Source organism: Acinetobacter sp. YH12140, from assembly GCF_013418475.1.
In the GTDB taxonomy this organism is placed as follows: Bacteria; Pseudomonadota; Gammaproteobacteria; order Pseudomonadales; family Moraxellaceae; genus Acinetobacter; species Acinetobacter amyesii.
Genome location: NZ_VPBZ01000003.1, coordinates 1 through 230,686 on the forward strand (window position 1 = coordinate 1; position 230,686 = coordinate 230,686).

226 protein-coding genes, 5 tRNA genes, 1 other RNA gene and 5 pseudogenes (1 of these 237 cut by a window edge) are annotated in these 230,686 nt (G+C 40.0%); 93 read left to right on the top strand and 144 right to left on the bottom strand.

Annotated features, from left to right (window positions below):
• Positions 1–97 precede the first annotated feature (97 nt).
• A pseudogene (locus tag FTU75_RS03655) lies at positions 98–298 on the bottom strand (DNA-binding protein); the annotation flags it as partial.
• Here FTU75_RS03655 and FTU75_RS03660 point away from each other — a divergent pair.
• Genes FTU75_RS03660 through FTU75_RS18345 form a run of 5 tightly spaced genes read left to right on the top strand, consistent with a single transcriptional unit; the run spans position 281 to position 2,168 of the window.
• Positions 281–898 (top strand): lambda exonuclease family protein, encoded by a 618-nt coding sequence (locus FTU75_RS03660; RefSeq protein WP_180115437.1) that lies wholly within the window; start codon positions 281–283, stop codon positions 896–898. The pseudogene FTU75_RS03655 and the gene FTU75_RS03660 sit on opposite strands and share 18 nt — an antisense overlap.
• Entirely contained in the window at positions 895–1,209 is a 315-nt protein-coding gene (locus tag FTU75_RS03665; protein ID WP_180115174.1) for a hypothetical protein, read from the top strand. The genes FTU75_RS03660 and FTU75_RS03665 overlap by 4 nt, the downstream gene beginning before the upstream one ends.
• Positions 1,209–1,640 carry a hypothetical protein gene (locus tag FTU75_RS03670; RefSeq protein ID WP_180115175.1) on the top strand — a complete coding sequence of 144 codons (432 nt, stop codon included), beginning with the start codon at positions 1,209–1,211 and terminating at the stop codon, positions 1,638–1,640. Before FTU75_RS03665 ends, FTU75_RS03670 begins: the two co-directional genes overlap by 1 nt.
• Positions 1,633–1,947 carry a hypothetical protein gene (locus FTU75_RS03675; RefSeq protein ID WP_180115176.1) on the top strand — a complete coding sequence of 105 codons (315 nt, stop codon included), beginning with the start codon at positions 1,633–1,635 and terminating at the stop codon, positions 1,945–1,947. Before FTU75_RS03670 ends, FTU75_RS03675 begins: the two co-directional genes overlap by 8 nt.
• The gene (locus FTU75_RS18345; protein ID WP_257223705.1) at positions 1,947–2,168 is read left to right on the top strand and encodes a hypothetical protein; all 222 of its coding nucleotides are present in this window, start codon (positions 1,947–1,949) and stop codon (positions 2,166–2,168) included. The genes FTU75_RS03675 and FTU75_RS18345 overlap by 1 nt, the downstream gene beginning before the upstream one ends.
• On the opposite strand, the gene FTU75_RS03680 is transcribed toward FTU75_RS18345, so the two are convergent.
• Complete coding sequence (locus tag FTU75_RS03680; protein ID WP_180115177.1) at positions 2,078–3,379, bottom strand: site-specific integrase; 1,302 nt, start codon at positions 3,377–3,379, stop codon at positions 2,078–2,080. The genes FTU75_RS18345 and FTU75_RS03680 overlap by 91 nt on opposite strands.
• A 221-nt stretch (positions 3,380–3,600) precedes the next feature.
• Between FTU75_RS03680 and FTU75_RS03685 the strand changes: the two genes are divergently transcribed.
• The 4 genes from FTU75_RS03685 to FTU75_RS03700 all read left to right on the top strand — a co-directional run bounded on the left by FTU75_RS03685 (position 3,601) and on the right by FTU75_RS03700 (position 6,637).
• On the top strand, positions 3,601–4,290 hold the full coding sequence (locus FTU75_RS03685) for an HAD-IA family hydrolase (protein ID WP_218948318.1): 690 nt from the start codon (positions 3,601–3,603) through the stop codon (positions 4,288–4,290).
• Positions 4,283–4,723 carry an RNA-binding S4 domain-containing protein gene (locus tag FTU75_RS03690; protein ID WP_180115178.1) on the top strand — a complete coding sequence of 147 codons (441 nt, stop codon included), beginning with the start codon at positions 4,283–4,285 and terminating at the stop codon, positions 4,721–4,723. The genes FTU75_RS03685 and FTU75_RS03690 overlap by 8 nt, the downstream gene beginning before the upstream one ends.
• Before the next feature lie 145 nt (positions 4,724–4,868).
• Entirely contained in the window at positions 4,869–5,912 is a 1,044-nt protein-coding gene (gene recA, locus FTU75_RS03695; protein ID WP_078193524.1) for a recombinase RecA, read from the top strand.
• A gap of 80 nt (positions 5,913–5,992) precedes the next feature.
• A complete protein-coding gene (locus FTU75_RS03700; RefSeq protein ID WP_180115179.1) occupies positions 5,993–6,637 on the top strand; it encodes a regulatory protein RecX in 645 nt (214 codons plus the stop codon).
• Between the two features lie 107 nt (positions 6,638–6,744).
• Here the strand turns inward: FTU75_RS03700 and ffs are convergent.
• Positions 6,745–6,841, bottom strand: an RNA gene (gene ffs, locus FTU75_RS03705) — signal recognition particle sRNA small type.
• 291 nt (positions 6,842–7,132) lie between these two features.
• Between ffs and FTU75_RS03710 the strand changes: the two are divergent.
• Positions 7,133–7,994: pseudogene (locus FTU75_RS03710) on the top strand (YbgF trimerization domain-containing protein).
• Positions 7,995–8,053: 59 nt separating this feature from the next.
• On the opposite strand, the gene lpxA reads toward FTU75_RS03710, so the two are convergent.
• From lpxA to rimO, 12 genes are all read right to left on the bottom strand, one after another.
• Positions 8,054–8,842 (bottom strand): acyl-ACP--UDP-N-acetylglucosamine O-acyltransferase, encoded by a 789-nt coding sequence (gene lpxA / locus FTU75_RS03715; RefSeq protein WP_180115180.1) that lies wholly within the window; start codon positions 8,840–8,842, stop codon positions 8,054–8,056.
• Positions 8,839–9,324, bottom strand: a complete 486-nt coding sequence (fabZ, locus tag FTU75_RS03720) for a 3-hydroxyacyl-ACP dehydratase FabZ (RefSeq protein ID WP_171263789.1) — start codon at positions 9,322–9,324, stop codon at positions 8,839–8,841. Before fabZ ends, lpxA begins: the two co-directional genes overlap by 4 nt.
• 5 nt (positions 9,325–9,329) lie before the next feature.
• Complete coding sequence (gene lpxD / locus FTU75_RS03725; RefSeq protein ID WP_180115181.1) at positions 9,330–10,400, bottom strand: UDP-3-O-(3-hydroxymyristoyl)glucosamine N-acyltransferase; 1,071 nt, start codon at positions 10,398–10,400, stop codon at positions 9,330–9,332.
• Positions 10,401–10,403: 3 nt separating this feature from the next.
• Positions 10,404–10,904, bottom strand: coding sequence for an OmpH family outer membrane protein (locus tag FTU75_RS03730; protein ID WP_180054434.1), 501 nt, complete (start codon positions 10,902–10,904; stop codon positions 10,404–10,406).
• Positions 10,905–10,945: 41 nt separating this feature from the next.
• Positions 10,946–13,489, bottom strand: a complete 2,544-nt coding sequence (gene bamA, locus FTU75_RS03735) for an outer membrane protein assembly factor BamA (RefSeq protein ID WP_180115182.1) — start codon at positions 13,487–13,489, stop codon at positions 10,946–10,948.
• 40 nt (positions 13,490–13,529) lie between these two features.
• Positions 13,530–14,885 (bottom strand): RIP metalloprotease RseP, encoded by a 1,356-nt coding sequence (gene rseP / locus FTU75_RS03740; RefSeq protein WP_078193531.1) that lies wholly within the window; start codon positions 14,883–14,885, stop codon positions 13,530–13,532.
• 3 nt (positions 14,886–14,888) lie between these two features.
• Positions 14,889–16,085, bottom strand: coding sequence for a 1-deoxy-D-xylulose-5-phosphate reductoisomerase (gene ispC, locus FTU75_RS03745; RefSeq protein WP_180115183.1), 1,197 nt, complete (start codon positions 16,083–16,085; stop codon positions 14,889–14,891).
• On the bottom strand, positions 16,086–16,910 hold the full coding sequence (locus FTU75_RS03750) for a CDP-archaeol synthase (protein ID WP_078188722.1): 825 nt from the start codon (positions 16,908–16,910) through the stop codon (positions 16,086–16,088).
• Positions 16,911–17,666, bottom strand: a complete 756-nt coding sequence (uppS, locus tag FTU75_RS03755) for a polyprenyl diphosphate synthase (RefSeq protein ID WP_180115184.1) — start codon at positions 17,664–17,666, stop codon at positions 16,911–16,913.
• A 6-nt stretch (positions 17,667–17,672) separates the two neighbouring features.
• Positions 17,673–18,227 (bottom strand): ribosome recycling factor, encoded by a 555-nt coding sequence (gene frr, locus FTU75_RS03760; RefSeq protein WP_111883758.1) that lies wholly within the window; start codon positions 18,225–18,227, stop codon positions 17,673–17,675.
• 79 nt (positions 18,228–18,306) lie between these two features.
• On the bottom strand, positions 18,307–19,035 hold the full coding sequence (gene pyrH / locus FTU75_RS03765) for a UMP kinase (protein ID WP_078193535.1): 729 nt from the start codon (positions 19,033–19,035) through the stop codon (positions 18,307–18,309).
• A 45-nt stretch (positions 19,036–19,080) separates the two neighbouring features.
• The gene (rimO, locus tag FTU75_RS03770; protein ID WP_111883759.1) at positions 19,081–20,424 is read right to left on the bottom strand and encodes a 30S ribosomal protein S12 methylthiotransferase RimO; all 1,344 of its coding nucleotides are present in this window, start codon (positions 20,422–20,424) and stop codon (positions 19,081–19,083) included.
• Between the two features lie 352 nt (positions 20,425–20,776).
• Between rimO and glnL the strand changes: the two genes are divergently transcribed.
• Both glnL and glnG read left to right on the top strand, forming a co-directional pair.
• On the top strand, positions 20,777–21,883 hold the full coding sequence (gene glnL, locus FTU75_RS03775) for a nitrogen regulation protein NR(II) (RefSeq protein WP_078193537.1): 1,107 nt from the start codon (positions 20,777–20,779) through the stop codon (positions 21,881–21,883).
• Entirely contained in the window at positions 21,873–23,348 is a 1,476-nt protein-coding gene (glnG, locus tag FTU75_RS03780) for a nitrogen regulation protein NR(I) (protein WP_180115185.1), read from the top strand. Before glnL ends, glnG begins: the two co-directional genes overlap by 11 nt.
• Positions 23,349–23,418: 70 nt before the next feature.
• On the opposite strand, the gene FTU75_RS03785 is transcribed toward glnG, so the two are convergent.
• The 3 genes from FTU75_RS03785 to mnmG form a co-directional block, all read right to left on the bottom strand.
• On the bottom strand, positions 23,419–23,745 hold the full coding sequence (locus FTU75_RS03785; protein ID WP_180115439.1) for a hypothetical protein: 327 nt from the start codon (positions 23,743–23,745) through the stop codon (positions 23,419–23,421).
• Between the two features lie 114 nt (positions 23,746–23,859).
• Positions 23,860–25,065 (bottom strand): 3-(3-hydroxy-phenyl)propionate transporter MhpT, encoded by a 1,206-nt coding sequence (gene mhpT, locus FTU75_RS03790; RefSeq protein ID WP_180010134.1) that lies wholly within the window; start codon positions 25,063–25,065, stop codon positions 23,860–23,862.
• A gap of 343 nt (positions 25,066–25,408) precedes the next feature.
• Positions 25,409–27,289 (bottom strand): tRNA uridine-5-carboxymethylaminomethyl(34) synthesis enzyme MnmG, encoded by a 1,881-nt coding sequence (gene mnmG, locus FTU75_RS03795; protein ID WP_180003879.1) that lies wholly within the window; start codon positions 27,287–27,289, stop codon positions 25,409–25,411.
• Positions 27,290–27,541: 252 nt separating this feature from the next.
• Here mnmG and FTU75_RS03800 point away from each other — a divergent pair, with 252 nt between their 5' ends.
• From FTU75_RS03800 to purD, 8 genes are all read left to right on the top strand, one after another.
• A complete protein-coding gene (locus FTU75_RS03800; protein WP_078188731.1) occupies positions 27,542–27,892 on the top strand; it encodes a hypothetical protein in 351 nt (116 codons plus the stop codon).
• A 146-nt stretch (positions 27,893–28,038) separates the two neighbouring features.
• Positions 28,039–28,917, top strand: coding sequence for a bile acid:sodium symporter family protein (locus FTU75_RS03805; RefSeq protein WP_078188732.1), 879 nt, complete (start codon positions 28,039–28,041; stop codon positions 28,915–28,917).
• A gap of 74 nt (positions 28,918–28,991) precedes the next feature.
• Positions 28,992–29,879, top strand: coding sequence for a bile acid:sodium symporter family protein (locus tag FTU75_RS03810; RefSeq protein WP_180115186.1), 888 nt, complete (start codon positions 28,992–28,994; stop codon positions 29,877–29,879).
• Between the two features lie 126 nt (positions 29,880–30,005).
• Positions 30,006–30,908, top strand: a complete 903-nt coding sequence (gene prmA / locus FTU75_RS03815) for a 50S ribosomal protein L11 methyltransferase (protein WP_180021694.1) — start codon at positions 30,006–30,008, stop codon at positions 30,906–30,908.
• 18 nt (positions 30,909–30,926) lie between these two features.
• Positions 30,927–31,811 carry a DUF3426 domain-containing protein gene (locus tag FTU75_RS03820; RefSeq protein WP_180115187.1) on the top strand — a complete coding sequence of 295 codons (885 nt, stop codon included), beginning with the start codon at positions 30,927–30,929 and terminating at the stop codon, positions 31,809–31,811.
• A gap of 392 nt (positions 31,812–32,203) precedes the next feature.
• Positions 32,204–32,473 (top strand): DNA-binding transcriptional regulator Fis, encoded by a 270-nt coding sequence (gene fis / locus FTU75_RS03825; RefSeq protein WP_001086304.1) that lies wholly within the window; start codon positions 32,204–32,206, stop codon positions 32,471–32,473.
• Between the two features lie 95 nt (positions 32,474–32,568).
• Positions 32,569–34,143, top strand: a complete 1,575-nt coding sequence (gene purH, locus FTU75_RS03830) for a bifunctional phosphoribosylaminoimidazolecarboxamide formyltransferase/IMP cyclohydrolase (RefSeq protein WP_180115188.1) — start codon at positions 32,569–32,571, stop codon at positions 34,141–34,143.
• Positions 34,144–34,275: 132 nt separating this feature from the next.
• Positions 34,276–35,559: a phosphoribosylamine--glycine ligase gene (gene purD, locus FTU75_RS03835; protein WP_180115189.1), complete on the top strand. Its 1,284-nt coding sequence runs from the start codon at positions 34,276–34,278 to the stop codon at positions 35,557–35,559.
• Between the two features lie 103 nt (positions 35,560–35,662).
• Here purD and FTU75_RS03840 read toward each other — a convergent pair whose 3' ends face one another.
• Positions 35,663–36,829, bottom strand: coding sequence for a hypothetical protein (locus FTU75_RS03840; protein ID WP_180010138.1), 1,167 nt, complete (start codon positions 36,827–36,829; stop codon positions 35,663–35,665).
• Positions 36,830–37,000: 171 nt separating this feature from the next.
• Between FTU75_RS03840 and FTU75_RS03845 the strand changes: the two genes are divergently transcribed.
• A complete protein-coding gene (locus tag FTU75_RS03845; protein ID WP_180115190.1) occupies positions 37,001–37,558 on the top strand; it encodes a GNAT family N-acetyltransferase in 558 nt (185 codons plus the stop codon).
• Between the two features lie 241 nt (positions 37,559–37,799).
• Here the strand turns inward: FTU75_RS03845 and FTU75_RS03850 are convergent.
• Positions 37,800–38,120: pseudogene (locus tag FTU75_RS03850) on the bottom strand (pyrimidine/purine nucleoside phosphorylase).
• Positions 38,121–38,776: 656 nt separating this feature from the next.
• On the opposite strand from FTU75_RS03850, the gene FTU75_RS03855 reads away from it, so the two are divergent.
• From FTU75_RS03855 to FTU75_RS03920, 17 genes and pseudogenes are all read left to right on the top strand, one after another.
• On the top strand, positions 38,777–39,649 hold the full coding sequence (locus FTU75_RS03855) for a MetQ/NlpA family ABC transporter substrate-binding protein (RefSeq protein ID WP_180023817.1): 873 nt from the start codon (positions 38,777–38,779) through the stop codon (positions 39,647–39,649).
• Between the two features lie 74 nt (positions 39,650–39,723).
• Positions 39,724–40,749, top strand: a complete 1,026-nt coding sequence (locus tag FTU75_RS03860) for a methionine ABC transporter ATP-binding protein (RefSeq protein ID WP_180115191.1) — start codon at positions 39,724–39,726, stop codon at positions 40,747–40,749.
• Entirely contained in the window at positions 40,746–41,441 is a 696-nt protein-coding gene (locus FTU75_RS03865; protein ID WP_078188742.1) for a methionine ABC transporter permease, read from the top strand. Before FTU75_RS03860 ends, FTU75_RS03865 begins: the two co-directional genes overlap by 4 nt.
• Positions 41,442–41,718: 277 nt before the next feature.
• The gene (locus tag FTU75_RS18350; protein ID WP_227591801.1) at positions 41,719–41,955 is read left to right on the top strand and encodes a hypothetical protein; all 237 of its coding nucleotides are present in this window, start codon (positions 41,719–41,721) and stop codon (positions 41,953–41,955) included.
• Positions 41,956–42,027: 72 nt separating this feature from the next.
• Positions 42,028–42,312, top strand: a complete 285-nt coding sequence (locus FTU75_RS18355) for a hypothetical protein (RefSeq protein ID WP_227591802.1) — start codon at positions 42,028–42,030, stop codon at positions 42,310–42,312.
• A 129-nt stretch (positions 42,313–42,441) separates the two neighbouring features.
• Complete coding sequence (gene dnaE, locus FTU75_RS03875; protein WP_180106541.1) at positions 42,442–46,014, top strand: DNA polymerase III subunit alpha; 3,573 nt, start codon at positions 42,442–42,444, stop codon at positions 46,012–46,014.
• A 51-nt stretch (positions 46,015–46,065) separates the two neighbouring features.
• Positions 46,066–46,908 carry an RNA methyltransferase gene (locus tag FTU75_RS03880; protein ID WP_180106543.1) on the top strand — a complete coding sequence of 281 codons (843 nt, stop codon included), beginning with the start codon at positions 46,066–46,068 and terminating at the stop codon, positions 46,906–46,908.
• Positions 46,901–47,710, top strand: coding sequence for a serine O-acetyltransferase (gene cysE / locus FTU75_RS03885; protein WP_180023822.1), 810 nt, complete (start codon positions 46,901–46,903; stop codon positions 47,708–47,710). The genes FTU75_RS03880 and cysE overlap by 8 nt, the downstream gene beginning before the upstream one ends.
• A gap of 106 nt (positions 47,711–47,816) precedes the next feature.
• A complete protein-coding gene (locus FTU75_RS03890) occupies positions 47,817–48,731 on the top strand; it encodes an ABUW_2363 family tetratricopeptide repeat lipoprotein (protein WP_180115192.1) in 915 nt (304 codons plus the stop codon).
• A gap of 128 nt (positions 48,732–48,859) precedes the next feature.
• Entirely contained in the window at positions 48,860–50,866 is a 2,007-nt protein-coding gene (locus FTU75_RS03895; RefSeq protein WP_180106716.1) for a triacylglycerol lipase, read from the top strand.
• A gap of 561 nt (positions 50,867–51,427) precedes the next feature.
• The gene (locus tag FTU75_RS18360; RefSeq protein WP_227591803.1) at positions 51,428–51,598 is read left to right on the top strand and encodes a hypothetical protein; all 171 of its coding nucleotides are present in this window, start codon (positions 51,428–51,430) and stop codon (positions 51,596–51,598) included.
• Between the two features lie 130 nt (positions 51,599–51,728).
• Positions 51,729–51,872, top strand: a pseudogene (locus FTU75_RS18365) (diguanylate cyclase domain-containing protein); the annotation flags it as partial.
• 49 nt (positions 51,873–51,921) lie between these two features.
• A pseudogene (locus FTU75_RS18370) lies at positions 51,922–52,104 on the top strand (diguanylate cyclase domain-containing protein); the annotation flags it as partial.
• Between the two features lie 286 nt (positions 52,105–52,390).
• Entirely contained in the window at positions 52,391–55,021 is a 2,631-nt protein-coding gene (mutS, locus tag FTU75_RS03905; RefSeq protein WP_180084289.1) for a DNA mismatch repair protein MutS, read from the top strand.
• Between the two features lie 386 nt (positions 55,022–55,407).
• Positions 55,408–55,731: a ferredoxin FdxA gene (gene fdxA, locus FTU75_RS03910; RefSeq protein WP_004651686.1), complete on the top strand. Its 324-nt coding sequence runs from the start codon at positions 55,408–55,410 to the stop codon at positions 55,729–55,731.
• Between the two features lie 138 nt (positions 55,732–55,869).
• The gene (locus tag FTU75_RS03915) at positions 55,870–56,592 is read left to right on the top strand and encodes a D-Ala-D-Ala carboxypeptidase family metallohydrolase (protein ID WP_078188751.1); all 723 of its coding nucleotides are present in this window, start codon (positions 55,870–55,872) and stop codon (positions 56,590–56,592) included.
• Between the two features lie 131 nt (positions 56,593–56,723).
• Positions 56,724–57,389, top strand: coding sequence for an O-methyltransferase (locus FTU75_RS03920; RefSeq protein ID WP_180059073.1), 666 nt, complete (start codon positions 56,724–56,726; stop codon positions 57,387–57,389).
• A gap of 209 nt (positions 57,390–57,598) precedes the next feature.
• Here the strand turns inward: FTU75_RS03920 and FTU75_RS03925 are convergent, their stop codons facing one another.
• The 11 genes from FTU75_RS03925 to FTU75_RS03975 form a co-directional block, all read right to left on the bottom strand.
• A complete protein-coding gene (locus FTU75_RS03925) occupies positions 57,599–58,441 on the bottom strand; it encodes a universal stress protein (RefSeq protein ID WP_078193559.1) in 843 nt (280 codons plus the stop codon).
• Between the two features lie 130 nt (positions 58,442–58,571).
• On the bottom strand, positions 58,572–59,189 hold the full coding sequence (locus FTU75_RS03930; RefSeq protein ID WP_180003851.1) for a DapH/DapD/GlmU-related protein: 618 nt from the start codon (positions 59,187–59,189) through the stop codon (positions 58,572–58,574).
• Complete coding sequence (locus FTU75_RS03935) at positions 59,182–59,781, bottom strand: YigZ family protein (RefSeq protein ID WP_180102637.1); 600 nt, start codon at positions 59,779–59,781, stop codon at positions 59,182–59,184. Before FTU75_RS03935 ends, FTU75_RS03930 begins: the two co-directional genes overlap by 8 nt.
• Before the next feature lie 102 nt (positions 59,782–59,883).
• A complete protein-coding gene (locus FTU75_RS03940; RefSeq protein WP_180115193.1) occupies positions 59,884–61,074 on the bottom strand; it encodes an HlyD family efflux transporter periplasmic adaptor subunit in 1,191 nt (396 codons plus the stop codon).
• 3 nt (positions 61,075–61,077) lie between these two features.
• Positions 61,078–63,204: a type I secretion system permease/ATPase gene (locus FTU75_RS03945; RefSeq protein ID WP_078193563.1), complete on the bottom strand. Its 2,127-nt coding sequence runs from the start codon at positions 63,202–63,204 to the stop codon at positions 61,078–61,080.
• Positions 63,201–64,724 (bottom strand): TolC family protein, encoded by a 1,524-nt coding sequence (locus FTU75_RS03950; RefSeq protein ID WP_180115440.1) that lies wholly within the window; start codon positions 64,722–64,724, stop codon positions 63,201–63,203. Before FTU75_RS03950 ends, FTU75_RS03945 begins: the two co-directional genes overlap by 4 nt.
• Positions 64,725–64,890: 166 nt before the next feature.
• A complete protein-coding gene (gene lptB / locus FTU75_RS03955; RefSeq protein WP_078188759.1) occupies positions 64,891–65,634 on the bottom strand; it encodes an LPS export ABC transporter ATP-binding protein in 744 nt (247 codons plus the stop codon).
• Positions 65,634–66,200: a lipopolysaccharide transport periplasmic protein LptA gene (gene lptA, locus FTU75_RS03960; RefSeq protein WP_111883783.1), complete on the bottom strand. Its 567-nt coding sequence runs from the start codon at positions 66,198–66,200 to the stop codon at positions 65,634–65,636. Before lptA ends, lptB begins: the two co-directional genes overlap by 1 nt.
• On the bottom strand, positions 66,190–66,732 hold the full coding sequence (gene lptC, locus FTU75_RS03965; RefSeq protein ID WP_180115194.1) for an LPS export ABC transporter periplasmic protein LptC: 543 nt from the start codon (positions 66,730–66,732) through the stop codon (positions 66,190–66,192). Before lptC ends, lptA begins: the two co-directional genes overlap by 11 nt.
• 35 nt (positions 66,733–66,767) lie before the next feature.
• A complete protein-coding gene (locus FTU75_RS03970; protein WP_078188762.1) occupies positions 66,768–67,307 on the bottom strand; it encodes an HAD family hydrolase in 540 nt (179 codons plus the stop codon).
• A gap of 4 nt (positions 67,308–67,311) precedes the next feature.
• Positions 67,312–68,289 (bottom strand): SIS domain-containing protein, encoded by a 978-nt coding sequence (locus tag FTU75_RS03975; protein WP_078193567.1) that lies wholly within the window; start codon positions 68,287–68,289, stop codon positions 67,312–67,314.
• Between the two features lie 355 nt (positions 68,290–68,644).
• Between FTU75_RS03975 and cysS the strand changes: the two genes are divergently transcribed.
• The 3 genes from cysS to FTU75_RS03990 all read left to right on the top strand — a co-directional run bounded on the left by cysS (position 68,645) and on the right by FTU75_RS03990 (position 72,932).
• Complete coding sequence (gene cysS, locus FTU75_RS03980) at positions 68,645–70,066, top strand: cysteine--tRNA ligase (protein WP_180115195.1); 1,422 nt, start codon at positions 68,645–68,647, stop codon at positions 70,064–70,066.
• Positions 70,067–70,128: 62 nt separating this feature from the next.
• A tRNA-Gly gene (locus tag FTU75_RS03985) sits at positions 70,129–70,204 on the top strand.
• Positions 70,205–70,832: 628 nt separating this feature from the next.
• Entirely contained in the window at positions 70,833–72,932 is a 2,100-nt protein-coding gene (locus tag FTU75_RS03990; RefSeq protein WP_180115196.1) for a TonB-dependent siderophore receptor, read from the top strand.
• 87 nt (positions 72,933–73,019) lie between these two features.
• On the opposite strand, the gene FTU75_RS03995 is transcribed toward FTU75_RS03990, so the two are convergent.
• A complete protein-coding gene (locus tag FTU75_RS03995) occupies positions 73,020–73,295 on the bottom strand; it encodes a hypothetical protein (protein ID WP_078193570.1) in 276 nt (91 codons plus the stop codon).
• A gap of 417 nt (positions 73,296–73,712) precedes the next feature.
• Here FTU75_RS03995 and FTU75_RS04000 point away from each other — a divergent pair, with 417 nt between their 5' ends.
• Both FTU75_RS04000 and FTU75_RS04005 read left to right on the top strand, forming a co-directional pair.
• Entirely contained in the window at positions 73,713–74,420 is a 708-nt protein-coding gene (locus tag FTU75_RS04000) for a glutamine amidotransferase (protein ID WP_180115197.1), read from the top strand.
• Between the two features lie 66 nt (positions 74,421–74,486).
• Complete coding sequence (locus tag FTU75_RS04005; protein ID WP_180115198.1) at positions 74,487–75,116, top strand: LysE family transporter; 630 nt, start codon at positions 74,487–74,489, stop codon at positions 75,114–75,116.
• An 81-nt stretch (positions 75,117–75,197) separates the two neighbouring features.
• Here FTU75_RS04005 and FTU75_RS04010 read toward each other — a convergent pair whose 3' ends face one another.
• Complete coding sequence (locus tag FTU75_RS04010; RefSeq protein WP_078188771.1) at positions 75,198–75,794, bottom strand: YceI family protein; 597 nt, start codon at positions 75,792–75,794, stop codon at positions 75,198–75,200.
• A 293-nt stretch (positions 75,795–76,087) separates the two neighbouring features.
• On the opposite strand from FTU75_RS04010, the gene FTU75_RS18375 reads away from it, so the two are divergent.
• Positions 76,088–76,603 (top strand): nuclear transport factor 2 family protein, encoded by a 516-nt coding sequence (locus FTU75_RS18375; protein ID WP_180115199.1) that lies wholly within the window; start codon positions 76,088–76,090, stop codon positions 76,601–76,603.
• Positions 76,604–76,669: 66 nt separating this feature from the next.
• Here FTU75_RS18375 and FTU75_RS04020 read toward each other — a convergent pair whose 3' ends face one another.
• From FTU75_RS04020 to FTU75_RS04035, 4 genes are all read right to left on the bottom strand, one after another.
• On the bottom strand, positions 76,670–77,113 hold the full coding sequence (locus FTU75_RS04020) for a GNAT family N-acetyltransferase (protein ID WP_180115200.1): 444 nt from the start codon (positions 77,111–77,113) through the stop codon (positions 76,670–76,672).
• A gap of 185 nt (positions 77,114–77,298) precedes the next feature.
• A complete protein-coding gene (locus FTU75_RS04025) occupies positions 77,299–77,514 on the bottom strand; it encodes a hypothetical protein (protein WP_078188774.1) in 216 nt (71 codons plus the stop codon).
• A 182-nt stretch (positions 77,515–77,696) separates the two neighbouring features.
• Positions 77,697–79,685 carry a transketolase gene (gene tkt, locus FTU75_RS04030; RefSeq protein ID WP_180115201.1) on the bottom strand — a complete coding sequence of 663 codons (1,989 nt, stop codon included), beginning with the start codon at positions 79,683–79,685 and terminating at the stop codon, positions 77,697–77,699.
• A gap of 463 nt (positions 79,686–80,148) precedes the next feature.
• Entirely contained in the window at positions 80,149–80,574 is a 426-nt protein-coding gene (locus FTU75_RS04035; RefSeq protein ID WP_180115441.1) for a pilin, read from the bottom strand.
• Between the two features lie 445 nt (positions 80,575–81,019).
• Between FTU75_RS04035 and metK the strand changes: the two genes are divergently transcribed.
• From metK to FTU75_RS04060, 5 genes are all read left to right on the top strand, one after another.
• Complete coding sequence (gene metK / locus FTU75_RS04040) at positions 81,020–82,186, top strand: methionine adenosyltransferase (protein ID WP_078188779.1); 1,167 nt, start codon at positions 81,020–81,022, stop codon at positions 82,184–82,186.
• Positions 82,187–82,355: 169 nt separating this feature from the next.
• The gene (locus tag FTU75_RS04045) at positions 82,356–82,796 is read left to right on the top strand and encodes an SMI1/KNR4 family protein (RefSeq protein ID WP_180115202.1); all 441 of its coding nucleotides are present in this window, start codon (positions 82,356–82,358) and stop codon (positions 82,794–82,796) included.
• Between the two features lie 151 nt (positions 82,797–82,947).
• The gene (locus tag FTU75_RS04050; protein ID WP_180115203.1) at positions 82,948–83,259 is read left to right on the top strand and encodes a hypothetical protein; all 312 of its coding nucleotides are present in this window, start codon (positions 82,948–82,950) and stop codon (positions 83,257–83,259) included.
• A 146-nt stretch (positions 83,260–83,405) separates the two neighbouring features.
• Entirely contained in the window at positions 83,406–84,107 is a 702-nt protein-coding gene (locus FTU75_RS04055; protein WP_180034757.1) for a VIT family protein, read from the top strand.
• Between the two features lie 136 nt (positions 84,108–84,243).
• Positions 84,244–85,455: a YeeE/YedE family protein gene (locus tag FTU75_RS04060; RefSeq protein ID WP_180115204.1), complete on the top strand. Its 1,212-nt coding sequence runs from the start codon at positions 84,244–84,246 to the stop codon at positions 85,453–85,455.
• A gap of 37 nt (positions 85,456–85,492) precedes the next feature.
• On the opposite strand, the gene FTU75_RS04065 is transcribed toward FTU75_RS04060, so the two are convergent.
• From FTU75_RS04065 to FTU75_RS04075, 3 genes are all read right to left on the bottom strand, one after another.
• Entirely contained in the window at positions 85,493–86,014 is a 522-nt protein-coding gene (locus FTU75_RS04065) for a hypothetical protein (protein WP_180115205.1), read from the bottom strand.
• Between the two features lie 65 nt (positions 86,015–86,079).
• Entirely contained in the window at positions 86,080–86,859 is a 780-nt protein-coding gene (locus tag FTU75_RS04070) for a TIGR03915 family putative DNA repair protein (protein WP_180115206.1), read from the bottom strand.
• A 9-nt stretch (positions 86,860–86,868) separates the two neighbouring features.
• Positions 86,869–88,128: a putative DNA modification/repair radical SAM protein gene (locus tag FTU75_RS04075; protein WP_180115207.1), complete on the bottom strand. Its 1,260-nt coding sequence runs from the start codon at positions 88,126–88,128 to the stop codon at positions 86,869–86,871.
• 214 nt (positions 88,129–88,342) lie between these two features.
• On the opposite strand from FTU75_RS04075, the gene FTU75_RS04080 reads away from it, so the two are divergent.
• Positions 88,343–89,386: a nitronate monooxygenase family protein gene (locus FTU75_RS04080; protein WP_180115208.1), complete on the top strand. Its 1,044-nt coding sequence runs from the start codon at positions 88,343–88,345 to the stop codon at positions 89,384–89,386.
• A gap of 185 nt (positions 89,387–89,571) precedes the next feature.
• On the opposite strand, the gene dusB is transcribed toward FTU75_RS04080, so the two are convergent.
• Complete coding sequence (gene dusB / locus FTU75_RS04085) at positions 89,572–90,576, bottom strand: tRNA dihydrouridine synthase DusB (RefSeq protein WP_265734189.1); 1,005 nt, start codon at positions 90,574–90,576, stop codon at positions 89,572–89,574.
• Between the two features lie 475 nt (positions 90,577–91,051).
• Between dusB and FTU75_RS04090 the strand changes: the two genes are divergently transcribed.
• Both FTU75_RS04090 and FTU75_RS04095 read left to right on the top strand, forming a co-directional pair.
• Positions 91,052–91,426 (top strand): hypothetical protein, encoded by a 375-nt coding sequence (locus tag FTU75_RS04090; RefSeq protein WP_111883847.1) that lies wholly within the window; start codon positions 91,052–91,054, stop codon positions 91,424–91,426.
• A 315-nt stretch (positions 91,427–91,741) separates the two neighbouring features.
• Positions 91,742–91,900, top strand: a complete 159-nt coding sequence (locus tag FTU75_RS04095; RefSeq protein ID WP_180115209.1) for a hypothetical protein — start codon at positions 91,742–91,744, stop codon at positions 91,898–91,900.
• Positions 91,901–91,991: 91 nt separating this feature from the next.
• Here the strand turns inward: FTU75_RS04095 and FTU75_RS04100 are convergent, their stop codons facing one another.
• A complete protein-coding gene (locus tag FTU75_RS04100; RefSeq protein WP_306669978.1) occupies positions 91,992–92,207 on the bottom strand; it encodes an acyl-CoA thioesterase in 216 nt (71 codons plus the stop codon).
• Between the two features lie 115 nt (positions 92,208–92,322).
• Positions 92,323–92,505, bottom strand: a complete 183-nt coding sequence (locus tag FTU75_RS04105; protein WP_078193584.1) for a hypothetical protein — start codon at positions 92,503–92,505, stop codon at positions 92,323–92,325.
• 276 nt (positions 92,506–92,781) lie between these two features.
• Here FTU75_RS04105 and FTU75_RS04110 point away from each other — a divergent pair, with 276 nt between their 5' ends.
• The 3 genes from FTU75_RS04110 (at position 92,782) to FTU75_RS04120 (ending at position 94,963) form a co-directional block, all read left to right on the top strand.
• Positions 92,782–93,987: a DUF1615 domain-containing protein gene (locus FTU75_RS04110; protein ID WP_180115210.1), complete on the top strand. Its 1,206-nt coding sequence runs from the start codon at positions 92,782–92,784 to the stop codon at positions 93,985–93,987.
• Entirely contained in the window at positions 93,954–94,583 is a 630-nt protein-coding gene (locus tag FTU75_RS04115; RefSeq protein WP_180115211.1) for an HAD-IB family hydrolase, read from the top strand. Before FTU75_RS04110 ends, FTU75_RS04115 begins: the two co-directional genes overlap by 34 nt.
• Before the next feature lie 176 nt (positions 94,584–94,759).
• Positions 94,760–94,963, top strand: coding sequence for a hypothetical protein (locus FTU75_RS04120; RefSeq protein ID WP_180003812.1), 204 nt, complete (start codon positions 94,760–94,762; stop codon positions 94,961–94,963).
• Positions 94,964–95,045: 82 nt separating this feature from the next.
• Here FTU75_RS04120 and FTU75_RS04125 read toward each other — a convergent pair whose 3' ends face one another.
• Together FTU75_RS04125 and FTU75_RS04130 are read right to left on the bottom strand one after the other, a co-directional pair.
• Complete coding sequence (locus FTU75_RS04125) at positions 95,046–96,140, bottom strand: acyl-CoA desaturase (protein WP_078193588.1); 1,095 nt, start codon at positions 96,138–96,140, stop codon at positions 95,046–95,048.
• Between the two features lie 12 nt (positions 96,141–96,152).
• Entirely contained in the window at positions 96,153–97,220 is a 1,068-nt protein-coding gene (locus tag FTU75_RS04130) for a ferredoxin reductase (protein ID WP_180115212.1), read from the bottom strand.
• Positions 97,221–97,388: 168 nt separating this feature from the next.
• On the opposite strand from FTU75_RS04130, the gene fabR reads away from it, so the two are divergent.
• Positions 97,389–98,063 (top strand): HTH-type transcriptional repressor FabR, encoded by a 675-nt coding sequence (fabR, locus tag FTU75_RS04135; protein ID WP_373684140.1) that lies wholly within the window; start codon positions 97,389–97,391, stop codon positions 98,061–98,063.
• A gap of 62 nt (positions 98,064–98,125) precedes the next feature.
• On the opposite strand, the gene FTU75_RS04140 is transcribed toward fabR, so the two are convergent.
• Together FTU75_RS04140 and FTU75_RS04145 are read right to left on the bottom strand one after the other, a co-directional pair.
• Positions 98,126–98,923, bottom strand: a complete 798-nt coding sequence (locus FTU75_RS04140; RefSeq protein WP_180115213.1) for an alpha/beta fold hydrolase — start codon at positions 98,921–98,923, stop codon at positions 98,126–98,128.
• A 106-nt stretch (positions 98,924–99,029) separates the two neighbouring features.
• A complete protein-coding gene (locus tag FTU75_RS04145; RefSeq protein WP_078193592.1) occupies positions 99,030–99,293 on the bottom strand; it encodes a PAAR domain-containing protein in 264 nt (87 codons plus the stop codon).
• 514 nt (positions 99,294–99,807) lie between these two features.
• On the opposite strand from FTU75_RS04145, the gene FTU75_RS04150 reads away from it, so the two are divergent.
• Positions 99,808–100,245: a hypothetical protein gene (locus FTU75_RS04150; RefSeq protein ID WP_180054494.1), complete on the top strand. Its 438-nt coding sequence runs from the start codon at positions 99,808–99,810 to the stop codon at positions 100,243–100,245.
• A 111-nt stretch (positions 100,246–100,356) separates the two neighbouring features.
• Here FTU75_RS04150 and rapA read toward each other — a convergent pair whose 3' ends face one another.
• The 5 genes from rapA to FTU75_RS04175 all read right to left on the bottom strand — a co-directional run bounded on the left by rapA (position 100,357) and on the right by FTU75_RS04175 (position 106,478).
• Complete coding sequence (rapA, locus tag FTU75_RS04155) at positions 100,357–103,194, bottom strand: RNA polymerase-associated protein RapA (RefSeq protein ID WP_180115214.1); 2,838 nt, start codon at positions 103,192–103,194, stop codon at positions 100,357–100,359.
• A 141-nt stretch (positions 103,195–103,335) separates the two neighbouring features.
• Positions 103,336–103,980 (bottom strand): RluA family pseudouridine synthase, encoded by a 645-nt coding sequence (locus FTU75_RS04160; protein WP_180115215.1) that lies wholly within the window; start codon positions 103,978–103,980, stop codon positions 103,336–103,338.
• Between the two features lie 133 nt (positions 103,981–104,113).
• A complete protein-coding gene (locus FTU75_RS04165; RefSeq protein ID WP_180106585.1) occupies positions 104,114–104,818 on the bottom strand; it encodes a phosphopantetheine-binding protein in 705 nt (234 codons plus the stop codon).
• A gap of 161 nt (positions 104,819–104,979) precedes the next feature.
• On the bottom strand, positions 104,980–105,312 hold the full coding sequence (locus FTU75_RS04170) for a hypothetical protein (protein WP_180106587.1): 333 nt from the start codon (positions 105,310–105,312) through the stop codon (positions 104,980–104,982).
• Positions 105,313–105,695: 383 nt separating this feature from the next.
• Complete coding sequence (locus tag FTU75_RS04175; protein ID WP_180115216.1) at positions 105,696–106,478, bottom strand: hypothetical protein; 783 nt, start codon at positions 106,476–106,478, stop codon at positions 105,696–105,698.
• Positions 106,479–106,634: 156 nt separating this feature from the next.
• Here FTU75_RS04175 and FTU75_RS04180 point away from each other — a divergent pair, with 156 nt between their 5' ends.
• Complete coding sequence (locus FTU75_RS04180; RefSeq protein ID WP_180115217.1) at positions 106,635–107,549, top strand: LysR family transcriptional regulator; 915 nt, start codon at positions 106,635–106,637, stop codon at positions 107,547–107,549.
• A 115-nt stretch (positions 107,550–107,664) separates the two neighbouring features.
• Here the strand turns inward: FTU75_RS04180 and FTU75_RS04185 are convergent, their stop codons facing one another.
• The 4 genes from FTU75_RS04185 to FTU75_RS04200 form a co-directional block, all read right to left on the bottom strand.
• Positions 107,665–108,075 carry a heme-binding protein gene (locus FTU75_RS04185; RefSeq protein ID WP_180034741.1) on the bottom strand — a complete coding sequence of 137 codons (411 nt, stop codon included), beginning with the start codon at positions 108,073–108,075 and terminating at the stop codon, positions 107,665–107,667.
• Positions 108,076–108,177: 102 nt separating this feature from the next.
• Entirely contained in the window at positions 108,178–109,476 is a 1,299-nt protein-coding gene (gene hemL, locus FTU75_RS04190; RefSeq protein ID WP_180115218.1) for a glutamate-1-semialdehyde 2,1-aminomutase, read from the bottom strand.
• A gap of 35 nt (positions 109,477–109,511) precedes the next feature.
• Positions 109,512–110,132: a thiamine phosphate synthase gene (thiE, locus tag FTU75_RS04195; protein ID WP_180115219.1), complete on the bottom strand. Its 621-nt coding sequence runs from the start codon at positions 110,130–110,132 to the stop codon at positions 109,512–109,514.
• Between the two features lie 592 nt (positions 110,133–110,724).
• On the bottom strand, positions 110,725–111,108 hold the full coding sequence (locus FTU75_RS04200; RefSeq protein ID WP_180084259.1) for a DUF962 domain-containing protein: 384 nt from the start codon (positions 111,106–111,108) through the stop codon (positions 110,725–110,727).
• Between the two features lie 322 nt (positions 111,109–111,430).
• Here FTU75_RS04200 and FTU75_RS04205 point away from each other — a divergent pair, with 322 nt between their 5' ends.
• Positions 111,431–112,891 (top strand): inorganic triphosphatase, encoded by a 1,461-nt coding sequence (locus FTU75_RS04205; protein WP_180115442.1) that lies wholly within the window; start codon positions 111,431–111,433, stop codon positions 112,889–112,891.
• Positions 112,892–113,114: 223 nt separating this feature from the next.
• Positions 113,115–113,546, top strand: a complete 432-nt coding sequence (locus FTU75_RS04210) for a hypothetical protein (RefSeq protein WP_078193600.1) — start codon at positions 113,115–113,117, stop codon at positions 113,544–113,546.
• Positions 113,547–113,616: 70 nt separating this feature from the next.
• On the opposite strand, the gene FTU75_RS04215 is transcribed toward FTU75_RS04210, so the two are convergent.
• Positions 113,617–114,303 (bottom strand): TetR/AcrR family transcriptional regulator, encoded by a 687-nt coding sequence (locus FTU75_RS04215; protein WP_257223709.1) that lies wholly within the window; start codon positions 114,301–114,303, stop codon positions 113,617–113,619.
• 117 nt (positions 114,304–114,420) lie between these two features.
• Between FTU75_RS04215 and FTU75_RS04220 the strand changes: the two genes are divergently transcribed.
• Entirely contained in the window at positions 114,421–115,665 is a 1,245-nt protein-coding gene (locus FTU75_RS04220; protein WP_180115220.1) for an MFS transporter, read from the top strand.
• Between the two features lie 35 nt (positions 115,666–115,700).
• On the opposite strand, the gene FTU75_RS04225 is transcribed toward FTU75_RS04220, so the two are convergent.
• The gene (locus FTU75_RS04225) at positions 115,701–116,333 is read right to left on the bottom strand and encodes a hypothetical protein (protein ID WP_180023861.1); all 633 of its coding nucleotides are present in this window, start codon (positions 116,331–116,333) and stop codon (positions 115,701–115,703) included.
• A gap of 106 nt (positions 116,334–116,439) precedes the next feature.
• Between FTU75_RS04225 and FTU75_RS04230 the strand changes: the two genes are divergently transcribed.
• Both FTU75_RS04230 and FTU75_RS04235 read left to right on the top strand, forming a co-directional pair.
• Positions 116,440–116,841, top strand: coding sequence for a DUF3144 domain-containing protein (locus FTU75_RS04230; RefSeq protein WP_078188837.1), 402 nt, complete (start codon positions 116,440–116,442; stop codon positions 116,839–116,841).
• Positions 116,842–117,013: 172 nt separating this feature from the next.
• On the top strand, positions 117,014–118,078 hold the full coding sequence (locus FTU75_RS04235) for an amidohydrolase (protein ID WP_180115221.1): 1,065 nt from the start codon (positions 117,014–117,016) through the stop codon (positions 118,076–118,078).
• Positions 118,079–118,157: 79 nt separating this feature from the next.
• On the opposite strand, the gene FTU75_RS04240 is transcribed toward FTU75_RS04235, so the two are convergent.
• Both FTU75_RS04240 and FTU75_RS04245 read right to left on the bottom strand, forming a co-directional pair.
• Complete coding sequence (locus tag FTU75_RS04240) at positions 118,158–120,926, bottom strand: pitrilysin family protein (RefSeq protein ID WP_180115222.1); 2,769 nt, start codon at positions 120,924–120,926, stop codon at positions 118,158–118,160.
• Between the two features lie 149 nt (positions 120,927–121,075).
• Positions 121,076–121,897: a PhzF family phenazine biosynthesis protein gene (locus FTU75_RS04245; protein ID WP_180063096.1), complete on the bottom strand. Its 822-nt coding sequence runs from the start codon at positions 121,895–121,897 to the stop codon at positions 121,076–121,078.
• Between the two features lie 104 nt (positions 121,898–122,001).
• On the opposite strand from FTU75_RS04245, the gene FTU75_RS04250 reads away from it, so the two are divergent.
• Positions 122,002–122,610, top strand: coding sequence for a flavin reductase family protein (locus FTU75_RS04250; protein WP_180115223.1), 609 nt, complete (start codon positions 122,002–122,004; stop codon positions 122,608–122,610).
• A 109-nt stretch (positions 122,611–122,719) separates the two neighbouring features.
• On the top strand, positions 122,720–123,451 hold the full coding sequence (gene gloB, locus FTU75_RS04255; protein WP_180115224.1) for a hydroxyacylglutathione hydrolase: 732 nt from the start codon (positions 122,720–122,722) through the stop codon (positions 123,449–123,451).
• A gap of 91 nt (positions 123,452–123,542) precedes the next feature.
• On the opposite strand, the gene FTU75_RS04260 is transcribed toward gloB, so the two are convergent.
• Complete coding sequence (locus FTU75_RS04260; protein ID WP_249748755.1) at positions 123,543–123,809, bottom strand: hypothetical protein; 267 nt, start codon at positions 123,807–123,809, stop codon at positions 123,543–123,545.
• A 441-nt stretch (positions 123,810–124,250) separates the two neighbouring features.
• Here FTU75_RS04260 and FTU75_RS04265 point away from each other — a divergent pair, with 441 nt between their 5' ends.
• Positions 124,251–124,454 carry a hypothetical protein gene (locus FTU75_RS04265; protein ID WP_078188846.1) on the top strand — a complete coding sequence of 68 codons (204 nt, stop codon included), beginning with the start codon at positions 124,251–124,253 and terminating at the stop codon, positions 124,452–124,454.
• A gap of 304 nt (positions 124,455–124,758) precedes the next feature.
• Here FTU75_RS04265 and FTU75_RS04270 read toward each other — a convergent pair.
• The 6 genes from FTU75_RS04270 to FTU75_RS04295 all read right to left on the bottom strand — a co-directional run bounded on the left by FTU75_RS04270 (position 124,759) and on the right by FTU75_RS04295 (position 127,654).
• Positions 124,759–124,843 (bottom strand) — tRNA-Leu (locus FTU75_RS04270).
• A 73-nt stretch (positions 124,844–124,916) separates the two neighbouring features.
• Positions 124,917–125,001 (bottom strand) — tRNA-Leu (locus tag FTU75_RS04275).
• A 36-nt stretch (positions 125,002–125,037) separates the two neighbouring features.
• Positions 125,038–125,111, bottom strand: a tRNA-Trp gene (locus tag FTU75_RS04280).
• Between the two features lie 37 nt (positions 125,112–125,148).
• Positions 125,149–125,233, bottom strand: a tRNA-Leu gene (locus FTU75_RS04285).
• A 107-nt stretch (positions 125,234–125,340) separates the two neighbouring features.
• Entirely contained in the window at positions 125,341–126,165 is an 825-nt protein-coding gene (locus tag FTU75_RS04290; protein ID WP_180115225.1) for a protein kinase, read from the bottom strand.
• The gene (locus tag FTU75_RS04295) at positions 126,143–127,654 is read right to left on the bottom strand and encodes a DUF3336 domain-containing protein (protein WP_078193611.1); all 1,512 of its coding nucleotides are present in this window, start codon (positions 127,652–127,654) and stop codon (positions 126,143–126,145) included. The genes FTU75_RS04290 and FTU75_RS04295 overlap by 23 nt, the downstream gene beginning before the upstream one ends.
• Before the next feature lie 189 nt (positions 127,655–127,843).
• Between FTU75_RS04295 and FTU75_RS04300 the strand changes: the two genes are divergently transcribed.
• Entirely contained in the window at positions 127,844–128,716 is an 873-nt protein-coding gene (locus FTU75_RS04300) for an ATP-binding protein (protein ID WP_180115226.1), read from the top strand.
• Positions 128,717–128,785: 69 nt separating this feature from the next.
• On the opposite strand, the gene FTU75_RS04305 is transcribed toward FTU75_RS04300, so the two are convergent.
• Entirely contained in the window at positions 128,786–130,129 is a 1,344-nt protein-coding gene (locus FTU75_RS04305) for an amidase (protein ID WP_180115227.1), read from the bottom strand.
• Positions 130,126–131,421, bottom strand: coding sequence for an MFS transporter (locus FTU75_RS04310; RefSeq protein ID WP_180115228.1), 1,296 nt, complete (start codon positions 131,419–131,421; stop codon positions 130,126–130,128). Before FTU75_RS04310 ends, FTU75_RS04305 begins: the two co-directional genes overlap by 4 nt.
• A 97-nt stretch (positions 131,422–131,518) precedes the next feature.
• Between FTU75_RS04310 and FTU75_RS04315 the strand changes: the two genes are divergently transcribed.
• Entirely contained in the window at positions 131,519–132,487 is a 969-nt protein-coding gene (locus FTU75_RS04315; RefSeq protein WP_180115229.1) for an Lrp/AsnC family transcriptional regulator, read from the top strand.
• Between the two features lie 38 nt (positions 132,488–132,525).
• On the opposite strand, the gene tsaD is transcribed toward FTU75_RS04315, so the two are convergent.
• On the bottom strand, positions 132,526–133,542 hold the full coding sequence (gene tsaD, locus FTU75_RS04320) for a tRNA (adenosine(37)-N6)-threonylcarbamoyltransferase complex transferase subunit TsaD (protein WP_180023873.1): 1,017 nt from the start codon (positions 133,540–133,542) through the stop codon (positions 132,526–132,528).
• Positions 133,543–133,688: 146 nt separating this feature from the next.
• On the opposite strand from tsaD, the gene rpsU reads away from it, so the two are divergent.
• Positions 133,689–133,904, top strand: coding sequence for a 30S ribosomal protein S21 (rpsU, locus tag FTU75_RS04325; RefSeq protein ID WP_001136722.1), 216 nt, complete (start codon positions 133,689–133,691; stop codon positions 133,902–133,904).
• Positions 133,905–133,943: 39 nt separating this feature from the next.
• Entirely contained in the window at positions 133,944–134,390 is a 447-nt protein-coding gene (locus FTU75_RS04330; RefSeq protein ID WP_078193617.1) for a GatB/YqeY domain-containing protein, read from the top strand.
• A gap of 113 nt (positions 134,391–134,503) precedes the next feature.
• On the opposite strand, the gene FTU75_RS04335 is transcribed toward FTU75_RS04330, so the two are convergent.
• The 14 genes from FTU75_RS04335 to FTU75_RS04400 form a co-directional block, all read right to left on the bottom strand.
• On the bottom strand, positions 134,504–135,061 hold the full coding sequence (locus FTU75_RS04335; RefSeq protein ID WP_180115230.1) for a GNAT family N-acetyltransferase: 558 nt from the start codon (positions 135,059–135,061) through the stop codon (positions 134,504–134,506).
• Between the two features lie 46 nt (positions 135,062–135,107).
• Positions 135,108–135,467, bottom strand: coding sequence for a hypothetical protein (locus FTU75_RS04340; RefSeq protein WP_180115231.1), 360 nt, complete (start codon positions 135,465–135,467; stop codon positions 135,108–135,110).
• Between the two features lie 121 nt (positions 135,468–135,588).
• Positions 135,589–137,028, bottom strand: coding sequence for a M48 family metalloprotease (locus tag FTU75_RS04345; protein WP_180115232.1), 1,440 nt, complete (start codon positions 137,026–137,028; stop codon positions 135,589–135,591).
• Positions 137,029–137,113: 85 nt separating this feature from the next.
• Positions 137,114–138,085 (bottom strand): D-glycerate dehydrogenase, encoded by a 972-nt coding sequence (locus FTU75_RS04350; protein WP_180115233.1) that lies wholly within the window; start codon positions 138,083–138,085, stop codon positions 137,114–137,116.
• Positions 138,086–138,105: 20 nt separating this feature from the next.
• The gene (locus FTU75_RS04355; RefSeq protein ID WP_180115234.1) at positions 138,106–138,753 is read right to left on the bottom strand and encodes a hypothetical protein; all 648 of its coding nucleotides are present in this window, start codon (positions 138,751–138,753) and stop codon (positions 138,106–138,108) included.
• 172 nt (positions 138,754–138,925) lie between these two features.
• Positions 138,926–140,815, bottom strand: a complete 1,890-nt coding sequence (locus tag FTU75_RS04360) for a M48 family metalloprotease (protein ID WP_180007308.1) — start codon at positions 140,813–140,815, stop codon at positions 138,926–138,928.
• A 91-nt stretch (positions 140,816–140,906) separates the two neighbouring features.
• Positions 140,907–142,445, bottom strand: a complete 1,539-nt coding sequence (gene purF / locus FTU75_RS04365; RefSeq protein WP_180115235.1) for an amidophosphoribosyltransferase — start codon at positions 142,443–142,445, stop codon at positions 140,907–140,909.
• 24 nt (positions 142,446–142,469) lie between these two features.
• A complete protein-coding gene (locus FTU75_RS04370; protein WP_078188866.1) occupies positions 142,470–143,057 on the bottom strand; it encodes a CvpA family protein in 588 nt (195 codons plus the stop codon).
• A 5-nt stretch (positions 143,058–143,062) separates the two neighbouring features.
• On the bottom strand, positions 143,063–144,064 hold the full coding sequence (locus FTU75_RS04375; RefSeq protein WP_078188867.1) for a quinone-dependent dihydroorotate dehydrogenase: 1,002 nt from the start codon (positions 144,062–144,064) through the stop codon (positions 143,063–143,065).
• Positions 144,065–144,154: 90 nt separating this feature from the next.
• A complete protein-coding gene (gspM, locus tag FTU75_RS04380; protein ID WP_168378926.1) occupies positions 144,155–144,634 on the bottom strand; it encodes a type II secretion system protein GspM in 480 nt (159 codons plus the stop codon).
• Positions 144,634–145,773, bottom strand: a complete 1,140-nt coding sequence (gspL, locus tag FTU75_RS04385; RefSeq protein ID WP_180115236.1) for a type II secretion system protein GspL — start codon at positions 145,771–145,773, stop codon at positions 144,634–144,636. The genes gspM and gspL overlap by 1 nt, the downstream gene beginning before the upstream one ends.
• Positions 145,774–145,800: 27 nt before the next feature.
• On the bottom strand, positions 145,801–146,256 hold the full coding sequence (locus FTU75_RS04390) for a histidine phosphatase family protein (RefSeq protein ID WP_078193626.1): 456 nt from the start codon (positions 146,254–146,256) through the stop codon (positions 145,801–145,803).
• Between the two features lie 79 nt (positions 146,257–146,335).
• Entirely contained in the window at positions 146,336–147,409 is a 1,074-nt protein-coding gene (locus FTU75_RS04395; RefSeq protein ID WP_180115237.1) for an NAD(P)H-dependent glycerol-3-phosphate dehydrogenase, read from the bottom strand.
• 60 nt (positions 147,410–147,469) lie between these two features.
• Entirely contained in the window at positions 147,470–148,060 is a 591-nt protein-coding gene (locus tag FTU75_RS04400; protein ID WP_218948321.1) for a nitroreductase family protein, read from the bottom strand.
• A 212-nt stretch (positions 148,061–148,272) separates the two neighbouring features.
• Between FTU75_RS04400 and FTU75_RS04405 the strand changes: the two genes are divergently transcribed.
• Entirely contained in the window at positions 148,273–148,662 is a 390-nt protein-coding gene (locus FTU75_RS04405) for a hypothetical protein (protein WP_180115238.1), read from the top strand.
• Positions 148,663–148,776: 114 nt separating this feature from the next.
• Here FTU75_RS04405 and rhlB read toward each other — a convergent pair whose 3' ends face one another.
• Together rhlB and FTU75_RS04415 are read right to left on the bottom strand one after the other, a co-directional pair.
• Positions 148,777–149,928 carry an ATP-dependent RNA helicase RhlB gene (gene rhlB, locus FTU75_RS04410; RefSeq protein WP_180003018.1) on the bottom strand — a complete coding sequence of 384 codons (1,152 nt, stop codon included), beginning with the start codon at positions 149,926–149,928 and terminating at the stop codon, positions 148,777–148,779.
• Between the two features lie 99 nt (positions 149,929–150,027).
• Positions 150,028–150,240: a cold-shock protein gene (locus tag FTU75_RS04415; RefSeq protein ID WP_005014923.1), complete on the bottom strand. Its 213-nt coding sequence runs from the start codon at positions 150,238–150,240 to the stop codon at positions 150,028–150,030.
• Positions 150,241–150,655: 415 nt separating this feature from the next.
• On the opposite strand from FTU75_RS04415, the gene FTU75_RS04420 reads away from it, so the two are divergent.
• The 6 genes from FTU75_RS04420 (at position 150,656) to FTU75_RS04445 (ending at position 154,205) form a co-directional block, all read left to right on the top strand.
• Positions 150,656–150,850, top strand: coding sequence for a sulfurtransferase TusA family protein (locus tag FTU75_RS04420; protein WP_078189214.1), 195 nt, complete (start codon positions 150,656–150,658; stop codon positions 150,848–150,850).
• Positions 150,851–150,992: 142 nt separating this feature from the next.
• On the top strand, positions 150,993–151,862 hold the full coding sequence (gene rpoH / locus FTU75_RS04425) for an RNA polymerase sigma factor RpoH (RefSeq protein WP_078188879.1): 870 nt from the start codon (positions 150,993–150,995) through the stop codon (positions 151,860–151,862).
• A 170-nt stretch (positions 151,863–152,032) separates the two neighbouring features.
• Positions 152,033–152,398, top strand: a complete 366-nt coding sequence (locus tag FTU75_RS04430) for a DUF423 domain-containing protein (protein WP_180115239.1) — start codon at positions 152,033–152,035, stop codon at positions 152,396–152,398.
• Between the two features lie 57 nt (positions 152,399–152,455).
• Entirely contained in the window at positions 152,456–152,653 is a 198-nt protein-coding gene (gene thiS / locus FTU75_RS04435; RefSeq protein WP_180007313.1) for a sulfur carrier protein ThiS, read from the top strand.
• A gap of 12 nt (positions 152,654–152,665) precedes the next feature.
• Entirely contained in the window at positions 152,666–153,451 is a 786-nt protein-coding gene (locus FTU75_RS04440) for a thiazole synthase (protein WP_111885685.1), read from the top strand.
• Positions 153,452–153,632: 181 nt separating this feature from the next.
• Positions 153,633–154,205, top strand: coding sequence for a hypothetical protein (locus FTU75_RS04445; RefSeq protein ID WP_180115240.1), 573 nt, complete (start codon positions 153,633–153,635; stop codon positions 154,203–154,205).
• A gap of 82 nt (positions 154,206–154,287) precedes the next feature.
• Here the strand turns inward: FTU75_RS04445 and FTU75_RS04450 are convergent, their stop codons facing one another.
• Positions 154,288–154,899 (bottom strand): glutathione binding-like protein, encoded by a 612-nt coding sequence (locus FTU75_RS04450; RefSeq protein ID WP_180115241.1) that lies wholly within the window; start codon positions 154,897–154,899, stop codon positions 154,288–154,290.
• A gap of 215 nt (positions 154,900–155,114) precedes the next feature.
• Between FTU75_RS04450 and FTU75_RS04455 the strand changes: the two genes are divergently transcribed.
• From FTU75_RS04455 to trmB, 3 genes are all read left to right on the top strand, one after another.
• Complete coding sequence (locus FTU75_RS04455; protein ID WP_180115242.1) at positions 155,115–156,557, top strand: SulP family inorganic anion transporter; 1,443 nt, start codon at positions 155,115–155,117, stop codon at positions 156,555–156,557.
• A 291-nt stretch (positions 156,558–156,848) separates the two neighbouring features.
• Positions 156,849–158,789, top strand: coding sequence for a sensor histidine kinase (locus FTU75_RS04460; RefSeq protein ID WP_257223724.1), 1,941 nt, complete (start codon positions 156,849–156,851; stop codon positions 158,787–158,789).
• 175 nt (positions 158,790–158,964) lie between these two features.
• Entirely contained in the window at positions 158,965–159,681 is a 717-nt protein-coding gene (trmB, locus tag FTU75_RS04465) for a tRNA (guanosine(46)-N7)-methyltransferase TrmB (RefSeq protein ID WP_180023891.1), read from the top strand.
• 101 nt (positions 159,682–159,782) lie between these two features.
• Here trmB and FTU75_RS04470 read toward each other — a convergent pair whose 3' ends face one another.
• From FTU75_RS04470 to FTU75_RS04495, 6 genes are all read right to left on the bottom strand, one after another.
• Positions 159,783–161,399 carry a GMC family oxidoreductase gene (locus FTU75_RS04470; RefSeq protein WP_180115244.1) on the bottom strand — a complete coding sequence of 539 codons (1,617 nt, stop codon included), beginning with the start codon at positions 161,397–161,399 and terminating at the stop codon, positions 159,783–159,785.
• 214 nt (positions 161,400–161,613) lie between these two features.
• Positions 161,614–162,297, bottom strand: a complete 684-nt coding sequence (locus FTU75_RS04475; RefSeq protein WP_180115245.1) for a class I SAM-dependent methyltransferase — start codon at positions 162,295–162,297, stop codon at positions 161,614–161,616.
• Positions 162,298–162,359: 62 nt separating this feature from the next.
• Complete coding sequence (locus FTU75_RS04480; protein ID WP_180106635.1) at positions 162,360–163,136, bottom strand: Rossmann-like and DUF2520 domain-containing protein; 777 nt, start codon at positions 163,134–163,136, stop codon at positions 162,360–162,362.
• A gap of 227 nt (positions 163,137–163,363) precedes the next feature.
• Positions 163,364–163,576, bottom strand: coding sequence for a hypothetical protein (locus FTU75_RS04485; protein WP_078193638.1), 213 nt, complete (start codon positions 163,574–163,576; stop codon positions 163,364–163,366).
• 330 nt (positions 163,577–163,906) lie between these two features.
• A complete protein-coding gene (pepN, locus tag FTU75_RS04490; protein WP_180115246.1) occupies positions 163,907–166,516 on the bottom strand; it encodes an aminopeptidase N in 2,610 nt (869 codons plus the stop codon).
• A gap of 353 nt (positions 166,517–166,869) precedes the next feature.
• Positions 166,870–167,145 carry a hypothetical protein gene (locus FTU75_RS04495; RefSeq protein WP_180115247.1) on the bottom strand — a complete coding sequence of 92 codons (276 nt, stop codon included), beginning with the start codon at positions 167,143–167,145 and terminating at the stop codon, positions 166,870–166,872.
• Positions 167,146–167,639: 494 nt separating this feature from the next.
• Between FTU75_RS04495 and FTU75_RS04500 the strand changes: the two genes are divergently transcribed.
• From FTU75_RS04500 to thiM, 3 genes are all read left to right on the top strand, one after another.
• On the top strand, positions 167,640–167,903 hold the full coding sequence (locus FTU75_RS04500) for a hypothetical protein (protein WP_180115248.1): 264 nt from the start codon (positions 167,640–167,642) through the stop codon (positions 167,901–167,903).
• Positions 167,904–168,051: 148 nt separating this feature from the next.
• Positions 168,052–169,209, top strand: coding sequence for a hypothetical protein (locus FTU75_RS04505; RefSeq protein WP_180115249.1), 1,158 nt, complete (start codon positions 168,052–168,054; stop codon positions 169,207–169,209).
• Positions 169,210–169,220: 11 nt separating this feature from the next.
• Positions 169,221–170,090, top strand: a complete 870-nt coding sequence (gene thiM, locus FTU75_RS04510; protein ID WP_180063121.1) for a hydroxyethylthiazole kinase — start codon at positions 169,221–169,223, stop codon at positions 170,088–170,090.
• Positions 170,091–170,188: 98 nt separating this feature from the next.
• Here the strand turns inward: thiM and FTU75_RS04515 are convergent, their stop codons facing one another.
• From FTU75_RS04515 to FTU75_RS04525, 3 genes are all read right to left on the bottom strand, one after another.
• Positions 170,189–170,740, bottom strand: coding sequence for a hypothetical protein (locus FTU75_RS04515; RefSeq protein ID WP_180115250.1), 552 nt, complete (start codon positions 170,738–170,740; stop codon positions 170,189–170,191).
• 19 nt (positions 170,741–170,759) lie between these two features.
• Positions 170,760–171,488 carry a hypothetical protein gene (locus tag FTU75_RS04520; protein ID WP_180115251.1) on the bottom strand — a complete coding sequence of 243 codons (729 nt, stop codon included), beginning with the start codon at positions 171,486–171,488 and terminating at the stop codon, positions 170,760–170,762.
• 380 nt (positions 171,489–171,868) lie between these two features.
• Positions 171,869–173,389, bottom strand: coding sequence for a transporter associated domain-containing protein (locus tag FTU75_RS04525; RefSeq protein ID WP_180102689.1), 1,521 nt, complete (start codon positions 173,387–173,389; stop codon positions 171,869–171,871).
• A gap of 617 nt (positions 173,390–174,006) precedes the next feature.
• Between FTU75_RS04525 and FTU75_RS04530 the strand changes: the two genes are divergently transcribed.
• A complete protein-coding gene (locus FTU75_RS04530; protein ID WP_078193646.1) occupies positions 174,007–174,471 on the top strand; it encodes a MarR family winged helix-turn-helix transcriptional regulator in 465 nt (154 codons plus the stop codon).
• A 20-nt stretch (positions 174,472–174,491) separates the two neighbouring features.
• Here FTU75_RS04530 and FTU75_RS04535 read toward each other — a convergent pair whose 3' ends face one another.
• A complete protein-coding gene (locus tag FTU75_RS04535) occupies positions 174,492–175,151 on the bottom strand; it encodes an SOS response-associated peptidase family protein (RefSeq protein ID WP_180115252.1) in 660 nt (219 codons plus the stop codon).
• Positions 175,152–175,189: 38 nt separating this feature from the next.
• On the opposite strand from FTU75_RS04535, the gene FTU75_RS04540 reads away from it, so the two are divergent.
• Entirely contained in the window at positions 175,190–176,176 is a 987-nt protein-coding gene (locus tag FTU75_RS04540; protein WP_180115253.1) for a hypothetical protein, read from the top strand.
• A gap of 76 nt (positions 176,177–176,252) precedes the next feature.
• On the opposite strand, the gene FTU75_RS04545 is transcribed toward FTU75_RS04540, so the two are convergent.
• The 5 genes from FTU75_RS04545 to FTU75_RS04565 form a co-directional block, all read right to left on the bottom strand.
• Entirely contained in the window at positions 176,253–177,695 is a 1,443-nt protein-coding gene (locus tag FTU75_RS04545) for an aldehyde dehydrogenase family protein (RefSeq protein ID WP_180115254.1), read from the bottom strand.
• A 111-nt stretch (positions 177,696–177,806) separates the two neighbouring features.
• Positions 177,807–178,283, bottom strand: a complete 477-nt coding sequence (locus tag FTU75_RS04550) for a hypothetical protein (RefSeq protein ID WP_180115255.1) — start codon at positions 178,281–178,283, stop codon at positions 177,807–177,809.
• 88 nt (positions 178,284–178,371) lie between these two features.
• A complete protein-coding gene (locus tag FTU75_RS04555; protein WP_180115256.1) occupies positions 178,372–180,534 on the bottom strand; it encodes a malate synthase G in 2,163 nt (720 codons plus the stop codon).
• A 524-nt stretch (positions 180,535–181,058) separates the two neighbouring features.
• A complete protein-coding gene (zapE, locus tag FTU75_RS04560) occupies positions 181,059–182,210 on the bottom strand; it encodes a cell division protein ZapE (RefSeq protein ID WP_180115257.1) in 1,152 nt (383 codons plus the stop codon).
• An 84-nt stretch (positions 182,211–182,294) separates the two neighbouring features.
• Positions 182,295–183,302, bottom strand: coding sequence for an AraC family transcriptional regulator (locus tag FTU75_RS04565; RefSeq protein WP_111885051.1), 1,008 nt, complete (start codon positions 183,300–183,302; stop codon positions 182,295–182,297).
• 154 nt (positions 183,303–183,456) lie between these two features.
• Here FTU75_RS04565 and FTU75_RS04570 point away from each other — a divergent pair, with 154 nt between their 5' ends.
• Complete coding sequence (locus FTU75_RS04570; RefSeq protein ID WP_373685844.1) at positions 183,457–184,989, top strand: flavin-containing monooxygenase; 1,533 nt, start codon at positions 183,457–183,459, stop codon at positions 184,987–184,989.
• A gap of 49 nt (positions 184,990–185,038) precedes the next feature.
• Positions 185,039–185,947 (top strand): lysine exporter LysO family protein, encoded by a 909-nt coding sequence (locus tag FTU75_RS04575; protein ID WP_180115258.1) that lies wholly within the window; start codon positions 185,039–185,041, stop codon positions 185,945–185,947.
• Between the two features lie 79 nt (positions 185,948–186,026).
• Here the strand turns inward: FTU75_RS04575 and pyrF are convergent, their stop codons facing one another.
• The 28 genes from pyrF to FTU75_RS04715 form a co-directional block, all read right to left on the bottom strand.
• Positions 186,027–186,707 carry an orotidine-5'-phosphate decarboxylase gene (gene pyrF, locus FTU75_RS04580; RefSeq protein ID WP_078193653.1) on the bottom strand — a complete coding sequence of 227 codons (681 nt, stop codon included), beginning with the start codon at positions 186,705–186,707 and terminating at the stop codon, positions 186,027–186,029.
• A gap of 240 nt (positions 186,708–186,947) precedes the next feature.
• Positions 186,948–187,313, bottom strand: a complete 366-nt coding sequence (locus tag FTU75_RS04585) for a lipopolysaccharide assembly protein LapA domain-containing protein (RefSeq protein ID WP_180023907.1) — start codon at positions 187,311–187,313, stop codon at positions 186,948–186,950.
• A 24-nt stretch (positions 187,314–187,337) separates the two neighbouring features.
• Positions 187,338–187,640, bottom strand: a complete 303-nt coding sequence (locus tag FTU75_RS04590) for an integration host factor subunit beta (protein WP_067767464.1) — start codon at positions 187,638–187,640, stop codon at positions 187,338–187,340.
• A 162-nt stretch (positions 187,641–187,802) separates the two neighbouring features.
• On the bottom strand, positions 187,803–189,482 hold the full coding sequence (rpsA, locus tag FTU75_RS04595; RefSeq protein ID WP_078188933.1) for a 30S ribosomal protein S1: 1,680 nt from the start codon (positions 189,480–189,482) through the stop codon (positions 187,803–187,805).
• Positions 189,483–189,589: 107 nt separating this feature from the next.
• Positions 189,590–190,273, bottom strand: a complete 684-nt coding sequence (gene cmk / locus FTU75_RS04600) for a (d)CMP kinase (RefSeq protein ID WP_180115259.1) — start codon at positions 190,271–190,273, stop codon at positions 189,590–189,592.
• A 17-nt stretch (positions 190,274–190,290) separates the two neighbouring features.
• A complete protein-coding gene (locus FTU75_RS04605; protein WP_180115260.1) occupies positions 190,291–190,722 on the bottom strand; it encodes an SRPBCC family protein in 432 nt (143 codons plus the stop codon).
• Positions 190,723–190,748: 26 nt separating this feature from the next.
• A complete protein-coding gene (tadA, locus tag FTU75_RS04610) occupies positions 190,749–191,300 on the bottom strand; it encodes a tRNA adenosine(34) deaminase TadA (protein ID WP_180115261.1) in 552 nt (183 codons plus the stop codon).
• 7 nt (positions 191,301–191,307) lie between these two features.
• Complete coding sequence (locus FTU75_RS04615; protein ID WP_078188941.1) at positions 191,308–192,429, bottom strand: enoyl-CoA hydratase/isomerase family protein; 1,122 nt, start codon at positions 192,427–192,429, stop codon at positions 191,308–191,310.
• Positions 192,426–193,139, bottom strand: coding sequence for a uracil-DNA glycosylase (ung, locus tag FTU75_RS04620; protein WP_078193660.1), 714 nt, complete (start codon positions 193,137–193,139; stop codon positions 192,426–192,428). The genes FTU75_RS04615 and ung overlap by 4 nt, the downstream gene beginning before the upstream one ends.
• A gap of 36 nt (positions 193,140–193,175) precedes the next feature.
• Positions 193,176–193,772, bottom strand: a complete 597-nt coding sequence (locus FTU75_RS04625) for a 6-carboxytetrahydropterin synthase (RefSeq protein WP_078193661.1) — start codon at positions 193,770–193,772, stop codon at positions 193,176–193,178.
• A gap of 130 nt (positions 193,773–193,902) precedes the next feature.
• Positions 193,903–194,850, bottom strand: coding sequence for a type II secretion system minor pseudopilin GspK (gene gspK, locus FTU75_RS04630; protein WP_180115262.1), 948 nt, complete (start codon positions 194,848–194,850; stop codon positions 193,903–193,905).
• Between the two features lie 39 nt (positions 194,851–194,889).
• Positions 194,890–195,519 (bottom strand): type II secretion system minor pseudopilin GspJ, encoded by a 630-nt coding sequence (gene gspJ / locus FTU75_RS04635; protein WP_180115445.1) that lies wholly within the window; start codon positions 195,517–195,519, stop codon positions 194,890–194,892.
• Positions 195,520–195,565: 46 nt separating this feature from the next.
• Complete coding sequence (gene gspI / locus FTU75_RS04640) at positions 195,566–195,958, bottom strand: type II secretion system minor pseudopilin GspI (protein WP_078188947.1); 393 nt, start codon at positions 195,956–195,958, stop codon at positions 195,566–195,568.
• Positions 195,948–196,505: a type II secretion system protein gene (locus FTU75_RS04645; protein ID WP_180115263.1), complete on the bottom strand. Its 558-nt coding sequence runs from the start codon at positions 196,503–196,505 to the stop codon at positions 195,948–195,950. Before FTU75_RS04645 ends, gspI begins: the two co-directional genes overlap by 11 nt.
• A 9-nt stretch (positions 196,506–196,514) precedes the next feature.
• Entirely contained in the window at positions 196,515–197,129 is a 615-nt protein-coding gene (locus FTU75_RS04650) for a TetR/AcrR family transcriptional regulator (RefSeq protein ID WP_078193665.1), read from the bottom strand.
• A 42-nt stretch (positions 197,130–197,171) separates the two neighbouring features.
• Positions 197,172–197,945 carry a TatD family hydrolase gene (locus FTU75_RS04655; RefSeq protein WP_168378895.1) on the bottom strand — a complete coding sequence of 258 codons (774 nt, stop codon included), beginning with the start codon at positions 197,943–197,945 and terminating at the stop codon, positions 197,172–197,174.
• Between the two features lie 31 nt (positions 197,946–197,976).
• Positions 197,977–198,318: a PilZ domain-containing protein gene (locus FTU75_RS04660; RefSeq protein ID WP_111885061.1), complete on the bottom strand. Its 342-nt coding sequence runs from the start codon at positions 198,316–198,318 to the stop codon at positions 197,977–197,979.
• Between the two features lie 15 nt (positions 198,319–198,333).
• Entirely contained in the window at positions 198,334–199,317 is a 984-nt protein-coding gene (locus FTU75_RS04665) for a DNA polymerase III subunit delta' (RefSeq protein ID WP_180059027.1), read from the bottom strand.
• Positions 199,318–199,330: 13 nt separating this feature from the next.
• Positions 199,331–200,092, bottom strand: coding sequence for a 3-deoxy-manno-octulosonate cytidylyltransferase (gene kdsB, locus FTU75_RS04670; protein WP_180115264.1), 762 nt, complete (start codon positions 200,090–200,092; stop codon positions 199,331–199,333).
• Between the two features lie 3 nt (positions 200,093–200,095).
• A complete protein-coding gene (gene lpxK / locus FTU75_RS04675; RefSeq protein WP_180115265.1) occupies positions 200,096–201,109 on the bottom strand; it encodes a tetraacyldisaccharide 4'-kinase in 1,014 nt (337 codons plus the stop codon).
• 3 nt (positions 201,110–201,112) lie between these two features.
• The gene (gene msbA / locus FTU75_RS04680) at positions 201,113–202,840 is read right to left on the bottom strand and encodes a lipid A export permease/ATP-binding protein MsbA (RefSeq protein ID WP_180007340.1); all 1,728 of its coding nucleotides are present in this window, start codon (positions 202,838–202,840) and stop codon (positions 201,113–201,115) included.
• Positions 202,840–203,262, bottom strand: a complete 423-nt coding sequence (locus FTU75_RS04685; protein ID WP_078193671.1) for a biopolymer transporter ExbD — start codon at positions 203,260–203,262, stop codon at positions 202,840–202,842. Before FTU75_RS04685 ends, msbA begins: the two co-directional genes overlap by 1 nt.
• A gap of 13 nt (positions 203,263–203,275) precedes the next feature.
• On the bottom strand, positions 203,276–203,917 hold the full coding sequence (locus FTU75_RS04690; protein ID WP_078188956.1) for a MotA/TolQ/ExbB proton channel family protein: 642 nt from the start codon (positions 203,915–203,917) through the stop codon (positions 203,276–203,278).
• Positions 203,918–203,948: 31 nt separating this feature from the next.
• The gene (locus FTU75_RS04695; RefSeq protein ID WP_111885065.1) at positions 203,949–204,836 is read right to left on the bottom strand and encodes a ParB/RepB/Spo0J family partition protein; all 888 of its coding nucleotides are present in this window, start codon (positions 204,834–204,836) and stop codon (positions 203,949–203,951) included.
• Complete coding sequence (locus tag FTU75_RS04700; RefSeq protein ID WP_180034688.1) at positions 204,833–205,615, bottom strand: ParA family protein; 783 nt, start codon at positions 205,613–205,615, stop codon at positions 204,833–204,835. The genes FTU75_RS04695 and FTU75_RS04700 overlap by 4 nt, the downstream gene beginning before the upstream one ends.
• A 24-nt stretch (positions 205,616–205,639) precedes the next feature.
• Positions 205,640–206,272 (bottom strand): 16S rRNA (guanine(527)-N(7))-methyltransferase RsmG, encoded by a 633-nt coding sequence (gene rsmG, locus FTU75_RS04705; protein WP_180003083.1) that lies wholly within the window; start codon positions 206,270–206,272, stop codon positions 205,640–205,642.
• An 84-nt stretch (positions 206,273–206,356) separates the two neighbouring features.
• Positions 206,357–207,046: an N-acetylmuramate alpha-1-phosphate uridylyltransferase MurU gene (gene murU, locus FTU75_RS04710; RefSeq protein ID WP_180115266.1), complete on the bottom strand. Its 690-nt coding sequence runs from the start codon at positions 207,044–207,046 to the stop codon at positions 206,357–206,359.
• Positions 207,046–208,059 carry an aminoglycoside phosphotransferase family protein gene (locus FTU75_RS04715; RefSeq protein ID WP_180115267.1) on the bottom strand — a complete coding sequence of 338 codons (1,014 nt, stop codon included), beginning with the start codon at positions 208,057–208,059 and terminating at the stop codon, positions 207,046–207,048. Before FTU75_RS04715 ends, murU begins: the two co-directional genes overlap by 1 nt.
• Positions 208,060–208,179: 120 nt before the next feature.
• On the opposite strand from FTU75_RS04715, the gene FTU75_RS04720 reads away from it, so the two are divergent.
• Together FTU75_RS04720 and FTU75_RS04725 are read left to right on the top strand one after the other, a co-directional pair.
• Positions 208,180–210,660, top strand: coding sequence for an LPS-assembly protein LptD (locus FTU75_RS04720; protein WP_180115268.1), 2,481 nt, complete (start codon positions 208,180–208,182; stop codon positions 210,658–210,660).
• Positions 210,660–211,967, top strand: coding sequence for a peptidylprolyl isomerase (locus tag FTU75_RS04725; RefSeq protein WP_180115269.1), 1,308 nt, complete (start codon positions 210,660–210,662; stop codon positions 211,965–211,967). The genes FTU75_RS04720 and FTU75_RS04725 overlap by 1 nt, the downstream gene beginning before the upstream one ends.
• A gap of 153 nt (positions 211,968–212,120) precedes the next feature.
• Here FTU75_RS04725 and hfq read toward each other — a convergent pair whose 3' ends face one another.
• The 4 genes from hfq to tsaE form a co-directional block, all read right to left on the bottom strand.
• Positions 212,121–212,630, bottom strand: coding sequence for an RNA chaperone Hfq (gene hfq / locus FTU75_RS04730; protein ID WP_180023922.1), 510 nt, complete (start codon positions 212,628–212,630; stop codon positions 212,121–212,123).
• 92 nt (positions 212,631–212,722) lie between these two features.
• Positions 212,723–213,667: a tRNA (adenosine(37)-N6)-dimethylallyltransferase MiaA gene (miaA, locus tag FTU75_RS04735; protein WP_180034682.1), complete on the bottom strand. Its 945-nt coding sequence runs from the start codon at positions 213,665–213,667 to the stop codon at positions 212,723–212,725.
• A gap of 6 nt (positions 213,668–213,673) precedes the next feature.
• Positions 213,674–215,686 (bottom strand): DNA mismatch repair endonuclease MutL, encoded by a 2,013-nt coding sequence (gene mutL, locus FTU75_RS04740; RefSeq protein ID WP_180115270.1) that lies wholly within the window; start codon positions 215,684–215,686, stop codon positions 213,674–213,676.
• Positions 215,676–216,155: a tRNA (adenosine(37)-N6)-threonylcarbamoyltransferase complex ATPase subunit type 1 TsaE gene (tsaE, locus tag FTU75_RS04745; protein WP_180022517.1), complete on the bottom strand. Its 480-nt coding sequence runs from the start codon at positions 216,153–216,155 to the stop codon at positions 215,676–215,678. The genes mutL and tsaE overlap by 11 nt, the downstream gene beginning before the upstream one ends.
• 135 nt (positions 216,156–216,290) lie before the next feature.
• On the opposite strand from tsaE, the gene FTU75_RS04750 reads away from it, so the two are divergent.
• From FTU75_RS04750 to FTU75_RS04760, 3 genes are all read left to right on the top strand, one after another.
• Positions 216,291–217,196: a pseudouridine synthase gene (locus tag FTU75_RS04750; RefSeq protein WP_180115271.1), complete on the top strand. Its 906-nt coding sequence runs from the start codon at positions 216,291–216,293 to the stop codon at positions 217,194–217,196.
• Between the two features lie 112 nt (positions 217,197–217,308).
• Positions 217,309–217,656 (top strand): type II toxin-antitoxin system RelB/DinJ family antitoxin, encoded by a 348-nt coding sequence (locus FTU75_RS04755; RefSeq protein ID WP_180115272.1) that lies wholly within the window; start codon positions 217,309–217,311, stop codon positions 217,654–217,656.
• A gap of 97 nt (positions 217,657–217,753) precedes the next feature.
• The gene (locus tag FTU75_RS04760) at positions 217,754–218,197 is read left to right on the top strand and encodes a GNAT family N-acetyltransferase (RefSeq protein ID WP_168378877.1); all 444 of its coding nucleotides are present in this window, start codon (positions 217,754–217,756) and stop codon (positions 218,195–218,197) included.
• A gap of 140 nt (positions 218,198–218,337) precedes the next feature.
• Here the strand turns inward: FTU75_RS04760 and FTU75_RS04765 are convergent, their stop codons facing one another.
• A complete protein-coding gene (locus tag FTU75_RS04765) occupies positions 218,338–219,054 on the bottom strand; it encodes a pseudouridine synthase (protein ID WP_180115273.1) in 717 nt (238 codons plus the stop codon).
• Positions 219,055–219,205: 151 nt separating this feature from the next.
• On the opposite strand from FTU75_RS04765, the gene FTU75_RS04770 reads away from it, so the two are divergent.
• Positions 219,206–219,661: a DUF441 domain-containing protein gene (locus FTU75_RS04770; protein WP_111885075.1), complete on the top strand. Its 456-nt coding sequence runs from the start codon at positions 219,206–219,208 to the stop codon at positions 219,659–219,661.
• 32 nt (positions 219,662–219,693) lie between these two features.
• Here FTU75_RS04770 and FTU75_RS04775 read toward each other — a convergent pair whose 3' ends face one another.
• From FTU75_RS04775 to FTU75_RS04815, 9 genes are all read right to left on the bottom strand, one after another.
• On the bottom strand, positions 219,694–220,860 hold the full coding sequence (locus tag FTU75_RS04775) for a CynX/NimT family MFS transporter (protein WP_257223710.1): 1,167 nt from the start codon (positions 220,858–220,860) through the stop codon (positions 219,694–219,696).
• 321 nt (positions 220,861–221,181) lie between these two features.
• Entirely contained in the window at positions 221,182–222,192 is a 1,011-nt protein-coding gene (locus FTU75_RS04780) for a sensor domain-containing diguanylate cyclase (protein ID WP_180115275.1), read from the bottom strand.
• A 250-nt stretch (positions 222,193–222,442) separates the two neighbouring features.
• A complete protein-coding gene (locus FTU75_RS04785; protein ID WP_257223711.1) occupies positions 222,443–222,709 on the bottom strand; it encodes a gamma-glutamylcyclotransferase family protein in 267 nt (88 codons plus the stop codon).
• Positions 222,710–222,778: 69 nt separating this feature from the next.
• Positions 222,779–223,699, bottom strand: coding sequence for a LysR family transcriptional regulator (locus tag FTU75_RS04790; protein ID WP_078189020.1), 921 nt, complete (start codon positions 223,697–223,699; stop codon positions 222,779–222,781).
• 244 nt (positions 223,700–223,943) lie between these two features.
• Positions 223,944–225,659 (bottom strand): AAA family ATPase, encoded by a 1,716-nt coding sequence (locus tag FTU75_RS04795; protein ID WP_180115276.1) that lies wholly within the window; start codon positions 225,657–225,659, stop codon positions 223,944–223,946.
• Between the two features lie 96 nt (positions 225,660–225,755).
• On the bottom strand, positions 225,756–227,771 hold the full coding sequence (locus FTU75_RS04800) for a hypothetical protein (protein ID WP_180115277.1): 2,016 nt from the start codon (positions 227,769–227,771) through the stop codon (positions 225,756–225,758).
• A 212-nt stretch (positions 227,772–227,983) separates the two neighbouring features.
• The gene (locus tag FTU75_RS04805; protein WP_180115278.1) at positions 227,984–228,751 is read right to left on the bottom strand and encodes a 1-acyl-sn-glycerol-3-phosphate acyltransferase; all 768 of its coding nucleotides are present in this window, start codon (positions 228,749–228,751) and stop codon (positions 227,984–227,986) included.
• Between the two features lie 11 nt (positions 228,752–228,762).
• The gene (locus FTU75_RS04810; protein WP_180026928.1) at positions 228,763–229,878 is read right to left on the bottom strand and encodes a beta-ketoacyl-ACP synthase III; all 1,116 of its coding nucleotides are present in this window, start codon (positions 229,876–229,878) and stop codon (positions 228,763–228,765) included.
• A 30-nt stretch (positions 229,879–229,908) separates the two neighbouring features.
• A protein-coding gene (locus FTU75_RS04815; RefSeq protein ID WP_218948329.1) for a DUF3418 domain-containing protein crosses the window boundary here: on the bottom strand, positions 229,909–230,686 show its 3' portion. 3,140 nt of this gene lie beyond the right edge of the window; the window shows 778 of its 3,918 coding nt (coding positions 3,141–3,918); its start codon lies beyond the right edge, outside the window — the gene reads right to left on this strand; the stop codon is at positions 229,909–229,911.

The following is a 230,686-nucleotide window of genomic DNA, read 5'->3' on the forward strand; positions in this document are numbered from 1 at the left end:
TTACGTTCCGCTTCGTATTTACGCTTAGCATCACAACAATCAAGACAGCGGCATTTATGGTGCTGATAACCACTATTTGTGCCGTGAGTTAATCCTCTCATGCCGCCACCCCTTCACTCACTAGCTTCTCAATTACCCATGCTTCACCTTTGGTTGTGAACATTGGTTGAGAAAATCCAAGCTCAGTTTGCTTAAGCTCACCAAAACCCTTATCGATAAACCATTGTTGGAATACGCGAGCACGCTTCACACCACGACTGTATACGCTTAGTAGATCAAGCTGCTTATTCATAGCTACGAAGGTTGGTTTGCAGATCGCTGCGGCAAAGTGACTGCAAGCCGCATTAAAGATATTGGCGCAAAACCAGTTAAAGGTAAGAAATATAACGCCCTAACATTAACAATTCTTTCTGAGCGCATTACTGGCGTTCAGGAGGAAACTCCAACCACAAAAGCAATGCAATGGGGTATTGATCAGGAAGAAAATGCGATTGCTGCTTATGAAAATGAGACGGGTAATTTTGTTAAAGGCACAGGGTTAGTTGATCATCCAGTCATTAAATTAAGCGGTGCATCGCCTGATGGATTAATCAATTTAGATGGTCAAATTGAGGTTAAGTGCCCTGCTACAACAACTCATTTGAACACGTTACTCACTAAAGAAGTGCCTGCGGAATACATCCCGCAGATTACTTGGCAATTGGCGTGTACTCGTCGCAAATGGTGTGACTTTATTAGTTTTGATCCTCGCCTACCTGAGCATTTGCAACTTGTGGTTATTCGGGTATTTGCAAAAGATTTGGACATTGCAGGTGTTGAGCAAGCAGTCATTAATTTCAACATTGTCGTCGATAAAGCGATGACTGAGTTGAATGCAGAGTATGAGGTGGCAGCATGAAACTACCCAACAGTATTTCGCCCGCCTTTATCGAATGGCTAGATCGTGGCGGTCACAAAATCGAACTCAAGAAAAACGCCATGATTGTGAAAAAGCAATTTAGCGACAGTATGAAACGCAGCGTGATTCCTTTCGAGCGTCACAAAATTAAAGAGTTTTACGAATTGGATGAATACCTATCTCAGCGTTATGAAGTGTTTTTAAAACAGTACTTTAATAATGGGAAAAGCTTTGTTGATGACTTGAAATGGGCCATGGCTGGCAAGTATCGCAAGGCTGTGATGATGAATAATTTGGCGAAGGTGGCGTGATGGATATTCAGAAAGAAAGAGAAGCGTTTGAGCACCATCTGACTGACATTGGTCTTGTTGAGTTTGCTGGATATGGTTTTGAAGTTGATGAGTGTGATGAATATTTACATGAACCAACTCAGGTTGCATGGGACTCTTGGCTTATTGGGTTAGGTAGATCCAAAGCCCAAGCGGTGCCGGAAGAAAAAGGTCGATCAGATTTTGAAATTATCACTCAAACAATTGAATTGGTTGATTTGATTGCTGGTTCAAATCGCTTCCAACGCGACAAATCCAAGCCGTTTCCATTTGAGTCTAATAATCCTAGAAATATCGAATGGTGGAGATTGGCTTGTAAAATTCAGGAGTTGTTGACTGATACAGATCCAGAAAATTGTGACTTTGATGAATACAAAGCCATGATCGAAGCACAGGAGCCAGCCAATGATTGAAATTCAATTAACAAAACCCCAATTCGCCCAGCTCCAAATTGACAACTTAACTTCTAAAGATATGCCCTATTTTGAAAATTGGGATGCGCATGAAGTTGGACTGTTTAATGCGATTGTGAATGCGGTCGATTACGACAATGAGTTCACTTTCAATATGCGTGGTTGGTCACGTCAGCGTGTAGTGAATGGCACAGGCGGCATGATCGAAGTAAATGAAATGAATGCGGATGAGCTATACCATTTATTTAGTTGTTATTTGAGTGGGTTGCCTCAAGTAGTTTTTGAAAGTTTGAAGGAGGTGTCTTGATGGGATTATATATTTCAACGCCTGATTTGTTGAAGCGCTACGGTATTACCAAAGGTACTTTGATCAATTGGCGTGATAAACAGGATTTTCCAGAACCATTGATCAAAGCACATGGGCGCTCATGTAGTCGCTATGGCATCAAGGCTGTAGATGCTTGGGAAAGAAGTAAAGGGTTGCTTGAGTCATTAGAAATACCGCCTTTAATATCAAAACGCTCGTGATTGTTCAATATGGTGCAGAGTTTATGGAACCACTTCTCATAAGCCTGCGCCTGTTCATCCATGTATTCATGTAAATCATAGGTTCCCCACACAGCAGGTAACCCATGACCCAGCATAATTTCACAAATATGCGGTGGCGCTAATTCAGATATATGTGTTCTCATCGTCCTGCGCAAATCATGCATAGTCCAATGCTGCATCTCTACATGAAATCGCTTACGCACATTGTCATTCACATATGGTGGAATTGTTGTTTGAAAGCTTTTTGAAAGCTTCGTATATGCTTTACCTTTTAAGTTTGGAAAAGCATATTCACAGCTATCAGGCGACAATGAAAAAACATACTTAATGAATGGCACAATATGCGGAATAAGGGGTCGGATAATCGGCTTGTGGGTACGGTCCCCCATCTTGTGATTCTCTGGTGGTACGTGCCAAATCATTTCCTGAAAATCAAAGTCAGATTTCTTAGCCAATCTTAATTCTGATACACGGCAGCCAAAGAACAGTAGCATAATAATAATGGCTTTGTTTTTTGGTGATATGGCATTGGATATCAGAGAAGCATGCACCACCCAGAATATTTCCTGTTCTGAAAGATAACGGGAACGCTTCACTTTCTTTACGTTTAAATCAGCTGCTTTAAGATGCTGAATAGGCTGATTCATTAATTTCCCGTGTACACACCCCCAGCGCATAATCATTTTGAGATTACCAAGTATTTTCACTGCTACCGTTTTAGCACCATCTGTAATTTCAAATAATAGTGATGACCATTCTTGTAGGGTGACATCGTCACAAATTCTACGACCTATACGTGGATAAACATGAATTTCAAATGCCCTTAAATCATATTCTTTTGAGACTTTATTTACGGCAATTGTATTAAACCAGAGGTCACATATTTCTTTGACGGTCAGCTGCTTCAGATAGTCGCTTTCCCCTTTTAGCTTAAGTTGCATTGGGTCTTTGCCTTGATCGAGCTCAATTTTATATTTATGAACCTGAGCACGAGCATCTTTTAGACCTAATAATGGGTATGTACCTAGATCTAGTCTTTTGGCTTGACCACCAAAACGATAGCGATATTGAAAAACGACTTTTCCCTTTGGGGATATTCTGACTGACAAACCATCTCTATCTGTTACAACTTCGATTTTTTCTCGCGGTTTCCCATTATTTGATTTTAGCCAACTATCACTTAAAGACATTTAAATTTTCCAGTCCAAATACTTTATACTCTGTACATATTCAAGCAGAGCAAAAATATGTACACACATATGTACATATTTTTTCTTGAAAGGTAAATAACTTTGTTAAACTTTGAAATTATTTGATCATCGTTAATAAACGCGAAAGTTGAGCAATTTCATTGAATCTAAAGCTTTTCTATATGCTTTGTTAAACTTTGAAAATCTTTGGAGAATCTTGAATGCAAAAACCGACTATAATTTTCGATATGGACGGTACTTTACTCGATCTTGCTTATGATGATTTTATCTGGAATGAGCTGCTGCCAATTCGCTATGCTGAACAGCATCAGTGCTCACTCGAACAAAGCAAGCAAACGCTATTTAGTTTTTATCAACAGCATAATCATACCCTAAAATGGTACTCCTCTCGCTTTTGGACGTCACAAGTTGGCGTTGATGTTCTGGCAATGCAGATAGAACAAAAAGCCAAAGTAGCCAAACGCGAAGGCTGCATTGAGCTACTCACCTATCTTAAAGAAAATGGCTATCCTATTTGGCTTGCAACCAATGCCGACTTTGCAGGCTTACAATTCAAACTTGAAGAAACCGGTCTTCGTGATTTTTTCGATGTTATCGTCAGTTCAGAAACGCTCGGTCATGCCAAAGAGTTTATTGAGTTTTGGCAAATATTAGCAAGCAAACATCCCTTCGATGCAAAAAACTGTTATTTCATTGATGACACAGAAAAAGTGCTTAATGGTGCAAAACTTTTTGGGATTGAACAGCTCTATTCGATTCAGCAGCCTTCATCTACCAAAGCGCCTCGTGAGACTTGCAATTACCCAATGTTGTCCGCATTAACAGATTTAATCCCTATTTTAAAAGCTCAAATGATTGAGCAAGCCGAGGAACAGAAAAAATATGCGTAAATCAAATCTAGCCGAAGATGCGGTTGGTATGCGTATAGACAAATGGTTGTGGGCTGCACGTTTTTTTAAAACACGCTCTATTGCCAAAAATGCGATTGAAGGCGGTAAAGTTCATCATAATGGCGAACGCGTTAAAGTCTCTCGTGAAGTTCGTGTAGGCATGGAATTAACCATTGCCCAAGGCCTTGAGAAAAAAACCGTGGTGGTGAAAGCATTGTCTGATGTTCGTGGGCCTGCTCCAACCGCTCAGCTGCTTTATGATGAAACTGAGGTCAGTATTGCAAAACGGGAATTGCTCGCATCCCAAAGAAAGTTGCATAATCTAGCTCGGCCAGATCATCGACCAAGTAAAAAAGATCGTCGAGATATTGGTAAATTTAAAAAAGAAAATGATCAACAGTTTGACCAGCAATGGTCTTATAATGATGATTAAGTTAAAGCGTCACAACATGTCGCACCTGTTGTGATTTTCATAGAACAAAAGGATGATTTCTGTCACTATACCCTCGTGGAACAGATTTAAACTGAATACATCCACTTGAGTATATTGTTTCGTGACATCGTATTGAGGTTGTAAGATGGATGATAATAAAAGCAAGGCGTTAAATGCGGCCTTAAGCCAAATTGAAAAGCAGTTTGGTAAAAACACCGTTATGCGTCTTGGTGATAATACCGTGCAGGCAGTTGAAGCTGTCTCTACAGGTTCTTTAACATTAGATATCGCACTCGGTATTGGTGGTTTGCCTAAAGGTCGTATCGTAGAAATCTACGGTCCTGAATCTTCTGGTAAAACGACTATGACATTACAAGCCATTGCACAATGTCAGAAAGCTGGCGGTACTTGTGCATTCATCGATGCTGAACATGCATTAGACCCTCAATACGCACGTAAACTTGGCGTAGATATTGATAACCTTCTTGTTTCACAGCCAGACAATGGTGAACAAGCACTTGAAATTGCAGACATGCTGGTACGTTCAGGTGCCATTGACCTGATCGTTGTCGACTCGGTCGCTGCACTGACCCCTCGCGCCGAAATTGAAGGCGAAATGGGTGACTCACACATGGGCTTACAAGCTCGTCTAATGAGCCAAGCACTGCGTAAAATTACCGGTAATGCGAAACGTTCTAACTGTATGGTGATCTTCATTAACCAAATTCGTATGAAGATTGGTGTAATGTTTGGTAGCCCAGAAACCACAACTGGTGGTAATGCACTTAAATTCTATGCATCTGTACGTTTAGATATCCGCCGTATTGGTCAAGTGAAAGAAGGCGACGAAATCATTGGTTCAGAAACCAAAGTGAAAGTTGTGAAAAACAAAATGGCTCCTCCATTCCGTGAAGCGATTTTCCAAATTCTTTATGGTAAAGGCGTGAACCATTTAGGTGAGCTTGTTGACCTCGCGGTACAACAAGAAATTGTTCAAAAAGCAGGTGCTTGGTATTCATACCAAGGTGACAAGATTGGGCAGGGTAAAAACAATACCATTCGCCACTTAGAAGAACACCCTGAACTTGTGCAAACTATCGAAAAACTGATTCGTGAACAACTTCTGACTACGGGTACAGCACCTGTAGAAGACAAAGACGAAGAAGAACCAGACTTTTTAGATGCTTAATCACAGCATGCTTTAATAGCAGACGAAACGCCCTACGGGGCGTTTTGTTTTGCACTCAAATTTTGTATTAAAATGACCCCATGACTAAAGACCATTTTCCACTCTTGCTTGATTATGAAGCACTGAAACAACAGTTTGCAGAAGCTGAAGAAACTACCTGCGTAAATCATGCTGCACAAACTGACATTTCACATGACAATACTTCGGTAATCGATCACACTGCGTTGCATTTTGACACCAATGGTAAAGTTGTTCATGCTGAAAAAAAACCAGGACTGCGCGGCTCTCGTCTACGCTCCTACGCTTTTGCAGTACTCACACGTAAAGAATACTCAAAAGCAGATTTAATCGAAAAATTAGCACTGTATGCGGATAGTCGTGAAGAAGTCATACACTTGGTGGAAGAACTCGCACGTGAGAACTATCAAAGCGATCAGCGTGTAGCAGAGATGGTGCTATCGAGTCAAAAACGTAAAGGTAAAGGCCCTAATCGTATAAAACTCGCGTTAAAAAATAAAAAAGTAGACAGTGAATTAATTCAGGATGAATTAAAAGAAACAGATTGGGTCACTGAAGCCTACCAGCTCAAGATAAAAAAATTTGGCAAAGCTGTTGAACGTGATCCAAAACAAAAAGCCAAACAAATACGTTTTTTGCAATATCGAGGCTTTGATCTCGATACGATTTTTAAAGTGATTGCACGTAAAGAATTTGATGACGAATAAAAAAAATATAGATCTAAATGAAGAATTAATAAAACTAAAATAAAGAATAATATAGGATTGAAAAAATGAGAGGAAGTTTAATTTATTATTAATGAAACTGGTGGCAACCCTACCAGCAAGACTTCGGCACATCATATTTCTACTACCGTTGCTACCTTCCGGTCCTGGCGGGGTTTATAGAGTACAATTGCGAAGTAACCAGCAGGGCTACCATTGCAAGAACAGAGTATAGAGATTTTTAATAAACATGCAAGCCTAAAACCAAGAATTCCTGAATAGAAAAAACTGTTTGATTATTTATAAATCAATATGATGGTCGATGATGTAGAAAACGTGAAACTTCATCACTATATTTTTACTTTAATACACAACAAGATTGTAAAAGCTTATTGCAATTCAGAACTTTGGCGTTTTTAATGTGCTTATCGTTTTATCTAAAGCTGTCTGTAATAAAACTATTCTATACGGACATGCTTGTAACTACATGGAATTTTTATGATGTTTAAACAGCATGTATTGTGTGCCCTTACATTGACTTGCTCAGGTGCATTATTTGCCAATATTCCAATTGAATCTCGTGGTTTGAGTGGCGCTAATAATGGTACTGTGTATACAGCAAATAATACGGCCATTCAAACAGGTGCTGGCTCTACCCCTATTCCAACCAATTTGAATTGGCAGCTTATGCAGAAGAACCAACAGCTCGAAAATGAATTGCGTAGCTTACGCGGTAAAATGGAAGAGCAAGACAATATTATTGAACAATTAAAAAGTGAACTTACAAACCGCTATGCAGATTTAGATCAACGTTTAGAACTACTCCAACAAAAAGTAGATCCAAGTGAAGACACAGAGGCTGCGGAGGATAACCAACAAGGTACTGCACCCAGTAACAGCTAATACAGCGCCTACACCTGTTAAACAACCTACGACCCAATCAATATTAAGCTCATCTGCAAACCAACCTGTAAATGCAGGTGGTGACTCACTTGAGCTTGAGAAAGCAGCGTATACCGTTGCTTTAGATGCATACAAACAAGGTGGTGCGAAAAAAGCCATTGCACCGATGAAAAACTTTATTAAGAATAATCCTAACAGTGTCTATATTAGCAATGCATATTTTTGGCTAGCTGAGTTCAACCTTGCTGTTGAACCGACCAACTACGCGGAAGCGAAAAAGAACTATAGTATCGTGGTAGATCAATACCCTGAGTCGACCCGCGCACCTAGAGCGTTATATCAACTGTATAGCATTGCAAAAGACGTCGATCGAAATAGTAGTTTAGCAACGCAGCTCAAAAGCAAGCTTATCCAAAAGTATCCAAAATCTGAAGAAGCAGGCTTTGTTAAAAAATAGTCCTATTTTTAACGCAAAAAATAGACACCTTATAAGGTGTCTATTTTTATTCGCAGTATTTAACGAACGATACCGCGCTTAGACTGCTCAAGTGAGTCAATCAACAATTGCGCTTCTGCCACATCAGGCAAAATTTCAGTACGAATACGCTCAATCGCTTCATTCGTCGTTAAACCATCTTTATAGATCAATTTAAAGGATTCACGTAAACCTTGAATCACATTTTTAGACCAACCTTTACGACGCATGCCTTCAATGTTCATTGCAAAAGCATGGGCTGGATTACCAGATACCATGACATAAGCAGGTACATCTTTCAAAATAAGCGATGCACCACCAATCATACTGTATGAATCGATTTTACAGAATTGATGAATACCAGAGTTACCACCTACGATGACGTAATCACCAATGTGGACATGACCTGCAACGCCGACGTTATTAGCAAAAATATTATGATCACCTACTACACAGTCATGTGCAATATGTGTATTCACCATCAATAAATTGTGACTACCAACTTTAGTTAGACCCTGATCTTGAACAGTACCACGATGTAAACTACAGTGTTCACGAATCGAGTTATAATCACCGATTTCTAACCACGTTTCTTCACCAGCATATTTCAAGTCTTGGCAAACTTCACCAACACTGGCAAATTGAAAAATTTCGTTATGTTGACCAATACGGGTATAACCACCCACCACAACATGTGAATGCAGTTTAGTGCCCGCTCCAATTGTGACTTTAGGACCAATAATACAATATGGTCCAATTTGCACATCCGGAGCAATTACTGCTGATGAGTCAATAATGGCGGTAGGATGAATTAATTCGTTATTGCTCATGCTGTCTCTGTTTTCTGATGCGAAACCATAATTTCCGCGGTTGCTGCGACTACGCCATCTACAGTGGCAACACAATTATATTTGTAAATGCCACGCTTTTGCATCACTAATTCCGATTTTAATACAAGTTGATCGCCTGCAACGACTTGTTTTTTAAATCGAACCTTCTCTGCACCAGCAAATAAGAACAGCGAACCCGCTGAAGGTTTCTCATTATTCATAATGAAACCTAAAATACCCGACACTTGCGCCAATGCTTCAACAATCAGCACACCCGGCATAATTGGGTATTCAGGGAAATGGCCTTGTAAAAATTCTTCATTAATCGTTACATTTTTATAGCCTACAATCCCGTTGTCAGTCACTTCAACAACACGATCAACCAATAAAAACGGATAACGATGTGGCAAATATTCACGAATAGTCTGAATAGTCATTGGTAATTCAGGTTTTGTGAAAGCTGGGGTATTCGACTCTGTCATCATAATTATTTACGCAATTTAAATGTTGATTCAAGGGACTCAATTTGAGACTGCATATGATCAAGTCGTTTGACCAATTGGGTCAATGGCACATCTGCTAATTGTTTAAAGCGGATTGCTGCCTTTTTCCAAGAGCCACTTTCAAGCATTGGCGTACCTGAAGAATAACTACCAGCAACGGAAATACTTTTTGTGACCATTGACATACCGGTAATTGTCACATTATCTGCAATATTAATGTGACCTACGATACCAACAGCCCCTGCTAGCACACAATTTTTGCCAATAGTTGTACTACCGGCAATACCACATTTCGCAGCCATTGCTGTATTTGCACCAACTTTGACGTTATGTGCGATTTGCACAAGGTTATCAATAATGACACCATCTTCCAAAATTGTGTCATCTAAAGCACCACGGTCGATACTACAATTTGAACCAATACGCACATCATTCCCGATGCGTACAGAACCTAATTGAGCAATACGATGCCATTTCCCTTGATAAGGTGCAAAACCAAACCCTTCACCACCGATCACCGTATTTGCATGGATACGTACACGATCACCTAACTTGGCTTCACCAGTAATTGTCACATGCGAATCGATAAAACAATCTTTACCAATTTCAACACCATGATCAATCTTCACTTGTGATTCAATGCGAGTTCCATCACCCACCACACTATTCGCACCAATCACCACATAATGCCCAATATAAGCAGTATCAGAAATGATTGCGGAAGGATGAATTTGGGCAGTACTTTCAATTCCTGTTTCTACAGATTTTTTTTCAAAAACATGCGTTAGAATAGCGAAAGCCAGATACGGATTGGGTACAACAATGAAGTTTTGCTGTGAAGGGATTTGTGACTGCATGTCTGCAGTCACAATCAGCGCACCAGCCTGAGACTGTTGAGCTTCATTCAGATATTTATCTGCGTTTAAAAATGCAAGCTGATGCGGTTGAGCACTCTCTAGACTTGCCATTCCACTGAATTGCAAGTCTAGCTGACCAATACATTGACCTTGAACAAGTTGAGCAAGCTTTTCTAAACTGAATTTTTGAGAACTCATTGATTATTTAATTGCATTAACCTTTTGAATCATTTTATCAGTTAAATCAAACTTAGGGTCATACGCAAGTGCTGAATTTTTATTCAAAACAACATCTAACTTATTTTCTGTGCGCAATTGTTCTGCAACTTGCTTGATTCGAGTATCCATCGTGCGATTTAAGGACTGAATATTCCCTTGAACCGAAGCTTGAACTTTTTGCTGTAAATCAGTCAGCTCTTTAAGTTTAGCTTGATACTGTTGACCCATTTGCTGCTTTTGCGCAGCAGTCAACTTATCACCACCTTGCTGAGCTTTTTGTTGCATTGCTTCCAGCTCTTTAGCCAGTGATTCAATTTTAGTGGTTTGTGGTTTCAACTGCTGTTGAATTTGAGCATTTTGTTGTTTTAGATAAGTGCTTTGATCAACCACCTTTTCTAAATCTACCACACCGTAACCTGCTGCATGTACCACTGCAGAACATGACATACCCAATACTGCCAAACCAGCAAATAATTTATTCATCTTATCAACCTGTAATTTTGTTATTCCCAGAAGGGTCGTACTTAGAACGTACGACCAATCTCAAATTGGATTTCTTTTGTTTCATCGCCAGCTTTGTCATTCAGTGGGAATGCATAACTCAGTGAAATTGGACCAATCATCGTGATCCAAGTAAAACCTGCACCAACGCTATAACGCATGTTATTCATATCAAAGCCGTAGTTATCTTTACAGTATTGACGGTCTTCACTAGATTTAGGAACGTCACATTGGGTGTCAAATACTTGTGCGCCTTCAGCAAACAATACTGGACGAACTTGACGCGCCCAATCGCCTTTAAATGGCACAGGTAAAGCCAATTCAGTACCAAATTGAATTAAAGCATTACCACCGACTTCTTCTGGATCGTAGTCAACCTGATTTTGCGCATCATAATACACACCAGGATATTTCGGCCCTAGAGTACTGTTGTCATAGCCACGTACCGAACCAAAACCACCTGCATAGAAATTTTTGTAGAACGGTAAATCATTACCATAGCCTAACTTACCGTAACCACGTAACACAAAGTCTTTACCGAGTGGGAAATAAGCTTGTGCGTCGTAAGTGATTTTTTGGTATTCAACATCACTGCCCGGTAATGCAATTTCGGCATTGACGCGGTGTGACATACCCGAAGTAGGGAATACCGGGCGATTCAACGTGTTGTATGACCAACCCAAGTTAAGATTATAAGTTAAGAACTCACCTTTAAACGCACTGTCGTACGATTCTTCAGGTACTGCACAAGTGTTGTGAGTAACAATTTTATTACCTTCACTATCTAGTACAAAATCGCCATTCTCATCAGTTTTGTATACAGGCACAGTTAATTGCGAATTACCAGATGCATCAGTAGGACAGAAAGATGTCGTATCCGTTGCTTTCCCACCATTTGCGAGTAAATAATCACGCACATAGGTAGAAACATATGGACCTGTTGTCACTTCGGTATTATCAATATTCAAACCCATACTGATACTTTGGTTTTCATCGATCGGATAACCAAAGTTGATACCACCACCAAAACTGTCTGTAATATAGTTGTTAACGTTATAGTCGTTATCTAACTTGGTTTTACGGTAGTACATGTTATAACCGCGGCGCACACCATCAATAGTGAAGTATGGGTCAGTTACACTGAGGTTGTAGTAATCTTGAGTCTCTGAACGAGACAAATCGATAGAAACTGCATTACCTGTACCCAAGAAGTTGGTTTGACTCAAACCTGCTTGGAAAGTTACACCACCACTTTGTGAGAAACCAACAGCTAAAGTACTTGTACCCGAATGCTGCTCTTCAACATTCACGTTTAAATCAATTTGATCTGGCGTGCCCGGAATACGTGCAGGCTTAACATCAACGGTTTTAAAGAAACCAGTACGTTCTAAACGCACTTTAGACAAATCAATTTTTTCGTTACTTGCTAAGGCGCCTTCCATTTGACGCATTTCACGACGTAAAACTTCATCAGCTGTTTTCGAGTTACCTGTGAAATTAATACGGCGAACAGTGACTTGCTGACCCGGATTCACATAGTAATTTAAATCAACCAATTTGGTGTCTTTATTAATTTCAGGAACAATGTTCACTTCTGCAAAGTAGTAACCTGCGTTACCGTATTTACGAAGTAAAAGCTGTTTCACACCATTCACTTTTTCTTGTGAATATAAATCGCCATCTTTATAGAGTTTTAAAGCGTTTAAATCAGTTTGCGTATAAAGCGTATCACCTAAGAAATGGGTTTCACCAAATTTAAATTGTTCACCTTCATCCACCGAAACTTCGATAAAGACGTGTTTTTTATCTTCACTCAAATTTAGACTTGAATTGGTAATGTTGAAGTTGATGTAACCTTTGTTGAGATACATCGCACGTAACGCTTCTAAACTCGCAGCCATCTTTTCACGTGCATAGCGGTCATTACGAGAAATGATCGAGTTCCAACCACTTTCTTTTAATGCAAAAATTTGTTTAATTTCGCTTTCTTTAAAGACCGTATTACCAATGATATTAATATCAAATACTTTGGCAGATTGACCTTCTTCAAACTCGATTAAGACATTTACACGGTTATTCGGTTGAGCGGTTGTAATAACTTTTACATCAGCATCGTAGCGACCTTGCTGCATGTACTGTTGTTCTAATTCAGTTTCAACCGTTTGCAAAGATGATTTCTTTAAAACTTCACCTTCGGACAGACCCATTTTCTTTAAGCCTTCTTCCAAGGCTTCTTTAGGAATAAGTTTATTGCCTTTTAGCTCAACTTTAGAAATTACTGGGCGTTCAACCACTGTATATACAAGGGTATTACCGACTTGTGAAGACTTCACATCATCAAACAAACCCGACGCAAACATGCTACGAATTGAGTTTGAAATGATTTGATCATTGACACGATCACCAGCGGAGAATGGGATCATTCCGGCTACATTGTCAGGAGTTAAACGCACTAAGCCATCAACACGAATATCTTGTACTACAAAATCATCTGCTGCATATACTTGTTGTGCTACGGCCATAGCACTAACCAGTGCCAATGGCATAAATAAATGTTTGTGCTGCATGCCAGTCTTTTCCGCTGTTAATTTATTTCGTATAACGTTCTTATAAACGCATAATGTCATTGAATAGAGCCAGTAGCATCATGCTACCCAGCAATACCATACCAATTTTTAATCCAACCAATTGTATTTGTTCAGAAACAGGTTTACCACGAATTAATTCAATAAAATAGTAAATTAAATGACCGCCATCGAGCATAGGAATCGGTAGTAAATTTAAAATACCCAAACTTACACTCATCAGTGCCATAAATGAAATGAAGGTTTGCCACCCCATTTCAGCACTTTGTCCAGCCACTTTCGCAATAGTAATCGGACCAGATAAATTATCTAAACCAACCAAACCACGCACCATTTTTACAATAGAATTCAGGATCATACTAGATATCTGACCTGTTTTTTCTACCGCTTTGCCCATCGCCTCTACAGGCGTGTATTGAATGGTTTGTTTGTATTCGGCTGGAATATTGACTTTACCCGGATCACTTTGTACACCTAAAAGCCCTGTGACTTTACCCATTTGGTCACGCTTACCTTGCGGCATCACGCTTAAATGCACAATTTTATTTTGTCGTAAAACATCAATTTTAAGTAACTTTTCTGGAGAAGCTTGTACAACTTGTACAACATCAAACCAGTCTTTCATTTTTACGCCATCGATCGAAACAATTCGATCACCCACCTGCATCCCTTGGCGTATTGCTGCACCATCTTCACTAAGCTTTGAAACCACTGCAGGAATTTCAGGACGATACGGTGTAAAACCTAAAACATCGAGTGGTGACTGAGTTTGATCACGTAAGAAACTTTGAATCGGTAAACTGAAGTTTTGAATTTGCCCTGCTCGTTCAGCTTGAATTTGAATATTGCCAGTTTCACCTACACGATCAACCAAGGCATAATTCAAGCGCTCCCAAGTGGATACTTGAGTGCCATCTACGGCAGTAATTTTATCACCAGACTGCATTTGCGCAGCTGCTGCAGGCGTATTCGGTAAAATTTTACCTACGCGCGTATTGAGCTGTTCCTGAGCTGGTAAAAATAAAATCCAAAACAACACTACTGCAAAAGCCAAGTTAATGAGTGGCCCTGCCGCAACAATTGCAATACGTTTCCAAGGGTGTTGTCGGTTAAATGCTTTTGGTAAGTCTTCTGCTGCGACATCACCTTCGCGTTCATCCAACATTTTGACATAACCACCCAGTGGTAATGCAGACAGTTGATATTGAATACCAGATTTCTTCGACGTCCACTTGAGCAGTGTTGGGCCAAAACCAATCGAATAAACCAAAACCTTTACGCCCAGTTTACGTGCAACGAAATAGTGCCCAAATTCATGAATCGCTATCAACGGTCCAAGTAGCAATATTGCTGCAATAATCATAAACAAGGCATTCATGTCTTAACTTCCTGAATTCAATACTGCTTTTTCAGCAACCATACGTGCCGATTTATCTGCATGCAAAATAACATCAATATTATTTGCAGCTGAGTTTTCAACTTTCACCAACACATGTTCCACAATTTGAGGGATTTGAGTAAAGCCAATTTTCTCATGCAAAAATGCTGCCACGGCGATTTCATTGGCTGCATTTAAAATCGTAGGAGCTAAGCCTCCAGCCTTCATGGCTTGACGTGCTAATTTTAGCGCTGGGAATCGCTGTATATCAGGCTGTTCAAAATTTAACTGAGAATGAATAAATAAATCTAATGGAGGCACATGTGTTTGAATACGCTTCGGCCATGCTAATGCATGAGCAATAGGCGTACACATATCAGGATTACCCATTTGCGCCAAAGTCGAACCATCTACATATTGAACCATTGAATGAATGATACTCTGTGGATGGACAACAACTGTTACAAATTGTTCTTCAACTGCAAAAAGATGACAGGCTTCGATCAATTCCAAGCCTTTATTCATCAGCGTTGCAGAATCAACAGAAATTTTTTGCCCCATCGACCAATTTGGATGCTTACAGGCTTGGGCAGGCGTTACACTTTGCAATTGTTCTAAACTATGATGCAAAAATGGACCACCAGACGCGGTGAGTAAGATTTGTTTGACACCCAGCTTTGGCTGACCATGACGCTCACCTTGTAGATAAGTTTCAGGCAAGCATTGGAAGATTGCATTGTGTTCAGAATCGACTGGCAACAACAAAGCATTATTTTCACGTGCAGTCTGAATCATGATGTCACCCGACATCACCAGCGCTTCTTTATTTGCGAGTAAGACACGTTTACCCGCTTTCGCAGCAGCCAATGTAGGTAGCAACCCTGCCGCACCCACAATAGCTGCCATGACCACATCAACCTGTGGATGTTCTGCTACTGCGATTAATCCTTCTTCATCATGCAGGATTTCAATATCAGTTAATTTTTCAGCTACGAGTAATTGGCGCAGTTCATCCACTTTATTGAATGGAACAACTGCGATTTTCGGTCGATATTGTTTGCATATTTCGACAAGTTCAACAATTCGGCTATGTGCAGTGACTGCAAAAACTGAATACTCTTCGGGGTGCTGTTGCAGAATCTTTAAAGTACTTTGACCAATGGATCCTGTTACACCCAATATACAAACAGATTGTGACATCTATAAATCTACGCCAATTAATTTTAAAACATACATACCTGCCGCAAAGATAGGTGCTGCAGCAAGCAACGAGTCAATACGATCCAGCACACCACCATGTCCGGGAAGAATACGACCAGAATCTTTGATCCCTGCACGACGCTTGATCATCGATTCAAATAAATCACCAAGTACTGAACTAAATACTGTTATTACTGAAAGTATTAAAAATAAAATATGTTCAGCGATACTTAAATCAAGATAAATAATTTCAACAACAATAACAATTAGCATTGCAGTGAATAGACCGCCATATAAACCTTCGATCGATTTATTTGGGCTCACATCTGGTGCAAGTTTTTTCTTACCAAATTTACGTCCCACGAAGTATGCACCACTGTCTGCACCCCATACCAACAGGAACAGATACATGAGCCACCAAGGTGAGTTCATCCACACAGAAAAAATAGCAGTTACCGCAGCAGGAACTAAGACTAAACCAATACCACTCAGACTTGGGTTATACCAGTTGTCGTATTCAGGATAAGACTTCACCCAATATACACTCAAGATCCAAGTAAAGATTGAAGCTGCCCAAAGCAGTAATGCAACATCAGTAAAATGCAATGCTAGTGCTGAAAGAATAGCAGTGACTAGACCATAGCCCCAAGCGAAAGGTTTAATCACATTTTGTGTATTACGCGGCATGAGTTTAAACCACTCATAACCCGCGACAGCTGATGCAATAATCATCAGCACAAGCATTGGGTATTTAGACTCGGTTGCAAACATGCAACTCAATACAACTGAAACCAGTACCAATGCGGTTATTATCCGCTCTAACATTTATTTATTCTCAAACTGCTCTTGTTGAATCTGCTCTGAGGTCTTACCAAAACGACGTTCACGACCACCAAATACTGCTAGTGCGTCATCAAATTCTTCAATGGTAAATTCAGGCCATAATGTCTGGGTAAAATAAAGTTCTGCATAAGCAGCTTGCCAAAGCAAGAAGTTCGAGAGACGGAAATCACCACCTGTACGAATTAACAAATCTACCGGAGGTAGATCACTTAAACTGACATATTGACCAAAGACTTCAGCATCCACTGCTTCAAGATTTATTTTGTTAGTTAAAACATCTGCTGCGATTTTTTTTGCAGCCTGTGTCATATCCCACATACCACCGTAACTAATTGCAATAGTTAAAGTCATGCTGTCGAAATTAGCAGTCCTTTCTTCAGCTTGCAACATTAAGTCACGTAAGTTAGGAGATAAACGAGAACGATCACCAATAAAACGTAGGGAAATGTTAAATTTTTCCATGCGTGGCAACTGTTCATGAATGGTTTCTTCAAGAAGAGCCATCAACAAATCAACCTCAAACTGAGGACGATTCCAATTTTCACTCGAAAAAGCAAAAACCGTCAGTGCTTGGATATTTCTTTTACGACAATGTTCAACGATGGGATCTAGGATGTCCTTTCCAGAACGATGCCCTTCACCTTTTTGCATTTGATTCTTTTTGGCAAAACGATTGTTGCCATCCATAATGATGGCAACATGTTTTGGAAGACGGGAAGTTTCTTCAGATGAGGTCATTAAAGCTTAGACCTTCATCAATTCAGCTTCTTTTGCAGCCAGACGTTTTTCAACTTCAGCAACGAATTTGTCTGTGATTTTTTGAATGTCATCACCTGCACGACGCTCATCATCTTCAGAAATTTCTTTTTCTTTCAACAATGCTTTGATATCACCCAAAACATCACGACGGATGTTACGGATCGCAACTTTTGCATTTTCAGCTTCGTTACGTGCAATTTTCTGCATGTCTTTACGTGTTTCTTCTGTTAATGCAGCCATAGGAACACGGATCGCATCAGCAGTAATCGGGTTTAAGCCCAAGTCAGATTCACGGATTGCTTTATCAATTGCAGCAACCATTGAACGTTCAAAAGGCTGAACAAGTAAAGTACGAGAGTCTTCTACACCCACGTTCGCCACTTGGTTTAATGGCACATCAGAGCCATAGTAAGGAACCATAACACCATTTAAAATTGATGGGTGCGCGCGCCCTGTACGAACTTTGGCAAAACCATGCTCTAGAGAATCTAGAGATTTATTCATACGGTCTTCTGCGTCTTTTTTAAGATCGTTAATCATGTGATCTTCCTAACTTAATTCGAAAAGATGTAAATTCTAAAATAGCTTGTAGTATAAAGAGCTTTAGGGCCCACGTACATTAGTTAGTAACGTGAGTACCCTCTTTTTCACCCATTACCACTGAAAGTAATGAACCTGATTTGTTCATATCAAATACTTGAAGTGGAACGTTGTGGTCACGGCATAAGCAGATCGCAGTTAAATCCATCACACCCAGTTTTTCATCTAAAACTTGGTCAAATGTTAATGCATCGTATTTCACTGCATCTTCATATTTACTTGGATCTTTGTTGTATACGCCATCAACCTTCGTCGCTTTAAGGATAAGATTGGCTTCAATCTCGATACCGCGTAAGCATGCTGCTGTATCTGTCGTAAAGAATGGGTTACCCGTACCTGCGACAAATACACATACTTCGCCACGAGTTAAATGACGAATTGCATCGCGGCTAGAATATGATTCAACTACTGCACCAATGGGTAAAGCCGACATTAGACGAGTTTTGATATTACGACGCACCAAAGCATCACGAAGCGCCAAACCGTTCATCACAGTCGCCAACATACCCATTTGGTCACCTGTTACACGCCCAACCAAACCATCTTTTTGTAATTGGCTACCACGGTAAAGGTTACCACCACCGACAACGATACCCACTTGAACACCCAAACCAACAAGGTGCGCAATTGCGAGTGACATTTGATCGAGCACTTGTGCATCGATACCCATCTCTTTATTGCCCGCTAAAGCTTCACCTGAAAGCTTAAGCAGGATGCGACCAAAACGTGGTTTTTTAGAATCAAGCATCATCAACTCCGAATTATTTAATTTCAATTATTTTTAATGAATCGTTTAAGCAGACTTAACCGAGATTAGTTTTGCAAATAAGTCATATTCATCTGCATCTGTGATTTCTACTTCAAGTAAATCACCTGCTTTAATCACTGACTTATCGATATCTTCAACAAAAACATTACCATCAATTTCAGGTGCATCTGCATAAGAACGCGCAACAGCAACTGGGAACTCTTCTTCAAGATCATCCACCAGTACTGTCATTTTCTGACCGATACGACTTTGCAATTTCGCAGCAGAGATTTCTTGCTGAACTTGCATGAAACGTTCATAACGCTCTTGTTTGATTTCTTCAGGCACATGATCTGGCAAATCATTTGCAGTCGCGCCTTCAACTGGTGAGTAAGTAAAACAACCCACACGATCAAGCTGCGCTTCTTTTAACCAATCAAGCAACATTTGGAAGTCTTCTTCAGTTTCACCCGGGAAGCCCACAACAAATGTAGAACGAATCACAAGATCAGGACATTTCTCACGCCAAACTTTTAAACGCTCTAGTGTATTTTCACTGTGCGCAGGACGTTTCATGAGTTTTAAAATCTTAGGACTTGCATGTTGGAATGGAATATCCAAATACGGCAGGATTTTGCCTTGTGCCATTAAGTCAATCACAGCATCCACATGTGGATATGGATATACATAGTGCAGACGCACCCAGATACCCAATTGACCCAATGCTTCACACATGTCATAGAATTTGGTTTTAACGGGCTGACCGTTCCAGAAGTCCAATTTGTATTTGGTGTCTACGCCATAAGCCGATGTATCTTGAGAAATCACAAGGACTTCTTTTACGCCTGCTTTTTTCAGCGCTTGAGCTTCAGTCAATACTGAACCTACTGGACGAGAAACCAAATCACCACGCATGCTCGGAATAATGCAGAATGTGCAACGATGGTTACAACCTTCTGAAATCTTCAAATAAGCATAATGTTTTGGTGTTAATCGAATACCTTGTTCAGGTACTAGATCAATAAACGGATTGTGTTTCGGTGGCTCAGGCACGTATTCGTGCACAGCTTCCATCACTTCTTGATATGCCGCAGCACCTGTCACTTTTAAGACATTTGGGTGCATTTGGCGAATTTTGTCTTCGTCTTTACCTAAACAACCAGTCACAATTACGCGACCGTTTGAACTCATCGCTTCGCCAATGGCATCTAGCGACTCTTGTACTGCAGATTCAATAAAACCACAGGTATTTACAACTACTAAATCGGCACCATCATAATCTGATGCTACATCATAACCTTCAGTCTTTAACTGAGTTAAAATTCGTTCGGAATCTACCAATGCCTTAGGACAACCTAAAGAAACAAAACCGACTTTGGGGGATTTCATGAATCTGCGCTCCACTATAATCCGCGTATTGTATGTCTTTTCAAAACATAAAAACAGGTGAAAAGACCACTCTTTATATCACGCACCAAAATAATGCTATAAATTCATCCATATAATTTCATTTGCACCATTTTAATGCATTTTATATTTACAGCCTGTTTTTAATCGGCTATACACTTTATTTAAAGTCTTAAATAAGCGCATTTATTCAAATAAGCATCAAAACTTAGCGTATTTCTCAAATAGTTGGCTTATATCTTGCATAACTTGCATCAATTCGAACCTTATTAGATTGAACGATTTGCTTTATGAAGATGCCATTGCGCCATTTTAAGACAGGAACCTCTCGCTAATGGATCAGACTATGACGATTGATTACCGGCTTTTAGTGGATAATTTAACCACTGCCATTTTATTGGTCGATAGCAACCTGAATATTTTTTATTTAAATTCATCTTGTGAAGCGCTTTTTGACATCAGCTTACTTCGTGCATCAGGTCAGCCTGTATTAAATTTACTCCATATGCCCGATGATGAATTCAATACGCATGATGCATTAATGAATACATTAACTTCTGGTCAACACTATACGCGCCGAGAAGCAACGATTAATGTCAACTTTAAAGACATTCATGTCGATTACACTGTGTCACAGCTCAACTCTGGCAAACCCTACCACCCGTTGCTATTGATTGAACTGAATCAAATCGACCGGATGTTGAAAATCTCTAAAGAAGAAAACCTGATTCAACAACATCAAGTTGCACGACAACTGATTCGTGGTGTTGCTCATGAAATTAAAAATCCACTCGGTGGTATCCGTGGGGCGACACAACTTTTAGCGCGTAGCTTAAATGATCCGAAGTACAGTGAATTCACCGACATTATTATTAGTGAAGTGGATCGATTAAGAAATCTTGCTGACACCATGCTGGGTTCAAGACAATTGCCAAGTTACGAGCCAGTCAATGTGCATGAACCACTTGAACGTGTCCGTTCACTGATCGTCAACCAAACCAAGAAGAAAATTAAGATCACCCGTGATTACGACCTTTCTTTACCGGATGTTTTCGCAGATCGTGATCAATTGATTCAGGTCATGCTGAATATCAGTGTTAATGCCGTTCAGGCAATGACGGAAAATAAAGAGTTCTTTGTTGAGCATCAACCAGAACTCACCTTGCGTACACGTATTCAACGTTTAGTCACCATCAACGGTGTATTAAAACGTTCTGCGGTGCGCATTGACATCGAGGACAATGGACCGGGTGTCCCACAAGAAATATTAGAATCCGTATTTTACCCTTTAGTGACAGGACGAGCGAAAGGCACAGGTCTCGGTCTAAGCATTGCACAAAATATTATGCATCAACATAACGGAATGATTGAATGCCAATCAGTTCCTGGAAAAACAGTATTTAGCCTATATTTACCTTGGGAGTCAGATCATGTCGCGTAATAAGATTTGGGTCATCGATGATGATCGCGCCATGCGTTGGGTGCTGGAAAAAACATTCAAAGAAGAAGGTTTTGATGTTACCAGTTTTGAAGAAGCACAATCCGCTTTAGATCAGTTAAGTGTCGATGCGCCAGATGTTATTTTGACAGACATCCGTATGCCGGGTATTGATGGACTGACCTTTTTAGGTAAAGTCAAAGGCAACTACCCTGACTTACCTGTGATCATCATGACAGCACATTCAGATTTAGAATCTGCTGTGTCGAGCTATCAAACGGGTGCATTTGAATATCTACCAAAACCTTTTGATATTGATGAAGCTTTAGCACTTGTAAACCGTGCAATTTTGCATATTGCCAAATTACAACAACAAGAATCTGCTAAAACCATTCAACCGATTCAATCTACAGAGATTATTGGTGAATCACCTGCTATGCAGGAAGTCTTCCGTGCCATTGGTCGTCTTTCTCAATCACACATTACTGTATTAATTAATGGTGAATCAGGCACGGGTAAAGAATTGGTTGCGCATGCGTTGCACAAACACTCACCACGTGGCAATAAGCCATTTATTGCCCTCAACATGGCAGCAATTCCAAAAGATTTGATCGAAACTGAATTATTTGGTCATGAAAAAGGAGCGTTCACCGGTGCCAACACACAGCGTCAAGGGCGTTTCGAACAAGCCAATGGCGGGACTCTTTTCCTTGATGAAATTGGTGACATGCCATTTGAAACCCAAACACGTTTACTGCGTGTTTTAGCGGATGGCGAATTCTACCGAGTCGGTGGTCACATCCCAGTCAAGGTGGATGTCCGTATCGTTGCAGCGACACACCAAGACTTAGAAAAATTAGTACATGAAGGTCGCTTCCGTGAAGACTTGTACCACCGTCTAAACGTGATTCGTATTCATATTCCAAAACTTGCACATCGTAGTGAAGATATTCCGATGCTTGCACAACACTTCCTTGCAAGTGCAGGTAAAGAACTTGGGGTAAGTCCGAAGATTCTGCGTCCTGAAACGCAAGAATACATGCAAAAACTGCCATGGCAAGGTAATGTGCGTCAGCTTGAAAATACCTGTCGTTGGTTAACGGTTATGATCACAGGCCGTGAAGTTTATCCAGAAGATTTACCTTCTGAATTAAAACAGATTCCAATTCAAGGTACAGATGGCAACCCTTCTGCTCAAGGGATTGATCGCATCGGTGTGCATCATTGGGATGAATTACTTGGTCAATGGGCCGTACAAAAACTGAAAAACGGTGAGATGAAAATTCTCGACATTGCCACACCAATGTTTGAACGCACCCTCATCAATGCTGCACTACAGCAAACACGTGGGCGTAAGCGCCATGCAGCAGAACTTTTAGGTTGGGGTCGCAACACTTTAACCCGTAAACTCAAAGAACTTGGTATGGACAGTGCCGAAGATGATGTCGAAGAAGAATTAGAAAGTTAATTTTCTGATTTTCATTAAAAAAGCCAGTCACTTGACTGGCTTTTTTATTTTGAGATTTTTTAGCAATATTTTATGCCGTAAAGCCAACATAACGTGAATAACCTTCCACCCCTAAATCAGACTTATAAATGAGAAACTCAGGGAAGCTCGAGGAGGTAATTTCAGTAAACATATGATACTGATCATCATTAGCATGCAAGTCATCGACTGTATGCTGCATAGTTTGCTCAAATTCATCGGTAATAAACTCAAAACCAATATCCATTGCAATAAACAGCACATGCTCACATGGCTGCACATACTGCTCTTCTGACCAATCAATCACTTGCTGCTGGCAATGTGGACACTGAATGTTATCTGAAGGAGAAATATCAAGTTCGATCAATTGATAAGACATAGAAGTAAATTTATTCATAAATATTAGATTTATTCTAACAAAACTTAGTTTCAGCTAAAGATATTTATTCAATAAAAAAGGAGCCGTAGCTCCTTTAAATTTGACTGATTTCGATTATTTCTTAAGGGATGACTTATAGGCAGATAATGCAGCCACCGCGATAGCCGACAAAGCAATACCCGGCGCACTTGCAATTAAAATACCTGTCGTTCCTAGACCTAGCGCCAAAATCTTGCCTGTAAGTAATGGACCTGTCATTGCACCCAAACGTCCCCATGAAATTGCACTTCCCACACCTGTCACTTTCCCAGCTGGTGTATAGAAAATTGGAGAGATCCCATACAAAATCGATTGACCACCTGTAGAGAAAATTCCGCCCATGATGCCTGCAGCAATGAGTACAGGAATGGAATTTGTTGTAAACAGCACAAACAATGCCACAAACAAACCTGAATAGATAATCACTGCCATTTGCCATAATTTTAGGCGATCCAGCAAGTAGCCTAAACCCAGCGTACCAATCACTGCGCCCACTTGGAACATCAACATGATCATGAAAGCTTGTTGCTTTTCCAGCCCTTGTTCCATAAGCAAGTTAGGCAACCAACTGATCAGAATATAGTTCACCATTAAGGTAAAGAAGAAACTCAGCCAAAGCGGCAATGTATACTTATAACGCTGTTCAGCAAAAAGGATTTGCCCCATCGGTGGAACCGTTTCCTTGGTTTCTGCCTGAACTTTTTCTGTACGCTTATCTTTTAAGATAATCGCCATGAATGGAATCAAGATTAAAGGCGTTAAACCACCAATTAAAAATAGTGTATGCCATGAGATATCTTTAAAGACAATACCCAAGCCAGCAACAAAGATTGCACCTACGGGTAAGCCACAGTACATCAAACTATTTAAGCGCCCACGGTTAGCATCCGTCGCTTCATCACCCACCACCGAGATCATCGTTGGCATCGCAGCACCCAAACCTAAACCTGTAAAGAATCGTGCGATATATAAAATTTCAATACTTGGTGCAACTGCCGTAATCGACATAAATACACCGAAGATAAAAATCGACAGCATCAGGACTTTCTTCTGTCCCAAATAGTCAGCGACACGCCCCCCAAAGAACGCGCCAAATAACATACCAAATACACCCAAGCTAAACACATAGCCCATTTGCACTTGATCTAAGGAAAATGTCGCTGCGATTCCTTTTGCTGCGATACCGGGTGCTTGTAGGTCAAAACCTTCAAAAAATGCTACCCAGAAACACAAAAATACCGTTAGAAATTTTTGCATTTTTCCCGATTGTTGATTTGCCATAATCGAACTCCATTCATGTAGCGTAAACCCACTTGTACGCCATGCCCTGAAGTTTCGGCTTTATTGGGTAGAATAAATACCACTACAAAGGTCGGAATTCACACGACCAAAAGCCCACCATTAAGACCTAAAACTTTGTATATCAATAGTTTTAAGATCTTATTTTTTGTATTTATAATTAATTATCAATCACTTATGTTTATGAAAGATTTTAATAATCAAACCATAGCTAAAACTAATGATGCTCAAAATATTCATTTAATCCGATCAAATACCAACAGCCAATAATTTATTGGCAATAAAAAACCCGCAACTGAGCGGGTTTTTTATTTAACTCAAAATCTTATGCAGATTTTTTCGCTTGGTTATTCTTACGAATCGTAATCATCACCAATTGAACAGCCGCAGGTGTTACACCTGGAATACGACTTGCTTGTGCCAATGTTTCAGGCAATACATTTTTCAGCTTCATGGTGATTTCACGTGAAAGACCAGAAACGACATCGTAATCAAAATCAGCAGGAATACGTGTATCTTCCAAACGTTTCATTTGCGCAACGTCTTCTTGCTGACGGTTAATATAACCCGCATATTTCACAGCAATTTCAATTTGCTCTCCAACAAATGCTGAAACTTCTGAACCAGTCAATTCAGCAATTTGCGCAAAGTTGATATTTGGACGTTTTAACAAATCAATTGCATTGGTTTCTTTAGACAGGTCATCACCAGTCATTTCAACGAATTTTTTGCCTAGTGGATTGTTTGGCGCTGCCCAAAGGTGTTGTAAACGACCTTTTTCAGTTTCAACAGCTTCCATTTTTTGGCAGAACGAATCCCAACGCGCATCATCCACAAGACCCATTTCACGGCCAATTGCAGTTAAACGCTGATCCGCATTGTCTTCACGCAACATCAAACGGTATTCCGCACGCGAAGTAAACATACGGTACGGTTCTTTAGTACCGAGAGTAATCAAGTCATCAACCAATACACCCATGTACGCTTCATCACGTTTTGGTGTCCATTGCTCTTGATCCCATGCACGACGTGCTGCGTTTAAGCCTGCAAGCAAACCTTGCGCACCCGCTTCTTCATAACCCGTTGTACCGTTAATTTGACCTGCAAAATACAGGTTATTAATCGATTTGGTTTCTAAAGAGAATTTCAATGATTGTGGATTGAAATAATCGTACTCAATCGCATAACCTGGACGCAAAATGTGCGCATTTTCCATACCACGAATCGAGCGAACCAATTCAAACTGAACATCGAATGGTAAAGAAGTTGAAATACCGTTTGGATAAAGCTCATGTGTGTCTAAACCTTCAGGTTCCAAGAACACTTGATGCGAATCTTTATCTGCAAATTTATGAATTTTATCTTCAATCGATGGGCAATAACGTGGACCTACACCTTCAATTACACCGGTATACATTGGTGAACGGTCTAAGCCACCACGAATGATATCGTGAGTTTTCTCATTGGTATGTGTGATATAGCAATTGATTTGCTCAGGATGCATCGACGCATCACCCATGAACGACATAGTCGGAGATGGGAAATCACCCGGCTGTGGCGTCATTACAGAGAAATCAACTGATCGCGCATCGATACGTGGTGGTGTACCAGTTTTTAAACGACCTACAGGTAAGTTCAATTCACGAAGGCGCGCAGCCAATGAAATTGAAGGAGGATCGCCCGCACGACCGCCTGAAGCATTATTTAGACCTACGTGGATCACACCACCTAGGAATGTACCTGTAGTCAATACAACAGTTTTCGCATCAAAGCGAATACCCATTTGGGTGACTACACCTTTAACGGTATCGCCTTCAACAATAAGGTCATCAGCTGCTTGTTGGAAAATATCCAAGTTCGCTTGATTTTCTAAGGTTTCACGAATCGCAGCTTTATAACGAATACGGTCAGCCTGTGCGCGTGTCGCACGAACAGCCGCACCTTTACGTGAGTTCAAAATACGGAATTGAATACCACCTTTGTCGGCAGCCAATGCCATAGCACCGCCAAGCGCATCAATTTCACGTACTAAATGTGATTTACCAATACCACCAATGGCTGGGTTACAGCTCATCTGCCCTAAAGTCTCAATATTATGAGTTAAGAGTAAAGTCTGTCGACCCATACGTGCCGCAGCAAGAGCTGCCTCAGTACCCGCGTGACCGCCGCCGATAACAATGACATCGTAAACTTTAGGATAATGCATAGTGGTAAAGGAGATTAAAAAAGGATGACGGAAGATTATAGCAAAAATTCACCGATAAGTTGACTGATTAACTCGATTTTATTGTTATTGGCTACTGTTTTGTGCCTATATATTTCTTTAGAACATACATACTTTGCATATTCCACATAAAAATATACATTTCTCAAGCAAATGTTACTCGAAGATTGTTGTTTTATTCTGATGATTTTTTATTCTGTTATAGATCCCATGAGAATCATAAGGACTATAAGCATGAATAAGAATATTTTGCTATCCACGGTTTTATGCGGTTTATGTTTATCACCACTTGCTGCCTCAGCCAATGATAAAGTTGAGAAAGTGTATGATGCACAGCGATATCAACAAGTCTGTAAAGGTAAAAGCCAAGGCGCTCAAGTTTCATTTGCCTATCGCGGTATTATCTGGAATGGTACCTGCGAACCACAATTTTTTAGCTCGTCCAAAAATGCAAATCTTCATGGCGAAGAAGCCGAATTATTAAGCACATGCAGTGCAGATGCAAAAGCCACTACTGCAACGATTAATGGACAAGAAATTAAAGGAAAATGTGCTTTAGGGTTCACTCCCCCTCGTCCTAAATAAACAGTTGTCAATGAAAATATCGACCAATTAACAGATCAAAAATAAAGCGGGTAAAACATCAGTTTTTACTCGCTTTTATTTATTGCTTATTTATCAAACTTAGATAAACTCAAAAAACTATAAGGATAAAAATATCAGGAAATTCCATGGATTCGGGATTATTTGCTTTTTTTCTACCCATTGCTTTAGCCATTATGATGATGGGGTTGGGGCTTGAACTTTCAGTCAAAGACTTTTTACGCGTTGGACGCTATCCAAAAGTTATTTTCATCGCTTTATTTACTCAGCTTATTCTACTGACCAGTATTGCTTTTTTCCTGTGTAAGTTGCTGGAGTTACCCCCTTTACTCGCGGTCGGGCTCATGTTGCTTGCGGCTTCACCCGGCGGCCCCACTGCTAACCTTTTTAGCTACCTATATAAAGGTGACGTTGCATTAAACATTAGCTTAACAGCCATCAACTCAGTTGTTTCGTGCTTTACATTGCCTTTTATCGTCAATCTATCCATTTTGCATTTTGTTGGTGAAAGTACCAGTATTGGCATGCCTATCGATAAGATCACCCATGTATTTTTGATTATTTTGATACCGGTATGTTTCGGTATGTTTATTCGCAACTCCTTTCCGACCATTGCGTATCACATCAACAAACCGATGCGAATGTTGTCTATTTTCTTATTAATTCTTATCTTTACACTCGCAGTTTTGCGTGAACAATCCAACATCATTACGTATTTTGCCAGCGTCGGCATTGCGACCTGTTTACTCTGTTTCAGTGGCTTATTTTTGGGTTACCTAATTCCGTTCCTCGCAGGTGTACCGGAAAAGCAGGCACGTGCGTGTACCTTTGAGATTGGCATTCATAACACCAGTATCGCCCTAACCATCGCACTGAGTGTGCTTGAAAACACCACAGTGGCGATACCTGCCGGTGTTTATTCTATTTTTATGTATTTATTGGCGACCTTATTTGGTTTTATTTTGACGCGCCGTGGCAGCCACCTAATTCAACAAGTGAAAACCTAAACTATTTTTCAAACGCAATCACCATAAGGACTTTGGTGAAAAACCATTAAATATGCTCAAGGAGAATAAATACGATGGATTCTGGAATTATTACGGTTCTTTTGCCATTAGCACTGGCCTTTATTATGATCGGGCTTGGGCTAGAACTTACCCCCAAAGATTTCGCACGTGTCACCAAACATCCTAAAGCCGTGTTGATCGCATTATTTTGCCAACTCGTGTTGCTTGTCGGTATCGCCTTTCTACTATGTAAACTGTTAGCATTACCACCACTGCTTGCTGTCGGCTTGATGCTACTCGCAGCCTCACCTGGTGGTAGCACAGCTAACTTATTTAGCTATCTATTTAAAGGTGACTTGGCTTTAAATATTACCCTGACCGCCATCAACTCTGTCATTGCAGCATTAACCCTTCCATTGATCGTGAATTTTTCGATCATGCACTTCATGCAAGAAGGGCAACAAATCAGTCTACAGTTTGGAAAAATCCTCCAAGTTTTCGGCATCATTATCATCCCAGTCTGTATAGGTATGCTGCTTCGTCACTATGCACCTAAACTGACTGAGAAACTGCATAAACCACTCCGCATCTTTGCTGTGGTCTTTCTCATCTTAATTATTATCGGTGCTATTTACTCTGAACGACATAATATTGGGGCTTATCTAACCCAAGTTGGCTTAGCAACGGTTCTATTCTGTATTTTCAGCTTATGTATCGGTTATTTTGTTCCAAGACTTTTCGGCATCAATAGTGCTCAGGCACGTGCATGTGCATTTGAAATCGGCATTCATAACAGCACGTTGGCCATGACCATCGCCTTAACAGTGATGGCCAGTTCTGCAGTTGCAATGCCTGCGGCAGTATATTCAATCTTTATGTACATCTTTGCCGCTGTATTTGGCTTCCTAATTACACGTTTTGCACCGATCTCGACAACAACGACCGAAACAATTAAAAGTTAAGTCGCTGAAAACTTAAAAGGATGCCACGTGCATCCTTTTATTTTTTGTCAATTTTGATAATGGCTAGCTGCAAGTTGCCGAGTTCCGTTACAATAGCTTTTTATAAAACTCATTTAGGTTATGTCCGTGAAGTGGTTACAAATTCATATTACTGTTGAAAAAGCTCAAGTTGATTACACTGAAACACTGCTCAGCTCTTTAGGTGCAGTCAGTGTCACGCTAGATGATGCAGAAAATCAGGATTTACTTGAACCACTTCCAGGTGAAACACCTCTTTGGAATAAAGTGATCGTTACTGGTATCTATGCACAAGAAGATGATGAAGAAATTGATGTTGCTGCATTAGAAACATTTATTAAAGCTCAACTTCCTGATGCGCCAATGCGTAGCGAATTCATTGAAGACCAAGAATGGGAACGCACATGGATGGATGCCTATGAGCCTATTCAAATTGGTGAGAAATATTGGATCGTCCCAGAATGGATGGAAGCGCCAGAAGCAGACGCCGTAAACATCAAACTAGACCCAGGTCTGGCATTTGGTACTGGCAACCATGCATCAACATTCTTATGCCTACAATGGTTAGGTAAAGTTGATCTTAAGGATAAAATCGTAATCGACTACGGTTGTGGTTCTGGTATTTTAGGTGTTGCCGCTTTACTTTTGGGTGCAAAAAAAGTTTATGCCACTGATATTGACCCACAAGCGGTTTTAGCAACACAACAAAATGCCGAATTAAATGGTGTACTCGAAAATCTGTATGTAGGCCTACCTGAAGAGTTCAACCAAGAGCTTGCTGGACAAAAAGCCGATGTGTTTGTTGCCAATATTCTTGCAGGCCCTCTAATGGCCTTGGCTGCAGAATTCTCAACTTTAATTAAATCTGAGGGAGAGTTCGCACTTGCAGGTGTAATTGAAGAGCAAGTTTCTGATGTTTCTAGTGTTTATTCTGAATTTTTTGATATATTAGACGTAGAAAAACGTGACGAAACATGGTGCCGAATTTCGGGTAAACGCCAACAGTATTAAAATTTAAAATGTGTACTTATGAGCGACAAATTAACTAACTGCCCTACTTGTTTTACAACATATAAAGTAACTGTTCCGCAGCTTACTGTCGCTCAGGGCATGGTTTGTTGCCCAAAGTGCTCTACATCTTTTAATGCACTGTCTCATTTGGTGGTAGATAAAGCGTTGTCTTTTTCTACCCCTGAGCCAGAAAATGCACCGCAAGAAAATACCAATACTATTATTAATGTCAGCGAATTTAATAATACGCTTACGCCAGTGACTGTTGAAGAAACACCAACCCACCATTTATTAAAACTATTTGATCAAAAAGTCGAAAACTCTAATATCGATCTAAAAACTTATTTAAATAACTTAAATTATTTCAGTACCGAGCCTATCGGCAACCTTCCTGCAGTAAATTGGGCAGAACAGGCTGAAAAGGATAAAAAACGTACCCCACTGAATTATTTTATGTGGTTCTGTATTAATGCTTTCTTATTTGGTGCACTTATATTCCAGTTTTTCTGGTTCAATCCTCAATATTTAAAAAATAGTCCAGTGATGGGTGCTGCATTTACTGCGGTCTGTGATGTATTCAATTGTTCACGTCTCGAAGAACATTACAGTTTAATTAGTACCAAAAAAGTCAAAATTCGTAGCATTGGAAATAATGAAACACGTTTTACAGGTGAAATGATCAATTTTCATGACCGTAGCCTTGCCTTACCCAATATGAAAATTTCACTAAAAGAAAATGGTACTGAAATAGCAAATTATACGCTTTTACCTGAAGAGTATTTGGACAAAAGTCTGCATGGCATCCAACGGATCCCAAAAAGTAGTCCTTTTAAGTTCCAATTTAGTCTACCAATTGCACGCAAGAGCTTCGATAATTATTCAATTGAGTTGATTCGCCCCTAATATTGGAAAAAACTATTAAAAAAGTAAAAAAAACATAAAAAAAATGCAGTTTTCTTGCTCACTTTTTCCTAGACAATGGTATGATACGCGCCACGAAAGCTTTGTGCTGCAAACTCCTCGCTAATTTTTCACAACAAATACAATCCCAACCGTGCGCTTTAATATTTATTGCGTATTGAGTAGATTTTTTGTTTGTTTTTTAGGCTGTAACAATTATTAATCTATTGTTACGCTTATTTTTCGAACAATTTTGCGAGTTGTGTCAAGCTACAAGTAATGTACAAGTTTTAGAACTCCGCATTAGGAACTAAAACGGAGTTCATTCAAGTTTATAGACCACTTTTAACAAATCACTTTACCCAAGTGATATTTGATTTTTCGGATTAATTCGCATGAATAGCAAATCTCCTATTTTTACTGCACAATCTGATGTCGCTCTTCGTATTCACGTAGATCGCGCAGTTCGCCATTACTTTGCACAATTGCAAGGCGAGCAACCATCTCAGGTATACGATATGGTGCTGGCGGAAATGGAGAAGCCTCTTCTATCTGTAGTTCTTGAATATACACGTGGTAATCAAACCCGCGCTGCTGAGATTCTCGGCTTAAACCGTGGTACTTTACGTAAAAAGTTGAAAGCTCACGGTTTAATGAGTGAATAAATGATAAAATGCTTGCGGCTTCCGCAGGCATTTTTTTTGACCTGCATTTTGCTAATTTTGTTTTAATCTGTTCCTTGAAAACTGTGACGAAGATCATGACTATTAAACGCGCTTTAATCTCTGTGTCTGACAAGACTGGAATTGTTGAATTTGCACAAGAACTTGCTGCTCTAGGGGTAGAAATTTTATCTACTGGCGGAACATACAAATTGTTGAAAGACAATAATGTTGCCGTAGTTGAAGTTTCAGAGCACACAGGTTTCCCAGAGATGATGGACGGCCGTGTAAAAACGCTACATCCGAAAATTCATGGTGGTATCTTAGCTCGTCGCGGTCTAGACGAAGCTGTGATGGCTGAACACAACATCGATGCAATCGATCTTGTAGTTGTTAACCTTTATCCGTTTGCTGCAACTGTTGCAAAACCAAACTGCTCACTTGCTGATGCGATTGAAAACATCGACATCGGTGGTCCGACTATGGTTCGTGCTGCTGCGAAAAACCATGCATCGGTTGGTATCGTGGTAAATGCTGCTGATTATGCAACTGTCGTTGCTGAGCTTAAAGCTGAAGGCGCATTATCACATGCAACTCGTTTTGACCTTGCAGTTAAAGCATTTGAACATACTGCACAGTATGACGGCATGATTGCATCTTACTTAGGCGCTCGCGTAGGTAAGGAAGAAGGTCAAGCAGATAAATTTGCGCGTACTTTCAATACTCAATTGAACAAAGTTCAAGACTTACGTTACGGTGAAAACCCGCATCAATCTGCTGCTTTCTATGTAGAAGACACAGCAACTGAAGCATCTGTTTCTACTGCGAAACAACTTCAAGGTAAAGAATTATCTTATAACAACATCGCAGACACTGACGCAGCACTTGAATGTGTAAAATCATTTGCTAAGCCTGCATGTGTCATCGTAAAACACGCGAACCCATGTGGTGTTGCAGTTTCTCTAGACGGCATCAAAGCGGCTTATGACCTTGCTTATGCAACTGACCCTGAATCTGCATTCGGCGGCATCATTGCATTTAACCGCGAATTAGATGTTGCAACTGCGCAAGCCATTGTTGACCGTCAATTTGTTGAAGTGATCATTGCTCCAAGCGTTGCTGAAGGCGTGCTTGAAGTGACTGGCGCGAAGAAAAACGTACGTGTACTCGTATGCGGCGAGCTTCCTGCAATTACTGAACGTAAAGCTCAGTTAGATTACAAACGTGTGAATGGCGGTTTGTTGGTTCAAGACCAAGACTTAGGCATGATCACGAAAGATGACCTTAAAGTTGTGACTAAACGTGCGCCAACTGAAGCAGAAATTGATGACTTGATCTTTGCTTGGAAAGTTGCGAAATACGTTAAGTCTAACGCTATTGTTTATGCGAAAGGCCGTCAAACCATTGGTGTTGGCGCAGGTCAAATGAGCCGCGTAAACTCTGCTCGTATTGCTGCAATTAAAGCTGAACATGCTGGTTTAGTGGTTGAAGGTGCGGTAATGGCGTCTGATGCATTCTTCCCATTCCGTGATGGCATTGATAACGCTGCGAAAGCGGGTATCAAATGCATTATCCAACCGGGTGGTTCTATGCGTGATGAAGAAACGATTGCTGCTGCTGATGAAGCTGGTATTGCAATGGTCTTCACTGGCATGCGTCACTTCCGTCACTAAGTTGGCGACTTGATCATGACAATTAAGCACAGTTTTTTGCTTAATACACTAGATTTATAATCTTGCATAAAGTCCTCTCCTGCTTTCAGGTTGAGGACTTTATGTCATTTTCGATTCATGGAGTATGAACCGATGAATATTTTAGTTTTGGGTAATGGCGGTCGTGAACATGCATTGGCATGGAAAATCGCGCAAGATGACAAAGTCGCAAAAGTATTTGTAGCACCGGGTAATGCGGGTTCTGCAACTGAAAATAAATGCGAAAATGTTGCACTAAATATTTTAGACAATGCTGCGATTATCGACTTTGCTAAAAACAATGCTGTTGATTTAATCGTGGTTGGCCCAGAAGCACCACTAGTCAATGGTGTGGTGGATGCTTGTCGTGAAGCGGGTGTAAAAATTTGGGGTCCAACGAAGTTTGCTGCGCAGCTTGAAGGCTCAAAAGCATTTGCCAAACACTTCCTTAAGCGCCACAACATTCCTACTGCGTTCTATGATGTATTTACAGAAGTAGATGCAGCAAAAGCATTTGTTGAAAAAAATGGTGCACCAATCGTAATCAAGGCAGATGGTCTTGCTGCGGGTAAAGGCGTGATCGTTGCCATGACCAATCAAGAAGCATTTGATGCGATTGATGACATGCTTGCAGGCAACAAATTTGGCGATGCTGGCTCACGCGTAGTAATCGAAGAATTCCTTGCAGGTGAAGAAGCTTCTTTCATTTGTATGATTGATGGCGACAACATTTTGCCAATGGCAACGTCTCAAGATCACAAGCGTATCTTTGAAGGCGACCAAGGCCCGAATACTGGTGGTATGGGTGCTTACTCTCCTGCGCCTGTTGTGACTGCTGACGTATTTGAAAAAACCATGAATGAAGTGATGCGTCCTACCGTTGAAGGTATGAAAAAAGACGGTCACGTGTATACAGGTTTCTTATACGCAGGTTTAATGATTGATGAACAAGGTCAGCCTAAAGTGATCGAGTTCAACTGCCGTTTTGGCGACCCTGAAACTCAACCAATTATGATGCGTTTAAAATCATCTTTAGTTGACCTTGTTGAAGCTGGTATTGCAGGTAACTTACCAAAAGAAGCAGATTGGGATGAGCGTAAGACTGTAGGTATCGTACTTGCGTCACGTGGCTACCCTGAAACTTCAAGCAATGGTGATGTAATTTCAGGTTTAGACACTGAAATGGCTGATGCGAAAGTATTCCATGCGGGTACAAAAGCACTTGAGAATGGTGACATTGTGACTGCTGGCGGTCGTGTGCTTTGTGTGACTGCGCTAGGCAACACCATTGGCGAAGCGCAAGCGAAAGCTTTAGAGCTGTGCCAAAAAGTAACGTTTGACGGCGTTCAATACCGTAAAGATATTGGTTACCGTGCAATTGCTCGTGAAAATGCTTAATCTATATTTTAATTAAAAAACCCCGCTAAGTGCGGGGTTTTTTATAAATAAATAGCTCAAATAACGGCTTTTATCATCTATATCCATGATTAAAAATACACGTTTATAGAGGTTCTTTAAGATAGTTTTTAAGTCTATTTTGTACTAATTTTTCAGTTAAATTATCTTTGTAGCTAAAATAGATAATATCCACTCCATTTGCTTTACTGAGTTGAAGCTTTTCCTTATCCCTTTGCTTTGTTCTTTTTAAACCTTCTTCTCCACCAAATAAGTTGACAGCAAGATAGTGCTGTTGCCCTTGGTACTCAATCGCTAAATTTAGCTCAGGGATATAGACATCAAACCTTTGTCTATTCAACCAACTTGGTGATGCTTCTCTTTGAACCGTGTATTGAGGAAATAGCAGATTGATATAGTTAAATAATAAGGTTTCATTAACCCACCTTTCACCTATACGTGCAACACCTTTTAACTCTCTAATATGGTTTTCCGCATCCCTTTCACTGATACCTTCCTGAAATGCGTATTTAGCAATGTAAGCGCCATATTTAGCTTTAAAAGCCGAGCCATACATTTTGTGGCAATAGATTAAATCTGAATTGGTATTGGTGCAGATATGGCAAATCGAAACTTTAACAGATTTATGTTCTAACGCATTTTTAAGGTGAGTGTGGCGTACAGCCAACCCAATCTGATTTTGGGCAAGAGCATCCTTAAAACATGAGCAAAAGAAACTTTCTCCCGTCATTTTGTTATAGAAAGTCTGCCGCCACTCATAAAAGCCTAATTTTGATGGTAATAAACTTTTTGGTGGTGTCATTCGTGAATAAAGCTTAGTTAATAATGCTTGTGGAAATTCAACGGAAAGAAGCTGTATTGATGTTTTGTTTTTGGTTTTCATTTTTGTATTTTTAATATTGTACTTCCTAGTTATTCCTCCTCCATAAAGGAAATCACACAATATAATAAATGAAGGTAGTTTAACTTCCGTAACATCCAGATCTATGTCCTTATCACTGATTAGCTCAAATTGAAGATAAGGGATTATCATTTTCCCTTTGTCTATATACTCTTTCAGTGATAAGTGATCATCATAGTACCCAAATGTGTAATTCTGCTTTATTTCAGTTATTGAGATTGAATCCGGAGTACTAAAAAAGTGAATAAGAGCTTCATATAAATCTTCAAAAACTGTTGTTTTTTCCCGCCCAAGATTTTCTTGGCATAATACGAGAAATTCATCCTCTGAAAATTTGTATTGCAACTCCATATTTACTCCTTATCAACTAAATATATGTAAAAGCCTATTAAGATTAGTTCATCAAATCAAATTACATCTCCCCCAAATACTATTCACTTATATCAATTCCATCATCATGTACACTATAAATTATTTACATTAGTCTCAGTAAGAAAACACCCATACAAATTAATATTTAATATGCATATTTTTATCCAAACCCCTCGCCTTATCCTCCGCCAATGGCAAGACTCCGATACTGCTCCATTCATCCAAATGTGTGCAGACGACGACGTCATGCGCTATTTCCCTAACAAACTTGATGCGTCCGAAGCCACTGCATTTATGCAACGCCTACGCGATGCAATAGAAACACGTGGTTGGGGTTTATATGCCGTCGAGCTTAAAGCCACTGGCGAATTTATTGGCTTTATCGGCTTACACGTACACCCACCTGAGTTTGAAATAGCCGATGCACCTGAAATCGGCTGGCGACTACTACCGCAATATTGGCATCAAGGCTATGCCACCGAAGGTGCGAAAGCAGTTCTCAAACATGCTTTTCGAAATCTAAGACTTGAGAAAGTCATTTCATTTACAACGTGTCTAAATAAACCATCCGAACATGTTATGCAAAAAATTAGTATGCAAAAAGTCCGCGAGTTCAATCATCCACTTGTACCCCTAGAGCATCCCTTAAATAAACACGTGCTGTATGAAATACAACGTAGTGATTATTTGCACATTCCATTTTGCTAATTGAATATTTATTCACAGCAAAACCAAAGCACATTAACTCTGCCATACAGTGGTTATAGTGATGTTAAATACTTTAATTTTTGTTACCGCAGGAATTCGTATACGAAAACTAAATTATCCATTAAATCATATAAAAAACCCCGCTAAGTGCGGGGTTAAGAAAAAATATCAATATCGATCACTGGCAATTAAAACATCTTGAGGTGTAAGCTGAAGCAACTGCAAACCTGTCTAAGCATGCTTAATCAAAATGGCATACATAATCGACAACATCGGTATATTGCACTTTTAAAATTGAATCTTGAGGAACAATAAAGCTTTCGCCAGACATATATTCTACAAACTCTCCCTGCTCCCCAATTTGCACAACACACTGCCCCGATGTGATTTCAACACGTTCTTTCACATGCAGCTCAAACGTTATAGGTTATTCTGATGACAAAAATACACCAATGGTTTTTTGGCTACCATCTTCCATTTTTAAAACATGGCTCACCGATCTGCCGCCATAATGAACCGTAGGCTTTTTTACAAATGAGACGAAATCAAACTGATTTAACATAGCGTGCCGCACATAGCAATTTATTATGATCAATTATTAAGCAGTTTATCTTAAACGCTGTAGCGGATTCAATCTTCCTCAGATTTAGATCTAAGATTTTGAAAAACCATGAATCAGAGTTGAACTTCAAATATGTCAATAAAGATTTCGATGTAGATTAGATTGAAGCACTTCGTTATTTTCACATATGAATGTTACAAATTTTGTGTATGACAAGACTTATTTCATTTTTATCATTTTTTCAGCAATATATTTTAAAATTTGTTATATAGACCTAAACTTATACAAATGATGTACTTAAATAGTTTAATTATAAATAATATATTGTTTTTACTTATTAAATTATTTAATTAAACATATTCCATATACATTTTTGGTGCTAAGCATAACTTTTTAAATCACTATATTGAATAATAAAAAATTGATATGATGCCTAGCGAAATATAGAGATTTGCTTTATTAAATCTTTTGTTTACAGCAGCTTGCAATGGCTATCTTTTCCCATTTGGAAATAGACTCAGATCTAATTGTATAAGTCTGTGTAGCATTTTAAATTATTAAGCATCTATCAGCCTGTCTGATAAAAGACTTAAGTAAATCTCTCCATAATATGATTTGTGAATTTATTAATTTTATAAATTTACTCGGGTGAATATATGAAAAAGCTCCTAGGATTAGTTCTCGGTTTATCTGTAGGCCTTTCAGGCTGTGGTAAACAAGAAGCTCCTGCAACTGACGCCGCACAACAAAAAGACACTGCAGAAGTGCAAACTGTTACCATGGCTTCGACTGGTTCAGATGCTGATATTTGGCGCTATATTGCTACGCTTCCTGAAACCAAAGAAGCTGGCATTAAACTTGAAGTGAAAAACTTTACTGACTATGTGTCTATGAACACTGCTGTAGCGAACAAAGAAATTGATGTTAATGCATTCCAGTCATATGCCTATATGGTTGCGTTTAATGACAACAATAAAGATAAAATCGCACCGCTTTCGACTACTTATTTAGAGCCAATGGGTATCTATTCAAGCAAAGTCAAAAAACTTGAAGAGTTCAAAACAGGTGCAACAATTGCGATTCCAAATGATGGCGCAAACGAATCACGTGCATTGTTGCTACTTCAATCTGCTGGCTTAATCAAACTTAAAGCTGATTTTGACGATGTAAAAGGCACACCTGCTGACATAACTGAAAATGCGAAGAAAATCGTAATCAAACCAATTCAAATGGCGACTGCTGTCCGTGTTAAAGACGAAGTTGATGCGATTGTTTTGGGTAATACCCTTGCGATGGAAGGTGGTTTAAACGTACTGAAAGATGCGGTTTACTATGAGCCAATCGACCAAAGTACAAAAATGAACGTGAACATTCTTGCTGTTGCTGCTGACCGTCAAAATGACCCAGTTCTACAAAAAGTAGGCGCGCTTTATCACACTCCAGCAGTTAAAGCTTACATCGATGAACATTTTGGTGGTACTAAAATTGATGTAAACAAACCAACTAGCTACCTCACTGAAGCAAAATAGTAATATAATTTCTTCAAATAAACAGGCAAAGTTTACTTTGCCTGTTTTTTCATTTCTGAACCTTTTTTGACGCTATGATCCAATTTAAAAATATCTCCAAGCATTTTGAGCTTAAAGGCCAAACCGTTACAGCACTGGATCAGATTAATCTGGGCATTCCAGATGGCTGTATTTTCGGTCTAATTGGCTACAGTGGTGCAGGCAAAAGTACCTTAATCCGTTTAATTAATTTGCTAGAACGCCCTAGTGAAGGGCAAATTATTATTCATGATAAAGACTTTACTGCTTTAAATTCGGCAGAGCTACGTCAAGAAAGAACCAATATTGGCATGATCTTCCAGCACTTCAATTTACTGCAAACCAAAACAGTTGCAGAAAATATTGAAATGCCGCTTAAACTTTTAGGTGTTTCTAAAGCTGAACGCCATAAACGTTTAGAAGAGTTGCTCGAATTTATTGATTTGAAACATAAGAAAAATGCCTATCCGGATGAGCTCTCTGGTGGTCAAAAACAACGTGTCGGGATTGCCCGTGCGCTTGCCAATCATCCTAAAATTTTATTGTGTGATGAAGCAACATCAGCTCTCGATCCGCAAACTACCAAATCGGTATTGGCGTTATTAAAGAAAATCAATCAAGAACAAGGCATTACTATTGTGATGGTCACCCATGAAATGGATGTGATTGAATCTGTTTGTGATTATGTTGCGGTGATGGAACAAGGGAAAATCATCGAACACGGCTCAACCTTAGAGATTTTTAGTCAGCCAAAACACAATACAACCAAAAACTTTATTCAAACTGTATTGCAGCAACAGCTTCCTGTTAATATTTTAAATAATCTAGAAAATCAAAACCATAACAGTATTTATTGTTTAAAATTTCTGGGCAGTTCGGCACAGGAAACCGTCATTCAAGCGGTAATTAAACAGTTTGATATTAGCCTGAATATTTTGTTTGCCAATATGACTGAAATTAATGGTGCGGTGATTGGACAAATGTTCGTTCAGCTATTAGGTGATGCAGCATTGATTCAACAAGCGGTGGCGTTCTTAGAACAACATGGCGTTGAAGTCACTCAAGCAGGAGTTCAGCAATGAGAGATTTAATTGTTCAATGGCTGACTCAAATTACAGCACCCTTTTGGAAAAGTTCTTTGTCTATGGATCAGTTCGTCACTGCCCTACAAGAAACTTTTCACATGGTGTTCTTTGCCATGCTCTTTGGCTGTATTTGGGGTTTTATCCAGGCCGTGATTTTATATGTCTCACGTCCACAAGGCATTTTGCCTAATCGTGTCATCTACCATGGTTTGAACCCGATTGTGAATGCGCTGCGTTCATTGCCATTTATTATCCTCTTGATTGCGGTCATCCCTTTGACCAAAGTCATTGTGGGTACTTCAATTGGTACTTGGGCTGCAATTGTTCCTCTCACAATCTATGTTGGTCCTTACATTGGTCGTCTGATTGAAACTTCGTTGCTTGAAGTGAATGACGGCATCATTGAGTCTGCTCAAGCGATGGGCGCATCTCCGCTGCAAATCATTACTAAATTTGTGCTACCAGAGTCACGTAGCTCTTTGATTTTAAACTTAACGACTGCAACCATTAGCTTAATTGGCGCAACAGCCATGGCGGGTGCAGTAGGTGCAGGCGGTATCGGTGACCTTGCTATTTCTTATGGTTATCAACGTTTTGATAGTAGCGTGGTCATCATGACCGTGATTGTCTTATTGATCTTGGTTCAAATCGTACAAAGCCTAGGTGATTGGTTATCAAAATTACGCTAAGCCTGCGCAATTTATATCTTTAAGCTCTCTTCGGAGGGCTTTTTAATGTTTAAGATTTGTTTTTTTTAAAGCTGAAATTAAACCAAAATGTCTTTAATTTTAAATTATTTTGACGGCAAATTAGCAACACCATAAAATTTAAAATATGACCTTCAATATTACGTTTACAAAAACTTGAATGAGTACAAACTATCAAAAGAATAGAATTTTATATTCTCCATGCAAACAATACTGACAGCAAAAATTTTCCGCTTAAATTTTTTTCACAACAGCAATATTGATCACTTCAGCAGCATCTGCATCCATTGCTGATTATGACTATGTAACTAATATTAAGGTAAATGATGTTGACTTAGCCTTACCCTTGCCTGCATCAAAAGCAAATGCATTAATCAGCAAAAATCCAGTAAAGCTTAAATATGAATATTCAGAATGTACCGGCAATACTGAATTTCATGTCACATCAAAAGGTAAATTTCTAAAATTTGAAATTTATGCTGAGGACAATCCTTAAGTTAAAAATGATTCATTCTATAAAAATAAAAACAGCTTCGCCCAACTTGGACAAACCAAAGGGGTTGTTTGGATGGAATGGGATAAATCCACTCAAATACGCGATAAAATTCAAATTGGATCAAAACATCTGATAAGCCAATATGACTATCAACAATTTGTAAAAGACTTTACCAAAAGTGCAAAATTAGCCAATCCAAATGAAGTTGCATTTGTGATTTTTCTCTCACCGACTCATGCCAAATGCGTGCTGAAAGAGCCGCATAACTATGATTTACCCTATATTGGCAATCTAGCCTTCAACTTTAAAAATAGCAAATTAATAGCTTTTTCAGTTAATCAAGGTATTGCTTGCTAAACCGTGATTATCATACAGCGTTTATTGATTAAACAGTGAATTTATAAATCTGCATAAAGCCATGCAATAAACGCAAGTTTGATCTCAGAGCATGCTAAAATCAGCAGCTGTTTTCGCAGGGACTCATCTATGCACTTTGTACATCTTGGTATTTTTACAGAATTTTCCATTACTGAATCTATTGTACGTATACCTGATCTTGTAAAAGCTGCAGCTGCAGATGAAATGCCCGCTCTGGCCATTACTGACCTTTCAAATCTACATGCTGCTGTAAAATTCTATAAAAAGTGCTTAGATAAAGGCATTAAACCCATATTTGGTTCAACCATTCGTTTGAATGATGCTGAACACAAAGCTACTCTTCTAGCGATGACCAATAAAGGTTGGCGCAGTCTAACAGAGTTGGTTTCTGAAGGTTATATTTCAGGTCAACAGCTTGATATTCCTTGCGTAAAAAAAGATTGGATTTTAAATCAACATCAAGACTTGATTGTTTTACTGGGTATGCAAAGTGATGTCGGCAAAATGCTTTGCTCTTCCAACCCGCAAAAAGCTGAACCACTGTTAGCTGAATGGGTCGAAAAATTTGGCAATCGTGTTTATTTAGCGATTACACGAACTGAGCGCTCAGGTGAAGAAGACTTTATTCACGAAGCAGTAAAACTTGCGAAGAAATTTAACATTGGTGTGGTTGCTCATAACGATGTGCATTTTATAAGTAAAGAAGATTTCGAGGCACATGAAGCACGCGTTTGTATTGCCGATGGCTATGTCCTCGGTGACAATCGTCGCCCTAAAAATTACAGTCCTGAACAGTATTTTAAAACTGCCGAGGAAATGACGGAGCTGTTTGCAGACATTCCAACAGCTATAGAAAATACCTATCACATTGCGCGACGGTGTAATGTGTCATTACGTTTAGGCTTCCATGACCTTCCCGATTATCCAATTCCTGAAGGTCATACAATTGACACCTATTTTGAACATTTATCGAAAGAAGGTTTAGAAGAACGTTTAGCGCATTTGTACCCTGTCGAACAACGTGGTGACGACTGGCCAGAAATTCGTAAGCCTTATGATGAACGTTTGGCTTATGAAGTTGGGATCATCCTGACCATGCAATTCCCAGGTTATTTCCTAATTGTCATGGACTTTATTCAATGGTCTAAAGGTAATGGCGTCCCTGTTGGTCCAGGCCGTGGTTCGGGTGCAGGTTCCTTGGTTGCCTATAGTTTAAAAATTACTGACCTAGACCCACTACGTTATGACCTACTGTTCGAACGTTTCTTAAACCCTGAACGTGTATCAATGCCCGACTTTGACGTCGATTTCTGTATTGCAGGTCGTGACCGTGTTATTGACTATGTTGCACGCACTTATGGTCGAGATGCGGTCTCTCAGATTGCAACTTTCGGTACCATGGCGGCAAAAGGTGCAATTCGTGACGTAGCCCGTGTCTTGGGTAAATCTTATGGTTTGGCTGATCGTATTTCTAAAATGATTCCGACCAAGCCTTTAGGTTTAAGTTTGGAAGAATCCATTGAGGCCGAACCACAGCTCAAAGACATTGTCACCAATCCATCTAACCCAGATAACGACGATGCAGCCGAAATTTGGGAAATGGCACTCAAACTTGAAGGCATTACCCGTAATACAGGTAAACATGCCGGTGGTGTGGTTATTGCACCAACTAAGTTAACTGACTATTCGGCTGTCCTATGTGATGCAGATGGAACTAACCGTGTAGCCCAATTCGATAAAGACGATGTGGAAGCTGCAGGTCTAGTTAAATTCGACTTCTTGGGCTTACGTAACTTAACGGTAATCGAAGATGCCATTAAGCACATTAATGCCCGTCCAGATATCACTACACCTGTCGATATTTCCTTGATTCCTTTGGATGACAAACCTGCCTATGCTGTGTTCGCAGAAGCAAACACCACAGCAGTCTTCCAGTTTGAATCCGTCGGCATGAAAAAAATGCTGAAAGAGGCACGTCCAAGTAAGTTCGAAGAAATTATTGCTTTCGTGTCTTTATACCGTCCAGGCCCGATGGATCTGATTCCTGACTTTATTTACCGTATGCATGGTGGCGAGTTTGAATACTTACATCCATTACTAGAAAGTGTCCTTGAACCGACATACGGCATTATGGTGTATCAGGAACAGGTAATGCAGGCAGCGCAGTTCTGTGCTGGCTATAGCTTGGGTGGCGCGGATTTACTTCGTCGTGCCATGGGTAAAAAGAAAGTCGAAGAAATGATTAAGCACCGTCAGATCTTTACTGAAGGTGCTGCAACCAAAGGTATTGATGCAGATACGGCCAACCATATCTTCGATTATATGGAAAAATTCGCAGGCTATGGTTTTAACAAATCCCATGCCGCAGCCTATGCTCTTGTTGCATATCAAACCGCTTGGTTAAAAGCACATTTCCCAGCTGAATTTATGTCAGCAGTGATGACCTCGGAAATGCAGAACACGGACAACGTGGTGTTCTTGATCGATGACTGTCGTATTAATGGTCTTGAAGTCTTACCACCTTCGGTCAATATGTCTTTATATAATTTCCATGCCAGCGATCCAAAAACCATCGTCTATGGTTTAGGTGCGATCAAGGGTGTCGGTGAAGCTGCCATGCAGTCTGTGATTGACTCACGTATCCAAGATGGCCCATATAAAGATCTGTTTGACTTCTGTCATCGTATTGACCTAAAAAAAATCAATAAGCGCACGCTTGAAGCATTGATTCGTGGTGGCGCATTGGATTGTTTAGGATTAGAACGCGCTGACTTGATGGCGCAATTGCCAGAAGCTGTACAAGCGGCTGACCAAGCCCGTACAAACCGCGAAACAGGGATGATGGATTTATTTGGTGAAGTTGAAGAAGTTCAGCGTAAACCTTCTAAACCTGTTAAACCGTGGTCTGATGAAGTTCGTCTTAAAGGTGAAAAAGATACTCTTGGGCTTTATCTAACAGGTCATCCGATCGATGTGTATCGATCAGAGCTAAAAGCCTTTATTTCACAGCGCATTAATGAGCTTACGCCCACACGACGTGGTGTCACTACAGTATTTGCAGGCCTCGTCGTCGATATTGCCAACTTCCCGAACCGCATGATGGTGACGCTCGATGATGGTACTGCACGTATAGAAGTGTCTGCGAATCACGAACGTTTTAACCGCTTCAAAGATGTGATTCAAAACGAAAAAGTGGTGGTCATTGAAGGTGAAATTTACGAACGTGAAGGTTTTGATCGGCCAATGGGTCGCTTAACTAAAGCCTTCAGTTTGAATGAAATCCGTCAAAAACGTGCCAATGCCATTCAAATTAAATTAACACCTGAACATTTTAGTAAAACGCTATCACGCGACATCCAAAATATTTTACTGCCTTTTTGCAATGTCGATATGTGTACGCATATCCCTGTGCAGTTATATATAGACTATCCATATGCGACGGCCGACATTCATTTGGGGTTAAACTGGAAAGTTGCCCCACTAGATGAATTACTGTCTAAGCTGCGTGACTACTTCGGCAAAGAATCTTTGCATGTCGAATATCATGTCAAATCCAAAGCTGCCAAAGCGGTAAGTTATGAACAAGCCTCTATTCCTGCGCAGGTTCCGCCACCGCCAGATGGGATGAGCATGGATGATGCCATGGATTTATACCAAGCAGAAGCCAATCAATTTTCTTAAAGTTTAAACGCTGTTTGAACTGCTTTTTTAAATAAACATATTGGAAATATCATGAATCAAACTGACAATGCTGCGGTTTCAGCACATCTCTCTCATGTGCGTATTGTCATGGTGAATACAACATTACCCGCAAATATTGGTAGTGCATTACGTGCCATGAAAACCATGGGACTTTCAAAGTTGGTCTTAGTTGCACCGAAGACTTACCCGCATCCTGACATTAATGCTTTGGCTGCCGGTGCTGTCGATTTAATTGATCAAATTGAAATCGTTGAATCATTAGAAGATGCCATTAAAGATTGTCATATTGTCTTTGGTACCAGTGCGCGTAGTCGTACCATCCCATGGCCATTACTTGACGCTCGCCCTGCTGCCGAAATGTCTCTCAAAGCGGTCTGCGAACAACAACAAGAAATTGCCGTAGTATTTGGCCGTGAAGACCGTGGTTTGACCAATGAAGAATTGGCAATGGCCAACTACCATGTCACTATTCCAGTGAATACTGAATATGGCGTCTTAAACGTTGCCCAAGCGATTCAAGTCATTTGCTATGAAATGCGCATGGCCGCCCTTGCACATACTGAGTTAACGGCAAATCCTGATGCCAAGATGCATGTTACTGATGACATCGATATGGAATGGGATGAACCTTTGGTAACCCATGAAATGATGGAACAGTTCTACCCGCATATTGAAAAAATGCTGGCAGAGATTGAATTTATGGATCCAAAAAATCCAAGATTATTACCTTTACGCTTGCGTCGCCTATTTGGACGTATACAATTAGATCGTATGGAATACCACTTATTACGTGGCATCTTTAGCCGAGTACAGGCTTTAAATAACGGAACATGGAAAAAATCTACAGACAATGAGGATCAATCTAATGCTTAAGCAGCTCAAAGAAGATATACAGGCTGTATTCGCGCGCGATCCTGCTGCACGAAATACGCTCGAAGTCTTAACGACTTATCCAGGAATTCATGCCTTAATCATGCATCGTATGGCACATGAACTTTGGAAAAAAGAGTGTAAAGGCTCAGCTCGTCTATTGTCTTCTTTTAGCCGCTTTGCCACAGGCATTGAGATTCATCCGGGTGCGAAAATCGGTCGTCGTTTCTTTATTGACCACGGTATGGGTGTGGTGATTGGTGAAACAGCTGAAATTGGTGATGATGTCACCCTCTACCATGGTGTGACCTTAGGTGGCACGACTTGGAACAAAGGCAAACGTCACCCAACTTTGGAAGATGGTGTAGTGGTTGGCGCTGGTGCAAAGATCTTGGGCCCATTTACGGTGGGTAAAAATGCCAAAGTCGGTTCAAATGCCGTCGTGACTAAAGAAGTTCCTGCAAATACTACTGCTGTGGGCAATCCAGCACGCTTTATCACCAAAGATAAACCAAAAGATGAAGCGGAAACACGTCGTCGCGACTATGCAGAAAGTATTGGTTTCCAGCCTTATGCTGCAACCCAAGACCAAACTGACCCGATATTAGAAGGTATGCGTGTATTGTTAGATCGTATTCAGCACAATGAAAAACGTATGAATAATTTGTGTCAGCGTTTGTCTCTCCTTGACCCAACGTTCAAAAAGCAACAGCTTAATGAACAACCTTTTAGTCAGGAAGAACTTAAAATCATTGAAGATGTGCGCCGCGAATGCGAAGCTCAAAGTAGTCAATCTAAGGCTTAACCAAAAGCAATCAGAATAAGTTGCCTTTAACTTGCATGTTGTTCAGAGTTTTTTTAGACTGACCAACATGTTTTTTTGTATAAAATAAATTTAATGGATGAATAATATGACGCTTAAGCCCTTGGCAGTTGCTTGTATTGCTTTAACCCTTGCCGCTTGTGGAAGCGCCCCAACTAAAAATAATGCTCTTAAAGATGCCATGATTTTTGTAGAGCCTGAACTGACTCCACCTTTCTACGCACTCAACCCATTTAACTACGATGCACCACCTCCTTTTGAATTAAATTTACAAAAAGCTGCAGCACAGCCTGTGACTAAGATGGTGGTAACTAGCCCAACCGACCCATCTAAGCAATTAACCCTTGAAGAAAACCGCCTGATTATCCCCACTGTTGACAGCAAAGAACGTTCGATGAAATTTGCTGCTTTAGCAAGTGACAATGAAATCGACATTACTGAAATTGATGATTTCTTACAGCTTGTTGAAGGTAAAGCACGTCACTATCCACCACGTTTTGTTCAACGCCAAGAACGCAAAGGGTTTGAGCTTAAACTCAAGGAAGTTACGCAAAAATTAGATACGCTTGCGTCTAAAGACAACGCTTCTTTTGATATTTTAGTTCGTGCATTTAAAGCCAGTGTGATGGCACGTAACCTTGATTTGGGTTCTGTGTACACAACTAAATCATTAACTTACGCACAACGTATTTTAAAAATCAACCAAGATGATGCAGAAGCAAACTTCTGGTTCGGTTTTGGTTTATCTGAAGGTGGTGGTCAACGTGAAGCGATTCCATACTTAGACAAAGCAATGAAAGCCGGTGTTCAAGAAGCGTATCTTTCTGCAGCAAATAACTATATTGCCATGGAACAAAAAAAGAACGCCATTCAGGTTTTAAAGAACTATAAAGTTAAATATCCACAAGAAGCAGAAGTTGCTGATCGTTTAATTCAAGAAATTGAAAAGCAAGGTCGCTGGAATGTTTGGCAAGTTTTAAATCCACCTAAAGCTGCGTCTTAAATCAGACGATTTAGAAAATTCTTTTGAAAAAAGACCGTTTTAACGGTCTTTTTTCATTTAAGGTGAATTGAAAATCCTGACAATTATCGTATGATTTGAAGATACCTAACCTTATGCGCGGCCTCTTTATGCAGCAAAATATTAAAAAAATACTGCTCCTTGGAATCATAAGTACAAGCGTACTGAGTGGATGTCAGGTCGTCAGTGTCAAAAATCAAAAACTCAATGTTTCGATTGCCAATGAACGTGAAAGTATTATTTCTCGAAATAAACTTAGCGAAGCCAGTTTAAATGTCTTGTCGATGACAGGTCGGGAAGCCAAAGCCTGCACAGAAGATCCGAAAGCCTGTGTTGATGAGTTACAACAAATTCCTCAGATTCAAGATGAACAATTACTTTCTACAGCAAGTGAATTATATTTAGCTAAAGCTATAGAATATGAATCTTCTTCAGCCTGCAAGTTAGGTGTGCTCAGTAGTCACAAATCTGAAGAAAAACAAAAAATTGAACAAGACACTTATAATAAGTGCTTAGATCAACAATTGATACTTCTCGATAAAAGTATTCGCTATAGCTATGCGTACATGTTTAAAACCAAACGTGCGCCTGCTGATCGTATTTTTGATAACCGTCAAGTTCAAATCCGTGATTTCTATAATCAAGGGATTGCCAAATTGGTTAGCAGCTATGCACTACGTTATAAGCCGCAAGAAGTCACCCAACAGATTAAAGTCGGACAAACCACCTATCACATAGACTTCAGCCACTACCCAGAACTCAAAAATCGTAAAATTGAACAATTGATGTCAACCTATAACCTTAACTTCTCAGGCTTACGTTCAATTACCCGTCGAGATGGTTTTGGCTCCGAATTTCTTGTGGTTTTACCCGAAGAACATACGATTGAAACAGGCAAAGCCAAATATATTATCAATCCGATTGATTTTAAATATCCGTCTGGTTCAAATCCTAATATCCATCAAGCGCGCTATTTAGCTGCAACCTTAACGGCTGAACCACTAAGCGCTGCAACTACAGTTGATCAAATTTTGAATCAACATGAGTTTCAAATTAAAGCTTACGACCCGTATAAGTACGAACAGGTCAATATTGCCAATAAAAACTATGCGCTTGCTGCCAATTTTTCTGCTCCATATGGTCTTTGGTTAGCACAAAATAACTTGGGTAAGGCAGCTTATTTATCACTGATTGACCGAGATGAAAAACTGACGATGCCGCATCTCTACATGCTTGAACCATATAATCCTGACAAGAAAGTTATCGTCTTGGTACATGGCCTTGCTAGCAGCCCTGAAGCATGGATTCGTCTGACTAACGATATTATGGGCGATTCAGTGCTACGTGAACATTATCAAGTGTGGCAAGTCTTCTATTCAACTAATATGCCGATTATTGAAAGCCGCTTCCAAATTTATTCCATTTTGACTCAGACCTTTAGCAAAGTAGACGCCAATGCCGCGGCTAAAAAAGATGCTGTTCTAGTCGGTCATAGTATGGGCGGCATTATTGCACGACTACTTGTCAGCCAAGCCGATACCACGCAAGCAGCTTTGAAAATGATGAATTCACGTCAATTAAATCAGTACCGAAATATTCCAGTAGTGAAGCAACGTATGGTGATTGAAGATATTCCAAATTTCAGCCGCGCAATTTTTTTAGCTGCACCTCATCGCGGTACAGAATATGCAGATCGCTGGTTTACCAAAGCCGCTCGAAAAATTATTAAACTCCCAGGAGCTTTTTTATCGGCCATGGGTGATGTGTTAACTCAAGAAGAAGACCTGAAAGATTTATTTCGTGAAATTGACCATGGCTTGATCCAAAATGGACCAAGTGACTTAAGTCATCAATCAAAATTTATCGCGCTCACTGAAGATATTCAGCCGCGTAAGGGTTTGAAGTTTCATTCAATTATGGGAAATAACACCAACAGTCAAGATAAAAATATTATAACGGATGATATCGTACCATACACTAGTGCTCATCTAGAGGGTGCTGTTTCAGAAAAAATCATTAAAGGGGGTCATTCGATTCAAGAAACCCCTGAAGCTGTACTCGAACTACGCCGTATATTACGTTTGCATTTGATTGAACTTGGCCTCTATAAACCATAAGGCAATACAGCATTTAAATCGATCTACATATTTTAAAACCGATCTCAGGATCGGTTTTTTTTATTTCTGCATTTACTTGAATATGCCATTATTCAGGTAGTTACTATATAAGCTTTTTTTTAATCATTTTAAAACTCAAAGGCACTCGTTGAACTTTACATAAACCTTATATTGTAGATAAGTTGTTGTAAAATACAGATAAAATATTGTGCGCTTTTCCTAATTATTTTATGCGCATATCGAATTATGAAATTTTAAGGCTTTAAGTCACTTCTTCTGTGAAATTAAGGGTCTAATCATAACTATATAAAATTAAGTATATTTTACGTCAAGTTTATAATCCATTTATCAACCGCTCTACCGCGATGAAGCGGCGAAAAAATTTTGTTTTCGCGGAATCATTATTTTTCTCCTGTATGCCCTGTCATGTACGGGGATTTATCAAGTGATTCCATAACGCAGTTTTGTAGATTCCTCTGTATATTTGGGTAGTGTTTATCACTCTGATCGCATGGGATTTATCTTTTTTTCCGCATTAAACCCTTATTTTAATGTTTATACTTGTCTAGCTCGATGTGCGCTGTTGCGATCATATTTACTGTGATTTGTAATGATCACAATGATGCGCTATTACATGCAGCCATGAAGTATGCCTTGGTCATTATCTATGCCTTTGTTGGTCTGCGTTTTTATATTGCCATGGTTGTTGGTTGGGAGAACATGACCCACTGACTGGGCTAGCAAACCATCGTCCGTTATAAGGAGCTTTAGAACAGCTATGGCATTATGCCCTACGCCATCAACAGCCTTTAAGCATCATGGTGATCGATATCGATTTTTTGAAAATTAAAATGATCATTTAGGTCATCAGGCGGGTGACATCTGCCTCACACAAATTACTGAGGTTTTGTCTCAAATCACTAATCGAAATGGTGAGTTAGCTGCACACTATGGCAGCGAAGAGTTTTTACTCCTCTTTAGGGTGTTAACTGAAGCTGAAAAATGAACCTTTCGCAGCCGATTTATTACGCAGAATTTAATCACTCGAACTTCCACATCCAGCCAGCCATATGTCTAAATTTGTGAAGATTAGCATCGGTACGGAAACGATCATTCCATCTAAATCTTATAAAATTCAGAAATTTATATTGGCTGCCGATCGTGCACTTTACCTTGCAAAAGGCAGTGGTCGAAACCAATATCGATTAGCTGAGGCTGAAGCGCAGCTTGATGTTTGAGTCAGTCTATCGCTTTGTAAATGTATCCATTGTTGAATTTACACACAGACTTTTTAGCGTTTATAAATAATATTTTGACTGCTTTTTTTACATGCAGACAAACCTTTTCTGGCATTTTCCTGTCACTTTTTTTGCTAGAATCAGCAACACGATTTGTTAACGTACACCTGTGGTTTTGAACGAAGAGACAATATAAATATAAGGACTTTTTCTAAATCCAATTTTCATCAAAACAGTGTTTTTCGTTTAGCGGCGCACAAATTTTTATTTTAAGGTATTTCGTTTCATGCAAGCTGATAATTCCAAAGTTGACCTTTCAACCCTGACTCCGATGATGCAACAGTACATGTCAGTCAAAATGCAAAATCCGCATTCACTGATGTTTTATCGGATGGGTGATTTTTATGAGCTCTTTTTTGAAGATGCGCATAAAGCAGCAAAACTCTTAGGAATTACATTAACGCATCGTGGTAAAGCCAATGGTGAACCAATTCCTATGGCTGGTGTCCCATACCATGCAGCTGAAGGCTATTTAGCCCGCCTTGTAAAAAAAGGGGAAACGGTGGTGATCTGCGAGCAAATTGGTGAGGTAACAGGTAAAGGTCCAGTTGAGCGCGGCATTGTTCGTATCATTACCCCGGGGACATTAACGGATGATGCACTAATTGCCTCTCATCAAAGTTCAAATTTAGTCGCGATCTGCTTACAACAAAATCAAATCGGGATTGCTTTACTAGACCTCAGTGCAGGTATTTTCAAAGTTCAGCAAATGGACTATCAGCTGGAACAATTAGCAATCGAACTTTCACGTTTAATGCCGAGCGAAATTTTGATTGATGAAGATCTTATTGATCCGAATATTGTCGAACAAATTAAACGTCAATTAGACTGCCCTGTCACTAAACGTCCAAACGTCGACTTCAATTTAAATAACGCACAAAAAACGCTGTGTGACCAATTTGCAGTTGCCACACTTTCAGGTTTTGGTATTGACCATTTACCTTTGGCGAAAGCTGCCGCAGCGGCTTTGATTCACTATGCAAAAGTGACTCAAAAAACTGCTTTACCACATATCCGCAGCATTCAACTCGAACAAAGTAGTGATTTTGTGGCGCTCGACCCCGTCACTCGTCGTAACTTAGAACTGATTGATCCCCTATTTGAACATGGTACTTCCCTGTTCCAACTAATCAATGATTGCCAAACTGCGATGGGTGGCCGTCTATTAAGTCGTACCTTAATGCAGCCTTTACGAGATACCGCTTTATTGGATGCACGTTTAGATGCATCACAAGCGATGCTGCAAGGCTATCATGAGTCTCCGATCCGCTTAGTTCTCAAAGAAATTGGTGATATTGAACGTGTGCTATCTCGTGTAGCTCTCGGCAGTGCTCGTCCACGAGACCTAGTTCAGTTACGTCAAACTTGTGCACAAATTCCCTATCTTCGACATGCACTTGAACCGATCATTCAGTCACACCAATCTAAGCTGATCGCTCAGTTAAATGATGAAATGGGTGATTTTCACGGCTTACATGAGCGTCTCATGTCTGCCATCGTAGAAAACCCGCCAGTGCTTTTACGTGATGGAAATGTGATTGCCGAGGGTTTCGACACTGAACTTGATGAACTACGTAAAATTCGTGACCATGCGGGACAATTCCTCATTGATCTTGAAATTAAAGAACGTGAACAAACCGGCATTGCAACCTTAAAAATTGGCTATAACCGTGTCAGTGGCTACTATATTGAACTAACACGCGCACAAGCTGAGCAAGCACCTGATCATTATATTCGCCGCCAAACCCTAAAAAATGCGGAACGCTACATTACCCCTGAGCTGAAATCCTTTGAAGATAAGGTGCTTTCGAGTGAGTCACGTGCATTAGCGCGCGAAAAAATGCTCTTTGAGCTATTACTTGATGAGTTACGTGCAGATATTGGCAACTTACAAATGATGAGCGCCGCTATAGCGCAAATTGATTTACTGGCTAATTTTGCCCATCAAGCTCGATTACGAAATTGGTCACGTCCTGAATATAGCCCTGAAGTTGGGATCAAAATCAAAGCCGGTCGTCACCCAGTTGTGGAATCTCTGAGCAAATCAGCATTTACTCCAAATGATACCAGTTTGGACTTTAATCACCGCATGGCGATTATCACAGGGCCAAATATGGGCGGTAAATCGACCTTTATGCGCCAAACTGCCTTAATCAGCTTATTAGCCTACTGTGGTAGCTTTGTCCCTGCCCAATCTGCCGTATTAGGGCCGATCGATCGGATATTTACCCGTATCGGATCTGCCGACGACTTGTCTACAGGCAAATCAACCTTCATGGTGGAAATGACTGAAACCTCACAGATTCTACATCATGCGACCAATCAATCATTGGTACTGATGGATGAAGTCGGACGTGGTACGAGTACCTATGATGGCTTATCTTTGGCGTGGGCATGTGTGCTCGATCTCACGCGTCGCATTAAATGTTTATGCCTATTTGCAACGCATTATTTTGAGCTCACCGAGTTAGGCAAAGACGCCAATATAGATAACTATCATGTGACTGCTCGTGAGCTAAATGGCAACCTGATCTTACTGCATAAAGTTCAACAAGGCCCGGCGAGTCAAAGTCATGGTCTACAGGTGGCAAAGCTTGCAGGTATTCCTGCGGCAGTGATCAAAGAAGCACAAAATCGCCTTCGCATTTTAGAAACTCAGCAAAAGCAGCAACTCAATACGGCTGTACAAACCGATTTATTCTCTGCACTAGCAGAGCCAGAAGTCATCGAACGCGTGGTTGAAGTTGAAAAAACATCGCCCGTACTTGATGCCTTAGCAGATTTAGATGTCGATAACTTAAGTCCACGTGAAGCACTACAACAACTTTACGCCTTGAAAGATTTACTTAAGATCTAATTGAGCAGAAGCGATAGATGAGATATGCAAAGAACACCTATGAAGGTGTTCTTTGCATTGACACCATTGAAACGCTTAAATTAGTGAATGTTTGCTATTTACTTATGCGGCTACTCAGCAATAAATTGATAAAAAAATTAGTGTTCTAAAATGTTTCATGCTTAAAATGCACATTAAAAATATTGTTCGATAAACAGATGTAATTTAATCAGTTTTTGAGTATGATTCTCATTCATTGTGAAATTTACATAAATTGTTCAGTTTTTAGTGATTTTAACAGCACTGCATATAATAATTATCAATAAAAGGAATTGTTAGTTACCCTATTTTTTGCCTAAAATACACCATTAGTTTATTAGAACCATATTTTTTAGGTAGCTGTCGCCATGACCTTTGTTGTCACTGAAAACTGTATTAAATGTAAATATCAAGACTGCGTAGAAGTTTGCCCTGTTGACTGTTTCTATGAAGGTCCAAACTTCCTTGTTATTAATCCAGATGAATGTATCGACTGTGCGCTATGTGAACCTGAGTGTCCAGCTAACGCGATTTTCTCTGAAGATGAGTTACCTGAAGGTCAAGAAGTATTTATCGAACTTAATACTGAACTTTCTCAAAAATGGCCGAACATCACTCAAATTGGTGATCAACCTGCCGACCGTGAAGAGTGGAACGGTAAAGCTGATAAATTACAATATCTTGAAAAGTAATTTTACGCTTTCATGAAAAGATCAGCACATGCTGATCTTTTTTTATACTTAAAGCACACATTTCATTGCAAATTATTCAAATTTTCTCAATCAAATTGGATTAAAATAGAACGAGTTTATAAATAATTGATTTCTATAATGAAGCATTTACTCAAGGGATTATTGTCCGTTGCAATATTCCCTCTTGTTTTCATTGGTTGTACAACTACACCACAAAAACAAGGTCACACTATTACAACTCCCGACGGTAAACGTATTTACATACCTCAAGAAAAAGTGACGACCATCAGACAAGCCCCGCCTAAAGTGGTGCCTTATGCATACAACTCATGGGTCGCGTCTGTTGATAATTTACGTCGCGTTCGAGACTATGAAGTCTTTTTAGAGAAAAATGGTGTAGGCAATATCATCCCTTCATTTGAGCTGATGCGTACTGCACGTGATTGGCAAAAATGTGGTCGCTCAGAATATATGGTGCCTAACCGTGAATTATGGCAAAACCAAATTGCAACCTTACGTGTCTTTAAATATTTAGTTGCGGCCAATATCTTAACGGACTTTGAAGTGACTTCGGTTTATCGTGATTTGCCTTTGAACCAATGTGCCGGTGGTGCAAGTTCATCTCGTCACCTATATAACTCGGCGATTGATTTCCGTATTGGACCTGCGTACCCGCAGCCCGAAGACTACAGTTATATTGAAAATACCAAGTTCCGTTTATGCCAATTTTGGTCACAACACGGGCAGAGTCTCAATATGGGATTAGGTTTATATGCCAGCGGACAAATTCATATTGATACTCAAGGCTACCGTACTTGGGGACCTGATCACTCAAGTCGCTCTTCAATGTGTAATTACTAAAACATTACATCGTCATATCAAGACCTCTTCGGAGGTCTTTTTTGTACATAAAATATTCAAATATAGAACAATAAATTGCGATGTTGGTGGAAAGGTTTAAAATGCTTGCATCAATCACGAGGTGCGACAACATGCAACAAATGTGGACAGACATTGATGCTTACATCGATTCACATTTAATTCCTGAAGATCCAATATTGACCCAAACACTTCAACATACGGATGAACGTGGCTTTCCTGATCATCTTGCTGTAGCGGCTAATCAAGGCATGCTGCTTCAAATGTTAATCCAAATGAACAAGTGTAAACGCGTTTTAGAACTTGGAACTTTTGCAGCCTATAGCACCATGTGGTTAGCACGTGCCTTACCTAATGATGGTTACATTCTGACCATTGAAGGTCGTGATACACATGCTGCCCTCGGTCAAGAAAATATTGATAATGCAAAGCTTGCACAAACGATAGAACTGAAATGTGGTCGTGCGGCAGATATTTTACGTGCCCTTCCTGAAGATACCGAACCTTTTGACTTTATTTTTGTCGATGCAGACAAACAGAGCTACCCTGAATATTTAGAATTAAGCTTAAATTTATCTCATTCAGGTACAGTGATTGTTTTAGACAATGTAATTCGTGCAGGTGAGATTCTAAATGCTGAAAACCACAAACCAAGCATTGAAGGTATCCGTGATATGTTCAAAGCCATGCAAAATCATCCAAAAATTTTATCTTGCACGGCACTTCAAACTGTAGGTTGTAAAGGTCATGATGGTTTTGCAATTGCAATCGTTAAATAATCTCAATCGAGGTGTTTTTTAAACACCTCGAATAAAGGTATAAAAAACAATCAACATAATATTTTATTTTAAAAACAATTATTTACAAATACTACACACAGAGTTATCCACAATTTTTGAGGATAACTCTGATTATTTTTAAAACAACAACTTATTATTTATTTACTCGTAATTGTCCGTCTATTAAATCAACTGTTCGTTTGCTCAACTTATTTTACAACCAACAATGGAACACTGGAATTTCTGAAAATACTGGTGGTGATACTGCCCAAGAAGAACTGATGGATTTTACTGTGGCTAAAAGCGCCAAGTACGATTAACTGAATGCCATGCTCTTGTTGATAGTCCAGAATATTTTCCGAAACATCGCCATAACGGTATTCTGTCACCACATCGAGACCGGCATTGGTTAAATAATTTTTTGGATCATCCAAGATTTGTGGGTGATCTCCAACATAAACCAAATGACATTGTAAGAGTTTGAGTAGATCACTTTGTGCCACACGCTTCATTAACTCAACGCATTTAGGCGAATATTCATAGGCAAAAATAAAGCGAGTCGGTGGTTTAAACGTTGGTCCTACGGTCATAACTGTACAACTTGCACCACGAATAAAGTTTTCAACATTACTACCGAGCGGCTTATTGCGCTCTGCTGAACGTTCACCTACCCGACCAATTAAAACAATATCGTCATCTTGCAAAATATTAAAACTTTGCTCTAAGAAGTCACCCTTTTCCTGAATATGGGTGGTTTGAATCCCATGCTTATCTTGGATCATTTCAGAAATGTGTTTGAGCAAATTATTACTATAATCTAAAGCTAAATCACTTTGTTTTTGTTCTAACTCCGCGAGTTCTTTCAAGAGCATGGCATTACTTTCAAACCCAATCACGCCACTGATTTCACCTAAGTGATAACTTGCCGGATAGTAATCAAGTATTTGTAGTAAAACCAACTCGCGGTGAGTTTGTTTAGCAACCCAAGCAGCAGCATCAGCTAGTGCATTAATGCATGGAGAAGAGTCGATACAGGCGATAACTCGTTTCATGATTAGCCCTCGTTTTATTATTGCTTGGCTATAAAATGTTGTTTGTTATTTTTAACTTATCACAACTCTGTTTCACTGTGCATGCAATTGTGTAAGCATAAAAAATATTTATGACGTATTTGGCGATTATTTATTCACGATATCGAATGAATTTTGCAGGATTTCCAGCAATGATTGCACGCGCTTCGACATTTTTCGTCACCATACTGTTCATACCGACTACAGCCTGCTCAGCAATGTGAATGCCATCCTTGATTCCAACATGCGCACCTAGCCAAACATCACGTTCTATCTCAATCCCTTGTGATCGTACAGCTTGCTGATAGATCGGTTGATTGACATCCATTCCATGATCAAAAGCGTATAAATGGCAATATGCCGCCATACGAACTTGATCATGAATTTTGATGCCCACTCGCCCACCATCTAAAATACAGTGATGATTGATCGCCACTTCATTGCCTATTTCTATTGGGCCATGCAAAGTGCAATCCGCCGCAATAAAGCTGTTATCTCCAATAACAATCTTACGTCCCGGTTCGGCAAAAATATGAGCCAATGGCGATATAAAACAGTTTTCACCAATTTCAACGGTTTCCATCGATTTGAGATAGTCTTGATATTCCTGTTGCCAAGCTTCGGCCCAACCACGATTTTTCGGTTTGAGTGACCAATACAACCAAGGCATATAATTTAGACGATGCTTATGTTGCTCTCGATATTTCAATAATGGATCTATTTCATTCATCTTCAGCAGCCTCTACGATATACAGTTGTTCACGTCCGCGAGTTACATCTTGAATCTTTAACTGTAGCGGTTGGATTTGATGAATTTGCAATGCTGCAAGTACATTTACGCCCTGCGCTGTATAGTCTTCCTGAAATTCAATTTGCTGCTGATTGAGTTCATATTGGAAAATTGCCCATTCATTAAACTGACAACTAAATTGCACTTTTTTCTTCTCAATAAGTTCAATTTTTTCAGCTTGTAAAAGGCATTGACCTGCACAGCCACCATAGGCACGTACCAATCCCCCTGTCCCGAGCTTAATTCCGCCATACCAACGATTAACCAAGACCAACACGTTGGTTAGGTCATTCCCTTCTATGGTTGCTAGAATGGGCCGACCTGCTGTGCCTGAAGGCTCACCATCATCATTAAAACGTACGGTATGTCCAATTTTCCATGCCCAACACTGATGTGTTGTTGAGATATCTTTATGGGCTTCAAGAAATTCTTTAACGGCTTGTTCATTTTCCACAGGAACTGCGATGGCTTGAAAACGACTTTTTTTAATGTCTTCTTCATATTCAAACTGTGCGGCGAGTGTAAATGGCATAACGTCTTTAGATCCTGTATCAAAGAATATTATAGCGTTTTTTGAAAGACTTACATCCACAAAAAAGCCCCCAATGCTGGAGGCTTGATTGGCACTGCGCTATTAACGTTCGCGAAGTGCTTCTTTTGCTTTATTGAATGGCTTGATTAAGTACTCCAGTACAGTTTTCGAGCCGGTACGGATATCAACTGTCGCCACCATACCCGGAGCGATACTAAAACTTTTACCTTCTTTATTGCTTAATTTATCACTATCTGTACGGATATAAACACGATAATAGAACTGATCTTGTTTCACTTCATCACGTAAAGTATCTGGTGAAATGACGGTCACTTTACCTTTTAGACCACCATAGATCGAATAGTCATATGCCGTAATTTTCACTAAGGCTTCTTGACCCGGACGAATAAAAGCAATATCTCGCGGTGAAATACGTGCTTCAACCAGAAGCTGTTCATCCAAAGGTACGATGGTCATCAATTTACCATTTTGCGGAATCACACCGCCCAATGTCATCACATCAATTTCTTTGACCACACCACGAACTGGAGATTTAAAAACGGTACGGCTCAGCGTATCCGATTTGCCTTTCACCACTTGTTGCTGCGATTCAATATCAGTATTGGCTTTCGACAATTCTTCCCGTGATTTTACCAAATATTGGTTACGGACATCATTTAACTGATTTTGTAAGTCATTCGCTGAACGCTTTAAACGAAGTACTTCAACTTCACTTGCTGCCCCTTTGGCAACAAGCGGCTCAGTCATGGCCAATTCTTGTTGAACTAACACCAATGCCTGTTTTAAGCCGGCAACAGATTCTTCCAAGTTTGCACGACGTGAATGATATAAAGCTGTTTCTTCCTTCACTAAAGCTGGAATCTTTTGAACATCTTCAGGAAAGGTTAATGGTGTACCATTCACTTCTGCACGTAAACGTGCTGCTGTCGCACGTGATGCCACAAGTAAAGACTCGGTTTCACCAACATTTGATGCGAAGCGTGTTGGATCGAGTTGCGCAAGGACTTGACCTTGTTCAACAATTTGACCTTCCTTCACATTCAACTTGGTTAAAATCCCTCCCTCAAGCGACTGAACAATTTGTTCTTTCGAAGATGGAATCACTTTACCTGTCCCTGTAGAGACTTCTTCTAATTTAAACAACCAAGCCCAAACTAAAAGGATTGCCAGACCAATCGTAATAATCCAAATGATTAAACTCGATTTCGGTAATGGTGGCTCTTTAAAGCTGACTTTGGTCGAGCGTTGTATTTCTTGTTTATTTTCACTCATGATTTAAGCCCCAGCTACTTTTTTCTGAGCATTCTGATTCAGAATTTGATCACGAGGCCCATCCATGACAATTTTACCTTCATTCACCACAATAATGCGGTCAACCAACTCAAGTACCGCACGGCGATGTGTTGCTACCACCATAGTTCGGTTTTGTAAATAACCTTTTAAATGATCGATCAACTGCTTCTCAGATACGTCATCAATGGCTGCTGTAGGTTCATCAAGCAATAGAATATTGGGTTGACGAATCAATAAGCGTGCAAGCAACAAAGCTTGGCGTTGACCGCCAGAGAAGCCTACACCACCTTCTAAAATGATATGGTCTAGCCCTTCTTTTTTCTCTTGAACAAAGTGAATTGCACCCGTAATTTTCAGTACTTCAATCAATTGTTCATCCGTAGCCAGCGGAGCACCCAAGGTCAAGTTTTCACGAATCGTACCATAAAATAACTGTGCATTTTGGTTCAATAGCCCCATATCACGACGCACATCTGCGGGGTCGATTAAAGACAGCTCAATCCCATCTAATTTAACTTTGCCTTGTACTGGCGTTTGCATACCCGATAACAATTGGAGTAGCGTCGACTTACCAGCACCGTTACGGCCCAAAATTGCGATCTTTTCTCCAGCCTTAATTTCCAGTTTTGGAATTAAAAGACTTGGACGTGGATCATCTTCACCATACTTAAATGACACACCATTGAGTTCATAATGACCATTAATTGATGGTCGATGAATAAGGTGAGAATAATCCGGTTGATCAACAGGTTTCTTCATGAGTTCATCAAGACCTGCTTTCGCCACTTTAGCCTGTTGTAAACGACCTAATACCCCAGCCAGTGCAGAAATTGGTGCCAACATTCGTGAGGACAAAATCGAACAAGCTACCAAAGCACCTGTGGTCATTTCACCTTTCATCACAGCAAAACAGCCGACGAGTACAACGATTGCAAATGTTAGACCCTGAATTTTTTGTGTCCATGCCGACATTAAGCCCACGATTTTACGTTGACGCATGCTGACATCAGCAGACACTTCATTCATGTGGTTCCATTGGTTTTGGAAGCGTGATTCAGCACGAAGTAATTTGATATCTTCCATGCCTTGCACAGATTCAACCAATAATGCATTACGAATCGAAGACTCGCGCATACCCATTTGTGCAAGTTTAGCCAATGGTTTTTGCGCCAAAATCCCTGGAATAATCATCAAAGGAACCACCAACAGCATGACCCAAAATAGATTGCCGCCAATTAACCAGAAGATGAACAAAAACAAGAAGAAAAACGGTAAATCGGCAATTGCGGTAACAGTCGTCGAAGTGACCATTTCGCGTACCCCTTCTAATTCACGAATTTGTGAAATAAAAGTACCTGTTGATTTTGAACGTTCGCTATTTTTAATCCTTAATGCATGACCAAATACACGATCGGAAATTTTCAAATCGGCACGTTTACCAATAATATCCGATAAATAAATTCGTGAAACACGTAGTGCAAACTCAAATATCGCTGCAATTAACACCCCACCGGCAAGTACCCATAAAGTCGGTACAGATTGAGATGGAATGACGCGGTCGTACACGTTCATTGAGAACAAAATAGTGGCTAGGGCCAAAATATTCGCCATTAATGAAGCAAACATAATGTCGATGTAGCGTTTCCAGTCTTTTAAAACAATCGACCAGAACCAATTTTTTTCAAACGGCTTGATGTATTCATCAACACGTGCATCGGGTACAGATGACTCTGGACGCAGAATATAAATATTGCGAACGCCATGGCTCAATCGTTCAATAGAGAAAACTTGAGATAGGCCTTCATCTCCGCTCAATTGGACACTGGCATTACCGTCTACGTCGATGCGTTCTACCACACCCACTTCACCACTAATAAACTCAACCAATACCGGTAAGCGCCATGGATTGAGCAGATTTATGTCATATTTATTTTTTCGAACACTTAATCCAATTTGGCGTGCCATGACTGCAACCAGTTCATCGGCATTTTTGTGTTGATCCCAATCCAACTGCAACCGTATACGTTCTTCAGAGGGTTCAATTCGATAATGCTTTGCAATATTCAGAACCGCTTGTAGCCACGGTTGATAATTTATTGTATTACTCATGGCTGAACTTCAAACCCCTGAATAGATATATTATTAAGTTCATAGATATTTCGTGAACGCCCTGTCACTTGGATGTACTGTGCAAGTGCTGAGTAGATATCATATTGCGATGTCACAATTTCTTGTGCGGCACTATGTATGGCTTGCTCTGCATTCAGTAGATCGACAACCGTTCGAGTTCCTAATTTATATTGTTCTTGATACAGCTCTTTGGTTCTTACCGTTGTTTCACGGCGCTGCACCAATATCGACATTTGACGCTTTTTATTTTCGATTTGTTCACGAATCATTCGGACTTGATCAATCACATCCAAATACACTGTATTTACTTGTGCTTTTGCTGCTTCTTCTGCATAGCTTGCGGCACGTGTTTGCGCTGCAATTGCACCACCTTGGTAAAAATTACTGGTGGCTTCCAACATGATTGAATTATATAAACCATCATCTTCATCATTATTTGGATTACGGCCATTCACCGCCTGACTCAGACTGCCTTTGACATTAAGTGTTGGATATGCACTTAATTTTGACTGTTGCTTTTGCAATTTGGCAACTTCAACCCCAGCCTGCGCTTGCATCATGCTTGGAATCATCTTGAAGTCAGGATCATCATACAATGCGGCTGCAGTTAAGATCCGATCGGGTATCACCCAATTGATCTGACTTACATCAAAACCTAACAAGGTACGAAGTCGCTGTTGGTACTGTCGAAGTTGAGTTTCTTGCACAATTAAATTTGATTCTGCAGCTTCTAAATTTGACTTGGCTTGAATAGGGTCTGCTTGACTACTGATCCCTGCGGTTGCACGTAGATTAGCAATCTCAGCAATCCGACTCACACCGGCAATTTGCTGCTGCGCAATTTTAGCCACTTCTTGATATCGTTTAATGTTGATAATTGCATTTGCAACATCAAATGAAACTTCATCTAAATTTACAAGTACATTAGCCTGCTCTTGTAACATTTTTGCTTCTTCAATGCCTACTGCACTTTTGGTTTTACCAAAGTCATATAACATCTGCGTCGCATTTAAAGATACCAACTGACGTCCACGCTCGCCTTTAGTCAGATCTGCAGTGCTCAATCCACCTGAAATTTGGGGATAATATGCAGCATTCGCTAGGTCAATATTGGCGTTTTGCGATGCGACTGTAGCAATACTTTGCGTGATTTCTGGACGTCTTTGGACGGCGATATGTATCGCATCAATAAAACTTAGATTCTTCGCTACTGTGTTTGGATTATAGCTGCCTTGTTGCGTTCGACCATAAGCAACGGCTGGCATTTCTTGGACACGTGAGGTATCTAAATTATATTTACTGAGTTCTGTGATGTTAATTTTTTCGGCAGAAGGTTTCGGCTTATTAGGTAAAAAAATCTTATCTAATGTCTTTTGAATGGTACTTTGTGCAGTGCCGGTATCTGCTGCATACACTGAACCAATGGAAAAGGGTAAAAATAATATACAAAAGAAATTGCACTTATTTTTACGCGGACGCCCAACTTCTGGACCATTCATCTTTCGTAATCGCATGATTTTTGCAGGTCGTATTTTTAGTTTAAAGTATACTGAATTCTTGTTAATTTTTTAGATTAATCGCTCAGTTTTTGTCATTTCAGACAATAACATAAACCCGCTGAAGGAAACTAGCGCCATTCAACGGGAAATTTCTTATATTATTCAATTAAACGGTAAAATCATCACCAAGATAAACTTTACGTACCGTTTCATCTGCAAGGACTTCTTCTGGAGTACCTTCTGCAATCACTGAACCTTCGCTCACGATATAGGCATGCTCACAAATCGCAAGGGTTTCACGCACATTATGGTCGGTAATTAATACACCAATACCGCGATCTTTCAATGTTCTGATAATGTCTTTGATATCACCCACTGAAATAGGATCAACCCCTGCAAAAGGTTCATCTAGCAACATAAATTTAGGGTCTGCCGCTAACGCACGCGCGATTTCCGCACGACGACGCTCACCACCCGACACACTCATACCAAGAGAATCTTTGATGTGTGTGATTTTAAAGTCGGCAAGCAATTCCGTTAAACGTTGCTGACGTTGTTGCTTATTTAGATCTTTACGGGTTTCTAAAATCGACATGATATTTTCAGAAATGGTTAATTTTCTAAAAATAGATGCTTCTTGGGGTAGATAACCAATACCTTTACGTGCGCGCTCATGCATTGCCAAGTCAGACAAATCAAGATCATCTAAATGAATCTCACCTTTATCCATACGCACCAGGCCAACAACCATATAGAAACTTGTGGTTTTACCTGCACCATTTGGACCAAGTAAACCCACAATTTGACCACTTTGCATGCTAAAGGATACATCCTTTACCACCCAACGCTTACTGTAGTTTTTGGCTAAATGTTTAATACATAAAGTTTGAACTTGCGAGGTTTGCTCCATTAATCACGTGCTCCTGGGAAGGACTTAGTGCTTGACGGTGGAATCACGATTTGAACACGACCTGAAGAAGATCCAGATTTATTTGGTGTACCTTCAGCAACGATATCGCCTTTATTCATACTGTATTTCAGGCTATTACCACGAATACTTGCACCATCTTGTTGCAACAAAGCACCACCCGTCATGGTGATAATACCCGTTTCAGCATTGTAGACGATCTTTTGCGCTTGGCCTTTTGCATAGCCTTTGGCAGGGTCAGTTTTTTGTTGGAAATGTGCTGGCCCACCCGTTGCTGTAATCGTACTGATCTCTTTTTTGCTGTTTAAGTTCGCAACGATTGAGTTTGCCTGCAGCTTCATTGAACCCTGTTCAATGATGACATTACCGGTATACGTCGTAATCCCGGTTTTTTCATTAAACGTTGCACGATCGGCAACCAATGAAATCGGTTGATTACGATCTGAAGGCAAAGCAAAAGCTGCAACTGAACATAACGCCAGTGAACCGAGTAGCGCTGTACGTTTTAGGAAAGTTTTTGCAGTTTTTCGATTAAAATTATGGTTCATACTTTCCTCGAATATTAAAAAATTCGTATTGACCGTCGTTTAAATTTGCTTTTAAACCTTGGCTGACAAATTCGGCTTGTGGTGAAATCACCGTTACAGTCTTGTCCGTTTCTATTTCACGCTTTTTTGGAAAAGCAGTGAGTTCCTCAGTACGAAACTCCATTTGCCCTTCACGCATCAATTTCGTTGCAACCACATTGTCACTCAGTACGACTTTTTGGTTATCATCCATACCATTGGCTTGTTTGGCAAAGAACGTGGCATCGACAGCACCATCTTGATAGGTCGATGCTTTCAGATTGACCAAATGAGACGTTTGCTTTTGCAAATCCTGCTCAAGTCGATCGACTTGCGCACGAATATGCAATTTTCCCTGCTCATCAGTCTGCGTCAGGTTAATGTTTTCAGCTGAGTAAGTCATACTTTTCGAAGAGTCCGCCTGAAGCTTATTACCCTTTCCACCGAAATAGTAAAAACCACCGCTTACTGTAGCAATGACCACAGCTGTCACGTATAAAACTTTAGTATCCATAAGCGGAGATTCAATCCAATGACTGCATCAATTTATTAATAAGGTGCACTTGCATATTTTTCAAGTAGTTCCTGGTATACACCTTTAGAAACTAAAAGCATATCGCAGATTTCACGAACAGCACCACGTCCACCCATCGCCTGAGTAACAAGATCTGCACGGCGACGTACTTCTAAATGTCCATTCGGTACGGTCACTTTCATCCCTGCAATAGCAAAGGCTGAAAGATCGGGCCAGTCATCGCCCATATATAGGCAATCTGAAGGATCAATACCAAACTGTGCGCAGGCTTCAGTCAAGGCAACACCTTTATCTTCACGACCTTGAAAAACCAAGTCCACACCTAAGTCAGACATGCGTTTTTCAACAATATTACTTTTACGGCCAGTAATAATGATGACTTTGATACCCGCTTTTTGCACCAACTTCATGCCTAAGCCATCTCGAATATCAAAGGATTTGATTTCATCGCCGCTATTGGTTAACGTTACAAATCCATCACTTAAAATTCCATCCACATCCAGTACCAGTGCTTCTATGTGACGCGCTTGTTCTAGCAATACATACGATGCCATTTTCTTAATTTACCCCAGCCTGAATCAAATCATGCATGCTGATAATCCCAATCACTTTATTGACATCATCAACAACTACAAATTGTGTAATTTTCTTTTCGTTCATACGTTCTAAAGCATGTACCGCGCGTTCTTCTTGTGAAATGGTCAAAGGATTTTTAATCATCACTTCTGAGACTTTCATATTCACATCAAAGCCTTGCTGTTTATCAATCAAACGACGTAAGTCACCGTCGGTAAAGATACCCAATAAGGTATCGTTTTCATCGACAATCGTGGTGAGTCCCAAACGTTTATTTGAAATTTCGTAGAGAACTTTATTCATTGGTGTCTCTGGCGACACTTTGGGTAAGTCTTCACCTGTATGCATTAGATGTTTTACATGCAATAACAAACGCTTACCCAACGCTCCAGCAGGATGAGAACGTGCGAAATCATCTGAAGTAAAGCCACGTGCATCCAATAATGCAACTGCAAGTGCATCACCTAAGGCTAATGTTGCAGTGGTACTTGAGGTCGGAGCTAGACCCAAAGGGCATGCTTCTTGAATATTACCCAAGGTCAATGCGACATCGGCATTTTGTGGCATTGGGCCTTTATTGTCGCCACTCATAGTAATGAGAGGAATGCCCAAATGTTTGATCAATGGCATCAGCATCATAATTTCATCACTCTTACCTGAGTTTGAAATTGCAATGAGCACATCACCTTTAACCAACATGCCCAAATCACCATGTCCAGCTTCACCCGGATGCATGAAGAAAGATGGCGTACCAGTCGAGGCAAATGTAGCGGCCATTTTACGACCGATATGACCCGATTTGCCCATACCAGTAATCACTAAACGCCCTTTGCACTGTAAAATGATTTCGCAGGCTTGGCTAAAACGATCATCTATTTGCGTCGCTAATACTTGTAAAGCATGCTCTTCAATACGCAAAGTTTCTAATGCGACTTTCTGAAAATCGACTTGATTCGGCATATTTGGTGGATTCAAAGTTGTTATACCTTAAGCCGTGAGAGGTGCGCTCTCACTTTCAAAATAAAAAATTTTCACAATTTTATCATATCTATGCAAATAGCACGTTTCCAAATGTATAAGAATTCATGAATTATGCAGAAAAGATGCATTTCTTCTTTTTAACTTAGGAACAGATAAATTGAATTAAACTCTCAAATGAAATTCAGCCCGAATCAAATGAGCCTTCAACTTCTTTTTCCAGCAATACAATTACATCAAGCATTAAAAAATATCTGCTTTTTTGGGTTTTAACTTTATGAAAAAAAATGCTTAGGTTAAGATGAGCCATCTTTTGGTAGAAACAATTTGAAGACCTATGCAACCTTTTGTTCTATATAACTCAGAGCAACGTAAAAAAGTAGAATTCGTACCTCGCAAAGAAGGACATATCGACATGTATGTCTGTGGAATGACCGTGTATGACTACTGTCATATTGGTCACGCTCGAGTTATGGTTGCATTCGACTATATTATCCGTTTCCTGCGCAGTCAGGGCTGGAACGTTAAATACGTTCGCAACATTACCGATATTGACGACAAAATCATTGCCCGTGCCAATGAAAATGGCGAAAGCATTACTGCTTTAACCGATCGCTTTATCAAGGCCATGAACGAAGATGCTGCCAATTTAGGTTGTGCAGCACCTGATGAAGCACCACGTGCAACAGACTATATCGATCAAATGCAGAATATGATTGGTAACTTGGTTAACAAAGGTACAGCATATCCATCTGCAAATGGCGATGTTTATTTTGAAGTTGAAAAGTTTGCCAAATATGGTCGTCTTTCGGGTCGTAAACTCGACGATATGCAGGCTGGTGCTTCTGAACGCGTTGATGTAGAAGTAGAAAAGAAACATCCTTTTGACTTCGTGCTTTGGAAACATGCCAAAGAAAATGAACCTTCTTGGGCTTCACCTTGGGGCAATGGCCGTCCGGGCTGGCATATTGAATGTTCAGCGATGTCGACCTGCTGCTTAGGCAACCATTTTGATATTCATGGTGGCGGTTCAGACTTAACTTTCCCGCATCATGAAAATGAAATTGCGCAATCTGAGGCATCTACTGGCGAACAGTATGTTAATTACTGGATGCATGTCGGCTTTATTAATGTCGATGGCGAAAAAATGTCGAAGTCTTTAGGTAACTTCTTCACTATTCGTGATGTGATGGATAAATTCCACCCTGAAGTGATTCGCTTCTTTATTGTGTCATCACATTACCGTAGCCCAGTAAACTTCTCTGACACTGCTTTAAAAGAAGCGAAAAATACCCTTTCCCGTTTCTATCATTCATTTAAAGCTTATCAGCAAGTCTATGGTGAAAAAACCGTAGAAACTTTGGATGATGCTTTAGTTGAGCGCTTTAATGCCGCTATGCGTGATGATTTCAACACCGCAGAAGCCATTGCGGTATTGTTTGAAGTCAACAAAGAATTGAACCGTGCCGTAAAAGTTGAAAATGCTGAACAAGCGGCTGTGTATTATTCGACATTGCGTCACTTGACCAATATTTTAGGTTTGGTTCAGCACAATGTTGATGAATTTTTAAAATCAGATATTGGTCAAGAAGCACTAGGTCTCTCTGAAGAGCAAATTGAAGATTTAATTCAACAACGTAAAGATGCGAAAAAAGCCAAAGAATTTGCCAAAGCAGATGACATTCGTCAATCTTTGTTAGATCAAGGGATTGTTCTTGAAGATACTCGTCAAGGCACTATTTGGCGCCGTGCTGATTAATTAAGCAAACAGAAGCATAGAGAGTTGACAGCTGTGTGAAATTCTCTATAATTCACCTCATTGCGGGAATAGCTCAGTTGGTAGAGCATAACCTTGCCAAGGTTGGGGTCGGGAGTTCGAGTCTCCTTTCCCGCTCCAGAATACGAAAAACCCTCATCGAAAGATGAGGGTTTTTTTATGTCTAAATTTTTCTTCAAAGGCTTGTTTTTAGATTTATTTACTCATGTTATGCACATGAAAGCCATTTCACATTTTTAAAATAATATTTAAATCTATTCGACGGAGTCTTACATTTAGGGATTGAATACAGGGATTAGCTTCCGGCTGGAAGTACTCTTACGAAACGTTGTTTCTCACTCGGGAAAATGAGATGCGAAGCTTCGCAAGGAAACCATCTTGCGGCGCAATGCACCTCACAGACAAAACTCGTTCACTACCGTCAAATGATTCAATGTATCGCAAAAACATTTTTGATTAGAAGTCGTCCTGTCTCAAACCATTGCGGATGACATTACCGCGTATCTTTATTATTTGAAGCAAAGTACGCTTCTGATGCTACTGCGTCACATCAGTGATTTATTATATTGTAGCGACGTTAATAGGCCTTAATTTTCCCCAACGAATAAGGCTTTCCTTATTGCAATATGACCTTTCGCCTACCTGTTAAAAAATAATCTGATGAAATGCTCATCTTGGTTATTTTCCTCAATTTTTCTCCATAATTTTCCGTTATTCTTTGCCAAAATTACATTTGGACAACCAAATAATGCACGGCGCGCACACCACACTTAAACTGACCAGCTTAAGTTACGCATTACTTACGATCTCAACATCAATTTGGGCCGCAGATACTGTTCAAAATCCCCAAGAATCTGCAGCAGTTCAGCAAATGGAAGCTTTAACATTTGAAGTTCCAACAGTAAGCACTAAGCCCAAAGACCCAGATATCAGTGCTGTCGCAAAAACCATCATAAGCCGTGATGAAATGTTGAAATTTGGCGATCAGTCAATCAATGATGCACTGCGTCGTGCTGCAGGATTTCAACTCCCCGGTGTCGGCGGTGGTCCACGTGGTGGTGCAGGTGCTGGCGGCATGCGTTTTCGTGGTGGTGGCGCATCCGTGTTCTTAATCAATGGTGAACCTGTACAAGGTGGTCCTCGTGGTGGCATGTCAGTTGTTGATAGCATTACACCGGAAATGATCGAACGCCTTGAAATCACCAAACAACCAAGTGTAGCTCAAGGCTCGGTTGCTTCATCTGCAGTCATTAATATTATTTTAAAAGAACCATTGAATGGCACGCGTTTGAGTGGATCTGTACGTGCTGGTTATGGCCTAACGAAGTCAAATACACGTGAAGAAGAACGCACTAATTTAAACTTTCAAATGGATGGTCGTTCAGACCCTTGGATCTATAGTTTATCTGGGAGCCAAATGTGGAATGACTCAGATACGCTCATCCGTACACAAGATGCAACAGGAACGAAAACCCAGAAACGCATCACCAATCTTACGTCGCAAATGTTAACCCCACGTGTTGAATATCAACTTGATGATCAACAAAAACTGGTCGCTGAAATGTTTTATCGCAACAATGAAAGCGAAGGCACAAGTGGCACTCAAATCCAAAAAGATAAAAATGACAGTATTCGACTCAACACACGATATGAGCGTAAAGACCAAGGTAATTCCGACAAAATTCGCTTATCAATTGAGCAGCAAAATGAAACAGAATTAACAGAGTATAGAGATTCCCAATCATATATTGATGAACAAATTAATGAATATGGTTTAGGGTACGACGGTGTCCGAAAGTTCGATTCAAAACGCCAAATAAAATTTGGTACCGACCTACGAAGCAATGAACTTGAAAGCAATATTGCAGAGACCTTAGATGAACAATTGTATGCTGCTTATGTTGAAGGAAGTTGGAAATATACGCCGCGCCAAACTTTAACTCTAGGTGTACGCCAAGAGTGGATTAATCGTTCAGGTTTAGTGGATTATCAAGATCAGCATTTGAGTCCTGTATTAGCACACCGTTTTGACTTTAATGACCAATGGTCACTCCAAACCAACTTGAGTCAGGCTTTTAAAAATCCACGTAGCAATCAATTGATGCCGACGGTTTCAGTTTCTACAGATAGTGATGCTGGGACACTAAACAACCCTGATCGTGGTGGTAATCCTGACCTAAGACCTGAAACCATCAATGCTTACGAAACAACCCTAGGTTATAACACCCCTGCTGGCGGCGTAAATATCACTGCATATTATCGAGAAATTAATGACTATATCGAAAAATCGATCCTGTCAGAAAATGCTACAGGCGGTCGTTGCGAAACAGGAAATACCGATTGCCGTTTTATCGAACGCCCATATAACCAAGACAGTGCAACTACTTATGGTATAGAAATTGCTGGACGTTATGCACTGAAGCAAACGGAGAATGGTCATTCATTTATGTTGAATGCTCAACTTTCAACTGTACGTGCAAAAATTGAAGAAACTGACGGCTCTGACCGTTTGGCAAGTGATGTTGCACCTTATACCGCAAGTGCTGGTTTATCTTATAACTATCAACCGTGGCGTATTGCAACAAGTGTGAACCTCAATTATACCCCTGAATATACACGTGCGCTGAGTAACGAACCGTACAATCGCACCAGCAATGAACGCGTCAATATGGATGTGAGTTTTACTAAACGCTTTGATCAAAATTGGTCTGCATCGGTGAATGCACGTAATATTCTCAGCTCAGATTATAAAGAAGTGTTAAAAGAACAAAGTTCTGGCGCGCTATACCAATCTCGTATCAATGAAGCAATTCCAAGCTTTATGTTTACCTTAGAAAAGAAATTCTAAACCGTTTCTAAGAGACTTCTAAGAGATTTAAAATAAAAAACCGATACGGACAACGAATCGGTTTTTTTATGCGTACACGACCGCAAACTAGCGCTCAATTGCCTTCAACATTTTCGCAATTTTTAGGGTATGTTCCTTCTGCCCTTTTTTCTCTAAGACCTTTTGCTCAACCCACCATAAATATTCAAAAATTTCTGATTCACTTGAATCCTCTTGAATTAATTTAAAAATATTGGGCAAATAATCATCATATTCATCACGTAAAGCAGGAATACGGCGAATCCCTAACGGGTCCCATTCCTTCAATAAAATTTTATGTATCGCATGCAAGAGACTGGCATCTCGATTATGTTTTGACTGCATACAAGTTCCCTGGCTTATATTTTTTTACTTTTAAAATCAGTTATCTAATTATGTGATGATATTAAAAGAAAAATGAACTGTTGTTTGTCGAAGATTTCATCATACGCATCTCTAAACGCTTTTCCATTGGTTTTTGATCTTTTTTTTATACTAAACCAAAGCTTTATCAAAATTTCATGCACTTTTTCTCATAAATTTTACCAATAAAGCCTTTCGGGAATCCCCTAATTCACAATACAAAGGTTTTAAATGCTAAGTTCAACGATCGAACCTAATCATTCAAAGAAAAAAAATATGCTTCAGCCAACTTCTATATTTATCTCTTTTCGCAATTGTGAAAAATTTACAGTTTTCCTTTTTAATCTCCGACAATTCAAGCTACATTCTATTTTGAAATTTTAATCCTGAAAAATCCCTATGAGTACTGCATTAAACGAAACCATTTACGTCATTCAACACCTTGCATTTGAAGATTTGGGTTCATTGGAAGATGTATTTTACCAACTGGGTTATCGGGTAAGATACTTCGAAGCTGGTGTCGATGACCTCAGTAAAGCTATGCAACATACAGGGCTTACCATCATTTTGGGCGGCCCGATCGGAGTTTATGAAACTAATGACTACCCTTTCCTACAAAAAGAAATAGACTTACTTAAAGTACGTTTAGAGAGTAACTTACCGACTTTAGGCATTTGCTTAGGTGCTCAGCTTATTGCACATGCATTGGGAGCGAAAGTCTATCCAGGTCATAGCAAAGAAATCGGTTGGAGTGCCTTAGAGCTTGATGCCATTACTCACAATATTTTAGCACCATTAGATAAAGTGCCTGTACTGCATTGGCATGGTGATACCTTTGATTTACCTACAAATGCACAGTTACTAGCCAGCTCAGCAATTTATCCAAATCAAGCGTTTAGTTATGGACCCAATATTCTAGCTCTACAGTTTCATATTGAAGCAGAAACACAGGCCATGGAAAAATGGCTAATTGGGCATACATGTGAACTGCATAAAGCACAAATTAACATTCCAAATTTGCGCATGGAAAGCCAACAACATACACCTCATTTAGAACGTGTTGCTCCCCTTATTTTGCAACAATTTTTACAACAGCTTGAGCTTTAAAACAGCTATTAATTTAAAGCTAAATGGCTTATAACAGTTGCACTTCAAAACGTATAAGCCATTAGAATGACTCCCTTACTCAGCATTGCACTCATCCACTTTTTTGCTCTCATCAGCCCAGGCCCAGACTTCTTTTTTGTCACTCAAAGTGCTATTCGACAATCCAGATCACATGCATTATTTGCCGCATTAGGTATTTCACTTAGTATTTTAGTTTGGTCAATTTGTGCAATAAGTGGCTTACATTTTCTATTTCAAAAAATGGCTTGGTTACAACAATGCCTCATGATTTTGGGTGGCTTATATCTTTTATATTTAGGCTCTCAGTTATTAAAATCTGCATGGAGTAAAGACCTCGGCACAATAACGAAATCAACCGAGCAAGCTGTACAGAAAAAATCGCCTTTGACGCTGTTATTCCAAGGTTTCTTGACCAATATGGCCAATCCTAAAGCATTGGTTTATTTCACTAGTGTATTTTCCATTGGGATCAGTGCAAAGGTCAGCATTTTTGATCAAAGCTCTTTATTGGCTTTAGTCTTTATTGAAAGTTTGATTTGGTTTGCATTGGTTGCGGTCTTATTCTCAGCACCTAAAATGACCCATTACTATCAAAAATTTAGTAAAAAAATTGACGCCATTACCGGTGGAATTTTCATCAGTTTTGGCTGCCTATTGCTGCTCAATCGCGATTGACCACTCATCAAATACTCATCTACGAGACATAAAAAAGCACCCAAATGGGTGCTTTCCTAACTTAGCTGAGGAAGCTAAATCTTATTTCGCTGCTGCCTTTGCTGTAGACACAGCCGCTTCAGTCGTAATATTTACCGTAATTTTGTCGCCTACATTTGGTACATATGCACCGACACCAAATGCTGAACGATCAAAAGAAGTCGTTGCATTAAAACCAATCGTTTCCGCCTTAGTCATTGGGTGAACGGCTTGCTTGTTCAATACAGCATCCAATACCACTGGTTTAGTCACATTTTTAACTGTTAAATCACCCGTGATTTTGTATTTAGTTTTGCTGATCGCTTGAACTTTTGTACTTTTAAACGTGATATTTGGATATTTTTCAGCATCAAAGAAATCAGCTGTTTTTAAATGATCATCTAATGCTTTGACATTGGTATTTAAGCTCGATAATGGAATCGTCACATTCACAGACGAATTTGCAGGTTTTGCGTTATCGACATTAATTGTCCCTTGAATGTCACTAAAGTTTGCAGAAGGCGTTGAGAAACCAAAATGATTCCACGTAAATACTGTTGCTGTATGAGTAGGATCAATTTGATAGGCAACAGGTTTTGCCATAGAAATTGTTGTAACTGATGCTACCGCCAAACCGATTGTTAATGCTTTAAAGTTCATGTTTTTATCTCACTTTCGAATACCATTAAGTCTATAGATTTTTAGCCGTATTACAGCTTTAAAGATAAAACGTTTTGTTGCATGTTTAGAACGATAGTTTTGTAAAATCTGTAGCAGCATCTACAACCACTCTCAATTATTAAATTTCCCATATATTTCAAATAATTAATAATTTAATTGATCCATGAGTTATTTATCCTAAATTTAGAAAACATCAACCTATCAGAGTCGTAGGTTTTCTAAACAAATCCACTTAAGATTTTTAGACATCATAAAAATCTGAGTACCCAAAAATGACAGAACAATCGCTGGCTATTGAAAAAGCCTTAAATACTAAAACGCCCAAAGATGTCGTTTTGGCATTTCTTATGAATACTTCAAAAGAACTCGTCGAAAATGCAACTCAGCTGCTGGTTGCAGAAGACGCGGCATATGTTTCCTTAAACTTCAGCAACCCAGAACTGAAACAAATTGAGCCGTGGGCTGGGTCTGGCACAGGCAGAGACATTTATATTTATACCTTTGCCAACGTCGGGACCTACTGGAATATCGACGACTTTCAAATCACGGATATGATCGCTGAAGATGAAACTGTAGCTGTATTTGGTCAATTCACCTACACTTCAGTCTATGCAAAAAATACTTTCACCTCGCCTTTTTCGATTAAAGCCAAAGTTCAAAACGGTTTAATCAGCTTTTTCCAATTTATGGAAGATACCTATGCCTCAGCATCATCATTCCGCGTAGGTGGCGAATGGATCATTCAGCAAGAAGCAGACTCAGCTAAAAACTTTAAAGTTTCAGCTTAAATAATTAGACCCAGCAGCTTTTCACGCAAGAGCTGCTGTTGATTTGGAATAGCCTTTTACATTGACTTAATGACAGCGGTATTGAATAAACCCTGTTTTTTTCGCGATTTGATCATAGAGCTTTTGCGCTGTTTCATTATCCTGATGTGTGAGCCAATACACACGGTCACACTGCCGCTGATCACAATATTCTTTCACTTTCGCGATCAGCGCTTTGCCAATGCCTTGCCCGCGAAATTCTTCAAGGGTATATAAATCCTGCAAATAGGCATAAGGCTGCAGAGTCCAGCAACTCTCATGTTCAATGACATGTACGATCCCAACCACTTGTTGATCAATCACAGCTGCAAAGCCATACATATGTTCGCACTCAGCAGCATGTAACCTCTGCCACGTTCGCTCGGTCACTGCATCCGCCAACTGACTTTTATAAAATTTTAAATACAGCTCCCAAAGCGGCTGCCATTGGCTTTTTGAAATTTCAGTTAAATTTTTAATCTGTATTTGCACGTTTGATGTCTTTTTAAATGATCACTGGATTTTTATAACTGAAATAAAGCTTCATGTGTTTAAAACACTGTATTTAATGCGCTCTTTTATAAGCATAATGAGTTTTGATTAGAATTTTTCTTATCTGTTTTAGAAAAAATAGGCAAATAAAAAGCCCGAACAATCGGGCTTTTTCACCATTCAGCTTATAGCTTTTCAACCAAGATCCGATCTACCTGCTTTAAACCTGTATGCTTTTCATGGTTCTTGCGGCGAATCTTAATCACTTTGTCTTCTTGCAAATCTTGCAACATCAACTCTACTGCAACCATGGCTTCAAGCTCTAAGTCTGTGCCAATCCATTTCTGTTCACCAGCATCCATCAGTACAATTTCATCATTTATCTGATCATAAAGGCTCATCGTTTCCTCACTTGGGGCAACATTGCACCCGTGGCTGAATACTGCATGAATGAATTAATTTTAAACCAATGCTTTAATTCATTCGTTACAAATCGTTATTTCACAATTAAAAATAAATTTAATCTCTGCAATAAAAAACGCCCCTTCTCTGGGGCGTCTTTATTACGGTTAGTCTTTACAGATTAAGCGGTAATTTCTTTCACAGCAGCAACAACAGCATCAGCAGTAATACCAAAGTGTTGGTACAAGTCTTTTGCTGGAGCAGATTCACCGTAAGTCGTCATACCGATTACACGACCATCAAGACCTACAAATTTCCACCAGTAGTCCACATGCGCAGCTTCAACAGCAACACGCGCACGGATCGCAGCTGGAAGAACCGCTTCACGGTAAGCAGCATCTTGTTTTACAAATTCTTCAGCACATGGCATAGAAACAACACGTACGCCTTCAAGCTGTGCGTAAGCATCCATTGCCAATGAAACTTCTGAACCTGTCGCAATGATGATTGCTTTCAATTCACCTTTTTCTTTTGCAAGAACATAACCGCCTTTCGCAACGTCAGCAATTTGATCTGCTGTACGAGTTTGGAATGGCAAGTTTTGACGAGAGAAGATTAATGCTGTAGGGCCTTCTGAACGAAGCAGCGCAGATTTCCAAGAAATAGACGCTTCTACAGTGTCACATGGACGCCAAGTGTTCAGATTTGGTGTACCACGTAAAGATGCAATTTGCTCTACAGGTTGGTGTGTAGGACCATCTTCACCTAGACCAATTGAGTCATGGGTATACACATGAATTACACGTTGTTTCATCAATGCAGACATACGTACTGCATTACGCGCATATTCCATAAACATCAGGAATGTTGCTACATAAGGAACGAAACCGCCATGCAGTGCAACACCGTTCGCAATTGCAGTCATACCGAATTCACGTACGCCGTAATGAACGTAGTTACCCGCTGGGTTAGATTCAACGCCTTCTGCGCCTTTCCATAAAGTCAGGTTAGAACCTGCAAGGTCAGCAGAACCACCTAGAATTTCTGGAAGCTGTGGTGCAAATGCTTGAATGGCATTTTGGCTAGCTTTACGAGTTGCAATGGTTTCAGCTTTTGCATTTACTTCTGCAATATAAGCATCCGCTTTTGCAACAAAGTCAGCAGGAAGGTCACCAGAAAGACGACGTTTTAGTTCAGCTGCTTCTGCTGGATATTTAGCAGCATAAGCAGCAAATGTGTCGTTCCAAGCAGATTCAGAAGCAGTACCTTTGGCTTTTGCATCCCAAGCTGCATAAACATCAGCAGGAATTTCAAATGGACCTTCAGTCCAACCTAAAGCTTCACGAGTCAATGCGATTTCATCATTACCAAGCGGCGCACCGTGGCAATCTTCTTTACCTTGTTTGTTTGGCGAACCTAAACCAATAATGGTTTTACAGATAATTAATGTCGGTTTTGCAGTTTCAGCTTTTGCTTCAACAGTTGCCGCACGGATTGCATCTGCATCATGGCCGTCAACTTTAAGTACTTGCCAGCCGTATGCAAGGAAACGCTGTTCTGTATCATCAGAGAACCAGCCTTCTACTTCACCATCAATCGAGATGCCGTTGTCATCGTAGTAAACAACTAATTTACCTAGACCCAAAGTACCAGCCAATGAACATGCTTCGTGAGAAACACCTTCCATTAAACAGCCATCACCTAAGAAACAGTAAGTGTTGTGATCTACAACTGTGATGTCTTCTTTGTTGAATTGAGCCGCTAAAGTTTTTTCAGCAAGTGCAAAACCTACAGCGTTTGCAATACCTTGACCCAATGGACCAGTCGTTGTTTCGATACCCGGTGCATAGCCCAATTCTGGGTGACCTGGAGTTTTAGAATGCAATTGACGGAAAGATTTTAAATCTTCAATAGACAGGTCATAACCTGTTAAGTGCAATAACGCATATTGCAACATAGAGCCATGGCCGTTTGACAATACGAAACGGTCACGGTTTGCCCATTGTGGGTTTGCAGGGTTGTGGTTGAGGAATTCACGCCATACCACATCAGCAATATCTGCCATCCCCATTGGAGCACCTGGATGTCCTGAATTTGCTTTTTGCACAGCATCCATTGCCAATACACGAATTGCGTTTGCAATACGACGTTCGTTAAGCGGGGTTGTCATAGGTCAGAGTCCAAACAAATGGTTTAAAAGAGTAAGATGAATAAGAATTCAAAGATGCGCATATTGTCTTAAAAAAAGCGGAATGGGTAAAGCCTCAGGGGCAAATTTTCGCTAATTATTCCTGCACCACCTGTATTTTGGGCGCTTATTGCTCAATTTCAAGCCTATGCATGTCGTTTATTTTGTATACAGTGACGCTTTTATATGGCGAATCAATGACAGCGCAATGCATATTTAGAGTTTGGCAGAGAAAGCAACCGCTTCATAACTGATAAAAGTCCGCTACATCGAATGGAAATTGTGAATATAAATAGCAGCCAAAGACGATCCAGATAAATGACCATTAGAAATATGAAATATATTCAATAAAGAAACCTATGAATGTTTGTGAAACTCTAAGAGCATACTCATCCCTGTGAAATCAGCACTTATCCAATATACTCACGGTTTCACATTCAATACTTTAGATCCCACGACATGTAGCAGGTAAATTTCGCTGCGAAATATCATCCGATTGACAATTCCAAGCACCATTTAAATCATCTGGAATATTAAAATAGATCTGCTTTGAGCGAAGAGCAAAATTGACATCTGTTGATTTAAACGTAAAAACCACTGAACACGTTCCTGCCACATCAGTAATGTCACTACTCGCAATATATTTGGTACTGATACTTTCATTCAGCGCTGTATTCAAATCTACACAGCTTTGTTCCTCTGAATAATTTTCAATCAGTTTCAATTTATAGGGTGAAATCATTGTTAATACTTCAGCTACTTGCGCCCGAGCGACATAGCCATTGTAAGATACAGTAGCAATTGCAGCCAAAATGCCGATAATTGCCACTACCATCATGATTTCAATGAGTGTAAAACCAGACTGTTTCATTACGTTTCCCCATTCAACGTAATGACAAATAGGCAATTTGCGTACCAAGTCTCAAAAGCGCGTACTTATTGTGTTTTATTTTTCAAATTAAACGAATAATTGTCGTTTACAGTCATATTCTGGCAGTTCATGACATTCATTATTGATAAATCTCAGGATATTGATTTGATTTTTTCTTATAATTGATTCACTTAAAATGCCACTTTAGGCATTTTAACGCCTAATCACATTGTTGCTTGTGCCAAAACAAAAATATCTCAATTTTATCTCATCATAAAAAATTAAATTGATAAATCCATAGCTCATATCAATTTTTTAGATGCCTATATCAATTAAAAAGTCATTGAAATGAATTAATTTCATCCAATTTGGTCATGTTAAGCTAGTCCTAAACGCTTTCTCGATGTAACATATTGCGTCTTTAAATTTAACTGTGATAGGACTTATGCGCGAGTACGCTGTATTTACCTCGGAATCTGTAAGCGAAGGCCATCCGGATAAAATGGCTGACCAAATCAGTGATGCTATTTTGGATGCAATCTTAAAAGAAGACCCATATGCACGGGTTGCTTGTGAAACGCTTGTAAAAACGGGTGCGGTTGTACTTGCCGGTGAAATCACAACAACTGCAAATGTTGACTTTGAAGCGATTGTTCGTAATACCGTAAATGGTATCGGATATCATCATTCAGATCTTGGCTTTGATGGTTCAACTTGTGCCGTGATCAACATGATCGGTAAACAATCACCTGAAATTGCTCAAGGTGTAGACCGTCAAAAACCTGAAGATCAAGGTGCAGGCGACCAAGGTTTAATGTTTGGATATGCAAGCCGTGAAACTGATGTGCTTATGCCAGCACCGATTTCATATGCACATCGCTTAATGGAAAAACAAGCTGAACTACGTAAACAAGGCAAACTTGCTTGGTTACGTCCTGATGCAAAAAGCCAAGTAACATTTGCTTATGAAAACGGCATGCCAGTTCGCTTAGACGCAGTTGTACTTTCAACTCAGCACGATCCAAAAATTACCCAAGCTCAATTGAAAGAGGCGGTAATTGAAGAAATCGTGAAAAAAGTGATTCCTGCTGAAATGTTCCATGCAGACACTAAATTCCACATCAACCCAACAGGTATGTTCGTGATTGGCGGCCCTGTAGGCGACTGTGGTTTAACAGGCCGTAAAATCATTGTAGATACTTACGGTGGTATGGCTCGTCACGGTGGTGGTGCGTTCTCTGGTAAAGATCCATCAAAAGTGGACCGTTCTGCTGCTTATGCAGGCCGTTATGTTGCTAAAAACATTGTGGCTGCTGGTCTAGCTGACAAATGTGAAATTCAAGTGTCATATGCGATTGGTGTTGCAGAACCAACATCTATCTCGATCAACACATTCAATACTGCAAAAGTATCTGAGGATTTGATTATTGCACTTGTACGTGAACACTTTGACTTACGTCCATACGGTATTACTCGTATGTTGAACTTGATCCAGCCGATGTACCAACAAACTGCTGCGTATGGTCACTTCGGTCGTGAAGGTTCTGATACCGCATTTACATGGGAAAAAACTGACAAAGTGGAAGCGCTTAAAGCATCTGCTGGTCTTTAATCTTAATAGATTAATTTCTCAAAAAAGCCTGCATTGATTGCAGGCTTTTTTATGCCCCATATGTCCATAACTAAATCATCTAGAATAAAAATAACGAGTGTAAAAAATATTGACTAAAATTTACGCCTAGCTTATTCATAAAACACCAAAATAATTTAAGAACAACATCATGCCCTTTCCATTAGACTTAAAATTTATTACTGCAACTGAAGAACAATTAGGATTTAAGTTTCCAGAAAAATATAAAGTCAAAATGCAAATTGAAAATGGTGGCGAATTCGGCATTAGCTTTTCTAGCGCGGATGAATTTAAAGATGGTGATGACATCGAAGCATGGTGGCTTTTTCCCTTCCAAGACACCAGCGATGTGAAAAGAATAAAGCGTATGATGAATCATCTAGCCGTAGAACATCAATCCATAAGTGAAATAGAAGACTTCCCTGAAAACAGCATTGCTATTGCACATAACGGCGATGGCGATTATTTATTGATGCGTACGGTAGACGATACACAATTGGGGGAAGAAATATATTTATGGCGCCATGATGACAGTGAATTTATCTATCTACTTGTGACTTCAATTGAAGAATTATTTAGTCAAAACCCTTAACGTTATAAGCAGATATAAAGCCTTTTAAACTACAAAATAAGCTGGATAAAATTACACTAAATCAACAATTTTTGATCAAATATCGAATATTTTTTCAGCTAATATAAATTCAGCCCATGCTACGGGCATAACAACAAAAGGAAAGATCAAAATGAATAAATTACTTGTTGCTTTAGGTTTGGCTGCAACTGTTGCACTTGTTGGCTGTAATAAAGACAAAGCACCAGAAACAGGTGCAACAACTGGTGAACACCTAGAAAACGCTGCTGACCAAGCAGGCCATGACATCGCTGATGCAACTTCAGATGCGGCAACTGCGACAGCGACTGCTGTTGATAATGCTGCAGAAAATGCTGAAGCTGCTGCACACAATGCCAAAGAAGCAGCTAAAGACGCAACTGCCGCAACAGCAGGTGCTGTTGAACAAGGTGCAGCTGACGTGAAAGAAAAAGCGCAGCAATAAGCATTTTATAAAAAAGCACCTTCGGGTGCTTTTTTTTATATTTGTCTTTTGTTCAACGTGTTGGTTCAATCCATTTTTAACTTGAAATTTAACTGATATCAGGTCAATCTTATGAGGTCATATAAATAACAAACTTAGAGAAAATAATGTCTTACTCACATCATGCCGAAAAACATTTTATGGAACGTACGGGTTGGCTACGTGCATCTGTACTCGGTGCAAATGATGGCATTATCTCCGTTACTAGTTTAATTATGGGCATGGCTGCAAGTGGTGCTTCTAGCCATACCTTACTCATTACCTGCATTGCAGGACTCATCTCTGGTGCAACCTCTATGGCGGCGGGCGAATATATCTCTGTGAAATCTCAAGAAGACGTCGAAAAAGCAGATCTTCACATGGAGCATAAAGAACTACAAAAGAACCCTGAGCTAGAACTTAAAGAACTTACCCAAATTTATATTCAACGTGGTTTAGAGCCTACACTGGCCCATGAAGTCGCAGTCCAATTAACTGCACATGATGCACTTGAAGCCCACGCCCGAGATGAAATTGGAATCCATGACAATACCGCAGCAAAACCCGTTCAAGCAGCACTCTCATCGGCTTTAGCATTTTCAATTGGTGCACTATTTCCGATGGTTGCGATCTTGATCAGTGCTGACATGCATATTGAAAAAACTGTTATGGCCGTTGGCGTGATTTCCCTAGCACTCCTCGGTGCTTTAGCCAGTTATGCAGCTGGCACTTCTATGTTGAAAGGCAGTCTACGTGTTGCGCTTTGGGGCATTGCAGCCATGCTTTTTTCTAGTTGGATTGGTTCTTTATTTAATGTAAATCCAGTTTAATGCCCACTTCATCAGTTTTTTAAATATATTAAATCAATTATACACAGCAATGATTGTGTAAATTCTAAACAATATTAATTTTTACAATATATGAAAACCGTAAAATAGAAATACATTTTTTAAGCTTTTTTTCTCCATGTCTGTTATTGCTGCGCCAGCCAATCGATCCAATGTATCGATTTGGGTGGCTTTTGTTTTATTAATTTTAGGCACCATTGGTGCTTATCTGGTTGTAGGCGTTAACCAAGCATTGCTATTTTTAATTGGTGGTGCTTTGGGTATGACGCTTTATCATGCGTCTTTTGGTTTCACCTCGAGTTGGCGTGTCTTTATTAAAGAGCGTCGTGGTCGTGGCTTGCGTGCACAAATGATCATGTTGGCTTTGGCTGTATTGCTCTTCTTCCCTGCTTTAGGTGCGGGTGAATTATTTGGCAACCCAGTCAAAGGTAACGTTAATCCTGTTTCAATGTCCGTGATGATCGGTGCCTTTATTTTTGGTATTGGTATGCAACTTGGCGGCGGCTGTGCATCAGGGACCCTGTACACTGTGGGCGCAGGTAGCGCACGTATGATTGTAACGCTGATCTTCTTCTGTACAGGTTCATTGATTGCAACTTCACATATTCAATGGTGGTTTGACCTTCCCCACTTTGAACCGATTTCTTTAGTCAAAAGCTTTGGTGTAGTCCCTGCACTGGTTTTAAACTTTGTGCTCTTTGCATTGATTGCCGCAGCAACAGTTTACTTTGAAAAGAAACGCCATGGTCAGCTTGAAGTAGAGCCGCAAGCTAACCAACACGGCTGGAAACGCTTTCTACGTGGTCCATGGCCATTGGTTTGGGGCGGAATTATCCTGACTTTACTGAACTTTGCCACACTCGCACTTGCGGGCCGTCCTTGGGGCGTGACCTCTGCCTTAGCCGTTTGGGCCGCAAAATCAGCAAGTATCATAGGGATCGATGTTGCATCTTGGGCATATTGGCAGCAACCTGCAAATGCCAAGGCACTGACCGAATCATTATGGTTTGATATCACGTCGATGATGAATTTCGGCATCATGCTCGGTGCCTTACTCGCAGCAAGCCTAGCTGGTAAATTTGCACCAAACTTTAATATTCCAAAACGTTCACTGCTAGCGGCTGTGATCGGTGGTTTGATGTTGGGTTATGGCGCACGTTTAGCATACGGCTGTAACATTGGTGCATATTTCAGTGGTATTGCTTCAGGTAGTTTGCATGGCTGGTTATGGTTAATATTTGCCTTCATTGGGAACGGTATCGGCGTCAAACTACGTCCAATCTTCTTCCCTGGCGAACGTCCACAACCGGAAAAGTTAACAGGCTGCTAATTTCTGTAAAAAAAAGCCCCTCATTGAGGGGCTTTTTTTAATCTGCTAGTGCGGCTTTTAGATTACAACCATATTGCATGGTTTCTTGTGCCTGTTTATATGTGGTATAGCGGTTGATAATAAAATCATAAAATTGGTCTGCATTCGCAAATACCTGACTCAAATCTTCGTTTGCGGCATTTGGTAGTTTAACGTCTTTCACCAAGGCCAAGTTCACATGTCCGAGATGATACATTTCGGCAAAATAATGATTCATTACTTCGCAATAGGCAATTTTTGAGCTTTTTAAAGCGGTGTTGGCAACAAAATGCTGATTTAAAGTTTTTAAGTTATGAACATCTAAAGCGGATTGGTCTGAAAAAGCCAAACTTTCTACTTTTTTCAGTTGGCTAAAATCTATAGCTAGAGTTTGATTTAATTGTTCAAAGCGTAGTTGTAATCCAGCAGCATCGGCAACTTGATAACTTTTTGGATCGAATGTTTTCTTTTCTTGCTCATTTGCAGAACACGCCGTGAGCGTCATTGCCGTCAGAACGGTTGTAACAAGAAATAATTTCATCAAAGTCTCACTTAAACAATCAAAAGCGCAATCATTATGCCCGAAAATTGCTAGATGATTCGCACCTAAATCGCTTTTTCATTCATATAACGCCAATAACGACGTGGCACATACTGCACATGTAATTTCATATTACGTCGGGCTTCAATATTGACACTTCTAAAATAATCTTTCCAAAGCTGATCATACAAAACCTCATCATCATCCAGTTCGATATTAAAGGATTGACTATGGCCTGATTGTATTTGCCTATCTATGGTTGTGGCATCCATATCCACTTGATGCACCTGTTTTAAATCATAATAAATGCCATAATTTCGTTTTTCATCGTAAATCAGCCAACGTTGATCTTGATAGCGTGATTTGAAATGCCGTTCGATCAAAGGCAATACATTAAAGTCAGGTGAGACTAAACTGATAAACAAGCCATCCTGACATTTTTTAAAACGCACAAAAGCTTCCATTCGGTGCTTTTCACGCCCCACTTGCTTCGCCCACTGGCTCATCCCTAATACATCAGCATGGCCATAGTTTTTAGACACATCACGCTGTTGCTGGAACACATAAATCGCAAAATTAAAACAATGCTGAAAAGCCTGCTGCTGCTCGGATAAAAACGCATAATAAAACTGCTTCAAAGCACTTTCAGATGCTTTAAGCTTTAATCCTTGCCATACCCGCTGTGCTTGTTCATCGTGACTAGCCACATCAATGACTTCGGCGAAAAGACCTGCCTGCACTTGCCCATCTGTACAAATCTGAACGTCAAATTGCTTAAATTGAAAGGCCCGAAAAACACAGCTTAACAATCCTGTCATCGTGCCATCAAAGACATAAATACTCACGACTGTATCCTAAAAACCGAAGTTCAATTGTGGAGAAACTTGCTGCGTATATTTCGACTGGCCACTTTGCAAAATCTGCTGTCTTATTTGATGAGGCTGTTGTTCACGAATAAATTTAGGTGAATCTTCACAGCGTATAAAGTGCTGCGCCCTATTGTAGGAAATACCCATACGTTTTAATTGGTCGATATGAATTTTACCAAAACGTCGTGCTTGAACAATTTTTTTAGCAGAACGCACACCGATGCCCGGCACACGTAAGATCATTTGATGTTCAGCACGATTGATATCCACGGGAAATTGCTCGGGATGACGCAGTGCCCACGCTAATTTAGGGTCAATGTCCAATTCTAAATTTGGATGTTCTTCATCGACCAATTCCGTCGCTTCAAACCCATAAAAACGCATTAACCAGTCACTTTGATACAGCCGATTTTCTCGTAATAAAGGTGGCGCAGACCCCACAGCTGGCAGCGCACGCTCCTCTTCATTAATTGGAATATAACCTGAGTAATACACACGCTTAAGCTTAAACTCTTTGTAATGACGGTCTGCCATCAGTATGACATCACGGTCAGACTCTTGATGTGCGCCCACCACCATTTGCGTCGTTTGTCCTGCGGGTACAAATTTGGGGACTGTGCGTATTATTTTTCGTTCATCTTTGAATTGAATCAAACGATCTCGCACAATACCTAAGTCTTTTTGGACTTCGACATGACTTTTTTCAGGTGCAAATTTTTTCAAACCATCTTCTGTCGGCATTTCTAAATTAATGCTCATACGGTCAACATATAAACCTGCTTCGGTAATGATTTCCTGAGATGCCCCCGGAATGGTCTTCAGATGAATATAACCATTAAAATTTTCTTCTAAACGCAGTTTTTTTACCACCTGCAACATACGTTCCATGGTGTAATCCGCCGATTTAAAAATCCCCGAACTTAAAAATAGCCCCTCAATATAGTTCCGACGATAAAAATTCATAGTCAAATCGACCACTTCCTGTACCGTAAATGCTGCGCGCTTTACGTCGTTACTTCGACGGGACACACAATATGCACAATCGAAAATACAGACATTGGAAAATAGAATTTTTAATAACGAAACGCAGCGACCATCTTCTGTATAGCTATGGCAAATACCGTTTCCAGTATTACCCAGACCTTTGTCTTTATTTTGGCGCTTGCTACCACTCGAAGAACATGAGACATCATATTTGGCAGCATCGGCTAAAATTTGCAGTTTTTCACGGATACGTTCAGACATGGGAGAATTATAAAATTTAAAGTGAACACAGCACTATTTTAAAAGTATCCCCGTCAAAAGTCGGGTCATACATCATTAATACGACATGAGGTGTCGCTTAATTTTAAGTACAGCATTGGTGTAGGCTCAAGACCATTTTGATAAGAAATAACGAATATTATTTGCTTAATTTCACTCGCTTGGGCAAAGTATTTAGAGTGATTGGAGTATGCACATGACTTTATTAGAAAAACTTGGCATCAAACACCCTATATTTCTTGCCCCAATGGCAGGTGTTTCTACACCTGAACTTGCTGCAGAAGTGTCAAATCAAGGTGGACTTGGTTCACTGGGTTTAGGTGCAAGCAGTGTTGAAAATGCACGTCAACAAATATTACAAACTCAAGAACTCACTGAACAACCTTTTCAGGTCAATTTTTTTTGTCATGACACAGTAGAACTCGATGAACAAGTTGCTGCCAAATGGATCATGCAATTTAAATCACGCTTTGCTCAATATAATGCAGAAGCTCCAGAAGCACTGAACTGTATTTATCCAAGCTTTAAAGATAATGACCATTTTCTAAACCTCTTACTGGAAACGCGCCCTAAAGCGGTAAGCTTCCATTTTGGTATTCCACATCCACATCAAATCCAAGCCTTGAAACAAGCGGGTATCTTGACTCTAGTTTCTGCAACCAACTTAGCAGAAGCTAAACTGATCGAAGCTGCAGGGATTGATATCGTGATTGCTCAAGGTATTGAAGCTGGTGGTCACCGTGGCATTTTCAATGAAAACTTTGATAGTAGCGTTAAGACACGTGACTTGGTTCAGCTCTTGAAACGCCATATTCAATGTCCAGTCGTTGCGGCTGGTGGTATTATGAATGGACATCAGGCCTATCAAATTATGGAGTTGGGTGCAGATGCTGTTCAATTGGGCACTGCTTTTGTGCAATGCAAAACATCAAATGCAAATGAAGCTTATCGCAAAGCATTATTTGATGCACCCATCACGCAGATTACATCAAGTATTTCAGGCCGCCCTGCTCGTGGCATTATCAATAACTGGCACACAGATATTGACACACCTACTCGCCCGACCGTCCCGGCTTACCCATATAGCTATGATTTAGGCAAACAATTACATGCCGCTGCTAGCAAGCATGGTGTACATGAATATGGTGCTTATTGGGCGGGAACCAATGTCTCTCAAATACGTGAATTGGAAGCACCTGACTTGATCAATCAATTGGTTTTAGAAATGCGCTTCAACTAAAACTTAGCTCTACGCGTCATTCAAACATGAATGCCTAAAAAAGCCCTCTAAAACGAGGGCTTTTTATTAGATACTGATTTCAAATCATTTAAAATAAATTAGTTTTAATCCATTTCAATAAATCTAACTAACTTAAATATCGACCTACATTGTATCGAATTGAACATATTTCGTTTGGCTTTCAGTTACTTGGTTTCAAGCAAGTTGACCTGATCAACTTGAACATCACTCATGATCTGACCATGATCAAGTAAGTGATTAAAATAGTTCTCGACGACTTTATATTGATCTGCTGTAGATTCAACTTTATACATATTTTGGCGGAACTCATTACTAGAACGTAAACCTTTGGTGTACCAAGCAATATGTTTGCGTGAAATTCGACAACCTGAATATTCACCATAAAAACCGTATAACTCAGATAAATGTCCGAGCAATACGTCACGGACTTCCATAATACTTGGTGCCGCCATATGCTCACCTGTCGTCAGGTAATGTCCTATTTCACGGAATATCCATGGGCGACCTTGAGCTGCACGGCCAATCATGACTGCATCGGCACCGGTATAATCCAGTACATATTTGGCTTTTTCAGGTGTATCAATATCACCATTGGCAATCACAGGAATATTGATCAACGATTTCACATCTTTAATTAAGCTATAACGCGCCGTATTCAGATACATATCTTCACGTGTACGACCATGAAGCGCCAATGCAGCAATCCCTGCTTCTTCGGCACGTTTCGCAACGCGCATAATGTTTTCATGACCATTGAGATAGCCCAAACGGGTTTTTAAGGTCACAGGCACATCAACTGCTTCGACCACAGCATCTAAAATACGAGCCACCAAGTCTTCATCTTTGAGTAGCGCTGAACCTGCCAATTTATTACAGACTTTCTTCGCTGGACACCCCATATTAATGTCGACAATTTGCGCACCATTTGCCACTTGATAGCGTGCAGCTTCAGCCAGTTCAGCTGGATCTGACCCTGCAATTTGAGCAGAAATAGGCGCTATTTCACCATCAAAATTGGCACGATAAAGACTCTTTTTACTCATGCGTAAGGTCTTATCTGCCGTCATCATTTCACTGACAGCATGACCTGCGCCAAAGTATTTGCAAAGGGTACGAAATGGGCGATCTGTAACCCCTGCCATAGGTGCCACCCACAGTTTTCTCTCGATGGGACGATCGAATAATTCTTGAATGACAGGATGTTGACTCAATGTTTTAACCTCTAGCTATATTTAGCAAATGATGCGCGAACCACATTCGAAATCTTCCAAGCCACTTTTAACAATGCTAAATTCAAATGTATATTCGCAAAATCTGTTGAGCGAAAAAACGTTTTATGGCAATGATTATGCAATTGAATGATGACAATGAACATCAACATCGTTCAACGCTTAAATTGAGGAATTTGAAGCTTCGGAATTGGACGGCAAATTTGCAATGCGATAGTTTAGTAATTCCAAACAAAAATTTCTACGCTTTTGCTTAAGAGTCGTTGAAAGTTATGAATATACCTTCTAGCTAACACACTATCGATTCAACATCAGACTTTCAGCAGATCTGCCTGTACAGGTGTTACTATAGAGGGATACTGCTAAAATCATTGAAAACTTAAATCTATAAATTCACATCAGTGAGTTGAACTTTATGAAAAAATTGAAAATTCTCTCTTTTATATTTTTCGCTACTTTTCTGACTGCCTGCCAACAACCCAATGACGAGGTGGCTGTAGCTGAAAGCCAAAACGCTGATTTAACAACGGAACAAGCGACTCAACAATTTGAGCAGTCAGATGCGCAAATCAGTCAATACCTTGATGTTTTAGATGCCCCAAGCACATCTATCAAGGAAAAAACACAAGTCTTATGTCATGACTACCCTCATGAATATAAAACTAACTACATGCCTGCCATGCTCAAACTCGCAGCCCAAGACTATACTCAAGATAAAATGTTGAATGATTTGAAGATTGCACAGGACTATTACAAAGAAAAACTCAAAATTGAATGCCCTGCTGAATAACCTTCGTTTCATCATGGCGTCATAATTGTGCGATAAATTGTTATTAAGCGAAAAGTGTGTAAGTTTCGCTGTAATAACAACGTAAAATACACTTCCCGATTTATTCGGGTTTTTCTTTTTTTAAAGTCTTTAAAATATTAAACGATATTTGAATGACACATATTATTTTGTGATGGATTTCAAGCCATTGATTTATTGTGATAAATTTTTCGTTAAAGTTCACAATCTAGCCACATAACAACCCATTTTAATTACACTTTTATCATGATTAATACATTAAGTTGTTTTTTCCAAAAATAGACTGAAGATTGAATCATGAAAACTTTAAATAAAGCACTTTTTGCTGCACTTATCTCTACGGCGGCTGCAACTACATTTGCTGCTGAAGAACAAAAAGTTGAAGCTGCTGCATCTACTGAAGTTGCTCAAGACGCAACTGAAGCGGTACCTGCTTCTGAAGCTGTTACAAAATAATTGAGCAAAAATTTAAAAGCCCACAGTTTGTGGGTTATTAAATTCACAGACATTTTATGTTTGTCACAGTATACAATCACTTTGACATCTGTTATTTAAAATATAAACGTTGAATTTGTCGTGCCCGCCGGTTTAAACCTAATATTTCTTTTCTTTGCAAAATATCTTCTTCACAAAATCCCAAGCGCTGGATTAACTCAGGCATTGCTAAGTCTGCATGTTCAATCAACTCTGCATCTTGTTCCGTTGACCAAATCACGGTTGATACCGTTAATTTGTGCTGACGTTTTAACTTTCTCATTTGCATAGTATAAAAGACTTTTGGCTAATTCACAAAAAAGCCCACCCGATGTGAGCTTTTTTGCACAGACTGAGTATTCATCATCTATTGGATTGAAATATAAATTTACTGAACGATGATCTTAAAGATTTTCATCCTTCGTGATCATCACAGATGTTAAAATTGGAACAGCAAAACAAGGTAGTAAGAGTAAGATCCAATATTCCACCATCGGTTTAGCCACAACAAAGTTTATAACGATTGCCCCCAATACCATAACTAACGCAATCAAACCTAAGAAACGACTGAAAAATTTAGCAGGCATAACAATCCCCTTAAAAAATTATGGATTTCAGCTAGTATATACCTTCATTTTTTATAATCTGTTGAAAATGATATTGGAATATTCATCTATTTAGCTCAAAAAGCATTCTTTTTCCAATCATCCTGACAGAACTGCTTGTTTTTACACGCGTAGATCTCCATAAATAGATTGACAGTCCCCTATGAGGCATATACATATTTATTCATTACTTATGTATTTTGCATAGTATACTGCTCCTGCTTTGTCGCCCCCATATGGCTGAGTTTATTGGAAAATATGAACAAAACTTTTTCGACCACATTATGCTTTAAATCCCTTTCTGTACTGGCTTTATCCATTGGCTTGGCTGCCTGTGGTAATGGTTCATGGTGGAGCAAAGATGAACCCACTATGGATGCTGAACAGATTAAAAAAGCCATTCCACCTCGCGTGAATGAACGCCTGTCATGGGCCAATGATATCTACGACATTAGTGATCAGCTCGGTATTCCTACCACGAAAGAAAATGTCTGTACGATTGTTGCTGTGGTCGATCAAGAGTCCAATTTTGTTGCTGACCCACATGTGCCGGGACTCGGTGAAAAAGCCGTCAAAGAAGTTCAAGATCGTCTTGAAGAAAAGTTTAAAGATAAATTGGGTGATGGCATCGGTGGTACAGTCGCTGGCTATTTCCAAGATGTATTAAAAAATCAACCGAGTCCAGAAGATAACTATCTCAGCCAAATGCGCCGTGTTCAAACTGAACGTGAGCTAGACGAGCTATATCGTGAAATTTTTGACTATATGTCTAAACATTATCACGTGAGTGCATTAACAGGCGCGGCGAAACTGGTTGGACAAGATATTGGTGAAAAGCTCAACCCAATTACTACTTTGGGTTCGATGCAAGTCCATATAGGCTATGCCAAAGACCACAAACGCCAAGGTGGAAATATTGCGGCACTACGCACAGACATGTATAGCCAATATGGCGGTTTGTATTATGGCATCCACCGTTTAATGATGTACCCGGCTGAATATGACAAACCGATTTATCGTTTTGCAGATTATAACTCGGGTCGTTATTCAAGTCGTAATGCAGCATTCCAGAGCATGTTGAATGACTTAACCCCTGCTGAGCTCGGCTTAGATGGTGACCTCTTACTTTATAATAAAGATGGTTCTCCACGTTCAGCTAAAAGCCAATCGGAAACCGCGCTGATTGCCGTTTTTGCAGAAAACAATGTGATTGCGACGCCACGTCAAATTCGTTCAGATCTTAAAAAAGAAAAAGATCAGGACTTCGAAGATACTTTGACGTATAAAGCGGTCAAAAAGTTGTACCAAGAAAAGACCGGAAAAGAACCATTTTATGCCATGATGCCTGAAGTCGTAATTTCTGGGCCGAAATTAAGCCGTGATTACAATACCAATTGGTTTGCCACACGAGTCGATGGACGTTATCAAACATGCATGCGCCGCATCAAAAACCTAAAACTTTAGCCTTATTTGATTTTGACGGAACCCTGTGTAACAAAGACAGTTTTACAGGGTTCATCTTCTATTCCCTGCCTAAAAGGCATATCGTGCGCCAAGGGATTAAAATTCTCCCTTGGATTCAAGGCTATTATCTCAAGCTATATCCTGCACATGCAATGCGTCCTCGCCTATATGCCGCAATGTTTAGCCAAGCCAATCATGAGCAGGTTTTAAATCAAGCAGCGCAATATGCTGAACATTTGATGGCAGAACTCAATCCTTCACTGTATGAACAATTACAGCAACACCAAAAACGCGGTCATGAAGTCGTATTGGTTTCTGCATCCGTCGATTTATATCTTAAACCTGTGGCCAAAAAGCTTGGGGTCAAACTGATTTGTACCGAAACAGCAGCCAATGACCAAATACTGACTGGTTTGTATCAAACCTTAGACTGTAGTGGTGAGCAAAAGAAAATTCGCGTTTTGGAGCAATTTAACCTTCAAGACTACGAGCATGTTTATGCCTATGGAAATAGCGATGAAGACCTCGCCATGTTTGAATTGGCCACCCACCATTTCATGAATGGACAGGATAAGCGCCTGCCAGAGCTCGACTAAAGTCGAGTAATTTAGTTTGGTTTATTAATCAAAGTTAACAATCACAATCTTAAATTTAAGTCGCTCTAATATATGGGTAAATTTCGAAAATTCTGCTTTTATTTTGACTTTATAGTGTGCTATTTTTCTCATTAATTAGAAATAATGCGGTCAAATATTAAAAGCGGGAAAAGAATATGAATCAATTCAATCCACCGAAATATGTCAAAGGCCTCCATATTAAATTTGGCGAAAATCCATTTGTTCTCCTTGCTCAATTTGCCTTCTCAGCCACTCGCCAGATGTGGACGAAAGAAGAAATTGAATTGGTCATTCGTATGGCTAAAAAAGGAAATTATATGAATTTGATTAAGATCCTCAAATTACATATCAAAAATTGAAATAAATATTTTCCCCAAAGTTAATATAAAAAAGCCATGCAATTGCATGGCTTTTTTTCCCGTAAATTTAGTGTAGCGTTTATTACTTTTTAAATGGAAACGCATATTTCACAATACGTTTTAGTACACTGCCGTACTGTTTCACTAAACTTGCGTTGTTATAGTTCAAACCATATTTTTCACATACGGCCTGTACTTTTGGCGCCATTTTACGATAACGACGCGCAGGAACATCAGGGTATAAATGGTGTTCGATCTGATGGCTTAAATGCCCTGTCAAAATGTGAAATGCTTCTGAACCAGTAAGGTTTGAAGAACCACGGATTTGACGCATGTACCAATGTCCACGGCTTTCATTTTCAAGTACTTTTTTCGGGAAAACTTCAACATCTTTGGTGAAGTGACCACAGAAAATAATACTAAACGTCCAAATGTTACGAAGACCATTCGCAACGAGGTTCCCTGTGAGCACAGGTAATGCTGCCGGCCCTGCAATAAGCGGGAAGAACACATAGTCTTTAAATAATTGCTTGCCGATTTTGGCTTGCATTGGCTTCCATTCTTCTTTGGTCTGCTGTTTGGTTTTTCGACCTTTGAAGTATTTACCCAATTCAAGGTTTTGAATGGCAACACCCCATTGGAACAATAAGCAAAATGGAATGCTATAAATCGGTTGTAATAGATAGCCCGGCTTCCAACGCTGTTCTGGGAACAAACGAACGAGACCATAACCAATATCATCATCCATACCTTTAATGTTGGTATAGGTATGATGTTTAAAATTGTGAGTTTGGCGCCAGTTATCTGCAGTACCCACGATATCCCATTCATAAGTCTGACCATTGAATTTAGGATCATTCATCCAGTCATATTGACCATGCATGACATTATGACCTAATTCCATGTTTTCCATGATTTTGGCAAAACCTAAAAGACCTGTGCCTAAAATCCACGCTGGCGGAAACCAACCTGCAAACAATAATGCACGACCTGCCATAGATGAATATCGAATAGTCGAATACACACGACGAATGTATTTCGCATCCTTTTCACCTAAGTCATCTAAAACTTCTTGCTTAATCGCGTCAAGCTCACGCGCAAGTTCATCTAATTGCGATTGGGTTAACTCACGGTTTTTAGGATTTTTAAAATATTCAATTTTTACAGGCATGTTCATATTTTTTCTACCTTATAAATCAATAACGAGATCTGACTGTGCTGAGTTCACACAAATTTTGAGTAAATTACCCGGTTCTTTATTTTGGCTACCATTGACCATATTTTTAGTCGAACCTTCAACTTTGTTGCAGGCACATTTATTACAAATGCCCATACGGCAACCGTGATTTGGTTTGATATTTTGCTGTTCAAGACTGGCTAAAATTGATTGGCCTTTTGGAATACTGACGGTTTTATTGGATTGCGTAAGCGTGACATTCACAAAGCCAATGTCATCCGTTGCAATTGGACTCATGCTAAATGCTTCACTCATAAAGCATTGTGCATGATCAAATAACGCTTCGGCCTGAGTGACGAAACCCGATGGACCACATGCAAACACAGTACTGTGCTCAATGTCGTCAATTTGAGCAGCGTGAGCGGCATTTAATCGTGGATCAGCAACTTCTTCTTGGGTAAAGAAAATTTGAAATTTAAAGTTTGGATATTCATTTGCCAAAGCTTCGAAGCGTAATTTGAATGCGGCATCATCGTGATACTTAACCCAGTACATTAACTGAATTGGTTGCTCCGCAATTTGCTTAGTTTTGCTCATCGCTTTCAACAAACTTAACATTGGCGTAATACCACTACCCGCAGCCAATAGTAGCAACGGCGCAGAATTTGACACCAAAGTCATATCACCAAAAGGCTGACCAAATTCTAAGATGTCACCAACTTGCGCTTGTTCTACCAGCCAAGTACTCACAATACCCGTATTCACTTTTTTTACGCTAAGCAATACGTGTTGATCATCTAACTGAGTCAAACTATAAGTACGTTCGTAACGGATCCCATTTACACGAGCAAAAACAGGATGATGCTGACCAGCTACACCCATTTTAAACAAACGGTTCACCTGTATAGTTAGGCTGACCATCTCATTTGCTGCATTTTCTTTTTGTACAATTTTGCCGAGAGCCTGATTACCAGACCATAACGGATTAAATTTCTGCAACCAGAAATTTACCGCATTGACGTCTACAACACTGTCTTTGAGTGCGTTTAAAGGCTTTTTCGCTTTTTCGAGTACATGCATAATCAAATACAACTCATGGGAGGCTTTTAATTATTATACACATGTATATATATATGTATATATGATTGTACATTTAATCGACATTTTCACAAAAGCTATTAGCAGACGCTATAATATGTTAACGTTTTTAATCTATTAAAAAATATGACTCAGTCTGCACAGACGAATATGGTTAACATGTACCAGGAAGAATTACATTCTGAAGCTGAAACTCCACTTACAGTTCGTACTGTAGGTCGTAAAGCAACGATTACCAAGGAAGAACTGTTTCAGGCAGCGCTTAATTTAATTGGTCCACAAAAAAGTATTTCATCACTGAGTTTGCGTGAAGTTGCACGTGAAGCTGGCATTGCTCCAAATAGTTTTTATCGTCATTTCAAAGATATTGATGAATTAGCCATTGAGTTGATTGATCGAGCTGGCGGTGTGTTACGCCAAATTCTGCATGAAGCACGCCTTCAAGCATCACGCCAAAGCAGTATTATTCGTAGTTCAGTTGAAGTATTTATTCAGCAGCTAGATGCCGATGAAGGCAACTTAAGCCTGTTACTCCGTGAAGGCTACACTGGTTCGCATTCTTATAAAAATGCTGTTGAGCGTCAACTTAACTATTTCCAACAAGAATTAAGAGAAGATTTAATCGTCCTAGAACGTTTAAATCAGAGCAAGTTGGCTCACCCTGACATCGTGGCACGTGGTATTACCCAATTGGTGTTTAACATGGGTGCGAAAGTCATTGATCTACCGACAGAACAACGCAAAGAAGTTGCCGAACAAACCATGATTATGATTCGCATGATTTTGGAAGGCGCTCGCCATCTAGACGAAGCACAAATTCGATAAAAATTAACGGTCAGAAAAAAGGAGACGTTCAGGTCTCCTTTTTTCTGAACAAAATTAATTTTCTAATGCTGTAAGTACTCCATGACGTGTAGCGCTGTCTGTTTCGGCTGCTCCAGAGGGAACATGTGTCCACTTTCAACTACACTATAATCTATACCATAGGTTTTCTTCATTCCGTCAGGCAAACCTTGTTTATAAAAATGGCTGCCATCAGCCGTGATCAGGTGTACAGGCATTTGAGGGGCTTTACGTGGAGTACGCCACCACCATGCAGGTACTGTACGGAAAATTTGCGCTTCCACGGCTTTTGGAATGCTGAGGGTCACGCCACCGCGTTTTTCATCAGCCTGAAGTCCATGTGCTAAATAATCATTAAAACACTGCGAATCAAAACTTTTAAATAAACGATTATTCCGCAGAGCCGTATAGGCTTCATCCAAATTTGACCAATGATCATTGCGCTTCAGCGTAATCGCCGCAGGCGTGATTTTATCGACAGTTTTGAGCTTTAATTTTTGCATGCCTTCAAAAATGGCGGACTTAGGACCGATGACAAAAGGTGGATCCATAATAATCAGTTGTGAAAACAAATCTGGACGTTTATAAGCCGCCATCAGAGTGACTAAAGAGCCAAAAGAATGTCCAAGCCCAATCACTTGTTGTTTTGGAAATTGATGTTCAATATCTGCAATGACTTGTTCGACCAAATATCTCCAGTCTTGGGTGATCGGATAGCGCTCATCCATACCAATAAGCGGAATCGCCTTCACATCAAATTGCGGTGCAAAGTAAGATAAAAACTTTCGATAACTCGCGGCAGGAATACCATTGGCATGGGTAAAATGGATCGCGCTTTTCATGTAAAACTCATCCAAGCAACTGATGATGACCCATCATAAAGAGATCAATACGATTTAAACAGGACTCGAAGAGCTTATCTAGATGACCTAAAAGTCAGTATGCAGATTATTTTTGTGAACCGACCATTGATTGATTTGGTAAAAAGGTTGCGCCACAAGTGGTTTTATCTCCAGCAACCACAACACCACGCCCCTTTACCGTTGTACTTTGATCTGCCGCGATCGCAGCCACAGTCGAATTACATTTCGGGCAATAATGTTTCATGCCATTTAAATGCACCGCAATACCATTAATCACAAATGAAGGTTCACATTCTGAAACCACACCACCGTGTGACGTTTTACTACCTAAGGTAATTAAAGATTTCATATTTTTATTTTCTTCTAACGAACTGCTGAAATTTGAAGCATTTTAACGGAACTGCCCTCAACTCGCTAGCATCGACGTATAAATTTAACCAAGTCAAAACTTTACTTAACTAAATCATCAAAACACGACATTTTGACAGTTCGTGATCAATCATTTGAATATGATGCTATCGCTATATGTCCGAATACATTTAATCATTTCACTTTCATGATTCAATCGATATCAATAACGACAGCTTATGTCGCGATGCCGATTCTTTTACGAATCAAAGCTTGTATATTAGATATAGCAATGTGCATGAAGTGTAGCGCCCTATTTTAACAATTTCATATTTAACTGAGCTTCGAATCAGAAAATGTTGCATTTCTACACCATGATTATCTTTAGAACGCTCATAGACTGAACACATTATCCAAAACCATTTTTAGTAACTTTTTAGATTTGATACTTAGCACAACTACATATTTATAGCGCAGATAAATAAAGCATAACCATTCTATTTTCAGGAGGTTTTATGATTTTAATAAATGACTTTGATTTAACTCAACCGCAAAAAGTCATCGTGTTAGACCATACACTGGATGAAACAACCCTATTAACAGAAATACTGGCCTTGTGTAAGACCGCAGACCCAGAGCTGATCGTGGCGGCAAGCAAAGAAGCTGATTTAGTCTTACGTTTATTACCTGAAATACATGATTATTGCGGTGCCATTGCCTTAAAACAGCCGCTATGTAATGACATCAATTTTGATTTACTTACTGCTCATTATGCAACACGCAGCCAAGCAGAACGAAGTACGATCCAAATTCAGTTAGCAAAAAATCATCCGGACTATACAAAGCTCGATGGCATATTTTATATGTTGGATGAACATGAAGATTTTGATCAAGCTGTAGAATTGCTGAAGAATAGTTACTTTTTTTATGCCGATGTCGACAATTTAGATTAAAAATAAACAATACAAAACCTAGACTTAGCTTAAATCTGTCGTGATTGATTTTGTAGTTATAAATATAGCTATAAAAAAAGCACCCGAAGGTGCTTTTTTGAGAATTTAAAATTATGGCTTAACCACTACCATAATTTGAATCGCTTCTGGTGTAACCGCCAGACCATCAAGCAGCGTTAAACCTTCTTTTTGCAGTTTTTGTAAACGTGCAATTTCGTCTTCACGAATACTTGGGTTGAACTGCTTCAAATAAGTCAAACGGTCAATTTCATACTGCCATTTGCTACCGTAGATTTCTTTAGCTTGTTGTTTAAAGCCCGGTAATGCACCACGCGCAATTTCAAGCGCTTGTGTATAACGCTGTTCAATGACATCACGACGTGCCTTAACCACTTGGCGGCAACTATTACCATCAAGATGATGTAAATAAGGACGTAAAATTTCAGGTGCAATTTTTTGCGATAAATCCTGACCTTTTTCGCTCAGTAATACACGAACCAACTGCTGTGGCAAACTTGATGGTAAATTCAATGCTTTCGGTGCAACCACATCGACTTTAAACCACACTTCCATTAACACAGAACCTTGTGGTAAAGCTGCTGATTTCAATACAGCAACGTTGGTACTACCAAAACTTTGTGTATTAATCATTTCCATCACACTTTCAGTGAATGGATGCTCAAGTGTTAAATATTGAGCATCTTCACGGATCTGTGCTTGGTCACGATAGAACGTCGCCGTCATGCCTTCTTCGTCCAAAGTCAGACCTTGAACTTGCATTTGATCCGTTGGCTTGATGATCACAGTACCGTTACTTTGCTCATCAAAATCAATGTTTGTCGACGCCATGAAGCGCTTCATAAACATTGGCAACGTAGTATTATCGTCGTAGTCTTCAAGTGCAGTCACAATTTCTTGCGCCACAATTGGACGGCAAGAATTGTACTCAAGCAAACGGTCACGGCCTTCTTGAAGTTCAGCTTCCAGCGCTTCACGCTGTACACTCACCGCTTCGAGCAAATCTTCAAACTCTTGGCCTTTATCTGCCAATAAACAATCTTTCAGATTGACGATGAAGTTTTCTTGTAAGGTTTGCGCTGTCGGCGAGATATTACAGAAAATATTTAATGCTTCGTTATACCAACGGAACATACGCTCTTGAGCAGTACCAACCAGATAAGGCACATGAATTTGAATACGATTTTCTTGACCAATACGGTCTAAACGACCAATACGTTGTTCAAGTACGTCTGGGTTGGCAGGTAAGTCAAATAAAACTAAGTCCGATGCAAACTGGAAGTTACGACCTTCAGAACCAATTTCTGAACATAGTAAAATTTGCGCACCGTATGACTCTTCAGCAAAGTAAGCTGCTGCTTGGTCACGCTCTAATAAGCTCATGCCTTCATGGAACATCGCAGTGCGAATACCCGCATGCAAACGAAGTACATTTTCTAAAGACTCAACCACTGGACCACTACGTGCAATCAATAACACTTTTTTGTGTTTCAAGTCTGTACGCAGACGTTCCATCAACCACATCACACGTGGGTCGGTTTCCATCCACGAGCCATCAAGCTGCGCTTCTTCAGGCCACATTTGTTCACGTAGCTTGCCATCTTTAGACCAGTTTTCTGGTGCAGGTAATGGCGCAGGCTGACAGTCACGACCTGGGAAGCCTTGAATCGCTTCACGTGTATTACGGAATAAAATACGGCCTGTACCATGACGGTCTAATAATTCGTGAATGGCACGGAAGCGTTGTTCTGGCTCGTCAGTAATTCGATGACCTAATAGGCTTTCAATCGCTGCCAAATGCCCTTCTTCGAGTGGCAGATCAGACATCAGCACTTCAGCAATTTTAGCTGTTTGGTGATACTGCTCTTCTTCATCCAAGAAACGATCAAGCGAACTAAAACGTTGTGGATCGAGCAGACGCAAACGTGCAAAGTGACTTTCCACACCTAATTGTTCAGGCGTTGCGGTTAGTAACAAGACACCCGGCGTTTTTTCAGCAAGTTCTTCAACAAGGTCATATCGGTCATTGCCGCCTTCTTCTTCTGACCACATTAAATGATGAGCTTCATCGACTACGAGCAAATCAAACCCAGCTTTAAGGGCTTGTTCACGCAAGTCATCATGGTCGATCATCAAATCGACACTCGCAATGATGCATTGTTCTGTTAAGAATGGGTTGAGGTCTGGATCGTGTTCTTTAATTGATGCTGTACGTGTCAGATCAAATAATGAGAACTCAAGATTGAAACGACGACGCATTTCAATCATCCATTGATATTGCAATGAATCAGGTACTAAGACCAAGATACGTTCTGAACGACCCGTTTTGAGTTGCTGATGAATAATCAGACCCGCTTCGATGGTTTTACCTAGACCCACTTCATCAGCAAGTAATACACGTGGAGCAAAACGCTTACCCACTTCATGCGCAATATACAGTTGGTGTGGAATAAGACCCACACGTGAACCCACCAAGCCACGTAAAGGGCTAGACTTCATATTGGCTTGAAGAAGCAGTGCTTCGATACGCAGGTCATACCATTCTTTATAGTCCACTTGGCTTGCAAGTAAACGATCTAATGGTTTTGCTAACTGAATACTTGCACCAATACGTGTTTCATTCAGTGCTTTACGCTCTTCTGTGCCATCGGGAAGTTTACGTACCGCGTTATAACGAACCACGCCACCACGGTCTTCAAGAGATTCGACAATCCAAATTTGACCTTCTTGGTCTTGGACTTCGTCATTTACATTGAAAACAATACGAGATAAAGGTGCATTGTGACGGGCATAGACACGAGTTTCATCACTTTTTGGGAATAAAATGCTGACCGATCGCTCATCAACATCAATAAGAACACCTAAACCCAGTTCCGTTTCTGTATCTGATAACCAACGTTGACCAATAGCAAACTGCTGCAATTTTTCCACCTTTTTCTCAAGTTCGGTCTGAAAATATTATGCTCAAACTGTGAACGTTATTTGAGCAAAAATCTAGACCATAAAGCAATATATTTTGACATAAAGCCCACTAAATAGTGAGCAGAATTCTTAGGGATTTAAATGATTTTCCTAAAATGGTACAGGACAGTGAAATTCCACTGTTTGCTCTGTTTCAGGATGGTTAAAACTCAAACGCTCAGCATGTAAACATAAGCGCGGCATCAGCTGTTGTTGTTCAATTGTTGCATACAAAGTATCACCTACAATAGGATGACCTAAATATTGCATATGAACACGAAGCTGATGTGATCGACCGGTAATAGGAGTTAACACTACACGTGTTACGGCTTGACCCTGAATCTCAAAATGTTCAGTGGCTTTCCAATGCGTAAGTGCAGGCTTATTATGTGCAGGATCGGCAATATGCAGTGGCGGATGTTCTGGGTCATACACGACGGGTACATCAACAGTACCTTCACCTTCGAGCGTACCCGCAACCAATGCCTGATATGTTTTTGAAGTTTGACGTTCTTGGAACTGGCGTGAAATTCGATTTTGCCCTTGACGGGTTAATGCAAAAACCAAAATACCTGAGGTATCACGATCCAAACGATGGATGAGCAAAGTATTCGGCTCAATTTGTAATAATCGATTGATAACACAGTCTTGTAAATCTACTGTTTTTCCCGGAACTGTGAGTAAACCTGCTGGTTTATGGATCACCATAAAGTCAGTGTCACGATGTATCAGGTGTTCGGTTAGAAAATTACTCAAAGTTCAATCCAGTTCTGATCTCGAAAAACAAGGCGGCAATAATAAAAAGCTTAGCCAACAATTACAATGCACAAAGGCATATTTCCCGACGTATTTTCCGATTTAGAACAAAAATAATTCCAATTGGCTTTGTTTAGTCTGTACTGAGCAATTTTTCTAGCAATGCTTCTAGACTTGCATCATCTAAAAAGTCTTCATAACGGATGTTTGCACCATTGGCACGCCACAACCCAATTAAGCTGACCATGGCAACGGAATCGAGTCCATAACTACGTAAATCGATTAAGGGATCTATTTCCAATGCATCCATATCTAGCTGCTCTGCAATAGCCAATAAAATACCTTTGGTTGACAAAACGAATTCCGTTGGTGCTGACAGATTCCAAAGCCGCATCAAATTATAACTACTCATGTGATGAATACCTTGGCCTGATATGGAGCCCACCCACTGAATATGCTGTTCCTGATTATTCATCGCAATCGCATCATCAACGATACAGATTTGCTCTGTTACGCTATATAGATGCGACAAAATCTGTTTCAGCATCGGCGTAATTTGCCCCGCAAAAATCAGCTGCGGATGTGTCGTTGCATATTCACCAAGCTGCGGCATGCCTTGAATTAAATCATCCCCATATAAATCGACAATGGGAATCTCTAAAGCTTTGGCTTTATTGGTCAGCTGGATAATATTTTCCATCAGCTGCGTATCTTGTATGCCCTGCTGCATGCGTAAGTTTTGCAGTCCTACTAATACCAATACCGACTGTGTTGATGACAACTGCCATTTCGCTTGAGATGGTGCAAATTGGATTTTTTTGGGCATGGAATACAGCATACGGGCTCGGCACAAAACTGATGTTAGAACAACTGTTATGCTAACGCAGAATCATATCTGAAGGTGACTTTCGGCTACTGATGATTTACTTTTTGGTCAACTTTAAACTTATATATTTTTTTAATTCTATTAAGTTTATTAGATAAACCTAAGTTTTGGTTTTATTCAAATTGGGATAAAAAATAATCTTGTAAATATTCAAGTGACTTACCCTCATACAGCAAAGAAAAATCACCATCGTGCTCTTCTAAACTTGAGCTGCCATCAATAACACCCAATACATTACTAATTGAATCAATCATTACTTGTCGTAAGATTGAAAAAAAAATTCTCTTATGTTCGTCTGGCAAATTATTAAAAAAACTTATTGCATCAATAAAATAAGGATCTTTTATTTCTGATGGCAAGGTATCTGAAAACAATCCTTTATAGATTTCAAGGTTTTCGTTGATTATTCCTATTTTGAGTAAATATACTAATTCCTTTGAGTCCATAGCTGTCCTTTTATTTTAATTTGTATAACGTCCATTCTTTTTAAAAGAACATAAAAAATTTTCAAATATCATTTTTTTATTTTACGATAATTTCTTTAATATTCTTTTCATTCACAAACAATATTCGAGATACATCAATACTCATCATTGTAAAATATATGTATAGCTGCTCCTCCCTAGTATACATCGCATTAAGAATTACATTTTTTTAATATATTTCCTAAATCTGTATATTACATAGTATATCAAACTAGAACTGATCATTATAAAACACACTGCTAGCACTCCAATAAGCCCTGATACTTCAAACGACCACATTTTCTAGACTGTTTTACTACAATATGAATGCTGACAAGAGCACGCCCCCTGTCAGCTTATCGTATTTATTTTTGTGGTTCGACGGTAGGTGCCGCCAATGGTGGTGACATCGGATGTGCCGAAGGTTCACCGCCTGCAACACGAGATAGAGGCAGCCACTGTGCAAGTATTGGATTGGTTCGGTCAAATAGTGGCGTTAACTCTAACTCAGAAGGTAATAATTCACTCAAAGAGCTCATGCTTTCAAGTTTAGCCAAAGCCTTGATGCTATCCTCAGCCGCATTACCTGTATCCACTTTGGCAGCCACGGTCACAATACTGACTTGCTTTTCATCTTGATTAAACATCAGCCAAGCACTGGACAAACCTTGCGCCTTCGCTTGCTCTCGCAAAGTCGGCCAAACCTCTTTTAGCAGCTGATCTAACTGATCATGCTGTGTCGAAAACCGCTCAAAACGAACAACATGATGCGATGTTGCTAAGGATTTAAAATCATGCGCACCAGCAACACGCCAAATATATCGCTGTACATTCAAGAAAAATGGGCGGCTCCAAAACTTTACATTCGGCTCAAACTCCAATTCTTCGCTGGTGAAACGCTCATAATCTTTTACATTTTCCCAAGTATCAAATAAGTAGCGTCCACCAGTCCAAAGCGCACCACTAAAACGGTCAAAACCAAGTGGCATATATTTGTGGCGCATGCCCGGACGCACATCCATGCTGCGACGTTCAATTTCCTGCATATTCACTAAATCATGCATCTTGATTTCACTTGCAACCGGGAAGTCTGAAGTAAACGCTGCTTCTGCCTGAATCGGGCCTGTTTCGTAGTTGAGAATCGCCATGTGTATCTCCTATATTCGTTGTGGAGTTGTATAAATAATTGCTCTCAGCCAGTGCTGAATCAGCTGTTAAACCCACTTTATCGAAAATAAATTCTTGAAAAAGATCTTCAAATTTAATTTACTTATTACATCATGTAATTAATAAGCAGAAATATTATGTTGCGTCACTATGATGATCTGCAAATCGGCAGTCTTGAATTATTCTGTTTAACCGTGGAAAAGAAAAGTTTCTCTGCTGCAGCAATTGCAGCAGGCATTTCTCCTGCCGCAGTCAGTAGAGCGATATCACGCATAGAAGCAAAATTTGGGGTAAAGCTATTTGTCCGCACTACACGCCAACTTAAAATTACCGATGCTGGGCAGCATTATTATTATTTTTGCAAACAAGCCCTGAATAGCCTACTCGAAGGTGAAATGCAAATCAGCGGTGAACAGGAACACCCCATCGGCTTACTAAAAATTAGCGTACCTACAGCTTATGCACATTATCGACTGCTGCCTAAAATGGCTAAATTTGCCGAGCTGTTTCCACACATCCAGCTCGAGATTCATGTCAGCAACCATAATGTAAATTTAGTAACTGATGATTATGATATTGCGATTCGCGGTAATGAGTTAACCGACTCTGGCTTAATTGCACGAAAACTTGAAGATGCTGCATTATGCATTGTTGCTACACCTGAATATTTGAAAAGGCACCCTGCACCTATAAACATCGAAGACTTACAGCATCACGAATGTATTTTGTTTGAATTGCCGAGTTCAGGTAAGTCTGGACCGTGGTCACTCATGGATGCAGGCAAAAAAATTATGGTTGATGTCCAAGGAAAAATTACCTGTAAAGATGATTATCTCTCGACCTTAATCTTAGCTAAATCTGGTGCAGGACTGATGCAGGTCTACCGCTTTTCAGTGGAGCAAGAATTACAAAGCGGCGCGTTGGTGGAAGTTCTCAAATCTTATAGCCAAACAACTCGGCCTTTTTATTTACTCTATCCAAAGTCTAACTATCAGTCTTCTAAACTCAAAGCATTTATCAATTTCATGCTGAATGCTTCGGCTCAATCTTAGAAAATTTCGATTTAATGCTATGGGCGAAGTTCCTAGACATTTAAATCAAAATAAAAAAAAGCCCAACATATCGATTGGGCTGAATTATCTATTTCACTCAAGATCATGCTTAGTCTTACTGTTCCAAAAACTTCTCAATCGCCTGCTGTGCAATTTCTGCATCCTGAAAAGACTTTACTCCAGACACGCCCATCGCACCCACCAACTGCCCTTCGTACAAAATCGGCTCACCACCTTCCAACATTCCCGAAAAGGTATCCATAGTCAAAAACCCCATCTGGCCGCCTTTAATAATGTCTTCAAATAATTTTGAAGGACGGCGACTAATCGCAGAACATTTGGCTTTTTCTAAGCATAGATTTGCTGTCATTGGCGATGCACCATCCATACGCTTCATTGCCAATAAATTGCCTGTTTCATCCATTACCGCAATGCTGACATTAAAGCCATTTTCTACTGCATAAGCATGTGCTGTGTTTAGTAAAAATTCTGCATCTGCCAAAGTTAAATAATGCTTGGTTTTCATTTAAAAATCCTTTTCTTAAAAAGCCGAACTTAAAACAACAAAAAAGCCCACAGCAGGCTGCGGGCTTTATTCTAAAGCAGAATTTACCGATTTAAATGAAAATTACTTCATTTCGGCAAAAACTTCTTTCGCCATTTCAATGGTAAATGCAATATCTTCATCGCTATGCGCGCTTGAGAAGAAACCTGCTTCAAATGCTGAAGGCGCTAAGTTTACACCGCGCTGTAACATGCCGTGGAAGAAAGTACGGAAAGCATCTACATCACATTTCAAAATTGAATCAAAACCAGTAATTTCAGTTTGATCAGTGAAATAAATACCGAACATGCCGCCCACTTGCTGCGTAAAGAACGGAATGCCCGCTTCGTCTGCAGCTGCCTGTAAACCAGCAAGCAAACCTGCCAATTTTTCAGTCAAAGTTTCATAGAAGCCCGGCTTACGCAGATGTTTAAACATCTCAATACCGGCACGCATAGCCAATGGGTTACCAGACAATGTACCTGCTTGATAAACTTTGCCAAGAGGTGCAATGCATTCCATCACTTCACGCTTGCCGCCAAATGCACCCACAGGCAGGCCAGCACCAATGATCTTACCTAAAGTAGTCAAGTCAGGCGTTACGCCATAATGCGCTTGCGCACCGCCAAGACCGACACGGAAACCTGTCATTACTTCGTCAATGATGAAGACAGAACCATGTTCATCACATACATCGCGAATGGCTTGTAAGAAACCGTCAATTGGTTTCACCAAATTCATGTTGCCTGCAACTGGCTCGACAATTACACCTGCAATTTCTGAACCGAATTTTGCAAAGCATTCTTTTAGCATCGCAATATCGTTATACAGCAGTGTTAAAGTGTGTTTGGCGAAATCAGCCGGAACACCTGCAGAAGTCGCTTCACCCTCACCTTTAGTAAGTAGGCCAGAACCTGCTTTCACTAAAAGCGAATCTGAATGGCCATGGTAGCAGCCTTCGAATTTTACAATCTTGTCACGGCCGGTGTAGCCACGAGCAAGACGGATGGCGGTCATCGTTGCTTCAGTCCCTGAGTTGGTCATACGAACCAATTCAATAGACGGCATAATTTCGCAAATAATATCCGCCAAAGTAGTTTCATGTACAGTTGGCGCACCAAAACTCAAACCATCAACAGCCGCGTCTTGAACTGCTTTGATAATGTCGGGCTGCGCATGACCTAAAATCATTGGGCCCCAAGAGCCGACATAGTCGACATAGCGTTTTCCGTCTACGTCATAGAGATATGCACCTTGCGCTTTTTCGATAAATACCGGTGTACCGCCTACACCATTAAATGCGCGTACAGGAGAGTTTACACCGCCAGGAATATGCTTGCTGGCTTGTTTAAATAATTGTTCTTGCTTAGCAGATAAGCTCATAAAAATTCTCTACTTATTCAATCTAAAAAATAAAATTAAGCTTGTTCAGCAAAAAGCTCAGACCATTCATAAACACGACTGCTAACAGCAGACATTGAACGACCTAATACATCACTAATCACAGCACAAAGATCAGCACCTGCTTCAATGACTTCTGCTGAATTTTCTACAGTTAAACCACCAATTGCACAAATAGGTACATTTAGTTTTGCTTTTGCTTGTTTTAGCGTTTCTAAGCCAATATTGCCTGCTTCAGGCTTAGTTTCAGTCGCAAAAATGGCGCCAAAAGCCACATAGTTTGCACCGTCTGCAATCGCCTGCTCAGCCAGTTCTAAAGAGTTATTACAGCTTCGACCGATCAAAACATTTTTAGGTAAGCGTGTTACAGCTTGAGCAATTGAACCGTCATCTTGCCCTAAATGTACACCCACACCATATTGAACTGCAGCTTCTAGATCGTCATTAATGACAAAAGGCACTTTGTACTGATTACACATATTTTTCATGTACTCAATTTCATAAGCCTGATCTTCCTTTGCCACTTTTTTACGACGATATTGCAAAACAGCAACTTCATAAGTTGCCATCGCGCCTTCAAGCTTGGCTAAAAGCAATTCGATAGGATCATCATTGGTAATGAGGTATAAACCACGCATAGTTCAATCACAACTTAAAACTTTTGAATATTATAACGATTAGGTCTGTGAAATGTTGCTTGGGGCATAAAATTTTAATGCTTTGCTGCTGAGAAAGTTATATTCCTTTTCACAGGACTACTTATATAAATGTTTAATTAAATTTTCTGTAGAAAATGGCAAAAAATACCTATTTTCAGGTATAGAACAAAACTGATACAAATTATTTAATAGTGCACCAGAAGAACTCAAAACTCAGCGCATAAAAACACAACACTTTTATAAAAATAAAAATGTGTAACCTATTAGACTTTTTGGTGCTTGGTAAGAAACGTTTTGGGGAGCGTTCAGAGCATCAAAAAGTCTAGCCTATTTTATAAAAGTTTTTATTGTAATATTTTTCAAATAATAGACTTTTCTAAAGCCATAAAAAAAGCCTAGAGAAGGTCACTCTAGGCTCGGAAAACTGGGGTTTATCAACTATTCATGTTTTATATCAGAAGTAAATAAACAATATGATCATTATTAGACTAATCACTCTAATTTTGCAAGTCATTTACTCAAAATAATCACACCCATATCCATAAAAATTAAGCGTTTGATTAATAAACAATTAACTATCAATCTTATCTAAATTGCGGTCTTGTAAGCTTAAGTTCCCCTTCACAATATCAGACAGCATGCGCCAATCGGAAATAAAACTGTACAAAGGTTGCTTAAAACTAGCTGGCTTATTTTTTTCAAAGAAAAAATGTCCGACCCATGCACAGGCATAGCCTGAAACCAGGCCATAAGCAAAATACTTCGGTTGTCTTTTTAAAATTGCTTTTGCAAAGAAATAGAGTCCTATACTGCTGCCTGTGGCATGTAAACGTCGGCTCATGATATTTCGATGTTCAGTCAAATAAAATCGATAAAATTGCGAGTAGTCACGAATAGGTAACTGAAATTCGGGCTTTAAATCTCGATTAAACTCGGGTTGTACTTGTGAATTCATTTTGTGCTCATCCTGAACTTATTTTTAATCAACATAGCTCAAAACTCGCCCACTTTAAAGGCGTAAAATTTTATTTTGTCCCAATGTAACTCAAGCAATAGTGAATTATACAATTGATGGAATATCCATCTTTTAAAACTTTTCTTAGTCCAAAAGCAGAGTTTTCAAATCCGTCAAGTCTTACTTCTCAACTGTTTTTCGCTACAATCGATACGCGTTTAGCTGATAGAAAATTTACGCACATTTTAGTTTTTCATTTTTATAAAAATTTAAAGATCGCTTTATGCCAGATCATGAAGTTGTAACATCAGGACAGAAAACCATGGTTGAAGTTGAATTAAAGTTCCAGATTCCAGAAGCACGTCGAACTGCATTATTAAAGGCACTCGATCCAAAAAAATCGGAACAAATTCAACTTAAAGCTAAATATTTTGATACCCCAGATCGAAAAATGGCACAGCAGCATGCAGCCTTGCGTCAACGTCTAGAGGGAACGCGTTGGATTCAAACTTTGAAAGCTGCAGGTAAAAGCCACATTGAACGGTTTGAACATAATCTTGATTTGGGCGAGCAAGAACAAGCTCCTGCCCTAGATTTAGCTGTTTATAGCAATGAAGCTGAAGTTCAGTCAGTTTTAAAAACCACTTTAGGCGATCAGCAGGATTCGTTACAACTTCAGTTTGAAACAGATATTCTCAGAACTTATCGCGTCATAGAGTTTGAAGATGCCAAGATCGAAGTTTGCTTAGATGTCGGCTGTATCCGCAGCAACAGCACAGAAACAGAAGTTCATGAAGTTGAATTTGAGCTTAAAACTGGCTCTATTCAATCACTCCTTGCCTTTAGTTTTGAATGGGTTAAAAAGTATCATTTATGGTTAGATGTTCGCAGTAAAGCGGAAATCGGGAATTTGCTGGCGTTTAATCAAACTGTGAGTCCAGCAGTTGAGGCTAAAGAATTTCAACTCAGTAAAAAAGATACTGCCGCAAAAAACTTACGACTTTTAATTGCACAGGAAATGCAGCATCTTCTGCCTAATATTGCCGCAATTTCTGCAGGTGTGGCTCAGGCTGAGCACATTATACAAGCTCAGAAAGCACTCCATCATTTACAATTAACCATTTCGCTATTTAAAGATTGGAACAGTGATATCGTTGAAAAATGGGCTGTGCAATTGGGTGCATTTAAGCAGCAATTTGAACAATTACACCATTTTGAACACATGCAAAATACCTTGGGTGGATTTTTACAAAACCCAACGACTTCAGAAAATTTAACCAAAGATATTTTGTATGCCAAAGAGAAGTTAGGCAATTTAGTTAAATCGACTCAAAATGTGCATCATTATCTTGAGCTTTTAATGTTTAGTTTGAAATTCGATGATGCGCCGCAGCAACATGATTTTAAATGGTATGCTCAAACAACCCTGCAAAACCAATATAAAGCCCTCCAAGAGGCTTTAAATGATGCCGACATTAACAATTTTGAAAGCTTAGACGTGCTTTCTCAACGCATACAAGAGCTTAAATTTAGCTTCCCAATTTTGACGTCGATTTACGATGTAAAAAATTTGCAGAAATACAGTAAAGCACTCAATGATGCACAAGTTGCGGCACAGGAATACCAAGTCCTTTCCTCTTCTGCACAGTATATTCAGCAAACAGAGCTGGAAGCTAGCGATTGGTTTGTTCTCGGTTGGTTGACTGCAAAGCAAGAGGTTTATGCAGATAAACTTTTAGAAGCGACAGAACAATTCCTTGTCAGCCGAAAACTCATTAAATAAAACCTAAGGGAGATTGAATGAGTCCCCCTTTTTATTTGCGTCCCACATTATTATATAGATATTCATTTATTGGACATTCAGATTCGAATTCGGCTATTTTCAATTCATCAATTCCTTAGTTTGACTCAGTTACATTGAAATATTTTGAGAAGCTATTATTTTTGTTTTCTGGATAAAAACTTTTAAAATAAGCTATCTGAAAAATTAGATTCAGGGTGGTTTTATGTTGAATAGTCACATACCTGTAATTCATCCCCTATTTTCATTTTCACTTATATTTATCCTTTTCCCATTACTAAGTGCTTGTAGTGAACAACATAAGCCTGTGCAAAGCACCGAATTAAGGCGCACGGCATCCTTACAAGTAGAAAAGCCGCTTTCTCCAACTCAAAACTTTGATCAGACACGACGAACCTTTAAAGTCCTGCGCAATAATAATGAGGACTATGGTGATGAGTCTTACCAAATCAAAACCGATGCTGGCACACTGAGTATTTACAGTATGAACTTGAATCCGCAACAAGGTCAGTTACTATCTAGCGTCAAGTCCGGAGAATGTCTAACTCTATCGAGTCAAAGCGATAATTTAATTGCGGTTGATGGTTATATCAGTGTAATGGAATTAGGCGACATCAAAATTCACCCCTGCAAATAAACTTCAGCATAGTATTTGCATATCAGTCATTCAAAAAAAACTAAAAAATTGCGTTAAGACTATGCTGCTATTAGGAGCTTAATTTTTGATCAATACTGATAGGACCTTGTGCTAATAACTCCCATGATCTCATTGCACTACTCACCATGCGCTGTAATTGTATCAAGCCCATGCCATCACGCGCTTGTATGGTCATTCCTTGTAATAAGGTCATATAAAAATCAGTCAGTTGCTCTGCATGAGCCAAACTTTCAATTTCCGAATTTTGCACGCCTATAGCGAGCCGATCCATAATTTTTTTTTTGGTATAGGCACGACGTTGTTTGAGCTGTTCTTGTACGGTTTGGTTTTGCTGTGAACAATTCATTGTTGCCACCACCACCATACAACCTTTAGGTTTATTGGCTTGTACCAAATGCTGAATACTGTCATATAGGTACAATTCCATCGCAATTTTAGCCGTTTGACCTGCTTGTAGAATTTTTTCTGCAGGCTGAACTTCGTGTTCACTATAGTATTCAATACATTTTTCAAAAAGCGCCGTTTTGTCGCCAAATGTGCCATATAGGCTAGGTGCGGTGATATTCAAAGCTTGAGTTAAATCACTGATGGACGTTCCTTCATAGCCAAATTGCCAAAACAACATCATCGCCTTTTCCAAGGCTTGCTGTTCATTAAAACATTTAGGTCGTCCACGCTTCTTGACCGAATCGGCTGGATTAGCGTGCTGATTTTCTTGCTTTGAATCATTCATCATAAGCTAACATTTATATTTTATAACGTTCACTAATAAAATAATTGACGCTCACAATTTAATCAAATAATTTATTTTTATAACAGTCACTATTAAATTAAATAATTAAGGTGTAACGCTATGAATCCGCATGCTACAGCTTTAAAACCAGATAAACAGTTGACGCAGCAGCCTGATGAATATTCTCCCAATCAAGGGAATTGGTTTGCAATCCTCACGGTTGCCATTACAGCTTTCGCCCTTGTCACCAGTGAGTTTTTACCCATTGGCGTGTTAAATGCCATTGCTCAAGATTTAAATATTAGTGTAGGTACCGCAGGTTGGGTGATTACCCTCCCTGGCATTATGGGTGCGATCGCAGCGCCCCTGTTTTCTGTTGCTGTGAAGCAACTTGACCGTCGTATCTTACTGATTGCCTTAACCGTGATTATGGTCATTTCTAATTTTATAACTGGCTTCGCAGAAAGCTTTGCGCTGTTGTTGTTTAGCCGTTTTCTATTGGGTATTGCTATCGGTGGATTTTGGGCAACAGCCATAGCCTTGAGTGGACGTGTCGCACCCAGTCATCTCGCCATTGCCAAAGCCACTGCGATCGTCATGGCAGGAGTTACCTTAGCGACGGTTTTAGGTGTTCCATTAGGTACATGGCTGAGTGACTGGTTAGGTTGGCGTAGTGCGTTTCAAATCATTGCAGCGATTGGCATCATCATTTTAGTTTTAGAAATCAAATTTCTCCCAAAACTTCCACCGACATCGGCTATTCGATTTAGTGATTTACCTGCACTGATTCAACATGATAAAGCACGTAAAGGCCTGATTATTATTTTATTAATTGGTTTTGCTCATTTTTCTTCTTATAGCTATCTCGCCCCATTTTTTAAGAATCATGCAGGCTTTGATGCGACCACCATCAGTTCATTATTATTGATCTACGGTATAGCCGGTTTCTTTGGTAATTTATTTGCGGGTTATAGCAGTAACATCAATGTCCGCTATACCCTTGCTTTTGTTGCCTTCAGTTTTATCGTGGTATTTTTTAGCTTTCCACACTTTGCAGTTCATTTATTCGGTGCATATCTTTTAACCGAATTATGGGGTTTCGCCTTTGGGGCATTTCCTACAACGGCCAATATCTGGATGTTTGTACATGCCCCTGAAGCTGTTGAAAAAGGCATGCCACTATTTATTGGTATTTTCCAACTCATGATTGCGTGTGGCTCACTGTTTGGCGGCTATATTGTCGATCATTTTAATGCCAATACCTTATTGTATTCGGTGATGATCTTTGTCGCATTTGCCATAGTGGCTATATTCACTTTAGGGCGTGGATTAAATAACCCGAAGCTTCCTTGTACAGCGAACTAAGTCCACGCTCTAAGTGATATCGTCAATACATTTGATTAACGATATTTCCCAAAGATTTTCCACGTATTGTTATCTGCTAATGGGTCACTATAGCTATCACTACGAGCTTTACGTGGTTTATCACGGGCATCCACCAATTTAAAGTCGTTTTCGACACTGAGTACAATGCCATTCACATAAAAACGGGTACGGGTGTATTCACTTTGTCCATGTTGAAATACATAGGTTCTGAGGTCAATAAATTCACGGTGTGCGACCAAAGCTGCCGTATCATCGCTGTCTAGCCATAGCCGCATCGCTTGAATTTGATCTGCTTCAAATTGCCCACATTTTTCAACTAAGCTGGCAATACCACGAAAGGTTTTAGATTCTTTCGCACGTGTTTTGTTGATTCTAATACGATCCACGTGAAAATAAAAAAGCGGCAGATTCAAATGACTCGGCAAATGGACTGCATCGAGGACTTCATCTTCCATAAAGGGCTGAAATAAGTCCTGAGCACGTTCAATTAAGCCAGTCCACTGCGCATAATATTCGGCTACTTCAGATTGTGTACCATAATAAATGGGCAGCCCTTCTACATTGGCTAAGGTTGAGGGCGGCCAAACATTTTGTCGAAGTAATGCAATATCACTTTTCAGACTTTGCACTGCGATTGCATCTTGCATGGAGCATTCCATTCTACTTAGGCTATTTTTAGATTAAGTCAAAGGTTTAGTTTCTGCAAGGCTTTGCCTATAATACTGGATTAGATTTTTATGCTAGGACACATTCATGGTTCAAAAGATTGAAGCTACTGATGTAACCGAAGAAGAAGCGTTGAATGCAGCTTTCTTTGAACGTGCGGATGAATTTATTAAACAAGCCAATGAATTTTGTCGTGTTGAAAAGGGTTCTCAAGTCAAACCTGCAGAAATGCGCGGTCAAGTGAGCGCTGCCATGTTATTTGGTACCGCTCGTTTTAATACTTGGGTTGCTGCAAATGGCTTCAAAGATGGCAAAGAAATGCGTGATGCCAAAGATCAAGTGATGTCTTATATTCTTCAACAATTTCAAATGATGCTTGAAGATAATTATGATGAATATTGCGAACAGTTTGAAAACTATCTTCGCTTCCGTCATAACGAAGAATTCCATGCAAATAAGCATGATCACGACCACGATCATCAGCATTAATCAAAAGCCCTTCGGGGCTTTTTTTATACAACTTCTCTTTCACAAAGCTTTGATTTAATATTGAGTCATAACGTTGTATTTTCATCATTCATGCTATTTTCAGTGCCTCGCGTATTCGAAAATACAATGAAATACGCAAGAAATGGACATGGTTTTAAGGACAAGGATAGCAATGCAGACGCTCGATTTTGCCATCGTGGATTCACATATACATCAATGGGATCCATACAATACCCCACATGCCGCTTCACTTGCCGTGAAATTATTGGGTAAACATCCCTACTTGCTCGACAAAATGATGCGCTTGGTTAAGCCGCAAGAATTAATTGACACGGTTGGCTTAACCAAACATGTGACGACACCGTATTTGCCTAAAAATTATAAGCAAGATGCAGGACATTATTTGGTTGATCAAATCGTACATGTAGAAGCGAGCTGGCATGACCATAAAGGCAAAGGAGTGGTTGGTGAAACCAAGTTTATTGAATCTTTAGACTTTAACGCTCAAAAAATTAAACTTGGCGCCATAGTCGGCACTGCAGACCCATGTGACAGTAGTTTTAAGAAAATTCTTAAAATGCATAAACAAGCCTCCCCACATTTTCGTGGCATACGAAAAATGGCAGCTGTACATGAAGACCCAAAAGTTCATGGATGGACCAATGAACCCCATCTCTATACCAATAAAAAATTTATGAAAGGTTTTGAAGCCCTTGCTCAAATGAATTTAAGTTTTGATGCATGGGTTTATTCAGACCAAATTCGTGATTTAACCGCTTTAGCACGTGCTTTCCCTGAAACATCTATCGTGCTGGACCATTTTGGGACACCTGTCGGTGCCTTTGGACCTGTCGGCTCACATACAGGCTTAACCCAAACTTCACGTGACAATATCTTGTTTCGTTGGAAAGATGATTTAGCTGAACTGGCAAGTTGCCCAAATGTTTATACCAAAATGTCTGGATTATTCATGCCGGTGCTGGGTCATCAATTTCATAAAGAACAACGCCTTGCATCTAAACAAGAGATTTTCGATTGCGCCTTTCCGCTTATTTCTCATGCTCTACAATGCTTTGGGAAATACCGTGTGATGTTTGGCTCTAACTTCCCGATGGATAGTGTGAGTGCATCCTTGGTGAATATTATTGACGCATTTTCAGATGCGGTCGCGAGTTATGATCCTGATGCATTGACTTTAGTCTTCCAACAAAATGCCCGTCAGTTCTACCGCCTATAAGTTCGTTAAGATAATCTTGCAATCAAGTCATACAATGTAGCTCAAAAAAAATCCTCCAGATGGAGGACTTTTTTTAAGTTTATTTTTGAGTAGATTTTACAGCTTGACCATATTGGTCAGCCATCACCTCAACCAAACGCTCAGGTTGAATATATTTTTTGATGACTGCATTAACATCCGCTTTGGTCAAACTAGCAATGCGTTGATCACGCTTTTCACGATAGTTTAAATCACGACCTTTTTCTAACTGTGGAATCAACATACTATGAATGCGACGGTCATCTTCAAGTGCAGTTAAACGCTTTTTCAAAATACTGGCTTTGGCTGCTTCTACTTCCTGTTCCGTCACGCCATTTTTCAATAAGTTTTGCAAAACTGTATGAACAGACTGAGAAACTTGTGCTGATTTACCCGCAGTGTAGTTTGCATCAATACTCAGCACACCCGAATTCACCCATTCATCAAAATTAATGTCTGCACTAAAACCATAAACCAGTGCATTCTTTTCACGTAACTCTTGAGCTAGACGTGAAGACAACTGTGAATCACCGAGTATGTGGCGTAATACTTGTAGCGCAGGAGAATCGGTATGCTCTACACCTACAGGTAGAGTCATAATGGCTTGGTAACTACCAAACTCACGCTGTTCAGACAATGCATGCACTTTCTGTGCAGGATACGCTGTAAATGTAGACTCTAAGCGTTGATATGGCTCGCTGGTTTTCCAATCTGCAAATTCTTTTTTCAGAATTTTTTCTATTTGCTTGGTATCAAAATCACCTGTTACCGCAATTTGTGCGTGCTGTGTTTTAAAGAATTTTTGATGTAACTGCTGCACTTGATCACGTGTAGCCGACTCAATTTGTTTTTTCGCAAGTTCAGGTTCGAAGTGATAACGAATATCCCCCGGCTCATAGATCTCGACAATACGCGACAGAGTCATTGCTGCAACGGTATCAGGCTCTGTATAAGGTCGATCCAAACTCGACAAACTTTGCGCTTTGATTAAATCAAATTGTGACTGTTCAAATGCTGGTGCTTTAATAACATCAATGACATATTGCAAAAATTCAGCAAATTTTTCTTTACGAGCAACCACTTGAATCATCAGGCCATTATCATTTGCACTGACCGTTGCACCGCCACCAACATCAATAATTTTATCGGCAATTTGCTGCAAACTTTGATCTTTAGATGCACGGAACATGAGGTAAGCTGTCAAATCTAGCAACTCACCTTTATTCATTAAACTTTGTGCTGTACCAAAATCCAATGCAATCGTGGCATAGGTTTTGTCATCACGGGTTTTAGTTGGAAACAATGCATACTGAATGCCGTTTTTAAATTTAGCGCGCTGAATCTGCTTTTCTTTCTGATTTAAATATTGCTTAGACTCTGCAACATATTGCTTCACTTCAGCACGATAAACACTCGCATCTTTCAACGGCTCTTCTGCAGGCGCTTGCTGATCTAAAGTTTCAGCAGGTTTCGACGCAGCCTGTTGCTGTGCTTTCTTCTGGTCTGCAGGTGTCGGTAGAATATTTCCTGTGACACGGTATTCAGGCTTTAGAAAATCCTTATACACTTGATTCACGTCGCTTACACTCAGCTTTTGTACTTTATCTAAGTCTCTGAAATATTGAGACCAGTCCCCGTTATAAGCCACAGTATAAGAACTGAGACGTTCGCCAAGAGCCGTAGCGCTATTCTTAACATTGTCAGCCATATTTCGAGTCAAGCTTTTAACACGGTTCAGTTCAACATCGTTAAAGGCTTTGTTCTGCTCCACACCTTGTGCAAGACTGGTTGCCACTTTGTTTGCATCATGACTTGGGCCATATATCGCCCCCATAAACACCAAATTAAAATCTTTATCTAACCATGTGGTCGATTGAACTGCGGTTGCTGTCCCTGTTTCCACCATGCTTTGATACAAATGCCCACTTGGCTGTAAGGTATACAAAGTTGGAGATACCGCCAAAGCAGTTTTAATCGGTTCGACTGCACCATTTAAATAAATATTAAATTTACCAAAGTCACTACCCTTATGAACAGTAAATTCGCGTTGCTTTAATTTCGTTCCATCTAATTTAGGGACTTTGGCCTGTTCAGGAATTTGACGTGCGGCAATTGGGCTAAATTGTTGATCAATTTGTTTTAATACAGCCGCTTTATCAAACTTACCAGAAATCACCATCACTGCATTATTTGGCGCATACCAACGGCGATAGAACTGGTTTAATTCGTTCATATTGATCGATTGAAGTTCTTTCAAATCACCTATCGGTAAGCGGCCTAAAGATTGATTGCCATAGGCTTCTTTTAAAACTTGGTCGATTAACACTGAAAATGGCTGATCTAAACGAATTTCACGTTCACGCTTAACGATATCAATTTCTGTCGGTACAAATTTTTCCTGAAGTACCAATTTGTCCATCCGTTCTGCTTCCAAATGCAAAACTTGGTCAATCGAACTTTGTTCAGGACGAATCACATTGGTGTATTTCGTTGAATAATAATCCGTACTGGCATTGGTCATCAGCGTGAATTGGTCTAAGCGACGCTGAAATTCATCACCTTTGACATTTTCAGTGCCTTTAAAGGCCAAATGTTCGAGCAAATGTGCCAAACCACCTTTGCCCGCAGGGTCATTTAAAGAACCCGTGAAATACACCGTATTCATAAACACTTTGCTTTCTTTATCGTTTTGCGCCAAAACCACACGAAAACCGTTATCTAATTTATATTCTTCAATGGCTTGTTCAGTTTTAACCAATATAGGTTGAGCAAATAGGCTGGTACTTAAACCTGCAAAAAAAAGTGAAAGCGTTAAATGTTTAATACGCATGTAATTCAAGTGTCCTTTATATTTAGCATCGATCAGCGCAGTGCTGTCGATCAGATTGGTTTTGATTTTATGCTGAGCTTTTCTGGATTAATAGTTACTTTTTATTATATACATGCTGCAGAATGAGACAGCATGTATTTGATTTATGTTCAGATATAAATGTCCGACTGCATATATAAACACGCATAGCCTGAGATTTCTATACGGTCATTTTCGAGCATTTGACAATGTAACTCACCACCACGGCTTGATGCTTGATACGCTAAGATCTGACCTCTTTGTAGACGTTCTGCCCAAATTGGCACGATTCCGGTATGAATAGAACCCGTAACAGGATCTTCATTGATGCCATTACCCGGTGCAAAATAGCGTGAAATACAGTCATATTGCTGGGCTGCCGCAGTGATTGCAACATCAGTGATCGTACCCGGCGCTGTGATGGCGGTGCGGATTTTGCCAAGACGTTTTAAAATTTCAAAATTCGGTTGTTCGTCCAAAACTTGTTGAGCCGTTTCGTATTCCACGATATACGCCTGCTCATTCAAATAAACCTGCTTGAAAGGTTGACTCAACCCTAGACGTAGCTCTTCAGGATATTCGCTCACGACCTGTGCCCGACGCACAGGGAAATTCATCAGAATTTTTCCATCTTCAGCTTTATTTACGCTAAAAATACCGAGATTTTTGACATGAAATTGGATATTTTTTTCAGCCGTATAAAACTCAAAAAGCACATAACTACTGGCCAATGTCGCATGTCCACAGAAGTCCACTTCAGTGGTCGGTGTAAACCAACGAATTTCATAATTGCTGCTGTCGATTTTTTTCACAAATGCAGTTTCAGATAGATTATTTTCCAAAGCAATCTGTTGCATCAAGTGTTCATCTAACCATTCATCCAACACCAAAACCGCCGCTGGGTTGCCTTTAAATAACACTTGGGTAAATGCGTCCACTTGATACATTTTCATTGATTGAACTCCTGATTTAGTGATTTATATTAAAGGCTTTTGAAAATATTTCATGCGTTATATGCTATGTAGCAACACTTTTTAATAAAACATCTAAGTTTTAGATGAACTTAAATATAGGCACAATTTTGAAAACGCATATTCACCCCGTTCCTTTAGAAAAATCATACCGACTTTTAAATCATGGGCCGACTGTGCTCGTCTCTGCTCAGGATCAAACCCATACTGGTGTGATGACTGCTGCATGGGCATGCGCCTTAGAGTTCAACCCTGCAAAAGTGACAGTAGTACTGGATAAATCAACTAAAACACGTGAGATTATTGAAAATTCAGGCTATTTCGCCTTACAAGTACCGACACTGAAACAACTCAAACTGGTCTATGCACTTGGCATGATGAGCCAACGTGATGCGCCAGAAAAATTACGCCAATGTGGCGTGGAATTATTTCAATTTAATGCCTCAGATATTCCTGTGGTTGAAGGTTGTGCTGCTTGGCTACTGTGCAAACTTATTCCCGAACCTCACAATCAACAAGCGCACGATCTGTTTATTGGCGAAGTCATTGCTGCCTATGCAGACGACCGCGTCTTCCGTAACGGACATTGGTATTATCATGAAGTAGCAGATGAATGGAAAAGCCTACATCATGTTGCTGGCGGGCACTTTTATACCATTGGTAATCCTGTATCTGTAGACGAGACACCAGAGTAAAATAGCGCTGTGAGATCTGTCGTTTATCTAGGGCTAAAAATGGATAATCATCCGTTTTGAGCATTTTCATGCTAACTTTAACTTAATTTAAAATATTGAATGAATGGATATGGCGTTTAAAATACATACATTGGATGTCAAAAATTCACTGCAAAATTATATTTGGCTGCTTGAACACACCGAAAGCCATGATGTCATTGCGGTAGATCCTACTGAAGCTGCCTTAGTCGAGCGCTATTGTCAGGAACATCAACTCAATCTCACACAAATTTGGTTAACGCATTGGCATAAAGATCACGTCGGTGGCGTACCGGAACTTATTCAAGATAAAAACATTGCTGTTTACGGCCCCCGTGCAGAATTAAGCCGTATTCCATGGGTGAATTATCCTCTCGATCATAATGACCGTTTTGAATTTCATGGTCTTGAAGTCGAAATAACAGCAACGCCCGGCCACACCCTCGGTCATATCGTATATTTTATCGATGACATTCATACACTTTTCTGTGGCGATGTATTATTTGCTATGGGCTGTGGACGTGTATTTGAAGGCACCTTTCAACAAATGTACGATTCATTGAACCGTATAGCCGCATTCCCTGCTGAAACTCAAGTGTATTGTACTCACGAATACACCCTATCGAATGCGCAGTTTGCGCGGCATGTTGAACCTGACAATCTTGCCATACAACAGCGGTTTGATGAGGTTGCATCACTACGAATGCTTGGACAATGTACTTTACCGAGCAGTATTGAACTAGAATTAGAAACTAATCCATTTTTACGCGCAGAAAGTGTTGAAGCGTTTCAGCGCTTAAGAGAACTCAAAGACAATTTTTAATTGGATTGCGAGTTATAAGCATTTTAGATTTCATCACAAATAAACTGTTTTATTTGTGATGAATATTTCGGGCCGATTCATCATTTTATATTTATAAAATTTGATTGGTGGCAGCAAATTCATCCAATTCAGCTTGAGTCACAACTCGTACGGCTTGCATTTCATCGATACGTACCATCAATAAACCACCTAATGCAGGCTGATAACGTCTTGCACTACCAAATGGTGTATATGCCACTTTAGATTGCTCCGAAAAGACCAACCAATCTTCATGTCCAAGCATCACCGCAACAGGCGTCTGTCCCACTTGTTGCATCTGTTCAATTTTTGCTTTTACAGCGTGCTCAATGTTCTGCATGCGTTCAATCTACTTATACCAATAGATCATAGTATAAAAGCTTTTCGATAAATCTTGATGAGAAATAGCATTGCTAGCTCACCTATCCAGCGAATTAGGCTTTGAACAAGCTGTTATTTGCAATCCACAACTGCATACCCAAACAGCTGTGCATTCTAAGCCAAGCAATCGTTTATTTTGCGCACAGCTTCTCTATAGGCATAGGATAGATTTTAAGCCAGCAGTTAAAAACCTAATTTTTAAAATACGTTATATTTACTTACATTAAGTTTAGCTTGTTATAAAACAGCAAGTTAAATGAGTTTATACAGTTTACAAGCCGATAATCTGTTTATTTATCCATCAAAATTTCATATTTTAAATAAAAGTTTTCCATTTCCCCTTTAAAAAATATTTTGACACCCCTATTTAATATTTTAATGATTGATAAGGAGTTCGCTCGTGAAAAAAGTGGTTAAAGCAAAAAATTTGGTTGCCTTCCGTCTTTGGTTAGAAAAGTTAGGATATTCTGTTCGTACACTGGCAGATAATCGTGGATTTACATTCAGTTTTAAAAAAGAATATGGTCTAGTGACTGTAGACTTGTCTGGTAATGCTTTGGCCATGCAGCTCGGTGAAGAGTTTGAAGATCATTTAAAGGCATAATCTTCTCTATAATTTATTCGAACGATTAGAAATAAATGATTTAATTCGATTGATTCGAATCCGCATTTCAAAATTTGCCCGTATATTCGGGCTTTTTTTCACCTTTGTTTTACTGACTCATTTTAACGAGATAAATTTCAGACAATAAAAAAGCAAGATTAGACATCTTGCTGTATCTCTGGTTCATCATTCTTTCATTAGATTTTTTTATTAGAATTAGTCTTCAAAAAAGACCATGTTTAAGACACTGAGTTTTTCGAATTTCAAAACAAAAAAGCAAGGTATAAAACCTTGCTTAATCTAATGGTGGGGACGGAGAGACTCGAACTCTCACACCTCGCGGCGCTGAAACCTAAATCCAGTGCGTCTACCAATTTCGCCACGTCCCCAACTCGGGTGCTGACAACGTCAGACTTTAATTTGTTTTAAAAACCTGTTTATTTGGCAACTTAATAAATTAAGTGGTGGGGACGGAGAGACTCGAACTCTCACACCTCGCGGCGCTGGAACCTAAATCCAGTGCGTCTACCAATTTCGCCACGTCCCCAACAGGGTTGCTGACAATGTCAGACTTTTTAAAACTTGGCAGAGGATCAAGGATTCGAACCTTGACGAACGGTTTTGGAGACCGTCATGCTACCATTACACCAATCCTCTGTGACCTTCACTACTAAACTCATGTTTAGTAATTCAGTGGTGGGGACGGAGAGACTCGAACTCTCACACCTCGCGGCGCTGGAACCTAAATCCAGTGCGTCTACCAATTTCGCCACGTCCCCGATGGCTGTGTATATTATAGAGATCACCCTTACATGACAAGCCTTTTTTATAAAAAAGCATCTTGTTTGTTTAAATAAAAAACAATAGTGCCTTTTTTGTATTTTTCTTAAGCAAATTCAGCAACTAAGTCGCTTTTTAAGCGATAAAAATCCACCAATCTGTCATTTTTTTGCTTCATCAACATGTGTTGCAATAGCTGATTAAACCCTTGATATTGCATCGGCAGATCAAGCTTTAAGCGTTGGCAATGTAAATAGGCCCAATCTTGATAGTTTTTCGCCTCTAAACGCTGTGATGTCAGCCATTCCAAGAAAATAATCCCCAGCGCATAGATATCACTGTGCAAAGATTTTGCTTGTCCATGGAAAAGTTCTGGAGCCATATAACGTGGTGTCGCAGTTAAGGCATTTTGCTGATCAAAATCTAATGGTAGCGCTTGCTCAAAGTCGATGAGTCTGCACTGCCCTTGCCAATTCACAAAATGCTCTTGTTTTAAATCTGCATGTATCCAACCGTGCAAGCTTAATCGCTCAACCACATCGATTGCTTGCCATAGCACTTGCCTCACCTGCTCAATGCTCAAATTCGATACAGGCTGTAAGAACCAAGGCTCAGCATTGGGCAGTATTAATAGGCGATCAATAGGCTCTTGCTGAATACTGAGATGCGTCTCTTTTATCACTTGAAAAGGTAGCGTGATGCTGTTTTGTCTAGACGCTTGATTGAATAGCTGGTACAGCTCAATTTCTCGACCAAAACTAACTACATGTTCAGGGCTGCTGTCATTGACTTGCGCCTTGAGCCAATAACGTTGTTGATTGAATTGAAATTGATATAGACGACGGCCAAAAACCAAACTTTTGGTTTTGGTTTTTGGCTCGCAAATGGTTTGCGCTAAATCTGTGGATTTAAACCGCAATAAATTCTGCATGTCGTTGACTGGGTTCATTTTGATAATTTAATAATTCCAAACAATGCTGAATGGTCTTACCAATGCGGGCTTGCGTTTCGATTAATGAAATCTTCGGCCAAGTGGCTCTTTCACCTTCACGCTGCAATACTTTAAACAGATAAGGTCGAGGATTTTGCAACATATAACTATAGTGTCTTAAGCCATATTTCCCCACAATATTGACATCACCATAGTAACGCTGATCCACCACGCCATAACCATGATCAAGCAAACGTCTTACAGGTGGGATACTTCCTGCACGCTCACGGGCAAAATCCATCACCCCTTTACTAATCACCTTACCTTGACGACGAACGATCCGCTCAGGCCAACTCAACATACTTTTACGAAAGCGTGATGCATCATCCTGCATAAACGGCACAATATGCGGATTGACCTGACTGGCGATACTATAATTAATATTATATAGACGTGCCATTTTCTCCTGTGGGAAATCACTGCGCACACTACCATCCACCCAGCGTGTAGCCGACATATATGGCGTAAATTGCCCGTCATAACGCTTACTGGTCAGTCGTACCGGTGGAAATAGAATGGGCACTGCACATGATGCCAACACTGCACTCCAAACCAACAAATCGGGTGATGTATACGCATTCATAATTCGTGCATCTTGTGATGCATCATAAGGCGCAACTGCCACATTGATATGCAGACCTGATTGCTTATATGCTTCGGCAAAAGTTAAGTCACCTAAGTTTTCAACCAAAAACTTTTTCAGATATTTTACATCTGCCAAACCGCCATTACCCTGCACTAACTCAGTCAATTTACGAAAGTGAAATGCCTCACTAAAGAAGTTTTGTCCATTTAATAAATTGGTAAATTCTGATGGTTTAGATACACCCAACATCCCGGTCATAATGGCGCCAGCACTGGAACCAGACAGAACTTTGGGCATCAGATCTTGCTCCATCAGTGCTTTACACACACCTGTATGAAACAAACCTAAAGTTGAACCGCCTGAAAACATCAAAACAGGTTGACCATAGGCTTTTTGGCTTTGTTCAAAGAATTCAATTTTTTGTGCAGCATTGAGACAAACGCATTCGTGGGATGCGATAAATGCCAAACTTTGACTCACCTCATCAACATAGTCTTCAATAATTTTTTTGGTACCGACGTAGGCTTCTGTAAACAGCAAGGGATGGGCAATATTGCCCACATCATAAGTTAAACCTTCACTTAAAATGTACATCAAATCTCGAGTACGTTTCTGAGCACGATATCGTCTCAGCAACCCTAAACGATGAGTGATAATTTCTGCATCAAAATACGGTGAACTATTATCGAGTTTCCATTCTTGTGCACCCGATTCTTCATCTATTTTAAGTGCGATATCTTTCCATTCTTCATAACATTCAGCACGGTCGAGCTGACGCTTTAATTTTTTTATCCGATATGCCTGATGTGGATTAATACTTTTTGAAAACCCTGTAAACAACATGACTATCCCTCAGCACACTTTAAACTGTTCACTCAGCTAGATTTATAACAACTTTTTGGTTATTCGAATAGCGCTGATCTCCTAGAACAATCATTTAACTTTGACATATTGAGGCGATTATAACTGCATTATTGATGTACACTGCTGTCATATACCAACCAACAACAAGACACGACAAGCTGACGTATCATGGCTACAATTGATTTACCTGACAACATCCTTCAATCGCTATCTACTGTACTCTTACAACTACAGCACAGTTTGCCTGAGCTTAAACAAGCACCCGATTTTTCGAGTATCGCTTTCAAATGGCAAGATAAGCAGCTTAAGGCCATTCAACAGCCCAAAGTCATGTATTTAGAAGATTTAAAAGGAATTGAGCGTCAAAAAGAAAAAGTGATTCAAAACACTTTACAGTTTTTAAATGGCTTACCTGCCAATGATGTTTTACTCACTGGCTCTCGTGGTACAGGTAAATCATCCATCGTCCGTGCTCTGCTCACCCATTATGCAGAACAAGGTTTACGTTTAATTGAAATTGAGCGTGATGATTTATCTGATTTGCCAGAAATCCAAAAGTTGATTGAACATCGCCCTGAAAAATTTATCGTATATTGTGATGATTTGGCATTCAATGCTGAAGATGAAAACTATCGCAGCTTAAAAAGTGTTTTGGATGGTTCATTACAATCAGGTTCGAGTAATTTTATTATTTATGCTACCAGTAACCGTCGTCATTTATTGCCTGAATTCATGCATGAAAACACACCTGTAACCAAGGTAGATGTGCCTCAATATACCGAACTTCACCCTCAAGAAGCGATTGAAGAAAAAATATCTCTTTCTGACCGCTTTGGGATGTGGCTGTCTTTTTATCCAATGGATCAAAATTTATATTTAGAAATTGTTGAACATTATTTGGCTAAAGCCGAGATGCCATGGACAGAGGAAGCGCGTGCTGAGGCACTACGTTGGTGTCAAGGTCGTGGGCAACGTTCAGGGCGTGCTGCTTATCAATTTTCAAAGCATTGGATTGGGTCAGAACAACTTAAACAAGCCTAGAGCCAAAAAACTAAATAAAAAAAGAACCGCTATAGCGGTTCTTTATTATTGAATATGACAAATAATTCTTTAATTCTGACAAATAGGTGGAAGCACAGAACGAATACCTAAACCATTGGCAATTTTCTGCACTGTGTTTACCACATTAACATCATTAGCTTGAGATGAAACCAACTGAATACCCATCGGCAGTCCGCTTTCACTTTGAGCCATTGGAAAAGCATAACTTGGTGCATCTAAATAGTTAAATGGACGCGTGTATTCACCCACATGACTAAACTCGGTATCCGTTGAGCTTGACACAGCTGCAAGGAATGGGCTCACTGGAAACAGCAAACATCGACCATTTAAAGAAGCTTTAAATGTCTGCTGAAACTCAGTTCGCTCTGCAATCAATGACTCGTATTTTTCCTGTGAAATACTCTTACCGCGTAGCACACGCTGACGAACTAATTCCCACATCTGTGTTTCAGCATTTTCAGCTGTATCGCCATGATATAAATAACTTTCATAAGCAATAATGTCAGACGTCCGGTCCGATAAATTATGAAAATCGAAATGTGCAGGTGGTTGCCAGTTTTTAATTTCGATTCCCAATGATTCAATGCGTTTTAGCCCTTCGCGCCAAAGGGTTAATACCTCAGGCTCAAGCGGATATGGAAATGCAGATTCATCTAAAGCATAAATTACATTTTGACTTGATGCCGCTCCAACATCTTCATCCATCAATACATTGACTAAAGCGCTAATATCATCTGCAAATCGTGCAAAAGGCCCTAGAGTATCTAAAGTTTTGGATAAAGGTACTGCACCCGTGTCGGCAACTTTATGGGCTGAAGGTTTAAAACCAAATATACCATTTAATGCTGCTGGTGTACGAATCGAACCACCTGTATCACCGCCAAAGGCCATAGGACTAAGACCACTAGCCACAGCAACCGCTGAACCTGAAGATGATCCACCCGGTGCAAATTGCTGCTCTGCCCACGGGTTTTTAGGTGTGCCTTGCATTGGATTTTGACCAGACAAACCAAAAGCCAACTCGGTCATTTTAGTTTTACCTAAAATCACTAAACCTAAATCTTGCAATTGATCAACCAGTTTACAGTTCGCTTGCGCTATTTGATCTAAATAAACCGTACCTGCATAGGTGATATGACCCGCTACATCCAGATTATCCTTTAGTAAAATTGGCACACCATGAAATGGACTCAATCGTGTGCCTTGCTGAAGCAACTCATCTAAATGTTGTGCCTGTTGCAAAGCCTCGATTTCGAATAATTCCGAAATACAATCTAGATGTTTAAATGTTTGGTTTCGATCAATATAAAATTGAACTGTCTCTACTGAAGTTATCTTTTTGCAGGCAATCTGGCGACCAAGCTCAAGTGCAGATAAATTCACAATATTCATTTTATATCTTCCAAACCTTTTCCTGCCGTTTCAGGCATTTTCATAAATGTGATTAATGTTAATAATGCGCCAACCAATACCATAAAATAGAAGTAATCTTGTTTACCAATACTTTGTAGCCAAGTTAGCACATACGGTGTTGTGCCACCGAGTAAAGCCACCATCAAGTTGTAAGGTGCGCCAATGCCAACTGCACGAACTTCTGTCGGAAACTGTTCAGACATGACAGCTGGGCCAATGGCGGTATATAAAGCATATAAAACCAAGCCGAAAAGCTCGACCAATAAAATTGATGCAAACGTGCCATCCATCCATTTAATGATTGGATAAAAGAACACTAAATATCCCACGGCAAATACGATCAACTGTGGTTTACGCCCAATTTTGTCTGATAGCCAGCCAAACACAGGCTGACACAGCATAAAGATAATTAAGCCAACAGTATTTGCAGCAAAGGCTGTTTGTGGCTCTGCGCCTAAAACTTTAATGGCATAGGTCGGGACATAGACCACAAAAATATAGAATGCAAATGTTGTTAAGATAGAAATACCCACAATACGAAGCGTTTCTTTCGGATGACGTTTAATCAGTACGGCCAAAGGGTTCTTCACTGATTCTTTTTTATGGGTCATTTCGCTATCAGGTACTGATTTACGAATCCACATACCCACTAAGCCGCCAATCGCACCCAAAATAAACGGAATACGCCATCCGTATTCGCTCATTTGCGTTTCAGTTAAAGCACTTGTTAAGGCCCAAGCAAGACCTGAGGCCATCAAAATACCAATCGCTGAACTAAAAAACATAAAGCTCGAATAGAATCCGCGTTTATTTTTTGGTGCCATCTCTGAAAGATAAGTTGCCGCTGAAGCGAACTCACCACCCAAAGATAAACCTTGAAGTAATCGCGCTAATACCAAAATAATCGGCGCAAAAATACCAATTGATTCATAGGTTGGTGAAAGACCAATCATCAAAGAACCACCTGCCATCATTATGATGGTTGCGGCCAAAGCTGCTTTTCGACCATAGCGGTCAGAAAAGATCCCCAATACGATTCCACCTAATGGACGCATGAAAAAACCTACAGCAAAAATTGCGAAGGTCGCAAGCAAGGATGCAGTTGGATCATCTGATGGGAAAAATTGTTTCGCGAAAAATACTGCAAAAGTTGCATAAATCGTCCAATCGAACCATTCAATAGCATTTCCTACAGTTCCTGCAAGAATAACTTTCTTTTGTGATACATTTCCTTGTGTGGAAATTGAGTTTTGCATTTTTGACTCATCCATAAGCGTCTCATTTAATATTTAGACATAAATACAGGTTGTATTTTATTTTCTAGACTTAAATTTAGATTATAATTAGTTTTTAGACAAGTCAATCATCATGAGTGAATCTTTTAGTTTCGACGAAATCGATACTGCATGCATCAAAGCTCTTATCTCCAATCCGAGAGGATCATGGCGAGAATTGAGCCAGATTAGTGATGTCCCTGAAAAAAAGCTGTCTCGACGTCTAGGTAGATTGCTAGATGACCAAGTTATACGAACTGCAATTGAATTAAATCCTGTGGTTGCCAATAAGGGTTACACCGTTCATGTCTGGATCAGTGTGAAATTTGGGAAGGAAAAAGAAGTTGCGCAATTTTTTGCAAACCGTCCAGAAGTACGCATTGTTTTTCTAACCACAGGACTTGCCGATATTTTCCTTGAAATTGGATTAGAAAAGGCCGCCGATCTCTCTGTTTGGATGCATGATTTTGTTACGCATATTCCGGATATTAAAACCGTAGAAACCCAAGCCGTATTAAAACCATTTACTTGGGCAAGCAAACCCAAAGCTTTAGAAGGTACAAGCGATAAAAACGTCAATTTTAGAAGTTTGACTGAAATAGAGTTAAAACTGATTCATGCTCTGTCTATTGATGGGCGTTCATCTATTAAAAGTTTGGCAGAGCAAATCGAACTCAGTGAACATAAAACTCAGAAATTATTGAATGATTTATTGGAAGAAGGCATTTTCAACATTCGTGTCGATGTAGAACCCAGTTTGATGGGCTATAAGTCCGAAGCGATTATTTTGATTAAAGCTCGTCCAGATGCAGCAAATCAAATTGCCAAGACCTTGTCTGAACTTAAAAACACACGCTGCCTATTTGGCATTAGTGGAGATTCACAATTTTTCTGGCATGTCCTATGTAATGATTCAAGTGATTTATGGAAACTCATTACAGAAGATCTTGGTAATTTTGAAGGCATTCAATCTTGCAATACCAACATGGTGACATTGGCATTAAAACGTGCAGGATTTATGCGAAAAATCAGCAGCGCGCAGTTATTTTCAAATTTAGATTAAAAAAAGAACCGCAAATGCGGTTCTTTTTTTAACGATTTTTACGCTTCGTTTGGATTACTTAATTCCGTCATCGGCCAACGCGGTGTAGTTGTAACAGACAAACCATCATGCTGACCCGCTTTAAGACGCTGATAACCTGCAAACGCAATCATTGCACCATTATCTGTACACAGCGCAGGTTCTGCATAAAACACATTTGCACGGATTTTTGCCAAATCAGCCTCTAAGCGCTCACGTAAACGCTTGTTTGCACTTACACCGCCGGCAATAACTAAACGTTTTAAACCCGTTTGTTTTAATGCTTTCACTGATTTTTTCACCAATGTGTCAACCAACGCTTCTTGGAATGATGCAGCGATATCCGCCTCACGACCTTCGCCTTCAACTTTTTTCAATTGAACTGAAACGGCAGTTTTTAAACCACTAAATGAAAAATCTAAACCTTGGTGTAGCATTGGACGTGGAAATTCAAAGGCATTGATGTCGCCATTGATCGCCAATTTCGAAATATTTGGACCACCTGGGTATGGTAGACCCATCATTTTAGCGACTTTATCGAATGCCTCACCTGCTGCATCATCAATTGACTCACCCAATAATTCATATTGACCAATTCCATAAGCAGCCATCAATTGAGTATGTCCGCCAGAGACTAAAAGTGCCACAAATGGAAATTCTGGTGGAGTTTTAGACAACAGCGGCGCCAACATATGACCTTCCATATGATGTACACCAATTGCAGGTTTATTCAGTGCAAATGCCAACGTACGACCAAACAATGCGCCTGTCATTAATGCACCCATCAAGCCCGGCCCGCGAGTATATGCGATGGCATCAATTTCAGATTTATCCATCTGACTTTCTTCAAGCAATTGTTTTAATAACGGAATTAACTTACGCACATGGTCACGTGAAGCTAATTCAGGTACCACACCACCATATTCTGCATGCAGTTTGATTTGGCTATACAATACTTGTCCGCGTAATCCTTGCTCACTATCGTAGAGTGCTAGTCCTGTTTCATCACACGAAGTTTCCAAGCCTAAAACGATCATTAAACTGCCTTTTGCCCATTTCAAAATATTGCGAAACCTATTATAGACTTGTGATATGAGATGTAAATGAGTAAAATACTGACCTTCACTTGTGATCAAGGGTAATTCGACCCGAGATCTTATCCATAACTTAATGAGGATTCTTCATGCCACAAGTTAAATTGAAAGAAGGCGAACCAGTAGACGTAGCTATCCGTCGTTTCAAACGTTCATGCGAAAAAGCGGGTGTTCTTGCTGACGTTCGTAAACGTGAATTCTACGAAAAACCAACTCAAGAACGTAAACGTAAAAAAGCTGCTGCTGTTAAACGCTACCAAAAGAAATTGGCTCGCGAATCAGTACGTACTACTCGCCTTTACTAAGATTAATTTGTGATTGATTGACTAACCTGGACAAGATAAATGACTACTTTAAAAAACCAAATAACTGAAGTTTTAAAAGCCGCTATGCGTGCTAAAGAAATGGACAAGTTAACGGTAATACGTAGTCTACAGGCAGCAATCAAGCAAATCGAAGTCGATGAGCGCATAGAGCTTGACGATAAGCAAGTTCTTGCGGTCATTGAAAAGCAAATCAAACAACGCAAAGAATCGGTTAAAGCCTTTTTAGGTGCAAATCGAGATGATTTAGCTAGTAAGGAACAAGCCGAGATTGAGGTGTTATCTCAATTTCTACCAGAAGCTATGACTGAGGAAGAACTTGATTCCATCATTGCGCAAACAATTACTGCGCAAGAAGCTACTAGCATGAAAGATATGGGTAAGGTGATGAACTCTCTACGTCCGCTCATAGCCGGACGTGCCGATCCTGCACAAGTTTCAGCTAAAATTAAAGCGAAACTCTCTTAATCTTTCATCTATATTGTTTGATTTGGTCTATTTAAGTACGCTGATGACTTAAATAGCCAAATTATCCAAATTCAAAAATAATTCAAATACATACATCATTTATTTTTTCTTTATTATCTAACGATTTCATACTTGCAAATATCTCGCCAACTTCCATCTACTGGATTTTGAATTGCCGCTTCATCAATTTCAATCAATTTAAAATTTGCTCGTTCACATAGACGTCGCGCTCGCTTTTTTTCCACATCTACAAAAGCGTTTAATTGCTGAAATCCTAGACCATTTAATAATTGATCCACAAATAACTGCAAGGCTTCAGTCATCAAACCCTGCCCTTTAAATTCAACATTTCCCCAAAATCCAACGGCAGCTTGATTTTCCATCCAATTGATTTGATGAATATCCATGACACCTAGAAAGTTATGCGACTGTTGCTCACGAATCACATAAACAAAATTTTCCTGATTTAACGCTGCCAACACCCTCGAATCACAAAATGCCAATGAAGCATCCAAACTAGGTTCTTGTAAGGACCAAACTAAACTTGCAGGAAACATTCGTAAGGTCTCTATACTTTGACAGATCGCTTCATAAAGTGCTTTTGCATCGTGACGCTGAATCAACTGAAGCGTGATTCTGCCATGACTTATATCAAAATCATCGAGTTTCATTTTTTTCAGTTTCTCGCAATGATTTAAAATGTTTGTAAAACCAATTTTAATTTAGGGCACACTGCACATTATATTTTTTTAATAATTGCATCTCTTTTGATGCGATCACCTGTTGAATCACATCCTGCTTATTCATAGTACGGTACTCACGATCTAAAAATGCACGATTTTCGTCTGCAGCACGATAAAGATCATTCACATAAGTCTGAACAATACCGCAGTATTTCACTTGTTGGTCTGCTTTAAATCCCTGTTGCTGCGGGTCTAACTGACTAAAAAATTGGCGTACATCAGTTTTATATTTTTCGTTAATATCATTCACAGCGATCACATATTGTTCTGCGCTAGCTGCTGCAATATTCGTTGCTAAGCCCAACAGACAGGCCGCCAAAATCATATTTTTCATTTGTAAGTTCTTAATCATAAATATTTTACATCCAGCTAGTTTACACTGATTTATCTAAGCCACTAAAACTACAATTTGCACTTTATAATCGACATAGATAAGTGCATCACAGTTGAAATCTTTATATTTTTAATTTCCGTTCATTTTGCATTTCGTCTACACGCTGCTTAATTTTTGCAGCAAGACTTTTCGAGTCTTTGGCGATGCGCTGCGCTTGTAGCAAAGATTTAATCGCCCGTTCTTCATCCCCGCCCCAATACTCTACTTCAGCTCGATATCGCAGCACATTGACCGAACGGAAGCTTGCATCTTTGTCTGCATCAGCCATTTGCAACATCAGTCGCCAACCACTCAAGTCGCGTGGATTTGCTTGTAAAAATCGCTGTAGAATCAGTTGTGCTTGCGCATATTCTTTGTTTCGAATCAAAGCCTCTGCATATTTATAATTTAATGCACGATTTTCAGGCATGATGATTGCCGAACTTTTTACAGCGTTCACGGCTTCAGCCGCTTTATTTTGGCCCAACAGCACATCTGTCTGTAAAATCGTAAAAAGTGCATGCGATGCATTTTGTTTTGCTGCTTCATTTAATAACTTTTGAGCAGCAGTAAAGTCACCTTGCTTAATATGCAAGCTCACCAAAGCCAACTCAGCTGCATAATTCTTTTGCGCCACCATCGCATTTAATTGTAATTCAGTCGCCTGACCTGACAATACTCGACTATACCAGCGCAGAATTTCAAAATCTTGATCAACCAAACTAGTTTTAACTTGAGGCAACTGATTGGCACGTAAGCGCGCTTCGCTCATACGCTCCGTGGTTAAAGGATGCGTCAACCAAAAATCAGGCAGAAAGCTCACTCGACTCGTAGAGCGATGCATCACTTCAAAGAAGTCAGCCATGCTCTGTGGATTGTATCCAGCACGGTACATATACTGCATCCCGATGCGGTCTGCTTCACGTTCTTGATTGCGGCTATAGGTTAGCTGTTTATCCATCAAAGCGGCTTGTGAACCCATCATTACAGCCGCACCTACATCACCATCTGCCTGTGAGGCCACCAAGGCTCCGACCAAGATACCGGCTAGTGACAATAAACCTTGCCCTTTAAAGGCTTCTTGTGAACGACTGTAATGACGTTGTGATACATGTGCAATTTCATGTGCCATCACCCCTGCCACTTCATCCATATTACGTGCTGAATTAATTAATCCCGCATTTAATGCAAACAAGCCACCTGGTACAGCAAAAGCATTAATTTGTGGATCATTAATTAATAACAAACCGACCGGTTGATTAAGTTGAGTTTGGCTCAAAATATGCGTAAAGACAGATAAAAGACGATCTTCCATCCACGGATTTTCAGTCACAGGAAGTTGACGATGCACCTCACGATACACTTTCTCACCAATGGCACGTTCTTTTTGTTGATCCAACAAGCCGACGCCACTACCTATTTCAGGCACAGAAAATTGTGGGGATGAACTAAAATCTACGGACTGCGTCTGCGCCAATGTCGAACAAAGCCCGAGACCACATGCCAGTAAAATCTTTTTCAAAGTCTATTCTCTAAATTTCATATTCGTACTTCATCGAATATAGCATTGAATTTTGGTGAATTATGGAGAAAACTGTTGTGATTGTTTATTCAAATTTTGGATTGACCACATAGCGTGGCGCGCGCTCATGTACCAAAACATCCACTAGATTTTGATAAGCCAATTCCGCCATACGTTTACGAGTTGCCGCTGTAGCTGAACCCACATGGGGTAATGTCACGACATTGGCTAATGTAAATAATGGCGATTCTTGAAGTGGCTCTTGCTCATACACATCTAAGCCTGCTGCAAAAATTTGACCATGACTTAATGCATCGATTAAAGCGGCTTCATCAATTACTGAACCGCGTGAAATATTCACCAATACCGCATGCGATTGCATCAAGGCCAACTCACGTTCACCAATTAAAGCTTTCGATTCTGCATTTAAATCCACTGCAACGACCACAAAGTCAGCACGTTGCAACAAATCATCCAAATCGCAATATTGCGCTGATAACGATTCAGCCAATTCAATTTTTTCTCGGCGATTATGATAGAGTACATTCATATTAAAGCCGTAGCGAGCACGACGCCCAATGGCTGCGCCAATATGTCCTAAGCCAATAATTCCGATGGTTTTAGCAAAGACATCCATACCAAATTGCTCAGGACCCACTGTACGCTTCCACTGCCCTTGTTTGGTCCATTGATCCAATACAGGCATTTTACGTGCTGCACTCATCAACAAGGTAAATGCTAAATCTGCTGTAGTTTCCGTCAATACATGCGGAGTATGGCTCAACCAAATATTTTTTTGATTTAAAAATGCTAGATCATAGTTGTCATAACCGACACTTACACTTGAGATGACTTTTAATCGTGATGCATGAGCTAAATTTGAGGCATTCAACAAACGTCCCGCACCAATCATGGCATCAGCATCTTTTGAATGCTCAAGAATTTGCTGATTCACATCGCCCAATTTAGGACTAATTTGGAAAACTTTAAATTGTTGTTCTAAACGTTGAATTATTTCTTGATCTATTTGACTAAAAACCACTACTTTTTTTTGCATAAATTTTCCATTTACGTAATTTAAGTATTTTGTCCTGCCTTATTTTGCATAAATTGCCATAGGCGTTTTTTCAATAAAGGCTGTTCAATCATTTGCTGTAAAGATGCCAATGGATACACCTTCGCATGCTCTAAATGCGGAATATCGCCTAGGCAAATGACATTTTTATCCAAGCTCATCGCATCGATAAAACCCTGTACATAAGATGCTGCACCACGACCATCTTGCAAATTCACCCAACCAAAAGGCCACTGTAAGGCAAAAAAATTGGCACTGACTGCGCGCTGAATATTGCTCCACAAAACTTGCTGCTCTGCCGTTAATTCTGTGGCATCAATGACAATGACACAGTGCATTAAACAGATGGCTTCTAAGTTAAACGAAGGGATTTGAACAATTGGACGAACTTCAACAGGCTCAACAACCTTTGGTTCATCTTTAGGTGCTTCTACAGATTGATTTACAACAATATCAACGTTCTTTTTAAGCTCAGTCTGTGATGAAACAGGCGTTGGCTGAGACTCATTTTTGAGTAGAATTTCAGAGACTATTTCAGGAGCCGCCTGATCTCGCCAAATATTTGAGCTAAATTGCTGACACGGAGCCGCCTGAGGAATCCATATATCAATTCCCATTGCCGCCATTATGCTTCGCTGATGCCCAATCATGCTTTCATTTTCACCTATTCAAGGCTTGATATTCTAACGGGATTAATTGGTTTTTGCTGAACTTTTATAAATCAATTAGATCATACTATTTCTTTAAAGATTCTGTAGACTTGCTCAGATTACTTTTCATTGACACTTTTAATCTATTCATAAATCAAGCCGCTATAAATAATTATACGATCATTAAACTATTTTTCTTTTGCATTAGTTCAACTATCTCAGCTGATTCAAATCCAATACGCCAATATAGTAGCTGCAAAACATCCAACTCATCTTGCGTGATAATTCGATCATTCCATAAACATATTTCAGCAACCCCAAGAATGCTTAACCGCTCACGCAGCAGCAGCCCAGAAATATCATTTAGGATTTCAGCCAAATCAATTGGCTCATCAGATATATCGCGATAGAACTCTAGTTCTTCTTTCGTTAAGATTCGATTGAGGATTTTTTCACGCACTTCGAGTTGGTTATCACTGTTAATTTGTTGCACATGCAACAAGGCATCAATCAAACGCACAATACTCGGTTTTACATCTTCTAAAGATGTAGGCGTGTGTGCAGGCAACAGATTTAATTCATATTTGACTGTTTCAAGCAGCAAGGCATCGAGTAAACCAATTTCACCATCTTCTTGAATAATTTTGGCCAGCTTGGTTAAGAACTGCCGTGAAATTGTTGCTGGCATGGTACCAATATTTTTACATGCCTCATGAAAAATTGAGATATGCACACGACCATCAAGATTCAATAAGGCATCCACAATCGCACGACTGACTTCAGCTTCAGTCGGAATAAATTCTCGATACTGACGAATCATTAAAATCGCAACCATCACCTCACGCGAACCGGTTGCAGTTTGTAAGGCACGTTGGATCAATTCAGGCCGCTGCCAATTTTCACGAATCTCAGGGTTCAACGGTTTAATTGCATCTCTTATCGCAAAACTAATCGGTGACAAGCGCAGTAAAGGTAATGGTTGTGGCGAGTTCCATGGTGTTGCAACATCTGGACTAGCTTCTTCTAGTGAACGGAATAAATAAAATAGCGGCTGGTTTCGCAGTTTTTTTAAATTTTCTAGTTGCAGGTCATGAATGAGCGCTGGATTTAATTCAAAAATGCGCTGTTCAATACTCGGATGAATATTCATCCAGTTTTGCGGACTGAGTGAGTTTGCAAAACACATATGAGAAATCGATTCCGCATATTCACTATGAATTTGCGAACCTGAATGATGCACATAAATCCTTAATAAGGTTTGAATATTGGCATCATTTTGAATCAGACGTTTGGTTTTCTGATCATTACGATAGGTTCGAGAACCCAAAGAGATATATTTAATAAAGCGGGAAATCAATACACCTAAGCTTCCGATCAACCAAATGACCGCGCCAATCGCAACAAAAAGGGTTTCAAACTTATTGTCCCGTGCTTGTCCATTTTTATAGAAGCCACGTTTTGCAATTTTACTGCCCCACTGACTAAAGGTCGTCAACCCGCTATATAAGATTTTCAAACGGGTATTTTCCGCAGCTTCCCCCGACAAGATCTTATTAAATTCATGGCTCAGCAAACCATACATTTCCATCTCATCTAGGGTTTGTAAGGCGCCCCAAGTTAAAATGATCGATGTATCTCGAGGGCTAAAACCAGCGGTGAGCGCATTCACACCCACTTCATCAGGTAAGACATAAAGTGCGGGAGTATCGATTAGAAAGGTATCTGCCAGCTGCTCAGTCATACGCAGTGCAACACTTTCTTCAGGAATACTTTCAATCAGACTCAGACGTCGCGCACCTAACTGTTTGGCAAGTGAATAACCACCTAAACGAAAGGTGTAAAAATCATAGAGAACAGAAACCAACATAATCAGCAGCACAGCCGCCACTAAAAATGGGCTAAGGACATGCCAATAGATAGACTGAGTGGAATCATAATAATCCACAATTAAACCGACAATTACATTAATAATTGCGACGGTCAAAAACACTGCCGCCATACACATGGTGACAGGCCAAAACATATTTTTGTTTTTTATAAAATCATAACCCACACGTCTCAATGTAATACCCTTAAGCTACATTGTCTTTTGTTTGCTCATCATAAATGAAAAAAGCGGGAAATTCCCGCTTTTTCAGTATGTTTTCAGCAGATTATTCTTCGCGAACACCTGTTAAATCCACAGAAGCTGCATCAATGTTAACATCGATATAAGCTGGCTTTTCATTTTTTGCAGAGTCATTACGCTTACGCTCTAATGCTGCCAAATATTCAGCATCGATACCACCTGCCACATATTTACCATCAAATACCGAGCAATCAAAGTCTTGTAACTCAGGGACTTTCTTGGTGCGTACTGCAGATTTTAGATCTTCCAAGTCTTGGAAAATTAGGCGATCAGCACCAATAATTTCACGAATTTCTTCAACGCTACGTTCAGACGCAATCAGTTCAGATTTGGCTGGCATATCAATCCCGTACACGTTTGGATATTTCACCATCGGTGCAGCAGATGCAAAGAATACTTTTTTCGCACCCGCATCACGCGCCATTTGAATGATTTCATTACAAGTCGTACCACGTACAATCGAGTCATCAACCAAGAGTACGTTTTTGCCTTGGAACTCTAGCTCTACAGGGTTGAGCTTTTGACGCACAGATTTCTTACGAAGTTGCTGACCCGGCATAATGAAGGTACGACCGATATAACGGTTCTTCATGAAGCCTTCACGGAATTTCACACCTAAGGTATTTGCAAGTTCTAGCGCCGAAGTACGTGAAGTATCAGGAATTGGGATCACGACATCGATATCGTGCTCATCGCCCCATTCACGTAGAATTTTCTGAGCAAGTTTTTCGCCCATTTTCAAACGTGCTTTGTAAACTGAAATACCATCAATAGTCGCATCTGGACGCGCAAAATATACGTATTCAAAGATACAAGGACGATATTCAGGGGTTACTGCACACTGCTTGGTCGACATCACGCCATCAGCAGTAATATAAATTGCTTCACCCGGTGCAATATCACGTTCAACCTTAAAGCCGAGCGCGGTAATTGCGACAGATTCAGACGCAATGATATATTCCATACCATTTTCAGTTTCACGCGAACCGTAGATCAATGGGCGAATACCATTTGGATCACGGAAACCAACAAGGCCCTGACCGGTGATCATAGCAACAACCGCATAACCACCTTTGCAACGTTCATGCACACGTGATACCACGTGGAATACATCTTCAGCGCTTGGTGTAAGTTTTGCGCGTTTTTGCAATTCGTGAGCAAATACGTTTAATAATACTTCTGAGTCTGAATCGGTGTTCATATGACGTAAGTCAGTCTTGAACAAGTCATCATGAATTTCAGCAGCATTAGTTAAGTTACCATTATGTGCAAGCGTGATGCCATAAGGTGAGTTTACATAGAATGGCTGAGCTTCAGCACTGCTTGAAGAACCAGCAGTTGGGTAACGAACATGGCCAATACCATAATTACCCTGTAATGCACGCATATGACGTGTGTGGAACACATCACGCACCATACCCGTATCTTTACGCAGGAATAAACGACCATCCTGACAAGTTACGATCCCGGCTGCATCCTGTCCACGATGTTGTAACATCGTTAACGCATCAAACAACATTTGGTTAACAGGTGATTTACCAGCTATACCAACTACTCCACACATAGCAACCTCGCAGACAAGCTAGGGTTAATAAAAAGGATTATTTGTTGACTCACCCGATCCAGAACGTCCGTGCTTGTTCTGCGACTCAGATGGGAGGTCTGAAGATTTCTGAGCATCTTCAGACTGAATATGATGAAGTGCTTGATTTGCAGCATCTTTGGACAATTCGGTTGCCCAAGGCGCATATGGCAATAATGACTGAACCATTTTAGATTGTTTCCAATGTGGTGAACTTTCTACCCAAGGACCTAGCCCCTGCATAGTGATCAGCACCACCAACAATCCTTTTAAGCTTCCAAAAACACCACCTGCCAGTCGATTTAACGGACCGAGCTTTAATGTTTTCAAAATACTGTTCAATAACCATGTCGCGACCCAAGTCATGACTACAATCAACAATACAATAAATGCGAACGCGGCAATCTTCTGTACCACTGGATCTGTACTTAAAGATGTCATCGAAGGTGCAAGGACGGTTGCATACTTTGCCGCAATGACAAGTGCAAGAATCCATCCAATGAAGTTCGCAAAGGCTTTTACAAATCCTTGACGCAAACCGTTAAGCCCTCCAATGAGCAAAATAATCAGTATAAAGATATCAATGGTATTCATGATATTTACAATGCGTCTACGCAGTCTTTTACAAGTGTCGGACCTGTATATATGAGGCCACTATACACTTGTACAAGGCTTGCTCCTGCTTTTTGTTTCGCAACAGCATCCGCGCCCGACAAAATACCACCAACACCGATCAATGGAATTTGACCGTTTAATACTTTAGCAAAAGCCGCCAAACATGCCGTACTTTTTTCAAAGACTGGTGCACCGGATAGACCACCAGCTTCATCGCCAAATGGAAGGCCTTCAACACCTTCCCGTGACAAAGTCGTATTGGTGACAATCAGACCATCAATTTTAAATTTTAACAATTGTTGGGCAATAAAATTAATGTCTTCAGGTTCTAGATCTGGTGCAACTTTAAGTACTAAGGGTACATAATGTTGATTTTCATCCGCCAACTCGAGTTGACGTTTCTTGAGCGTCTCTAACAGTTCAGTCAAAGCATCACCGCTTTGTAAGCTGCGAAGATTTTTTGTGTTAGGAGATGAAATATTAACGGTAATATAAGAAGCGTAGTTATAAACTTTTTCTAGACAAATCAGATAATCGTCAACTGCTTTTTCAACAGGTGTGACTGCATTTTTACCGATATTGATCCCAAGTACACCCTTAAATTTTGCAGCTTTGACATTTTCGATCAACTGATCCACGCCATCGTTGTTAAAACCCATGCGGTTAATAATGGCTTTTGCTTTCGGTAAACGAAATAAACGAGGTTCAGGGTTCCCTGATTGTGGAAGTGGTGTAATTGTACCAATTTCAATAAAGCCGAAGCCCTGGCTCGCCAGCGCATCGATATAAGCACCGTTTTTATCAAGACCGGCTGCTAAACCAACAGGATTAGGAAATTCGATTCCCATACATGTCACTGGTTTAGACGCCACGTTTTGACGCATCATTCCCATCTTGTGAGAAGATTTCAACAGCGATAATGTCAGCTCATGTGCACGCTCTGGTGCTAAAGTAAACAACAAAGGGCGGGCTAGAGAATACAACATATCTATAAAAGTCTACTGCTTTTTAAGTCGGCATATTATAGGCACAGCACAGATAAAACACCATGCTTAGCAGATCTTTATTTTTACCGATTATTGTACACTCGCTGTTAATTTAACCTGTCCTGCTTCAGAACTTAATTCCATCTTTTCAATACTTAAGCCCATTTGAACCAATTGCGTCAAAAAATTGGCCAGAATTGCATAATTTTCATGCATCACTGCAATCTGTATTTGCTCACCGACTTGTTGAGATGCTACTGACAAGCCCTGTTGTTGCGATACACGCTGAACTTTTTCCAACGCGCTCAGTTGTGTATCACCTGCTGGCTTCATCGTGACGGCATTACTTTGCATCCAAACAACAGTATCTTTGAGTTCATTCACGCGCTTTTGTTGAAAATTTGCAGCTTTGTTCATATAAAACAGTGCCGAACCAATCGCTGCCACTACAACAAAAATTGTGGTAAAGATCACCATGACTCGTTCACGAGTAGAAAGTTGGTCTAAATAATCAGTGATGCGCTCAATTTGCCCATCTATACGTTGCTGTAGGTTTTCCATTTTTATCATTATTGTATTTTCACCAATCCAATCGCGCCGTTGGCACTTGGTTGAATATTCCCTAATTCGACTTTAAAACCTTGTTGTTTTAATTGATTAGTTAGGGTTTGTAATACTTCTGCGGAATTAGCTTTTAACTCCATATTCAGCATCGAGGATTCATAGCTCACACGATTTGCAGAAATTTGGTTTTGCATTAGAACAGGACCAACACGGCTCAGTAAGGACAGCGCCTGCGCATTGCCGGTTTGACTCTGACGCAATTGTGACTCGAACTGGCTTTTCAGCGTTTGTTCAGTGACAGGATAGCTTTGCCCAAACCAATATTTAAACTGATCAATCGCTTGTGCCGCAGTGATATTGGCCACTTTTTTGTATTGATACCAACGAACTGCATCATAGCTAAACTGTGTAATTACAGCCGCGACCAAAACTGCTGCACATGCTTTCCAATAACCGCTTACACCCGTATTGGTTTTGGCTTTCGGCAAAACATTGAGTGGATGTTGTTTCGGTTTTTTTATATTGGGTAATTCATAATGAAACGATTCAATGTGATCATGCGTTACAGTGGCTTCAAGACTATGCGTCTGATCTGAACTTAGATTTGAAATCTTATAGTTCGGCTGACCAATTTGATAATCTAAGTACAATGCCAAATCATCAACAGACTGACCGACATATTCACTATTTCGGACCAATAAATGACCGCTGACATTTGCCAAAACATGTTGCCCAGCTTCTGGGCTTGGCAAGACCAAAAAGTCAGGTAATAACGAAATGACTTTCACAGGGATTAGTGTCAAAGCATGCTGCATCGTTTCGACTGCACTATGCGCAACCCCCATGACCGTTAATTCATCTGGACTTTGAAAATGATGCAATACTTTCATTGCATCCAAAGGCAAAATGACATATTCCTCAAGTAAATATTTTACGCCGTCTGGGCCAAGTTTTTTATATTGGTTTTTTGGAAAATTTTGCTGAATGATTTGTACATCACGACTTGGAAAGAAAACAACCGCTTCCTTTCCCGCATGTGGCTGAATTTCCTGAATCAATTGTTCAAGCGTCGATGACTGCTTCCAGAAATCCCCTTCTGACCATTGCCAAACCCCATTGGCGTCGGGCATCCATAAATACAACATTAATTTTTCTGCCGTTTTAATTGGTTTTTATGTTGATGGTATAAACGTTTTAATTTGTGTTGATAACCCTGGAGCAATGACCGCTTGTTCATAAATGCGCGCTTCTGCCAAAGCATAGGGATTAAAATATTCTGAGACTAAAACACTGGCCATATGTGCCACAACGTTCATATGGCACACCACCACAATAGACTCATACGGTAAATGTGACAACCATTCCACTGCAACTTTGGCATCATCTTCCGGTTTAATGGCATTACAAATAACCACAGGCACATGTGGAAAATGTTTTTGCAAAGATGAAAGTGTTTGCTGCGCCCGCAGTAGCGGACTCACCACAAAAACGTCTGGTTGAATTATATCTTTCAAATATGCTGCAGTTTCTGCCGCTTGAGTTTGTCCGCGCGCTGTTAAAGGACGCTTTTCATCATTCCCCATTACTGGTGGAGCAGCTTCGCCATGCCTAACCAATGTCAGTTGCATAAAATTTCCTTATTCTATTCCGCACATTATATACAGCCAGTATGACAAAGCTATGTGTATTGCATATTAATCAGCAAACTTAAACTTGCTGATGTGGCAAGACAAATTCAACATCACTGCGATGGCCATTTTTCATCAGTGACAATGCAATATTCAGTGCCGGCGCACCTTCAAAAATCACTTCGTACAAGGCACTGGTAATTGGCATATACACACCGAGCTCGTCAGAGCGTGCGCGTACTTGCACAATAGTATTAATCCCTTCCGCAGTTTGTCCCAGTTCTTTGGTCGCTTGTTCTAAGCTTTTACCACTGCCGAGTGCAAAGCCGACTTGGTAATTGCGGCTGAGTGGACTACTACAAGTTGCAAATAAGTCACCGACACCAGATAAACCTAGGAATGTTAATGGGTTTGCGCCTAATTTCACTGCAAAGCGGCTCATTTCTGCCAAAGCACGTGTCAAAATCATACTCTTGGTATTTTCACCGACACCATAAGCCGCAGCTAGACCCATCGCGACTGCATAGATATTTTTCAGAGCACCGCCCAATTCCACGCCATGCACATCATCACTGGCAAATACACGGAACAAAGCACTGTGCAGCGCTTGTTGAACAGCATAACGAACCAGTTCAGATTGGCTTGCGATCACTGTTCCTGCTGGTTGTCCTGCAACAATTTCCTTCGCCAAGTTTGGCCCTGAAAGCACACCATAAGGGACTTCAGGAAGTTCTTCACGAATAATATCGCTCATAAAGCTAAAGGTATTGGCTTCAATACCTTTGGTTAAAGACACCACTGCTTGTGACGTGATAAAAGGCTTGATCTGCTTTAAAACACTACGGAAAGAATGGCTCGGAATAGCCACTAAAATAATGTCACGATTACATACTGCTTTTTCTAAATCTGAAACAGCAAGCAAACCAGCTTCTAATTGAAAATCTGGCAAGTAACGTTTATTGATATGTGTTGCATTGATATCCGCAGCCACCGCCTCATCACGAATCCATATCATGGTGTCACAGCCATTACGTACTGCGGTATTGGCCATCGCAGTACCAAAACTCCCACCACCCAACACCGTAACACGTAGTGCAGTTTTTTGATCGACTGACACAGGGCTAACAAGACTTGCAAAATCAAGTTCTGACATTGTTCTTTTATCCTAATTTCTTAACTAATCGATCTTGTTCAATCGACCTATTTTTCACTTTTATTGGTTTGCTTTATGCCAATGGCTTACAAAATCAGCAGACTGTATTTCAGCACGCGGTGGAATGGCTTTAACTGCTGTACCGATATAAATAATGCCTGAAATCAAATCATTTTCCGTTAAACCCAAGGCTTGTTTAAACAATTTAGATTCAACCACCGCCCCACTACGCCACATGGTTGAAAAGCCCTGTGCTTGTAAAGAGAGCAAAAAGTTTTGTACTGCTGCGCCTGAACTTAAAATTTGTTCGAAATGCGGAACTTTGGGATGATCTTGTAATTGAGTTAAAGCCAAAACCAATAGTGGCGCACGAAATGGATGGTGTTTCACACGTTCCAACTGCGCTTCTTCTGTTTGTCCAGTATCGGCTAAAGCATGTGAAAGCAACTCACCAAATGCTTCACGTTCAGTTTCAGAAATAATCACGAAACGCGTAGGCTTAAGACGATGATGATCTGGCGCCGTTAAAGCGGCTTGAAACGCATTTTCCAATTGCTCAGCATTCGGCGCAGGTTCAATTAAATGACCAATCGACTGACGCTGATGAATATTTTGATGAACTGTATCAACTGCTGATTTTAGAATTGACATCTATACACTGTACTTTAAAACGTTTGCTCAAGATTAGCATATTCTCAATAACTTACTCTAGAATGTTTACATCAGACTCGGTGCTTATTTGTTAAGTCAGCTTTATTCACAGATTTACTATAAAAAAACCGCATAACTTGTACAGCAGTTCCCTGTTCTATAAGAAATTTTATGTTCAAATAAATCAAATTGTTTCTAACTCGGGGCACCGCATGAAAAAATTCAAAAAAACTGTTGCCATTGTTAGCACGCTAAGCGCAACTGTGCTTTTAGCTGCATGTACATCTACGCCAACAAAATCTTTAGCGATTCAAAAACCAAATAATCAATATGAAGTGACTGCCGTAGGTAAAACCAGTTTAGCGGCAAAAAATAATGCAATTGCAGCTGCAAATAGTACCTGTGGTAAAAATGCGACCCCTGTCGTGGTGGATGAAAAGCAAGAATACAACGGAGTTTTAAAAGGCGTGGTCGATGAAAAGACAGGTCAAATGATTCAGGCGGCGGCTGGCGTACTTGGCACCATTACAGGAAATAGCGGCAGTATCAGCAAAGATGATGATTACCAAACCGTACTAACCTTTAGTTGCCGTGCAAACTAAAACGTTAGCCTGTGATTTCGTTTTGTTATTAACTCAAAACGAAGTTGTCGTTATGAAATAGTCGACATGAAATAAAAAAGCCTGCAAATCTGCAGGCTTTTTTTGAAGCAAAAATTAGCAATAACCGTCTAAACGGGTTAAAGGTAATTTTTGACCAATGGCTTTTTCAATTTCAGGCAGTGAAAAAGCATCATCTTCAGACAAGAAACTAATACTCACACCACGAGTACCCGCACGACCTGTACGACCAATACGGTGTACATAATCATCCGACTGTTCAGGAAGTGTGAAGTTCACTACATGAGAAACACCATCGACATGGATACCACGACCCGCAACGTCTGTTGCAATCATGATGTTATGTTGACCATTTTTGAACTGATCAAGCATTTTCAAACGTTTATCTTGAGCGATTTCACCTGACAACATCACCACTTTATAACCATCTTTTTTGAGGTGATCATAAAGTTTACGCACTTGATCACGACGGTTGGCAAAGATCATGACCTTTTCAATTGGTTCATCACGTAAGATGTCTTCCAATAATTTATATTTATCAGACTTCGCCACCATGTAGACACGTTGCTCTACATCTGCATTGGTTTTTTTCTCAGGTTCAATTTCAACAGTTACTGGTTCAAACAACCATTGCTGTGCCAAATTTAAAACGTCATAACTAAATGTTGCAGAGAACATCAAAGTTTGTCGTTGTTCTTTACGTGGTGAAAAGCGCACGATACGTTTCACTGAAGGAATAAAGCCCATATCTAATAAACGGTCAGCTTCATCAATCACTAAAAATTCTATTTGATCGAGCCAAACTTCTTTTTGTTCAACAAAGTCAATTAAGCGACCCGGTGTCGCCACCATAATGTCGACAAAATTACGATTTAATAGATTTTTTTGCTTATCAAAATCTACCCCACCGAGCAAAGTCATGACATTGAGATCAGTGTATTTCACTAATTCTTTTGCATCACTTTCAATTTGCAAAGCAAGTTCGCGCGTTGGTGCAAGAATCAATGCACGCGGTTCACCACGATAACGCTGTTCCTTAATTGGATTATTCAACAAGTCATTGATCACACTGACCAAGAAAGCCGCAGTCTTACCAGTACCAGTTTGAGCACGACCAATAGCGTCATGTCCAGCCAATGTAAATTTTAAAACCTTTTGCTGAATAGGCGTCATATCCTTAAAACCTAAAGCATCAATGGCTTTTTTAAGGTTCGGATGTAAATTTAAGGTTTCAAAACCTGATGACATATAGATGTGCCCTAATTGAATAATCACAAAATTGCTAAAGCATTATAAACAAAAAACGCCCCAATTTACATTGGAGCGTTTTTGAGTACATTCAGACGATTAGTCTAAAGGTTGTACTTCTTCAGCTTGGAAGCCTTTTTGACCTTTAACAACGCTGAATTCTACGCGTTGGCCGTCACGAAGTGAACGGTGGCCTTCGCCCATAATTGCGCGGAAATGAACGAATACGTCGTCGCCGCCGTTACGTTGAATAAAGCCAAAGCCTTTAGTGTCGTTGAACCATTTAACAACGCCTTGTTCACGAGCTGTCATAAGTTAATCCTTATCGTATTTAAAAAAGAAGGACCACCCGGTGTTGCAAACAGCAGACCAAACAAGGTTAAAAAAAATATTTTTATTTCTAAGCTTGTAATCATTCTGTAAAACTATCAACAAAATCCCGGTTACATCCAAATATATCAAGAGTTAAGAGGCTTCACAGCCAACAAAAATCTTAACAACGCAACGAGCTTAACACGGGTTTACCGCAATTAATAGATTTTTTTGATCTATTTTCCTTTTGAATATTCTTATTTTTTCACATCGTTTGAGTTATAAATCACAAAGGATTTTTACCTATTTTAGGTTGGGATTTGGCACTGTATTTGCTAATATTTCCATTGAAATGTAAACATGTTGGATCTGCTTCGTGAGTGACAGCCAAAATTCGCTTTTAACTGTAGATGCAATGGGTAAACCCTGCCCGATGCCACTATTGATGCTGAAAAAAGCTTTAAAGAAAAGTCCAGACCAATCTTTATTGTTAAAGTCATCCGATCCGCACAGCCAACAAGATGTATCACGATACTGTCAAATACATCAGTTAAACTGTGAAATGCGCAAAATTTCCGATTCTGAGTTTCATTACTTGATTGAATCTTAAAAAGATTCAGTTAAACTAAATTGCTTCATAATTGAATAAAAGTTTACATTTCTATACCCAATTTTCCATAATTTACGGAAATATTGGATTAAGATGAATCTTAGTTATTGGGCTTACCCATTTTAATTCTCAAGGAGAAAACATGAGTGACAGCAGCAATCAATTGATGCCCCTGTCATTATCGGCACCTGGGGTGAATCTTGGTGCTTATATTAGTACTGTTAATCAGATTCCAATTTTATCGGCCGAACAAGAAAAAGAGCTGGCCGAACGTTATTATTATGACCAAGATTTAGACGCAGCTAAAATGCTGGTGATGTCACATCTTCGTTTTGTTGTGCATATCGCACGTAGCTATGCAGGCTACGGTTTGCCACAAGGTGACCTGATTCAAGAAGGTAACTTGGGCTTAATGAAAGCGGTAAAACGTTTTGACCCAAACATGGGCGTACGTCTCGTATCTTTTGCTGTGCATTGGATTAAAGCAGAAATTCATGAATATGTGATTCGTAACTGGCGTATTGTCAAAATTGCGACCACTAAAGCGCAGCGTAAATTATTCTTTAATTTACGTAGCTTAAAAAAGTCATCTAAAAAATTAACTTTGGCTGAAGCACAGTCGATTGCCAATGACTTAAATGTAACACCTGAACAAGTCTTGGAAATGGAAGGCCGTTTAACCGCTTATGATGCTGCCTTTGAAGCTCAAGGTGATGACGACGATGAAGGTTCGACCCATGTCGCTCCTGCCCTTTATCTCGAAGATAACCGTTACGACCCTGCGCGTTTAGCTGAAGATGAAGATTACGAAGAACAAAGCACTTCAGCTTTACATGAAGCCATGGATCAGTTGGATGACCGTTCACGTAACATCTTACAACGTCGCTGGTTAGATGACGAAAAGTCGACGCTGCATGAATTGGCGGCAGAATATAATGTATCTGCTGAACGTATTCGTCAGTTAGAAAAAAATGCGATGGAGAAAATCAAAGTCGCAATGTCTTCAAACTAAGTTGAAGGCTTTTCCCAGTCATTCCAAAAAAGAGCATTTCGATGCTCTTTTTTTGTTTCTGAATAGTATTGAATGACAGGCTGTAACACAAAAACTTTGGGCATTTTTGCTTTAATCCTGCACTCTAAATATGCTATGGTTATGCGCAAATTTTGTTAAGGTGAATGCACATGTGGATTGCCATTTCCGCACTTAACTTAGCTTTTGCTGTAATGCTTGGTGCCTTTGGTGCACACGGATTAAAAGCTCGCGCGACTGAAGCCCAAGTGGCTTGGTGGCAAACTGCAACGGACTATTTCTTTTATCATGCACTGGGCTTACTTGCCCTCGCGATCTTATCCAAAGTCATTCCCCAACTTCCAATTAAAGCTAGTTTCCTCCTTATACAAGTTGGTATTTTCTTCTTCTGTGGTTCTTTATATGTGATGGCTCTAGGCTTACCACGTGGTCTCGGTGCAATTACCCCGATTGGTGGAGCGCTGATGATTGCTGGATGGCTCATATTGGCATGGAATGCGTTTAAATACGCAAAATAATCAACAGCAGATATTGGTCTTACTCAACAGGTAAGGCAGCAAGAACGGAATCCGCAAATGCAAATCTATTTAAACGGCGAAGCTACACAAACCGAATGTGTCAACCTCTTGCAATTGGTTCAACAATTACAACTGGAAGGCAAACGCTTCGCTGTTGAAAAAAATGAAATGATCATCTCGAAAAGTAAATTGGAACAAACCCCAATTACTGAGCAAGATCATATTGAAATTATTCATGCCGTAGGTGGCGGCTAAAATGGAGCTCCCATGGAAGATACACCCCTAATCATTGGTTCACGTACATTTAATTCACGACTTTTAGTTGGTACAGGTAAGTACAAGGACTTAACGGAAACTGACCAGGCCATTCAAGCCAGTGGTGCTGAAATTGTGACCGTTGCCATTCGCCGTGTGAATATTGGTCAACATCCAGACCAGCCAAACTTGCTTTCTGTAGTTCCACCTGAGAAATATACGATTTTGCCAAATACAGCCGGTTGTTTCGATGCGAACAGCGCGGTTCGTACTTGTATGTTGGCACGTGAACTCTTAGATGGTCACAATTTGGTTAAACTTGAGGTTTTAGGGGATGAGAAAACCCTATATCCAAATATTACTGAGACTTTAAAAGCTGCACGTACATTGATTGACGATGGCTTTGAAATCATGGTTTATACCTCAGATGACCCAATTGTGGCACAAGAACTGGAAAGCATGGGCTGTGTAGCGATTATGCCTTTAGGTAGTCTTATTGGCTCAGGTTTAGGCATTCTCAACCCACATACTATTTCGATCATTAAAGACAATGCCAAAGTACCTGTTTTGGTCGATGCCGGTGTAGGTACAGCAAGTGATGCAGCGATAGCGATGGAATTGGGCTGTGATGGCGTATTAATGAATACAGCAATTGCAGCTGCACAAAACCCTGTTCTGATGGCTTCAGCGATGAAAAAAGCAGTTGAAGCAGGCCGTGAAGCATTCCTAGCAGGACGTATGCCGCGTAAACGCATGGCAAATGCCAGTTCACCTGAAACTGGATACTTCTTTAAATAAGAACTCATTCACGGTATAAAAGAGGACTCTATTGAGTCCTTTTTTTGATTTTGAAAACCTGATAACAATGAAAATATCCCATATATTTTGTACTTTGAGTCTTTGTGTCGCATCTAGTTGGCTGTCTGCCCAAGTGCCCAGCACAGCCAAATCACTCGCGCCTCAAGGTTGGGACATTTTGATGGCTACGACTGGCGACCTAAACAAAGATCAAATGCCAGATATTGCGATGATCGTGGAAAAACAAAAAGTCGATGTGGTGACCTATGATGACGATGGCAAAGTCGTTCATAACCATCCACGACAACTCATCGTATTTTTTAAAACCGCAAAGGGATATCAACGTATCGTTGAAAACAACAGTATCCCAGTCGCTCAGCAACCGAATTCATGCCTACTAGACCCACTTGCTGAAGCAGAAGACATCCAAATCAGTAAAGGCAATTTACTCGTTCATTTTAGTTATTTTATGGCTTGTGGTGGCTGGGAATGGCCCCGACATAGTTATACCTTCCGTTGGCAAAATCAACGCTTTGACCTGATTGGTTTTGACTACAGTAGCTTTCATCGAGCTTCTGGTGAAGAAACATCGAAAAGCTATAATTTTTCGACCTTAAAACGTAAGGAAATTGTAGGCGGCAATATGTTTGAAGATGCCAAAACTCAAACCAAATGGTCAACCTTCAAAGCACCACAACAACTGACGCTTAAAAATATTAACTTTGATGATTTCTATACACAGTTCGAGTACTAAGTTGAACCTGAGCAATAAAAATCTAGCAATAAAAAACCGCCAATTTCGGCGGTTTTTTTTTAATTCAATTTGAATACACAACTTAAGGAATTAATCCTTCATCACGCATCGCAATTTGAACTGATTGGCGCTCTGCAACTTTGTTGCGTAATGCAATGATATTTTTATATGGCGTTAAATCATGACCGATGCCATTTGACCAATTTGTCAGTACAAAGAGATAAGCATCTGCTGGGCCAAAGTTATCATCGACCAAATAGTCGTTATCCGATTCACCAATCGCTTTATCGATGTATGTCAATAAACGATCAATTTCTGCATAAGCTTTTTCTTTAGCGTCTGCATCTAGTGGAGCACCAAAGAATACTGCATAAGCATCATGTAATTCTGAGTTCAAATAGCCAAGCCATTCTAAAACTTTGGCACGACCTAAACCTGATGGCGGAATTAAATCTTGTTTTGGATCATGCTGTGCAAGGAACGGTAAAATGGCCACATTCTCGGTCAGGATCAAACCTGGGTTAATTTCTAATGCAGGTACATAACCTTTTGGGTTGATCTCGTAATAATCTATCCCTTTTTCTGTTTTATGGTTTTTTAGGTCAACACGGACCAAATCAAAATCGACATTAATTTCATTTAAAATTATATGTGATGCTAATGAACATGCACCTGGAGAATAATAAAGCTTCATATCTGATCCTTGTTATGTACTATTCAATGTTTTAAATCTCTTCTGTCAAACTTTCAAGTGATCAAACCTGTAAATTGCAAAAAAGCGTAAATGCTGAAACACATATACTCATTGACTATTATCCATATTTAAGAAGATTTCAAGTCACTGTGTTATGCATTTTTATACTTAGTTGTTTTAACATAGCCGCGTTTAAGATTTGATGAAAAGTTACCGTGTTACAACTTAAAAAAGAACAATGGTTTTCCAATATTCGTACTGATGTGCTCGCAGGCTTGGTGGTTGGACTTGCGTTGATTCCAGAATCCATCGCCTTTTCAGCTATTGCTGGGGTTGACCCTCAGGTTGGTTTGTACGCTTCGTTTTGTATTGCCGCCACCATTGCCTTTTTTGGTGGTCGTACAGCAATGATTTCAGCTGCTACGGGTGCAATGGCCTTACTTATGATCACTTTGGTCAAAGATCATGGTTTGCAATACCTTTTGGCTGCCACGGTTTTGACGGGTGTGATTCAGATCCTTGCTGGCTATTTTAAAGTAGCAAAACTTATGCGCTTCGTCTCGCAGTCAGTGGTGTATGGTTTTTTAAATGCACTCGCGATTTTGATTTTTGTCGCACAGCTACCTGAAATGTCAAAAATGGATAGTTTTGGCTATGTCTTTATGCTTTTAGGACTTGCAATTATTTATCTGTTTCCATATCTACCTAAAATTGGCAAAGCCATTCCATCACCGCTGATTTGCATTATTGTCCTCAGTGGCTTGGCATTATTTTTAGGTGCTGACCTGCGTACTGTCAGTGATTTGGGTAAGTTTCCAGAGACTTTACCTATTTTCTTGATTCCTGAAATTCCTTTTAATCTTGAAACCCTCACGATTATTTTTCCCTATTCCATTACCCTAGCAACAGTTGGCCTATTAGAAACCATGATGACCACGACAGTGATCAATGAAGTCACTGGAACTGAAGGAGATCGTCATCAGGAATGTCGTGGTCAAGGAATTGCCAATATAGTCAGTGGCTTTATGGGCGGCATGGCTGGATGTGCCATGATTGGGCAGTCGATTATTAATGTTGGCTCTGGCGCGCGAACTCGCCTCTCCACTTTGGTTGCAGGTGTATTTTTGTTGTGTTTGGTGGTGTTTTTAAAAGACTGGTTGACCTATGTCCCAATGGCGGCCTTAGTCGCGATTATGGTCATGGTGTCATTCACTACGTTTCAATGGAATTCTGTCAAGCAATTTTCAAAGCATCCAATGTCTTTTAATGTCGTGATGATTGCTGTGGTGATCGTGGTGCTTGCAACACATAACTTGGCGCTTGGCGTATTGGTTGGTGTGCTTCTCTCTGCGTTGTTTATTATCAATCAACTAGAAAGTTCGGTAAAAGTCACATCAGAACTTAAAGACAACGTCCGTAGTTACACGGTCTATGGGCAAATTTTCTTTAGTAGCTCTGAGAGTTTTTATCAATTTTTTGATTTTCAGGAGACGGTTATTCAAGTGCGAATTGATCTGAGTCATGCCCATATTTGGGATATTACTTCCGTTAATATTTTGAAGAATGTCGTACAAAAATTTGAATCACAACAGATTCAAGTAGAGGTTTTTGGCTTAAATGAAGCAAGTAACACTTTACTTGACCGTGTCAGTGACTAATGGATTTTTAAAATATTCACTTTGAATCAAATCAATTTTCAATAAAGTGTGACCTATTGAAACCCTATGCAGGATGTATATAGCAAAGGGTTTCAAAGATCGAAGCTCTGACGTGTAATGACATTACATATAATACTAAGCCTATAAAAAAGAGAAAAATTCACCATTCATTCGATTTAACTGTATAATTCATCTCATAAAATTATAACTATCAAAAATAAAATAAAGATTTGATGTGACTTTCTATTTATTTTTTTAAATTGTGGATACACAAAATTGGGGGGGATTTTGATGGTATGGTTTTGGTCACGACACTGCATTCAAGCAAATCGGCTGCTGGTCTTAGCGAGTCTATTTTGCCTGCTATGTTGTATTGCTATACCCAGTTTTGCCAATGCCACCCCTCAGTTCTCAAGCAGTCATTGTCCTGTTGAAATTACCCATATTGCCACAGCTAAAAGCGCTGTCGAGCAAGAGCGCCCACGTACAGGTTGGCAAAATCTGCAAAAGCTTCCAGACACATGGAATAAACGTTGGCCGGACTATCATGGTATCGCTTGGTACAAAATCCAATTTAAGTTGAACTGTGACCTCCATCAGTTAAATCAACCCATTGCTATCGCTATACAAGGCATCACCCAAAGTGGTCGGGTTTATATCAACGATGCCCTACTTTGGCAAGATTACATTTCAGCAGAACATTTTTCACGAAGCCAACATCAACCAAGAATTTTGAACTTGCCTAACTCGAGTTTAAAGCAAGGTGTTAATACCATTTGGGTGCAAGTGTATGGTTCAGTGACCCAAAAATCAGGACTCAGTTCAGTTCAAATTGGGGAATACCAGCAAGTCTATGACACCTTTAAAATTTGGTTACTCGAACAACGACAATTAGTCGAACTCAATACGATGATTAATTTCGTCGTGGCTGTGTTCTTTTTTTTAGCATGGCTCGCCAATCGTAATGAAAGAGCTTACTTATGGTTAACCATCACAGGCATGGCTTGGGTATTTTATAGCCTGTGTATTATTTTTAATGGGCCAATTGCATTTCTAACCACCGTTCAAGTCGACCGCCTACAAAATATCATTTTCTGCTTTTATACGGTTTTTGGCTGTATTGGTGCATGGTATTTTGCAAGCCATCCCTTCCCGAAAATTCAAAAACTATTATTAAGCCTTGCCACCATCGCCGCTCTCAGTATCGGTTTTGCGCCAGAGGCTTATTTAAAAACCGTCATCCAAATTTGTTTTAGCTTCTTTGTTTTGGTCTTTGTGGCCAAATGTATTAGCTACCCGTACTTGGCGTATAAAGCCAAAATGGCCGAAACCTATTTGCTTGCAACGCTGTATTTGATTTATTTACCGATTGCGGTACATGATGCGCACTTTATGATGACCATGGAAGGCCATGCGCTCTCACCATATACTGGCCCACTAACCACCCTCGTTTTGGGCGGCGTACTAGCTTTGCGTTTAGCTCGACACACCCGTCAAATTGAACGTTTTAATAAGACCTTAACTGAAAATGTACAACGTGCAGAACTGAAACTCGCTACCTCACTTTGTCAACAACATCAACTCGCGCTTGAAAATGCACGACTTCAAGAACGAATTCATTTATCTCATGACTTACATGATGGTTTAGGCGGATCAATTGTCCGTTCAATTTTACTGTTAGAACAAAATGACAAAATTGAAAAACCACAAATCATGTCGATGCTTAAACTGTTCCGTAATGATTTAAGACAAGTCATCGATTCAGGTTCGAGTATAGGAACGAAAGTTCCCGACACCCCGATCGAATGGGCGGCACCGATTCGCCATCGCTTTGTACAGCTCTTTGAAGAATTAGACATAAGCTCGAGCTGGAAAATTGCTGCCGAATGGATTCACTCACCTTCTGCGACCCAATGTCTCAATTTGACACGTGTCACAGAAGAAACCCTCACCAATATTTTAAAACACAGTCAAGCCAGCAAAGTTCATTTCAGTTTGTGCCAAACAGAAACTCAGTTGGTATTACGTATTGAAGATAACGGTATAGGCTTCAACCCTAACGATGTTGAACAAGGTCTACATGTTGGTCTACATAGTATGCAAACACGAATCCATCGTATCGGTGGTGAATTTAAAATACAGTCACAGCCGGGTTCTACCGTTCTTGAGGCCATTTTGCCATTTAAATCTGATGGTGCTGACAGTGAAGATCTTGATGAAAAAACAGCCTAGATTAATGTTAATTCATGACTTTTGAGCTGAGTAATTCACTGTACATGGCAAATGCTCAGCACGGCTTCAGTCGGTGATATTGAGTAAAAAGCGGATATATTCACGGTAAAAAATTTGACTTGTGCATCTCAGGACTTAAAATACCGCATTCGAATTTTTTACATTTGCCAAAGTTATGTCGAACGATCAATTAGACCAGCACGCAGTAGATCTGGATAACCTGAACGAACACCGTGAAATCGTGACGTTTATGCGCCGCTCTGCGCCACTTAATACTTCGCAACGTACTGCGCTGGAACAATATGGTCATCTAATTTTGGAATATCCTGTTGGGGATTTGCGTCAGCATTTTGAACACCCTGAACGTCCATTAACTGTTGAGATCGGTTTTGGTATGGGTCGCTCTTTGGTACTGATGGCAAAAGCAAACCCAGAACGTAACTTTGTCGGCATTGAAGTACATGTTCCGGGTATCGCTCAATGTGTGTATGAAGCAGGTCTTGCAGGGTTAACTAACCTTCGAGTATTGGATGCTGATGCCATCCAAGTGCTACGTGAAATGCCAGACAACAGTATTAACACTGTGCAATTATACTTCCCAGATCCATGGCAGAAGAAACGTCATTTCAAACGTCGTTTTGTATCTCATGACCGTATGCCATTGGTTGAAGAAAAATTAGAAATCGGCGGTACATTCCACTCAGCGACTGACTGGGAACCGTATGCTGAATGGATGATCGAAGTTCTTGAAGAACGCCCACGTCTTGAAAACCTTGCGGGTAAAGGCAATAGCTACCCTCGCCCAGACTGGCGTCCACAAACTAAGTTTGAACGTCGCGGAATTGAAGCAGGCCATAAAATTAATGACTTCATCTTCAAAAAAGTATATTAATTTTTGAATGAAAAAAAACCACCGTTAGCGGTGGTTTTTTATTGCTGTTTTTGATCTAAGATTTATCTGTGTTGTATCAAATCATATAAAATGAATAACCACTAAGCTACTTGCGCTTGGAGCAGACTTTGTCGAATCATATCCACGGCTTTTTCAGCAATCATCACTGTTGGTGCATTGGTATTGCCATTCACCACAGAAGGCATGATAGATGCATCGACGACACGAAGGTTTTGAATGCCGTAGACTTTCAATTCAGGGTCAACCACAGACATCTCATCTACGCCCATCTTACAACTACCGACAGGGTGATAAACCGTATCCACACGCTGACGTAAGATTGCACGTATATCATCATCCGTTTTGACCAGTGAGGTAAATAAATCTTGCTGATAATGACTCGATAAAGACGGCGACATCATTAACTGCTGCGTCAACTTAAAGCCTTGTACCAAATCTTCTAAATCCTGCTCATCCCCTAAAAAGTTTGGATCAATCAATAATGGATCATTGACACTGGAACCACTTAGTTTGATCGTGCCGCGACTTCTTGGATTGAGCAGACATACATGACACGACAAACCATGACTTGCATGAAATTTTCGTGCATGGTCATCTACTAACGCCACGACAAAGTGTAATTGCAAATTTGGTATCGCTAAATCGGGTGAAGACTTTAGAAAACCGCCACATTCTGCAAAATTTGAAGCAATCATGCCTCGTCGTTCCTTACGATAGCGACTGAACTGCTTGAACATATCAATTGAGCCGGGTAAAGACATGCCAAATGTGCCTTGGTATTCTTTGACTTTATAACCAAAAATGAAATCGGGATGGTCGTGGAAGTTCTTTCCTACACCCGGTAAATGGTGTTTCACTTCAATGCTATGCGCTTGGAGCTCGGCCTGATCTCCCACTCCAGACAACATTAAAATCTGCGGTGACTGCATCGCTCCGGCACTGAGTAAGACCTCCCGTCTGGCTTTTAAGTGTTTCATTTGCCCTGCATGTTGGACTTCAACACCTGTGGCCACTTTATCTTCTATAATGATTTTATGTGTTGTGGCTTTGGTCAATACAGTTAAATTTGGTCGGTTTAAATGCGGAAACAAATAAGCACGCGCCACACTACAACGCTCTCCATTGATATGCGTGACCTGATAAACCCCTAAGCCTTCTTGTTCTGCGCCATTAAAATCATCAAGGACTTTATGACCTTGTGCACGAGCCGCTTCGGTATAGCGTTGATGGAAAATATTGTCACTTTGTACATCTGTGACGGACAGAGGGCCGTCATTACCGTGAAATTCATTGTGTATTCGGTTGTTATTTTCCGAGCGAATAAAATATGGCAAGACCTCGTCGTATGACCAGCCAGTATTGCCCTGTGCCGCCCATTGATCATAGTCATTTTTATGTCCACGAATATAAATCATGGCATTAATACTCGATGAACCACCAAGGCATTTTCCACGTGGTTGATAGCCTTTACGACCATTCAAGCCCGCTTGAGGCACAGTTTCAAAGCCCCAATTATTGATCTTGGTCGGCAAGCTCACCACGCATGCAGCTGGAATATTGACCGTCCACTGATCACCTTGCCCACCTGCTTCTAACAAGCACACAGATATATTCGGATCTTCACTGAGGCGTGCAGCCAGTACGCACCCCGCACTTCCGCCACCAATCACAATGTAATCAAATTCCATTTTTGACATTATTTTCATCCAATTGATTCTTTTTATAAATGCACAATAAGTGATTTAACGCTGACTGAAAAGTTTCTTTTTTAAAATAATGAGCGTGCTACTGTGCAAGAAGGATGAAACTATTGATCGAAATTTTGACGCATGCTTTACTCATGCAATGTAGCAACAATATCTGTCAAAATGATCGATGGATTTAATACACTCAAACTTGGTCTTTATTCTTTTAATCCATAGACGTTTTAAAAGCACTGTAAGCCGCATAGCTAAAGATTTGACTGAAACAATAGATTTGATCAAAGCCTATTTCCGTCAGTAAGCTTTGATAATGCTGCTGGCTAATCAGTTCAAAATCATCTTCTAAACGCTGCATCATTTTTGTCGCTTGCGCAGCAGATAAACCTTGCATTTGGCAAAATTCAGGCAGGACACACTGCTCAAAATTCGAATGAGTTTGCATCAAGTCAAAACTTAAAAAAATGCCCTGCGGTTTAAGCAGTTCAAATGCTTTTGCTAAAAAATTCGTTTTCTCTGACAACGCAATGAAATGCGTCACCAAGATACTCAGCACCGCATCGAAACAACTTACTTCCTCAAAAGCAGTATGACTGCCCAAAATAAAATTAACGCGATGCAACTGTCCAGCGGCTTCAACACGTTGCCGTGTTTGATTCAGCATATTTTCAGATAATTCTGTAACGGTAAATAACCATGTTGGATTCAAGGCCATGAGATAACCCAATTCATAGCCCGTCCCACATCCAATGATCAGTACATGGGCATCTTCAGCGACATGGCAATTCAACACCGCCTGAATCTGTTGATGGACAAGTTCATAGCCGGGAATTAATTTTCGTATATGTGCATCATAACTTTCGACCACTTGCGGACTATTAAAATCTTTTGCCATGTAACATCCTGTTTGACATGTATGTCTAAGCTAATAAATATTCAGTGTTCTATATGGATTATTTATTTCTGATGATGCCCAAGAATCTGCTGACTCAGCATTTCATAGACCGCTTTCAGATCGACTTGATCAGCTTGCTCAAGCATATTGGCATGCATCTGCATGATATTTTGATCCCCACGCATTGCAGGGCCTGTTTGCATGTTACGTGGTTCAGCCCGAGTAGCTTTATTGGCTGTCTCTAAAATCAAAGGATAAAGCAAGCTAAAATCGACGTGTTTTGCATCGACAATCTGCTTTGCCATATCATAACAATAATTACTAAAATTACAGGCAAACACCGCAGCAAGATGCAGACTCAAGCGCTGTGCCGAATCATATTGATAAACCCTTTGGCTAATGCTGTTTGCTAAATCTGTAAGTGTAGTCAAATCTGCAGAGTCGGCCGCTTCTACAAAGATCGGTGTCGAGGTCCAATCCACATCTCGATCTAAACTAAAGGTTTGTAAAGGATAAAACACCCCTGCTCGCGAATGCTGTTGGGTCAGTACCGTGATATTGGTGCTACCAGACGTATGCACAATCAAAACCTGTGACAGATAGGCTTTGACTTGCTGAATAACGGTTGCAATCGACTGGTCGCTCACTGCAATAATCAAAAGATCAATCTCAGCATTCAACTCAGTTGGGGTATGAATGGCTTCTGCACCTACAGTTGCTGCAAGTTTTTCTGCATTATCAAGATTTCGCGCAAAAACTTGCACAATGTGATGTTGTGGATGAAGCACATTGAGCAAATGATGTGCAACACGACCTGCACCCACAATACTGATTCGCATATAATTTTAACTCATTTTGGATGGCTACAGCATGTCAGGAAAATATCCGACGTGCAAATCGAGTCGTATTGATAGAATGATTTATTTTCAATACTTCCCATAAATTTCGCTCAGATAAGCACAAAAAAAGGGATGCGCTCCATCCCTTTTGCTAGATATCAATCTGAGTGTAATTCATATCATATCGCTTTCAATCTAGACAATATCCACGATATGCATTTGAGCCTTTACGATTTACCAATGATTTGATTCAGAGTCTGTAGGTATTGTTCTGCATCTCGGCGCGCATTGAATTTCTTTTCAAATACACCTGTGTTTTGCACACTGTTGGGTGTGTATTCTACCGAAACAACAAAGGTATCAAGCAAATCTCTATTAATTCGAATTGCAATAATATGATGTGAGTTTAAATAAAAACCTTCATCAACCTTAACTAACATGACCCGCCTCAAAATCTTGCACAATGAAATAGAAAAAAATCTAAACATTCATAAACTTGGATGCCTTACCGCATACAGTCATTCATGTGTTAGACCTATTTTATTGTAGCGCCATTATGTGATTTATGTTGCAATTATTATGCAATTTAAATAAATACTCAGAGAAAATTCTTGAGTTTCAGCCATCTAAACATGATTGATTTTCAATTCTAGCTAAAGATTGGATAAAAAGACTGGATATAAAAAAAGCCTGCTGCCATAGACATGGCAACAGGCTCATTTCAGTACGACTGATTTAACTCAAATCAATCGTACAGAGAGGTTGAATGATTAAACACTTAACATGCTATTTAAGGTTTCTGATACATTCTTCGATTTCACAACAGGTTTAAGCGCTTCAAGTTCGGCTTTGACTTCACTACGCTGCGGCTCTGCCAACGTGTACCAACGGGACAAAATTTGCAGTAACCGTGAACCGACAATTGGATTTTTCTCATCGAGGAATTTTGCTAATTCAACAATATGCTGCACACCAAAGCTCCAAGTGTTGACAGGATTGCTATTTAAGCCACCAGTAACCGCACGAATACGGTTCGGCACTTTCAAGTCATAATCAGGATGAGCAGTCAGTGCCTTAATGGTTTCCGCAGTTGCTTTCGGATGTGCCGCTTGCAACATAAACCATTGGTCCATCGACAAAGCTTCATTTTTAAAGCGTGTATAGAAGGTTTCTAAAGCTTGCTGTGCTTGTGGTGCATCATTCCAAACCAATACTTTTAAAGCACCAAGACGTTCAGACATATTGCCTGTTGAGCTGAATTGTTCATAAGCCAATTCAAATACAGAAGCATCACCTTGACGTGCCATCATACTCAACATGATGTTTTTCAATGCACGAACACCCATAGCTTGTGAAAACTCTTTCTGCGCATCTGGGTCTAAAGTTGCATAAGTCTCTTTAAAAAATGAACCTAGCTCACGTGCCACACGACTTAACAGTGCTTCACGCTGTTCCTGCACTTGGGCAGGACTGTAGTCGGTATCAATACGGCTACCTAAATAACCCTCTGTCGGGACATCGAATAAACGTGAAGCAAGTAATGGATCTCGCTCAACCAACGCCGGTAATGTATTTTGAATAGCTTGAACATAGATGTCGGCATCATGGCCATTTAACAAAATACGTTCTAACAAGGTTTGGCTGGCTTGCCATTGGTTAAAACCATTCGGCTCGTACTGCATCAGGAATGCAAGCTCTTCATCTGAATAGTTAAATTCAAGATTAACGGGTGCAGAGAAGTTACGCAGTAAAGACACAACAGGCTGGGTTTTTACACCGCTAAATGTAATCGTTGCAGTATCGGTTTCAAATAAATACACGCCATCTTTGATGCCATTTTCAACCAATGCATCGGAGCTGAGAACTAACTGTTCACCACTCGTCGCATCAAACAATGCCAAAGCCACAGGAATAGGCACTGCTTTTAAATTTGGATATTTCGGATGCGCTTTTAAGTTTTGTTTCAAACTTAAAGTATAGGTTTGATTTGCAGCATCGTACTCACCTTTTGCTTCAAGTTTTGGTGTGCCCGGTTGGTTATACCAAATCAAGAAACTTGATAAATCTACACCTGAACCCGCTGTTAGTGCTGCTACCCAATCTTCAACTGTCACAGCTTGACCATCATGGCGTTTGAAATATTCGTCAGTACCTGCACGGAATTTTTCTTTGCCTAGCAATGTCGCCATCATGCGGTTGATTTCCGCACCTTTTTCATACACTGTTGCGGTATAGAAGTTATTAATTTCAACAAAATGATCTGGACGCGGTGGATGTGAAAGCGGGCCTGAATCTTCTGGGAACTGATGTGCTTTTAACACAGCAACGTCATCAATTCGTTGTACCGCAGCAGATTGTAAATCTTCTGAGAACGACTGATCACGGAATACTGTCAAACCTTCTTTTAAGCAGAGTTGGAACCAATCACGACAGGTAATACGGTTACCTGTCCAGTTATGGAAGTATTCATGTGCAATCACAGACTGAACGCGCATGATCGCAGCATCAGTCGTGTATTCTTCATCAGCAAGCACACAAGAGGTGTTGAAAATATTCAAACCTTTGTTTTCCATTGCACCCATGTTAAATGCACTGGTTGCCACGATCATATAATTGTCTAAATCATAAGGACGACCATAATGTTCTTCGTCCCAACGCATCGAATGTTTTAAAGCTTCCATGGCAATATGACATTTTGGAATGTCTTTTTCTTCTGCATAGATTTCTAAAGCAACATTACGACCTTCAGACGTCACATAAGTGTCTTTAAGTACTGCCAAATCACCAATCACACAAGCAAATAGATACGATGGTTTTTTGGTTGGATCTTGCCAAACGGTATAATGACGACCTTCACCGGTTTCACCCGCTTCAATCAAATTACCATTGGCAAGTAATACAGGGAATTTTTTATCCGCTTCGACACGTGTGGTAAATACCGATAGCACATCAGGACGGTCAGGATAATAGGTAATTTTACGGAAGCCTTCAGGCTCGTTTTGAGTAACGAATAAATCGCCTGCCGCTTGGTATAAACCTTCGAGTTGAGTATTGCTTTCAGGATGAATCACGACTTCGGTTTCAATGACAGCTTGGTCAGGTGCATTTGAAATCACCAGTTGTTCTGCATCTACAACATAGGCATCTGCTGGCAAAACTTGACCATTTAAGCGAATTGACTTGAGTTCCAAATCACGACCCAATAACACCAAATCCCCAGCCGTTTGACGCTGCATCACTAATTTTGCATTTACATTCGTATGCTTATCAAAGACTTGAATATCAAGATCGATACTATCTACGACAAATGATGGTTTTTGATAATCTTTTAAATAAACAGTTTGGTCTGCTTCGACCACTGGATTTGCCGCAATATTCATATCTCGTCCTATTCCTTAGTTATTGCTTCATCAGCTTTTTGAACACATTGTGAATGACTTGATCATACGACAAGATGCATAAGCTGTCTTCGCATTTACAATGATTTATATATGGGCTCAGCGCATGTTGTTTTCAATCATCTTTATAGAATAATTTAAAGGCTGGCACATATTTTCGCCATGTTTAAGCAAAATAAATGCCTGAGTTGAGTACAGCTATAACAATGTGCAAATTTTTTATCTACCTCAAATAAATAAAGCGCCTATATACTAGAAAGAGAAAGTACAGGTGCTTAATCCATCTGTACGTTCAAATTATTGCGCTCAAACTTACCTGCTTAAGACTTATACGATTATTGATTTTCGAAAATTAAATCGAGCGCGCTGTCATAGTCTGCAGCAAAGTAAAATTGAAATGCCGTGACTTTTGAGGTGAGGAATTGCTGAATTTCTTCCGTCGCACCCGCCACATAAATTTTAGATACTTGATGTTGCTGCGCCAGGCCCAATAACTCGATCGTCTTTTCTAAAGTTTGATCATGCCCAATAATCAGCGCACCAACCGTAACCTGTGGCTGCTTATATAATTGCATACGGGTGATATTGCTGTTTTTAAGTGCGTCTGACATATGTATTCCATACAAAGAAAGGATAAAAAAAGATCAAAACCTTTAGAAATCCAGCTGAATCATACTATGTATCAATTTCAGTAGATTCCGCTTTGTTTCAGTCCTGCAAGTTAAGATCATTAGAATTATAAGCTCAATATATACAAATATACTTTTCAAATCCAATCGCTTAGACGATTCCCTCCAAAAAGCACCTAAGCTCTCAAATAATCTCAGTCTTCTAATTTGGATTTGATTGCATACTTCTGTTTAAACGATGCACCAAGATGTTTCTTTTTCAACAGTTTAAGCATTTTGAGAATTCATTAGACATAGCCATACGCATCAATATTATTTTGTTACTTTTAAATTAATAATTTATTTTCAATATCTTAATAAAACAATATGCCGTTTATCTGCTTTAAAATGTCTACTCAAAACATTTGAGCATGCGTTTTGCATCTACTTAATTGCCAAAAGCAAAATCATCAGGCTAAAACAAAAAGAGGTGCATTATGTTTATTAAAGAACACATCATCCGTATTGAAAATATGAAGACCCTGCAAGCGCTTGATGCTGCAAATATCGATCATCAGGTGATCGCAATGTTTATGACCTGCGAAGGGGTTCCACTCAAAGCCTTTGAGGTCAGTTCATTACTTAACTCATATAGTGCATTAGGCACTAAGAAAGTTACGTCTAAAAAAGTGCAAGCTTTAATACAAGCCAAACAACTTGGAGAGGAGGACGAATCGATCCCATGCCCAGCCGCTTATTAATAATCCATTCTGACTAAGAGCTGCATCATCACGATGCAGCTTTTTTAATTGTCGACATATCGCCTGAGCTGCCGCAACTGAAATTGCAAACCCGTCTTTAAACAGAGATGTGTATAATCAATTTAACCTTTCAAGAAACGCTGGCAACATGTTCAATATTCTACGCAAACAAATGGATGAAAGTACGCAATGCCCGTTGTGTCGTGCATCTATGTATTGGGTAGATGCTGAAAAATTAGATGAGCAAGAATTTAATTATTACCAGTGTAGCCACTGTCATCATCAAATATTTCCAGAACAGCAATACAACTGTCATTGTGAAAACTGTCAGGCTGCGCGAAAAAAACTACTGAAAGAAACCCGTTTACAAGAACAGCGTAAACTCAAAAATAAAGATATCGTTGAACGTGAATTAAGTGAACTGAGTTTTTTACAGAAACTCTTTTTGCTGGCTTTATTGGATAATCACGTCCAAGAACATACGGCGCATCAAGAATTTATCGACTGGGACGCTATTAAGTATCATAACATCAGCCCGAATTATTTTTTCCAACAATCACTCAAAAAGCATCTCGTGCATGAGCAAATTTTGATTGTGAAAGATGATGCGCTACAAGCTGAACAGTATTATATCAATGTCCGTCTGGATGGCTATTCGGAGCCCAGTCTTTTTAGCGTAGCGCAGCAACTCCGTCATTGGTTTTATGAAAATTTAGCCTTGGGTGTTCCCTTTAAAAGTGCTGACGAAGTGAAAGAGTGTTTGTATCTCCTACTGTTTCAAGAAATTGTGCAATTTATGCAGTTTTACTGTAAGACATGGGGCATTCAAATTGCAGGGAATAAAAGCTTTCAAGTGTTCTGTTATCGCCTACTCGACCATCTTGCGGTTGGGCAGATTTACTATATGATTCAGTCAGCACTCGAATACCTACATAAACAAAAAGCTCTGCAAGTGCGTAATGAAAATTTCATTAATACAAATCTGTTAAAAAAGACCTTACAGCAATATCGTGAACGTGGCTTACAGGAAAAATGGGAAACCTTTACTCTACCTCGTCCGCCACAACTCCCCTTTAGTAAAATGAGTGAAATTTTGCTCTTTCACTTTTTAGGACTCGATGAAAGTATCTTTGTGCAACCAATACGCCATGCTTGGAAAAAAATCGAACCTCGCTTAAATTTTTATTCCACAAAGCGTTGCATGTACTGTGGTTCACAAGAACTCTCTGTCGATTATGATGCCGCAGATTATGTGACCCTGTTCTGCCGTAATTGTAAACATCAAGACCATTACTTCACCCGCTAAGGGAGAAAACGATGAATCAATCTGAAAATTTTGAAACGACCATGAACAGTGAATTGACTGACTTAAATAGCCCGCTTTTGCAAAGCGTTATTAATGCGTGGATTGAACTTCAATCCAAACAACCTTTGGTACATATCATCACCAATGCAGTCGCGAGCAATTATGTGGCCAATGTCCTTTTAGCTGCGGGTGCTTCTCCTGCAATGATTGACAATCCCTTTGAAGCTGAAAGCTTTGCCTCGATTGCCAGTGCATTGAATATCAATTTAGGCACGCCAACGTCTGAACAAATGCAGGCCATGCAAATTGCTGCACAAACAGCACAAAATTTAAATAAACCTTGGGTGCTTGACCCTGTCGGTTATGGCCCCGTTTTGCCGTGGCGATCTGAAATGGTTGACCAATTACTCCAGTACAAGCCAAGTATTATTCGTGGCAATGCATCAGAAATCAGTGGTCTTGCAGGTAATCAAGGTGAGTCACGCGGTGTCGATAGCACGCTCAATAGTGCCGAGATTTATTTAAATGCTGTGCCCTTGTTAGAACACTGTGAATGTGTGGCAATTTCAGGCGAATCAGATTTCATCTTATCGAAAGAAATGAATGCAGTGATACAGATTAATGGTGGGTCTTACTTACAACCCAAAGTAACGGCTTCAGGCTGCGCTTTAGGTGCGTTAACAGCGGCGTATTGCGCCGTAAGTGAAACACTAACTGCTGGCACGATCGCAGCACATTTGCACTTTGCGATTGCGGGTCAAAAAGCCTATGAAATTAGCTCAAGTGTCGGCAGTTTTAATGTTGCTTTTTTAGATGAAATTTATAATCTCAATGAAGATGATTTCAATCAACTTGCCAACATGCAAATTTATTCACTATAAAGCTATGATACCTTGAGAAAACAAAAACAGCTTGAGTATAGGACTCAAGCTGTTCAGGGTTTCATGCTGTTTTTTATAATTAGAACGCGTCAAAAAACTTACTGTGCCGTACTGTCACTTGCAGCATTGGAATCAAACATTTCTGAATCTTCGATCATTTCTGTTGGATTACTCAAAATCATGTCGAGGTCATAGTCCCCCGCATAGACGATATTTTTGATTTTTGAACAGTCTCCACCACTCATTTCATAATTTAATACTTTGGCTTCATCACCAATTTTAAACTCAGCGCGAACCACATTTTTATTTTCATCAAAACTCAGTTTAGGTTGAATACCCTTTTTCGAATCTTGCTGCGGATCTTGGCTATCCGTAAAAATATCAAAATCCACATTACACGCTTGTTGCGACTGTTTACAGCTAATTTCCGCTTGCATACGCTCCGCTAACGATGGCTCAAAATAGGCAGCAAGTTGATCTTTACTCAAAGCATGTAATTTCAACTCTTGATCATAGATTTGTTTAACCAGTTTTTCGGGGGCAACACATTTCTGCGATTGTTCCTGTACTTTTTGCTCTGCAGGCTGACAAGCCGTTAAAAAGATTGCCGCACCGAAACCTAATAATCGATATATCGTCATTTGTCGCATAACACATCTATGTCCATCATTAAACTGCCCGCCCAACTGCCAGATTCATACTTGCTTCAAAGATGGTTGAAACATTTAATTTACAAATACACATTAAACCCATGCCATCAAAATAATCTGGCACGTGCTGCATAAAAAATTGAACATGTTCATCAGATTTTTTCCGTAGCCGCACCAACTGCTCAGGCGTCACCTTCGGTAAATCACAACGATGAACAAAAATATCCTCAGCCCGATGCTGTACATCATGCTGACGGATTTTATAACTATTTAAAACATCCACATACTCAGTGGGCATCGGGATACCGTGCCTTGGATAAAACTTAACAGAGCGCGAGGCAAATAATGTATATACCTTTGGTTGTGCCAATGTAGCCACAAACCACATCGGAATCGCTGGAAATCGTATCTGATGTTGCATCGCCACTTTAATCGCCGAGTTTAAGGTCAGGTTTTTCCGACGATAATCAACCAATACCCCAGCGCGTGAATTAAAAATAAAAATCGGCCGATTGTTATGCATAATTTTTAATATGCGTACAATGTTTTGCCCGATCAGTTTATCTTTTTCAAAATACTGAATAATCGGTAATGCGACAATATCGGGGTCATGCATGTATTGATAGAGTTGCTCAATCTTAGAAGTTGGGAAAATACATTGATCAAACTCCCAAAGCCGTTGAAACAACTCATGTTTTTCTTCAGTCGTGAGTTTACTAAAATCAATGATATTCTCAGTGATCGCCATACCAACACCCATTTTCTTAATGGATTAACTTTGATGTTTTTTCAAAGTCCCTAGTTATAAAGTTTTCCGAAGCGGTATTTAAATGAAATAAAATTATTCATAGATCATCAATGATGATTAAAACCCCAAGTTAAAAATGAATCGCTATTTACCCTCATGCTTTTTTAAAATCAACCCTATCAATATTTTTTACTTTTGAACCGCTTTAACCCTCTAAAAGCTCAAAAGTTGCAGCGCTTTTTGACTGTTACATCATGTAAATATAATACGTTTTAACATCGTGAATTGCAGCCCTCGTTATATAGGATTTCTTATACTTTCTAGTCATAAAAAAGACAGCTTCGAAAAGCTGTCTTAGGGTCATTTTTAATATTTGAGCATTAGGCCTGGTAATAGATATCAACCGTTTTAATGCGGTTTTCATCCATTGCCGTGACTTTAAATTGAATGCCTTTAAAATCAACCACAGTACCGACTTCTACATTGCCGTGGGTCTGATCTAAAATAAGACCTGAAACACTGATATAACCATCATCTTCTTCGATCAAATCCAGCATTTCCAATTCAAGTTCTAACTGATACAGATCGAGCATGCCTGAAGCTTTCCAATGTTCATCATCGATTTTAATCAAATCAAGTTGTTCATCTGCATCAGGGAATTCACCAGCAATCGCTTCAAACACATCGAGTGGTGAAATCAGACCTTGTACCGCCCCAAACTCATCCGTAACCAGCACCAAAGAGCCTTTTGAGGTACGCAAGGTATTAATCGCATCAATCACCTTCATCTTTTGGAAAATAAAGATTGGACGATGACGTTTAATCAATGCTTTTAGATCATCTTCACTGTCTAGAACATCAATAAGTTCTTTCGCGCGGACAATACTAATCACTTTATCCAAGCTACCACGACACACAGGGAATAAACTGTGCGGCACTGAAAGGACTTGCTCACGAATTTGTTCAGGTGTGTCATTTAAATCCACCCAAGAAATTTGATTACGGGGAGTCATGATCGACGCAACTGAACGCTCTGCAAGCGTCAATACACCACCAATCATGTAACGCTCTTCGTCTGCAAAGGTTTCTTGCGCCTGATTACCAACTTGATCGGATTCTAAGCGCCCACCCATCAGTTTTAAAATACTGTCTGCAGTACGATGGCGTAATGGAATTTTCGCTTCATGTTTTTGAGCATTGCGTTGACTAAACTGGTTAAAGGCTTCGATGACAATCGCAACACCAATACCTGAGTAGATATAGCCTTTCGGAATATGGAAACCAAAACCTTCTGCTATCAAACTAATACCGATAAGCAATAAGAAGCTTAAACATAGGATCACGACGGTCGGATGTCGGTTTACAAAAGCCGTTAGCGGTTTAGATGCAAGTAACATCACTGCCATTGCCACAATCATTGCAGCCATCATGACATAAATGTTGTCGACCATACCGATCGCTGTAATGACAGAGTCTAAAGAGAAAACCGCATCTAAGACAACAATTTGCGCAACTACTGCTGTAAAGCTGGCATATGCCACTTTTGTTGTCACTTGAACTTCTGGTTTACCTTCTAATTTCTCATGCAGCTCTGTGACTGCCTTATAAACTAAGAACAATCCACCGAACAATAATATGAGATCTCGACCAGAGAATGTCCAATCAAAAACGGTAATCAGGGGCTTTGTTAATGTGACCAACCAAGAGATTGCAAATAACAATCCTAATCGCATTAATAATGCGAGTGAAAGACCAAGTACACGAGCTTTGTCACGTTGTTCTGGAGGGAGTTTTTCTGCCAAAATGGCAATAAAGACTAGGTTATCAATCCCTAGTACAATTTCTAAAATAATTAATGTAAGTAAACCAACCCAGATTCCGGGATCTAACAAAAATTCCATTAGCTCTCTTCCTCATTCTGGATTGTGAAAATATCTTCAAGCAGACCAACGCACGGCGACGGATCCATAAATTTAACCTGTGTAACTAGAGACCATTCCATTATGCACAATCTTGCGCATTTGTAATGTATTCAAGCATATTTTTTCGCATCAACTATATGACAAAATGTTAAGAAACGCTGAATGCATTACAAATCGAATGGGCGATATAAAATACACATCTAGATGTTAAAACCTACTTTTTGAGATCTCCTCTTCCACTTTAAAAAAGTATGAATTCACCTGACTTTTAATTAAATGTAATTAAGGACGCTTGTAATAGATTGTATGACAAATCTAATGAATTATTTATTTCTACCTTTTGGTAAAAAATATTAATATTCAATTCAAATTAAAAACTTATTTATTTTCAATACACTATCTCTATACTTAACCTTATTTTTAATTTCTGTTAAGCATTTAGACAGAATATCAATATAATCTATTTAGATAATCTAAAAATGAGATATCTTCTACTTTCTATTTTTTTATTGTGAACTCTTGCTATTACCCTCTATTTTTCAATAGAATGTTAAAACATTAAATAAAATTAAAACAAATATTCAGGGGACTCCTTTATGACAAAAAAGTATTCAAAATTTTTACCATCCACCGATGACTTTAGTTTAGAAAATTTTCCTTTCTACTGGGTTACTCAGGTGCATTCACAATATGTTTTAAACGTCGACCATGCATTGAAAAAGTATGGCGTTGATAATTCACGTCGTCGTATCCTGCTCGCACTCAAGTCTAAACCACATGCTAGCGTTTCAGATTTATCTGAAATGGTCGTATCTAAAATGTCGACCACAACCAAGATCGTTTATCGCTTAAAAGATGAAGGCTTGGTAGATACTTATTCTTGTGAAGATGATGCGCGTATTACCCGCGTCGTGTTAACCGATAAAGGCACTGCTATGACGCAGAAGATTAACGATCTAACGAATGTCGTTCTAGAGCAATCTTTTGAAGGCTTAACACCCCTACAAATTGAAAAAACCATGGAAAGCTTAAAGCATATCTTTAAAAACTTAGCTCGCTAAGCATTTGCATCACCGAAATATCAATCGAAAATATTCAGTTGGGGACTGATTTTTTCGATTTTTATTTTGGGTGCGTGTGCACATTCAAACTCATCAATAGGAAAACCTTGTACAAAACTTTGGATGTTGGGTGATTTCCAACTCAGCCACTCTTCCAACCTCGCATGCGGAATTACAATCACCGAACGTTTTACATTGCCCGGCTCATGAAAGTGCTTCATCATCTCATGCTTAATAGCGTCCATCGTAATCATGGTACTTGAACGTACAATCTCATCACCTTGTCTACAAATGTCATATAAGGCAGCAATATAAAACGCTTCTCCATCTTTGCGCTTAACACTCCAACGCTGCGGCTTATTATCAATATACATTGACTCATAAAACTCAGACAGGGGTATTACGCCAAACTTACATTTTGAAATCGCATTAATAAACGTAGGCTTTTGATACAAAGTTTCATTTCGGGCATTATAGGTTTTAAATGCAATTGATTTGTCTTCGGCCCATTTAGGCACCATGCCAAAATTCACTTTTCGCCACTCTAGCCCTTGTTCAGACTTAAAGAGTAGCGGCAAATCATAATTTGGATAGACTTCCTCAGGATATTCAAAGCTGATTTCAGGCAAGTTTTGAGACTTTAATTGCGATAAGGTAATCGGTTTGAAATTAGCACACATATTTGCCATAATCCGCAAAAAATCAATCTTTATAATAAATGAAAAATCTAGACCGAAGTCGCTTTATCGTTTTAATTCTAATTTCAAGCCTATATTCAACCGCACATGCCGCAAAAGTCTCTATACATACCGTTTCATTTCTACCTTTTAGTCTCGACGCGCTCTATCTCAACGAATATCCATTTAAACAAGACCTAATCAATGAGACTGAGATTCCGGCAGGCAAGTACCGCATTCAATATAAGCATTTTCGCAATCAGCAAATGATCAGTACACATCATTGGGTTACGGTCAAAAATCTTCCCAAGACCCAAGAACAACAATTTTCATTGGTCATCTTGCCTGATGGTGAAGTAATCAATGTCTCTGACTTTAAAATTACATCTCCAGAGATGTTTCCTGAAATCCGTTTTGCAAAACGTGCTCAAAATAGTTATCGCTTGATGCAAAATCAGCAAAGACAAAGAGATCAGTTTGGCGTGATTCTTCCTGACGCAGATGAAGCCCATACGACGGAATTGGAAGATCAATTTGGCTGGTTTACGGTGAACGAAGATGAAGGGCGTGTCAGGACTAATTGTACAGGCACGTTTAAAATCAATCCTCAAGATGCGCTCCCCTATTTCACTACTGCAAATTCAGCTCTTCAGTTTAATTATCAACAAGGAAACAAAATACATAACGCATATTTAGCGTTTAGTGATAACAATCCGCTTATTCCAATCGAAGATCGAACAATTCATGAGGCAACAGATTACAAAAATGGCTTGAAGTTTGATGTGTATATTCACAATATCCAAAAAATGAAAACCGAGAGTATTTCTTCTAATTATTCAATCTACAATTACAAGGTTCAGGTCAAGCTGTATATGACGGCCTTGCAGCGTAAACCTATGCTGTTGATGAATCACAAAATGTACTATCAGGATAATTGTTCAAGCCAAGATATTGGCGCTTTTCTGTATTACAAAACACGTTGGAGCCATTTTTGGGACTATATTCTGCCTGATATTTCATGGAAATAAACTAAAAATGTCCTGCGTAACAGAACCTGCAGTGAAGTCTATTACACAAGATTAAATAGACTTCACTTTGAGTATTTTAAGCAGGGAACGTTTGCCAATGGGTGCGGGTGAATTCCTCAAATATCCACTCACCATTAAAACGACCAAGCCCTGAATTACGTTCACCACCAAAGGGTGCATTAGAATGATCCGCCACACTGATGCCATTGATATGCGTCATGCCTATATCTAGCTTGGCAGCAAACTCTCCACCGCGTGCTAGGTTTGAGGTACATACTGCACTCGATAAACCAAATCGGGTTGAATTTGCCAATTCTAGTGCATGCGCTTCATCTCGCGCTTTTAAAATCGGCAAGATTGGCCCAAAGCTTTCTTCTAATGCAATATCAGCGTGTGCATCGACATGAGTAAAAATATGCGGTGCAACCAATTGATCTTCAATACCGCCTGCATAGGCTAAAATTGCATCTTGCTGAATGGCGTTTTGAATAATGGTTTTTATTTTATCGACCTGCGCCTTGTTGATAATGGGCCCTATCAGGGTTTCAGCAGCATTCGGATTACCGACCACGATGCTTTTTACCCGTTTAATTAATTTTTCAACATAAGCATCGTGCAAGGATTCATCCACAATCACTCGATTGGTACTCATGCAAATTTGTCCTTGATGCAAAAAACGCCCCATCACGGTCAGTTCAACGGCTAAATTTAAATCTGCATCATCTAAAATGACCAAAGGCGCATTGCCGCCAAGTTCCAGCGCTAAACGCTTAATCCGTGAACTTGCCAAAGCTTTCACCCCCACCTGTTGACCCACTTCAGTTGAACCTGTAAATGAAATCAATTTAGGTACAGGATGCTCTACAAAATAGTCGCCAATTTCACTGCCGGTGCCTGCAACAACATTTAACACACCATGTGGCAAACCCGCTTCTTCAAATAATTTCCCGAGTAACGTTCCACCTGTCACTGGCGTGTCACTTGCAGGCTTCAGCACCACACTATTGCCGCAAGCAATCGCAGTCACCACAGAACGCATCGACAAATGAAATGGAAAATTCCAAGGGCTAATCACCGCAATGACACCCAAGGGTTTGCGCAGTACAAAACTCTTGCGGCTAGGGTCTTTACTCTCTAGCTCCATAGTTTGCATTTTTTCAGGAAAACTCAGCGATTCTTGGATAATGCCGAGCGCCGCATCAACTTCAATATTGGCTTTTAAACGTGTACTCCCAGATTCATCTATCAGCCATTGAATAATTTCTTCTCTGCGCTGCTGAATGGTTTGAGCTAATTTGTTGATAACTTGCTGACGTACTTTAATAGACTTAGTCTTTTCTGATTTAAATGCTGCTTCTGCCGCACTATAAGCACTGTCTACATCGACACTGCTGGCTGCCTGCAATTCAAAAATCTGTGCTTGGCTAAAGGGATTGATATTCTTGATGTGACGCGTTGAAGTCCCTGCTCGCCATTGCCCACCAATATATTGCAAATCTAATGCGGTATAAGCTGACATCGTTTCCATCCTATTTTTATCATTTATCCCAATGTAAAGGCTTCAGCATTGAAAAGCTATGAGAAAAACAGGATAAAACGTTATAATTAATTTCTTTTACAACCTTATACTTTAAACAGGCTGATGAATCTGCTGCATCGCTTTATAGATTCGCCAATAAATATAACAGCTAATGATGACTTCAAAACTTAGATCTTTAACTGTAGTGAGTTGCTCAAGCGCAGCCTCCTCCATGTTTAGGGTCAACATGGGTAACAGCCCTTCAACACCTACAGCCATCAAGATAAACAGGACTAAACTCTGAATCGTCACTGGCAGATACAATGCAATAAAGCGCTTTAAAAAATCTCGGCCTTGCTCGCCGCCATTGGTTTTAAATATGGCATTCACCCAGCTAATCAGCAGACCAACTTGTAAAACAAACGAAGCCCAAGCTTCTGTAGGTTTGGATTCTGGGGTTAAGGTCAGTGCTAAGTAGCTAAAGAAAATCAATATTGAGCTGGCAATATAGTAGTTTTTATAATGGCTTTCAGAGACTTTATTCAGTCTTATATCATCCACTAACCGATTTACATTCCATAAATACATGGAGTTTCCTTTTCATTTTTTATGTCGACATTCTAACTTTCTCAAGCAATAAAAAAAGCCTCCGAAGAGGCTTTTTTTGATTTACAGATTAGTCACCTGTATAACCTTTTAATTTTAAACGGTAAGCATGTAATAGAGGCTCTGTATAACCAGAAGGCTGCTCGCCACCTTTGAATACTAAATCATAAGCAGCTTTGTATGCATAACCATCAAAGCTTGGTGCCATTGGTGTGTAAAGTGGATCGTTGGCATTTTGCTCATCCACAACTTTCGCCATGCGCTTAAATACTTCTTCAACTTGCTCAGCAGTTACGATACCGTGACGTAACCAGTTTGCAACGTGTTGAGAAGAAATACGTAAAGTTGCACGGTCTTCCATCAAACCAACGTTGTTGATATCTAGTACTTTTGAACAACCTACACCCAAATCAACCCAACGAACAACATAACCCAAGATACCTTGAAGGTTGTTTTCGAGTTCTTTGGTTTTCTCTTCTTCAGACCAGTTTGTATCTGTCGCTAAAGGCGGCGTTAACAAGTCATCTAAAGATAGCGGCTGAGTATTCAACAACTCTTTTTGACGCTCAGAAACATTGCACTGATGGTAATGGATCGCGTGAATTACAGCGCCAGATGGAGACGGAACCCATGCACAGCTTGCGCCAGCTTCTGGATGCTCAATTTTAGTTTTGTACATATCAAGCAACATATCTGGTTTTGGCCACATGCCTTTACCGATTTGCGCTTTACCACGTAAGCCGGCTTGTAGACCGATCATCACGTTACGGTTTTCATATGCAGGGAACCAGATTTGAGACTTCACTTCGCCTTTACGAACGAATGGACCTGCTTCCATGAAAGTATGGATTTCATCACCCGTACGGTCCATGAAACCTGTATTAATAAAGATCGTACGATCTTTCGCTTGCGCGATACAGTTTTTCAAGTTTACAGAAGTACGACGTTCTTCGTCCATGATACCGATTTTCAAAGTCTTCGCAGGTAGACCAAGCGCTTGTTCAGCACGCTCAAATAATTCAACTGCAAATGCAACTTCTTCTGGACCGTGCATTTTTGGCTTAACGATATACATGGAACCTTTACGAGAGTTCTTGTTTTCGTTTTCACCTTTAATATCTGCAAACGTCAATAACGGTGTGATCAATGCATCCATGATGCCTTCGTAGATTTCAGCACCATCTACAAGGATCGCAGGGTTTGTCATCAAATGACCTACGTTACGAAGCAACATCAATGAACGACCGTGAAGCGTAGTTTCACCACCGATTAAATTTTTGTGCGTACGATCTTTATTTAATGTACGCGTGATGGTCTTACCATTTTTCTCGATTGACTCAGAAAGCGTACCTTTCATTAAGCCTAACCAGTTACGGTAGCCTTCAACTTTCTCTTCAGCATCAACTGCTGCAATTGAGTCTTCTAAGTCTTGAATTGTGGTTACCGCAGCTTCAAGAACTAAGTCTTTAACACCCGCAGCATCAGTTGAACCAATTGGGCTCGTCGCATCAATTTCAATGATTACATGCAAACCATTGTTTAAAAGTACGATTTCAGTTGGCGCAGCTTCTTCACCATTAAAACCAACAAACTGAGCTTCTTTCGCTAAAGTTGCAGTTGAGCCATCTTTTAGGCTTACAACTAACTTTTTGCCTTCTACAGCATATTTAGTTGCATCTGCATGCGAACCATTAGCTAGCGGGAAAGTTTCATTTAAGAAGTTTTTAGCAAATTCGATAACTTTTGCGCCACGAGCAGGGTTATAGCCATTACCTTTTTCCGCGCCGTCTTCTTCAGAGATCACGTCAAAACCGTAAAGAGCATCGTAGAGTGAACCCCAACGTGCGTTCGCAGCGTTTAAGCAGTAACGTGCATTACGTACAGGCACTACTAATTGCGCACCAGCCAATAATGCGATTTCTTCGTCTACATTTTCTGTGCTGATTTGGAAATCTTCTACTTCTGGTAATAAGTAGCCAATTTCAGTAAGGAAAGCTTTGTAAGCTTCGAGTTCAAATTTGTTGTTGCGGTGCCATTCATCAATTTTAGCTTGAATGTCGTCACGCTTAGCCAATAGTGCTTTGTTCTTTGGGCTAAGATCGACAACGACTTGTTCAAAGTTTTTCCAGTAAGTTTCACTGTCTAAACCTGAACCCGGTAGTGCTTCATTTTCGATGAAATCGTAAAGTTCTTTAGCAATCGCTAACTTGCCTTTTTGAATACGTGCAGTCATTGTCTTTCCTGATATTGCTATTTTTTATAACAAGAGATTCTAGTATACCCATTTATACTTTGCTGAATAGTACTATCACATTCCTAAATAATGATCATTTTCTATGTAATGAAATACCCTCATCATTCAACATAATAAAGATCAGAAATACGACGTCATCATCAGCCTGAATACCTTTTTACAGTGTATAAAGTTTTTGAAATGTCGAAATTAGACTTAAGTGCAGAATTTTGTTCTAAAACTGAACAAACAGACCCAAGCGTCAAACAAACTCACTCGATTAAGCCATGAATTGCTGCCGTTGTCGATGCTACAACTTCAACCAATCAGTTTAAATTTAACGCTTTTATCGGTGAATTATTAAACAACCCTTCTTCTTATTAAATGATGCTTTTATCTTCCGACCTCGCTTTTAAAGTCGATTGTTCGATCTATACTTTTTCTTATCTATGCATGTAATCTAAAACTAAAAATCAAAAAAAGAACGCCATCAAGACGTTCTTTTTTCATTCCAACAGAAACGCTTAATTTTCTGCTGTAGATTCTGGTGCAGTGATTTGACGGTGAGAGGTATGTAGATAGTCATCAGATTGCATTTCCAATAAGCGCGAACGTGTACGCTCAATTTCAAATGCCAATTTTTCACCTTGATATAATTCAATAATCGTATCTTCTGAAGTAAGCAACAACTTCACACCACGGTCATAAAACTCATCAACTAGATAGATAAAACGACGAGTCCCTTCAGACAAATAATCCGTCATGTGCGGCACATTACTCACCAAGACCGTATTATAAATATTGGCAATTTCAATAAAGTCCGCTGGACTACGTGGTTTTAGGCAAAGCTCAGAATATTCGCACCATAGTACATCTTCCGTATGACCAATGGTTTCCACAATACGCTGATTAATAATAATTGGCTCTTGTGAAACTGTTTGGGTTTGCGTTAATGCTGTAAAACGCTGAGCCATCCACAACTTATGTTCATGTGTTAACGGTGACTTAAATAACTGCGCTTGTTTCAATACACGTAAACGATAATCCACACCTGAGTCTACATTTAAAATCACACAGTTCTTTTTCACCATTTCGATGGTTGGGAGAAAACGGTCACGATGGATCCCGTTTTTATACAAACCATCTGGTGCGATGTTAGATGTTGCAACAAGGGTGATCCCACGCGTAAATAATTTTTGGAATAGATCACTCAAAATCATCGCATCTGTGACATTGGATACAAAGAATTCATCAAAGCAGATCACGACTGCTTCTTTATAAATTTGATCGGCAACAAGGTCGAGTGGATTACGCTGACCTGAAAGCTTATTTAATTCACGGTGTACGTACTGCATAAAGTGATGGAAATGCATACGTGTTTTGCGTCGAAATGGCACAGAATCATAAAACTGATCCATCAGCCACGTTTTACCACGTCCTACACCGCCCCACATATACACCCCTTTCGGTGCAGTTTGACGACGGAAACGACGAAACGCTTTTTTAGAAGCCTTAAAACGTTGGATTAATTCTTGCCAAACTCGATCCAACTCATGCACTGCTTGCGCCTGTTCCTGATCTGGTAAAAACTGACCAGATGCTAAGGCTTGAGCATAACGCTCAGCCGGTGAAATCGGAGTAAATGCGGTGTTGTGTGGTGACTGAAAATCTGACATATCATTAAATACTTTTTGGGGCTAAATGAATTATAACGAAGAATAAACTCGAAGATATAACACTTTGGCAGTAAAGCGCATTGGCTATTTATTATATTGTCTCGGACTATGCCCAAACCAACGTTTAAACGCATGATTAAACGCCGCAGGTTCTGAATAGCCCAGCAATTCTGCAATCATTTCAATTGAATATTCATTATATTCAATCATACGGAGTGCTTTATCTTTAATAATATCTTCACGAATTTGCTTATAACTGGTATTTAACTGTTGCAGTTGATGACGCAAAGTTCTTTCAGGCAAGTTCAACGCTTGAGCAGTTGCTGCCATACTTGGCATCGCACCACTTTGTAATTCCAAATAATCTTGCACACGTTGAACCAATGATGGCGCATCTTCATCGGCGCTTAAACGTTCTAACTCCGCAATACATTTCGACTCATATAATCGAAAAGTAATAATATCTGCGGAAGGGATCCGAATATCTAAAACATCTTCATCGAACCAAAATGCCGCAAATGGCGCACCAAATCGAACTTGAGAGCCATAATAATCAGTAAACATTTTTAATTTTTCAGGATCTTTGGGTTCAGCAAACGGCAAATCAATTTGAACTTGCGGTGTAGATAGACCCATCATTTTGTACAGATCACGGATGAATTTATAAGTTCCTGAAATCTCTGACTGCGCCAATAACGCACCTAATGGTGCATACACATCCTGGGGTTGATAGCACAAAGCCACTTTATGCTGACTGATTTGCAAACTTAAACGCCCAGTTAGATGCGTCAACTGTTGAAAGCGAATTCCCTGATTTAAAGCTTGGCGTAAAGTATCACTGGTGACCAATAACATCAGCAACGGGCCATAACCCGCCAATGTATAATGCTGACCAATAAATAACCCTTGCTCAGGTTCTACATCTTTACCAATAACTTTCAGTACATCCCACTCCAAACTCGGATGAATCACTGAAGTAGGATCGAGTGCATCGACACGCAGCCCAATGGTTTGCAAACGTTGATCGACATCTACGCCCGCTTTACGCATTCCTTGTACTAAATACATCAGGCTTAGAATAGATCGTTTCATAAATCGTAAAATGACATTAAATTTCTTCTTTTTTACTACAAATTTGCAATTATGAACATTGCCGTTTCGATCAATTTTTCTGTCATCTCAATCATATTGTTCTGATCATGAACTCAAGTATTCTTAGCTTGTAATCTCGCTTGGAATTAAAAAAATGATGCAGGAAGCGCAAGCAAAAACAGTGCAAACCCCAAACGCCAATTCTGAAATACATACACAAATCGCCATCATCGGCGGTGGTTTTGGTGGTATTGCTATGGCGATACGACTTTTACAACAAGGCAATCAAGATTTTCTGATCCTCGAAAAAGCCAATGATTTTGGTGGAACCTGGCGTGAAAACCGCTACCCTGGCGCTGCCTGCGATGTGCAATCACATATGTATTCACTTTCTTTTGCACCCAAAACAGATTGGTCAAAGCGTTACGCCGAAGCGCCGGAAATATTTGACTATATCCAACATGTCACCCGTGAATATAATTTAAAACAATTCTGTCGCTTTAACAGTGAAGTGCTTTCAAGCCAATACAATGAATCAACCTGCGACTGGCATTTAGAACTCAAAGATGGCGTTGAAATTACCGCTCAATATGTGATTTTTGCATCTGGCCCGTTACATGTCCCACAAATTCCACATATTCCAGGCATTGAAAAATTTAAGGGTAAAGTGTTCCATTCTTCGCAATGGGATCATCAATATCCATTAGAAGGTAAAAAGGTCGCATCGATTGGTACAGGCGGCAGTGCCATCCAATACATTCCTGAAATCGCACCACAAACAAAGCAACTGTATGTTTTTCAGCGTACAGCTGCTTGGGTCATTCCACGAGATGAGCGTAGTTATCATGGTTTAGAAAAATTACTATTTAAAAAATATGATTGGTTTCGAAAAATTCACCGCGCTCGCCTGTATTGGACCAACGAATCACGTGTCGTGCCAATTGTTAAGCCGACCACCATGAAGTATGCGCAAAAACTGGCAGAACTGTATATTAAGTATCAAGTGAAAGATGCTGAACTTGCCAAGAAACTAACGCCAAACTACATCATGGGTTGTAAACGCATTTTAATTTCTAATAAATACTTTCCAACCTTTAATCGACCTAATGTGGAATTGGTCAGTGATGCAATACAAGAAATCACTGAAAATGCCATTATTACCAAAGATGGAAAATCCCGTGAAATCGATTGTCTGATCTATGGTACAGGCTTTATTACCGATCCAAGAATTTATTTAAAATCATTTGAATGTATTGGTGAAAAAGGTCAAGAACTCAAACAAGTGTGGCAGGCTGGCGCAGAAAGCTTTTATGGCATTTGCACCAAAGGCTTTCCAAATCTGTTCCAATTATTAGGCCCCAATACGGTACTTGCCCATAATTCAGTGGTATTTATGATTGAGGCACAAGTCGATTACATCTTACAAATGATGCAATTGGTTTCAAAATCTAATGTTCAAGCTATCGCTGTCAAAGATCAGGTGCAAGATCAATTTAACACTCATGTACAAAACATGCTAGATGGTACGGTATGGCAATCAGGCTGCGTGAGTTGGTATCAGCAAAATGGCGGTAAAAATTTTGCACTTTGGCCAACTTATACATGGAAATATTGGCTCGCTACTCGAAAAATAAATCCAGCCGATTTTCGACTCCTCAGTAAAACAAAATCTAGTCATGCAGCTTAAGCAATAACAGGTCATAATAGGCAGGTATTCATTATCTGCCTATTTTTGTATGCAATCTTTCTGGTTGATTTTCCAGCTCTTGGCCTGTTTAGGGCTTGGTTTTATACTTGCACGTCGCCTACCCACTTGGCTTGAAAAAATCGCCTTTAAACTCCTGCCGTACTTTACTTATATTTTGTTATTTGCGATTGCGATCGAATTTTCTGAAACATTACACACTATTCCAGCACCTCTGCAAATCCTCTCTTCATCAGTACTTATTGCACTATTGACCTCAATGGGTGCTTTTATTTGCTGCTATATTTTGTTTAAGCTTTTAGGCTACAAACCTAGTCATGGCAAAGTGTCCATGCAGTTAGTGACAAGCTCACTCATCAATATTAGCTATGCTTTTATTGCATTAGGTTTAGGTTATGCTTTTGCCGAAATTGCAGCACATTTTAGTCTTCAGCCACATATGAGTACTTGGGATCTACTTTTAGTCTTCATGTTTCTGATTGGGCTTGATCTCTCCTACTCACCGCTCGATCGTTCTTGGTTAAATTGGAAAATTCTACTTGTTCCACTCGGTTGTATCGTCGGTTCACTTTTGGGCGCATTTGCTGCAGCCTATTTATTGCCACAAATCAGCCTGAAAGAGTTGATTATGTTGTCACAAGGCTATGGTTTTTATTCGATGACAGGCATCGTCGTGACTGAATTAAAAAATGCGCATCTCGGCAGTATCGCACTGATGAATGATTTATTCAGAGAAATCTTTGCGATTGTATTTATGTATATTATTGGCTGGCGTTACCCACGTTCTGCAATTTCATCTGCGGGTGCAACAGCCATGGATGTCACCCTACCTATGGTCAAACAAGCCTGTGGTAATGATTTTATTCCACATGCCATGGTCAGCGGCTTTATCCTTTCTGTACTTGCACCTATATTGGTGAGTATATTGGCGGTGCTTTAACGATTTTAATCTCCCTAAATCCCTCTTTAAAAAAGAGGGACTTTCTCCTCCCTTTTCAAAGGGAGGTCGGGTGGGATTCTTACAAAGTCGCCAAAATATCTTTTAAAGTTTGACGCATATTGTCCGATTTAGTAATTGGACGGCCAATCACCAAATGTGTAGAACCATCAAGCATTGCCTGTTTAGGTGTCACAATTCGTTTTTGATCATCCGCTGCAGAACCCTCAGGACGGATACCCGGTGTTACCAATGCAAAGTCAGCACCCAAAGTTTCACGTAACATTTTCGCTTCTTGTGCCGAACAAACTACACCATCCAAACCACTTTCTTTCGTTAAAGTCGCAAGACGCTTCACATGTTCAAAAGGTTCCACATCTAAGCCTAATTCCGCAAGATCTTCACGACCCATTGATGTCAAAACCGTAACAGCAATTAACTGAGTATTGTAATTGCCCGCCTTTAGGCGCTCTACACAGGTTTCCATCATTTTACGGCCACCTGATGCATGGACATTGACCATCCACACCCCCATATCCGCAGCTGCACAAACTGCTTGTGCTGTGGTGTTTGGAATATCATGGAATTTAAGATCTAGAAATACTTCAAAACCTTTATCGTGCAAAGCTTTAACGATACTTGAACCCTCATGGGTAAATAACTCTTTACCAACCTTAACTCGACATAATGCAGGATCTAACTGCTCTGCAATTGTAAGTGCGTCATATTGGCTTTTAGCATCTAGTGCAACGATGATACTCAAGAGACCTACCCTTCATTTTGACAAAATTAGTGCATTATAGATGGATTCAACTTAATCAGAAAGTCATAAAACTCATGTTAATTGAAATGATTAATTTGAATTTAGCTATCTCATTATTTTATTTAAGATATATGGATTATTTTTTCAGCCCATAAAAAAACACCCCGATGATCCACCGGAGTGTTAAATATAAAATTTAAATCTACTCATAAAAGTAGTTAATTTACTTCCAAAACCCAATTATAACGGGTTAGAAGGACGCTCATTCGCATCAATATCTAAAACTGTCTTTTCATGACGCGTATGTGCAGCCGCTTCAGCAGCAGCAAGTTGAGCAGTTTGAATTTGCTCTTTACGTAGGCGCTCAATATCTTTACGTAGACGTTTAATTTCCCAGTTATTTTGAAATACTCGGAATACTTGCACTGCCAATAAAAGACCTAAAACCAAACCTAATGACAAGGTTAATAGCAATAAAAGCCCTAAACGCATTGCAGGCACTTGTGTAAACAACAAATCGACTGAAAGTTCAGTTCCGTTTTGCAGAACCAAAGCCAATGAGTATCCAAATAGGACTAGTAGAATTACGACCAATACGTAACGCATAAACACCCCTAACTATGTTTTAAATTAGTTTGCAGATTCGTTTACCGCATCACGTAAAGCTTTACCAGGTTTAAAGTGCGGTACAGCTTTTGCTGCAACTTCAACTGATTTACCTGTTTTTGGGTTACGACCCACACGTGGCTCACGGTGATGTAATGCAAAACTACCAAAACCACGGATTTCAATTCGGTTGTCTGTAGACAAAGCTTCGATCATTTGATCGATCATTATCTTAACGGCCTCTTCCACTAAGGGTTCAGCTAAGTGTGGGTTTTTAAGAGAAATACGCTCTATTAAGTCAGACTTATTAAGTGCTTCAGTAGTCATCTGCGACCTCTTTAATTATCAAGCTACCTAGGATCAGTTTCCTGATAATAACCTGTTTAAATACAAAACGGTAGCGTAATAATCACTTACTACGCTACCGTTACAGTAATTGTGTAAAATATATTAATTAATTTACATTAACAATACAATTCAAACACTTACTTAGTGGTTCATTTGAGCTTTGATCAAATCACCAATAGTCTTAGGACCATTGTCTGAAGTTGCTGTAGCTGTCTTGTTCAAGTTAGCTACTGCTTCTTTTTCTTCAGCTTCGTCTTTCGCTTTGATAGACAAGTTGATAGAACGTGATTTGCGGTCTACGTTGATGATTTTAGCTTCAACTTCTTGACCAACTTCAAGGAACTTAGTTGCATCTTCAACGCGGTCGCGGTTGATTTCAGATGCTTTAAGAGTCGCTTCAACTTCGTCAGCTAACTTAACAGTAGCGCCTTTAGCGTCGACTGCAGTTACAGTACCTTTAACAAGCGCACCGCGTTCGTTAGCAGCTAAGAAATCGTTGAACGGATCACTGTTCATTTGTTTGATGCCAAGGCTGATACGGTTGCCTTCAGCGTCTACTGAAAGGATAACCGCTTCAACTGTGTCACCTTTCTTGTAACGACGGATAGCTTCTTCGCCTTGTTCGTTCCAAGAAATGTCAGACAAGTGAACTAGACCATCGATACCGCCTGGTAAACCGATGAAGATACCGAAGTCAGTGATTGACTTGATAGTACCTGAAACTTTTTCACCTTTGTCGTGTTCTTTAGCAAACTCTTCCCATGGGTTAGCACGAGTTTGTTTGATACCAAGAGAAATACGACGACGCTCTTCATCAACTTCAAGAACCATAACGTCAACTTCGTCACCGATCTGAACAACTTTAGATGGGTGGATGTTTTTGTTAGTGTGGTCCATTTCTGAAACGTGTACTAAGCCTTCAACGCCTTCAGCGATTTCAGCGAAGCAACCGTAGTCAGTTAAGTTAGTTACACGAGCTTTAACGATAGAACCTTTAGGGTAACGGTTCATGATCGCTAACCATGGATCTTCGCCTAATTGTTTAAGGCCTAAAGATACGCGGTTACGTTCGCGGTCGAATTTAAGTACTTTAACAGTAACTTCTTGACCAACTTCAACAACTTCTGAAGGGTGCTTGATACGTTTCCAAGCCATGTCAGTGATGTGAAGAAGACCATCAATACCGCCAAGGTCAACGAACGCGCCGTAGTCAGTAAGATTTTTGATAGTACCAGTAACTGTTTGACCTTCTTCAAGCTGAGCAAGAAGAGCTTCACGGTCAGCTGAAGATTCAGCTTCCATAACAGCACGACGAGATACAACAACGTTGTTACGTTTAGCATCAAGTTTGATTACTTTAAATTCTAACTCTTTACCTTCTAAGTGAGTAGTATCACGAATAGGACGAGTATCAACTAAAGAACCTGGAAGGAACGCACGAACTGGACCGATGTCAACAGTGAAACCGCCTTTAACCTTACCAGAGATAACACCAGTAACGATTTCGCCGTCTTCAAAGATTTTTTCAAGTTTAGTCCAAGTTTCAGCACGTTTAGCTTTTTCACGTGATAAAACTGTTTGACCCATACCGTTGTCAAGAGCTTCAACAACTACGTCAACAGTGTCGCCAACTTGAACTTCAAGTTCACGTTGTTCATTTAAGAATTCAGCGCGGTCAACAATACCTTCTGATTTAAGGCCAGTGTCAACTGTTACCCAGTCAGAGTCGATATTTACTACAACGCCTTGGATGACAGCACCCTTTTCAACGTTTAGGTTTAATTCGCTTTCTTCAAAGAGGGCTGCAAAAGATTCGGTCATGATATACCTAGTAAAGTCAGCGGTCTTGGATCAGACAAGGCCGGTTTAATTAAGCGTCTACATAGTCCGTATAAGACTGATCAAGCTATGCTTCTGCTGAAAATTCTTTAGTTTGCTAATTGCTGATCGATGTAATTCGTCATCAGCATGAATACTTCATCAATACTCAAAGTTGAACTATCAATGAAATAAGCATCTGGCGCAGGCTTGAGTGGAGCGACTGTGCGTTCCATATCTCGCTTATCACGCGCTTCGATATTAGCTAAAATGTCGTTTATTTTAACATCCACGCCCATAGCCTGCAACTGATTTACACGGCGCTCCGCACGGGACTGAGCAGAAGCCGTTAAATAAATCTTGGCTTGAGCATTTGGAAAAATCGTTGTTGCCATATCACGGCCATCGGCAACCAAACCAGGTGCTTTGGCAAAGGCATGCTGACGTTCTAAAAGCGCAGTTCTAAGTGCAGGAATTGCAGCAACTTTTGAGGCAAACTCTCCAACTCTCTCAGTACGGATAACTTTTGAGACATCTTCACCATCTAAAAGCACCGAAACACCTGCTTCATTTGTCACAAATTGTATGTCTAAATTTGTTGCAATTTTTACGCATTCATCGAGCTTTGAGTCTAATGCATCAATTAAGTCTTGCTTATGCAATGACAATCCCAACAGACGATATAACGCACCTGAGTCGAGTAAGTGGAACTGATAATGTGCCGCAATTTTTGCTGCCAATGTTCCTTTACCTGAGCCACTTGGGCCATCAATTGTAATGATTTGAACTGTCATTGCTCTTCCACTTTTGTTTATACGGTTTTTGCAAGTTTTGAAAAACCAATTTTAATCGCTGACTTCAGTTGCGCAAGGATTAATTGACTAACGAACGGTGCACGCGCCTGTAATTCAATCGTATAAGTAACTAAAGTACGTGCGGCATCAATCGCTTCGAATTGAATCACGCCCAAATGATGTTTCACCAGTGGGTTTTTAATAATCTTATATTCAATGCGTTGGTTTGGCTCAAGCAAGGTAATTTGCTCTTGTAAAGGCTTCACTGGCCCAAAGCCCATACGACGTACAGAACCCACACCATCAGGACGTTCAGGATCTGCTGAATCTTTGACGCACACCACTTGAATTGGTGCAAAAGCCACGTTATAGGTCGAATGTTTTGAAAGTAAGTCAAAAACTTGCTCGACCGGTGCATTAAATTCTTTTTTTACTTGAATGGATTTCATGGTGTACCCTATTTTATTTGACAATATTAATTGTCAGTAGAGTTTACTTGATTTTTTAAATTAAGTTCAGTCAAAGTGGCTTTTTCCTGTAACTTCATCAGTCGTTTTTGTTCACGACGCATTTTAAAAAAATCACTTAATTGTTGGGAGCATTGCTCTTGTAGGCAACCATGCTCAAACTCAAAGATATGGTTATAGTAGCCTGAATTTAATAATTGACGCGAACTGACCAAAGAACCTGCTTTAGGCTCAGTCGTCGCAAATACCACACGCTTAATTCTCGAATGAACCAAAGCGCCCACACACATTGTGCATGGCTCCAAAGTTACATATAAAGTTGCATCGTCAGGTAAACGGTAATTATCGATATTTAAACAAGCTTGACGCAAAGCTTGTACTTCCGCATGTGCGGTGGGATCTTTCAGAGAAATCGGCGCATTAAACCCTGCACCTATGACTTGATTTTGACTCACAATGACTGCGCCTACAGGAATTTCTTGCAATTCAGCAGCTTGTGCAGCCTGCTCGAAAGCAAGCTGCATCCAATGTTCATCACTAAATAAGTTTGGTTCAGACATCAATTAATTAAATTACACCATACTGTCTTAACAGTGCATTCCAACTGTCAATATTAGTTACAGGAGGCTCATCAGCCAGAATTCCTTTGAGGGAAAGATCTGTACCTTTTTTCCATTCTGGAGACAGGTCTTTATCGACTAGACGGGCGCGCACACCTTCAACAAAGTCCGCATGACGAATTTTCCAATCCGAAATTTGGGTTTCCAGTTCAAACACTTCATTCCAAGAATGCACTTGCTTGCCCCACTGCCACAACAACCATGTTAATGCTGCTGTTGCAGGTGAACCTTTTTGTAAATTTTCACTGGCTTGGCGTAACCAATCACTGCGTGCATCGCTTAAACCAATAATTGATTCATAGTCATGTTCAAAATTATGCCCACGGCACACACTTTGAATCACATCTAATGAGTTTTGTAATGGCCCCGGTCCCACAGGACGATGCATACTATTTAAAGTGTCATCAATGGCACGAAAATCACCCGCTGGATAATGATCCCAATCAATATTAATGACAGTTTCAAGTACGTTATCACGCTGCGCATCACAAATATGCGTTGCCCAACCGATACCATAAGCACCTGCTGCGGTCATAATCGAGCCAGTTAACCCAGTAAACAAACCAATGGCGCCACGGTCAGCAAGGAAACGCGTCGCACCTACATCTGGATACAAACCAATATTAATCTCAGGCATTGCTAAACGTGAATAAGGTGTTACCAAGCGGAAAGGTGCAGCCATAAACAGACCTAAACCACCACCCATCACATAACCTTCGCCCCAAACCAAAATCGGCTTTGCATAGTTATGCAGCAGCAAATCTAGAGCATATTCTTGTTCAAAGAATTTATTCGCCGTTTCAACTTCATCATTGACCACCAATTGTCGCAATTTGCGTACATCGCCACCTGCACAAAATGCTTTTGGCGTAGTGGAATCTAACCAAATCGCTTTTACTGCATCGTCGTGTTGAAAGTCCTGAAAGACTTCAAGCAACGCTGTACAGATTGATTCATCTAATGCATGAAGCGATTTTGGGCGATTCAAGCGAACAATGCGCCAGCCCTTTTTCGCTTCTTCAACAATCAGATCTGGGTGATAATTTTTTGAAACGGGAGAATAAGTCATGCGTCCAGCTGCCAGTCTATTGGCTCAATGCCATTTTGTTTAAGATAATTATTACTTTTTGAAAACACCTTACAACCAAAAAATCCACCGCGGTTTGCAGCCAAAGGTGATGGATGCGCGGCTTTTAGCACCAAGTGCTTATTTTGGTCAATGCGTTGTCCCTTACGCTGTGCATATGCCCCCCATAAAATAAAGACAATATGCTCACGTTGTTCATTTAAAACATCAATCACATGGTCTGTAAAATCTTCCCAGCCACGTTTTTGATGTGAAGTTGGTTGCCCAGCCTCAACAGTCAGTACCGCATTTAAAAGCAAAACACCTTGTTCTGCCCAGCGTGTTAAGTCCCCATGTTTTGACACTGGTACCCCAAGGTCGGTATTTAACTCATGGAAAATATTACGTAAAGAAGGTGGTAATGCAACCCCCTTTTGTACCGAAAAACTCAAGCCATGTGCCTGATTTGGCCCATGATACGGGTCTTGGCCTAAAATCACCACCTTTACATTCGCCATAGGCGTCGTGTTTAAGGCATTAAAGATCAGCGGATTCGGTGGATAAATCACTTTATCCTGTTTGATTTGTTGTAGCAGAAAGTCTTTTAACTCATCCATGCGAGGGCTAAGCAAAAACTCACTTAGGGCATATTTCCAGCTAGGCTCAAGCTGCACTTTAGCTAGTTTTGCTTGTTGCTCTTCTGTTAAAGACATCACTGTTAACCAATCCTAATAAAACCAAATATTTACTTAAATTCTAACTTGTAAATCAACTGCAGGGTTTAAAAATTTTTGACCCTGTTTTAATTTTTCATACATCTGGGTATCGTTCCATTCCGACTGAACCTGTTCGGAGAAGACGATTTGATCTAACTGCAACAACCCCATTTGTGCGTTGTCGATATCTTCTAAGAAGCTTTGCGCATAGCCTGTGTCTGTCTCATGCACGATCACAGAATACACCTCAACATCACCCTCACCATTTTGAGTTTCTGTTGATTTTAGAACTTGTTGTGCTAAGTAAAAGAAGATTCGTGAAAACTGTTCTGCTGAGGGCGATACGGGTAGTTCAACCCAACGTGCACTGAACTGTTTGCAGGCACGAATGTACTCAGCATCATCGTGTTGCCAAAAACAAATCGCGTGATCAAAACTGTCAAATAAGTCTTTAATTACCCCTTTGAGCAAACCAAAATCGTAAACCATTTGTCCATGGTCAAGTTTCGACGCTTTAAGTAATAGTTCGACTTTATAACTGTGTCCATGAATGGAACGTTTGCAACGGTCTGACGTGCAATTACGCACGATATGCGCGTTTTCAAACTTAAATAACTTACGAATTAACATGTGTCGTAATGCAATCAAATAATCTATGGGTTCTCAGAGATTATAATGCAAAAGTCTAACAAGAGGCATTAATTTTGCTATTCAGCACAATTGGGAAAAGGCATCATGAAAATTTAGCGACCTTTAAGACCTAAAATGGTGCCATACTGCGAAAAGCCACATATACATCTTTATCTTTTCGCACTAACTCACTGGTAAATTGACGCTTTCTTTCATTTAAAATAATTTCAATTTGCGCTTTAAAATAGTTCGACTGCACACCCAATTGTGAATTTAAAACTTCCCTATTTTCTGTGCTCACCTGTGCAAATGGCTCCATTGCCCATAAATCATTGATATTTTCGAAATGTTCAAATTTGGCAGCTTTTTGTTGCAAAGCTTGCTCAACTGCATTGACATCTAAACGATCATCTATAGTCGCTAACAAAAATGCAGGAGCGGTATTAATGTTTACCGTTGTTTCATGCGAGGGCAAGCTACTCACATAGGGCGCAATTAGTTTATATTTAGCACCTTCAAAACCACGGACTGATTTCAGTTCTTCCACACTATGAAATTTTGCATTTGGCGGTAATGCCGCATTATTTAAACCACGATAGTACGCCAGCTCTGCCCCCATCGGGCCAGAAGTCTCATCATCTTCATCTTGCCAGTCAATCACGGCTTGACTTAATTCTGCGGGTAAACCAACACGCTGCAATATTTTTTCAAACCATAATTTTGCTTTGTCATTTACCACACCCTCTTCTGAAACCAAACTATTAAGGTTAAATTTTCCAGATTCGTCTTGGAGCACACCTGCAACAGTTCCACCTTCCACAGGAAAGGCTGGCATAGGCTGAGCCCAATTTTCTTGGAGGTGATCCACCTGCCCTGCATTTTCGGCATCATTTACCAAAAGTTCAGCAAAAAATGCTTCAGCACTTTTCGCATATAACAACGACTGATTTTGGCGCATCACATAAGCGGTATTTTCAGAAGTATTGGCTTGTTGTTTTGCGATGCCTGCTGCAACTATGGTTGCCAAAGCTACCATCATCAGGATAGTTAACAAAGCGATGCCATGTTGCTGTTTCATACGCAACTCCGAACTTCAAATGACTCTACTACCTGACCGCTAACCATTCTTATTTTTATCCAATAAAAAATCAGTATTTAACAAACTGAATAACCATTCGTAGTTTGTCCCATCAACTGTGAGCTGCATCCTGATACCCCGCGGTAACAGTTGAATGGTTTTTTCATTATTCAAATCAGCGGCAGCATCTGGCCAATTCTCTAACTCATTTGGATTGAGTACCGTGATTTTATATTGTTCAACATTATCCAGTAAAACACTCGAATCTGGCTGATCATGTCCCGTTTGGTTGAGATTTTTAAATTTTAGCCGATACAATTTTTTTTCATCAGCTTTGTATTGATATTCCACTCGCTCGTCAGGTGCAATGCCCTGATTTAATGGATCAGTGACACCTGTCTTACTGAAATTAAATCGGCCATTTTGCAATACTAACGCTGGTTGAATACCTCCATTAATATTGGCAGTTAAGGGCACAGCTTGTACTGTGTCTCTGAGTATTTGCTGATGGGCATCTTGCAACTGACTCAGCCTTGCCTCATGGGTTGCGTTTCGTTCCTTCACTTTCGAGACATAATCAAAGACCTTCCAACCCAAAGCAGACAGCACTGCGAAAATAGCAATCGCAACCAAAAGCTCAACTAAGGTAAATCCTGCTTGATTCTTCATTCCTTGCTGTACAAGCACAGGCATATCTTGAGATGTACGTTTTTTTCTAGTTATTATTTTCATCCAACGGAGCCTTATAGTTAAAGAACACCAAACTGCTAATCCCTGCTTCAACATCGCCTGTTTCAGCATTCATCAAACTCACTTGGATATCAATACGTTGTACATTTGGACTAATGGTGGCTTGGGCTTTTTTGTCAATTTGCCATTGTTCGCCTTGTTCAGTGACTTGTTTAGATGCAGTACCTGTCATCCATTCACGATTGATTTCCATCTTAGCGATTTCATTCAACGCGACGAATTGTGCTTTATTTCTTAAAATTGCGTGTGCTGTCGACTGTGTATATTGCATCGCAACATTAGACAAAGCCATTGCCGCCGTCGCAAAAATCGCCAATGCCACCATGACTTCAAGTAGCGTAAACCCTTTAGCCCGCATTGACTTTCCCTAAATGATCAATTTCGATTTCATTACCAATGGGACGTTCTTCAAAATAAAACTGTATACGCACAGGCTTTACCTCACCATTGCCCAACCATATCAACTTGGGTGCATTGGTATTTAACAAATCATCATTATTGGCATTTTCATACTGCTGATCTAAAGACTGAATTGTAAAAGAGACATTTTCAGGTAATACTCGGGTTTCAAAATCTTTATAGTTTTGCCATTTATTATTTTGATTTAAAATACTATTTTCTACACGTTTTTGTTCTGGTAAATATTCTTGTACCGCATAGCTTTGGGTGTTGACATCCGTTCCAGCTTTTTGCTGTAAAGCCAATATCAAAGCTTGATCATTTGCATCACGTAAAATTCGTTTCAGATCCATCACAAACACTTCGCGTGCTTGCATGGCTTTGCGTTGATCTGTCCCACCAATATTTAAAAGTACCAATGAGGCCATGATGCCCATAATCACAATCACCACCATCAATTCTACGAGGGTGAAGCCACGAACCGATGATGGTGATGCACTTTTCATAAGCAGCCTTTAAGCGAATTGAGCAACCGCATGCACTTGTTTTGGTAAGGCCAAGGCTTGATCAATATAAGCAACCCGCAAGGTGTCTCTTGAACCCAAATAACGCTGATAAAAACTAGAGTTCAAAATTGCTGCAGCGCCATGTGTAAGTGACCAAATCGAAGCAAGATAATCACGTACTGGCATGCTACTTTGAATCGACTCCAAATAATGCTCAGTCATACGAATGATCAATCGTAGGCGTTGTTTGCGCACTTGATAAAGTTCACTAAACAAGTGTTGAATACCCACACCCGTTGTCGATAAACGCTCTTCAATTTGATGAAACAACACTGTACGTTCTGGGTGATGTAAGTGATGCAACATAAAGAAAGCAAGGTGTTCAGGAAAAGCTTTATCGGTGTCTTTAATCATTTCCAATAACATGCGTTCATTACGAATAATGAGCAACATATATAGTTCATCTTTACTTTGAAAATGTTTATATAACGTCCCTTTTGCCAAGTCGAGTTCTGCCGCTAGCGCATCTAGTGTCATCCCTGCTTCGCCATTTTCCAATAGCAGCTGCTCTGCCACTTGGAAAATTAATGCCTCTCTTGCTCTAAACTGAGCTTGACGATCCATCTTCACCCTATACTCTCTTACTCTTATATCAATTCAAATTATTTACTTAAGATTGAGGAGATTTTCAAAGTTTTGCATTGTAATGAAAGCCATCTCTTCAATTGACTTATCATATACATCACTTAAGGCTTTGGCTACATAAGGAACGTATTTTGGTTCATTAGACTTTCCTCTATATGGCATCGGTGCAAGGTATGGGCTATCTGTTTCAATCAGCACGCGATCCAGTGGCACTTGCTTGGCCACATCACGCAAATCTTGTGCATTTTTAAAAGAAACAATGCCTGAAAATGACACGTAATAACCACAATCTAAGACCGCTTTTGCCGTTTCCCAATCTTCAGTAAAACAATGCAAAATACCGTGAGTGGATTTCTCTGCACGGATAATATCCACCGTATCATGCTTTGCAGAACGGGTATGAACAACCACTGGTTTTTTTACAGCTTGTGATGCGTGAATATGGCGGGCAAAGCATTCTTTTTGCTCTGCAATAAAGTCTGTACTATGAAAATAATCCAGCCCTGTTTCACCAATCGCCCAAACCTTTTCAGGTTGTGCTAATTCAATGAGATATTCTTCTGTTGCCCGAGCCATCGTTGCAGGATCTTCACATGGGTGCACCCCAACGGAATAACCCACATCGGCATGACGTGATGCAATTTTTGAAAGTTCGATATGGTCATCTAGATCAACCGAGATACTCATAAACTTTGAGACCCCGGCTTGACGAGCCTGATCCAATGCAAGATCTAAATTACCCTCATAAGGGCTTAAGTCAAGCATGGTTAAATGGCAATGGGTATCTACAAACACAATATGTACCTACAAGTCTTCACTGTTGTAACTACATAGTGTAACTTCTACGCCCCTCAGATTTAAGCCCTGCAAGTAAACGTTCTGCTTCTGTTTTGAAATAAACGCCTTTTTCGCCGCTTAATTGAATTCCAAAGCCTTGTGGTTTAATGCCATTTTGCTTTTGCGAAATCCAAATCACTTTTCCTGTCAAAGGAATTTTTATACTTTGTTCAGGCAAAGTGGCCAATAAGAAAACCTCATCACCCATTTTCACAGCTTGCTTTGATGGTACAAATAGACCACCACCAACGACATAAGGCATGTAGCTCGCAAAAAGTGTTTCCACATCTGGAATATTAGCGTGAACAATCCCGCCCATACGTGGTTGCATGATGTTTCCCCTTAATTAAACATTCATCAGTTTGATGCAAAGCTCATCTACGACCAGATTCCCCTGTACGTTCTGCTCGATGAACCGCTTAGACTGCTGTAATTCTGTATAAATCCCAAAGAGTGTTTCAAGCGAATATTGCTCTGCCAACACCCCAAAATCCAAATCTATATTTTTTATGGATTGATTTAGCTTGACACAAATTATATCGGACAACAAGTATTCAAACATTTGACTAAAATCACTAAAACTCAGTGCTTTATTCCACTTGGTCGCAATTGCCATCGGCATGTTTTTTTGTGTCACAAGTTTTTGCCAATCTTGTAGAAACTCTTGGCGCATATTTAGCCATTCACTACTTGCCAATGAAATTGCTTGTAATGGCATTTGACTGGCTAAGTTCATGAGAACTTTGCGCTGAGTTTCACCACTATCGGGCAAATGCTGCTGTAAATATTGCTGTGATTGTTCGGGTTCAATACGATCCAATGCATAGTGCTGCATTCGACTGCGAATGGTTGCCGGCAATTTCAAATAATGCTCTGCCAACAACATAATCACAATGCGTTCGCCAGGCTCTTCCAATGTCTTCAGCAAAGCATTCGATGACGCAATGTTTAATGCTTCAGCAGGCTCAATCAACACAACTCGCCAACCGTCTACGGTTTGCTGTACAAAGGGCAATAAATCACGAATTTTTTCGATTTTAATTTTGGCATTTTGCTTTTTATTGTCTTCATCTGTGCTGATGTGGACAAAATTTGGATGTGTATCTGACTTTAACCACTGGCAACTCCCACACTCACCACATGGCTCAGTTCGCTCATCACGTTTTTGACACAGCACCCAAGCAAGAAATTGTTTTGCAAATGCCTCTTTACCACAGCCTTTTTTGCCATACAAAAGCACGCCATGTCCCAGTTGTGGAAAACGGCTGGTTAATGTATTCCATGTATTTTGCTGCCAAGGGTACACTTGCGCCACAATTTCATTTTGCATAAATCGTTTAACCTTATTCGAAGTTTGAAACATCCATTTGGTTCAAACGATCAAGGTCAGCTTGAGTGTCTACGCCCGGTGGTAGGTTCGCTTCTGCCACAGCTATGGCAATACGATGACCATTTTCCAAAACGCGTAATTGTTCAAGGCTTTCTAATTTTTCGAGTACACCCATATCCCAAGTGACATATTCTTGAAGGAGTTTTACGCGGTATGCATAAAGTCCTAAATGACGAAAAGCTTGATGATGCAAGGTTTTTTCAGCTTGCTTTGCACCGTCTCGGTCATAAGGAATAGTCGCACGACTGAAATACAGCGCTTGATTGTGCTTTGACATCACCACTTTGACAATGCTGTCACGTTGAAATTCTTCTAGACTATGAATCGGCTCGCAGAGTGTCGACATTGAACATTTCGGCTGATCAACGAGTAATTGTGCAACTTGTTTTACCAATTGAGCGGGAAGCAAAGGTTCATCGCCCTGCACATTGACAATAATGTCATCACTTGCCCAACCTTTGATACGTGCAACTTCACTTAAACGATCTGTCCCAGATGGATGCTCTGTAGAGGTCAATACCACATCAACCCCTTCCGCACGGCATACTGCTGCAATACGCTCATCATCTGTAGCAACACAAAGATCATCGAATCCTGCAACTTTTTTGGCTTGATCAACCACACGTAAAATCATCGGACGGCCGTGAATTTCAAGCAATGGCTTACCCGGTAAACGTGAACTTGAAAAACGTGCAGGAATAACAATATGTTTCATAAATTAAATGCCTTCGGGAAGTTTCAGACCTAGTTGTTTCAACTGCGCATGCAAAGTTTCATAACACGCAGGTGACAACACTGCATCTACAGGAACAACCCATATTTCTCTTTTAAAATCTGGATTATTTTTGAGGATCGCTAAAATTTTCACTGCATCTTTTTCAGTGGTAATGATGGGATTGGCATCTTCAAACTGCAAATCACTCAGTTCATATTCATAATGATCTGGGAATTCATGACATTGAAATTGATGAATCCCCATATTTTCTAAGGTTTTATAAAAGCGTTGCGGAAATCCGATACCCACCACAGCATAAAAATCCTTGTTTACATCAAATGTCGTCACAAGATCTTTATTAAGCAAATAAGGCTGCGCCGCTTCTAGGTGCATATTCAGTGGGGAACTTGGATCTGCTGAATGTTCAATGACCGTCCCAGTATCAAGGCGCTTTTTCGGTTCACGCAAATAACCTTCGGGTAATAATTTTTCATTGCCTAAACCACGATTATTATCCAGTACGATCCATTCCAACTGACGTTGAAGCGCCCAATGCTGTAAACCATCATCGCAGATAATCAAATCCAATTCATGCTTAGAGAGCAGCAACTCAATACTTTGCTGGCGGTTTGGACCGACTGCCATCGGTACACCTGTAGACTGAACAATTAAGCTCGGTTCATCACCTACCATTTCAGCCGTCGAATCTAAATCCACATAGGCCGGAAATGGTCCTTGACCACCATAGCCACGACTGATCACACCAACACGCAGGTTTAAGCTATTTAAATAACTGACCAAATGAATGAGCAATGGGGTTTTACCACTTCCACCCACTGTGATGTTTCCAATGACCATGACTGGAATAGGCGCTTTATAACTTTGCTTAATACCTGATTGATAGAGTTTTTTATTGAGTAAAAAGCCGCCACGATAAAGCCATGACAAAGGTCTAAACACAACGAGCCACTTTGCCTGTTCATTCCAAGCATCCTGAATCAATTGTGCAAAAGACATGTCTTAATTTTCCTCAAAATTACGCTGATGAAGTTGGTAATATGCACCACGTTGTGCCATCAATTCTGTATGCGAACCTTGTTCAATAATACGCCCTTTATCCATCACTACAATACAGTCTGCATTTTCAATGGTCGATAAACGATGCGCAATCACGATCGTGGTACGATCTTGCATCGCAGCGTCAAATGCTTGCTGAATGAAAAATTCAGATTCGTTATCTAGCGCACTGGTCGCTTCATCTAAAATTAAGATCGGTGCATTTTTCAAAATGGCACGTGCAATCGCAATCCGTTGACGTTGACCACCAGATAGATTTAAACCTTGGGCACCCAATGGTGTGTCATAACCTTGCGGTAAATCCATAATAAAATCATGTGCAAATGCAGCTTTGGCAGCAGCAATGACTTGCTCATCTGTTGCATGCTCGAGCTGTCCATAAGCAATATTTTCACGCACAGTACGGTTAAACAAAACCACTTGCTGATTGACCATCGAAATCTGAGTACGCAAGCTATTGAGTTCTATATCGTGAATATCATGCTGATCAAGCAACAATTGTCCAGAAGACACTTCTTGGTAACGCACCAACAGATTGACCAATGAAGTTTTACCTGCACCTGAACGCCCAACCAATGCAACGGTTTGCCCTGCATTAACTTTTAAATTGAAGTCATGAATCGCATGGTGACCATCGGCATAGATCAAATTGACATTTTTAAATTCGACATCGCCTTTCAAAGCAGGCTTAAGCGTGCCGTTATTTACTTCTTCAGGCATATCAAGCAATTCAAAAACTGAATAAGCTGCTGCCATGCCTCGTTGTAGTTTTTCATTGACATCCGTCAAGGTTTTAATTGGCTTACTCAGCATACCTGCGGCAGTGATATACGCTACAAACTCACCCGCTGTTGTATCTTGTAAAATCTCAGGGCGTAGTGCGATATACATCACGATACTGAGCGCAATCGACATGATAAGCTGAACAATTGGGCTATTGAGTTGTTGCACCACAACCATTTTTAAGCCGCGGCGTAAGTTCTCCATCGAGCTTTCATAAAAACGTTTTTGTTCATAATCTTGCCCTGCAAAGCCCTTCACTACCAAGTTGCCTTGTACTGTCTCTTGCACCACATGGTTAACATCACCCATGGTACTTTGTACTTGCATGGATAATTTACGCATGCGTTTCGACGCTTTACGAATGATCAGCCCAATAATTGGGCCAAAAATTAAAATACATAGAGTTAAACGCCAGTTGGTATACAGCAAATAACCCAATAATGCGATGGTAATCAGACCCTGTTGTACAATCGTTTTCAGTGACTCAGATGATGCTGCCGTCAACTGTTCAACGTTATACATAATTTTTGCAGTGATATGACCGCTCGAATTATCTAAATAATATTGCGAAGGCAAACGCATGAGTTTTGCGAACACTTGCTGACGAATATTAAAGATTAAGTTTCGAGAAATCACTGCGGTAAAGTATCCCCCCATGAACAAACCGAGTCCACGGAAGAACATCAATAAAACCACCAAGAGTGGAAATAAGGTTGTAAAGCTTTGATCTTTGTTTTGAATGGCTTCAATAATGCGTTCCAATAATTTTGCGACAGAAACTTCTGTCGCAGCATTAATACCGAAACCAAGCAAAACCAGCAGGCCGATTCCCCAAAAAGGTTTTAAATAACTTAATAGGCGTAAATAGACCTTAAAATCGTGCTTCACTAATAACCTCGAGTTGGAACTTTGGTACTGATGTTGATATTCACAAATCCAAGTTGACCTGCAACATCCATCACCCGAATCACATCTTGATGTGTTGCTTTTGCATCTGCGGCAATCACAAACATTAAATCACGACGATCATTGGCTGTCTGTTTAATTGCAGTATTCAAATCAGAGACTTCTTTACTCGCCAATGACTGACCATTGACAGAATAATGTCCTGTTGAATCCACCACAACTTCAATCTTTTGATCATAGTTTTTAGGTGGAACACCCTGTGCATCTGGCAAAGTCAGGTTCATTCGACTCATCTGGTTAAAGGTAGTCGAGAGCAACAAGAACACCAAAATGAACATCAAACAGTCAATCATCGGTGTGAGGTTGATATGAATATCTTCAACCTGACGACGTTTAAATTTCATGCGCAGTCTCCACTCAGCTGGCTTTCTGAATGTCCTGACTTTCTACTTCAGGTGTTTTTTTATAAAACAAAGCGGCATGAAATAACGTCGACTGCTGTTCTAACTCAGCCACATATTCCTGAACCAAACGTTGGAAATAGCGATGTGCAAATAATGCAGGTACCGCAATTAACATACCGGCAGCAGTGGTAATCAAGGCTTTAGAAATACCCGGCATCATCAACACTGGATCACTATTGGTGCCTATATCAATCATTAAGAATGCTTCAATAATACCGATCACCGTACCCAACAAACCTAGTAAAGGTGCAACAGCGCTTAAAGTGCCCAAAAAGTTGATATTTTTTTCTAAATAACCAATTTCTTGTGACGCTGTGACTTCCATTTGCGCACGTGCATATTGCTCGTTTTGATCTTTACTAGCGTAACCTGCGCCCAATACACGACCCAATGTACTTTGTTGTAAAGTTGGACTTTGCTTTAGCTGCTGCACCACATCTTTCACCGATGTGTTTACATTCATCATCAAGTCTTTTGGTAACACCATTGATTTCTTTAAACGAATAAAACGCTCAATGGTAATGGCTACCGTAAAGATCGAACAAATGACGAGCGGGATCATTAACCACCCGCCCGCTTTGACTAATTCCCACATTTGATTTTCCCCAATAAATCGAATTTAAAAATTATTCAGCTAGACAAATATTTAAAATGCCATCTAGCTCTTCAAGAGTATGGTAGCTAATCACCAGCTTGCCTTTCCCTTGTTTATTATGATCAATTTTCACGTCTGCACTGAAACGATCAGAGAGACGTTGTGTCAGTTGTTGAATGTCTGATGAAACAATTGGTTTAGCTTTTTGTTGTTTTGGTGCATTCAAATCACGAACAAATTGTTCGGTTTGACGTACAGACATACTTTTTTCAATCACCATTTCAGCAACTTTAAGCTGATCTTTGGCTTTTAACGTCAAGATCGCACGTGCATGCCCCATATCGAGCAAACCTTGCTGCATAAAGTCTTTGACTTGATCCGCTAAAGACAAGAGGCGTAGCAAGTTACTAATCGTGGTACGTGCTTTACCGACCGTATCGGCAATCTCTTGATGACTTAAACCAAATTCGTCATGGAAGCGTTGTAAAGCCATGGCTTGATCGATTGGGTTCAAATCTTGACGTTGAATGTTTTCAATCAATGCCAAGGCAATTGCCACTTGGTCACTCAAGTCACGAACAATGGCTGGAACTTCGGTTAAACCTGCAAGCTGAGCCGCACGCCAACGACGCTCACCTGCAATAATTTCGTAGGGATGCTTTTCATCTTCGACAGGACGAATCACGATTGGCTGCATGACACCATGCTTTTCAATCGATGCAGCAAGTTCTTGTAAATCTTGTTCTTTAATGAAACGACGCGGTTGATACTCACCACGTTTCAATAAATGCACATCAATTTGTTTTAACTGTCCATGATCTAAAGCTTTTGCTTCGAGCTGTAGTTTTTCTTTTTGGATTGAGCCGAGTAAGGCATCCAGACCACGACCTTTAGCCAGTCCGCGTTTTTTTACGGTCATGCTTTAGTTCCTTTTTTTACTTTGGTTTTTTTTAACATCTCAGCTGCCAAGTTCAAATAAGCAACTGCACCCTTCGAGCTTTTTTCAAAATAAATCACTGGCAAACCGTGCGCAGGCGCTTCAGCCAAACGAATATTACGCGGAATGACCGTGTCATAAAGTTTCTGACCGAAGTATTGTTCAAGCTCAGCAGACACATCACGTGTTAAGGCATTACGCGCATCGTACATGGTACGAAGCACACCCACGATCTCTAGATCTGGGTTTAAAGCTTGCTGAATACGGTCAATGGTTTGGGTTAAGTCAGCCAAACCTTCCAAGGCATAATATTCACACTGCATTGGAATCAGCACAGCACGTACCGCTGCAAGGGCATTGACAGTGATCAAACTTAAACTTGGCGCACAATCGATAATAATATAGTCAAAGTCTTTTTCAACGCTTGCCAACGCTTCACGTAAAATAAACTCACGACCGTCTTGATCTGCAATTGCAAGCTCAACGCCAGCTAAGTCACGGTTTGCACCTAAAACTTTATAGCCCACTTCCGCTTTATAAATAGCGGTTTCAATTGGCACTTCACCAAGTAAGACATCCGTGACTGAATACAACAAATCATTTTTTTGAATGCCCGAACCCATCGTGGCATTGCCTTGTGAATCCATGTCCACAAGTAAAACTCGTTTTTTTAATATGGCTAGAGATGCAGCCAAGTTCACAGCCGTTGTGGTTTTACCTACGCCACCTTTTTGGTTTGCAATCGCAATAATTTGAGCCATGGTAACCCCAGTCCTTTGAAAATTTTAAATACGTTTAAGAAAAATTAAATGACGCTGCTCATCAAGTCGTGGAACTTTTAATGCAACGATATCAATCTTGAAATCACTTTTTAGTGTTTCAACTTCTTCTTCAGGAATTAAGCCTTTCATCGACGCGATAATACTTTGCGCATGCATATACGGTTTAGACGCATCCACAAAATCCGTTAACGATGCAAAAGCACGACTGGTGATCACATCAAACTGTCCCAGTTCATTAATGCTGTCTTCATTTTCGACACGTGTTTGTACCGCAATGACATTTTTTAGTTTTAAGTCAGCAATAAATTGTTTTAAGAATCGAATTTTTTTACCGTTGGCATCTAAAAGCACACATTCACGTTCAGGCTGACACAGTGCAATGATCATGCCCGGCATGCCACCACCCGTACCGATATCCAATAAACGACCTGCAGGCAAATCATTTAGGATACTTAAGCTATCCAATAAATGTTTAACCAACATTTCTTTAGGATCACGAATAGCAGTCAAGTTATACGCTTTGTTCCACAGCACTAGGGCATCTTGGTATTTCAGCAATAGATTTAATGCTTCTTCACTCAAATCTAAGCCAAGCTTTTGACTACCTTGCTTTAAGTCTTGAAAAAAAGGATGCATAAAGAAGACATCTCAATAAAAATTAACTGAAGTATACCGATTTCTAAGCCGTGGAACAGTAGCTAACGCTTAGCGAATATGCACTTAATCGTACATGCCTTGGCGAATCTGTAGATCTAGATCACTTAAACGCTCAGGTGTGCCAACATCAACCCACGCAGTTTGCATTTTCTCTGCAGAAATTTTTCCATCCAACATAGCCTGTTTCAATAAAGGTGCGAGCGGACGCTTACCAGCTTCCAATCCATTAAACATATTTGGATGTATAACTGCGATCCCACTATAGGTGAGTGCCTCGCCTGCATGTTCTTGCTCAAAGGTATAACTACGCCCAGCATCCAAGATAAAATCACCCTTCGGATGTTGCGCTGGGTTAGTCACATAGACCAAGTGTGCCAAGTCATCTTTTAGCTCAATATTGAGCAAGGCTGAAAAATCGTAGGTCGTCCAAACGTCACCATTCACCAAAATAAACGGTTCTGTCCCAAGCAAAGGTAAAGCATTAATAATGCCACCGGCTGTTTCCAGACCTTCCGTTTCACGTGTCCAGCGAATATTCACACCAAACTGCGAACCATCACCCAAAGTACCAATCAGGATATCTGCAAGCCATGCAGAATTGATGATGATTTCAGTTACGCCAATTTTTTTTAACTTTTCTATATGCCAAACAATCAGTGGTTTTCCACCCACTTCAAGCAAAGGCTTTGGCTTATACAATGTTAAAGGGCGCATCCGATTTCCGAGACCCGCCGCTAAAATCATGGCTTTCATTATGCAACAACCTCATAAGTGCCGTATTTGGCTTCAAATTTCGGCAATACTTTAGCGCGAATAAATTGCATAAAAGGTTGTAATTCTGCATATGGTTTACTTTCTTCAAGTAAATACCACATCACACGAGGCAAATCTTTGAGATAACCTGACTTACCATCACGCTCAAATAAGCGCACAAAAATACCTAAAATTTTGATATGACGTTGAATCGCCATCAGGTCTGCGTCTTGTTTGAATTGCTCAAAGCTACGATCTTCTTTAGCCGATGCAGGTAACAAATCATAGAACGTCTTAAACCATGCATAAACACGATCTGCATTCCACTGCACATAAGCATCACGTGTAATAGAAATCAAATCATAAGTATCTGCACCAATCACTGCATCTTGGAAATCAATCACGCCTTGATCTTGCTCACCATCAAGTACCATCAAATTACGGCTATGAAAATCACGATGCACAACCACTTGAGGCTGAGCCAATGCAGCATTGGCTAAGATAGCAAAGGTACGTTTAATGAGTGCCGATTCTTCTGCAGTTGGCTGCACTTGTAGAGATGGCAATAACCAATCGGTTAACAGCTCCATTTCAGAAATCAGCTTTTCATAGGCATATGCAGGAAAATGAGCAGTTCCATCAATTGACTGCAATTGAATCAACTGTTTAAAACTTTGAGCATAATGTGCGTCTACGGTTTGATCATTTAACAGCGTAGACAACAAAACATCACCAAAATCTTCCAACAATAAGAAGCCTTGATCGAGGTCTTTGGCCACGATATGTGGTACACGCACGCCATGTGCATCAAAAAATTCATCAATCGACACAAAAGGACCACAATCTTCTTTTTCTGGTGGTGCATCCATGAGCATAAATGTTTTATTATTCAATTTGATTCGTGCATAACGACGGAAGCTTGCATCGCCTGCTAAGAAGTTAATTTCAAATTGATCTGAACCGAGTACAGATGAAATCCATGTTTGTATCAATTGTTCACGTTGTGTATTCATTTGCGATAAATTCTAATACAGGCTGAGTTTTTAAAGTGCTAAGTGTAGCTACTTATCAACTTTTTCTCTATGATGCGACAATAATTAATTGCGATTAAGCATACCTGGTTAATGAGACAAATGAAGCATCAGTTTAAATTTAATCCTTTAGCGACTGCGATCTTAACCCTTCTATGTGGTAGCTCGTTACCAAGCTATGCAGCACCTGTTTCAAACCCGTCCACGGATGACGATACAGAACAACTCAAACAAAGCATTTCAGAAGCTTATCCAGGGCAGCAGTTCTTCGAACAATATTATGTCGATAAATCTGCACCTGAAGCACAGATTCGTAACACCAATCAATTAAGTTCTGCGTTTTGTACAGGCACATGGATTACCCCAGTTGCTCCAACAACAAAAGCTGTTGCCCCAGAAGATGCAACCTCTACCATTACCGCAGACTATGGTCATTTTGATCCGAATGGCGATTCCATTCTTGAAGGTAATGTTCTGATTGACCAAGAAGGTCGTCAAATTCGTGCCGATCAAATCAAAATTGATAAAACCCAAACCTATGCCAATGCTTCAGGCCGCGTGCAAATGGCACAGTCTGGGCTGATTTCACAAAGTGATTCGATTGATTACAATTTAAAAACACAACAGGGTGATTTAAATAACAGCTTCTTTATTGCTGAACAGCAACATGCACATGGTCGTGCTGAAAAAATTTCACGCACTTCAACCGAAACACTCGAATTAGAAAACGCTGTTTATACCACTTGTCCACCCGATGAAAAACCGACATGGAAAATTCAAGCAGACCAAATTAAGCTGAATCAAGAAACCGGTCGTGGTGAAACCAAAGGAACAACACTTTATGTAAAAGATGTTCCTGTGATGGCTGTGCCCTATTTCAACTTCCCGATTGATGACCGTCGTACCACAGGTATTTTGACCCCAACCTTTGGTTTTACCAATGATGGCGGTATTGAACTTGCAGTTCCAGTTTATTTAAACCTTTCGCCAAACTATGATGCTACAGTAACACCACGTTATATTGCAGACCGTGGCGCAATGATGGAAGGCGAATTCCGTTATTTGACAAAAAACTTTGGTTCAGGGATGGTGTGGGGTGGTTATTTACCATCCGACCAAAAGTATGATGATCAGGATCGTAAAGACTTACATTTCCTACATAACTGGAAAATTAACGATCAATTTACAACCAATTTAGAATACAATTATGCATCTGATAAAGACTATTTCTCAGATCTCAATAATAATCCAAACTCAAAAACTGACCTAAACTTACGCCGTGCATGGGAACTCAATTATAAAAATGGTATCCCTGGCCTAAAAGCACAGCTTAAAGTTGAAGACTTCCAAACACTGGATAAAACTGTCAGTGATGAAGACCGTCCATATGCGCGCTTGCCGCAATTCCTACTGAACTACAAGAATGGTAATCCGCTCGGCTTACAGTACGAATTCAATAACGATACAGCGTATTTTAAAAAGAATCTGCGTGGCGATAATATTCCGCAAAACAATAGTGATGCGACAATGTATGAGCCAAGTGGTGCACGTATTTATAACGACTTTAGTGTGCGTTATAACTATCGTAACCCATGGTCTTTTGTAATACCAGAAGTGTCTATTCGTAACGTCAACACGATTTACGACCAAGATACCGTTGATCGTGCAAATACAAATAACAATCACTCTAGTAGTGAAAGTAAATCGGTCATTGTACCGCAATTAACTTTAGATGCGGGTCTTGTGATGGAGCGTGAAGGTCGTTATCTACAAACCTTAACGCCACGTTTCTTTTATGCGTATTCTCCATACAAAAACCAAGACGCTAACCCGAACTTTGACTCAACCACAGCGTCAATTAATTATGACCAATTGTTTAGCCCGCGTCGGTTCTATGGTAATGACCGTTTAGAAGACAACAACTTCGCATCTCTAGGCTTGAGCTATAGTTTATTTGATGATGTTGGTCTTGAGCGTTTAAAAGCTAGCGTGGGTCAAAGTTTCTATTTTGAAGACCGTCGTGTCACACTGAACAACGTCTCTGATAAATTTGATACCGAACGCCATACCGGCCCTGTCGTGAGCATTTCTAGCCAATTATCTGACAGCATCAGTGTGAATGCCAATTCAGCATGGATGGCGAATGGTGATAATGCTCAGCGTGATATTCAAATGTATTACACAGGAAATAAAGGCAATTTATACAATGTCGGTTATTTCTATCGTAAATACATTCCTAACCGCCAAGACAGCTATGACCAAGCAGTAGCATCGTTTATTCAACCTATACACAATAACTGGCGTATTATTGGTCATGCACAATATGACCTCGACAACAGTATTGCGCGTGAATATTTACTTGGTGTGAACTACGAGTCATGCTGCTGGGGTGTTTCAGTTTATGGTCGTTCGTACTATAACGATTTAGATGATGTAACATCTTCAGATGTTAAACCAAAACGTGCCATTATGGCGGAGTTCACCCTAAAAGGTTTAGGTGGCTTCAACAATAAATTAACCTCTTTGCTTGAAAACCGAGTGTTGGGTTTTAACAATATTAATCAATCTTGGACAGAACGTTAATGAAGACAAAACAGTTAAAACAAATTTTTAAAGCGTCAGCCTTGGCACTTTGCCTATCGACTTCTGTATCTGTATTTGCTGCTGCGCAACCTAAAGATGAAATTGTAGCTGTCGTTGACAATAGCGTGATTCTACGTAGTGATCTTGATCAAAGCATTGCCGAGATCACTCATCAATTTCAAGCAAAAAAACAAACCGTCCCACCGACTGAATATTTGCAGCAACAAGCTTTAGAACAGCTGATTTCGCGCCAAGCACAGCTTGAACAGGTTAAACGATATAATGTCAAAGCGGATGAAAAATCGCTCAATGAAGCCGTACTTAAAGTTGCGAAAGATGCCGGCTCTCCAAGCTTAGAAGCGTTTCAGCAAAAATTAGATGCTGTTGCACCAAATACCTATGCAGGTTTACGTGCACGTATCGCTGAAGACATCGCTTTACAACGTCTACGCCAACAGTTGGTCACTTCTCGCATTCAAATCAGTGACCAAGATGTGAAAAACTTCTTAAGCTCACCACAAGGTCAAGCTGCGTTAGGTAATCAAGTTCATGTCTTACATGTACGTGTAGCTAGCAGTGATAATGCCGTTAAAATCGCGGAAGAAATTCGTAAAGAACTTGCAGCAAGCAACGATGTAAAAGCGGTTACTAGCAAATACAGCACCAAAGACATTAAAGTTGACGGTGCCGATATGGGCTTCCGCAACTTATCTGATATTCCAGATGAACTTGCTGCACGTGTAGCACCTTTGCAAGTTGGTCAAACCACTGAACTAATTTCAGTACGTGATGGCGTTCATGTTTTAAAATTGGTCGACCGTAAAAGTGGAGAACAAAAAGCCATTGTTCCTCAATACCAAACTCGCCATATCCTGATTCAACCATCTGAGGTCGTGAGTCCTGAAAATGCCAAGCAAATGATCGACAACTTGTATAATCGCCTGCAAAAGGGTGAAGATTTTGCGGTCTTGGCTTCAACGTTCTCGAATGACACTGGTTCTGCTGCCAATGGTGGTAGTTTAGGTTGGGTTAGCCCAGGTGTGATGGTTCCAGAATTTGAAGCAATGATGAAATCAACAGCGAAAGGTGAAATCAGCAAGCCTTTTCAGTCACAGTTTGGTTGGCACATCCTTCAAGTGACCGATACACGTCAACAAGATATGACACATGAAGTACAAGAACGTATGGCCCGTCAGATTTTAGGTGAGCGTCAATTTGACACTGAACTGGACAGCTGGTTACGTGAAATTCGCAACAATGCCTATGTTGAAATTAAAGATCCTACTCTAGATCGTAAAAAGAAATAAGTGAATAAACAAAAAACCAGCTTCGGCTGGTTTTTTTATGTCGATTCTTATCATCATTCAGCACTTTAGTAATTATTACATACCCTTTGTGAAAACAATCTACTCTTTTATAGGCAAAAAAAACCTCCCATTTGGGAGGTTTTTTTAATTCAATTAACGATTGTTGTTTTCGTCGTCTTGAGCATCTTCAAATTTAGTTTCGCCATCAAAACCAGCATTTTGACCGCCGAATCCACTTTGACCACCGAAGCCACCTTGACCACCGAAGCCACCTTGAGCGCCAAAGCCACCTTGACCACCGAAGCCACCTTGGCCACCGAAGCCACCTTGACCACCGAAGCCACCTTGACCACCAAAGCCGCCTTGGCCACCAAAGCCACCTTGTTGACCGCCGAAGCCGCCTTGTTGACCACCGAAGCCGGCAGCGCCTTGAGCACCAGCAGGAGCACCAGCAGGACGTGGGTTACGTGCTGGAACAACAGTTGAAATAGCGTGTTTGTAAACCATTTGGCTTACAGTATTTTTTAATAAAACAACGTATTGGTCGAAAGATTCAATATGACCTTGTAATTTAATACCGTTGACAAGGAAGATCGACACAGGAATACGTTCTTTACGGAGAGAATTTAAGAACGGATCTTGTAAAGTTTGACCTTTAGACATGTTATAACTCCAAAAAATAATAAAAATCAGCGCAAAAGCTACCTTTACTTTTCAATTAAAAATTATCAAAAAGGTAGTCTGTAAATTTTGCTTTATCCGTAGCACTTTCGCAAGTCTTCTTGAGCCTGCTGCGCAGTTAAATATGTAGTAAATTTATGCGTTTCTTGCAAAGATCTTAACCAAGTATATTGACGTTTTGCAAGTTGTCGTGTTGCAAAAAGTGCCTTATCCTCCATTTCACGCTGTTTTTCGCTACTTTGATCACTATTTTTCAAAAAATCTAAAGCTTGACGATATCCAACTGAGCGCATAGAGGGTAAATTTTCATCTAAATCGTATTTTTCAATGAGAGCTTTCACTTCATTTAAAAATCCAATTTCCCACATTGTTTTTAGACGTTGAGCTATACGCTCATGTAATTCTAATCGGTCTGGCAATAATGCGTAATTATGAAAATTGTAACGGTATGGTACGTTTTTAGGTTGCTCAGCTTGTAACTGCGTAATGGGTTTACCTGTTAATTTAAAAACTTCGAGCGCACGAATGATTCGTTGCTTATCACTCGGTTTAAATTTTTCACCTGCCAATGGGTCTACATTGCACAGTTCTGCATATACAGCATCCCAACCTTGCGACTCAGCTTTGGCTTCAATTTCAGCACGTACAGCATAGTCTGCACTTGGTAAGTTTGAAGACAACCCTTCCAATAAAGCCTTGTAATACAACATTGTACCACCGACTAAAATCGGTGTTTTACCTCGTACATGCATATCATCAATCAGTACACACGCATCTTCCACAAAGTTCGCTGCCGAATACACTTCTAGCGGACTGATAATATCAATCAAATGATGTGGATATTTCTCCAACTCAGCTTTACTCGGCTTGGCCGTACCAATATCCATATCCTGAAAAACCAAAGCAGAATCGACTGAAATTAATTCGAATCCACCTTGCTCGTATAACTCACATGCCAAGGCGGTTTTACCGCTTGCAGTTGGTCCCATTAAGTTGATGACCGGCAATTGATTTGACATGTAAAACTACTCTCCCCGAGCAAAAAGTTTATCTAGCTGTGCCAATGGAAACGCACGCCACGTCGGACGCCCATGGTTACATTGGCTGGCAAATTCAGTTTGTTCCATCTGACGCAGTAATGCATTCATTTCAGATAGACTTAAAATACGGTGTGCGCGTACAGCACCATGACAGGCCATGCCTGCCAATATTTGATCACGCTTTTGTAGTAACCCTGCAACCTGATCACTTGGGTCTAAATCATTTAATAAATCTGGAATCAGCGCATCAAAGTCGGCTTTATGCAAAATGGCAGGAACACCTCGGACAATAACTTGCTCATCGCCATATTGGTCTATTTCTAAACCTAATCGTGCCAATTGTTCTTTGAGCTCATCGACGCGCATCGCTTGCATCCGACTGATGCTCACGACTTTAGGAATCAGCAATTGCTGTGATGTCCAAAACTCAGGTTTATCCCAAGCCGTTTTCATTTGTTGTAAAACGATGCGCTCATGCGCCGCATGCATATCAACAATGATTAAACCTTCGGTGTTTTGGGCCAAAATATAAATACCATGCAATTGCGCAATGGCAATCCCCAAAGGATGCTCATCGACTTTCTGCTGAATATGTTCAGCCAAAGAACTATCAGGATCATTTGTAGACTCAGTTTGACGTAAAGGCGCTAAATAACTTTGCAATGCATTATTGAGCTGTCTGGAACCCGCTAAATTTGATTGATATCCAGTGCTATTGTTCGACGCATTTGAATATTGCAGTGTATAAGCTTCCTGCCCTGTTAGCGCATGATTTGAAGCATATTGCACAGCAGCTGGCGAACTAAAGTCAGTGAGTCCACCTGCGATCTCTGGACTGACAAAATTTGTGCCTTGCTCTGCAACTGGCTGGGGTTGATGTAATGAAAATTGTTCCTGATGACGCGGCTGCGGAATGATATTTTCGTGTGCCTGCCCATCGAGTTTCATTGCAGATGACAATTCAGCTGTCGCAGTTTGAAATTGCGCTAAAGTCGATTTGGCAAAATGGCGGACAAACTCATGTACTTCACGTTGATTTAGAAAACGTATTTCATGCTTCGTCGGATGCACATTCACATCGATATTTTCAGGATCGACTTCCATAAACAACAAATAAGCGGCATGTTGATGCCCATGCAAAATACCGTCATAAGCCATGCGAAGTGCATGTGAAACGGTCTTGTCTTTTACGATACGTCCATTCACATATACGTATTGCATATCGGCCTGCGCACGTGCATCTGAAGGATGGCCTAACCAACCACTGAGACGCATATTGACGCTATCAGCATCTATCCAGTACGCATTTTCAGTAAATTGACGGCCTAATAATTGTTGTACCCGCTGAAAACGCAGCGCGCCACTGTCTGCAATAGGCAAGTTCAGCTTAATACTATTGTTATGCTCAAGGACAAAACGTATATCAAAATGGGTCAGTGCCAAACGACGGACAATTTCTTCGATATGTCCAAACTCAGTCCCCGGTTTTTTGAGAAACTTACGCCGTGCAGGCACATTAAAAAATAAATCTTGCACACGAATGGTGGTGCCTTGCGTCGCTGCCACAGGCTGAATTTCTTGTGAATCAAATGCAGTGCCATTTACTTCGACCTGATAGCCTACACCGTCATCATTTTGGCTACTGGTCAATGTCAAACGAGACACCGCAGCGATCGAAGCCAAGGCTTCCCCACGAAAACCTAGACTTACAATGGCATGCAAATCTTCAGCAGTTTGGATTTTACTGGTGGCATGGCGCATGACCGCCAAAGGTAGATCTTCAGGGTGAATACCCCGACCATTGTCTATAATTTCAATCAGTGTACTGCCGCCTTGTTCAATACGAACAATCAGCTCAGTCGCCCCTGCATCAATGGCATTTTCTAGTAATTCTTTGACCACAGAAGCGGGACGTTCAATCACTTCCCCTGCGGCAATTTGGTTGGCTAAAGCAGGATCAAGCGTTCGAATGCGGCGGGCACTGATTTCATTCAGCATGGTTAAATTTCTGCTCCAAAGCGTTTTGCAAAGTTTCTGAAGAAGAGCTTAAAGTCGCTGTACGAGTGCTTTCATCCGCAGACTTTTCAATATTAATAATTAAATCAGCCGCAGGGATTTCGTCGCCCCCTTTAGATGGCCATTCAAATAAAAATAGGGCGTTCGGCGTTTCTAAATAATCACGGATACCCATAAGTTCAAGCTCATAGGGGTCATTCAGACGATATAAATCAAAATGAAAAATATCTTGTCCTTGAATATTGTAAGGTTCAACCAATGTATAGGTTGGACTTTTTACCGCACCTTGATGACCCAAGTGTTGTAAAAAATAACGTGTTAACGTGGTCTTTCCTGCACCCAAGTCACCAATTAAATACGCTACACCCGTCGTAAAATGCGTCGCCAGTACGGTAGCTAAGTTTTGGGTATCGACTTCACTATTAAGTTCCAGACTGAATGAATACTGCATATTACTCACAACATGTACATAAGAATTAAATATGATAGCATCGCACCGGCTAAAATGGATATGTTCACACTATAGATTGAGCATTTTTCATGATGTGTTCTCTGCTTTATTTGCTCAGTTTTTAGATCTTTCTTCATGCATAGTTTTGAATTTACTCCCCCGATGATCAATGGTGTCAGTGCCAGCAAAGTCTTCCTTGACGGTCAACACACACAAGCCTCTACCGTTTATACATATTTGTGTGAGCAATTTCCTCATATCCAAGCAGTGGAGTGGCAACAACGATTTAAGGATGGTCTAGTCTATGCTGCAGATGGTGACGTTTTAACGATAGACAGTCCTTTTGAAGCAAATCGTCATGTTTATTATTATCGATTCTTAGCGCATGAAATCCACGTTCCCTTTGAGCATCAGATTTTATTTGAAAATGATCATTTCATCGTGGTCGATAAACCGCATTTTCTCACCATGAGTCCGACCGGTCAGTATGTACAAGAAACCTTGTTGGTTCGACTCAAAAAACAAACGCAGCTTGAACACCTGACATCGATTCATCGTTTAGATCGTGAAACTGCCGGTGTGGTTCTCTTCTCCAAATGTGTCGAAAGCCGTGGGCTATATCAACAGATGTTTGCCAAGCGGCAAGTTCAAAAAACCTATCATGCCATTGCAGCTTATCGAGATGACTTAAATTTCCCAATCACAACTCGCTATCGTATGGAAAAAGGTCAGCCATTTTATACAATGCAACTGGTAGATGGTGAGCCTAATAGTGAAACATACATTAAGCTCCTCCAGCAGCATGGAAACCATGCAAAGTATGAATTAAATCCCCATACCGGCAAGCAACACCAACTTCGTGTGCATTTAAATGCTTTGGGCATTCCAATTCAAAATGACCCCTTTTATCCAGTAGTACAACATAAGGCAGATGACGATTTCAGCCAACCTTTACAACTACTTGCGAAACAGCTTGAGTTTATCGATCCTGTGACAGAGCAGGCTTTTCAATTCAGTTCTGCCTATGAATTGACACTGTAAATCGATTGTCATTACATTAAATTGATAAAATACTGCCAAACTTTCTTGAATTTATAACAGTTTTGATTAGAATAAATGCGAAAAGTTAAGTATTTAAAAGCTTTCTAAGAATATGAGAAAAACTGAAGTCTACCAAATCCGTCTCGATTCACAGGAAAAGAAACAGGCCTTTGCCGTGTTTAAACAATTAGGCATTACACCTGCACAGGCTGTACGACTATTCTTTAAACAAGTTGTTTTAACCAAATCGATCCCCTTCTCTATTGAAAACCAAAATATCAATATTGAACAATTGATTAAGTTACGCAAATTAAAACAACAAGAAGCCCAAGCTATTTCAACCATTGAAATTAGCCCTGCTGAATTAGAAATTTTAAATAATGATCTATTATTAGATGATGATCATCTCGACTTGTTTGAAGAACTCAATGCAATTTTGGGTGAAGGTGACAAAACTTAACACTGTCGCATTTATAAACAATTTATAAATCAACCAATTTCGAAATTTCGATATGCTTCATGCAAGACTGATAAAAATAGCATGGAGTATAGAAAAAATGATCGTTCGACGCGCAACAGAAGCAGACCTTCATCCACTTGCTGTTTTATTTGATGAATATCGCCAATTTTATGGCACCTCTTCTAATCTTGATATCTCATATAAATTTCTAAGACAACGTTTTGAAAATAATGAAAGCGTAATTTTTATTTGCTTAAAAGATGATGTGATTACTGGGTTTATCTTACTGTATTTAGGCTTTTCATCTGTAGCTTGTTCAACCTACTATATTTTAGATGATGTCTATGTCAGCCCTGTATATCGTCGTCAAGGTTCAGCCAAACAATTGATCGATACTGCAGTTCTCTTTGCTCAACATGAAGGCGCGCTTCGAATCAGCCTCGAAACTCAAAAAAATAACTATCACTCGCATCAGCTCTATGAATCGATGGGCTTCATTAAAGATGATGAATTTCAAACCTATCATTACTTTATTCGTTAATGCCTTGCTCTACATTAAATACACAATCAACGCATATTAGAAACGCATCTTTAAATCAATAATTAGCAGACATATTTAGGGGCTTTAATACCACACATTCATCCTTTGAATGATGACATATCAAAGCCCAGTACACATTACTATGCAGTGATATTTTCACGAAATTTCGATTGTTCAATTTGCACCGCATTCAAATAGACCCACTCACCCTCAGCGAGATCATCAAGCTTTAATTGTCCAATTTGAGCACGATGTAAAGTTTCAACTTTATTACCGACAGCCGCCAACATCCGCTTCACTTGATGATATACCCCTTGATGGACAGTCATTTGTAATTGATGTGAAGCCAATAGCTGTACATCGGTTGCAGCGAAGATGCCTTTTTCGTTTCGAAGCTCCACTCCTTGTTCTAATTGTTGTATTTGCTCAGGTGTCACAGGATCTGCGGTATGCATCGAATACACTTTGGCAACATGCTTTTTAGGGTGTGTAAGCGCTTGTAGATATTGACCATCATCCGTGAGCAGCAACAGTCCAGTGGTGTCTTGATCCAGTCGCCCGACGCATTGCAGACCACGATTTAACAGCACATCATCAAATAATTCAAAAACACTAAAATGATGGGTTGCCTGATGCGAACATTCATAACCTTGGGGTTTATTTAACGCAATATATATATGCTCACGATAGACATAGTCCTGACCATATACACTATAAGTTAAATCATTTAAGTCTAGTTTTTGCTTTGGATTATCTACAATCTCACCGTGTATTTCGACCACACCATTTTTAATCAACTGTTGACAATATTTACGCGAACCAAAACCTTGTGATTGCAGCATTTTTTCCAAAACCATAGAACAACCTAATAAACACCATATATTGCTATTTTATACTGAACAACGAGCCAACTTGCAGGAAAAATAGCGGAAATGATCTTGAACGCCAGTTTTTAATGTTTCTGCGCTACACTATTGATTATTTATTGAAGTTTCTCACGAATATCCTATGTCTCAGTTGGATTTAAATCTGATCGTGTTATTGGTGTTATTGGCTTGTGGCATCTTTAGCCACAATACAGCGATCACCATAGCAGCAGGTGTCTTGATTGTTTTCCGCATCACGCCTTTAAGTGAATTTTTCCCCTATCTGCAACAATATGGCTTAAACATTGGCATTATTATTTTAACCATTGGCGTACTCACGCCGATCGCTAGCGGAAAAATACCCGGTGATTCGATTTTAAAATCCTTTTTAAGTTGGAAATCCCTCGTCGCAATCGCCATTGGCATCTTTGTCGCATGGCTAGGCGGACGTGGTGTCAAACTGATGTCCAATCAGCCAGATGTGGTTGCCGGACTATTAATTGGGACAGTCGCAGGTGTTGCCATGCTGCGTGGTGTACCTGTCGGCCCACTCATTGCAGCAGGCATCTTGTCGCTACTGATTGGGATTAAACAATAAGGCCGTTGCTGACATAGCGGTTTAACAAAATTTTAATTTGAGCCATGCTGCATTTGAAATAAACGTCGACTAAGCATGATTCCAACGAATGATAATGCTGACATCAAGATCCCCGCCCAAAACCACGCTCCAGTTTGTGAAACTACGGTGGCAATCACAGGTGGCAGAACAAATTGGGAAATGGCAGAGCATTGTAAAATCATGCCGATCGTCGTACTAATTGCCGCAGGATAAGGTGCAAAATGCAGTGATTGCGCAAAGACCGTCGCAGCAACCAAGCCTCCAAAAAGCGAAAAACTAAACACCGTTAAATATTGCAGTAAAAAAGGTAACGCATCTTTAGAGAGATAAAACCCTAAGGAGCAAATGATCAAAACAGCAAAACCCAGTTGGACTAAAGTTTTAGCTTGAAAACCACGCTGCAATAGCAGTCCACACCCCCATGTGCCCACAGCATTCGCAACGGCAACACTGGCTGTTAAAGCACCCGCCAGTTCTGCTGAAATTTGGTTTTGGGCATAAATCATCGGTAAGAAGCCCACCAATGCAAACCACTGCCCTGCATATGTCCCAAAAATGAGCGCCAAAAGCCATGCTGCAGGATGTTTCAGAGTATCCCGAATGAGACCAACAATAGGTGTTGTATTCAGCGCCACATTAGGCTGAGGAATAAACATAGCGATACAGAGTAGTAATGCTGCAGTAATCATAGCGAAACTGAGCCAAACCACACTCCAACCATATTGAGCAATTAGAAATGGCGCAACCAATAAGGCTATGCCCATACCTCCGCCCATATAAGCACTCCACAGTCCCATCTTTGCGCTGATGTGCTGTAGCGGTACAAGCTGACGGATAAATGCAGGCCCTGTGAGTGTCACCAATAAGAAGCCAAATCCTTCTATGACACGCAGTAGCAATAAGACATCAAAGCTTTGTGCAAAGCTCCCCCATGCACTTGCTATCGTCAATAGACTTAAGCCCAATAAGATACACAGTTTAAATCCAATTTTTTGGATATAACTACCAATCAACAATGCAAAGCACATTCCTGCGCCCTGTACCAATGAAAGCAATAAACCAGACTGAATAAAGCTAATACCAAGTTGCTGCTGTAATACAGGTATCGCGGGCGGTAATTTCCCGATATGCATTGCAGCAATAAAACCTGCCGCAATAATGAATAAATCTTTTGACATCCCTTTCATTGAATTGTCATGCTCTTTTCGCCATGCAATAGTGCACAGCTTAACAATTCAAAATATTATTTTGAGTCAAAAAACAAATGACCTTAGATGATTTTTCAATTATTTAATCATCTTGCACCGTCACATGCTAAGCGCACTTTGATTTAAATTAAACAACGATACTTAGTCATGTCATCTGCAATTGTTTGAGACAACACGTATTCCCATCAAAAATGTTTTTTCTGATACTTTCAATAATTTGGCGGTAGTGAAGGAATTCACCTGCATAACTATGAGTGAATTATTTCAGCAGTGAGATATTTAGGCAGTGAGTTATTCAGGATTGATTTGTTTCCGTTCACGCTTATTGGCGTACATTTTTAAATCAGCCATTTCGACCAATTGATCGATAGATTGAGCATCTTCTGGAAATAAAGCCATGCCTATACTGGCACCAATTTTCAAGCTCATTTGCTCAAATGCAAACGGCAGTCCGCAACTTTCTGCGATTCGATTCATCGCCGTTTGTGCACGTTCTAGGTTGGCAATATTGGTTAAGATCACAGCAAATTCATCACCACCCAAGCGTGCAACCAAGTCATCTTGACGTGTTTCACGCAAAATGCGCTGTGCAATTTCTTTCAGTGCAGCATCCCCAATGCGATGTCCAAACTGATCATTAATCGGCTTCAGACCATCCATATCAATCATCAAGATACCCAGTACTTTTTTCTGCGCACGTGCTTTTTCTATCCCTTGGCGTAAAAAGTCGACAAACAAAGCCCGATTGGCTAAGCCTGTTAAGCTATCTTGAGTCGCCAATTTATATAACTCTGTCGCACCGAAACGTGTCGCATGGTACATCGCCGCAGCGATCAACTCAGACATCAAACTCAATATATGTAAATCAGCTTCCTGAAAGGCATCGACTTGATCAGAGTAAATCTTTAAAACACCGACACCTTCATCACAGTGAATCAATGGCACTACTGCCATCGAACGCAATCCAACACGTTGACATGCCACGCGATCTACCCGTGCATCTTTTTCCGAATCTTGGCAATACAGTGTTTGTTTTTGTGCAATACATAGACCTGATAAGCTGTTTTCAATATGTAGTCTTAAACCTAGTAAATGGCTCGCCCCACCAGACACTGCACGATAGACCATATCACCATCTTCAGCCAACTCTACAACTGCACCTTTAGCATGTGTAATCTGCTGCGCCTGTTCTGCGACCACGGTCATCACTGCATTTAGATCTAAACCCAGTTTGGCAATAGCTGTCTGCGTTTGAATCACAGACATGAGTTGAGTTGGTGAGGGTTCTATAGTATTCGGCATGATTGAGTTCAAACAGTGTTCAGTATGAGATACAGCTCAATTCTAAAAATTATTCATCCACTTGTATAGCAATCTTAAAGTGATTTCTGTTCATTCAAGCACTTTAGATACAACTCTTTCAAATACTGCTCTTAAAAAAAAGCACTCAAGGAAAAAACAGAGCAAGCAGAATCATCGATAAATATTTCGAAGGTTAGGGAAAGTCATGATGTATGGATGACCCACGTATTTTACGACTCTCCCCTCAATATTATTTCAAGGCGTAAATTTCACTCTGCATCCATTCTCCGCCTTCCAATTGCACATCGACAGCCACACGTTGATATTCAGCCCCTTCAAATTCATCTAAAGCCGCCCAATGTGCGGCTAAGTTTTCAGAGATAAAAATATAGCCTTCAATGGCTTGACCTGCCTCCGATAAACGAATACCCGGACTGCCCATCGCCGCACCCCAGCCTTTATGTTCTAATTCACCCCAAACTACACCTTTCTTCCACTCGCCACCAATACGCTCCATCACGTGTGCATTGGGCTGACCTAGACGTCATGTCCCGTATACAAAAAGACTCTGAGTCATAGCTCCTCCTTAGTTGGAATAATATTGATTGCGTTTTTGTGAGAATTTGGCCAACTGTTTTAGGAAGCCTTCAAAATAGCTTTTTTCAGCCTCTTCGGTACGATAACCGGCGTACAATGTCCGTCTTAAACCTTCAGGTGAAACACAATCTAAACGTCGAGAGGTCACCCAACCTTTTTGTTCATATTCATTTACCACCCAATCTGGTAATGCCGCAATACCACGACCACTTGCAACCAACTGAATCAGCATCTGGGTCAAATCTGTAGTACGGACGTGTTTAGGCTGAATATTGGCCGGTAAAAATAATTTTGCCATGATATCTAAACGATGTTTATCGACCGGATAGGTAATCAGCGTTTCTTCTGCTAATTCTTGAACAGTCACATTTGTCGCACGAACCAATGGATGTGTATTCGACAATACCAAACGAGACTCATATTCAAAGATTGGGAAATATTCCACACCTTTTAAATTAATCGGATCTGCCGTAATCAGAAGATCAAACTCGCCCGTTTGTAATAGTTCATGCGGATTGGCTTCAAAGCCAGAAGCAAAGTCCAAATCTACATCGGGGTATTGCTGACGGTAGACATTCAATAACGGCATCAGCCAGTCAAAGCAACTATGACATTCTGAAGAAAAAATAATTCGGCCAGTTTGACCATGCACAATACGTGTAATGTCCGATTGCGCAATTTGAACTTGCGGCAAAATGTCATCGGCAAGGCGTAGTAAACGTTGCCCCACATTCGAAAAGGTCACAGGACGTGTGCGTCGGTTTACCACCTCAACCCCATACCAATGATCGAGTTCTTTCAACTGGTGTGAAAGTGCAGAAGGCGTTAAACACAGATCATTAGATGCAGCGACCAAAGAACCGTGTTCTCTGAGTGCCAATAAGGTTTTGAGATGGCGTAATTCCAACATGATTGTTCTCAACTAAACTTGGGAGCAACTTTGCAATCGAATAGTTTTCGCAAAGCATTAATGAATTATACTCATCTTATCATTATTTTATTAAGTTTTATTCATTTAAAGTTTTATTTGGAACTTTAACCACCAATTCATCGTTTATAAGCAGATGCAAAGGATGAAAATAAACACGATGCCCCTTATTAAAAAAGCCAGATTGATCAATCTGGCTTTAAATGCATGTAATCCAAAGAATGTGTTATTCCACAAATAATAAAGCCAAACGAACTTGGTCATAACCCATGCGTGGACTGGTCAACTCCACAATTGGGCGCAGCTTAACCGTGCCGTCATCATTATAATGTGCTGGGTCTTGTCGCTTCGCCAAGCGTTTATAGATTTTACGCACCTGTTCAACCACGTCTTCTCCCGGATGTGCCACCGAGATATCCAAGCCTTGCTCTTTTTGCAGACGAGCCAAATGATTAATAATCGTAGCTGGCGTTAAACCACGCTCCACTGCAATATCTTGAATTTCATAACCTTCCTCAAACAACTCCCGAGTTTGATCTAAAGTCGCTGTGGCAAAGCTTTGTTTTGCTCCAGTTTTGGCAATTTTCTTTTCATTGCGCTCGATTTCCACTTCATTCAGTGTTCCGCCACAATGGCGAATAAAGGCTTTGTGTTGTACTGTTAAATCAACCTCTGCAAAATTGGTTTCCGCTTCGTCAGAGAGTTCCTGAAAACGTCGATCAGCTTTAATGGCCAAACTGTCGAGTTCTAAGGCTTGTTCATTAAAACCAAGTAAACGCAAACCATCTAATGTTTTTAAACGCGATAATGCCACATAACCCTGACCTTTCTCAAAAGTATGCGTCAAGTTAATTTCAGCCGCTGCAAGGGTCATCCCTTGAGATTTGTGAATGGTAATCGCCCAAGCCAAACGCAGTGGAATTTGTTGGAAACTGGCAATGGTTTTACCATCATCATTATCGATAGACCATGTTTCAGGTTCTACCACCAAGGTCGTGCCATCAGTGAGTTTTACTTTAGGCAAGATGCCATATTCATCATCTTCTTCAAAACCTATCACTTCACCGAGGCTGCCATTGATATAGCCCACGTCAAAGTTGTTTTTTACAAACATCACTTTGGCATTTTTCTTTAAGGTCAAAGTTTCCGGCGCACGCACTGAAGATTTTAAGGTTTCGATCAGTTTGTCATTACCATCGCATTGAGCATCAAACTGGCGAGATTCCTGTTCAATTTCATTTAGATGTTTATAGTTAATACTATCTACATCCATATTATGGGTATACAAGCGCGTAAAGGTTTCACCTATATTTTGTGAACTTGTCTGCCTTAAAGCATGCAAATGATCGCCCGTAATTTGCTGAGCACGAATCGCATTTAGAATATCATTGAGATAGTCATTACCCTGACGATGTTGTTCGGTCAAATAACACACGCGAAACTTCGCTTCTACCCATGCCTCAGACATAAAGCAAAACTTGTCACGGTTTAATTCACCTTTGCGTCCCACAGGGGGTAACTGGAAGAAGTCACCTGCAACAATGACTTGAATCCCCCCAAAAGCATCTTCACTGTCTTTAAAAAATTTTAAAACTTTATTCACCAAGTTTAATTGCTTGGCATGCAACATCGAAATTTCATCGATGATTAAAACTTGGGCATTTTCCAAATGCTCTTTTAAATATTTACGTTCTTTTAAGCGCTTTAACTCATCTTCGGAAATCGCATCTTTAATCCCAATCCCTGCCCATGTATGAATTGTCATACCATTCATATGGGTTGCAGCAATCCCTGTAGAAGCCGTAATTGCCACCGGTACTTTGCGCGCTTTTAGATAATTGATGTACTGATTTAAAGTATAAGTTTTACCTGCACCAGCCGAACCTGTTAAAAACACATTTTCGCCTGCTTTGAGCAGCTTGAGTGCAGTTTCTTGTTTCATAAGACCTATACCGTAAAAGAACGGCTATAGCCTAACGATTTTTGACTCAAAAGTTAAGCGCACAACATAGTTTACTAAATCCGTATTTTGCCAATCTTACTTTAAGCTATTGAACCTATTTAAAAATTCTTTGGCGATATTTACTTTTTCTATTTCTGCTTGGGTATTATTTGAATACTCAAGTTGATCAAAAACCAAAATGTGGTTTTGCACATGACAGCCCAAAGTCATCGATACATGCAAAATGGGATGGTACATATGAAAAGCTACATATACTCTTGCAATGATACTGGCGCTATAACTTGATGCCAAACAATGTTTAAACTGAATAGATTCATCAATAATTCGATCGATGGTTTTTAATTCTTCAAAGACCCACTCTTGAAAATATATTTTGTCTTCTGTTGTAAATGGCTGCCAGACTGTTGTCTCAAATTTACGCTTTAATTGAGTTAACACTTCTTGCTTTTGTTGCTTGGCATGCCAATGCATCGCCTGATGAAAGACCCCATTCCAGGTAATATTTTTAGGGACTGTATCACCTGTAGAATAAGTCGCACTAACATAGTCACGCACATAGGCATCAAATACAGATACTCTTAAATTAGCATGCTTTAAATAAAATAAATTTCGAAAATCCTGCAGTTGAATTTTATGCAGTCGTAACATACTTAAAAACTGGCGATTTTCTTGGGTTTCTAGACGGATATAATCCATCAAAGCCTGCGGTAAATGCTGTGTACAACGTAATAAATGCTGCAGATAGGCCTGCATAATACGGCTCAAAGGTAGATAGACTTTTTTTATGGCCTGATCCTCCGCGCCTAATACCTGTCGCATTAAGATCAACCACTCATCTAAATACAAAATTGATGGGCTGATGACAACACGGTGATCATCATGTTGTTGATATTTTCGTTGTAAAACAAACTGTAGATTTTTTTCATGATTAAACCAATCATGTTCATGCGCAATCGTATGACAATTTTGAATAAATAAGCGCGCTGCAACAAATTGAAAATGTTGTAAGGTTGTAAGAATCAATGCGGGATGAATATGCTGCGTATCGACAAAACTTAATGCCGTCACAGCCACTCGTACATTACTGTGTTGAAAATTACGACTCAGCCAATCCAACACTTCGACTGACTGCTTGAACATCCATCGCACTGCACGGTTGTTATCGAGTAAAGGGAGTTTTCCACATTTTTTTTGCCAAATTGCTGTAGCTTGCACAAAATTACTGTGGCTTAATATGTCCTGCTCTGCCCAAACATCCCGATGCATCAAACGAATAAAACCCAACAAATTGGGACGCTCATATGCATGGTCGAGCAACAAAATAATATCTTCTATATGTTCATTTAATTCTTGTAAATTGAACCGATCTTCATAACTCAAACTCATGATCCGGTAAATCGTTGGATCTAAAAATTGTGCTGTAGCAAAACAAATCTCGTCCAAACTATCCATCAAGAGCTGTATCGGCAATATTTCAGCTTCTGTAAGTGAATGAAGCGCAAACATCTGCTCAATCTTTTGCACCAACCAATGGGGTAGACAGATTTGGCATTCGATATACGTTTGTAATAGCGGTGTCTGATAAATCTGCTGCTCTTGCATCAACTGATCAAAAATTTGCGCTTCAACTGCTGTCATCTGTGCTAAAAACTGCTGAACACGCGCTGGCCCATTTAGATGTAGAAAAACCGACTGTAAGATCAATTGTCTAAATTGCTGTGCTTTTTCTCTGAGCAAGAGTGAATGTTGCGGCTTTAGGTCGCCAGTAAAAAAATATAATTCATGAAATAAGAAATCTTCTACTACTTCAATACATGGCACTGTCGTATGCAATTCAGCAATTTTGATGGGTCTAAATGGACTTCTAGGAAACTGATAGCCAATCGATTCACGGCTTTGTAGCTGTAAGGTCCACAGTCCATTACACAGTTGAATGCGGTGCAGCTCTTGCTCAATTTTAAAGATATTTTGTGAATTGAGTGCTGTAGCAAGATCCATTTGCTCTTGATACAACTGCTTTAAACTTGGAGATATTCGAATAAGTTGCCGAGCAATATGCTCTAGCTGCGGGGTCAAGCTTGTCTTTTCCATCTTCCGCCCTAACGATTGTTGATTATTTTTCAACCTTCACTATAGTCAAAGTTTAATGCTCCGACTACTGCCATTAATCAGCCAAATAGCTGTACAAAAGGTCAATGCAAAGGAATTATTTTGAAAAACCGAAAGGCCAATGTTGTGACTCATTTCTCTACGATTTTGAGCTGTGACGAATAAAAATGGATGAAGTTGAAGAGTAGTCACTATTATTGATTTGTAGAATGTTGTTCTGCACGGATTCTTTTGAGCTGTTCTATCGCAGTGTAAATATCTTGTTGTAGAGCCTCTCGATAACGCTTTAAATCCTCCACACTCTGAATATGACTTAAACTTTGACGGGGTAAAAATTGAAAATAGAACGGAATGCGCTTGGGGATAATCCGTTTGGGTAAAGACGGAATCACATCACCATGGCGTAATAATTTATCGAGTTTTTGTATTTTTAATAGTTGTTTAAACCAACGATGTTCAATAATCACACTGGCATCAAAACCCAGTTCAAAGACTTCATCTCCACCTAAAGCGGCAAAAGGCACGATATCATAATTAAATTCTTGCGCCAGTTTTAAAAAGCCATAACGTTGCTTCCAGATCAGTTGATAGGCTTCGCCTTTGCGTTTCAAAACCTCTCGACCGCCACCGGGAAAAACTAAAATGGAATAACCTTGTTGCATCACTGTTCTGACATAGTCCTGAATACCTTGGACTGCACCGAACTTTTTGACCATGCCACGCCAACCGGGCAAATAAAAATGGTTATGATCAGCAATACTGACCACAGCCACTTTATGTTCATTGTAGAGATAATCAATAATCACCGGTGAATCGAGTACACCGTAAATTGTATGATTCCCTACATACATTGCAGGTTTTGATGCATCAATATATTCAGCGCCAAAAAAGGTCGGCGTGAAATACATGCGGGATAAAGCGCTTAAACGCTTTATCCATTTTGCATCATGTTCAACCTGCATATGTGCTGACCTTAGGCAGCATCATGTTTTTGAACAAGTACAGAACCTACTGAGTAGCCTGCACCAAATGAGCAAAGTACGCCATATTCGCCATGGTTTACTTCATTCGCAGTACGGTGCAATGCAATAATGACACCTGCTGATGAAGTATTGGCAAATTCATCAAGAATGATTGGCACAAGGTCTGGCTGAGCATGTTCTTTACCCACAACCAGTTTCAGAATCAATTCATTCATGCTGGCATTCGCTTGGTGTAACCAGAAGCGTTTTACATCTGTTGCCGCAATTTTATTGTCATCCAATTGCTTAGTGATCATTTTCGCCACTAATGGACACACTTCTTTAAATACTTTACGACCGTCTTGACGGAAACGGTTGTTGTCGATGTCAGCATCGACTTCACTCATATTTAAGTAACCGAAGTTGTTACGAATGTTGTTTGAGAACTGAGTAAACAGGTCAATATCCAACACTTCAAAACCAGCTTTGGTTTCAGTTTCTTCAATGATCGAAGCCGTTGCAACGTCACCAAAAATGAAGTGACAGTCACGCATACGGAAATCTGTGTGACCAGATGTGATCTCAACGTTTACCAATAACACGCGACGAGCGCCTGATTTGATCGCGTCATAGGCTTGCTTGATACCAAAAGTTGCAGCTGAACATGCAACGTTCATGTCATAGGCATAACCCTGAATACCCAACGCAGTTTGAATTTCAATTGAAACGGCTGGATATGCACGTTGAATGTTAGAGCATGACAAGATCACAACATCGATGTCTTCAGCAGTCACACCCGCATTTTCCATCGCTTGCTTTGCAGCAGCTACGCCCCATTCCGCTTGTAGCGAAATTTCATCATTTGGACGTTCATGTAGCACTGGGCGTAAACGTTTTGGATCTAAAATACCGCTTTTTTCAGCAACATAACGTGCTTTCACGCCAGATGCTTTTTCGATAAATTCTGCACTTGAACCACGGCGCGCTTCTAGCTCACCGGCTTCAATTTTTTCAGCATTATCACTGTTGTACTGTTCCACATAAGCATTTAAAGCTTCAACTAACTCTTCGTTAGTAATTACGTCTTCTGGATGATAAAGACCTGTACCCGTAATGCGGATGCCCATGTAAAACTCCTTTTAGAAAATACCTATATCTTAACTGATTCCGAGCTTATCCCATACTTTTTGCAAGCGGGATGGAGAAATTGGCATCTTGGTCTTCATTGGTTGAGAGAAAATAGAGATGCGTAACTCCTCAACCATGAAATACAATTCTTTAAGGCGAGTGTCATTTTTAAACTTAAATAATTTTTCCATCCATGGGTCAACTTGATCAATGGCAGAATTGTCCCTTTGTAGGTTATTTGGCAAGCGGTCTAAACGCAAGACTAATGCCTTCAAATATCTTGGAAATTCGAGCCACACATCGGAAGTTTTGCCATAAACAAAATCTGAAAGTTGCATCAAATCGAGTTGATCTTCAATGTCATCAATGTTCTTTCCAAACACAGAATCATCTAAAACCAACAATTTCCGACGTATATCCTGCCATTGAATATAGGTTTCAGTTAAGACGGCTAATGCTTGTTGCCCATGGGTTAAGAAAGATTTCTTTACATTTAAAATCAGGTTTTGGTACTCCTGCACATTGACAGGTAGCTCATTTATTGCAAGCTGAAGTGTGGCATAAACTAACATTTGCTCTAGTTTGGCTTTGTCACCTAGCGGTGAATAAGCCAATGCCAAGGGTTTAGAAATCTGTTTTTTCAACTGACGAACTAAGTCACCCAACTGCATATGAACCAAACGAATGATCCCTTCGCGGTGTTGTTTGACTGCTTCAAATTGGTCATTGAAGGTCTGAATCACCACGCCAGATTCGTCTTTGGCATCCAACTCTGCAAAGCCTTTGACTGGAACAAGCGCTTGATAT

Bases quoted from the DNA above. Each gene is read 5' to 3' on its own strand.
- FTU75_RS04550 (WP_180115255.1), bottom strand. From the start codon at position 178,283: ATGTATTTATGGAATGTAAATCGGTTAGTGGATGATATAAGACTGAAT.
- FTU75_RS04205 (WP_180115442.1), top strand. From the start codon at position 111,431: ATGGTTGAAGTTGAATTAAAGTTCCAGATTCCAGAAGCACGTCGAACT.
- lptA (WP_111883783.1), bottom strand. From the start codon at position 66,200: ATGAACCATAATTTTAATCGAAAAACTGCAAAAACTTTCCTAAAACGT.
- cmk (WP_180115259.1), bottom strand. From the start codon at position 190,273: ATGACAGTTCAAATCATTACAATTGATGGCCCAAGTGGCTCAGGTAAA.
- tsaE (WP_180022517.1), bottom strand. From the start codon at position 216,155: ATGCAGTATTCATTCAGTCTGGAACTTAATAGTGAAGTCGATACCCAA.
- FTU75_RS18375 (WP_180115199.1), top strand. From the start codon at position 76,088: ATGACAGAACAATCGCTGGCTATTGAAAAAGCCTTAAATACTAAAACG.
- FTU75_RS04700 (WP_180034688.1), bottom strand. From the start codon at position 205,615: ATGGCTCAAATTATTGCGATTGCAAACCAAAAAGGTGGCGTAGGTAAA.
- FTU75_RS03940 (WP_180115193.1), bottom strand. From the start codon at position 61,074: ATGAGTGAAAATAAACAAGAAATACAACGCTCGACCAAAGTCAGCTTT.
- FTU75_RS04305 (WP_180115227.1), bottom strand. From the start codon at position 130,129: ATGAATATTGTGAATTTATCTGCACTTGAGCTTGGTCGCCAGATTGCC.
- FTU75_RS04115 (WP_180115211.1), top strand. From the start codon at position 93,954: ATGCATGCGCCGCATCAAAAACCTAAAACTTTAGCCTTATTTGATTTT.
- FTU75_RS04535 (WP_180115252.1), bottom strand. From the start codon at position 175,151: ATGTGTGCTAATTTCAAACCGATTACCTTATCGCAATTAAAGTCTCAA.
- FTU75_RS04650 (WP_078193665.1), bottom strand. From the start codon at position 197,129: ATGGATCGTCAAGCTCAGTTTAGAGCAAGAGAGGCATTAATTTTCCAA.
- FTU75_RS04375 (WP_078188867.1), bottom strand. From the start codon at position 144,064: ATGTTGTATTCTCTAGCCCGCCCTTTGTTGTTTACTTTAGCACCAGAG.
- FTU75_RS04000 (WP_180115197.1), top strand. From the start codon at position 73,713: ATGAGTACTGCATTAAACGAAACCATTTACGTCATTCAACACCTTGCA.
- FTU75_RS04415 (WP_005014923.1), bottom strand. From the start codon at position 150,240: ATGACAGCTCGTGAACAAGGCGTTGTTAAATGGTTCAACGACACTAAA.
- FTU75_RS03680 (WP_180115177.1), bottom strand. From the start codon at position 3,379: ATGTCTTTAAGTGATAGTTGGCTAAAATCAAATAATGGGAAACCGCGA.
- FTU75_RS04290 (WP_180115225.1), bottom strand. From the start codon at position 126,165: ATGCAGAATTTATTGCGGTTTAAATCCACAGATTTAGCGCAAACCATT.
- FTU75_RS04035 (WP_180115441.1), bottom strand. From the start codon at position 80,574: ATGAAACAGTCTGGTTTTACACTCATTGAAATCATGATGGTAGTGGCA.
- FTU75_RS04685 (WP_078193671.1), bottom strand. From the start codon at position 203,262: ATGAAATTTAAACGTCGTCAGGTTGAAGATATTCATATCAACCTCACA.
- FTU75_RS04505 (WP_180115249.1), top strand. From the start codon at position 168,052: ATGTTCAATATTCTACGCAAACAAATGGATGAAAGTACGCAATGCCCG.
- FTU75_RS03750 (WP_078188722.1), bottom strand. From the start codon at position 16,910: ATGTTAGAGCGGATAATAACCGCATTGGTACTGGTTTCAGTTGTATTG.
- FTU75_RS04165 (WP_180106585.1), bottom strand. From the start codon at position 104,818: ATGCTGTATTCCATGCCCAAAAAAATCCAATTTGCACCATCTCAAGCG.
- FTU75_RS04080 (WP_180115208.1), top strand. From the start codon at position 88,343: ATGACTTTATTAGAAAAACTTGGCATCAAACACCCTATATTTCTTGCC.
- frr (WP_111883758.1), bottom strand. From the start codon at position 18,227: ATGATTAACGATCTTAAAAAAGACGCAGAAGACCGTATGAATAAATCT.
- FTU75_RS04390 (WP_078193626.1), bottom strand. From the start codon at position 146,256: ATGCAACTGACATTGGTTAGGCATGGCGAAGCTGCTCCACCAGTAATG.
- FTU75_RS04075 (WP_180115207.1), bottom strand. From the start codon at position 88,128: ATGTCTGAACGTATCCGTGAAAAACTGCAAATTTTAGCCGATGCTGCC.
- lpxK (WP_180115265.1), bottom strand. From the start codon at position 201,109: ATGTCTTTTGCACAATTGATTCAGGATGCTTGGAATGAACAGGCAAAG.
- FTU75_RS04300 (WP_180115226.1), top strand. From the start codon at position 127,844: ATGGCTACAATTGATTTACCTGACAACATCCTTCAATCGCTATCTACT.
- FTU75_RS04475 (WP_180115245.1), bottom strand. From the start codon at position 162,297: ATGGCAAAAGATTTTAATAGTCCGCAAGTGGTCGAAAGTTATGATGCA.
- tsaD (WP_180023873.1), bottom strand. From the start codon at position 133,542: ATGATCGTTTTAGGCTTGGAAACTTCGTGTGATGAAACAGGACTAGCA.
- hfq (WP_180023922.1), bottom strand. From the start codon at position 212,630: ATGTCTAAAGGTCAAACTTTACAAGATCCGTTCTTAAATTCTCTCCGT.
- metK (WP_078188779.1), top strand. From the start codon at position 81,020: ATGCGCGAGTACGCTGTATTTACCTCGGAATCTGTAAGCGAAGGCCAT.
- FTU75_RS03920 (WP_180059073.1), top strand. From the start codon at position 56,724: ATGCAACAAATGTGGACAGACATTGATGCTTACATCGATTCACATTTA.
- FTU75_RS04250 (WP_180115223.1), top strand. From the start codon at position 122,002: ATGAACTTAAATATAGGCACAATTTTGAAAACGCATATTCACCCCGTT.
- FTU75_RS04025 (WP_078188774.1), bottom strand. From the start codon at position 77,514: ATGAGCCTTTATGATCAGATAAATGATGAAATTGTACTGATGGATGCT.
- FTU75_RS04120 (WP_180003812.1), top strand. From the start codon at position 94,760: ATGAATCAATTCAATCCACCGAAATATGTCAAAGGCCTCCATATTAAA.
- FTU75_RS04440 (WP_111885685.1), top strand. From the start codon at position 152,666: ATGGAAGATACACCCCTAATCATTGGTTCACGTACATTTAATTCACGA.
- FTU75_RS04100 (WP_306669978.1), bottom strand. From the start codon at position 92,207: ATGCAAATGAGAAAGTTAAAACGTCAGCACAAATTAACGGTATCAACC.
- FTU75_RS04235 (WP_180115221.1), top strand. From the start codon at position 117,014: ATGCAGACGCTCGATTTTGCCATCGTGGATTCACATATACATCAATGG.
- FTU75_RS04170 (WP_180106587.1), bottom strand. From the start codon at position 105,312: ATGGACTCAAAGGAATTAGTATATTTACTCAAAATAGGAATAATCAAC.
- FTU75_RS04785 (WP_257223711.1), bottom strand. From the start codon at position 222,709: ATGGAGCGTATTGGTGGCGAGTGGAAGAAAGGTGTAGTTTGGGGTGAA.
- mutS (WP_180084289.1), top strand. From the start codon at position 52,391: ATGCAAGCTGATAATTCCAAAGTTGACCTTTCAACCCTGACTCCGATG.
- FTU75_RS04720 (WP_180115268.1), top strand. From the start codon at position 208,180: ATGAAGCATCAGTTTAAATTTAATCCTTTAGCGACTGCGATCTTAACC.
- rhlB (WP_180003018.1), bottom strand. From the start codon at position 149,928: ATGTCATCAGGTTTTGAAACCTTAAATTTACATCCGAACCTTAAAAAA.
- FTU75_RS04500 (WP_180115248.1), top strand. From the start codon at position 167,640: ATGTTTATTAAAGAACACATCATCCGTATTGAAAATATGAAGACCCTG.
- FTU75_RS03950 (WP_180115440.1), bottom strand. From the start codon at position 64,724: ATGAATGGTCCAGAAGTTGGGCGTCCGCGTAAAAATAAGTGCAATTTC.
- FTU75_RS04485 (WP_078193638.1), bottom strand. From the start codon at position 163,576: ATGTTAGTTAAGGTTGATGAAGGTTTTTATTTAAACTCACATCATATT.
- FTU75_RS03975 (WP_078193567.1), bottom strand. From the start codon at position 68,289: ATGCCGAATCAAGTCGATTTTCAGAAAGTCGCATTAGAAACTTTGCGT.
- FTU75_RS03855 (WP_180023817.1), top strand. From the start codon at position 38,777: ATGAAAAAGCTCCTAGGATTAGTTCTCGGTTTATCTGTAGGCCTTTCA.
- FTU75_RS04185 (WP_180034741.1), bottom strand. From the start codon at position 108,075: ATGAAAACCAAGCATTATTTAACTTTGGCAGATGCAGAATTTTTACTA.
- cysE (WP_180023822.1), top strand. From the start codon at position 46,901: ATGCTTAAGCAGCTCAAAGAAGATATACAGGCTGTATTCGCGCGCGAT.
- FTU75_RS04725 (WP_180115269.1), top strand. From the start codon at position 210,660: ATGAAGACAAAACAGTTAAAACAAATTTTTAAAGCGTCAGCCTTGGCA.
- FTU75_RS04795 (WP_180115276.1), bottom strand. From the start codon at position 225,659: ATGAAACAAGAAACTGCACTCAAGCTGCTCAAAGCAGGCGAAAATGTG.
- FTU75_RS04645 (WP_180115263.1), bottom strand. From the start codon at position 196,505: ATGAAAAGTGCATCACCATCATCGGTTCGTGGCTTCACCCTCGTAGAA.
- FTU75_RS04625 (WP_078193661.1), bottom strand. From the start codon at position 193,772: ATGTTAATTCGTAAGTTATTTAAGTTTGAAAACGCGCATATCGTGCGT.
- FTU75_RS03700 (WP_180115179.1), top strand. From the start codon at position 5,993: ATGACTAAAGACCATTTTCCACTCTTGCTTGATTATGAAGCACTGAAA.
- FTU75_RS03820 (WP_180115187.1), top strand. From the start codon at position 30,927: ATGAGCGACAAATTAACTAACTGCCCTACTTGTTTTACAACATATAAA.
- recA (WP_078193524.1), top strand. From the start codon at position 4,869: ATGGATGATAATAAAAGCAAGGCGTTAAATGCGGCCTTAAGCCAAATT.
- FTU75_RS04065 (WP_180115205.1), bottom strand. From the start codon at position 86,014: ATGAAATTATTTCTTGTTACAACCGTTCTGACGGCAATGACGCTCACG.
- FTU75_RS04780 (WP_180115275.1), bottom strand. From the start codon at position 222,192: ATGCCGAATACTATAGAACCCTCACCAACTCAACTCATGTCTGTGATT.
- FTU75_RS04695 (WP_111885065.1), bottom strand. From the start codon at position 204,836: ATGACCGTAAAAAAACGCGGACTGGCTAAAGGTCGTGGTCTGGATGCC.
- FTU75_RS04575 (WP_180115258.1), top strand. From the start codon at position 185,039: ATGCAATCTTTCTGGTTGATTTTCCAGCTCTTGGCCTGTTTAGGGCTT.
- fdxA (WP_004651686.1), top strand. From the start codon at position 55,408: ATGACCTTTGTTGTCACTGAAAACTGTATTAAATGTAAATATCAAGAC.
- purD (WP_180115189.1), top strand. From the start codon at position 34,276: ATGAATATTTTAGTTTTGGGTAATGGCGGTCGTGAACATGCATTGGCA.
- ung (WP_078193660.1), bottom strand. From the start codon at position 193,139: ATGTCTTTAACAGAAGAGCAACAAGCAAAACTAGCTAAAGTGCAGCTT.
- mnmG (WP_180003879.1), bottom strand. From the start codon at position 27,289: ATGCATTATCCTAAAGTTTACGATGTCATTGTTATCGGCGGCGGTCAC.
- mutL (WP_180115270.1), bottom strand. From the start codon at position 215,686: ATGCTGAATGAAATCAGTGCCCGCCGCATTCGAACGCTTGATCCTGCT.
- FTU75_RS04530 (WP_078193646.1), top strand. From the start codon at position 174,007: ATGACAAAAAAGTATTCAAAATTTTTACCATCCACCGATGACTTTAGT.
- mhpT (WP_180010134.1), bottom strand. From the start codon at position 25,065: ATGGCAAATCAACAATCGGGAAAAATGCAAAAATTTCTAACGGTATTT.
- FTU75_RS03690 (WP_180115178.1), top strand. From the start codon at position 4,283: ATGCGTAAATCAAATCTAGCCGAAGATGCGGTTGGTATGCGTATAGAC.
- FTU75_RS04450 (WP_180115241.1), bottom strand. From the start codon at position 154,899: ATGAAGCTTTATTATTCTCCAGGTGCATGTTCATTAGCATCACATATA.
- FTU75_RS04805 (WP_180115278.1), bottom strand. From the start codon at position 228,751: ATGCAGGTTGAACATGATGCAAAATGGATAAAGCGTTTAAGCGCTTTA.
- gspL (WP_180115236.1), bottom strand. From the start codon at position 145,773: ATGTTGTATTTATGGATGCCCGACGCCAATGGGGTTTGGCAATGGTCA.
- rpoH (WP_078188879.1), top strand. From the start codon at position 150,993: ATGAGTGACAGCAGCAATCAATTGATGCCCCTGTCATTATCGGCACCT.
- FTU75_RS04520 (WP_180115251.1), bottom strand. From the start codon at position 171,488: ATGGCGATCACTGAGAATATCATTGATTTTAGTAAACTCACGACTGAA.
- FTU75_RS04755 (WP_180115272.1), top strand. From the start codon at position 217,309: ATGAGAAAAACTGAAGTCTACCAAATCCGTCTCGATTCACAGGAAAAG.
- FTU75_RS04005 (WP_180115198.1), top strand. From the start codon at position 74,487: ATGACTCCCTTACTCAGCATTGCACTCATCCACTTTTTTGCTCTCATC.
- FTU75_RS04370 (WP_078188866.1), bottom strand. From the start codon at position 143,057: ATGAATACCATTGATATCTTTATACTGATTATTTTGCTCATTGGAGGG.
- thiE (WP_180115219.1), bottom strand. From the start codon at position 110,132: ATGCGTGGTTTATACCTCATTACCAATGATGATCCTATCGAATTGCTT.
- FTU75_RS04430 (WP_180115239.1), top strand. From the start codon at position 152,033: ATGTGGATTGCCATTTCCGCACTTAACTTAGCTTTTGCTGTAATGCTT.
- FTU75_RS04150 (WP_180054494.1), top strand. From the start codon at position 99,808: ATGATTTTAATAAATGACTTTGATTTAACTCAACCGCAAAAAGTCATC.
- dnaE (WP_180106541.1), top strand. From the start codon at position 42,442: ATGCACTTTGTACATCTTGGTATTTTTACAGAATTTTCCATTACTGAA.
- FTU75_RS04420 (WP_078189214.1), top strand. From the start codon at position 150,656: ATGGGTAAACCCTGCCCGATGCCACTATTGATGCTGAAAAAAGCTTTA.
- lpxD (WP_180115181.1), bottom strand. From the start codon at position 10,400: ATGAGTTCTCAAAAATTCAGTTTAGAAAAGCTTGCTCAACTTGTTCAA.
- FTU75_RS04770 (WP_111885075.1), top strand. From the start codon at position 219,206: ATGTCTCAGTTGGATTTAAATCTGATCGTGTTATTGGTGTTATTGGCT.
- rpsU (WP_001136722.1), top strand. From the start codon at position 133,689: ATGCCACAAGTTAAATTGAAAGAAGGCGAACCAGTAGACGTAGCTATC.
- FTU75_RS04245 (WP_180063096.1), bottom strand. From the start codon at position 121,897: ATGAAAATGTATCAAGTGGACGCATTTACCCAAGTGTTATTTAAAGGC.
- purF (WP_180115235.1), bottom strand. From the start codon at position 142,445: ATGTGTGGAGTAGTTGGTATAGCTGGTAAATCACCTGTTAACCAAATG.
- FTU75_RS04220 (WP_180115220.1), top strand. From the start codon at position 114,421: ATGAATCCGCATGCTACAGCTTTAAAACCAGATAAACAGTTGACGCAG.
- FTU75_RS04400 (WP_218948321.1), bottom strand. From the start codon at position 148,060: ATGTCAATTCTAAAATCAGCAGTTGATACAGTTCATCAAAATATTCAT.
- FTU75_RS04590 (WP_067767464.1), bottom strand. From the start codon at position 187,640: ATGACTACTGAAGCACTTAATAAGTCTGACTTAATAGAGCGTATTTCT.
- trmB (WP_180023891.1), top strand. From the start codon at position 158,965: ATGTCGAACGATCAATTAGACCAGCACGCAGTAGATCTGGATAACCTG.
- FTU75_RS03925 (WP_078193559.1), bottom strand. From the start codon at position 58,441: ATGAAACGAGTTATCGCCTGTATCGACTCTTCTCCATGCATTAATGCA.
- FTU75_RS03995 (WP_078193570.1), bottom strand. From the start codon at position 73,295: ATGCAGTCAAAACATAATCGAGATGCCAGTCTCTTGCATGCGATACAT.
- thiM (WP_180063121.1), top strand. From the start codon at position 169,221: ATGAATCAATCTGAAAATTTTGAAACGACCATGAACAGTGAATTGACT.
- FTU75_RS03895 (WP_180106716.1), top strand. From the start codon at position 48,860: ATGCAGCAAAATATTAAAAAAATACTGCTCCTTGGAATCATAAGTACA.
- fabZ (WP_171263789.1), bottom strand. From the start codon at position 9,324: ATGACAGAGTCGAATACCCCAGCTTTCACAAAACCTGAATTACCAATG.
- FTU75_RS04525 (WP_180102689.1), bottom strand. From the start codon at position 173,389: ATGGAATTTTTGTTAGATCCCGGAATCTGGGTTGGTTTACTTACATTA.
- FTU75_RS04225 (WP_180023861.1), bottom strand. From the start codon at position 116,333: ATGCAAGATGCAATCGCAGTGCAAAGTCTGAAAAGTGATATTGCATTA.
- pepN (WP_180115246.1), bottom strand. From the start codon at position 166,516: ATGAATATTGCGGCAAATCCAGTGGTCGAAGCAGACCAAACTGTTTAT.
- gspK (WP_180115262.1), bottom strand. From the start codon at position 194,850: ATGAAACAGCAACATGGCATCGCTTTGTTAACTATCCTGATGATGGTA.
- FTU75_RS03805 (WP_078188732.1), top strand. From the start codon at position 28,039: ATGGATTCGGGATTATTTGCTTTTTTTCTACCCATTGCTTTAGCCATT.
- FTU75_RS03860 (WP_180115191.1), top strand. From the start codon at position 39,724: ATGATCCAATTTAAAAATATCTCCAAGCATTTTGAGCTTAAAGGCCAA.
- FTU75_RS04495 (WP_180115247.1), bottom strand. From the start codon at position 167,145: ATGTCAGACGCACTTAAAAACAGCAATATCACCCGTATGCAATTATAT.
- FTU75_RS04180 (WP_180115217.1), top strand. From the start codon at position 106,635: ATGTTGCGTCACTATGATGATCTGCAAATCGGCAGTCTTGAATTATTC.
- FTU75_RS04335 (WP_180115230.1), bottom strand. From the start codon at position 135,061: ATGAAACTCGATGATTTTGATATAAGTCATGGCAGAATCACGCTTCAG.
- hemL (WP_180115218.1), bottom strand. From the start codon at position 109,476: ATGAGCTTATCTGCTAAGCAAGAACAATTATTTAAACAAGCCAGCAAG.
- FTU75_RS04145 (WP_078193592.1), bottom strand. From the start codon at position 99,293: ATGAAATCTTTAATTACCTTAGGTAGTAAAACGTCACACGGTGGTGTG.
- FTU75_RS03670 (WP_180115175.1), top strand. From the start codon at position 1,209: ATGGATATTCAGAAAGAAAGAGAAGCGTTTGAGCACCATCTGACTGAC.
- FTU75_RS03840 (WP_180010138.1), bottom strand. From the start codon at position 36,829: ATGGAGTTGCAATACAAATTTTCAGAGGATGAATTTCTCGTATTATGC.
- pyrH (WP_078193535.1), bottom strand. From the start codon at position 19,035: ATGCTTGATTCTAAAAAACCACGTTTTGGTCGCATCCTGCTTAAGCTT.
- FTU75_RS04515 (WP_180115250.1), bottom strand. From the start codon at position 170,740: ATGCGACAAATGACGATATATCGATTATTAGGTTTCGGTGCGGCAATC.
- fis (WP_001086304.1), top strand. From the start codon at position 32,204: ATGAATAGCAAATCTCCTATTTTTACTGCACAATCTGATGTCGCTCTT.
- FTU75_RS04260 (WP_249748755.1), bottom strand. From the start codon at position 123,809: ATGCAGAACATTGAGCACGCTGTAAAAGCAAAAATTGAACAGATGCAA.
- gspI (WP_078188947.1), bottom strand. From the start codon at position 195,958: ATGCGGGCTAAAGGGTTTACGCTACTTGAAGTCATGGTGGCATTGGCG.
- FTU75_RS03880 (WP_180106543.1), top strand. From the start codon at position 46,066: ATGAATCAAACTGACAATGCTGCGGTTTCAGCACATCTCTCTCATGTG.
- FTU75_RS03800 (WP_078188731.1), top strand. From the start codon at position 27,542: ATGAATAAGAATATTTTGCTATCCACGGTTTTATGCGGTTTATGTTTA.
- FTU75_RS04060 (WP_180115204.1), top strand. From the start codon at position 84,244: ATGTCTGTTATTGCTGCGCCAGCCAATCGATCCAATGTATCGATTTGG.
- FTU75_RS04615 (WP_078188941.1), bottom strand. From the start codon at position 192,429: ATGACTTATTCTCCCGTTTCAAAAAATTATCACCCAGATCTGATTGTT.
- FTU75_RS18355 (WP_227591802.1), top strand. From the start codon at position 42,028: ATGGAATGGGATAAATCCACTCAAATACGCGATAAAATTCAAATTGGA.
- FTU75_RS04460 (WP_257223724.1), top strand. From the start codon at position 156,849: ATGGTATGGTTTTGGTCACGACACTGCATTCAAGCAAATCGGCTGCTG.
- FTU75_RS04760 (WP_168378877.1), top strand. From the start codon at position 217,754: ATGATCGTTCGACGCGCAACAGAAGCAGACCTTCATCCACTTGCTGTT.
- FTU75_RS03785 (WP_180115439.1), bottom strand. From the start codon at position 23,745: ATGTCTTATCAATTGATCGAACTTGATATTTCTCCTTCAGATAACATT.
- FTU75_RS03890 (WP_180115192.1), top strand. From the start codon at position 47,817: ATGACGCTTAAGCCCTTGGCAGTTGCTTGTATTGCTTTAACCCTTGCC.
- fabR (WP_373684140.1), top strand. From the start codon at position 97,389: ATGGTTAACATGTACCAGGAAGAATTACATTCTGAAGCTGAAACTCCA.
- FTU75_RS04555 (WP_180115256.1), bottom strand. From the start codon at position 180,534: ATGACTGCACGTATTCAAAAAGGCAAGTTAGCGATTGCTAAAGAACTT.
- FTU75_RS04350 (WP_180115233.1), bottom strand. From the start codon at position 138,085: ATGCAAAAAAAAGTAGTGGTTTTTAGTCAAATAGATCAAGAAATAATT.
- FTU75_RS04055 (WP_180034757.1), top strand. From the start codon at position 83,406: ATGTCTTACTCACATCATGCCGAAAAACATTTTATGGAACGTACGGGT.
- FTU75_RS04330 (WP_078193617.1), top strand. From the start codon at position 133,944: ATGACTACTTTAAAAAACCAAATAACTGAAGTTTTAAAAGCCGCTATG.
- glnL (WP_078193537.1), top strand. From the start codon at position 20,777: ATGGATCAGACTATGACGATTGATTACCGGCTTTTAGTGGATAATTTA.
- FTU75_RS03810 (WP_180115186.1), top strand. From the start codon at position 28,992: ATGGATTCTGGAATTATTACGGTTCTTTTGCCATTAGCACTGGCCTTT.
- FTU75_RS04295 (WP_078193611.1), bottom strand. From the start codon at position 127,654: ATGTTGTTTACAGGGTTTTCAAAAAGTATTAATCCACATCAGGCATAT.
- FTU75_RS04570 (WP_373685844.1), top strand. From the start codon at position 183,457: ATGATGCAGGAAGCGCAAGCAAAAACAGTGCAAACCCCAAACGCCAAT.
- FTU75_RS04210 (WP_078193600.1), top strand. From the start codon at position 113,115: ATGTTGAATAGTCACATACCTGTAATTCATCCCCTATTTTCATTTTCA.
- FTU75_RS04200 (WP_180084259.1), bottom strand. From the start codon at position 111,108: ATGAATTCACAAGTACAACCCGAGTTTAATCGAGATTTAAAGCCCGAA.
- FTU75_RS04310 (WP_180115228.1), bottom strand. From the start codon at position 131,421: ATGGATGAGTCAAAAATGCAAAACTCAATTTCCACACAAGGAAATGTA.
- FTU75_RS18345 (WP_257223705.1), top strand. From the start codon at position 1,947: ATGGGATTATATATTTCAACGCCTGATTTGTTGAAGCGCTACGGTATT.
- FTU75_RS04110 (WP_180115210.1), top strand. From the start codon at position 92,782: ATGAACAAAACTTTTTCGACCACATTATGCTTTAAATCCCTTTCTGTA.
- FTU75_RS03915 (WP_078188751.1), top strand. From the start codon at position 55,870: ATGAAGCATTTACTCAAGGGATTATTGTCCGTTGCAATATTCCCTCTT.
- FTU75_RS03845 (WP_180115190.1), top strand. From the start codon at position 37,001: ATGCATATTTTTATCCAAACCCCTCGCCTTATCCTCCGCCAATGGCAA.
- cysS (WP_180115195.1), top strand. From the start codon at position 68,645: ATGCAACCTTTTGTTCTATATAACTCAGAGCAACGTAAAAAAGTAGAA.
- FTU75_RS04395 (WP_180115237.1), bottom strand. From the start codon at position 147,409: ATGTCAGAACTTGATTTTGCAAGTCTTGTTAGCCCTGTGTCAGTCGAT.
- FTU75_RS04690 (WP_078188956.1), bottom strand. From the start codon at position 203,917: ATGTGGGAATTAGTCAAAGCGGGCGGGTGGTTAATGATCCCGCTCGTC.
- FTU75_RS04765 (WP_180115273.1), bottom strand. From the start codon at position 219,054: ATGGTTTTGGAAAAAATGCTGCAATCACAAGGTTTTGGTTCGCGTAAA.
- FTU75_RS03865 (WP_078188742.1), top strand. From the start codon at position 40,746: ATGAGAGATTTAATTGTTCAATGGCTGACTCAAATTACAGCACCCTTT.
- FTU75_RS04605 (WP_180115260.1), bottom strand. From the start codon at position 190,722: ATGAAATCCATTCAAGTAAAAAAAGAATTTAATGCACCGGTCGAGCAA.
- gspM (WP_168378926.1), bottom strand. From the start codon at position 144,634: ATGATAAAAATGGAAAACCTACAGCAACGTATAGATGGGCAAATTGAG.
- lptB (WP_078188759.1), bottom strand. From the start codon at position 65,634: ATGGAGCAAACCTCGCAAGTTCAAACTTTATGTATTAAACATTTAGCC.
- thiS (WP_180007313.1), top strand. From the start codon at position 152,456: ATGCAAATCTATTTAAACGGCGAAGCTACACAAACCGAATGTGTCAAC.
- FTU75_RS04090 (WP_111883847.1), top strand. From the start codon at position 91,052: ATGAAAAAATTGAAAATTCTCTCTTTTATATTTTTCGCTACTTTTCTG.
- FTU75_RS03685 (WP_218948318.1), top strand. From the start codon at position 3,601: ATGCAAAAACCGACTATAATTTTCGATATGGACGGTACTTTACTCGAT.
- FTU75_RS04470 (WP_180115244.1), bottom strand. From the start codon at position 161,399: ATGTCAAAAATGGAATTTGATTACATTGTGATTGGTGGCGGAAGTGCG.
- FTU75_RS04665 (WP_180059027.1), bottom strand. From the start codon at position 199,317: ATGCAAAATGAAATTGTGGCGCAAGTGTACCCTTGGCAGCAAAATACA.
- FTU75_RS03935 (WP_180102637.1), bottom strand. From the start codon at position 59,781: ATGCCATTTACACTCGCCGCACAGTTTGAATATGAAGAAGACATTAAA.
- gloB (WP_180115224.1), top strand. From the start codon at position 122,720: ATGGCGTTTAAAATACATACATTGGATGTCAAAAATTCACTGCAAAAT.
- FTU75_RS04715 (WP_180115267.1), bottom strand. From the start codon at position 208,059: ATGAATACACAACGTGAACAATTGATACAAACATGGATTTCATCTGTA.
- tadA (WP_180115261.1), bottom strand. From the start codon at position 191,300: ATGTCTGAACCAAACTTATTTAGTGATGAACATTGGATGCAGCTTGCT.
- FTU75_RS04175 (WP_180115216.1), bottom strand. From the start codon at position 106,478: ATGGCGATTCTCAACTACGAAACAGGCCCGATTCAGGCAGAAGCAGCG.
- FTU75_RS04445 (WP_180115240.1), top strand. From the start codon at position 153,633: ATGGCTACGACTGGCGACCTAAACAAAGATCAAATGCCAGATATTGCG.
- FTU75_RS03730 (WP_180054434.1), bottom strand. From the start codon at position 10,904: ATGAATAAATTATTTGCTGGTTTGGCAGTATTGGGTATGTCATGTTCT.
- FTU75_RS03665 (WP_180115174.1), top strand. From the start codon at position 895: ATGAAACTACCCAACAGTATTTCGCCCGCCTTTATCGAATGGCTAGAT.
- kdsB (WP_180115264.1), bottom strand. From the start codon at position 200,092: ATGAAACATATTGTTATTCCTGCACGTTTTTCAAGTTCACGTTTACCG.
- uppS (WP_180115184.1), bottom strand. From the start codon at position 17,666: ATGACCTCATCTGAAGAAACTTCCCGTCTTCCAAAACATGTTGCCATC.
- FTU75_RS04095 (WP_180115209.1), top strand. From the start codon at position 91,742: ATGAAAACTTTAAATAAAGCACTTTTTGCTGCACTTATCTCTACGGCG.
- FTU75_RS04315 (WP_180115229.1), top strand. From the start codon at position 131,519: ATGAGTGAATCTTTTAGTTTCGACGAAATCGATACTGCATGCATCAAA.
- lptC (WP_180115194.1), bottom strand. From the start codon at position 66,732: ATGGATACTAAAGTTTTATACGTGACAGCTGTGGTCATTGCTACAGTA.
- rsmG (WP_180003083.1), bottom strand. From the start codon at position 206,272: ATGCATCCTTTTTTTCAAGACTTAAAGCAAGGTAGTCAAAAGCTTGGC.
- rseP (WP_078193531.1), bottom strand. From the start codon at position 14,885: ATGAATGCCTTGTTTATGATTATTGCAGCAATATTGCTACTTGGACCG.
- FTU75_RS04790 (WP_078189020.1), bottom strand. From the start codon at position 223,699: ATGTTGGAATTACGCCATCTCAAAACCTTATTGGCACTCAGAGAACAC.
- FTU75_RS04355 (WP_180115234.1), bottom strand. From the start codon at position 138,753: ATGATTGGGCATCAGCGAAGCATAATGGCGGCAATGGGAATTGATATA.
- ispC (WP_180115183.1), bottom strand. From the start codon at position 16,085: ATGTCACAATCTGTTTGTATATTGGGTGTAACAGGATCCATTGGTCAA.
- purH (WP_180115188.1), top strand. From the start codon at position 32,569: ATGACTATTAAACGCGCTTTAATCTCTGTGTCTGACAAGACTGGAATT.
- FTU75_RS04540 (WP_180115253.1), top strand. From the start codon at position 175,190: ATGAAAAATCTAGACCGAAGTCGCTTTATCGTTTTAATTCTAATTTCA.
- lpxA (WP_180115180.1), bottom strand. From the start codon at position 8,842: ATGAGCAATAACGAATTAATTCATCCTACCGCCATTATTGACTCATCA.
- FTU75_RS04810 (WP_180026928.1), bottom strand. From the start codon at position 229,878: ATGGGCATCCGCATTACGGGTACAGGTCTTTATCATCCAGAAGACGTA.
- FTU75_RS04105 (WP_078193584.1), bottom strand. From the start codon at position 92,505: ATGCCTGCTAAATTTTTCAGTCGTTTCTTAGGTTTGATTGCGTTAGTT.
- FTU75_RS04340 (WP_180115231.1), bottom strand. From the start codon at position 135,467: ATGAAAAATATGATTTTGGCGGCCTGTCTGTTGGGCTTAGCAACGAAT.
- FTU75_RS04045 (WP_180115202.1), top strand. From the start codon at position 82,356: ATGCCCTTTCCATTAGACTTAAAATTTATTACTGCAACTGAAGAACAA.
- FTU75_RS04545 (WP_180115254.1), bottom strand. From the start codon at position 177,695: ATGTCAGCTTATACCGCATTAGATTTGCAATATATTGGTGGGCAATGG.
- FTU75_RS04240 (WP_180115222.1), bottom strand. From the start codon at position 120,926: ATGCGTATTAAACATTTAACGCTTTCACTTTTTTTTGCAGGTTTAAGT.
- glnG (WP_180115185.1), top strand. From the start codon at position 21,873: ATGTCGCGTAATAAGATTTGGGTCATCGATGATGATCGCGCCATGCGT.
- FTU75_RS04800 (WP_180115277.1), bottom strand. From the start codon at position 227,771: ATGGAAAAGACAAGCTTGACCCCGCAGCTAGAGCATATTGCTCGGCAA.
- FTU75_RS04140 (WP_180115213.1), bottom strand. From the start codon at position 98,923: ATGAAAAGCGCGATCCATTTTACCCATGCCAATGGTATTCCTGCCGCG.
- miaA (WP_180034682.1), bottom strand. From the start codon at position 213,667: ATGTCAAATCAATTGCCGGTCATCAACTTAATGGGACCAACTGCAAGC.
- FTU75_RS04230 (WP_078188837.1), top strand. From the start codon at position 116,440: ATGGTTCAAAAGATTGAAGCTACTGATGTAACCGAAGAAGAAGCGTTG.
- FTU75_RS03990 (WP_180115196.1), top strand. From the start codon at position 70,833: ATGCACGGCGCGCACACCACACTTAAACTGACCAGCTTAAGTTACGCA.
- FTU75_RS04050 (WP_180115203.1), top strand. From the start codon at position 82,948: ATGAATAAATTACTTGTTGCTTTAGGTTTGGCTGCAACTGTTGCACTT.
- zapE (WP_180115257.1), bottom strand. From the start codon at position 182,210: ATGTCAGATTTTCAGTCACCACACAACACCGCATTTACTCCGATTTCA.
- FTU75_RS04010 (WP_078188771.1), bottom strand. From the start codon at position 75,794: ATGAACTTTAAAGCATTAACAATCGGTTTGGCGGTAGCATCAGTTACA.
- bamA (WP_180115182.1), bottom strand. From the start codon at position 13,489: ATGCAGCACAAACATTTATTTATGCCATTGGCACTGGTTAGTGCTATG.
- FTU75_RS04125 (WP_078193588.1), bottom strand. From the start codon at position 96,140: ATGAACATGCCTGTAAAAATTGAATATTTTAAAAATCCTAAAAACCGT.
- FTU75_RS04565 (WP_111885051.1), bottom strand. From the start codon at position 183,302: ATGAAACGATCTATTCTAAGCCTGATGTATTTAGTACAAGGAATGCGT.
- murU (WP_180115266.1), bottom strand. From the start codon at position 207,046: ATGAAAGCCATGATTTTAGCGGCGGGTCTCGGAAATCGGATGCGCCCT.
- FTU75_RS03945 (WP_078193563.1), bottom strand. From the start codon at position 63,204: ATGAGTAATACAATAAATTATCAACCGTGGCTACAAGCGGTTCTGAAT.
- FTU75_RS04585 (WP_180023907.1), bottom strand. From the start codon at position 187,313: ATGCGTTACGTATTGGTCGTAATTCTACTAGTCCTATTTGGATACTCA.
- FTU75_RS04215 (WP_257223709.1), bottom strand. From the start codon at position 114,303: ATGATGAATGATTCAAAGCAAGAAAATCAGCACGCTAATCCAGCCGAT.
- tkt (WP_180115201.1), bottom strand. From the start codon at position 79,685: ATGACAACCCCGCTTAACGAACGTCGTATTGCAAACGCAATTCGTGTA.
- rpsA (WP_078188933.1), bottom strand. From the start codon at position 189,482: ATGACCGAATCTTTTGCAGCCCTCTTTGAAGAAAGCGAATTAAACCTA.
- FTU75_RS03675 (WP_180115176.1), top strand. From the start codon at position 1,633: ATGATTGAAATTCAATTAACAAAACCCCAATTCGCCCAGCTCCAAATT.
- FTU75_RS04480 (WP_180106635.1), bottom strand. From the start codon at position 163,136: ATGCGAATCAGTATTGTGGGTGCAGGTCGTGTTGCACATCATTTGCTC.
- FTU75_RS04405 (WP_180115238.1), top strand. From the start codon at position 148,273: ATGAAAAAATTCAAAAAAACTGTTGCCATTGTTAGCACGCTAAGCGCA.
- FTU75_RS03930 (WP_180003851.1), bottom strand. From the start codon at position 59,189: ATGAATGAAATAGATCCATTATTGAAATATCGAGAGCAACATAAGCAT.
- FTU75_RS04750 (WP_180115271.1), top strand. From the start codon at position 216,291: ATGCATAGTTTTGAATTTACTCCCCCGATGATCAATGGTGTCAGTGCC.
- gspJ (WP_180115445.1), bottom strand. From the start codon at position 195,519: ATGAAGAATCAAGCAGGATTTACCTTAGTTGAGCTTTTGGTTGCGATT.
- FTU75_RS03970 (WP_078188762.1), bottom strand. From the start codon at position 67,307: ATGGCATCGTATGTATTGCTAGAACAAGCGCGTCACATAGAAGCACTG.
- FTU75_RS04660 (WP_111885061.1), bottom strand. From the start codon at position 198,318: ATGCAACCACGTATGGGCGGGATTGTTCACGCTAATATTCCAGATGTG.
- rimO (WP_111883759.1), bottom strand. From the start codon at position 20,424: ATGAAATCCCCCAAAGTCGGTTTTGTTTCTTTAGGTTGTCCTAAGGCA.
- FTU75_RS04775 (WP_257223710.1), bottom strand. From the start codon at position 220,860: ATGTCAAAAGATTTATTCATTATTGCGGCAGGTTTTATTGCTGCAATG.
- FTU75_RS04130 (WP_180115212.1), bottom strand. From the start codon at position 97,220: ATGCATGTACTCGAAAAAGCGAAAAAGCCTTTAAACGCACTCAAAGAC.